We start from the raw sequence: 230,686 nt of genomic DNA, 5'->3' as shown, positions 1-230,686 counted from the left end.
ATGCCGCCGGAGCTGGAGTCGCGCTGGGCGGAGGAGTTGGCCGACGGGCTGGCGGCCGAGGCGGCGACGGTGGGCGCCAGCGTGGTGGGTGGGGACATGTCGTCCAGCCCCACGCTGACCATCGCGGTGACCGCCCTCGGCGATCTCGGTGGCCGTGCTCCCGTGGTGCGCTCCGGGGCGCGGGCGGGCGACGTGGTCGCCCTCGCCGGGCGCACCGGCTACGCGGCGGCCGGGCTGACCGTGCTCTCCCGCGGCTTCCGCACACCCCGACTGCTGGTCGAGGCGTACCGGCGGCCCGAGGTGCCGTACGAGGCCGGCCCGCAGGCCGCGCGGCTCGGCGCCACCTCGATGATCGACGTGTCGGACGGTCTGCTCGCCGACCTCGGGCACGTGGCGAAGGCCAGCGGTGTCGTGATCGACCTGCGCCGGGACGCGTTCGAGGTGCCCCGCCAGATGCGCGACGCGGCGCAGGCGCTCGGCGTGGACGCGTACTCCTGGGTCCTCGCCGGGGGCGACGATCACGCCCTGGCCGCCACCTTCCCGCCGGCGGTGGCGCTGCCGCCGCTGTGGCGGCCGATCGGCACGGTGGCGGCTGGGACGGGGGTCACCGTCGACGGCGAGCCGTACGCCGGGCCGGCCGGCTGGGATCACTTCCGGTAAGGGCCAGCCCAGGTCGTACCCTTTACCGGTGAGCGACATCGAGATCCACGCCGTGCGGTTCGACTCGCCGGTGGCCCAGCGACTGATCCGGGACGCGCTGGCCGACCTGGGTGCCCGCTACGGCGGCAGCGGCGACGAGACCCCGGTCGACGCCGCCGAGTTCGCCCCGCCGGTCGGTGCCTTCCTCATCGCCCACCTCGACGGCGAGCCGGTCGGCTGCGGCGGCTGGCGCAGTCACGGCGAGACGGGGGAGACCGCCGAGCTGAAGCGGATGTACACCGCGCCGACGGCGCGCGGTCGCGGTGTGGCACGCGCGGTGCTGGCGGCGGTCGAGCGGTCCGCGCGCGAGCACGGGCGCAAGCGGATGATCCTGGAGTGCGGCGACCGGCAGCCCGAGGCGATCGGCATGTACACCGCGTCCGGCTACGAGCGGATCCCGAACTTCGGCTTCTACAAGGACGAGCCGGGCTGCATCTCCTTCGGCCGCACCCTCTAGGTCGCGGAGCCGGCTCAGCCGGTGGTGATGCGGATCTGCTCGGCGGCCTTGGCCGCCGCCCCGGTCGCCTCGGTCGCGTCGGCCCCCCACACCAGCACGTGCCCGCTTCGGGCCAGCGAGTTGGTGACCTCGCCGACCTCGGCCCCGGGCGCGACGTCGAGCTGGACGTTCAGCACCCCGGACACGCGGCGGGCCGCCCGGACGCCGTCGATGCCGGTGACCGTGCCCGGTGTCGCCAGCAGGAACTCCACCGCCGCTCCGCCGGTCGGCCGCGCGGGCAGCACCGGCCGCTCGCCGCGCAGCGTCCGCAGGTACGCCTCGATGAAGCCGCACTCGTAGGCGATCGAGATCAACGCGGTGATCATGTCGCCGGGCAGCCGGGCGGCGCACTCGATGAGCGTCGGCACGCCGTCGGCCACGATCCACTCGCTGTGCAGCACGCCGGTGCGGAAGCCGGCCGCCCGGGCCAGCCGGTTGGCCGCGTCGAGCAGGTCCCGCTGGACGCCGCCGGGCAGCAGGGACGGGACGGTGTGCCCCGTCTCGACGGGGCGGCGCCCGGCCTGCACCCGCTTGTCGGTCACGTTGCCGAAAATGACCTCGCCGTCGGCGACCAGCAGCTCGACGCTGTGCTCCCGGCCGTCGAGGACCTGCTCGACGAGGACGGCGCTGGGCAGCCCGCGGCGGGTGGCGTCCGGCGGCTCCTCCGGAGTGGCGGTTTCCGCCCAGGCGCCGGCGACCTGTTCGGGGTCGGTGAGGATCTGCACGCCGAGGCTGCCGGAGCGGCGGGTGGGCTTCAGCACGCACCGCCCGCCGTGGCGGCGGGCGAACGCGGCGGCCACCGCCGGGTCGTCGACCAGTTCGAAGGCGGGATTGGCCAGGCCGGCTTCGGCCGCCAGCAGCCGCATCCGGTGCTTGTCGGAGAACACCTCGGCGGCGGCGCCGCCGGCTCCGGGCAGGCCGAGCGCGTCGGCCAGCCGCGCGGCCGCGCCCACCGCGTACTCCAGGCCGGGCATCACCAACCGGGCGGCGGCGAGCCCGGGCTCGCGGGCGAGCAGCGCCGCCACGTCGAGACCGGTCTGGTACTCGACCGGGACGACCCGGGAGACGAAGGGCAACTGCTCGGCGAGGAGATCGACGTCGCGGCGGTGGATCACGTCGGGTTCCTCGACGAGCACCACGCTGTCGGCGGGAAGGTCGTCGACGAACCAGCGCAGCATGCCGTGTGAGGCCCCGATGATGATCAGGTCGTCCGGGCCCAGGTCCAGCCGCACGCTCGCCCTCCCCTGGTCGCTCCGCCGGCGGGCCCGGCGCAGGGAGACCCTAACCGGGCGTAGGGCCGTAGTCGACAGGGCGTCGCGTACCCGTCAGCGAGCGGGCGGCGAACATGACAGAGCCGGCGGACCGCATGGTCCGCCGGCTGTGCCGTCGATCAGGTTGGTCTGCGCCGGATCAGGCGCGGGTGACCTTGCCGGCCTTGATGCACGAGGTGCAGACCTGCAGCTTCTTGGTCGTGCCACCACCGGCCGGGGTACGCACCGACTGGATGTTCGGGTTCCAGCGGCGGTTGGTCCGCCGGTGCGAGTGGGACACGTTGTGGCCGAAGCCCGGCCCCTTGCCACAGACGTCGCACACGCTAGCCACGGGATACTCCTGGGATTGAAACGTTCATGAGGTCGCCGGCAGGCGCTGCCCGGGCAACCTGGTCAGGTTACCCGATGCCCGGCCGGGACGCCCAACCGGGCTGTGGGCGGGTGCCGGCGGAAGCCGCCGACGAGGTGCCCCGGTCGCCCGGCCTCCCCGGTGCCGCGCCCGGACCCCCGCGAGAGTAGCGCGGGCAGCCCGGAGCCTCGGACACGCCGGACGAGCCCACCCGCGTGTCGGCGTGCGCCAGTAGGCTTCTCGCCGTGCTGGACACCCTCGACGCCGCCGCGGTACGCCGCTGGTGCGCGGGCGGGCTGGCCGCGCTCAAGCGGCACCAGACCGAGATCGACCAGCTCAACGTCTACCCGGTGCCCGACGGCGACACGGGCACCAACCTGGTGCTCACGCTGACCTCCGCGCAGCAGGCGCTCGCCATGGACCTGGACACCCTCCCCGACGGCGAGGCCACCCCGCACGGGCACGCGTTGCGGCTGATGGCCCGGGGCGCGCTGCTCGGCGCCCGGGGCAACTCCGGCGTGATCCTCTCGCAGATCCTGCGCGGCTTCGCCGACGCGGCCGCGGTCGTGCCGGCGCTGCGCGGCCGCGAGCTGGCGGCGGCGTTGCGCGACGCCACCGCGGCCGCCTACACCGCGGTCGCCCGGCCGGTCGAGGGCACGCTGCTGAGCGTGGTCGCCGCGGCCGCCACCGGCGCCGAGCGGGCCGACAGCGACGACCTGTGCGCGGTGGCCGGGGCGGCGGCCGGGGAGGCCGCGGAGGCGTTGGCGCGCACCCCGGAGCAGCTGCCCGCGCTGGCCCGGGCCGGCGTGGTGGATGCCGGCGGCCGCGGCCTGTGCCTGCTGCTCGACGCGCTGGTCGAGGTGGTCACGGGGGAGCGCCCGGCCCGGGTGGCCCCCGCCCCGCGGGCGTCCGCCTCGCCGGCCACCGCCGTCCGCGAGACCGGCTCCGACCGGTACGCCTATGAGGTGCAGTTCCTGCTCGACGCCGGGCCGGAGGCGGTCGACCGGATGCGCGACGTGCTCGCCGGGCTGGGCGACTCCCTCGTGATCGTCGGTGACGGCGCCGGGCCAGCACCGACCTGGAACGTGCACGTGCACGTCAACGACGTCGGGGCGGCGATCGAGGCGGGCGTGGTCGCCGGCCGCCCGCACCAGATCTCGGTGACCCGCTTCGCCGACCAGACGCCGCCGGTCCTCGCACCGGCCGCGCGGTCGGCGGTGGTGGTCGCCCCCGGTGCGGGCATCGCCGAGCTGTTCGGCGGTGAGGGCGCCACGGTGGTCCCGGGCAACCCGTCCACCGGCGAGCTGCTCGACGCGATCCGGGCCACGGGCGCGGCCCGGGTGGTGGTGCTCCCCAACGACCCGAACACCCAGGCCGTGGCGGGCGCCGCCGCCAAGGAGGCGCACCGGCTCGGGGTCAAGGTCAGCGTGGTGCCCACCCGGTCGCCGGTGCAGGCGCTGGCCGCCCTGGCGGTCCGCGATTCGGGTCGCCGGTTCGAGGACGACGTCATCGCGATGGCCGAGGCGGCGGGCGCCTGCCGCTACGCCGAGGTCTGCTACGCCAGCCGCGAGGCGCTGACCGTCGCCGGGCCCTGCCAGCCCGGCGACGTGCTCGCCCTGGTCGACGGGGAGGTTCACCTGATCGGCACCGACCTGACCGACACCTGCGCCGCGGTGGTCGACCGGATGCTCGGCGGCGGCGGCGAGCTGGTGACCCTGATCTCCGGCGCCGACGCCCCGGCCGGCCTCGTCGAGGCGATCAGTGCCCACGTCGGGCAGCACTGGCCGTTCGTCGAGGTGCAGGCCTATCCGGGTGGGCAACCGCGCTACCCGCTCCTGGTAGGCGTCGAATGAGCGAGCGCAGCGAGCGAATCATCAGGCTCGGTGCGGCGGTGCCTCGTGGCGGCGCGCAGCGGAGCGGAGTGCCGGCATGAGCGAGCGCAGCGAGCTGGCGACGGTGGACACGCCGTTGAAGAAGCTGGTCGGGGAGAAGACCGCCAAGGCGCTCGCCGCCCACCTCGACCTGCACACCGCCGGCGACCTGATGTACCACTTCCCGCGCCGCTACGACGAGCGTGGGGAGCACACCGACATCCGCTCGCTGGACGTCGGCGAGCAGGTCACGGTGCTGGCCCAGGTGCAGCGCACCGCGGTGCGGCCGATGCGCCAGCGCCGGGGCAACCTGCTCGAGGTGACCGTCGGCGACGGCTCCGGCGGGGTGCTCACCCTCACCTTCTTCGGCAACCAGGCCTGGCGCGAGCGGGAGCTGCGCCCCGGGCGGTGGGGACTCTTCGCCGGCAAGGTCACCGAGTTCCGGGGCAAGCGCCAGCTCAACGGCCCCGAGTACGTGCTGCTCGGCGAGGGCGGCGACGGGGAGGCGGCGGCCAACGAGGAGGTCGAGGAGTTCGCCGGCGCGCTGATCCCGGTCTACCCGGCGGCCGCGGCCGTGCCCACCTGGGTGATCGCCCGGTGTGTCCGGGTGGTGCTGGACACCGTCGCCCCGCCCGACGATCCGCTGCCGGCGACCGTGCGGGCCAGCCGCAACCTGGTCGGGCTGGGCGCCGCGCTGCGCGAGATCCATCGCCCGTCCAGCAAGGAGGAGCTCTACCGGGCTCGGCGGCGGCTCAAGTGGGACGAGGCGTTCGCGGTGCAGCTGACCCTGGTGCAGCGCAAGCACCGGGCCGCCGACTGGCCGGCCCGGCCTCGGTCCGGGCGCTCCGGTGGCCTGCTGGACGCGTTCGACGCCCGGCTGCCGTACGAGCTGACCCCCGGCCAGCGCGACGTCGGCCGGGAGATCGCCGCGGACCTGGCCACCCCGCACCCGATGCACCGGTTGCTCCAGGGCGAGGTCGGCTCGGGCAAGACGGTCGTCGCGCTGCGGGCGATGCTCCAGGTGGTCGACGCCGGCGGTCAGGCCGCGCTGCTCGCACCCACCGAGGTGCTCGCCGCCCAGCACCACCGGGGCATGCGCGACCTGCTCGGGCCGCTCGGCCGGGCCGGCGAGCTCGACGCGGCCGAGCACGCCACCCGCGTGGAGCTGGTCACCGGCTCGCTCGGCGCGGCCGCTCGGCGGCGCGCCCTCGCGGAGGTTGCCGAGGGCCGGGCGGGCATTGTGCTCGGCACCCACGCCCTGCTCTACGAGGGCGTCGACTTCGCCGACCTCGGCCTGGTGGTGGTCGACGAGCAGCACCGCTTCGGCGTCGAGCAGCGGGACGCGCTGCGCGCCAAGGCCGACCAGCCGCCGCACGTGCTGGTGATGACGGCCACCCCGATTCCGCGCACCGTGGCGATGACCGTCTACGGCGACCTGGAGATCTCCACGCTCTCCCAGCTGCCTCGGGGGCGCTCGCCGATCGGCTCGCACGTGGTGCCCGCGGCGGAGAAGCCGGCGTTCCTCGACCGGGCCTGGCGCCGGCTCCGCGAGGAGGTGGCCGCCGGGCACCAGGCGTACGTGGTCTGCCCGCGCATCGGCGAGGGGCCGCAGAGCGACGAGGAGCCGCCACCGGTCGACGACAACGGCCGTCGCCCGCCGCTGGCGGTGACCGAGGTGGCGCCGCTGCTCGCCGAGGGTCCGCTGCACGGGCTGCGGATCGGCGTGCTGCACGGCCGGTTGCCGGCCGACGAGAAGGACGCGGTGATGCGCTCGTTCGCCGCCGGCCAGCTCGACGTGCTGGTGGCCACCACGGTGGTCGAGGTAGGCGTCGACGTGCCGAACGCGACGGTGATGATCGTGCTGGACGCCGACCGGTTCGGCGTCTCCCAGCTGCATCAGCTCCGCGGCCGGGTCGGCCGGGGCGCGGCGGCGGGGCTCTGCCTGCTGGTGACCGAGGCGCCGGAGGGCAGCCCGGCCCGGGAGCGGCTCGACGCGGTCGCCTCCACGACGGACGGCTTCAAGCTCGCCGAGCTCGACCTGGAGCAGCGCCGCGAGGGTGACGTCCTCGGCGCCACCCAGTCCGGGCGCCGCTCGCACCTGCGGCTGCTCTCGCTGCTGCGCGACGCAGATCTGATCCGCGACGCCCGCGCGGAGGCGATCGCGTTGGTCGAGGAGGACCCGGAGCTGATCCGGCACCCGGCGCTGGCCGCCTCGGTGGCCGCCCTGGTCGACGAGGAGCGGGCGGAGTACCTCGAGAAGGGCTGACCGGCGCCCGCGTGCGGTCACCGTCGTCGGTGGCGGAGCGACCGGATCGATGGCGGCGGGGCGACCGGACACGCCACCGAACGGCTCGTTCAGGGGCAGCGATGGGTGCCGCCCCCGGAGACCGACGCGGGAATACGACGAGGGCGCGTCGACCGTGCGGTCGACGCGCCCTCGCGGGTCGCTACCGGATCAGGCGGTGAAGGTCACCCGACGCCGGCGGGCGATGACGAAGAGCACCGCGCCCAGGGCCAGCAGGGCCACGGCGCCCGCGGCGATGCCGCCGGCCGCCGCGCCGGTCACCGGCAGGCCCGGCTCCTCGCCGCCGGCCCCGCCGCCGCCGCACTCACCCTCGGGGGCGTAGACGGCCTCCATCTCCAGCTCCAGCTCGGGGAGGGCGACGAGCGCGCTCTCGTCCTTGCCGGCCGCGAAGGTGACCGACTCGGACTTGCCCGGCGCCACCGTGCGGGTCTCGGTCTTGCCGCCGTAGGTGAACTCGACCTTGACCGGCAGGCCACCCTCGGGGTTGGACGCGGTCAGGGTGAAGTTCTTGCAGTCGGCCTCGGTGGTCACCGTCGGCAGCGGGCAGTCCTCGGGACGCTCCCACGCGTACGTGCCGTTCTCGATCACCTGGCCGTCGACCAGCACCTCGATCTTGCCGGCGTTCTCGGCGGGCACCTTGGTGTCGTTGTTGGCCTTGCCGGGCTCGACGGTGACCTTCTTGGACCAGCCGTTCTCGCCCTTGACCTCGAACTCGACCGGGTACTTGCTGATCTTGCCGTCGTTGCTCAGCGACACGGTGACGGTGCCGTCGCAGTTGGACGCGAAGGTCGACGCCGGGGTGGTGCAGCTCTTGTCGCCGCCGTTGTACCAGCCCTGCGGGCCGGTGGACCGGTTGCCCGGGGCGCCGGGGGCGCCGAGCTTCAGGTTGTCGTAGCGCTTGCCGCCCTCGACCAGCGGGTCGATGACCTGGTCCTTGTCACCCCAGATGAGGTCGACCTGGGTGTGGCAGTTCGGGATCTCGACGTTCAGCTCGATCTCGGTCTGGGTGCCGCCGATCCAGTCGCTGTCCGGCGTGCCGTAGACGTACTGCGGGGTGGCGAACTGCGGCCGCGGCGCGAAGTACGAGACCAGGGTGAAGTACTGCTTGCTGTCGCCGCAGAGCGGCAGGTTGCCGTCGAGCTTGACGGTCGCGGTGCCCTTCGGCCCGTCGAAGGTGTGGCTGTACTTCGCCTTGCTGGCGTCCACACACTTCGGTGCCGGGGTGCACGGCTTGTCGGCCGGGAGGGTGATGCTGCCCTCGTTCGTGGCCTCCATGCCGTTCTTCTTCCACTTGGCGTGCACCGTGAGCTTGGCGCTCGCGGTGTCGCCGGGAACCCGCTGGACGGCCTGCAGGCTGCCGCCCTTGATGATGACCGCGCCCTCGAGCGTCTTGGTCTCGTCGGTCTTCAGCTTCACCGGGGTGTTCGGCTCGGCGGTCACCTTCTTCAGCGTCGCGGCCTTGTCGCGCTCGCTGTTCTCCACGGTCCAGGTGATCACGCGCTCACCGCTGAGCTGGTCGCAGTCGACCACGGCGGTGATGGTGGTGTGGTGGGCGCTGGCTGGGGCGGCCACCGCGACGGCCCCGGTGAGGCCGAGCAGGACGGCCCCCAGGACGGCCAGCGGTCGCCGCAGCGACAGCTTGGGACGGATCACGCGTACTCCCGGGGTGAAAGATGCGTCAGGGATGTGGGGCGGAAGATGCGGCCGGACCGTCGCTGACGAGCGCCGCGCGTCCGATTCGAGCACCTCTCCGCTGGCTGGGTCAGTGTTGCGTCACCGACACCCGGCAGACCCTAGCGAGATCGACGTCCCTATTACAGCCCTCAGCATCCGCTAAGACTGATGTTATGAATGTGAGATCATTGATATACGTTGCGTGATCCACTCATCGCTCCAGCGGTACCGGCGGTGTCGGCCGCCGGTGTCCCGCCGTCGCGTAGCGTCGTGGGCATGAGCGGGAGGAGAGGGTGACCCGGATCGTGGGTGGGGCGCTCGGCGGTCGGCGCATCGCCGCGCCACCCGGCGCCGGCACCCGCCCCACGTCGGATCGGGTGCGGGAGGCGTTGTTCAGCGCGATCCAGGCCGAGGTCGACCTCGACGGGGCCCGCGTCGCCGACCTCTACGCCGGGTCGGGCGCGGTCGGGCTGGAGGCGCTCTCCCGGGGCGCCGCGCACGTGCTGCTGGTCGAGTCCGACCCGCGGGCGGCCCGGGTCATCCGGGAGAACATCGCCACGCTGGGCGCCGCATCCAGCGCCCGGCTGGTCACCGGCAAGGTCGCCACGGCGCTGGCCGGCGGCCCGGACGGGGAGCCGTACGACGTGGTCTTCGCCGACCCGCCGTACGCGGTGCCGGACGCGGAGATCAGCGCCGTGCTGGCCGCGCTCGTGGACCGGGGGTGGCTGGGCCCCGACGCGCTCGTCGTGGTGGAGCGGTCCAGTCGGGGCACTCCACTCGCCTGGGTGCCGGGCATCACCGGCGGGCGCAGCCGTCGCTACGGCGAGACCACCCTTTGGTACGGTCGCCGATCATGAGACGTGCGGTGTGTCCCGGTTCGTTCGACCCGGTCACCAACGGACACCTCGACATCATCGGCCGAGCCAGCCGACTGTTCGACGAGGTGATCGTCGGGGTGCTGGTGAACCAGTCGAAGAGCGGCCTGTTCACGGTCGAGGAGCGGATCGACATGCTCCGCGAGGTGACCACCTCGTACGACAACGTGCGGGTGGAGTCCTTCCGCGGGCTGCTGGTCGACTTCTGCCGCGCGCAGCACGCGAGCGTGCTGATCAAGGGCCTGCGAGCGGTCAGCGACTTCGACTACGAGCTCCAGATGGCGCAGATGAACATCGGCCTGGCCGGCGTCGAGACGCTCTTCATGCCGACCAACCCGCTCTACTCGTTCCTCTCCTCGAGCCTCGTCAAGGACGTGGCCAAGTGGGGTGGCGACATCTCCGCGCACGTGCCGGACCGGGTCCGCACCGAGCTCCAGGCCCGACTCTCGCCGCCGTCGCGCCCCTGACCGTACCCATCCCGACGTCCCGCGATCTCGCCGCTCCGGCCCGCGATCCGCCCCGCGACGGGCGATCTGCCGGCGCGGTCCGGGCAAGATCAGCGCGGCGCGACGCGCCGGGGGCATGGCGTGTGGGTGCGCGGTGGGGTGCGCGGGATGATGAGTGGAGCGGGAACCCGGCCGTAGCCCGCATCATGTAGGTCGGCCGACGAACGACAGGGGTGAGGTACCGGTGGACCCGCTCGATCGCATCGACGAACTGATCGCCATGGTGGAGACGGCGCGGTCCGTCCCGATGTCGCGGAACAACTGCATGGTCGACCGGGGCGAGATGATCGCGGCCCTGGACGAGATGCGCGCCGAGCTCCCCGCCGACCTGCGCCGCGCGGCGGCCCTGCTGGAGGAGCGCGACAAGATCATGGAGGCCGGCAAGCGGGAGGCCGACCGGATCATCAGCGAGGGTGAGGCGGAACACGCGCGGCTGGTCTCCGTGAACGAGATCACGGTCTCCGCCGAGCACGAGGGCGCGCGGATCATCGCCGAGGCCCGGGCCGAGGCGCAGCGGCTGCGCGAGGAGGTCGACGACTACGTCGACACCGCGCTCGCCAACTTCGAGCAGTTCCTCACCCGGGCGCTCGCCTCGATCGAGCGCGGCCGGGACAAGATGCACGCGCTCCGGGAGATCGGCACCTTCGCTGGGGATGAGGCGGAACGCCCGCTACCCTTCTGACCGGCACCTCAGCAGCCGACATTCGGGGCGGGCGTCGCCCCCGATTCGACGGTCCGGCGGTCGTCCAGGTAACCTTTTTTGTCGGCCTCTCACCGGCCGGAGTCTGACTATGCCCAAACACTCGCCTTCACTACTCGACCCCAGGTCGCCGCTGGTCCTCGACACGAGGGACCTGCCGCGTCGGCCTGGTGCGTTGCGTACGGTCAAGCGGGTCGTGCCGGCACCGGCGGACCTCGGCGTGGAGTTGATCGGCGTGCCGGAGGGCGCGGACCTCGACCTCGACCTGAGGCTGGAGTCGGTGTCCGAGGGCGTGCTCGTCTCCGGGACCATCAGCGGTCCCGTCCGGGGCGAGTGCGGCCGTTGCCTGCGCGAGATCAACGACTCGGTGGCCGTGCGGGTCCAGGAGCTGTACGCGTACGAGAACAGCACCACGGACACCACGACCGACGAGGACGAGGTGGGCCGGATGCAGGGCGATCTGATCGACCTGGAACCGGCGCTGCGGGACGCGGTGGTGCTCACACTGCCGACCAACCCGCTCTGCCGGGAGGACTGCCCAGGCCTGTGCCCCGACTGCGGGGTGCACTGGGACGATCTGCCGGCCGATCACAGCCACCAGCAGATCGACCCGCGATGGGCTGGCCTGTCGCAACTGACCCGTAAAGAGGAGTAAGAACCGTGGCCGTCCCCAAGCGCAAGATGTCGCGCAGCAACACCCGGTCCCGCCGGGCGAACTGGAAGGCGACCGCGGTCGCGACTGTCGCGTGCCCGCAGTGCAAGTCCCCGAAGCTGCCGCACGCCGCCTGCTCCGTCTGCGGGACCTACAACGGCCGCCAGGTCCTCGAGGTCTGACCTGGACGCCGAGTGACGCCCCCGACCTCAGGTCGGGCTGCGCGCGCACCCTGGCACTCGCCCGGTGTCCCGGCTCCCTCCGACGTCGGCCGGTTTGCTCCGGCCGGCGTACCGGTGGAGCCGGGCACCGCGCGGATCGCCGTTGACCTCCTCGGCGGGGACGATGCTCCCGCCGTCGTGGTTGACGGCGCTCTGCGGGCCGTGCGCGCCGACCCCGACCTTCACCTGCTGCTCGTCGGCCCCGCCGAGGTCGCCGACGGGCTGATCGCCGCCCTCGAACCGGCCCAGCGGGCCCGGATCACCGTGCGGCCGGTGCGCGACGCGGTCGGCATGGCCGACCATCCGAGCGCGGCGCGGGCCGAGAGCACCGTGCGGGCCGCCGTCACCGCCGTCCGGGACGGCACCGCCGACGCCCTGGTGTCCGCCGGCTCGACCGGCGCCACCGTCACCGCCGCCGCGCTCGGGCTCGGCCGCTGGCCGGCCGTCCGCCGCCCGGCCCTGGTCGCCACCCTCCCGGCACTCGACGGTCCCGTCGTCCTGCTCGACGTCGGTGGCTCCCTGGAACCCCGTCCGGCCACCCTCGCCCGTCACGCCGTGCTCGGCGCCGCCTACGCCGCTGTGGCGCACGCGGTGACCGCGCCCCGGGTCGGGCTGCTCTCCGTCGGCGTCGAGGCGGGCAAGGGCGACCGGGTCCGCCGGGCCGCCGATCCGGTGCTCGCCGCCGAACCGCTGCCCTGCGACGCCCGCTACGTCGGCCTCGTCGAGGGGTACGACGTGTCCGTCGGCGCGCGCGCCGACGTGGTGGTCACCGACGGTTTCACCGGTAACGTGCTGCTCAAGGCGATCGAGGGCGCGTACGCGATGGCCGGCGGTCCCCCCGCCAGCGGCGGCGCACCCCGTGCCGCGGCCCTGCTCGGCGTCGCCGGGACGGTGGTCGTCTGCCACGGCTCGGCCACCGCCGACGACGTCGCCTCCGGCATCGCCCTCGCCGCCCACCTGTGGCGGCGCCGCGCCACCGACGCCGTCGCCGCGCTGCTCGCCGGCGACGCTCCGGCCGGCCACGACCGCACCGACCGCACCACCGATGAGGTAGCCACACCATGAGCAACGACAAGCGGCGGCGGACGTCCGTCGGTCACCTCGAAGCCGCGTTCGGCGTGACGCTCGACCCGGAGCTGCTGGAGCGCGCGCTGACCCACCGCTCGTACGCGTACGAGAACGGCGGCCTGCCCACCAACGAGCGGCTGGAGTTCCTCGGGGACTCCGTGCTCGGCGTGGTGATCACCACGGCGCTGTTCCACAACCACCCGGACCTGCCCGAGGGGCAGCTGGCCAAGCTGCGGGCCAGCGTGGTCAACATGCGCGCCCTGGCCGACGTGGCCCGCGGCCTCGGCCCGGACGGGCTCGGCGCCTACCTGCTGCTCGGCAAGGGCGAGGAGACCACCGGCGGCCGGGACAAGGCGAGCATCCTCGCCGACACGTTGGAGGCGCTGCTCGGGGCGATCTACCTCCAGTACGGCCTGGACACCGCCGCCATCGTCATCCACCGGCTCTTCGACCCGCTGATGGCGGAGTCGGCGGGCCGGGGCGCCGCGCTGGACTGGAAGACCAGCCTTCAGGAGTTGACCGCGGCGCTCGGGCTGGGTGTGCCCGAGTACCGGATCGAGGGCACCGGCCCCGACCACCTGAAGACCTTCACCGCCTGGGTGGTGGTCGCCGGCAACCGCTACGGCGGCGCCGAGGGGCGGAGCAAGAAGGAGGCCGAGCAGCGGGCCGCCGAGGCGGCCTGGCGAACCCTCACCGAGCAGGCCGAACGGGCCGACGAGGGGGACGGCGGCGCGAGCGCGGCCCGCCCCGGCGCCGCCAGCGGCAACGGCAACGGCGCCGGCCCCGCCGGCGCGGGATCGAGCGATGCCGGCGTCCCGGACGGCGCTCCGGGTGACGCCGGTGACCCCGACGCGGAAGCGGCGGGGGATGCGGGGCCGGCGCGTGCCTGAGCTGCCCGAGGTCGAGACCGTCCGGCAGGGCCTGGCCCAGTGGGTGATCGGGCGGCGGATCGACTCCGTCGAGGTGCGCCACCCGAGGGCCGTCCGCCGGCACACGCCCGGCGGCGAGCACTTCGCCGACGTGCTCGCCGGCCGGACGGTGCTCGACGTACGCCGCCGCGGCAAGTACCTCTGGCTGCCGCTGGACAGCGGTGACGCCGTGGTCGGACACCTCGGCATGTCCGGCCAGCTCCTGCTGCAACCGGCCGACGCGCCCGACGAGACGCACCTGCGGATCCGGTTCCGCTTCGCGGACGACGGCCCGGAGCTGCGCTTCGTCGACCAGCGCACGTTCGGCGGGCTCGCGGTCAGCGAGGGCGGGGCCGAGCTGCCGGCGGAGATCGCGCACATCGCTCGGGACCCGATGGACCCCCAGTTCTCCGACGCCGGGTTCGTGACCGCGCTGCGTCGCCGGCGTACCGAGGTGAAGCGGGCGCTGCTGGACCAGACCCTGATCTCCGGGGTGGGCAACATCTACGCCGACGAGGCGCTCTGGCGGGCGGGCTTGCACGGGGCGCGGCCCACCGACGCGCTGACCGGTCCGGCCGCGCAGCGGCTGCTCGGGCACGTCCGTGACGTGCTGGGCGAGGCGATCAAGGAGGGCGGCACCAGCTTCGACGCCCTCTACGTCAACGTCAACGGCGAGAGCGGCTACTTCGACCGGTCGCTGAACGTGTACGGCCGGGAGGACGAGCCCTGCCGACGCTGCGGCACGCCGATCCGCCGCGAGCCGTTCATGAACCGGTCGTCGTACAGCTGCCCGCGCTGCCAGCCCCGGCCCCGGAGTGCCCGGAGGGGATGACCCTGAGCCGGCTCGGGGACGCGCGCGGCGCGTCGCCCCGGGCCGTTCCGGGACGCGCCCCCGGGAACCGCGCCCTTCGGCGGGTCCCACCCCGCTTTGCCCATGCCGGCCGGCCGTTCGACCCTCCGGGGTGGATACCGGGGACGGGCCGGGGCCGCACCCGGATGTCCCCGCCTCGTCACGCCCCTAGCGTCAGCACCGTTGGCAGAGGGCTGACGTGACAGGGGGACCAGCAAATGGGGGCGAGACCGGTGACGGTCCGGTTGGCGCGCTGGAGCGCCGAACATCCGTGGCGTGCCATCGCGCTGTGGGTGGTGTTCGTGGCGGTCGGCTTCGTGGGGGGCAACGCCGCCGGCCTCAACGAGGCCAGCGACTCCGACCAGGCGATCGGTGAGTCGGGCCGGGCCGGGGTGATCGTGGAGGCGGGTGACTTCCACGAGCCGGCGGTGGAGAACATCCTGATCACGCCGCGGGCCGGTGCTCTGGATCAGGCGGCGGCGAAGGCGGCGGCCGACGACGCGGCGGCCCGGATGCGGTCGGTGACCGGCGTGGCCGAGGTGGGGCAGCCGGTGCCGGCGCGGGACGGCTTGGCCCTGCTGCTGCCGATCACGATGTCCGGCGACCCGGAGACCGCCTCGGACCGGCTGCAGCCGCTGCGGGACGCGACGGCCGGCGTGCAGGACGCCCACCCGCAGCTGCGGGTCGAGCAGGTCGGCGGGCCGTCGATCAACAAGGCGCTGGACGACACCCTCGGCAAGGACTTCCAGCGGGCCGAGCTGCTCAGCCTGCCGGTGACCCTGGCCATCCTGATCATCGCGTTCGGCGCGCTGATCGCGGCGGGCGTGCCGGTGCTGCTGGCGCTCTCCTCGGTGGCCGCCGCGATGGGACTCTCCACTCTGGCCTCGCACCTGGTACCGGCGACCGACGTCACGGCCAGCGTCATCCTGTTGATCGGCATGGCGGTGGGCGTGGACTACTCGCTCTTCTATGTGCGCCGGGAACGCGAGGAGCGGGCCAAGGGACGCTCCGGCCTGGACGCCGTGGAGATCGCCGCGGAGACCTCCGGCCACGCCGTCGTGGTCTCCGGCTTCGCCGTGATCATCTCGATGGCCGGCCTGCTGCTCGCCGGCGACGCGGTCTTCTCCTCCCTCGCGGTGGGCTCGATCCTGGTGGTCGCGGTCGCGGTGGTCGGCTCGCTGACCGTGCTGCCGGCGCTGCTGGCGAAGCTCGGCCGCTGGGTCGACCGGCCCCGGGTGCCACTGCTGTGGCGGTTGACCGCGCCGCGTACCGGGCGGCACGGGGAGGCGGCGCCGCGGTTCTGGCCGGCCGTGCTCCGGCCCGCGCTGCGGGCGCCGGTGGCGACGCTGGTGATCTCGGTCGGGCTGCTGCTCGCCCTCGCGGCGCCGGCGCTCGGCATGAAGCTGAAGTTCCCCGGCATGGAGGACCTGCCCCGCAGCACGCCGGCGATGCAGGCGTACGACCGGCTGACCGCCGCCTTCCCCAGCAACGGCACCAGCCACACCGTGGCGGTGCGGGCGCCGGCGGCCGAGGCCGACCGGGTGCGGGCCGCGCTGACCGATCTGGCCGGCCGTGCCGGCGGCGACCCGCTCTTCGCGCCGGTCGAGGCGGACGGCCCGAAGATCCAGGTCTCGGACGACCGGCGGGTGTCGGTGCTGGAGGTGGCGACCCCGTACGCGAGCCGTGAGGACAAGGCGGTCGACTCGCTGCACCGGCTCCGCGACGACCTGGCCCCGGCCGAGCTACGCGGGATCCCCGGCATCGAGTACGCGGTCGGCGGCGGCGTCGCCGCCAGCGAGGACTACGCGGCTCACGTCCGGGACAAGCTCCCGCTGGTGATGGGCTTCGTGCTGGTGCTCACGTTCCTGGTGATGACGCTGACCTTCCGGTCGGTGGTGGTGGCGATCAGCTCGATCGTGCTGAACCTGCTCTCGGCGGGCGCCGCGTACGGGCTGCTGGTGCTGGTCTTCCAGGGCGGCTGGGCGGACGACCTGCTCGGCTTCACCTCGATGGGCGCGATCGTCTCCTGGCTGCCGCTGTTCCTGTTCGTGGTGCTCTTCGGCCTCTCGATGGACTACCACGTCTTCGTGGTCAGCCGGATCCGCGAGGGAATCCGCGCCGGGATGTCCAACCGGGACGCGGTGGCATACGGCATCACCTCGTCGGCCGGCGTGGTGACCAGCGCGGCGATCGTGATGGTCGGCGTCTTCGCGATCTTCGGGACGCTCAGCACGATCGACATGAAGCAGCTCGGCATCGGCCTCGCGGCGGCGATCCTGCTGGACGCCACGATCATCCGCGCGGTGGTGCTGCCGGCTCTGATGACCATGCTCGGCGAGGCGAACTGGTGGGCCCCGCGCTTCCTGCGCGGCCGGTCCTCGCCCACGCCGACCGACCCGCCGGCGCCCACGCCGGAGTTGGTCGGCGTCCGCTGACCCACTCGGCGGGGTCGGGCCGCACCAGGCGGTCCGACCCCGCCTGACGGTCCGACCCCCTGAGGTCCGGCCCCGCCTGACGGTCCGGGCGTCCCGGTCAGGGCAGCGGGCAGGAGACCCGCCCGGCGTCGAGCGCACGCTCCTTGCGGATCGAGGCGAAGCCGTAGCCCACCGTCGTGACGCAGAAGTCGGCGGTCGAGCCGGTGTACTCGACGTGGAAGACGGGCTTGCCGGCCTCGATGAAGGGCAGCAGCTTGGCGCACTGGCCGAGCCGGACGCACTCCTCGTTGACCGCGAAGTCGAAGTCCGGGGCCAGCGCCGCGAGCTGCGGCACGTCGTTCATCAGCCCGGGGGAGAGGTCCAGCGACCGCGCAAGCGTGGCCAGCCGGCGGTTGAAGACCAGTTGGTCGTCGAAGTCGAGCGGAAAGCCGGATCGGTACAGGTAGCCGTCCGCGTCGGCCAGCGCCACCGCGCCGAACCCCTTGCCCCGACAGAGCCGGAACCGGTCGGCCAGCACCGGCTCGAGCGTGTCCCACTGCCGGACGTCCAGCCAGCGGCTCTGCGGCCGGTGGCCGGCCGCGCCGCGCACCGGGTCCGGCAGGCGGCTCGCGTCCGGGTCGGTCGCCAGCACGGAGCCGACGTGCACCTGGCAGGCCAGGCGCCGGTCGCGTGACCGCAGCTCGGCGGTCTCCGCGGTCGTGGTGCGGACGGGGTCCAGCAGGAACACGTCCGCGTCCACGCCCGGGTCGAGCCGGCCGCTGAGCTGCCACTGCCACTGCCAGCGGCGGGCCGACTCGGACGGCCACGGGGTCGGCGCCCCGGGCGGGGTGATCTCCATCCGGCACCCGTACGCCGGAATCAGCAGGAGCAGCACGGCGGCCGCGGACACCGCCCGGCGCAGCCGGCACCGGGCGGCGCGTTCGCGCAGCCGGATCCGCATCGGCAGCTCCCGGGTCCCGGACGGCGTCCCGCCGTCCCCACCGGTACGCCGCCCCCACGTCGGCGCACCTCACCCGGGGAAACGAGTGCGGTGCCGCCGACGACTCGCCCGGTCAGCGCGGCGCGGCGAAGACCTGGGTCCAGTACGGTCCGTTGCTGCTCGCGATGCCCACCCCGATCTCGGTGAACGCGCAGTTCAGGATGTTGGCCCGGTGCCCGGAGCTGTTCATCCAGGCGTCCATCACCGCGGCCGGGGTCTTCTGGTTCCAGGCCACGTTCTCGCCGTAGGTGCGCCACTGGTAGCCCACCCGCTCGATCCGGGTCCCGGCGTTGCTGCCGTCGCTGCCGGTGTGCGACATGTTCCGGTGGTCGGCCTGGTCCTGGCTGTGCCGCTGGGCCGCGGTCATCAGCTTGTCGTCGATGGTCAGTGCCTTGCAGCCGGCCTTGGCCCGCTCGGCGTTGACCAGGTCGACCACCTCGCGCGCCTGGGCGCTGACGGTGCCGCTCGGCGCGGTCGTGGTGCCGCCGGCGCTCGGCGCGCTGCTCCGGTCGACGTTGCGCCGCGACGGCGCGGTGGTCCGGGACGGCGCCGGGGTGGGTCGGCTGGTCCGGCTCGCCGACGGCGTGGGGCGCGCGGTGGTGGGCGAGGCGGTCGCGGAGGGAGCGGCCAGCGCGTCGCCGGGGAAGGTCTCGTCGGTCGGCAGCGCGGGACCGGCGGCAACGGTGTCGTCGACGGCGGACGGGTCAGCCGTGTCGCCGCCGGGCATGGCGAGCGCGCCGACGCCGAGGCTCACGACGAGGGTGGCCGCCGCGGCGGCGCCGCCGATGACCAGTGGCCGAGGGAACCGGCGACGGGAGCGGTGGCGCCCCTCGGCGTCGCCCTGCCCGCCGTCGGCGTCGCGCCCCGCGGCCGGCGAGATCGGGGCGGTGGCGTCGTCCGCCGGCCACCCGCCGGGCACCGGACCGCCGTCCCGGTCGCCGTACGCCGCCCACCCGTCGGTCGCGGGCGCGGCGTTCCCGGCGCGGTACGCCGGCCAGGTGTCGGTCGCCGCGGTGTCTCGCTCGCCGTGCGCCGACCAGGTCCCGGTCGCCGGGTCGGTGTCGTGGTACGCCGCCCAGGCGCCGGTCGCCGGGCCGGCGTACCGGTCGGCCGGCCGGTCGCCGTAGGCCGGGCCGGCCGCGGTGGACCCGGTGGCCCAGTCGCCGGTCGTCTGGGCGGTCCAGCCGCCGGTGGACGGCTCTGCGGCGCCGTCCCCGGCGGCTGGACCGTACGGCCGACCGGTGGACTGGTCCGCCGCCCACCGCCCGGTCCGCTCGGCGGACCAGTGCGTGGTCGACTCGTCCCGCCAGTCACCGGTGGGGAGGTCCCGGTGCCAGCTGCCGGTCGGTTGCTCGTCCCGCGGCGTCGGCTCGGCGGACCAGCGGCCGGTCGGCTGCTCGCGCCATGCTTCGGCCGGCCGTTCGCGGCGCGCGTCGTCGGCCGGCTGCTCGGGGTCGTCACCGAACAGGTAGGCCGACCGTGGCTCCGGGCGGTCGGTCAGCCAGGCCGGGTCGCCCATCGGCGGCTCCGGACGCCGGGCGGCGCCATCCGGTTCGTTCGGGTCGGTCCAGCCGTACACGCCTTGGCCTCCAGGGGTCGGTTACGGGCCGGGGTGACGCTACGGGTGCCTCGCGACCTGCGGCAACGTGGCTAAGAAAGAGTTAAGGGGAAGTCGGACGCCCCGGTGCGGACTTCCCAGCAATGGAGGCGTACAGTTAAGGCGTCCGGACAGAGCGTGTCCGTGCCGCGTGGCAGCCCCCCGGCGAGTGGTCAGGCCGACGTAGAGATGATCTACGGCCTGCGAGAACTTGACGAAGGGGGGGTTTGCGGCTCAATATATAGGTGTCGCCAGTCGCGCCCGGTCATGCCCAGATACAGCTGGAATGGCAGTCGCGAACACGTGGGCGCGCGTTGGCCGGCTTTCCGGCAGCGCATATCAAGGAGTCAACATGGCGAAGGCCCTCTACGGCCACGTAGGTGCAGCGCCCGACCGGCGTCTGCTCGACGAGGTCACCCGACTGCGTGCCAGGGTTCAGGCACTCGAGTTCGAGCTCACGCGTCTGCGTGCCGAAAATGATCGGCTCGCCGCGGCCGCGAGCGAGGCGGACGATCTGCTCCGGCTCGCCGAGCCCGCGCTCACCTGACCCGCCACGTCGAAAAACTGAATCGCACCACGCAGAAAACGCGCGCCGACACTGTGTGCCGGCGCGCAGCTCTGTCTCCACACTTTTTCCGGCCGCCATTTATTCGATCTTGCCGTGATCCGGTGCGGAACTGCGTCGACACTTTCCGGGAAAACGGCGCTCCGGATCCGTCGCGTGAACGGCGATCGCCTTTGCCGCGGCGTACCGATGACCGTTCCGTGGCCGCCCCGAGCGGGCTGGAACCGCACCGTCGGCGGGATCGGAAGGCGGGTCGCGTGGCGCGCACGCGGGCGGCGCGGGTTAGTCTGCGGGTTCACCCAGGTCCGCGCAGCCGGCGACGGTACGGCGGCCACCGGACGAGGATCGGGAAGTGCATCTCAAGAGCCTGACGGTGAAGGGCTTCAAGTCCTTCGCCTCCGCGACGACGCTGAAGCTGGAGCCGGGGATCACCTGCGTGGTCGGCCCGAACGGCTCCGGCAAGTCCAACGTCGTCGACGCCATCGCCTGGGTGCTGGGCGAGCAGGGTGCCAAGGCGCTGCGCGGCGGCAAGATGGAGGACGTCATCTTCGCCGGCACCGCGGGCCGGGCGCCGCTGGGCCGGGCCGAGGTCACGCTCACGATCGACAACACCGACGGCGCGCTGCCCATCGAGTACACCGAGGTGTCCATCACCCGCCGGATGTTCCGCTCCGGCGAGAGCGAGTACGAGATCAACGGCAACTCCTGCCGGCTGCTCGACATCCAGGAACTCCTGTCCGACTCCGGCATCGGCCGGGAGATGCACATCATCGTCGGCCAGGGCCGGCTCGACGGCATGCTGCACGCCAAGCCGGAGGACCGGCGCGCGTTCATCGAGGAGGCCGCCGGCGTCCTCAAGCACCGCAAGCGCAAGGAAAAGGCGCTGCGCAAGCTCGACGCGATGCAGACCAACCTGAACCGGCTGACCGACCTCACCACCGAACTGCGCCGCCAGCTCAAGCCGCTCGGCCGACAGGCCGAGGTGGCCCGGCGGGCCGCGGCCATCCAGGCCAACCTGCGCGACGCCCGGCTGCGGCTGCTCGCCGACGACCTGGCCACCCTGCGCGCCACCCTGGACAAGGAGATCGCCGACGAGACCGCGCTGCGGGACCGGCGGGAGCAGGTCGAGGCGGAGCACGGCGAGGTGCAGCAGCGCCTCGGCGAGCTGGAGGCGGCCCTGGCGGAGGACGCGCCACTGCTCGCCGCCGCCCAGGACACCTGGTACAAGCTGTCCGCCCTGCAGGAGCGGTTCCGGTCGATCGAGCAACTCGCCCGGGAGCGGCTGCGCCACCTCAGCGCCACCCCCGACGACGAGCGTCCCGGCCGCGACCCGGCCCAGCTGGAGGCGGAGGCGGAGCGGGTCCGCGAGCAGGAGGAGGAGCTGCGCGCGGCGCTCACCGACGACCAGATCCGGCTGGCCGAGGCGGTGGAGCACCGCCAGGAGCTGGAGCGCCAGCTCGCCGCCGCCGAGCGGGAACTGGTCGCCGCGGCCAAGGCGATCGCCGACCGCCGGGAGGGGCTGGCCCGGCTGACCGGCCAGGTCAACTCCGCCCGGGCCCGGACCACCAGCGCGGGCGAGGAGATCGAGCGGCTCGCCGTCGCGCACGCCGACGCGCTGGGCCGGGCCGAGAAGGCCCAGGCCGACCTGGACGCGGTGGCCGCCCAGTCCACCGAGGCGGACCGGGACAACGCCGACCTGGACGCTCGGCACGACGAGGCGGTCGCCGTGCAGGAACGGGCCCAGGCCGCCGTCCGGTCGCTGTCCGACGCCGAGCGTGCCGCCGAGAAGGACGCCGCCACCTGGAAGGCGCGCGAGGAGGCACTCGCGCTCGGCCTGCGCCGCAAGGACGGCGCGGGCGCCCTGCTGGCCCGGGCCGGGGAGGTGCCCGGCCTGCTCGGCAGCCTCTCCGGGCTGCTCACCGTCGCGCCGGGGCACGAGGCCGCGCTGGCCGCCGCGCTCGGCGGTCTGGCCGACGCCGTCGCGGTGAGCGGCGTGGACGAGGCGATCGAGGCGATGCGGCTGCTGAAGATCTCCGACGCCGGGCGGGCCGGACTGCTGGTCGGCAGCCCGGCCGGCCCCGGCATGGACGGCCCGACCGACGCGCTGCGTCCGGCGCTGCCCGCCGGCGCGCGCTGGGCGCCGGACCTGGTGGAGTGCGGCGAGCAGCTGCGGCCGGCGGTGCACCGGGCGCTGCGCGACGTGGTCCTCGTCGACGATCTGGCCGTCGCGGCCGAGCTGGTCGCCACCAATCCCGAGCTGCGGGCGGTCACCCCGGAGGGCGACGTGGTCGGGGCGTACGCGGCGGCCGGCGGGTCGGCCAAGGCGCCCAGTTTCATCGAGGTGCAGGCCGCCGTCGAGGAGGCGCGGGCGAACCGGATCGCCGCCGAGCGGACCGGCGGCGAGCTGCGCGAGCAACTCGTCGAGGCGCGGGCCGAGGTGGCCGCCGCCAAGGAGGCGGTGCAGCACGCGGCCGCGGCGAAGCGGGAGGCGGAGAGCCACCGCAACGCCGCCGCCCGCCGGCTCGCCGAGCTGGGCGCGGCGGCCCGATCGGCGAAGGCGGAGACCGACCGGCTCGGCGAGTCCCGGGCCCGCGCGGAGGCGGCCCGGGAACGTGACCTGCTGGCCCTGGCCGAGCTTGAGGAGCGGCTGCGGCTGGCCGAGGAGACCCCGGTCGACGCCGAGCCCTCCACCGAGGACCGGGACCAGCTGGCCGCGATGGCGCCGCAGGCCCGGCAGAACGAGATGGAGGTCCGGCTGGCGGTGCGTACCGCCGAGGAGCGCGTCTCCTCGATCGCCGGGCGCGCGGACTCACTGCGCCGGCAGGCCACCGCCGAGCGCGCCGCGCGGGAGCGGGCCGCCGCCCGCCGCGCCGCGCGGACCCGCGGCGCGGCGATCGCCCGGGCGGTCGCCGGCGGAGCGCGGGAGGCGCTCACCCGACTGACCACCTCGATCGCCACGGCCGAGGAGCACCGGGACGCGGTGGCGCGGGAGCGCGCCGCGCGGGAGGCCGAGCTCCAGGAGGTACGCGGCGCGGCCAAGCGGCTCGGCACCGAACTGGAGCGGCTGACCAGCCAGGTGCACCGCGACGAGGTGGCCCGTGCCGAGCAGCGGCTGCGCATCGAGCAGCTGGAGGCGAAGGCGGCCGAGGACTTCGGCCTGGACGTGGAGACGCTGGTCGCCGAGTACGGTCCGACCCAGCCCGTCCCGCCGACCCAGGCGGACGTCGCCGCGGCCGAGCGGGACGGCCTGCCGGTGCCCGAGCCGGTCCGGTACGAGAGGCCGGTGCAGGAGAAGCGGGCCGCGAAGGCGGAGCGCGAGCTGGCCCTGCTCGGCAAGGTGAACCCGCTCGCGCTGGAGGAGTTCGCCGCGCTGGAGGAGCGCTTCAAGTTCCTCTCCGAGCAGCTGGAGGACCTCAAGGCCACGCGGCGGGACCTGCTCACGGTGGTCAAGGACGTCGACGACCGGATCCTGGAGGTCTTCGCCAGCGCGTTCGCCGACACGGCCCGGGAGTTCGAGCAGGTCTTCACCGTGCTCTTCCCCGGCGGCGAGGGACGGCTGGTGCTCACCGACCCGGACGACCTGCTCACCACGGGCGTGGAGGTGGAGGCCCGGCCCCCGGGCAAGAAGATCAAGCGGCTGTCGCTGCTCTCCGGCGGTGAGCGGTCGCTGACCGCGGTGGCCATGTTGGTGGCGATCTTCCGCGCACGACCCAGCCCGTTCTACATCATGGACGAGGTGGAGGCGGCGCTCGACGACGTGAACCTCGGCCGGCTGATCACGCTGCTGGCGCAGCTGCGGGAGAAGAGCCAGTTGATCGTCATCACGCACCAGAAGCGGACCATGGAAGTCGCCGACGCGCTGTACGGCGTGACCATGCGCGGCGGGGTCACCCAGGTGATCAGCCAGCGGCTCAGCCGGGCCGACGAGGAGAACGAGCGGCAGGGCCGCGGCGAGGAGAACGGGTAGTGGCTCGGGAACGTGCGAAGGCGCTCCTGGTGGACTTCGACGGCGTCCTGCGACGCTGGGACCCGGCGGTCGCGGCCGGGGTGGAGCAGCGGTACGGCCTCGCCGGCGGGGTGCTCACCGAGATCGCCATGCAGTGGGGACGCCTCCAGCCGGTGCTCACCGGCCAGGTCAGCCACGCCGACTGGATGACCAGCGTGGCCGACGCGCTGGCCGAGCCGGCCGGCGGGCCGGAGCGGGCCCGGGCGGCGGTCGAGGAGTGGCAGACCTACCGCGGCGAGGTGGACGCCGAGGTGCTGGACTTCATCCGGGAGGCGCGGGCCGGCGGCGTCCGGGTGGGGCTCGCCACCAACGCCACCGACCGGCTCGACGACGACCTGGCCGCGCTCGACCTGACCGGCGAGTTCGACGCGGTGGTCAACTCGTACCGGCTCGGGGTGAACAAGCCGGCCAAGGAGTACTTCCAGGCGGCCTGCCAGGCGGTGGCGACCCCGCCGGACCGGGTGCTCTTCACCGACGACGAGGACTGGTCGGTCCGGGGGGCCCGGGCCGCCGGGCTCTCCGCCCACCGCTGGACGGGGCCCGGCGACCTGCGCTACCTCCGGGCCGCGCTGGCGTACTGAGGCGGGCGGCCGGGGGCGCCGGTCACTCGCCGGTGACGCCGTCGAGGCGTTCGCGGATCAGGTCGGCGTGGCCGTTGTGCCGGGCGTACTCCTCGATCAGGTGCACGTAGATCCAGCGCAGGTTGAACACCCGGGCCTTCGGGCCCACCTCGGTGAACGTCTCGTCGAGGGACCGGCCGGCCGCCGCGGCCCGGGCCAGCTCGACCTCCCGATGGAAGATGGCGAAGTCGGCCTCCGGGTCGCCGGCGCCGGCGTCGAAATCGGCGTCCGGCTGCTCCGGGGTGAAGTACGGGTAGTCGACCTTCTGGCCGGCGAAGTTCTCCCGGAACCACCAGGCCTCCACCTCGGCCAGGTGGCGGACCAGCCCGAGCAGGGTCAGCCCGGACGGCTCGACGCTCGGCGTGGTCAACTGCTCGCGGGTCAGGCCGGCGCACTTCAGCAGCAGGGTCTGCCGGTGGTAGTCGAGCCAGCCCTCCAGCATCGTGCGCTCGTCGGCGACGTACGGCTCGGGGGTGCGGGTGATCTCAGGTGCTCTCCAGGTCATCCCGACATGATCCACGGGAATCCTGACACCCGGCGACCGGATATCAGGGGACCACGACGACCGGCCAGCGGCCGGTGCGCACCAGGCGGGTCGCCACCGACCCGACGAGCCGGTGCCCGGCCTGCTCGGAGGTGCCGACCACCACCAGGTCCGCCTGGAACTCGTCGGCCGCGTCCCGCAGTTCGGTGTACGCGTCCCCGCGCCGGCAGACGAACGTGACCGGCAGGTTCAGCTCGTCGGCGCCGCGGCGGAAGTCCCGGCGCAGCTCGGCGGCCAGCTCGTCCTGGGCCCGCTGGATCGCCCCGGCGTCCACGCCGGGCATCAGCGCGGTGAGCCCGTTCGGCGCGCTGACGAAGACGACCACGAGCGCCGCACCCTGCCGACGCGCCAGCCCGGCGGCGTACCACCCGGCCCGCGCGGAGGTGCGCGTGCCGTCCACGCCGACCAGCACCACGCGGGGGCCGTCCGTGCCGCGCTCGAACGGCAGCGGTCGGGCCTCCGGACCGTACTCCTCCCGGTCGGGTGCTCCCACGCTCACGGCCGCCTCCTCATCTCCGCTCGCCGGTGCCGACCACGGGGGTGCCGGGCGGCCAGCCCGCGGCCGTGGCCGTGCGCGCTCTCCACTATCGCTCGGATCCGGACGGGTTCCCAGGCCACCATAGGACTTGGTTGCCCAAAGCAACAACACGAGCGGCGAGTGGGATGTTCCGGACATCCCTGGGTGTCGCACGGGGCGCACCGGCCGCCGGCCCCGCCGGCCGGCCGCGGTGCACACCGCCCACGGACGCGATCAGGACCAGGCGTCGTTGAAGCGGCCGAGCAGCCGGGCGAACTCCGCCACGTCCTCGGCCGGCCAGCTCTCCAGCGTGCCCCGGATGTGCCCCATCCGCGCCGCCCGCGCCGCGTCGAACCGGCGCTGCCCCTCCTCGGTGAGGCTCAGCTGCGCCGCCCGCCGGTCGGTCGGATCCGGGACCCGCCGGACCAGGCCGAGCGTCTCCAGCCCGCGAATCTGCCGGCTCAGCGTCCCCTTGCCGATGCCGAGGCGGGTGGCCAGGTCCGTCAGCCGCACCGAGTCGCAGCGGCGCAGCCAGAGCAGCAGCCCGTACGCGTTCGGTTCGAGGTTCTGGTGCACCTCCCGGGCGACCTCCCAGGAGACCGCCCGGCCCCGCCGTAGCAGCGCGGTCAGCTCGTGCTCGACCGCGCGCAGGGTCTCCGCGTGCTGCTCATCCACGGCGTAGAGAGTACGGGGCGGGGGTCAGGCGGCGTCGGTGAGCCGTTGCCGCATCACCGGCCGCAGATGCCCGTCGCTGGTGGTGCCCTCGATGGTGACCTCGGCGGAGCGGCCCCGGTGCACCAGGGTCGCCACCGCGTTGCCGAAGTACGGGCCGGCCAGCTTGCGCCACCGCACCCCGGGCCGGCGCACCCCGGCCGAGCGGGCCAGCGCCCGGGTGGCCGTGGCCGGGCCCGACGACCAGCCGAGCCGCATCAGCGGGCGCATCGCGGCCGGCACCTGGTTGTGGATCGGCGAGCAGGTCAGCTGGTGCACCGGGGTGGTGACCGCCGGGTCGCCGAACCGGGCACGGGCCACGTACGAGTGGTGCACGTCACCGGAGAGCACGCTGATCGACGCCGGTGGCGCGTACGCCGGGCCGGCGCCGACCCGGTCGCCCGGGGCGCCCGGGGTGCCGCTGCCGATCCGCGCGAAGGTGGCGCCGAGCGCCTCGAACGACCGGCGGAAGGCGGCCCAGTGTTCCAGGTCCAGCGCCCGGCGCAGCTTCTCGCCCAGGCGGGCCACCCATTGCCGCCGGGAGTCCGCCAGCCGCTCGTTCCACGCCTCGACGTGGTGGATGCCGGGCGGCAGCAGCCAGGGCAGCGACGCGCCGACCACCAGGTGGTCGTAGACGCCGTGCGCCTGGTCGAGGAACCACGACCACTCGCCGGGTGGCAGCATCGCCCGCTTGCCCGTGTCGAGCACCCGGCTGCACCGGTTGTCGAGCATGACGAGGCGGGTCCGGCCCAGGTCGAGCGCGTAGCTCCACTGGTACTGCACCGCGCGCCACCGTTCCGTGTCGTGTGCGAGGTCGGACTCCTGGTCCACCCGCTGCCCGAACTCGCGCAGCACCCCGGTCGCGTCCTCGGCGGCGCTGACCTTGGCGAAGACCGGATCGGCGGCGACCTCGTCCGGCGACAGGTTGCCCAGGTGCTGGTAGACCCAGTACGACGCGAGGCCGCTGCAGATCCGCTCCGCCCACCACGGCTGCGCCCGGGCGTCGGCCCGCCAGGACGCCGAGGTGTTCCAGTCGTCGATGATCTCGTGGTCGTCGAAGATCATCACGCTCGGCACGGTGGAGAGCAGCCACCGGATCTCCGGGTCGCGCCATGACTCCAGGTAGAGCTTGGTGTACTCGTCGAAGCTCACCACCTGGTCGGCCGGCGCGCCCTCCGGCCGCCGCCGGCGGCGCCGGAGCAGCTTGCGCACCGTGGGCGAGGTGATGTCCGCGTAGACCTGGTCGCCGAGCAGCACCAGCAGGTCGGGACGCCCGTCCGGGTCGGGGTCGGCCATCAGCCGCCGGGCGTACGCGTCGAGCGCGTCGGGCGGGAGCTTGCGGGTGGTGGCGTGCTGGGTGGTCTCCCGGCAGGAGCCGAAGATCATCCGGACCGGCTGGTCGCGGTCGTCGGCGGCCCGGGTGCGGATCACGCTCGGCGGGAACCCGGACCGGGGCTCCGGCCACACCACCTCGTCGTCGACCAGCACCTGGTAGGTGGTCGTGCTGTCCGGGGTCAGCCCCTCCACCACCACCAGAGCGTAGTGGTGGTCGTACGCGGTGAAGGTGGGCGCGATGCCGGTGGCGCCGTCGGCGGTGCGGACGGTGACCACCGCGGGCGCGCCGGTCTCGACCCAGACGGTGGCCCGCGTGCCGACGACCCGGCGCAGCAGCGGGCCGATGAGCAGGTGTGGGGCGGGCATGACGGGACCTCCGGGGACGAGCGGACTTCATCTTTACTACCCGGCCGGCGGTCGCACCACTGCTGGCTGTGACCGAGCCTACCGCCGCTTCCCGAGGGGTTCGGGGTGGCGTGATGGGGACGCCGTCGCCGGCATCTGACAGGATTTCGGCATGACGGAATACCTCCTCATCGCACTCGCCCTGCTCGGCGTGCTGATCCTCGGCGCCCTCGGGCTGGTCGTACCGCGCCTGCGCCGCCGCCCGGAGCCACCGCTTCCGACGACGGAGGTCGAGACACGGGCGGAGGAGGACCTCGCCGGCCCACCGGTCGAGGCGCCGGAGGCCGAACTCGCCACCGGAGTGCTGGTCGAGCCGCCCGTGGTGGAGGTTCCGGCGCCGGTGCTGGAGGTCCCGGAGCCGACCGCCGGGCGACTGGTCCGGCTGCGCAGCCGGCTCTCCCGCTCGCAGGGCGTCTTCGGCAAGAGCCTGCTCGGGCTGCTCAGCCGGGACCACCTGGACGAGGACACCTGGGAGGAGATCGAGGACAGCCTGATCACCGCCGACGTCGGCATCGACGCCACACGCGAGATCGTCGACCGGCTGCGCGAGCGCACCCGGGTGCTGGGCACCCGCACCGCCGGGGAGCTGCGCGCGCTGCTCGCCGCCGAGCTGGTAAACGCGCTCGACCCGACCCTGGACCGCGCGCTCCGGACGGAGCGCAAGGACGGCGTGCCCGCCGTGCTGCTGGTGGTCGGCGTCAACGGCGCCGGCAAGACCACCACCTGCGGCAAGATCGCCCGGGTGCTGGTCGCGGACGGCCGCAGCGTGGTGCTCGGCGCCGCGGACACCTTCCGGGCCGCCGCCGCGGACCAGCTGGAGACCTGGGCCGGGCGGGTCGGCGCCGAGACGGTGCGCGGCCCCGAGGGCGCCGACCCGGCGAGCGTCGCCTTCGACGCGGTCCGGCGCGGCATCGACACCGGGGTCGACACGGTGCTGATCGACACCGCCGGCCGGCTGCAGAACAAGGTCGGCCTGATGGACGAGCTGGGCAAGGTCAAGCGGGTGGTGGAGAAGCACGGCCCGATCGACGAGACGATCCTGATCCTGGACGCCACGACCGGGCAGAACGGCCTGGAGCAGGCCCGGGTGTTCACCGAGGTGGTCAACGTGACCGGCGTGGTGCTGACCAAGCTCGACGGCACCGCCAAGGGCGGCATCGTGATCGCGGTGCAGCGCAAGCTCGGCATCCCGGTGAAGCTCGTCGGCCTCGGCGAGGGGCCGGACGACCTGGCGCCGTTCGACCCGGCACAGTTCGTCGACGCTCTGCTGGGCACCGAAGCCGCCGCACGGGACGCGTAGTCTCGGGTGACCACCGACGATCGCGCGTACGCGGGCTGGCGCGACCCGAGCCACCCCTCACAGCGCCTGGGGAGACCGTACGTGACGTCACAGGAGATCCCGCTGCACGGCGGGAACGTGAGCACCGTGGTCCGGGTCGGCGACACGGTCCGGCGCAACGCCGGGCCGTGGACTCCCTCGGTGCACGCCCTGCTGCGCCATCTGGAGTACGTCGGGTTCACCGGCGCCCCCCGCGCGCTCGGCATGGACGAGCGCAACCGCGAGGTGCTGTCGTACCTGGAGGGGGAGTGCGGGGAGTACCCGCTCGCCCCGCACTGGGTGACCGACGAGGCCCTGGTGACCGTCGCCACCATGCTGCGGATGTTCCACGACGCGCAGTACGGCTTCGTCCCGCCACCGAACGCCGTCTGGCGCTCGTTCGGCCCGCCGCCGCCGGACACCGAGGTGATCTGCCATCACGACGCCGCCCCGCACAACGTCATCTGGCGGCCGGACGGCACGCTCGGCCTGATCGACTTCGACCTGGCCTCGCCCGGCGCCCGGATCTACGACGTCGCGTACGCGGCGTGGACCTGGGTGCCGATCTTCTCCGACCGGGACTCGATCACCCTCGGCTGGAAGCACCCGGACCGCCCCCGTCGCCTCCGGCTCTTCGCCGACGCGTACGGTCTGATCCCGCGCGACCGGCACCGGCTGATCCGGACCATCCGCAAGCGGATCGTCGACCACGTCGAGGGGATCCGGCGGATGGCCGCCGCCGGCGAGCCGGCCTTCGTCCGGATCGTGCACAAGGGGCACCTGCGCCGCCCGATGCGCGACCTGCGGCTGCTCGACTATGAGCGGCACGCCCTGGAGCACGCGCTGCGCTGAGAGGGGGCGGTGGACCGTGCCGGCCGGTCGGACATCGACGCCGGCCGTACGGGCGATCCACCGCCGTCCATGACGCCCGACGGACAACCCGCTTCACACGTACGAAACAACCCGTCACCGAACGGAAACCGGCATGGGACCCTCGGTGAAACAGCAGGCAACCAAGCTTCCGCGCAACCGGCCTACGGGCGACGCTGCCCCGGAAGCCGCGAAGGAGGGAACTTCACCTTAGGAGGCCAGCGTGCCTGAAGCACCGACGATCGACTCCGGCAACACCGTATGGCTGCTGGTGTCGACCGCGCTCGTGCTCCTTATGACACCGGGACTGGCGCTGTTCTATGGCGGCCTCAACCGGGCCAAGGGCGTACTCAACATGATGATGATGAGCTTCACGGCGATCGGGCTCATCTCTGTTCTGTGGTGGTTCTACGGCTTCAGCATCGCGTTCGGTAGCGATGTCAACGGCTTCTGGGGCGACCCGGCGGCCTACCTCGGCACCAAGACCTTCCTCGCCGAGACCGACCTCTGGGGCGCGACCGCCGAGAACCCGAGCGGCATCGGCGTCCCGCTGTACGTCTTCATGGCGTTCCAGATGGTCTTCGCGGTGATCACCGTCGCGCTGATCAGTGGCGCCATCGCCGACCGCGCCAAGATCGCCGGTTGGCTGCTGTTCGCCTTCGGCTGGGCGACCCTGGTCTACTTCCCGGTCGCGCACTGGGTCTGGGGCGGCGGCATCATCGGCGGCGACATCCACGCGCTGGACTTCGCCGGCGGTACCGCCGTGCACATCAACGCCGGAGCCGCGGCCCTGGCCGTCGCGCTGGTGCTCGGCAAGCGGCTGGGCTGGCCGCGGGAGGGCATGAAGCCGCACAACATCCCGCTGGTCGCGCTCGGCGCCGGGCTGCTCTGGTTCGGCTGGTTCGGCTTCAACGCCGGCTCGGAGCTGACCGTCGACTCCGTCGCCGGCCTGGCCTTCATCAACACCCAGCTCGCCACGGCCGCCGCCGTGCTCGGCTGGATCGTGGTGGAGTGGATCAAGGACCGGAAGCCGACGATGGTGGGCGCCTCCTCGGGCGCGATCGCCGGTCTGGTCGCCATCACGCCGGCGTGCGGCTTCATCGCCCCCTGGGCGTCGGTGCTGCTCGGCCTGGTGGCCGGCGCGGTCTGCGCGCTCGCGGTCAGCCTCAAGTACAAGCTGGGCTACGACGACTCCCTCGACGTCGTCGGCGTGCACTTCGTCGGCGGTTGGATCGGCTCGCTCTGGCTGGGCCTGTTCGCCACCAACTCGGTCAACGCCGCGATCACCGACGTGGTCGGCGCCTCCGACGGCCTCTTCTACGGCGGCGGGGTGACGCAGCTGGGTCGGCAGGCTCTGGCCGGTGTGATCGTGAGCGTCTGGTCCTTCGGGATCGCCTGGCTGATCGCGTTCGCGATCGAGAAGACCATCGGCTTCCGGGTCCGTTCGGAGGACGAGGTCGGGGGTATCGACATCGCCGAGCACGCGGAGAGCGGCTACGACCTCTCCCCGGCGGGCGGCGGCAGCGGCGGCGCGTTCGCGATGGCCGGCATCGCGCCGAGCGGCGCCAAGCCGGCGGCGGGCGAGCCCGCGGCGGCGGAGCCCGCCGAGCCGGTCAGCGAAAAGGTCGCCGGTTAACGTTCTCGGATGGAGGGGTTGGACATGAAGCTGGTGACCGCGGTCATCAAGCCCTACCAGTTGGACGCGGTGAAGGAGGCCCTGCACGCCCTCGGGGTGGCCGGGCTGACCGTCAGCGAGGTCCAGGGGTACGGGCGGCAGAAGGGGCACACCGAGGTCTACCGGGGTGCCGAGTACACCGTCGAGTTCCTGCCCAAGATCCGGGTCGAGGTGCTCACCGACGAGATCGACGTGGAGAAGATCGTCGACGCGATCGTCGGCGCCGCGCGTACCGGAAAGATCGGCGACGGGAAGGTCTGGGTGACCGCCGTCGAGGAGGTCGTCCGGGTCCGTACGGGCGAGCGCGGTCTGGACGCCCTGTAGGAGAAGCCACGATGACCTCGTTGACCGGGAGGGCCGCGCCGGGAACCCCCGCTCCCGCAGGCGCGACCCGCCCGGTCGACGGGGTCCTCGCCATCTCCGGCGTCGGCGCGGAGGCGCGGCAGCGGCGGGCCGGCGCGTACGACGCGTTCCTGGCGCCGCTGCTGCCGCCCCGGCCGGGGGTGGCGCTGCTCGCCGTCGGCGGGCTGGGGCGGCGGCAGTGCGCCCCGCACGGCGACCTCGACCTGGTGCTGCTGCACGCCGGCGTGCCCGGCGTCGACGAGTTGGCCGCCGCCATCTGGTACCCGGTGTGGGACGCCGGGCTGCGGCTCGACCACTCCGTCCGCACCGTCGGCGAGGCCCTCTCGGTCGCCCAGGACGACGTGAAGGTGGCTCTCGGGCTGCTGGACGCCCGGCTGGTCGCCGGCGACCCCACCCTCGCCGAGTCGCTCATCCGCAGCGCCGCCGACCACTGGCGGCGCACCGCCGTCCGCCGGCTCCCGCACCTGCGCGAGATCACCGCCGCCCGCTGGCAGGCCCACGGCGAACTGGCCTTCCTGCTCGAAGGGGACCTCAAGGAGGCCGCCGGCGGGCTGCGCGACGTGGGCATCCTGCGGGCCGTCGCGACCGCCGGCGTCACCGACGCGCTGCGTCCCGCCGTCCGGGCCGCGCACCTGCGGCTCCTGGACGTCCGGGACGCGCTGCACGAGCAGGTCGGCCGCCGGGTCGACCGGTTGGTCGCCCAGGAGCGGGACGGGGTGGCCGCGCTGCTCGGGCTGGAGGACGGCGACGCCCTGCTGCGGCGGGTGGCCGGCGACGCCCGTACCGTCAGCCACGCCCTGGACGACGCCTTCCGCGCCGCCGATCGGCTGCGCGGCGGCCGGTCCCGGGTCGGCGCCGGCCGCCCGGTCCGCCGCCCGGTGGCCCGGGACGTGGTGGAGCACGACGGTGAGCTGGTGCTCGCCCGGACCGCGATCGGCGCCCGCCCGGATCCGAGCCTGTCCCTGCGGGTGGCCGCCGCGGCGGCCACCACCCGGCTGCCGATCGCCCGGGCGACCTGCGAGTGGCTGGCCGCGTACTGCCCGCCGCTGCCCACGCCGTGGCCGGCCGACGCCCGGGCCGCGCTGACCACCCTGCTCGGCGCCGGCCCCGGACTGGTCCCCGCCTGGGAGACCTGCGACCGGTACGGCCTGGTCGACGGCTGGCTGCCCGAGTGGACCCGCGTGCGCAGCCTGCCCCAGCACAACCCGGTGCACCGGTTCACCCTCGACCGGCACCTGGTGCAGACCGCGTTCGAGGCCAGCCGCCACTCCCGCGACGTGGAGCGGCCCGACCTGCTGCTGCTCGGCGCCCTGCTGCACGACATCGGCAAGGGGCTTCCGGGTGACCACAGCACGGTGGGTGCCCCGATCGCCGAGGCGGTGGCCGCCCGGATCGGCCTGCCCGAGGCCGAGGTGGCGCTGATCGGCACGCTGGTCCGGCTGCACCTGCTGCTGCCCGACGTGGCCACCCGCCGGGACCTGGCCGACCCGATCACCATCTCCGGGGTCGCCGAGGCGGTCGGCGACGCGGCCACCCTCGACCTGCTGCACGCCCTGGTCCGGGCGGACGCCGCCGCGACCGGGCCGGCCGCCTGGTCGGACTGGAAGGGTCGGCTCGTCGCCGAGCTGGTCGGCCGGGTCCACACCGCCCTGGACAGCGGTGTGCTGCCCGCCCCGCCCGCGCCGGACCCGGCGCTGCTGGCCGAGCCCCTGCCGGTGGTCCAGCTCAGCGGTGACCGGGTGGCCGTCGCCGCGGCCGACCGGCGTGGCCTGCTCGCCACGGTGGCCGGCTGCCTGGCCCTGCACCGTCTGGAGGTGATCTCCGCGGACGCCTCGACGGTCGACGGGCGCGCTCTGGTCGAGTGCCGGGTACAGCCCCGGTACGGCCTCGCGCCCGACCCGATCGGGCTCACCGCCGACCTGCGCCGGGCGGTCGCCGGCGACGTCTCCGTCACCCAGCGGCTGCGCGGCCGGGCCCTGGCGGCGCACGGCTCGGGGGCCGCGCCCCGGGTCGTCTGGCACCGGGAGGCGGCCACCGACGCGGCGCTGTTGGAGCTGCGCGCCGCCGACGCCGCCGGGCTGCTCTACCGGGTGACCTGCGCGCTCGACGAGGCCGGCGCCCAGGTCCGGGCGGCCCGCATCTCCACCCTCGGCGGCGACGTGGTGGACGCCTTCTACCTGGTCGGCGGCTGGCCCGACGACGCCACCCGCGCCCGCCTGGAGGCGGCTGTCCTCGGCGCGGTGTGACGACGACGGCACCCGGACCCGCGTGGAGGATGCCCTCCTCGCCGCGGTGTGACCGGGGTTCGCCGCCGCCGGGCGGCGTCCGCGCCCGCCCGCTACGTCCAGTCGCGTAGCCGCGGAGCCGCCCGCCGGCCGACGCGCCGACGCCCGCCGCGCGGAACCCTCGATGGCATGAACCTGCCTGTGCAGACCGAAGGACTCACCAAGCGGTACGGCGGCCTGACCGCCGTGCGGGATCTCGACCTGACCGTGCGGGCCGGCGAGGTGTACGGCTTCCTCGGCCCCAACGGTGCCGGCAAGACCACCACCCTGCGGATGCTGCTCGGCCTGGTCCGCCCCACCGCCGGCACCGTCCGGCTGCTCGGGCGGCCACCGGGCGCCGGGCAGCTCGCCTCGGTGGGCGCGCTGATCGAGGGACCGGCCTTCTATCCGTACCTCTCCGGGCGGGAGAACCTGCGGGTGCTGGCCCGCTACGCCGGCGCCCCGGCCGACCGGGTGCCGCTGGTGCTCGACCTGGTCGACCTCGCCCAGCGGGCCGGCGACCGGTACGCCGGCTACTCCCTCGGCATGAAGCAGCGCCTCGGGGTGGCGGCCGCCCTGCTGAAGGACCCGCGCCTGCTCATCCTCGACGAACCCACCAACGGACTGGACCCGGCCGGCACGGCCGACATGCGGCGGCTGATCCGCCGGCTCGGTGCCGCCGGCTGCACCGTGCTCCTCTCCAGCCACCTGCTCGGCGAGGTCGAGCAGGTCTGCGACCGCGTCGGAGTGATCTCCCAGGGCCGGCTGGTCGCCGAGGGCAGCGTCGCGGACCTGCGCGGCGCGGCCGGCCTGCGGGTGCTGGCCGAGCCACTGGACGGCGCGGCCGAGCGCGCGAGGACCCTCCTCGGCGCGGACCGGGTGCGGGTGGTCGACGGCGGGCTGGAACTGGCCGTCGAACCGGAACGGGCGGCCTGGCTGAACACGGAACTCGTCCAGGCCGGGGTGGCGGTACGGGAGCTGCGCCCCCGCGAGCGCGACCTGGAGCAGGTGTTCTTCGAACTGATCGGAAAGGAGACGGCCGATGTCCGGTAGCTTCCGGGCCGAGCTGGTCAAGCTGGTGCGGCGGCCGGCCGCCTGGCTCCTGCTCGCCATCACGCTGGTGCTCGCGGCGCTCTTCACGTACGTCTTCCCGTACGCCGGCTACGCCGGCGGCACGGGTGGCCCGAACAGCGAGCGAGGACTGCCCGCGCTGCTGCCGGACCAGTTGGTCGGCAACTCGCTCGGCGGGCTGCCGGTCTTCCTCGGCGCGATCGTGCTGATCCTCGGCGTGCTCGTGGTCGGCGGCGAGTACGGCTGGGGCACCTGGAAGACGGTGCTGTCGCAGGGGCCGTCCCGCACGGCCGTCTACGCCGGCAAGCTGGCGGCGCTGGGGGTCGCGGCATTGGTCGTCGTCCTGGCCGTGTTCGGCGTCGGCGCGGTGGGCAGCGCGCTCATCGCCGCCGCCGAGTCGCAGCCGGCGCACTGGCCGGGGCTCGGCGACCTGCTGACCGGGGTCGGGGCGGGCTGGCTCATCGCCATGATGTGGGCGATGCTCGGTGTCGTGCTGGCCGTCGCCCTGCGCGCCGTGGCCCTGCCGGTCGGGTTGGGCCTGGTGTGGATGCTCGCCGTGCAGAACCTGCTGGCCGCCATCGCCGCGCCGCTGCTGGACTGGGTGGCGCAGCTGCAGAAGGGCCTGCCCGGTCCCAACGCCGGGTCACTGGCGGCGGCGCTGGGCGCGTCCTCGGACACGCCGGGGGTGACGACGTCGGTCGGTGGCGGGCAGGCCGCGCTGGTGGTGGCCGGCTATCTGGTCGCGTTCGCGGCGGCCGGCGCGGTGCTGCTGCGCCGGCGGGACATCGACTAGGCGGGCGGGCACGATGGGGAGCGACGGGAGGGGCGGCGTGGACCGGGAACGGCCCGGATGGCGGGAGAGCGTCGGCGACGCCGCCCTCGCCCTCGTCGTGCTCGCGTTCGGGCTGGCCGGCACCGGGCCGTCCGCCGCCGAACGCGGCGTCGACGCCGACGGGCAGGCGTACGCGCTGGTGGTGGTCGCCGCGCTGGCGCTGGCGGTCCGGCGTCGGTGGCCGTTCCTCACGCTGGCCGTGGCGGCCGTGGCGGCCACGGCGTACCTGCTGCTCGGCTACCCGTACGGGCCGATCCTGGTGTCGTTCCTCGTCGCGGTCTACACGGTCGCCGCGCACCGGGCGCTGCGGCCGGCGGCCACCGGCGGCGCGATCGCGCTCGTGCTGCTGACCACGCACGTCTTCGTCGGCGTCCAGCCACCGGGCCTGCTCGGGCTCATGCCCGCCGCGGCGTGGGTGGCGGTGCCCTTCGCGGTCGGGACCACCGTCCGGCTCACCCGGGAGGCGGCTTCCCGCAACCGGGCGGAAGAGGCCCGCCGGCTGGCCGACGGCGAGCGGCTGCGGGTGGCCCAGGAGGTGCACGACGTGGTTGGGCACGGTCTCGCCGCCATCCACCTGCAGGCGGAGATCGCGCTGCACCTGCTCGAGAAGCGGCCCGAGCAGGCGCACACGGCGCTCGCCGCGATCAGCCGGACCAGCAAGGAGGCGCTCGACGAGCTGCGGGTCACGCTGGCGGTGGTCCGCCGGGGCGACGGCACGGCCGAGCGGGCGCCCGCGCCGGGGCTGGCCCAGGTCCCGGCGCTGCGCGACCGGCTGGCCGGAACCGGGCTGCCGGTCACGGTCGAGGTCGACGGGGAGCCGGCGGCGCTGCCGGTCGCGGTGGACCTCGCCGCCTACCGGGTGGTCCAGGAGTCGTTGACCAACGTGCTGCGGCACGCCGGCCCGGCGACCGCCGCCGTGCGGATCCGCTACACCCCGACCGGGGTCGAGGTGGAGGTGGCCGACACCGGGCGCGGCGTCGTCGGGGCGGCTCACGGGACGGCCGGCTCCGGGCTGGCCGGGATGCGGGAGCGGATCGTCGCGCTGGGCGGGTCGTTCGAGGCCGGGCCCACCGTCGGCGGCGGATTCCGGGTGCACGCGAGGTTGCCGGTGGAGGAGCAGTCATGATCAGGGTGTTGATCGCGGACGACCAGGACCTGGTCCGGATCGGGCTGCGCGCCCTGGTGGAGAGCGAGGAGGACCTGGCGCTGGTCGGTGAGGCGGCCGACGGCCTGGCCGCCGTCGAGCTGGCCCGGCGGGAGCGCCCGGACGTGATCCTCATGGACGTCCGGATGCCCGGCGTGGACGGGATCGAGGCGACCCGGCGGATCGTGGCCGACCCGGAGCTGGCCGGCACCCGGGTGATCGTGCTGACCACCTTCGAGCTGGACGAGTACGTCTTCGAGGCGCTGCGCCACGGTGCCAGCGGGTTCCTCACCAAGGACACCCGCCCCGCCGAGCTGCTGCGGGCGGTCCGGCTGGTGGCCGAGGGGGAGGCGCTGCTCTCACCGTCGGTGACCCGCCGGGTGGTGCGCGAGTTCGCCACCCGCCCGGCCCGGGTGCCCCGCCCGCACCCCCGGCTCGGCACGCTGACCGATCGGGAGCGCGAGGTGGTCGGCCTGGTCGGCGAGGGGCTCAGCAACGAGGAGATCGCGGGGCGGCTGGTGGTCAGCCCGGCGACCGCGCGTACCCACGTCAGCCGGGCGATGGTCAAGCTCGGCGCCCGGGACCGGGCCCAGCTGGTCGTCTTCGCGTACCAGTCGGGGCTGGTCCCGTCCTGACCGTCCCCGCGATCTTGCACCTTCCGCCCCGACATTCCCCACCAAACGCCGCGAGTCGTGGGCCGAAAGTGCAAGATCGGCGCGAGGCGGGGGCGCGGCGCCCGGCACGGCGCGGGGGCTGGGCCGGCGTGGAGCGCGGGTGTGCGCGGCGGGCTACCCTAGCGGTGGCCGGACTCGACGGAGCCGGCCGACTTGTGCCCGCCGAAAGACTGACTAACGGGATGTTCGCGTGTTTGACACCTTGAGTGACCGCCTCTCCGGGATCTTCACCAAGCTCCGCGGCAAGGGCCGGCTCACCGACGCCGACATCGACGCCACCGCGCGCGAGATCCGTCTCGCGCTGCTGGAGGCGGACGTCGCGCTGCCGGTGGTCAAGGGCTTCATCGCGGCCGTCAAGGAGCGGGCGCGCGGCGCGGAGGTCTCCCAGGCGCTCAACCCGGCCCAGCAGATCGTCAAGATCGTCAACGAGGAGCTGATCAACGTCCTCGGCGGCGAGGGGCGACGGCTCCAGTTCGCCAAGCAGCCGCCGACCGTGATCATGCTGGCCGGCCTCCAGGGTTCCGGTAAGACGACCCTCGCCGGCAAGCTGGCCCGCTGGCTGAAGGCCCAGGGCCACCAGCCGATGCTGGTCGCCGCCGACCTCCAGCGTCCCAACGCCGTCGGGCAGCTCCAGGTGCTCGGTGGCCGGGCCGGCGTCGAGGTGTACGCCCCGGAGCCCGGCAACGGCGTCGGCGACCCGGTGCGGGTCGCGCGGGACTCGATCGAGCACGCCCGCCGGGCCGCCCGGGACATCGTCATCGTCGACACCGCCGGCCGACTCGGTATCGACGCCGAGATGATGCAGCAGGCCGCCGACATCCGCGACGCGGTCGACCCCGACGAGGTCATCTTCGTCATCGACGCGATGGTCGGTCAGGACGCCGTCCGCACGGCCGAGGCGTTCCGCGACGGCGTCGGCATCACCGGTGTGGTCCTCTCCAAGCTCGACGGCGACGCCCGCGGCGGTGCCGCCCTCTCCGTCCGGGAGGTCACCGGGCAGCCCATCCTCTTCGCCTCCACCGGCGAGAAGCTGGAGGACTTCGACGTCTTCCACCCCGACCGGATGGCCAGCCGGATCCTCGGCATGGGCGACGTCCTCACTCTGATCGAGCAGGCCGAGGCGGCCTTCGACACCGATCAGAAGGAGAAGATGACCGCCAAGCTGATGGGCGGCGAGCAGTTCACCCTGGAGGACTTCCTCGACCAGCTCATCGCCGTCCGGCGGATGGGTCCGATCGCCAACGTGCTGTCGATGATGCCCGGCATGGGGCAGATGAAGGACCAGCTCGCCGAGCTGGACGACAAGCACTTCGACCGGGTGACCGCCATCATCCGGTCTATGACCCCGCACGAGCGCAGCAACCCGAAGATCATCAACGGCTCCCGCCGCGCGCGCATCGCCAACGGCTCCGGGGTCACGGTGATGGACGTCAACCAGCTGCTCAACCGCTTCGCCGACGCGCAGAAGATGATGAAGCAGATGGGCGGCATGATGGGCCTGCCCGGAGGCCGGCGCAAGGCGACCAAGTCGCCCAAGAACAAGCGCAAGGGCACCAAGGGCGGCGGCCGGCCGCGCGCCGGCGCCGGGCTGCCCGGCGGTTTCCCGGGCGGGATGCCGCAGCTGCCGGCCGGGATGGACCCGAACGACCTCGCCGGTCAGGGCCTGCCGCCCGGCTTCAAGCTGCCGAAGATCGACTTCAACAAGCTCGGCAAGGGCGACGGCAAGCGCTGACCCCGACCGCCCCGCCCGGGTTCGCCGGAGCGGGGCGGTGCCGTTCCCGCCGTCCCAGCTCGGACGGGCGGCCGTCCCGGCGTCTCAGGGGCGTGCCGGCTTCGGCGAACGCTGGCCGGTCCTCGCGTCCAGCCGCGCCTGCTTCTGCTCGGCGCGGCGGCGCTGCCGGGGCGTCAGGTCCGGCCGGCCGCTCTGCCGCAGGTAGTTGGGCACCCGGCGGTCGTTCGGAATCGGCGTGCTCATCGGGCCTCCTCGTCCACGTGCACGGCCAGCGGCACGTCCCGTAGCGCGGGCACGTCCCGCCGTTGCGGCTCCCGGCTCAGCGTGGCGGTGAACCGCTCCTCGCTCACCTCCAGGTACGGCGGCGCGTCACCGTCGCGCTCGGCCAGCGCCACGGCCACCGGCGCGCGGCACTGCCGGTCCGGGCGCACCGCGATGGTCTGCCCGGGGCGGACCAGGTACGAGGACCGGCTGACCTTGCCACCGTCGACGGTGAACGCGTTGTGCGCGACCAGGTCCCGGGCGGCGTCCATCGAGCGCGCGAACCCCGCCCGGTGGACCAGGCTGTCCAGCCGCTGCTCCAGCTGCCCGACCAGGTTCTCCGTCGCGTCGCCCGGCTGCCGGGCGGCCGTCGCCATGGCCCGGACCACCTGCCGCCCGCGCAGCTCGTACGCGGAGCGGACCTGGTCCCACTCGGTGGCGGGCAGCGCGTACCCACGCGGGGCGCGCCGCGGCCCACCACGCACACCGATCGGCTGGCGTTGCCGGCGCATCCGGTAGCCGTACGCGGGATGGAGCGGGAACTCGTCCGTGGGTGAGGGACGCACCTGTGTCCGGACAGCCATCTGTAGCCTCCCTGGGCTCTCGCGGTACCACCACCCTCCGCGCGCGCCGGGTGAGGCCACCCCACCCCGTCCGGGTGAACTGCCCCGGCGCGCGGCGGGCGGCCTGCCGAGGCGGCGCGCGGTGTGATCCGGTAGGACTGTGCACATGGCTCTGCATGTGCGCGGTGTGCTGCTCCCCGACGACGAGGTCCGGGACCTGTGGCTGGTCGACGACCGGGTGACCTTCGAACCGGTCCCCGGCGCGGAGACCATCGCCGACGGTGGTTTCGTGCTGCCCGGGCTGACCGACGCGCACTGCCACATCGGCATCGCGCACGGCGGCGCCCCGATCACCTCCCTCGACCAGGCCCGCGAGCTGGCCCACACCGACCGGGACGCCGGTGTGCTCGCCATCCGCGACGCCGGCTCGCCGTACCCGTACCCCGAGCTGGACGACGCCGCCGACCTGCCCCGGCTGGCCCGGGCCGGCCGGCACGTCGCCCCGCCGAAGCGTTACCTGCGGGACATCGGGGTGGAGGTCGGTGCCGCCGAGGTGGCCGCGACCGTGGCCGCGCAGGCCCGGGCTGGCAACGGCTGGGTCAAGCTGGTCGGCGACTGGATCGACCGGGGCGTGGGCGACCTCGCGCCGGCCTGGGACGCCGACACCATGACCGCGGCGGTCGGGGCCGCGCACGCCGCCGGGGTACGCGCCGCGGTGCACACGTTCTCCGAGTCCGCCGTGGAGATCATGGTGCGGGCCGGGGTGGACTCGGTCGAGCACGGCACCGGTCTGAGCACGGACCTGATCGACCTGATGGCCCGGCAGGGCACCGCGCTGGTCCCCACGATGATCAACATTCGGACCTTCGGCGGGATCGCCGAGCAGGCGCGCGGCAAGTTCCCCGGGTACGCCGACCACATGCTCGCCCTGCGCGACCGGTTCCCGGCGGTGGTCCGGTCGGCGTACGAGGCGGGCGTGCCGATCTACGTCGGCACCGACGCGGGCGGCGGTATCGCGCACGGCCTGGCCGCCGAGGAGATGCTGCTGCTGCACGAGCAGGCCGGCATGGCCCCGATCGACGTGCTCGCGGCGGCGAGCTGGCGGGCCCGGGAGTGGCTCGGGTTCCCCGGCCTGGTCGAGGGCGGCCTCGCCGACCTCGTGGTCTACCCCGAGGACCCGCGCGCCGACCTGCGCGTCGTGCGGAGCCCGGCCCGGATCGTGCTCCGCGGCCGGGTGGTGCGCTGAGCCGCGCGGCTCAGCCGACCACGATCCGGTAGCGCGCCTCCACCCGGAAGCCCCCGCCGTCGGTGCCGCCGAAGGCCACCTCGTGGGAGCCGGGACTCGGCGGGTCGAGGCGGGCCCACAGCCCCCAGACGGACACCGGCATCGCCCCGCCGCGCGAGGTCACCCCGTTGCCGAGGGCGCCGCGCACCTCGAACGGGACGGGTGTGCCGATGACGGTCACCGGCACCGGCACCCCGTCCAGGGACGCGTACCCGTCCGCCCCGTCGACGACCGGCAGGTCGTCCGGGCCGGCCGGCCACGCCCACATGTTGAAGGCCGGGAAGAACAGCGGCCGCCCGGCGGGCACCGCGCAGCGCCGCTCCACGGCGCCGCCGTAGGTGCCGCCCAGGAACCACACGTCCGGTGGCTGGTGGTGCCCGGCGTGCTCGCCGGTCTCGTCCCGGATCGGGTTCTTCAGGGGGCCGTGCGCGGCGACCCAGCGCACCCAGCGGGCGGCGAGCCCCTGGGGCGACGTCTCCGGGTAGGGCAGCGGGGCGGGTCCGGAGGACCGGCCGAAGAAGGAACCGAGGGGGGCCATGACGGCAGATGGTAGTGATGCCGCGCCCGATGCCGCTGTCCCCGACGGCGGCGCATAGGATGTGCGGTCATGGCACGCGTGCTCACTCCCCGTGCGGAGGACTTCCCCCGCTGGTACCAGGACCTGATCGCCAAGGCGAAGCTGGCCGACAACGGCCCGGTCCGGGGGACCATGGTGATCCGACCGGCCGGCTACGCCATCTGGGAGCGGATGCAGGCCGAGATGGACGCCCGGATCAAGGCCGCCGGCGCGGAGAACGCGTACTTCCCGCTGTTCATCCCCGAGAACTACCTCAAGCGCGAGGCCGAGCACGTCGAGGGCTTCTCGCCGGAGCTGGCGGTCGTTACCCACGGCGGTGGCAAGCAGCTCGCCGAGCCGGTGGTGGTCCGCCCCACCAGCGAGACGGTGATCGGCGAGTTCATGGCCAAGTGGATCGACTCGTACCGTGACCTGCCGCTGCTGCTCAACCAGTGGGCGAACGTGGTCCGCTGGGAGCTGCGCCCCCGGATCTTCCTGCGTACGAGCGAGTTCCTCTGGCAGGAGGGGCACACCGCGCACGCCACCCGCGAGGACGCCCGCGCGTACGCCCGGCGGATCCTGCACGAGGCGTACGAGGACCTGATGGTCAACGTGCTGGGCATCCCGGTGGTGGTCGGCCTGAAGACCGCCCGCGAGCGGTTCGCCGGCGCGACCGCCACCTACACGTGCGAAGGCATGATGGGTGACGGTAAGGCCCTCCAGCTGGGCACCAGCCACGAGCTGGGCCAGAACTTCGCGAAGGCCTTCGACATCAGCTACTCGTCGGCCGAGGGCGGCCGGGAGCACGCCTGGACCACCTCCTGGGGCACCTCGACGCGGATGCTCGGCGGCCTGATCATGTGCCACGGCGACGACAACGGCCTGCGGGTGCCGCCGAAGCTGGCGCCGGTGCAGGCGTACGTCATGGTGGTCAAGGACGGCGAGGGCGTCGGCCAGGCGGCGGCCAAGCTGCGCGACGGCCTGCGCGACGCCGGTGTCCGGGTGGCGCTCGACGACCGCACCGACACCCCGTTCGGCCGCCGGGCCGTCGACGCCGAACTGCGCGGCTACCCGGTACGCGTCGAGGTCGGCCCCCGCGACCTGGCCGCCGGCAACGCGGTCGTGGTCCGGCGGACCGACGGCTCGAAGGCGCCGACCCCGGTCGCCGACGTGGTCGCCGCGGTGCTGGCCGCGCTCGACGCCGACCAGCAGACGCTGCACGACGAGGCCCTGGCGCGCCGTCGGTCGCGGACGGTGGACGTGTCCACCCTCGCCGAGGCGATCGAGGCGGCCGCGACCGGCTGGGCGCGGGTGCCGTGGTCGGCGGTGGGCGTCGAGGGCGAGGCCCGGGCGAACGCCCAGGGCGTCACCGTGCGCTGTCTGCTCCGCGCGGACGGCTCGGTGCCGGACTCCGAGGACGAGCCCGACCTGGTCGCCATCCTGGCCCGCGCCTACTGACGTGCGTCCGGGCCCGCCCGCCGACCGGTGGGAGCCGGGGCGGCTGATCGTGCACCGCAACGTCCGGCGCGGCCGGATCGGCTGGGTCCGCACGGCCCGGGTGGTCAGCGACGACGACCGGGGTCTGCTGCTCTGGGTCGCCCGGAACGCGCCGGTGGCCAGCGAGGTGACCGAGGCCGGGCTCGGCATGCGGGCGGTCACCTTCGCCGAGTGGATCTCCTCGTCGTACCGGCTGGCCGAGGGGCGGTGGAACGGTCCGCCGGTGCTGAAGTTCCTGCCCACCGGGGCGGCGCACTCGGTCTGGTGGTTCCGTGACGCGCAGGGGCGTTTCGCCAACTGGTACGTGAACCTGGAGGAACCCGGCGTGCGCTGGGACGACGGTCACCTGGCCGGCGTCGACGTGGTCGACCAGGACCTCGACGTGGTCGTCCGGCCGGACCGCACCTGGGAGTGGAAGGACGAGGACGAGTTCGTCGAGCGGCTGGCCTTCCCGGACGACTACTGGGTGGGTGACGAGGCGGCGGTCCGGGCCGAGGGCAAGCGGGTGATCGCGCAGGCCGAGGCGGGGGAGTTCCCGTTCGACGGCACCTGGTGCGACTTCACCCCGCCGGCGGGCTGGACGGTCCCCGACGACCTCCCGCCCGGCTGGGACCGCCCCCCGACGCGCTGACCCGGCGCTGTGGTTCCGGTCACTTTCGCCGCTCGGCTGGTGACCCGGGCCGTCCGGTGTGAGAGATCCCGGCCGGATCTGGCAGAATGGGTCGTTGGTATCCGGCGCGCGTCCGGCGCCCTCTAACCCGGGCGCGTCGCCAGTCCACCGAGCAGTCTCCGGCCCAACCCCACTGTGCCGGTCGGCGCTCACCCGTGCACACCGCCCGCAACGGGCCGGTGAGATCGCAACAGGAGCGAAACAACTGTGGCCGTAAAGATCCGGCTTCTGCGGATGGGCAAGATCCGCAACCCGCAGTACCGCATCGTCGTCGCCGACTCGCGCACCAAGCGCGACGGCCGGGCGATCGAGTTCGTCGGGATCTACCAGCCGAAGGAAGACCCTTCGGTGATCGAGGTCAAGTCGGACCGGGTCCAGTACTGGCTGTCCGTCGGCGCCCAGCCGAGCGAGGCGGTGCAGCGGCTGCTGGAGCTGACCGGTGACTGGCAGAAGTTCAAGGGCCTGCCGGCCCCGCCGCCGCTGAAGGTCGCCGCGGAGCGGGCCGACCGCCAGGCGGCCTACGAGGCCGAGGCCAAGGCCGCGGCCGGGCTGACCGCGGAGACCCCGGCCAAGCCGGCCAAGAAGGCCGCCAAGGCTGCCGAGGCTCCGGCCGAGGCCCCGGCGACCGAGGCTCCGGCCGAGGCCCCGGCTGCTGCCGACACCGGTGAGCAGGCCTGACATGCCTCTGCGTCCCGCGCTGGAGCACCTGGTCAAGGGCATCGTCGACCACCCGGATGACGTTCGGGTCCGGCTGGTCGACTCCCGTCGGGGCAAGCGGCTCGAGGTCCGCGTGCACCCCGAGGATCTCGGCACGGTGATCGGGCGGTCCGGCCGGACCGCCAAGGCGCTGCGCCAGGTGATCGGCTCCATCGGTGGGCGCGGCGTACGCGTCGACATCGTCGACTCGTACTGATGCTGCTCATCGTCGGCAGGATCGGTAAGCCGCACGGGATCCGCGGTGAGGTCACCGTGGAGGTGCGGACCGACGAACCGGAAGCGCGGTTCGCCCCCGGCTCGGTACTTCACACCGAGCCGGGGGCGACGCCTCCGGCGGAGCCCGGTGCCGGCGTGCCGTTCCGGGTTCCGGCCGAGTTGACCGTCGAGTCGGCCCGGTGGCACCAGGGCCGACTGCTGGTCGCGTTCGAGGGCGTGCTGGACCGGAATGTCGCCGAGGCGCTGCGTGGAACCCTGGTCGGGGTCGACAGCGGCGACGTCGCTCCGCCGGAGGACCCGGAGGAGTTCCACGACCATCAGCTGGTCGGGCTGGCCGTGGTCAACCCGGCCGGCGAGCGGCTGGGCGAGGTGGCCGGGATCGACCACGCCCCCTCCTCGGACCTGCTGGTGCTGCGCCGCCCCGAGGGGCGGACGGCGCTGATCCCGTTCGTCAAGGCGATAGTCCCCGAGGTCGACCTCGCCGGCGGTCGCGTCGTCGTCGACCCGCCCGGCGGCCTACTCGACCTGTAGGGCCTCCGTCGGGCCCCGGACCCGCTGGAGAGCCCCGCATGCGCGTCGACATCGTTTCGATCTTCCCCGAGTACTTCGCCCCGCTGGACCTGTCGTTGATCGGCAAGGCCCGGGCCAACGGGACGCTGCGGCTCGCCGTGCACGATCTGCGGACCTGGACCCACGACGTGCACCGCACGGTCGACGACACCCCCTACGGCGGCGGGCCGGGCATGGTGATGCGGCCGGAGCCGTGGGGTGAGGCGTTGGACGCCCTCGCGCCACCGGAGGCCACGCCGCCGCGGCTGCTGGTGCCGTCCCCGGTCGGCGCCCGGTTCACCCAGGCGATGGCGTACGAGCTGGCCGCCGAGGAGCACCTGCTCTTCGCGTGCGGCCGCTACGAGGGCATCGACCAGCGGGTGCTCGACCACGCCGCGACCCGGATGCCGGTCACCGAGGTCTCCCTCGGCGACTACGTGCTCTTCGGTGGCGAGGTCGCGGTGCTGGTGATCATGGAGGCGGTCACCCGGCTGCTGCCCGGCGTGCTCGGCAACGCCGGCTCGCTGGACGAGGAGTCGCACGCCCACGGGCTGCTGGAGGCGCCGGTCTACACCAAGCCGCCGAGCTGGCGGGGGCACGACGTGCCCGAGGTGCTGCGCTCCGGTGACCACGGGCGGATCGCCCGCTGGCGGCGGGAGGAGGGTCTGGTTCGCACCGCCCACCGCCGGCCGGACATGCTGGCCGCCCTGAACCCGGAGCGCCTGGACAAACGGGACGTAGCCGCGCTGGACCGGGCCGGATTTCAGGTGCCGCCGGGGGATATGGCAAAGTAGAGGGGTTGCCGCAGTCGGCCGCGCCGTGGGCGGCTGCGAGGATCCTCGACCGGGGTCGGCCCGACCGACCACCACCCGGGGATCAGAATCACCCAATCGCGCACCGACTGACGGTGCGCCGTGAGCCTTACGAGGACGCAGCGATGAACATCCTGGACGCCCTTGACGCCCAGTCGAAGCGGGTCGACATCCCCGACTTCCGCGCCGGTGACACCGTGAAGGTGCACGCGCGGGTGGTCGAGGGCAACCGGTCCCGTGTCCAGATCTTCCAGGGCGTCGTCATCCGCCGCCAGGGTGACGGGCTGCGCGAGACCTTCTCGGTCCGCAAGATCAGCTTCGGTGTGGGTGTGGAGCGGACCTACCCGGTGAACAACCCGTCGATCGACCGGATCGAGGTCGTGACCCGCGGTGACGTCCGTCGCGCCAAGCTCTACTACCTGCGCGAGCTGCGCGGCAAGAAGGCCAAGATCAAGGAGAAGCGGGAGAAGCAGCCGAGCTGACTTCCCGCTCGCCACGCCGCCTGAGCTGCACGTATGCCGTACCGACCGGTCCGCACTACCCTGGTCGGCACGGGCGCAGCGAGGCGGCGGTCCCGCGGTAGCGCGGGGAGCCGTCCACTGCCGCCCGTGGGGCCTCACCGAGGCTCCCGGGCGGCGGTGTCGTTTCTGCGGATCGGGGAGTGGCGTGGCGCAGACGGTTGACGAGGACGGCACAGTCGACCCGTGGCGTCGCCGGGTCCGCCGCACCCGGCGACAGATGCCCCTCTGGCAGGAACTCCCGCTGCTGCTGGTGGTGGCGTTCTGCCTCGCGGTGCTGATCCGCACCTTCCTGCTCCAGGCGTTCTTCATCCCCTCCGGCTCGATGGAGGACACCCTCCTCGTCGGTGACCGGGTGCTCGTCAACAAGGTCGTCTACGACGTACGGGACCCGTTGCGCGGCGAGGTGGTGGTGTTCCGGGGCACCGACCGGTGGGCGCCGCAGGTCGACGCCGAGCCGGAGCCGGGCTTCGTCGGCAAGCTGGGCCGCACCGTCGGCGATCTGGTCGGGGTGAGCCGCCCCGGCGAGAAGGACTTCATCAAGCGGGTGATCGGCCTGCCCGGCGACCGCGTCAAGTGCTGCGACGCGCAGGGTCGGGTCACCGTCAACGGGACGCCGCTGGACGAGCCGTACGTCCTCGAGGACTCGCCGCTGGACATCCCGCCGGACCCCCGGGAGTGCCGCTCGCGCCGCTTCGACGAGGTCGTGGTCCCGCCCGGCCAGATCTTCGTGATGGGTGACCACCGGCTGGTCTCCCAGGACGCCCGGTGCCAGGGGCCGGTGCCGATCGACAACGTGGTCGGCCGGGCCTTCATGGTGGTCTGGCCGTCCTCGCGATGGGCCACCCTGCCGGTGCCCGAGACGTTCGCCGCAGTCTCCGGGCCGCCCGCCGCGTCGCCGCCCGGTCCGGCCCCGGTCCGGCCGGTGCCGCAGGGCGACGTGGTGCTCCTCCTGCCGCTCACGGCCGCCCTGGCCCGTTCTCGCGCGTTCCGGACGGTGACGTCCGGCCGGGCAACGTAGGCTCCTTGGCGTGATTGACGAGCAGACCGACAAGCCGCGCAGCTCCTTCTGGAAGGAGCTGCCGATTCTGCTGGGTGTGGCGATCCTGGTCGCGGTGCTGGTGCGCGCCTTCGTCCTGCAGACCTTCTTCATCCCCTCCCCGTCCATGGAGAACACCCTCCAGATCGACGATCGGGTGCTGGTCAACAAGCTGGTCTACGACTTCCGGTCCCCGCACCGCGGCGAGGTGATCGTCTTCAAGGCGCCCCTCGAGTGGAGCGGCAACCCCGACGGCGAGGACTTCATCAAGCGGGTGATCGGCGTCGGCGGCGACCACGTGGTCTGCTGCGACGCCGAGGACCGTCTGGTGATCAACGGCCGGTCGCTCGACGAGCCGTACATCTTCTCACTGGACGGTCAGCGCGACAAGCCGGCCGACCAGGAGTTCGACATCACGGTGCCGAAGGGCCGGCTCTGGGTGATGGGCGACCACCGTTCGGCCTCCGGTGACTCGCTGGAGCACTGGCAGCAGTCCGGGCAGGACATCACCGCGGCCACCATCCCCGAGGACGAGGTGGTGGGCCGGGCCTTCACCGTCTTCTGGCCGGTGAGCCGGGCCAAGTGGCTGAGCGTGCCGGAGCAGTTCGACGGCGTCCCGAACCCGTAGCGGCCCCCCGGGGGGCGTGGGCGATCGGCGGCCGGTCTGGCAGGCTGGTGCGGTGACCGTCTACACCCCTCGACGCGCGGCGCGTGTGCTGCTCGTCGACGCGGACGGCCGGGCGCTGCTCTTCGCTGGCTTCGACCCGGCCCGCCCCGAGCACCGGTACTGGTTCACCCCCGGCGGCGGGCTGGACTCGGGCGAGTCGTCGGCCGCGGGCGCGGCCCGGGAACTGGCCGAGGAGACGGGGCTGCGACTGGCCCCCACCGAGCTGGGTGAGCCGGTCTGGCGGGAGACGGTCGAGTTCCCGTTCGACGGCGTGTGGTACCGCCAGGAGCAGGAGTTCTTCCTGGTGCGGGTGCCGTCCTGGGAGGTGGACACCTCGGGCTTCGACGCCATCGAGCAGGCCAGCACTACGGGCCACCGCTGGTGGTCGGTCGCCGAGCTGGCGGCGAGCCCGGAGCTGTACTACCCGAACGACCTGCCCGAGCTGCTGACGAGGGTGCTGGCCGCGGCCGAGGACCCGGCCTCGGGCGACGGCGCCCCGGACGGGGGCATCCTCGGCGGCTCGGGCGGCGCCGGCGAGTCAGGTGCGGCGTGCTGACCCCGCCGCGCACCGTCGTGCGCCGGGAGGCCGGGCTCTACGCGCTGGAGCGGGCGTTGCAGAGGCGCGGCTTCCGGCACGTGGCCGGTGCCGACGAGGCTGGTCGGGGTGCCTGCGCCGGGCCGCTGGTCGCCGCCGCGGCGGTGCTGCCGGAGGGGCGGCGCGGCGAGATCGACGGGCTGGCCGACTCGAAGCTGCTCACCCCGGCCAGCCGGGAGCGGATCTACGACGAGGTGGTCTCCCGGGCGCTGGCATACGCGGTCGTGGTGATCCCGGCTGAGGAGGTCGACGCGCGGGGGCTGCACGTGTGCAACCTCGCCGCGATGCGTCGGGCATTGGCCTCGCTCACCACCCGGCCGGAATACGTACTCACCGACGGCTTCGGGGTGGACGGGCTGGACGTGCCCGGCCTGGCGGTCTGGAAGGGCGATCGGGTGGCTGCCTGCGTGGCGGCGGCGAGTGTGCTGGCCAAGGTCACCCGGGACCGGATCATGGTGGAGCTCGACGGGACGTTCCCGGCGTACGGTTTCGCCGAGCACAAGGGCTACATCACCCCCGAACACACCGCCGCGCTGCGGGAGCACGGGCCGTGCCGGGAACACCGGTTCTCGTACGTGAACGTGGCGAGCGTGTCCGGCCGGGACGGCCGGCCGCCGAGGTCCCGCCGGCCGGTGCTGGCCTCCGGGGCGGCTCTGGCCGCCGCTTCCATGGCAGGCGGCGACGACCCGGACACGCTCTTCGACGACGGCCCGGGGGTGCTCTTCGACGGCGGCCTGACGGGCCCGGCCGGGGGCCCGGACGAGCCGATGGAGCGCTCTTGCGCGCCAGGGAGTACCGTCGGCGTGGCGTTGGGCGAGCAGCTTCGGCCGCCGCCGCCGGTGGGGGAAGATGTGGGCATGGAGGGCGGAGAGCGATGAGCGCGGAAGATCTCGAGAAGTACGAGACCGAGATGGAGCTGCAGCTCTACCGGGAGTACCGCGACATTGTCCGCCAGTTCTCCTACGTGGTGGAGACCGAGCGCCGCTTCTACCTGGCCAACCAGGTCGACCTGCACGTCCGCAACTCGGACGGCGAGGTCTACTTCGAGGTGGAGATGCACGACGCCTGGGTGTGGGACATGTACCGTCCTGCCCGGTTCGTGAAGAACGTCCGGGTAATGACGTTCAAGGATGTCAACGTCGAGGAGCTGGAGAAGCCCGACATCTCCCTGCCCGCCGACTCCGGCTTCGGCGGCTGACCGACCCCTCCGTCCACCCTCACTCCGGGATGACCGCGACCTCGACGCGCTGGACCAGATTGTTGGCGAAGCCGCCCCGGTTCCACGGCTGCTCGACCGGCTGGGTCCGCCCCGAGGCGTCGGTGGCCCGCGCGCCCAGGACGTACCGGCCCGGCTGCGCCGCCCACTCGTAGCGCCAGCGCCGCCAGGCGAAGTCACCGCCGGTCGGCTCGTCCAGAGTGGCCGGTGCCCAGGTCGCCCCGCCGTCCGTCGTCACCTCGACCGAGACCACCGGGGCGTGACCCGACCAGGCCCGACCGTCCACCGTGCACGGTCCCGGTCGGAGCACCCGGGCGCGGGACATGAAGTCCGGGAAGCCGGGCGGCCGCACCAGGGCGCGGGGCTCGATCCGCGTCACCGGCACGCCCGGGTCGTCGGCGTCCTGCCGCAGGCGGTACGCGACCGCGTTCTGATAACCCTGGAACGGCTCGGTCACCACGCTGATCGACCGGAGCCACTTGACGTGCGCCATCCCGTACCAGCCGGGCACGATCAGCCGCAGCGGGGCGCCGTGCTGCGGCAGCAGGGGAGCGCCGTTCATCTCGTACGCCAGCAGGACCTCCTCGCGCAGCGCGTCGGCGACCGGCAGCGCCCGCTGGTAGTCCTGCTCGACGCCCCGCTCGACGCCGTGGTCGGCGCCGGTGAAGACCACGTCGACGGCCTCCGGCGCGATCCCCGCCTCGCGCAGCAGCGGCGCCAGCGGCGTGCCGGTCCACTCCGCGTTACCCACCGCCTCCACCAGCCAGGGCTGGCTCACCGGCCGCGGGTGCAGCAGAGCCCGGCCGTTGCCGGCGCACTCCAGGGTCACCGGCCGGGTAACCCGGGGCCGCTCGCGAAGCTCGGCGAGCCCGAGGCGCAGCGGCCATTCCACCGCGCCGTCGACGGTCAGCGCGTGCGTCGCCGGGTCCAGCTCCGGGATGTCGTAGTGGATCAGCAGGTAGTGCAGCCCGGCCGGGGTGACGTCGTAGCGCAGCGCCTCCAGCGGGATGCCGTGGTTGCGCGCGGCCAACTGCAGCTCGTCGGCGCCGATCCCCTCACCGGGCCCGGCGACCCGGGACGGGCCGCTCACGTCGGTCACGGCGGGCCGGCTCAGGTCGTCCACGGTCGTCATGCTGATCTCCCCGGTCCCCGACGGCGGCCGCTCCACCGTGCCCCGCCCCAGCCTAGGGCGCGTCGCCGGACCCGGGCAGACCCCGTCCGGCCGGCGCGGGCCCGCTCCTCGGTCGGGCGGGTGCGGTCAGGCGGTGCCGGGCTCACTGCGCCGACCCGCTCTCCCATCGGGTGGCGGCGGTCGGGCCGTGTCGTCCTCACCCGTCGGGGCGGCGGCGGTCGGGCCGATTCGTCCTCACCCGTCGGGGCGGCGGCGGTCAGGCCGTGTCGTCCCGCCGCGGGCGGTCGACGAACTCGAACATCCGCACGCCGGCGGGCAGCGGACGCGGCCGGCCGACGAAACGGTGCACGCCGACGCCGACCCGGTCGGCCGGGGTGGTCACCGCGACCGGGCGGAACTCCGCCTCGGCGAACCAGTCGCAGATGGCCGGGACCAGGTCGGGCTCGCCCCGGTGGCGGGTCCAGAAGACCGTGCCGTCGGTCGCGCAGAGCGCGGCGCAGTGCCGGACGGTGGCCCGGATGTCCGCGTCCGACACGTTGCCGAACACCCCGCAGACCAGCACGAGGTCGGCCGGGGCGAGGTCGGCGTACGCGTCGGTGCGGGCCGCGTCGTCGACCACCACCCGTACGTCGGTCAGCCCGGCGGCCCGGGCGGCGGACGCGGCGATCTCCGCGTTGCGGGGATCCAGCTCGACGAGACGGGCGGTCACGTCGCGCCCGCGGGGGTGGTCGGCGAGCACCGGTATCAGGTCCCGTCCCTGTCCGGCGCAGAGGCTGACCGCGCGCAGCGGGCCGGCCGGCGCCCGGTCCAGGGCGTCGCGGAGGTGCCGCCGCACCTCGGCCAGCCGCCGGGCCAGCGGGGAACCGGGCTGGTCGTAGTCGTCGTGCCAGGCGTACCAGTCCCGCGTCATCGGGCCAGCATAGGCGGCGGCGACGGGCGGCGCGCATAGCAGATCAACCGGCTCGGCGGGCACTGTCCACAGGGCACCCGGTTGTCCACAGCGGACGCGTCGGGCCGTGTCGGACCGGTGCCAGCTCGGGCACGCTGCCCGTCATGCGACCGACGCGACCGCCGCTCCCGACCGCGATCCGCCGTACGCTGCTGGTCTGGGTCGCCGTCCCGTTCTGGCTCGCCGTCCCGCTCTGCGGCGCGGTGCTACCGGCCGTGGCCGGTCCGGCAGCGACCGTACGGGCGTGGCCTGGGCACGGCGTAACGGGGCGGGCGGTGGCCGATCCGGGCGCCGGAGCCGGTCGCTTCCGGTGGCCGCTCGACGGGGCGCCCCGACCCGTGCGCCGGTTCGACCCGCCACCGCAGCCGTGGCTGCCCGGACACCGGGGCGTCGACCTGGCCGTCCCGGCGGGCGCGACCGTCCGCGCCGCCGGGCCCGGGACCGTGCTCTTCGCCGGGATGGTGGCCGGGCGGCCGGTGGTCACCGTCAGGCACGCCGACGGGCTGCGGACCACCTACGAGCCGGTGCGGCCCGGGGTGGCCGCCGGCGCGCCGGTCGCCGCCGGTGCTCCGCTGGGGGGTGCTGCTGGCCGGTCACCCGGGCTGTCCGGCGGCGGCCTGCCTGCACTGGGGGCTGCGCCGCGGGGACGCCTACCTCGACCCCTCGCGCTGCTCGGCCTCGGGCCGGTCCGACTGCTTCCCGTCGACGGCGCGGCTCCGGCGCGGGCCGTCCGGCCCGTCAGCGTTGCGCGAGCAGTGGGGGCAGCCGCACGGCCAGCCGCTCGTACTCGTCCGGGGAGTTGTAGACCTGCCCACAGAGCCGCAGCCAACCCCGGCCCTTCCACGACATCACCGCCACCTCGCTGCTGAGCCGCTCGGCGATCCGCTGCTGCAACGCCCGTGCCTCGTCGACGGTGGTGGCCAGACCGGGCGACAGCGGGATGATCCGCATGGCGACCTCGGGCCCGCCGGGGTCGGGCAGGTGGGACGGCGCCACGCCGAGCGCATCACCCACCACCCGCTGGCCGTACGCCGCCAACACGGCGTTGTGCGCCCGCACCCGGTCGAGGCCGAGGCTGCGCAACGTGAACACCCCGGCCGGAGCGGCCAGCCAGGACGTGTAGTCGAGGGTCGCCTGCCACTCGAGCCGAGCCGGGAAACCGGACTCCTGTTCCCAGGACACCACCAGTGGCTCGATCCGGTCCCGCCACGGCGGCGCCACCACGAGCACCGCCGTGCCGCGCGGCGCGTACGCCCACTTGTGCAGGTTCCCCACCCAGAAGTCGGCGCCGACGCTCGCCACGGTGGTCGGCAGCATCCCCGGTACGTGCGCCGCGTCGACGAGGACCGGCACGCCCTGTTCGCGGGCCACCCCGACGATGGCGGCGACCGGCAGGAGCCGAGCCGTGGCCGAGGTCAGCTGGTCCACCACGAGCACCCGGGTCCGGCCCGGGCGCAGCGCCGACCGGACGGTCTCGACGACCTCCTCGTCGGTGGCCGCCAGCGGCACCGCCAGCACCCGGCTCTCCGCCCCGGTGCGGCGGCACTCCCGCTGGATGGAGAGGCTGACCGCGCCGTACCCGTGGTCGGTGCTGAGCACCTCGTCACCCGGTCGCAGGCCCAGCGACTGGAGCACCACGGCCACGCCGGTGGTGGTATTGCCGACCAGCGCGGTGCCGTCCGGGTCCGCGCCGAGGAAGCCGGCCAGGTGCCGGCGGGTGTGGGCGATCCGATCGATCAGCCCCTGGGTGAAGAAGCGCAGCGGGTTGGCCTCCATCTCGTCCCGCAGCCGCTGCTGGGCCCGCTGAACGCTGATCGGCACCGCGCCGAACGAGCCGTGGTTGAGGTGACTGACCGCCGGGTCGAGGGAGAAGAGCAGACGGGCGCCCGGAATCGGCTCCGGTGGCTGCGGGACGCTCACCGGATGATCGTAACCGTCGGTGGATCATCGCCCGCCGGTTCCGCCAGGTCCCGGGCCGCGGAACGCCAGCCTGTGCGGCGCGTTCGTGGGCCAGGCCCGGGGACCTGGCGGTGGCGGGGCGTTCTCGATCAGGCCCGGGGGTGGGCCTGGCGGTAGGCGGCGCGGAGCCGCTCGACCGAGACGTGCGTGTAGATCTGCGTGCTGGCCAGCGAGGAGTGCCCCAGCAACTCCTGCACCGCGCGCAGGTCCGCGCCGCCCTCCAGCAGGTGGGTGGCGGCCGAGTGGCGCAGCCCGTGCGGGCTGGTCCGGGGCAGCCCGACGGCGTCGGCGTAACCGCTCACGATGCGGCGGGCGGTGGTCGGATTGAGCCGACCGCCCCGAGCGCCGAGCAGCAGCGCGTCCCCAGAGCCCGGCCCGGTCAACGCCGGCCGGCCGTGACGTACCCAGTCGTCCAGCGCCCGCTGCGCCGGCACCCCGTACGGCACGGTGCGTTCCCGGCCGCCCTTGCCGAACACCCGGACCACCCGCCGGCCCTGGTCGACGTCGGCGGTGTCCAGGCCGCACGCCTCACTGATCCGCACTCCGGTGCCGTAGAGCAGCTCCAACAGAAGCCGGTCACGCAGCAGCACCGGATCGGCCTCGGGCCCCGGCAAGGCATCCGATCCGGGGCTGCCGTTCGGTCCGGGGCTGCCGTCCGGTTCGGGGCTGCCGTCCGGTCCCGGCCGGCCCTCGGGCCGCGGCCCGCCCGGCTGGGGTTCCGGTGGCGAGCCGGCAGCCCATTCGGCAGGGGAGGCGCCGGTCCCCGCGGCCGAGACGGCGCCGGCGCGACCAGGTGCCTCGACCAGCGCGACGGCCTGCTCGGGGCGGAGGACGGTGGGCAGCTCGCGGTGCGCCCGGGGACTGGTCAGCGGGGCGGCCACGTCGGCGGGCAACAGCCCGGACCGGTGCGCCCAGGCGCTGAAGGTGCGCGCCGAGGCGGCGCGGCGGGACAGGGTGGAGCGGGCCGCACCCGTGGTCCGCTGCCGGGCCAGCCAGCTGCGCAGCACGGTCAGATCGAGGTCGGCCGTGACCGCGCAGCCCATCCGCGTCGCGTGGTCGAGCAGCGAGACCATGTCGGCGACGTACGCCCGGATGGTATGTGCGGAGCGGTTCCCCACCTGGGACAGGTGCGCGGCGAAGGCGTCCACGGCCTCCCGCATCTCGGCGGGCAGAGCCTCGTGGGTGGTCCGGGTGCCGCGGCCGTTCCCGCTCATCGCCACCTCGCCGTCGATGCTCCTGCTCCCACCGCCCGCCCGCCGCGATCCGGGGTCGTGCGATCACGGCTCAGCGTACGGGCAGGTGCGGCGCGCGGTAGGTTGATCCGGACCGCGACCAGGGTGCTCGCAGCCCGCGTGTGCCGTGGTTGCCACAGTCCGCACCTGTTTCAGTCGCCATCCCCCGGCGCACGATCCACTATGGCCCGACAGGCATTGGTGCTCGCGATGCGAGAATTCTCCCTCGAACGGTGTGGCCCGGTGACCGCTGACTGGCTGGAGGTGACGAGGCTCGACCTGTCGGGCCTCGTCACCTGGCTGCGCTCGCCGGAGCCGGGCGACGTGCGGTGGACGGGCAACGAGTGGCTGGGCGTGCTGAAGGTGTTCACCATGCGGCTCACCCAGCGGGCGCCCGACGTTGCAGCGGGGGAGCTGGCGGCGTGCTCCGCCGCGTACGACATCGTCCTCGACCGCACGCTGCGCGCCGACGGCATCGACGCGCGTGAGGCGGCCGTCCGGCGGATCTTGCTGACCGCCGTCGTGCTCGACCACGTGCCGGCCGAACCGGCCGTGCCGTTGCGGGACCCCAGGGTCGCCCTCGCCGCGTTCCGGGCCGCCCTGCCGATGTCGGCGGCCGAGGCGGTGGAGATGGCGCCGCGCTGGCGTGAGCTGGACCCGGATGAGATGCGTCGACTGTGGCGGGCAGCGGGCCTGGTCACCTCGGTGCGGGCACTGCGCCCGCACCTCACCAGCGCGGATCCGGAGAGCCGGGCCGTCCTGCACGACCTCGCGATCTGGGAGGAGCAGGTGCTCCCCCACCTCAGGGGCGAGCGTCCGGCTCCGTGACCGGGTCGACGGAGCCGGCGGGTGTCGGCGCTGCGCGGGACGGCCGGGACACGGGCTTCAGGGCGTAGCCGTCCCTCGCGGCGGACCACCATGGTCAGCTCCTCGAACAGGGACAGCTTCCGCAACGCCGTACGGGCGTTCACGCCGGCCCGGGAGGCCGGCCGCTCCACGCCCCCGCGCCGCGACAAGGCATCGTCTCCAGCGCCGACCGGGCGTCGTCGTCGAGCGCGTCGGTGAGCCGGTCCGGTCCGCGTGCCGGCGGTGCCAGGTCGGCGTCGATCCGGCCCACCTCCTCCAGCACATGTGCCACCCCGGTCACGAGGCGGGCCTTCGGGTACTCCCGGAGCAGCTCGTGCGTGCCGACCGACATCGCCGAGGTGACCGGACCCGGCACGGCCATCGTCGGGGTGCTCGATCGCGAGGGCCCGGTGCGGTCTGCCTGGCGCCGTTGCGGGCCGACGCCTCCACCACCACGGTCCCGACGGTGCCCGCCGCGATGACCCGGTTGCGGATGAGCCTCCCCGGCACCTGGTTCGACGTCAGAAAAGTTTAGCAAGAAAGATCCACTACCCCCGGGGGCGTGACCGGCTCAGGCCTTCCAAGCGATCTCGACAGTGGCCGGATCGAAGTACGAACTACCCGGCGTCCACCCCCGCGGCCGGCCCTTCCGGGTCCGGTTGATCGTGACCGTCATCAGGGTGTCGATCACCGCACGCCGTCGGTGAAGGTCGAGCGCCTGCCACGCCTCAGCCGGATCCGCCGCGCCGATCAGCCCTGCGAGCGCGTCACCCCGACCCGCATCCGCCAGGTCGTGATTCGGTGGTTCTGTCAGCGCTCACCCGAGTTGACCGCGGCCGCCCGGACCCGGTCCCGGGCCCTCGTGCAACGCGGTGTCCGGCAGGCCGGGGATCACCATCGCCGAGAGCCCCGGCGGCCAGGTCGGCCTCCACCTCGATTAGGTGTCCGGTCGCCCCGACCAGGCCGACGCAGAGCACCTTCGCGTCGTCCCTCAACCCGCCCACCCCACACACCCACCCGCGCCGGAAGCGTCCCCGGTTGATCATGAGGTTTGCAGCGGGATTTGAGATCAACTTCGCCGCAAGCCTCATGAGCAACTGAGGTCAGGTCCGTTGGCCGGCGCCGGGCACCCGCGGCAGTGCGCGTCGGGCGTGCTGGTGAGTGGGGGACGGTCTTCTGGGCCGAGATGGCGTCGTTCGGGCCGGTCGCATACGGTGCCGGACGTGGACGGACGACGGAGCTTTCCCGAAGATCAGGAGTCGCGCTGGTATCCCGGCGAGGCTGGACGCGGCTACGGGTCGGAGTGGCGCGGCACGGACGAGGCGCCTCGCCGGGACGAGGAGTTCCGCGCGCCGGAGCAGCGTGGCTCCGCCGACGAGACCCGCTACGGCGACGCGGCCGCCTACCGCGACCCGGCGCGCTTCGGCACGGCCGACGTCGAGCCCGGACGGTTCGGCGCCGTGGACGACTCGGGCCGGTTCGGCACGGTGGACGAGCCGGGACGGTTCAGCACGGTGGACGACTCGGGTCGGTTTGGCGCGGTGGACGGATCAGGACGGTTGGGAGCCGTCGGCCCGACGACGGACGGCTCGGGACGCTTCCCGCCGGTCGGCGCGGCGGTGGACGACTCGGCGCGCTTCACGGCGGTCGGCCCGGCGCCCGGCGACCCGTCGGACCTGGGCGGATACCGGACGAGCCGCGCTCGACGTGCGGAACCGGACCCGGCGAGCGCGTCCGGCGACCTGACTGGGGAGCGGACCGCTCGGCGGGCCGCATCCGACCTCGCCGGGGGCTCCGGTCAGGATGTCGCGGCGGGGACGCCCGCCGCGGCGGCGACGCCCGCCGTGCCTGTGGGGGCCGAGCCGACCCGACCCGGCCCGCTGGGCGGCTACCCGATCGTGGACGGCCAGCGGGGCGGCGAGCCGCCCCACCCGCTGGAGATGCCGACCGGACCGATGCCTCCGGTCGGGCCGCGGGGCGATCAGCCGCCGTACCTGTCGGGCGGTGCGCCGGACCCGGCTCGCCCGGCGGGCGGGGACGGGGTCTACCGGACTCGCCGGCCGGCCCTGGCGGTGCTGTTCGCGGTGCTGGCCCTGGTCTTCGAGTTCCCCGCGCTGCGCCTGCTGGCCAACGGCGTGACCGGCGACCCGGTCTCGGCCGGGAACGTGGTCGCGGGGACCTTCCTGGTCGTCGGGTTGCCGATCTTCGCAGTCGGTCTGTACGGGCTCCGAACGGGCGGATTGTCCCTGGCCGAGGGGGGCCGCGGGTGGTTACGCCCACCGACGGCCTACCTGACCGTCGCCCTGGTGCTGTTCGTGGCCGCCGCGCTCGCCGCCGGCTGAGCCGCCTGACCCGCTCAGCTGCCAACGGAGCGGCCCAGCCGCCAGTGGAGGCGCTCGCCGCGGGCTGGGCCGCGGACCCGGCTGGGCCGCTGACCCGGCTGCGGGCCGCCGGCGCGCTGGCCGAGCCGCCGGCCCCGGGGCTGGGCCCCCCGAAGGGCTGCGCCGACTACCGCTGGGCTGCGCCGCCCGGTCGACGCTGCCGCTCCGGGGAGCGGGGCGGGCGGCGCACCCGGAGGCTGCGGGGCAGGGAAGGGGCGTACACTGGTCGACTGGCGACCGCCTTGCGCGGTCGACCTCGCGCGCCCTCTCCACGAACAGTCGTGGGGCGGCGGCCTCCCTGGTCCCGATCTTGGTCGGGTCCGTCATGGCCGGCGACCGGGCGCCAGGACGCCCGGCCGCCGGTCGGGCGTGACAACCAGGGATCGCAAGGAGTACCCACCATGGCCGTCGTGACCATGCGCCAGCTGCTGGAAAGCGGTGTCCACTTCGGGCACCAGACCCGTCGCTGGAACCCGAAGATGAAGCGCTTCATCTTCACCGAGCGCAACGGTATCTACATCATCGACCTGCGCCAGACCCTCGACTACATCGAGAAGGCGTACGGCTTCGTGCGCGGCACCGTCGCCGAGGGCGGCAGCATTCTCTTCGTCGGCACCAAGAAGCAGGCCCAGGAGGCGATCTCCGAGCAGGCGACGCGGGTCGGTCAGCCGTACGTAAACCACCGCTGGCTGGGTGGCATGCTGACCAACTTCCAGACCGTGTACAAGCGGCTGCAGCGGATGAAGGAGCTGGAGGCCCTCGGTGACCTGAGCGGCACCGCCGCCGGCTACACCAAGAAGGAGACCCTGCAGCTCTCCCGCGAGAAGGAGAAGCTGACCAAGACCCTCGGTGGTCTGCGGGACATGCAGAAGCTTCCGGCTGCGATCTGGGTGGTCGACACCAAGAAGGAGCACATCGCCGTCGACGAGGCCCGCAAGCTGGGCATCCCGGTGATCGCGGTGCTCGACACCAACTGCGACCCGGACGAGGTCGACTTCCCGATCCCGGGCAACGACGACGCGATCCGCTCGGCCGAGCTGCTGACCAAGGTCGTCGCGGCCGCCGTCGCGGACGGTCTGATCGCCCGGTCCGGCCGCCGCCGTGGCACCGACGAGAAGCCGGAGCCGGGTGTCGCCTCCGACGAGCCGCTGGCCGAGTGGGAGCGCGAGCTGCTGGAGGAGCCCAAGAAGGCCGACGAGCAGCAGGAGCAGCCGGCCGAGCAGCCGGCGACCGCTGCCGCGGAGTGACCGTACGGTCGCTGCCCCGCCGTCCGTTTTGACGGACGGCGGACAGCGGCGGCTCGGCCGGGCACATCCGGCCGGGATCCGGGTAACCGGCACCTCTGACCATCCACACGCCGACTCAACACCGAAGAGAGAGCCATGTCCCAATTCACCGCCGCGGACGTCAAGAAGCTCCGCGACCTCACCGGCGCCGGCATGATGGACAGCAAGAAGGCGCTGACCGAGGCCGAGGGCGACTTCGACAAGGCCGTCGAGATCCTGCGCGTCAAGGGCGCCAAGGACGTCGGCAAGCGGGCCGGTCGCACCGCCGCCAACGGTCTCGTCGCGCACTCCGGCCAGGCGCTGCTCGAGCTGAACTGCGAGACCGACTTCGTCGCCAAGACCGAGTCGTTCATCGCGCTGGCTCAGCAGTTGGTCGAGCACGGCGCGCGCATCGGTGTGAACAACGCCGAGGAGCTGCTCGCCAGCGAGCTGGACGGCAAGAGCGTCGCGGACCTGATCCAGGAGCAGTCGGCCAAGATCGGCGAGAAGCTGGTCCTCAACCGGTTCGCCAAGCTCGACGGCACCACCGCCGTCTACCTGCACCGCAAGGCCCAGGACCTGCCCCCGGCGGTCGGCGTGCTGGTGCAGTACGCCGGCAAGACCGACGAGGCCGGCGACGCCGACGCCCGTGGCGTCGCCATGCAGATCGCCGCGATGCGGCCGAAGTACCTCTCCCGCGACGAGGTCCCGGCCGAGGTCGTCGAGTCCGAGCGGCGCATCGCCGAGCAGACCGCCCGCGAGGAGAACAAGCCCGAGGCGGCCCTGCCGAAGATCGTCGAGGGCCGGGTGAACGCCTTCTTCAAGGACTACGTCCTGATCGAGCAGGCGTCGGTCACCGACAACAAGAAGTCGGTGAAGCAGGTGCTGGCCGAGGCCGGCATCGACGTCACCCGCTTCGTGCGGTTCGAGGTCGGCCAGGCCTGAGCCGCCACCGGGCGCACGCCCGGTGCAGGAAACGTCGACGAGGAGGTCGCTGGTGTACGTGACAGACACCGCGGCCTCCTCGTCCCATAGGGTCGGCAGCGGCAGGTTCGCGGTACGCGGCGCACGGGGCGCCGGCGTGGGAGAGGGCGGGGCGGATGACGCAGGTTGTGAGTGACCGGACGCTGGCGGTGGACGATCCGACCGCCCCGCCGCCCGGCCGGGCTCGCCGGGTGGTGCTGAAGCTCTCCGGCGAGGTCTTCGGTGGCGGCGCGATCGGCGTGGACCCGGACGTCGTACAGGCCATCGCCCGCCAGATCGCGACCGTGGTGCGCCGGGGCGTGCAGGTGTCGGTGGTGGTCGGCGGCGGCAACTTCTTCCGCGGCGCCGAGCTGCAGAAGCGCGGCATGGACCGGGCCCGGGCCGACTACATGGGCATGCTCGGCACCGTGATGAACTGCCTCGCGCTCCAGGACTTCCTGGAGAAGGAGGGCATCGAGACCCGGGTGCAGAGCGCGATCACCATGGCCCAGGTCGCCGAGCCGTACATCCCGCTGCGCGCCATCCGGCACCTGGAGAAGGGTCGGGTCGTCATCTTCGGCGCCGGCGCCGGCATGCCGTACTTCTCCACCGACACCGTCGCCGCGCAGCGGGCGCTGGAGATCCGCGCCGACGTGGTGCTGATGAGCAAGAACGGCGTGGACGGCGTCTACACCGCCGACCCCCGGGTCGACCCCACCGCCAGCAAGTTCGACTCGATCACCTTCTCCGAGGTGCTGCGCCGCAACCTGCGGGTCGCGGACGCGGCGGCGTTCAGCCTCTGCATGGAGAACGGCCTGCCGATGCTGGTATTCGGCGCGCAGGGAGACGACACCATCGTCCGCGCCGTCGGTGGCGACAAGATCGGCACCCTGATCACCGCCTGAGCGGTCGCCACGGCGACCGCAGCGGTCCTCCGACACACAGCAGAGCCCACCACGAGCACAGAAGGAGGCGAGGAGACCGGTGATCGACGACACCCTCCTCGAGGCCGAGGAGAAGATGGAGCGTGCGATCGAGCACGCCAAGGAGGAGTTCGGCGCGATCCGGACCGGCCGCGCCACGCCGGCCATGTTCTCCAAGGTCATCATCGACTACTACGGCACGCCCACGCCGCTGACCCAGATGGCGTCCGTCGCGATCCCCGAGCCGCGGATGGCCATCATCAAGCCGTACGACGCGTCGCAGATCAACGCCATGGAGAAGGCGATCCGCGACTCGGACCTCGGCGTGAACCCGAACAACGAGGGCAACCAGCTGCGCATCCTGCTCCCGCAGATGACCGAGGAGCGTCGCCGCGACATGATCAAGGTCGCCCGGCACAAGGGTGAGGAGGCCAAGGTGGCGATCCGCAACATCCGCCGCCGCGGCAAGGAGGAGCTGGACCGGATCGTCAAGGACGGCGAGGCCGGCGAGGACGAGGGCCGCCGCGCCGAGAAGGAGCTCGACGACCTTACCCAGCGTTTCGTGGGGAACGTCGACGAGCTCATCAAGCACAAGGAGACCGAGCTGCTCGAGGTCTGAGCGGCCGACCGGCCGGGACCGCCTCGACCGGCCGGGACGGCGTCGGCCGGGGCCGCCTTGACCGGCCAAGGACGGCGTCGGCCGGGATCGCCCCGACCGGCCGGACGGCGTCGGCCGGGGCTGGTTCACGGGCCGCCTGGCTGGCCTGGTCCCGCTGGCCGCCGCGGTCGTACCACGCGGACCGCGGATTTGACCCCCCGCCCGACGGTCGCCGATCGTGCCGCGAGGCCCGCCCCCACCCGGGGCGGGCCTCGCGCTGTGCGGGTCCGCCGACGAGCAGGCCTCACCAGGCCGGACTCTCGGCGGCACGGGTCAGACCCGGCGGTCGCCCAGGCTGATCGACACCGTGTCGCCCACATGGCGGTGTCCGGCTCCACCGGACACCGCCATGTGGGCCCCGTGTTGTTGATCAGCTCCGAGGGCCACCGGGAACGGGCCGGTGGCCCCGGTGGACGCATCGTCCGCCGTGCTGGAACGGCGGGTGCAGTAGGCTCGGCAGGATTCCCGGTCACCGGCCGGTGAACACCGGGGATCGATCGGCCGTCGGGCCGGTCAACCCGCAACAACAGTCGCGTGTGTAGGGGATGCTTGTGGTCTTGCGTCATGTGGTGGTACTCGTGCGCCGTCGCGGTGCGTGATGTCCCACCCCGACCCCTACGGCAGCACCGAGCCCCGCGGCTGGGACCGACCGGACCGGCCGGCGGCCCTGCCCTGGCCGGAGCCCGAGGTCGAACCGGGGCCGTGGACGCGGCACCCGAGCGCCGGCCCGGAGCTGTACGCCGAGCCGAGGACCCAACCCCGCCCGTCCGCTGACCCGTACGGCGACCGCGGTGGCCCGTACCCGCCCGACCCGTACGACGACCGAGGTGGCCACTACCCGCCGGACTCGTACGACGACGGCCGCCGGTACCCGGCCAACCCGTACCCGTACCGCGGTGGGCCTGAGCAGCACGGCGATCCTCGCCGCCCCGGACCGTACCCGGATCGGGGTCGCCCTCGGGACGACCGCCACCCGGACGAGCGCCACGACGGCCACCCGGACGAGCGTTACGACCGGCGGCCGGACGACCGCCGTCCGGACGAGCGTTACGACCGCGAGCGCTACGACCGTGACCCCGACGAGCGGTACGACCGGTACGCCGACGACCCTCGCCACGACCGGTACGACGGGCCGGTGGGCGCGGGTCCGGTCCGGTACGACGACGACTCCGGGTACCCGACCGCCCAGTTGGAGCCGGTGCGGGTCGACCTCACCCAGGACACGGTGACCGAGGCGGAGCGCCCCCCGGGCCGGCGACAGCCGGGCCGGCGGCGGGCCAGCATCGACCGCCCCGCCACGCAGCAGCCGACGGGCCGCGCCGGGCGTAACCTTCCCGCCGCCATCGGCGTCGGGTTAGGCCTCGGGGCGCTGATCCTGGTCCCGCTCTTCTTCTTCCGGCCGGCGTTCCTCGCGGTGATCATCGCCGCGGTGTGCGTGGGCGTCTGGGAGATGGCCCGCGCGGTCCGCCGCAGCGGCGCCCACCCGCCGCTGGTGCCGCTGGTGGCCGGTGGCGCGCTCACCGTCGGGCTGGCCTGGTACGCCGGGCCGGACGCGCTCAGTCTGGGCCTGCTGGTCACCGTGCTGGGCACGATGATCTGGCGGTTGGGCGACGGGCCGGGCGGCTACCAGCGCGACCTCACCGCGTCCACCCTGATCGCGGTCTACGTGCCGTTCCTCGGCGGGTTCGCCGCGCTGCTGGCGGCGGCGCCCGACGACGGCGAGTGGCGGATCCTGGCCACCCTGGTCGCGGTGGTGCTCTCCGACACCGGCGGGTACGCCGCCGGCGTCGCCTTCGGCAAGCACCCGATGGCGCCGTCGGTGAGCCCGAAGAAGTCCTGGGAGGGCTTCGCCGGTTCGGTCACCGCGGCGGCGCTCGGCAGCGCCGTGCTGATCTGGCAGATGTTCGACGTGGCCCCCTGGTGGGGCGCGCTGTTCGGGGTCGTCGTCTCCGGCGCCGCGGTCCTCGGCGATCTCGGCGAGTCCATGATCAAGCGGGATCTCGGCGTGAAGGACATGAGCAACCTGCTGCCCGGGCACGGCGGGTTGATGGACCGGCTGGACTCGGTCCTCTTCGCGGTGCCGGCCGCGTATCTGCTGCTGGCGGTCGTCGTACCGGTGGCGGGCTGAGACGTGGGTCACGCCGGCACCGTCACCTCGACCGGAGGGTCGGGGTCGGTTCGGCACATCCGGACAGGTGCGTCCGCCGTTCGGCGTGACAGACTGGACCCGCCATGACGAGCCTGCCCCTGATCCCCGTCGCCCCGGGCGCCCCCGCCGCGCGCCGGGCCGCCATGCCCCCGCAACACCTCGCCGACCTCGACCTGGCCGGCCGCCAGGCGTTGATGTCGGAGCTGGGCGAGCCCGCGTTCCGCGCGAAGCAGGTCTCCACGCACTACTTCGGCCGGCTGGTCCGTGACCCGCAGCTGATGACCGACCTGCCGGCCGCCACCCGGGAGCGGCTGGCCGACCGGCTGCTGCCCCCGCTGCTCAGCCCGGTCCGCGAGTTGGCCTGCGACGACGGCGCCACCCGCAAGGCGCTGTGGCGACTGCACGACGGCTCGCTGGTCGAGAGCGTGCTGATGGGCTATCCGGACCGGGTCACCGTCTGCATCTCCAGCCAGGCCGGCTGCGGCATGGCCTGCCCGTTCTGCGCCACCGGCCAGGCCGGGCTGACCCGCAACCTCTCGACCGCCGAGATCGTGGACCAGGCGGTCTATCTGGCCGGGGTGGCCGCCTCCGGGGCGGTGGCGGGGTCCCCGGCCCGCCTGTCGCACGTGGTGTTCATGGGCATGGGCGAGCCGCTGGCCAACTACTCCCGGGTGATCGCGGCTATCCGCCGGCTGGTCGCCCCGGCACCGGAGGGCCTCGGGCTGTCCCAGCGGCACATCACCGTTTCCACGGTCGGCCTGGTTCCGGCCATCCGCCGACTGGCCAGCGAAGACCTCTCAGTGACTCTTGCGTTGTCGTTGCACGCCCCCGATGATGATCTGCGCGACGAACTCGTGCCGGTCAACCAGCGCTGGAAGGTAGCCGAGGTGCTGGACGCAGCGTGGGACTACGCGGCCCGGACGGGACGGCGTGTGTCGATCGAGTACGCAATGATCAAGAACGTGAACGACCAGCCGTGGCGAGCTGACCTGCTCGGTCGGCTGCTGGCCGGCAAGTTGGCCCATGTGAACCTCATTCCGCTCAACCCGACGCCGGGCAGCCGCTGGGATGCGAGCCCGAAGCCGGTCGAGCGGGAGTTCGTCCGGCGCTTGCGCGACGCCGGGGTGTCCACCACGGTGCGGGACACCCGGGGGCGCGAGATCGACGGCGCGTGTGGGCAGCTCGCCGCCGCGGAGGACATGGATACCGACCGCGCCGGAGTGGCACCGGCGTGACCGGGCGTGGCGAACGAGACCAGGAGACATAGTGGCGAGTCAGGGTCAGCGTTTCCGGCGGAAGGCGCTTCGCCGGGGATACAAGGTCGACGAGGTGGACGCCTTCCTCGACCGGGTGGAGGCGACACTCGCCGGTCAGCCGGTCGGCGCGCCCGTGGCCTCCCAGGAGGTCCACGACGTCGTCTTCCGGGTCCGGTTCAACGGCTACGACGAGTGGCAGGTCGACCTGCACCTCGACCGGGTCGAGCGCCAGCTGGCCGAGCTGGAGGAGCGCGGCGCCGCCGCCGGGCGCGGTGGCGACCCCCGGCTCGGTGACCGGATGGGCCCGCCGGACCGGATGGCGCCACCGATGCGCGACGACCGCGGCCTGTCGCCGGTCCCGCAGCCGCTGCCGCCCCGGCCGATGCCGGCCCAGGCCGGCCCGCCCGCCGACCGCTATGGCGGCCGCTACGACGAGCCCACCGGCGCCTTCGCCGGCGGGTACGACGGCCCGCGCGGCGGCTACGACGCTCCGCGTGGCCCCGGTGGCCCCGGTGGCCCCGGTGGCCCCGGCCCGGGCCCCGGCATGCCGATGGGTCCGGGTGCCCCGATGGGCGGCCCGGCCGGCCCGCAGCGCGGCCTGCCACCGGGCCCGGGCGGCTACGGCCAGGACGACCAGCGCTACGGGCAGGACGAGCAGCGCTACGGGCAGGACGAGCAGCGCTTCGACGGCTTCGAGGCCGGCCGGCGCGCCCGCTCCGACATGACGGCCGAGATCCGGATGCCCGAGCGGGACCCGCGGGACATGCGCCGCGGCCCGCAGGGCCCGCCGATGCCGCAGCAGGGGCTCGGCGGCCCGCCGATGGGCGGCCCGCCCGCGGTGCCCGGCCCGCCGGTCGGCGGTCCGCCGATGGGCGGCCCCCCGATGGCCGGCCCGCCCGGCAGCGACCTCTACCGGGTCGACCAGATCCGCCGCAGCTTCCAGGTGCGCCGCTTCGGCAGCGGGTACGACCCGGACCAGGTCGACCGCTTCTTCGAGAGCCTGCTCGGCGGGATGGCCGGCCGCAATCAGATGCCGGTCAACCCGAAGGACCTGGACACGCTGCGCTTCGGCCTGGTGCCGGGCGGCTACTTCGAGGCCGAGGTGGACGCCGCGCTCAAGGACGTGCAGGACATCCTCTTCGGCCGCTGAGGCCGCGACGCGTACGACGAGGGCCCGCTCCCCGGCCGGGGAGCGGGCCCTCGTGCGTGGTCGTTTGTCCGGCGCGGGACGGTTGCGGCGCGCCGGCGCCCGGGTCAGGAGCGCAGGCCGTTGCGCCGCAGCACCGCGTCGCCGATCACGATGGCCAGCAGCACCACGGCTCCGGCGATCAGCCAGATGTCCTCGACCTGGCCCTCGTGGTTGCCCCAGAACGCCATGAGCACCAATACCGCCGCCGAGAGCACCGCCCCGATCCGTCCCGACTTGCGGTGTCCGGGCTTGTGCTGATCTGGCGCGGTTACCGGCTCGCTTCCTGCCACTGTCGGTCCTTCCCTCGCGATCGGATCTCCGGTTAGTCTGGCACGCCCCGTGCCGGGCTCGGCGCAGGGTCCGACCGGATGGGAGTCAGCACATGTCCGGCACCGGCGATCGGGACCTGCTGAAGCGGGCGTACGAGGCGTGGGACGCGCAGGACTGGCCGGTCGCCGGGGAGGTGCTCGAGCGGCTTGTCCGCCGGCAGCCGGATCATCCGGAGGCGGCGGTCTGGTGGTACGACGCGGCCCTGGCGCACAAGTTCCTGCGGAACTGGGCCAAAGCGTACGAACTGGGCCGGGAGGCCGCGGCGCGGGCCGAGCGTGGAACCCAGGATCCGGCGTTCTGGAACCTCGGCATCGCCGCCACGATCATGGGGGACTGGGCCACCGCCCGCGATGCCTGGCAGGGCTTCGGCATCCCGGTTCCGGACGGCGAGGGGGAGATCGTCGCGGACTTCGGCGTCACCCCAATCCGGCTGGATCCGGGCGGGCGTGCGGAGGTGGTGTGGGCTCGCCGGCTCTGCCCGACCCGGGCGCGGGTGCTCAACGTGCCGACCCCTGGATCGGGGCGCCGGTTCGGCGAGATCGTGGTGCACGACGGCGCGCCGAACGGCGAACGGGTGGTCGACGGGCGGACCTTCTCCGTCTTCGACGAGTTGCTGCTCTGGCGGGCCTCGGAGCTGCCCACCACCACCGTGTCGATCGCGGCGGCGACCGTCGAGGACGTGCACGCCCTGGTGGCGCTGTTCGAGGAGCGCGAGTACGGCGCCGAGTCGTGGAGCAGTCACGAGATCATCTGCGCCTGTTGCAGCGAGGGCCAGGTCAGTCAGGATCCGCGACACGGGGTCGCCGGGGAGCAGCGGATGAGCCTGGCCGCGCCCCCGCACGAGGTGCCCGTGCTGCTGGAGCGCTGGCGGGCCGAGGCGCCCGGCAGCCGCGGCTGGGCGCCGACGCCGGCCGACTGAGCGCGACCGTGCCGGCTCGACACGGCGAGTCCGGGCCGAAGGGCCCGGTCCGACCCGGGGGGAACGGCACTACCGGCGTCGCGGACCGGCGGCCACAGTGACTCCGGTAGCGTTTGACGTACACCTTGATACGTCTTTTGAGGGGGAAATGCGGTGCGAGTGACCGGTACCGGGCACGCCAGCATGCGGATCGACACTGCCGCGGGCAGCATCCTGTGCGACCCGTGGGTCAATCCGGCCTACTTCGCCTCCTGGTTCCCGTTTCCGGACAACTCCCTGCTCGACTGGGAGTCGCTCGGCCAGGTCGACTACCTGTACGTCTCCCACCTGCACCGGGACCACTTCGACGCGAAGCACCTGAAGCAGTACGTGTCGAAGGACGCGACGGTGCTGCTCCCGGAGTTCCCGACCTCGGAGATGGAGGACGAGTTCCGGGCGCTGGGCTTCACCAAGTTCCTCAAGGCGCCGAACGAGCAGGTGGTGGAGCTGCCCGGCGGCCTGAAGATCATGATCCAGGCGCTGACCAGCCCGACCGACGGCCCGATCGGCGACTCGTCGCTCTGGGTGGAGTACGACGGCGTCCGGCTGCTCAACCAGAACGACGCCCGCCCCACCGACCTGAGCGTCTTCGCCGAGTTGGGGCACGTGCACGCGCACCTGCTCCAGTTCTCCGGCGCGATCTGGTACCCGATGGTCTACGAGCTGCCCCAGTCGGCCAAGACCGCGTTCGGCAAGCAGAAGCGGGACCGGCAGTTCGACCGCACCTGGCGCTACATCGACGACCTGAAGGCCTCGCACGTCTTCCCGATCGCCGGCCCGCCCTGCTTCCTGGACGACGAGCTCTGGCAGTTCAACGACATCTTCGGCGACGAGGGGAACATCTTCCCCGACCAGTCGGTCTTCCTGGCCGAGTACGCGAAGGTCGGCGGCACCAACGGCATCGTGCTGCTGCCCGGCAGCGTCGCGGAGGTCACCACGGAGGGCGCGACCACCACCCACCCCGTGCCGGTGGAGGAGTTCTTCGCGAACAAGGTCGCCCACCTCGAGGAGATGCGCGAGCGCAAGCGCCCGATCATCGAGGCGGAGAAGGCGTCCTGGCGGCACCCCGAGGTGGACGTGCTCGGCGAGATGAAGCGCCGGATCGAGCCGCTGCTGGACGAGTCGATCTACCTGGCGAAGGGCGTCGGCGGGCCGGTCCGCTTCGACCTGGTCGGCTACGACGGTGACAGCGTCGAGTCGATCGTGGTGGACTTCCCGGGCAAGGAGGTCCGGCCGTACGCGGACGAGAAGGTGCGCTACCGGTTCCGCACCGAGCAAGCGCTGATCGAGCAGTTGCTGCACAGCGGCGAGGTGGACTGGGTCAACTCGCTCTTCCTCTCCTGCCGGTTCTCGGCCGCGCGGATCGGCCAGTACAACGAGTTCGTCTACGCCTTCTTCAAGTGCCTCTCAGAGGAGCGGCTCCAGTACGCCGAGGGCTGGTACGACGAGCACGAGCGCGCCGTCGACGCCGAGGACATCACCCTGGGCGACTGGGTCGTGCAGCGCCGCTGCCCGCACCTCAAGGCGGACCTGAGCCGGTTCGGCATCGTCGAGGGCGACCAGCTCACCTGCCAGCTGCACGGCTGGCGGTTCGACCTGGCCAGCGGCCGCTGCCTGACCAGCGTGGGGCACAAGATCCGGGCGCACCGCGCCGACGCCGACACCCCCGCCCCCGCCGGTGAGGCCGCCAGCTGACCTCCCGACCCCCGCGCCCCTGCGGGACGGCGTCGGTAGCGCGGTCGTGCAGGGTGACGAAACCCGCTTTCCGCCCCGAACCGGGCACCACGACTCGATGATCGAGGTGGTGTCGACGGGGGCGGGGCGTGACCGAGAGCGACGACGAGTCGGGGTACCGGTACGGGCGGGACCGGGAGATGGCCCGCGACGCGTCCCGGGTGGAGGCGTTCAGCGACGCCGTCTTCGCGATCGTGCTCACGCTGATGTCGGTCGACCTGCTCCAGCTCGGCCCGGCCCGTACCGACGGGTCGGGCCTGCCGCGGGCGCTCATGCACGAGTGGCCGGCCTACCTGGCGTACGTCATCACCTTCGCCATCGTGGGCCAGGTGTGGCTCACCCACCACAACATGTGGCGGTACGTGGTCCGGGTCGACCAGCTGCTGCTGGTGTTCAACCTGGTGCTGCTGCTCTTCGTGGCGGTCATCCCGTTCACCGCCGACCTGCTGGCCGACAACCTGCGGGGCACCCCCGCCGACCAGCGGCTGACCGCCGCGCTCTACGTGGGCGCGGTGCTCGGCGAGGCGCTCTTCTTCAACCTGAGCTGGTGGTGGGCCCGGCGGAGGCGGCTGCTGAACCCGGACCTGGATCCGCGGCTGGCCCGGGCGGTGGCCCGGCGGTTCCTGCTGGGCCCGGTGCTCTACCTGGTCGCGTTCGCCTTCGTCTTCGTCGACCCGATCCTCAGTCTCGGCCTCTACCTGTTGCTGGTCGGCCTCTACCTGATCCGCGGCCCCGGCGACCTTCCGTCCTCCGCCCGCTGACCCGACCCCGCCTCCTGGTTGATCATGAAGTTGTTGCCCTGACACGCCGCGCCGGCGGGCAACAACTTCATGATCAACGGGCGGATCCGGGTTCGGGTGCGGGGGACGGGTGGGCGGGTGGGAGGGGGAGGCGGGGTGGTGGGTCAGTGGTTCAGGTCGGCGAGGATGCGCTGGGCGGCGTTGTGGCCGGCGGCGCCGATCACGCTGCCGGCCGGGTGGCAGCCGGCGCTGCCCGCGTACACGCCGTCGACGCCGGTGGCGTAGGGCATCCGGTCGGTGAACGAGACCGTGTTGTCCACGTGGTGGATGTGCCCACCGGTGATGCCGAAGTGCGCCTCGATGCCCGGCGGGGGCAGCGGCACCGCGTCGGCGATCAGGTCGCCGGTGCCGGGCGCGTACCGCTCGCAGATGGCGATCAGCTTCTCGACGTACCCGGGCAGCGCCGCGTCCCACGTCGTGCCCGCCAGGTCGTACGGCACCGACTGGACGAACAGCGCGGACGAGTGATGTCCCTCGCCGTCCGAGAGCGTCGGATCGACCGTCGTGTGCAGGTACCACTCGATGGTCGGCTCGTCCGGCAGCCGCCCGGCCCGCACGTCCGCCCACATGGCACGCAGCGCGGCCATCGGCGAGGTGGCGTCCCCGCCGACCAGCGACGCCGACCCGGGCAGCAGGTGGATGGTGGAGCCGAACGGGCTCGGCGCGTCCGCCGGCAGGCAGGAGAAGCGGGGCAGCCCGGTCAGCGCCAGGTTGAGCTTGAGCGTGCTGCCGGTGCGGCGGACCGCCGCCATCCGCTCGCCGAGCGGCGCCGGGAGCGCGCCGTCGGGCAGCAGGTCCATCAATCGGTACGGATCACACGCCCCGAGCACCACCCGCGCGGCCACCTCGCGGCCGTCGGCGAGGACCACGCCGCTCGCCGCGCCGCCGTCCAGAGTGATCTCGCGGACCGCCGCGTCGGTGAGGATCCGCGCCCCGGCGGCCCGGGCGGCCTCGGCGAAGGTACGGGACACCGTGCCCATGCCGCCCTCGGCGATCATCCAGGTGCCGCCGGAGCCGGGCAGCCGGCACATGTTGTGCACCAGGAAGTTGTGTCCGGTGCCGGGGTCGTCCGGGCCGGCGTTCAGCCCGGAGAGCCCGTCGGTGACCGCGTACATGCTGACCAGCAGCTCGGAGCGGAACTCGAACCGGGCCAGGTAGTCGGCGACCGAGCCGCGGACCAGGTCGACGAAGACCTGCCGCAGCGCGGGGCGGACGTACCGGTCGGCGGTCTCCTCCACCGGCAGCGGCTCGGCGAGCCAGCCCGGCGCCAGGTCCTCGCGCAGCGCGGCCAGCTCGGCCTGGAGAGCGTCGTCGGCGGCCACGTCGGCGGGGGAGAAGAAGTCGGCGAGCTGCGCCCGGGTGGCGGCCGTGTCGCTGCCGAACAGCAGGTACGGCGAGCCGAGCCCGCCCGGGGTGGGCAGGAAGTAGTGCGGGTCACGGCGTACCACCGGGATCCGGACGTCGAGCGTGGCGAGCAGCTCCGGCGGCATCAGCCCGAGCAGGTACGAGCCGGTGGAGTGGCGCAGCCCGGGCACCTTCGGGAACGGGTTCTCGGTGCGGGTCGCGCCACCGATCACGTCGGCCGCCTCCAGCACCAGCACGTCGAGCCCGGCGCGGGCCAGCAGGACGGCGGAGACCAGGCCGTTGTGCCCGGCCCCGACGATCACGACGTCAGCACGGGCGGGAAGTTCGCTGCTCATGCCGCCGCAGCCTAGCCCCCACACCCCCTCCCCACACCCCCACCAACCCACCACCCCAGCCCCTTCACCCCGTTGATCATGAGGTTTGCGGCAGGAATGGAGATCGAATCCGCCGCAAACCTCATGATCAACCGGGGAAACGGGCGCGGGGAGGGGGGAGCGGAGGTGGGTGGGGTGGGGGACCATGCCTGGGAGTGGGGACGGGAGGGGTCCGGGTGTTCGGGTGGTGGGGGCGGACGGTGGTGCGGCTGCGATGGGCCGTGCTGGCCGGTGCGGTGCTGTTGGCGGTCATCGGCGCGACCTGGGGCGCCGGGGTCTTCGGCCAGCTGACCGGGGGCGGCTACGACGACCCGGCGAGCGAGTCCACCCGGGCCCACGAGCGGATCAGCGCCGAGCTGGGGCCGCAGGGAGCCGACGTGATCGTGCTCTGGTCCAGCGACACCGCCACCGCCGACCAGCCGGCGTTCCGTGACCCGGTCGCCGCGACGGTGGCGCGGCTGCGCGAGCGGCCCGAGGTGACCACGGTGACCACCTGGTACGACACAAGGGCGCCCGCGCTGCTCGCCGGCGACCGGCGGGCGACGTACGCGCTGGTGCAGCTGCGGCCGACGGACGAGGACGGCAAGACCGCCGCCTACCGGGCGCTGCGCCCGGCGCTGGACACCCCCGGGGTGCGCACGCAGGCCGGCGGCAACGTGCCCTTCCTGGAGGAGGCGAACACCCGGACCACCGAGGACATCACCCGCGCCGAACTGATCTCGATGCCGGTGCTGCTGGTGCTGCTCGTGCTGATCTTCGGTGGACTGGTCGCCGCGTCCACGCCGCTGCTGATCGGTGGGCTGGCCATCCTCGGCGCCTTCGTCGCGGTCCGGCTGGTCAACCTGTTCACCGACGTCTCGATCTTCGCGATCAACGTGATCACGCTGATCGGCCTCGGCATGGCGGTCGACTACGCGCTGTTCGTCGTCAGCCGGTTCCGTGAGGAGTTGGCGGCCGGCCACGGCACCGCCGACGCCATCCGCCACACCATGGCCACCGCGGGCCGCACCGTGCTGGTCTCCGGCCTCACCATCGCGCTCGCCATGGCGAGTCTGCTCATCTTCCCGCAGCCGTTCCTGCGCTCCATGGGCCTCGGCGGGATGGCCGCCGTGCTGGTCGCCATGCTCGCGGCGCTGACCGTGCTGCCGGCCCTGCTGGCGGTGCTCGGCCCGCGGATCGACGCGGTGCGCGTACCGCTGCCGTGGCGGCGGCGGACGGCGGGTGGGCGGCCGGCGGCGGCCGCGGAGGGCGGCGCCTGGGCCCGGATCGCGCGCAGCGTGATGCGTCGTCCGGTGCGGTACCTGGTCGCGGTCGCGCTGCTGCTGGCGGTGCTGGCGCTGCCGTTCCTGCGGATCACCTTCGGCGGCTTCGACGAGCGGGTGCTCCCGGCGGGCGCCGAGCCGCGGGTGGTCTCCGAGCGGATCGCCGCGGAGTTCCCCGGTGGCACGATCGCCCCGGTCGAGGTGCTGATCTCCGGTGCGCCGGCTGCCGCGGTGCGTCCGTTCGCCGACCGGATCGCCCAGGTGCCCGGCGTGACCGGGGTGGGCGTTGCCGCCAACCGGGGCGAGTCCACGCTGCTCACCGTGACGTACCCGGGTGAGCCGACCGGCGACGTGGCCCAGGGCGTGGTCCGGGCGGTGCGTGCCCTGCCCGCACCGACCGGCGCGGAGGTGCTGGTCGGCGGCCGTCCCGGCGCCGACCGGGACCTGCTGGACAGCCTCGGCGCGCGGTTGCCGTGGATGGCGCTGCTGATGGCCGCCGCGACCCTGCTGCTGCTCTTCCTGGCATTCGGCTCGGTGGTGCTGCCGGTCAAGGCGGTGCTGATGAACCTGCTCTCCATCGGCGCGTCCTTCGGCGTGGTGGTCTGGATCTTCCAGGACGGGCATCTCGCCGACCTGCTCGGCTTCACCCCGACCGGGTTCATCGAGCCGAGCAACCCGATCCTCATGCTGGCGGTGCTCTTCGGCCTGGCCACCGACTACGAGGTGTTCCTGCTCTCCCGGGTCCGCGAGGAGTGGGACCGCATCGGGGACAACACCGCCGCGGTGGCCGCCGGGCTGCAACACACCGGGCGGATCATCACTGCGGCCGCGCTGCTGCTGATCGTCGTGGTGGCCGGCTTCGCCACCGGCGGGATGGCGTACATCAAGCTGATCGGCGTCGGCATGATCGTGGCGATCGTGGTGGACGCGACGCTGGTCCGGGCGCTGCTGGTGCCGGCCACCATGCGGCTGCTCGGCCGGTGGAACTGGTGGGCGCCGGGCCCGCTCGGTCGGGTGTACCGCCGCTACGGGCTGCGCGAATCGGCCGGCCGGGCGGCCGAGGAGACCCGTCACTCCGCGTTCACCGGATAGTGGCTGCTGTCGATGCCCCCGGACCCTAGCCTCGACGGGGCATCGACCCACGCTTCCGGGAGGTCTCCTCGATGGACCGTCGTACCGTCCTGCGTTCCGCCGCCGTCGGCGCCGCCGCCTTCTCCGGCAGCCTCTGGGCCGGCGCCGCGCTGGCCGCCCCCGCCCAGCCCGGCCCCGGCCCGTACGGGGACCTGCTCGCCGCCGACGGCAACGGCCTGCAACTGCCCGCCGGCTTCACCAGCCGGGTGATCGCCCGCTCCGGGCAGCGCGTCGCCGGCACCTCGTACCTCTGGCACCCGGCGCCGGACGGCGGGGCCTGCTTCCCCGCCGGCACCGGCTGGATCTACGTCTCCAACTCGGAGGTGCCGCTGATCGGCGGCGCGTCGGCCGTGCGCTTCAACGCGGACGGCGCGATCGCCGCGGCCTACCGGATCCTCGGCGGCACCAACGTCAACTGCGCCGGCGGCGCCACCCCGTGGGGCACTTGGCTCTCCTGTGAGGAGGTGCCGCTCGGGCGGGTCTTCGAGACCTGGCCGGACGGCAGCCGCTCCGGCGAGGAGCGGACTCGGATGGGCCGGTTCACCCACGAGGCCGCCGCCTGCGACCCGGATCGCCGGGTGGTCTACCTGACCGAGGACGAGGAGGACGGCTGCTTCTACCGGTTCGTCCCGGACACCTGGGGTGACCTGCGGACCGGGAAGGTGCAGGTGCTCTGCGCCCCGGCCGACCAGATGGCCGGCCCGGTGACCTGGCGGGACATCCCGGACCGGGACGGCTTCCCGATCTTCACCCGCTGGCAGGTGGGCGCGGCGAAGCACTTCGACGGCGGCGAGGGGTGCTGGTACGACCGGGGCACCTGCTGGTTCACCACGAAGGGCGACAACCGGGTCTGGGCGTACGACGCGGTCAACCAGCGCCTCGACCTGGCGTACGACGACTCGCTGGTGCCGCCCGGCGCCGCGCCGCTGACCGGGGTGGACAACATCACCGGCACCGCCGGCGGTGACCTCTACGTGGCCGAGGACGGCGGCAACATGGAGATCAACGTCATCACGCCGGCCGGGGTGGTCAGTCCGTTCCTGCGGATCCTCGGGCAGTCCTCCTCGGAGATCACCGGCCCGGCGTTCTCCCCGGACGGTTCCCGCCTCTACTTCTCGTCCCAGCGCGGCACCAGCGGCGACCGGACCGGCATCGGCGGCATCACCTACGAGGTCACCGGCCCGTTCCGCCGCTGACCCGACGGGGGGCGGCGTTGATCAAGAGGTTTGCGTCACCTGTGGAGCCGTCCCTGACGCAGACCTCTTGATCAACGCTGGTTCGTGAGGGCGCGGCGGTACCGCCAGCCGGACAGGGCCAGGGTGGCGGAGTAGCCGCTGAGCACGATCACGTGGAACACGTAGAGCCAGAGCAGCACGGCGACGCCGGCGCCGATCTCGTCGAAGCCGCCGAACGGCACGCCCAGGTCGATCGGGAGCGAGGCGAAGAGGACGAAGCCGTGCAGGAACCCGGAGAGGTTCGCCGCGGTGAACGAGCCGACGGCGAGCGCGGAGAGCCAGTCCGGGGAGGCCGGGCCGACCACGCGGAAGACCCAGAGCAGCACCGGGGTGAGCACCAGCCACACCCCCAGGAACGACAGCACCACCCCGAGCGCGCCGATCCAGCCGCCCCGGCGGACCAGCCCGGTCGTGATCGGCAGGGCCACCAGGATCGACAGCAGCAGGGCCGGGGCCGGCGCCAGCAGCGGAAGCAGCAGCAGCCGGCCCCGCCAGCCCACCAGGGACTCGTCCGGAGGACGGGGCCGGGCGACCGAGACGAACGCCCGGCGCAGCCCCTCGCCGTAGAGCGAGGCCGGCAGCACCGAGGCCAACGCCAGCGCCGGGGTCAGGTCCACCCCGGCGTCGACCAGCGCGGCCACCGCGTGGGGCGCGCCGATGTCGTCCGGCAGGGTCCGCACGGCGTACGCGGTGAGCCGGCGGACCCGCTCCGCCCCGGCCACCAGCGACGTCAACCAGATCGCCAGCAGCGCCACCGGCACCACGGCGATCCCCCCGTAGAAGGTGATCGCGGCGGCGTGCAGGGAGAGGTCTCGACCGCGCACCGGCCGGAACGCGGCGCCCACGATCCGCCTCGTCCGCTGCCACCCGCTGCCCATCGCGCTCTCATTCCCCGTCGCTGTCTCGGCCACTCATTAAGATCGCCAGCCATGACCGTCCTGCGCACCGAGCGCCTCGTCGTCCGGGACTGGACCGACGCCCCCGCCGACCTGGCCCGGCTGTACGAGGTCTACTCGCGCCCGGAGGTGAGCCGCTGGTTGTTCGCCCCCGGCCTGCCGCTCACCGAACCGGGCCAGGCGCGCGAGCGGCTGTCGATGTGGCGCCGACGGCACGCCGACCACGGCGACCGGTACGGCACCTGGGCGATCGAGGCGTCCGGGACCGGGACGATCGTCGGCACCGTGCTGCTCAAGCCGCTGCCCGGGCGCGACGAGCGGGTGCCGACCGAGGACATCGAGGTCGGCTGGCACCTGCATCCCGACTCGTGGGGGCACGGCTACGCCACCGAGGCGGCCCGGGCGGTGGTCGCGCGGGAGTTGGCCGCCGGCACGCCGCGGGTGTTCGCCGTCGTGTCGCCGGGGAACGCGGCGTCGATGGCGGTCTGCCGCCGCCTCGGCATGACCCACGTCGGGCGGCGCACCGACTGGTACGGGGGTGAGGAGTTGGAGACGTTCGTGCTGGACGGCCCGGCGGCCTGACCGGCCGGTGTCGCCCGGGCCGAGCCTGGGGTGCGGGGCAGCGGGAAAGCGTCGGGCGGTCGTATCGTCTGCGACCGTGATGATCAGTTTCCGGACCGAGCCGGACCGGCGCCTGCTGGCTGCCGCGTTGCGCCGCACGCTCGGCCGGAGCCTGCGGCTGTTCCGGCTCTGCGGCGTCATCCTGCTCCTGCCGGCGGCGACGGCGATACTCACCGACGAGTGGTCGGCGGCGGCGGGCTGGCTGCTGGGGGCCGTCGCCTTCTGGATCCTGCCGCCCGTGCTGGTGCGCAGCGCGGTCCGATCGAGCTGGAAGTCGTACGGGCGGCCGATCGACTGGCAGGTCTCCGACGAGGGTGTGCGGATGGTCTCGGACATCATGGAGAGCCTGGTCCGGTGGCCGGCGCTGGAGACGGTCGAGCTGATCCCCGACCAGCTGCTCCTCAAGATCAATCGCCAGCAGGTCATCCCAGTCCCCATCGCCGGCCTCAGCCCGCAGGACCGGGACGCGCTGTTCGACCTCCTCCGCGCGCGGGGCCCGCTGGCCGGTTCCGGCCAGGCCAGGGACGGGCTCGCCCGCTGACCGGCACTGACCAGGCTGGTGAGGGGCTGGCCCGCGGACAGCGCGCGCCGGGGCGGGCAGCGTAGGTCCGGCGGGGGCCGAAACGCGGTGCCGATCGAGGAGGCGGTGCTGCTCGGCGAGATCGTGTCACCGGGCGACCGGCGCAAGGACGTGATCGACCGGCCGCGGGAGTACGCGGCCGCCGGCGTGCCCTTCTTCCTCCGCGTCGACCTGCGTAACCGGGTTCCCTCGCTCGCGCTCTCCGAGCTCACCGAGGGGGAGTACCCGCCGGTGGCCGCCGCGGCCGGCAGGCCGTTCCAGATGCGGCAGCCCTTCGCGTTCGCGATCGACCCGGCCGAGCTGCTGGACGAAGCGGCTGCCGAGCCGGAGAACGCTCCGGCGCAGGTCGACGGCGAGAATTGAGGCTCCCAGCGGACGCACAGCGGCGCTGGGGAAGAATGGCCGGGTGACTTCCCCGCGAGAGCTCGTCCTGCTCGGGTCGACCGGCTCGATCGGCACCCAGGCCATCGACATCGTCCGGCGCAACCCGGACCGGTTCCGGGTGGTCGCGCTGGGCGCCGGTGGCGGCAACGTGGAGCTGCTCGCCGCGCAGGCGCTGGAGCTGGGCGTCGAGGCGGTCGGCGTGGCCCGGGCGTCCGCCGCGCAGGATCTCCAGCTCGCGTTCTACGCCGAGGCGAGCCGGCGCGGCTGGGCCACCGGCGACTTCAAGCTCCCGAAGATCGTCGCCGGGCCGGACGCGATGGCCGAGCTGGCCCAGTGGCCGTGCGACGTCGTGCTCAACGGGGTGGTCGGCTCGCTCGGGCTGGCGCCGACCCTGGCCGCGCTGCGCGCCGGGCGGACCCTCGCGCTGGCCAACAAGGAGTCGCTGGTCGCCGGCGGCCCCCTCGTCAAGGCCGCGGTGAGCCGCGCCGGACAGATCGTCCCGGTCGACTCCGAGCACTCGGCGCTGGCGCAGTGCCTGCGCGGCGGCACCCGGGGCGAGGTTCGCCGGCTGATCGTCACCGCCAGCGGCGGGCCCTTCCGGGGCAAGCGGCGTGACGAGTTGACGGAGGTCACACCCGAGCAGGCGCTCGCCCACCCGACCTGGAACATGGGGCCGGTCGTCACGATCAACTCAGCCACCATGGTCAACAAGGCGCTCGAGGTGATCGAGGCGCACGAGCTCTTCGACGTGCCGTACGCCGACATCACCGTGATGGTGCATCCGCAGTCGGTGATCCACTCGATGGTCGAGTTCGTCGACGGCTCGACCCTCGCCCAGGCCAGCCCGCCGGACATGCGGCTGCCGATCGCGCTCGGCCTCGGCTGGCCCGACCGGGTGGGTGACGCCGCCGCCGCGGTCGACTGGACGGCGAGCCACACCTGGGAGTTCGCCCCGCTAGACGACGAGGCGTTCCCCGCGGTCGCGCTGGCCAAGGCCGCCGGCCAGGCCGGACGCTGCCGCCCGGCCATCTACAACGCCGCGAACGAGGAGTGCGTCGCCGCGTTCGTGGCCGGACGGCTGCCGTTCCTCGGCATCGTGGACACCCTCGCGAGGGTGCTGGAGGACGCTCCGGACTTCGACGAACCAGGTACCGTCGAGGACGTGCTCGCGGCCGAGTCGTGGGCGCGGGCGCACGCGCAGGAGATCATCACCGGGTCGGTGGAAGGAGCTTGATGTCATACCTGCTCGGGGTGGTGCTCTTCGCCCTCGCCATTCTCATCTCGGTGAGCCTGCACGAGGCGGGGCACATGCTCACGGCGAAGGCCTTCGGGATGAAGGTCACCCGCTACTTCGTCGGCTTCGGGCCCACCCTCTGGTCCTTCCGGCGCGGCGAGACCGAGTACGGCGTCAAGGGCATCCCCCTCGGCGGCTTCTGCAAGATCGTCGGGATGACCCCGCAGGACGACGACGTCGAGCCGGGCGACGAGAAGCGGGCCATGTGGCGCTACCCGGTGTGGAAGCGGACCGTCGTGATGTCGGCGGGTTCGGTCACCCACTTCGCGCTCGCGCTGGTGACGCTCTGGATCCTCGCCGTCTCGGCCGGCTTGCCCAACCCGGCCTACCCGACCACCGAGCAGCAGGCTCGCCAGGAGCCGGCCGTCATCACGCTCAGCGACTGCGTGGTGCCGGACAACACCGCTCGCGCCTGCGCCCCGGGCGACGCGGCGAGCCCGGCCGCCCAGGCCCAGCTGCGCGACGGCGACCGGGTCACCTCGCTCAACGGCATGCCGATCAACAACTACGGGCAGCTGCTCACCACGCTGCGCGGCCTCCAGCCGGGCAGCACCGCGACCATCGGCTACGTCCGGGACGGGCAGCCGGGCCAGGTGACCACCACCCTCGCGAAGACCGAGCGCGCGCCGCTGGACGACCCGAAGGGCGCGGTCGGCCCGGTCGCCGCGCTCGGCGTCGGCCTGATCCCCAGCACCCCCACCCGCGTCACGTACGGGCCGGTGGCCGCGTTCGGCGCGACCGCCGACTTCACCGGCGAGATGGCGGTCGGCACGCTGCACGCGCTGCAGCGGATTCCCCAGAAGGTCCCGGCGCTCTGGACCGCCATCACCGGCGGCGAGCGCGACGTGGACACCCCGATCAGCGTCGTCGGCGCGAGTCGGCTGGGCGGCGAGGCCGTGGAGAACAACGCCTGGCTGGTGTTCTTCATGCTCTTCGTCTCGCTGAACTTCTTCATCGGCGTCTTCAACCTGCTGCCGCTGCTTCCGCTCGACGGCGGCCACATCGCCATCGCCTGGTTCGAACGGGCCCGCTCCTGGGTCTACGCCCGGTTGCGCCGCCCGGATCCGGGCCGCGTCGACTACCTCAAGCTCATGCCGTTCACGTACGCGGTGATCCTGATCGGTGGCGCGTTCACGCTGCTGACCATCACCGCGGACGTCGTCAACCCGATCACGCTCTTCTCAAGGTGAGTGCCTGAAGTGACCGCTGTCAGCCTGGGTATGCCTCCCGTACCGCCCCCGCCGCTCGCGCCGCGCCGGGCCAGCCGCCAGATCATGGTGGGCTCGGTCCCGGTCGGCGGCGGCGCGCCGGTGTCGGTGCAGTCGATGACCACCACCCTCACCGCCGACGTCAACGCCACGTTGCAGCAGATCGCCGAACTCACCGCCAGCGGCTGCCAGATCGTCCGGGTCGCGGTGCCGTCGCAGGACGACGTCGAGGCGCTGCCCGCGATCGCCAAGAAGTCGCAGATCCCGGTGATCGCCGACATCCACTTCCAGCCGAAGTACGTCTTCGCCGCGATCGACGCCGGGTGCGCCGCCGTGCGGGTCAACCCCGGCAACATCCGGCAGTTCGACGACAAGGTCAAGGAGATCGCCCGGGCCGCGAGCGACGCGGGTGTGCCGATCCGGATCGGCGTGAACGCGGGCTCGCTGGACAAGCGGCTGCTCAGCAAGTACGGCAAGGCCACTGCCGAGGCGCTCGTGGAGTCGGCGCTCTGGGAGTGCTCGCTGTTCGAGGAGCACGGCTTCCGCGACATCAAGATCTCGGTCAAGCACAACGACCCGGTGGTGATGATCCGGGCGTACCGGCAGCTCGCCGAGCAGTGCGACTACCCGCTGCATCTGGGCGTCACCGAGGCCGGCCCGGCGTTCCAGGGCACCATCAAGTCGGCGGTGGCGTTCGGGGCGCTGCTGGCCGAGGGGATCGGCGACACCATCCGGGTCTCGCTCTCCGCGCCGCCGGTCGAGGAGATCAAGGTCGGCAACCAGATCTTGGAGTCGCTCGGCCTGCGCGAGCGCGGCCTGGAGATCGTCTCCTGCCCGTCCTGTGGGCGGGCCCAGGTGGACGTCTACAAGCTCGCCGAGGAGGTCACCGCCGGCCTGGAGGGTCTGCCGGTGCCGCTGCGCGTCGCCGTCATGGGGTGTGTCGTGAACGGCCCGGGCGAGGCTCGCGAGGCCGACCTCGGTGTCGCCTCCGGCAACGGCAAGGGCCAGATCTTTGTGAAGGGCCAGGTCGTGAAGACCGTCCCCGAGGCGCAGATCGTGGAGACCCTGATCGAGGAGGCGCTGCGGATCGCCGACGAGATGGGCGCCGAGCTTCCCGAGGAGCTGCGCGGCATGATCACCGGCCCCACGGTCACCGTCCACTGACGCCGGCGCCCGCCGCGCCGGCGGGTTTAGCCAGATCGAAAAGAGTGGTCATCCCCGCGGGGATGACCACTCTTTCGGTATTCGAGGTCGGGGCCGGCGGCGGCTCCTCGGGCCGGGTCACTCGGATTCGGCGAGGATCGCGTAGAGCTTGCGTCGAGTCTCGTCGAGCACCTGGGCGGCCCGCTCCCGCTGGTCGTCGGTGCCGGTCATCATCACCTGGCGCAGGGCCTGCATCGCCTGCGCGCCGGCGTCCCGGATGTCGTGCCAGCTGGCCACCGTGTCCTGGGCGAATTCGGCCCACGGCGGGGTCTGCGCCGCGGTGGCGGCCTCGGCGCGCCCGGCCTCGGTGACGGTGAACCGCTTGCGCCCGCCCCCGGAGTCCTCCGCGGCGGCGATGACGCCCTCGTCCTCCAGCAGCTGCAGGGTCGGGTAGATCGACCCGGGGCTGGGTCGCCACGCCCCGCCGGTGCGGGAGTCGATCTCCTGGATCATCTCGTAGCCGTGCATCGGCCGCTCGGTGAGCAGCGCCAGCACCGCGCTGCGGACGTTGGGCCGGCGTCCCCGTCCGCGCCCCCGACCGCCCCAGCCGTGGCCACCGCCCGGACCGTGGGGACCGCCGGGCGGGAAGGGCGGGAAGCCGAAGCCGAATCCGCCCCGCATCCGGGCCTCGTGCATCGCGTGGTGTTGTCGATGGAACCGCATGGTCCCGTCTCCCTTCGTCGTATCGCTGATGCATCGACGATATATCGGAAACGTGTCGCCGACAAGTCGCCGTTGACCGACGAAGCAAACCGTACGTACGTCTTGTTAGGCTGTCGGGCGTGCGACTGCTTCCCCCACCGGGCCCGGCCCGGATCCTCACCCTCGGCACCCTGGTCAAGACCGTCGGCCGGGGCCTCTGGCTGGTCGCCAGCGCGCTCTTCCTGACCCGCTCGGTCGGCCTCTCCGCCGCCGAGGTCGGCGCCGGGCTGACCGTCTCGGCGCTGGTGGGCGTGCTCGCCAGCACCCCCACCGGCTACCTCGCTGACCGGATCGGGCCCCGCGGCACCCAGATCGGCGCGCTGCTCGCCGCGGGCGCGCTGACCGCCGGCCTCGTCGCGGTCCGGTCGTTCCCGGCCTTCCTCCTGGTCGGCGCGGCGACCGCGCTCGCCGACGCCGCCGACCGGGGCGCCCGCGGCGCGCTCATCGCCGGCGCTGTGCCGGCCGACCAGCGGGTGCGCACCCGCGCCTACCTGCGGGCCACCACCAACGTCGGCATCTCGGTCGGCGCCGTGCTCGCCGGGTTCGCCATCGCCGCCGACACCCGCGCGGCCTACGTCGCGCTGGTCCTCACCGCCGCGGCGGCGTCCCTGGGTGCGGCCGCCGTCTTCACCCGGCTGCCGGTCGTCCCGCCGGTCGCCGCGCCGGCGCAGGGCCCCCGGCTCGTCGCCCTGCGGGACCGCCCGTTCCTGGCCTTCACCGTGCTCGACGGCCTGATGTCGATGCACTTCGGCCTGCTCAACATCGCCCTTCCACTGTGGATCGCCGGACACACCCGCGCGCCGGCCTGGGTGATCTCGGGCGTGATGCTGGTGAACACGGTGATGGTCGTGCTCTTCCAGGTGCGGGCCGCGCGGGGCACGGAGAGCGTGACCGGCGCCGCCCGGGCCTCCCGCCGGGCCGGGTTCGCCATCGCGGCGGCCTGCGTGCTCTTCGCCGTCAGCGGCGGGTTGCCCACCGTCGCCGCCGTCGGTCTGCTCGCCGGCGGGGCGCTGGTGCACGTGATCGGCGAGCTGTGGCACTCCGCCGCCGGCTGGGGAATCTCGTTCGGGCTCGCCCCGGAGGAGGCCCAGGGGCAGTACCAGGGGACCTACAGCATGGGGTACGAGCTGGGCCGCATGCTCGCGCCGGTGGTGGTGACGACGCTGGCGATCGGCTGGGGCACACCGGGCTGGTTGGTGCTCGGTGTGCTCTTCCTGCTCCTCGGTGTCCTGGTGCCTCCGGTGGTGCGGTGGGCCGCCCGGACGCGGCTTTCGGAACCGGAGGAACGCCCGGTGACGGTGTGACGCCCGGGCTCGTCACTCGGCCCGCGGGCCGGGGGCCCGATCTGGCAGGCTGGTAGACGTGCTGACGGTGCCGGTACGGCAACTCGGGGAATCGGAGCGCCGCGCGGTCGAGCGGCTGCTCGACCTCGACCCGTACGCGGGCGCGCAGGTCGCCGAGCGGGTCGCCGCGCGTGGACTGTCCTGGTGGCGCGCCGAGGGCCGGATCCTCGGTTACGGCGCCCGGCGCAACCTCGAGTCGCTCTGCTGGCTCGGCGGCAACCTGACCCCGGTGCTCGCGACCGAGCCGGCCGTGGCGGCCTTCGCCGACCTGCTCGCCGGCGAGGAGCGGCTCTGCTCGTCGATCGTGGGCCGGGCCGACGCCGTGCTGGGGCTCTGGGACCAGCTCTCCGACGTCTGGGGTCCGGCGAGGGACGTACGCCCGAACCAGCCGCTGCTGGCCACCGAGGCGCTGCCGGCCGTGCCGGCGGACCCGGAGGTGCGCCGGGTGCGCGGCGGCGAGATCGACCGGCTCTTCCCGGCCGCGGTGGCGATGTACACCGAAGAGGTCGGCGTCTCGCCGCTGGCCGAGGACGGCGGGCGCAGCTACCGGCGGCGGGTCAGCGAGCTGGTCCGGGGCGGCCGGGCGTACGCCCGCTTCGCCGACGGTCGAGTGATCTTCAAGGCCGAGCTGGCGGTGGTGACCCGGCGGACCGCGCAGGTCCAGGGCGTCTGGGTGGCCCCGGAGTGGCGGGGGCGCGGGATCGCCACGTCGGCGATGGCGGCGGTCGTTCGCGACGCCCTGCTGCGGGTCGCCCCGACGGTCAGCCTCTACGTGAACGACTTCAACCTGCCCGCCCGCCGGGTCTACGACCGGTGCGGCTTCCGCCCGGTCGGCACGCTCGCCACCGTGCTCTTCTGACCCGCGCCGCTCCGGCGTCCGCCGCCGCACCGCACCCCGATCGGGGGTCTGCCGGCGGCGAAAATGCGTTGATCCGTCCGGGCCGGACGACGAGGCTGGAGGTACCGCCACCACGACCAGGGTCCGGAGGACTGTCATGCGCCTGCTCCGCGACCTCTGGGCCACCGCACCGCGCCGGATGTCGGCCGTCCTGCTGCTCGTCGTGCTGGGCGCCGGCGGCCAGGCGGCCGCCTCCGCGCTGGCCGGACCGGTGCTGGTGCACCAGTCCGTGGGCTGGTTCGTCGTCCTCGTGGTGGCGCTGATCGCCGCGGTGGTCACCGACCTCGCCATCGGTCTGCTGATGGCCGGCCTGACCGCGGACTGGTCCGCCGACGTGCGTCGGCGACTGTGTCGGGTGGCGCTCGGACAGGACCTGCCCACCCTGGAGACGACCCCGGTCGGCGAGCTGCTCGACCGGATCGACAACGACGTCTACCAGGTCGCGGCCGAGATGCGGAACACCGGCGTCCGGCTGGTGCAGGGCGTCGCCGTGTGCCTGCTGGCCACGGCGAGCGCGCTGGTCGTGTGGTGGCCGGCCGGGGTCGGGATGGTGTTGCTGACCGCGCTGCTCGTCGTCGTCCTGCGCCGCCCCACCGGGCGGATCGCCCCCGCCCGGATGGCCGAGGAGGAGGCCTGGTCGGATCTGGCCGCCGTGATGGAGGAGGCGGTGCACGGCCAGGACGACGTGCGCACCAGCCTCGCCCAGCCGTACGTGCTGCGGCTCTACGCGCGCCGGGCCGCCGAGGTGATCTCTCGGGCCGGCCGGGTGTTCCGGATGTCGGCGCGGGTCACCTCCGTCGCCGCCGGGGCCATCCGGGCCGGGATCGCCGCCGTGGTGATCGGTGGGGCGTGGGCGCTCGCCAGCGGGCGGATCGACGGCGCCCGGCTGACCGCGATCTGGCTGCTCGCCATCGCCTTCGGCGCGACCGTCGAGCATCTGGCCCGCTGGGTGCCGCACCTGCAGTACGCGCTCGGCGCCTGGGCCCGGGTGCAGCTGCTGCAGGACTCCCGGCAGGAGCCGGTGGGCGGGCTCGAGCCGGTCGAGGGCGACCTGACCGTCCGCGGTCTCACCTTCCGCTACCAGTCCGGCGACGACCGCGGCCCGGCGCTGCACGACATCCGGCTGACCTTCGCACGCGGCCGGTCGTACGCGCTGGTGGGCCGGACGGGGTCGGGCAAGTCGACGCTCGCGAAGGTGCTCACCCGGGCGGTGGACGTGCCCCGCGGCACGGTCTTCCTGGGCGACACCGACCTGGTCGACCTGGACGTCGAGGAGCTGCGCCGGTGGATCGCCGTGGTGCCGCAGCGCACCGAGATCCTGGCCGGCACGCTCGCCGAGAACGTCGCGCTCTTCGACCCCGATCTGCTCGACGACGCGACCCGGGCGCTGGAGGAGCTGGGGCTGGCCGGCTGGATCGCCGAGCTTCCCGACGGCGTACGGACCCGGCTCGGTGAGGGCGGGCACGTGCTCTCCGCCGGGCAGGAGCAGCTGGTGGCGTTCGCCCGGATCCTGGTCCGGGACCCGCACGTGGTGATCCTCGACGAGGCCACCGCCCGGCTCGACCCGGTCACCGAGACGCGGGTGCGGCAGGCCACCGAGCGGCTGCTCGCCGACCGCATCGGCATCGTCATCGCGCACCGGCTGTCCTCGGTGCGGCGCTGCGACGAGGTGGTGGTGCTGGCCGACGGCACGGTGCTGGAGGCCGGCCCGCTGCGCGAGTCGGCGCGCTTCGCCGAGCTGCTGGCGACCAGCCACGCCGGCGCGTACGCCGGGACGGGGCCGTCCCGCGGCGGGGTCGACCTGCTGCCGGCGCCGGGCGCGGAGTGGGACCTCGCCGAGCCGGCGGAGGAGGCCGTACGCCCGGCGGCCGAGCGGCCGGTGGCCGTGCCGAAGGCCGACCCGCCGCCGCTGCCCCCGCCGCCGTCCGCGCGGACCATGCGGGAGATCCTGCGGCTGGCGGTCAACGAACCACGGTTCGGGCTCGTGTCGGTCGCCCTGTTCATCGTCCTGACCCTGCTCGGCCTGGACGGCTCGGTGCTGCCCTGGCTCTGGGCCGACGTGGTCGACGGGGGAGACCCGTGGCTGCCGGCGCTCGGCATCGCCGTCGCCCTGCTCGTCGTCCTGCCGCTGCCCTACCTCACCAACCTGTGGTTCCCGCAGTGGTGGATCCGGCAGATGCTGCGCATCAGCCTGCGGCTGGTGCACGGGCAGACCGGGCCCCGCCGGGTCAGCGGGCACACCCCGGCCGAGGTGGTCGCCCAGGGCGGCGACACCGAACGGGTGGTGCAGCTCGCCGACAACCTGGTGGACCAGTTCATCTCCCTGGCGATCGTGGTCGCCATGACCCTGGTGACCGGCAGTGTGGTGCCGGGGCTCTTCTTCCTCGGCACGATGGTGGTCTCCGGCCTGGCGGCGACGCTGTTCGGGCCGCGCCTGGAACGCAGCGCCCGCGGCACCGTCAAGGCCCGGGCCGCCTTTGCCACCGCGTTGGTCTCCTCGCTGTCCGCCGCCCGTACGGTGAAGCTCGCCGGCGCCACCCGTCCGGTGCTGCACCACCTGGCGGAGCTGGACACGGTCCGCAGTGACCGGCAGCGCCGGGAGATCGCCATGCAGGTGTGGGCGCGGTCCACCCCGTCGGTGGTCAGTGGTCTGCTGCCGATCGGCGCGTGGGCGCTCTACCTGGGCGGCGGGCTCTCCGCCGGCGCCACGCTGGTGGCGGTCTCCACGCTCGGCGCCGCCCGCTGGTTCGCCTGGACCACCGCCGCGCTGGTGTCCCACTACCCGTCCGCGCGGGTCTGGACCCGGCGGACCGTGGCGATGAGCGGGGCCTCGTCGTACTCGGCTTCGGTGCCGGGGGTGGACCTGGCCGCCGGGACCGCGCCGGCGCCGGAGCCGCCCCCGCGGCACCCGCTGCGCCGGCTGGAGCTGGCTGGCTTCGGCGCGCTGCACTCGGACGGGACCCTGGCGGTCCGGGACGTGGACCTGAGCGTCGAGCGGGGGCAGCTGGTGCTGGTCGTCGGGCCGGTCGGCGCCGGCAAGTCGTCGCTGTTGCGCGCCCTGGCCGGGATCGTGCACCACACCGGCCGGTTGAGCTGGAACGGCGAGCCGGTCACCGAGCCGGAGCTGTTCCTGCGCCCCGGCCAGGTCGGGTACGTGGGGCAGCTGCCCCGGGTGCTCTCCGGCACCGTGGCGGAGAACATCGCCCTCGGCCACGAGGTCGACGCCGGCGCGGCGGTCTCCACCGCCCAGCTCGACCACGACCTCGCCGCCGCCGGTGGCGGGCTCGGGTTGTTGATCGGCCACAAGGGCACCCGCCTGTCCGGCGGGCAGCTGCAGCGGCTGGCGCTGGCCCGCGCTCTGGCGCCCCGGACCGAGCTGCTGGTCGCCGACGACGTGTCGTCCGCGCTGGACGTCACCACCGAGCTGGCGCTCTGGGCCGCGCTGCGCGAGCACGGGGTGACGGTGGTCGGTTCGACCTCGAAGCGCGCCGCGCTCGTACGCGCCGACCACGTGGTCGTGCTGATCGGCGGCGCGGTCGCCGCCCAGGGCCCGTGGCGGGACCTGGAGGGCCGCTGGTCCCACCTGGCCGGCTGACCCGCCCTCCGCCCGCCCTCCCGCGGTTGATCAAGAGGTTTGCGTCAGATCGGAGCCCCCCGCTGACGCAACCTCTTGATCAGCCGGGAAGGAGGGGACGGTCAGGCGGCGCGGAGGTACTGGCTGGGCCAGGTGGGGGTGGCGCCGAGCTTCGCCGCCGCGCGGTGCGGCCAGTACGGGTCGCGCAGCAGCTCCCGGCCCAGCAGCACCAGGTCGGCCTCGCCGCCGGCGATGATCTGCTCGGCGTGCTCCGGCTCGACGATCAGTCCGACCGCACCGGTCGGCACACCGGCCTCCCGGCGGATGCGGGCGGCCAGCGGCACCTGGTAGCCGGGGGCGAGTGGGATCTTCTGGGCGGTGCTGACGCCACCCGAGGAGGCGTCCACCAGGTCGACTCCGGCGCCGGCCAGCTCACCGGCGAGCACCACGCTGTCCTCCGCCGTCCAGCCGCCGTCGACCCAGTCGGTGGCGGAGATCCGGGTGAGCACCGGCACCTCCTCGCCGACCGTCGCGCGGACCGCGCGGGCCACCTCCAGGGTGAGCCGCATCCGGGCGGCGCGGTCGCCGCCGTAGCCGTCCGTGCGGTGGTTGCTCAGCGGGGAGAGGAACTCGTGCAGCAGATAGCCGTGCGCCGCGTGGATCTCCACGGCGGCGAAACCGGCGTCGAGTGCCCGAGCGGCGGCGGCCGCGAACGCGTCGACCACGCCGGCGATGCCCGCCGCGTCGAGCGCGGTCGGGGTCCGGTAGCCGGGGGTGAAGGGCTCGGTGCCCGGACCGACGGGGGTCCAGCCGCCCTCGTCGTCCGGCACCCCACCGCGCGCGTCGGCCCAGGGCCGGTACGTCGACGCCTTGAACCCGGCGTGCGCGAGCTGCACCGCCGGCACCGCCCCGTGCGCGGCGAGGAACGCGGTCACCGGACGCCAGGCGTCGACGTGCGCGCCGGACCAGAGCCCGGTGTCCTGCGGGCTGATCCGTCCCTCGGGCACGACCGCCGTGGCCTCGGTCAGCACCAGGCCGGCGCCGCCGGCCGCGCGGGCGCCGAGGTGCACGAGGTGCCAGTCGGTGGGCAGCCCGTCCGGGCCGGCGGTGTACTGGCACATCGGCGCCATGGCGATCCGGTTGGGCAGGGTCACCGCGCGCAGGGCCAGTGGTGAGAACAGTGTGCTCATGGCGTCATCCTTCCGGTACACGCGAGGAGGGCCCCTCGGTGAGGGACCCTCCTCGGCTCAGCGGGTTCAGGCGGGTACGGGATTCAGCCCGTCCTGCCGGTTGGGGGCGGGTTCGTCCGCGGCGGCCGGGTCGAGCAGCTCCCGCCGGCCGGCCGCGTCGTACGCGGTGCGGTCGAGGGTGCCCTCGCGGGCCGCGACGATGGTCGGCACGAGGGCCTGTCCGGCCACGTTGGTGGCGGTGCGGATCATGTCGAGGATCGGGTCGATGGCCAGCAGCAGGCCGGCGCCGGCCAGCGGCAGGCCCAGGGTGCTGAGGGTCAGCGTGAGCATCACGATCGCCCCGGTCAGGCCGGCGGTCGCGGCCGAGCCGACCACCGAGACGAAGGCGATCAGCAGGTAGTCGGTGACGCCGAGGTGGATGCCGAACACCTGGGCCACGAAGATCGCGGCGAGGGCCGGGTAGATCGCGGCGCAGCCGTCCATCTTGGTGGTCGCGCCGAACGGCACCGCGAACGAGGCGTACTCGCGGGGCACGCCGAGCCGCTCGACGGCACGCTGGGTCACCGGCATGGTGCCCACCGAGGAGCGCGAGACGAAGGCCAGCTCGATGGCCGGCCAGGCGCCGGCGAAGAAGCGCAGCGGGTTGAGCCGGCCGGCGGCCACCAGCAGCAGCGGGTAGACCACCAGCAGCACGATCGCGCAGCCGACGTAGACCGCCGTGGTGAACTTGGCGAGCGGGGCGAGCAGGTCCCAGCCGTACGAGGCGACCGCGTTGCCGATGAGGCCGAGCGTGCCGATCGGGGCGAGCCGGATCACCCACCAGAGCGCCTTCTGGACGATCTCCAGCAGCGAGCGGTTGAGCGCCACGAACGGCTCGGCCTTGTCGCCGAGCAGGAGGGCGGCGGCGCCGACGACCAGCGCCAGGAAGACGATCTGGAGCACGTTGCCCTCGACGAACGCCCCGACCGGGTTGGTCGGCACGATGCCGGTGAGGAAGTCGGTCCAGGAGCCGTGCTTCTTCGGGGCGGTGGCGCCGGCGAGGTCCAGGGTGACGCCGCGGCCGGGGTTGGTGAGCAGGCCCAGGCCGATGCCGACGCCCACCGCGATGAGGGCGGTGATGCCGAACCAGAGCAGCGTCTTCAACGCCAGCCGGGCGGCGTTGGCCACGCCGCGCAGGCTGACCACGCTGACCACGATCGCGGTGAAGACCAGCGGCGGCACGGCCAGCTTCAGCAGCTGGACGAAGAGGCCGCCGACGGTGTCGAGGGTGCTGGTCAGCCAGCTCAGGTCGTTGGCGCGGGCCAGGAAGCCGAGCGCCACGCCGAGGACGAGGGCGAGCAGGATCTGGGCGGAGAAGGGGAACTTGCGCAGGGCGAGAGCCATGTGATGGTGTCCAAGGGTCTGGTGGGTCGGGGCAGCGTCAGGAGAGAGGCTGCGCCGGACAGACGCCGCTGGCCTGCAGTCGGAGATCGACGTACAGGCGCACGGTCAGGCACCAGATGTTGGTCATCGCGGCACGACGTTACGCGCGGGATCCGTGGGGCGGAAGGACCGACTGTCGTGACGATCCTTACAACAAGGTCGCCGACGGTCGATACCCACCCGCCGGCCGACGCCTACCGGCGGCCGAGGCCGACCGTGGCGGCCGCGGCGAGCCCCCAGAGCACCGCGATCGCGAGCACCACCCGCTCCAGCACGCCGACCAGCGCGCCCCGACCGACCACCAGCATCGCCAGCCCGACCGCCGCGCAGAGCGGCAGCGCCACCAGCGCGGCGATCCCGGAGAGTCGCCGCAGCGGCCAGCTCGCGCCACGGGTGAGCGTGATCGCGACCATCGCGAAGATCACCGCCGCGGTGGCCGCGATGCTCGCGCCGCCGTGCACCAGGTCGGCCACCGTGGCCCGCTCGAACGGCGGCAGCGGGCAGCCGGCGCTGCACGTCACCGCGCCGGAGAGCGCCGTGCCCAGACCTCCGGCGGCCAGCAGCGCCGCGGCGACCCGCAGCGCCGGTGGCAGCGCCGCGGCGAGGAGCAGCAGCCCGGCGGCCAGGGCGTAGACCCCGATCCGGTACGTCGGCGCGTAGCCGCTGCCGGCGATGCCGGCCTCGCTGACGTACCCGGTGAGGCCCGGCCCGGGAGCGGCGATCACGGCGACCGTCACCGCGGCGGCGCCCACCAGGGTGCAGCCGGCGGCGGCCGAGGCGGCGGCGGCCCGGGGCGTGATGAGCGGCTCGGGCCGGGCGCCCTCAGCCACGCCCGTGCGGCGTGGTCCAGCCGGACGTGTCGGGGCCGAGCGGCACGACGCCGGTCGGGTTGATCTCCTTGTGGGTGGCGTAGTAGTGCCGCTTGATGTGGTCGAAGTCGACCGTCTCGCCGAAGCCGGGGGTCTGGAACAGGTCCCGGGCGTACGCCCACAGCACCGGCATCTCGGTGAGCTTCTGCCGGTTGCACTTGAAGTGCCCGTGGTAGGCGACGTCGAAGCGGACCAGCGTGGTGAAGAGTCGCACGTCCGCCTCGGTGATCGAGTCGCCCATCAGGTAGCGGCGGCCGGACAGCCGCTCCGACAGCGCGTCCAGCCGGGCGAAGAGCGCCCGGTACGCCTCGTCGTACGCCTCCTGGGAGGTGGCGAAGCCGCACCGGTAGACGCCGTTGTTGACGTCCCGGTGGACCTCCGCCATCAGCGCGTCCATCTCCGGGCGCAGCTCCACCGGGTAGAGGTCCGGCGCGTCGGCGGCGTGGAACCGCCGCCACTCGGTCGAGAGGTCCAGGGTGAGCTGCGGGTAGTCGTTGGTGACCACCCGCCCGGTGATCGTGTCGATCAACGCGGGCACGGTCACCCGCCCGGTGTAGTCGGCGTCGGTCGCCAGGTACGCCTCGGACAGGAAGCCGATGCCGAGCACCGGGTCGAACCCGTCCGGGTCGAGGGTGAACCGCCAGCCCCGCTCGTCCCGGATGGGGTCGACGGTGCCCAGCGAGATGACGTCCGCCAGGCCGAGCAGGCTCCGCACGATCCGCGCCCGGTGCGCCCAGGGGCACGCCCGACACCAGATCAGCCGGTAGCGGCCCGACTCCAGCGGCCAGCGGCCCTCGTCGTCCGGCCCCCCGCCGGGCGGTGCGGTCGAGTGCGGGGTGACCCGGTCGGTGAACCGGTTGGGTTGGCGGACGAACACGCCGCCCGTACTGGTCTCTGCGCTGAACTGAGCCCGGGCCATGCCGTCAACCTATCGGCTCCGGACCTGGATATCCTGGCGGCCGGGCGTCCCCCGCGACCCGGAGGACGCACCCGTCCCGCCCTTCCCACCCCCGAAGGACTCGCGATGACCGTGGCATACCTGGTGGCCGGTGTCCGCACCCCGATCGGCCGCTACGCCGGCGCGCTGGCCGGCGTCCGCCCCGACGATCTGGCCGCGCACGTGATCCGTGAGCTGGTCGCCCGCCACCCGTCGGTGGACTGGGCCCGGGTGGACGACGTGATCCTCGGCTGCGCCAACCAGGCCGGCGAGGACAACCGCAACGTGGCCCGGATGGCCGCGCTGCTCGGCGGGCTGCCCGAGGAGGTGCCCGGGAGCACGATCAACCGGCTCTGCGGCTCCGGCCTGGATGCCCTCGCCACCGCGGCACGCGCCGTCGCCGCGGGCGAGGCCGAGTTGATCGTCGCCGGCGGCGTGGAGAGCATGAGCCGGGCGCCGTTCGTCATGCCGAAGGCGACCTCGGCCTACTCCCGGGCGGCCGAGATGTACGACACCACACTCGGCTGGCGCCTGGTGAACCCGCTGATGAAGGCCGGGTGGGGCATCGACTCGATGCCGGAGACGGCGGAGAACGTCGCCGCCGAGTACGGCGTGGACCGGGCCGCCCAGGACGAGTTCGCCCTCCGCTCCCAGCAGCGCGCGGCCAAGGCGCAGGCCGACGGCCGGTTCGCCGAGGAGATCGTGCCGGTGACCGTGCCGGCGGGGCGCCGCGAGACGAAGCTGGTCGAGGTCGACGAGCACCCGCGGGAGACCTCGCTGGAGAAGCTCGCCGCGCTGCCCACCCCGTTCCGCGCCGGTGGCACGGTGACCGCCGGCAACTCGTCCGGGGTCAACGACGGCGCCGTCGCGCTGCTGGTCGCGTCCGAGGCCGCGGTCGCCCGTTACGGGCTCACGCCGCTGGCCCGGATCGGCGGCGCCGCGGCCGCCGGGGTCCCGCCGCGGATCATGGGCATCGGCCCGGTGCCGGCCACCCGGAAGCTGCTGGACCGGCTCGGCCTCGGCCTGGACGCGGTGGACGTGATCGAGCTGAACGAGGCGTTCGCCGCGCAGTCGGTCGCCGTGCTGCGCGAACTCGGGCTGCCCGAGGACGCCGAACATGTCAACCCGAACGGTGGGGCGATCGCGCTCGGCCACCCGCTCGGCGCCAGTGGCGCCCGGCTCGCGCTGACCGCCGCGCTGGAGCTGCGCCGTCGTGGCGGGCGGCGGGCCCTGGCCACCATGTGCATCGGGGTGGGACAAGGGATCTCCCTAATGCTGGAGTCAGCGGCCTAGAGTGTTCAACACCACACGATCCGCGGGTCGGTCGGTGGGCCGCCGCGTGCCCGCACGCGCCCCGACACCGGTGCCTGCCCGCCTCTCGGCGACGAACTGGGGAGCTTGCAGATGCCGGACGGATTCCCGACCGAGATCGACCTGACCCGACCGAGCGCCGCCCGGGTCTACGACTACTTCCTTGGCGGGGCGCACAACTTCGAGATCGACCGGCAGCTCGCCGAGCAGATCGCCAGCATGACGCCGAATCTGGCGGCCACCATGCGCTCGGGCCGGGAGTTCCTGCGCCGGGCCGTGCGGGCGCTGCTCGACGCCGGCATCGACCAGTTCCTCGACATCGGCTCCGGCATCCCGACCGTGGGCAACGTGCACGAGGTGGCCCAGGGCGCGAACCCCAAGGCCCGCGTGGTCTACGTGGACATCGACCCGGTGGCGGTCGCGCACAGCCGGGAACTGCTCGCCGGCAACGACCTCACCGCGGTGATCCACGCCGACCTGCGCGAGCCGGAGCGGATCCTCGCCGAGGCGCGCGGCCTGCTCGACTTCGGCCGTCCGGTCGGCATCCTCCTCGCCGGGGTGGTGCACTTCATCCCGGACGCGGACCGGCCCGCCGAGCTCCTGGCCGCTCTGCGCGCCGCCGCGGCGCCCGGCAGTTACCTGGTGATCTCCCACTCCACCTTCGAGGACCAGCCGCAGGAGATGCTCGACGCGCAGCGCCTGTCGGCGCGTACCGACACCGAGATCACCCTGCGTTCCCGGGACCAGATCACCGGCTTCTTCGGGGACTGGACGATCCTGGAGCCGGGCGTGGTCCACATGCCGCTGTGGCGTCCGGACTCACCGTCCGACGTGGACGAGTACCCGGAGCGGTTCGGCGCGTTCGGCGGCGTCGCCCGGTACGACCAGCCCACCATCGGCTGACCGGTGGCCGTCCCGGACCCCACCGGGGACGACGCCAGCCGCGCCGGTGCGCAGGGGTACGCCGCCGAGTGGGCCCGCACGGTACGCCGCCTCGGTTTCGTGCCGCTGAGCGCGGTCGAGACCGAGCGGCTGCTGCTCGTGCACACCGTGCGGCTGGCGCAGGCGCTGCGGGCCGAGCCATTCACCGGCCAGCCCGCCGAGGACGTCGGGCGGGCGCTGGTCGAGGCGCACCTGACCGAGCCCCGGATGCTGGAGTGGTCGGTGCGCGCCCTCGGCGCGGACTTCCTCGCCCGGGTGATGGGCGGCAGAGGGCAGCCCGGGGACGCGGCGGAGCGGATCGTCGCCCTGCAGGGCGGCCTGGCCGCCGGTTTCGCCCGCGCGCTGCGCGACCGCACCTTCAGCCAGCAGGAGCGGATCGCCCGCTCGGCCTGGCAGGCACGCGACGAGGTGGAGCAGGCCCTGCGGGACAGCGAGGCACGGTTCCGGGCGGTCTTCACCGGCGCCGCGATCGGCATCGGCATCGCCGGGATCGACGGGCGGATCATCGACGTCAACCAGTCGTTCGCGGACATGCTCGGCTACTCGGCCGAGGAGCTGCGCCGGATCAATGTGGCGTCGCTCTTCCACGCCGATGACGCCGCCGGCATGTGGGGGCTCTACCAGGAGCTGACCGAGGGCAAGCAGGACTCGGTGCGGGTGCAGAAGCGCTACCACCGCAAGGACGGCAGCTCCCTCTGGACCGACCTGGCCGTGTCGCTGATCCGGCACGACGACGGCCGGCCGCGCTTCACCGTGGCCATGATCGAGGACATCACCGAGCGGTACGCGCTCCAGCAGCGGCTGCGATTCCAGGCGCTGCACGACCCGCTCACGGGGTTGCCCAACCGGACGCTCTTCTTCGAGACCCTGGGTAGGGTCCTCGACTCCGCCGATCCCGGCCGTCGGGTCGGGATCTGCTTCCTCGACCTGGACGGGTTCAAGGCGATCAACGACAGCCTCGGGCACGACCTCGGCGACCGGCTGCTGGTCATGATCGCCCGGCGGCTCGCCGACTGCGTCGCCGACCATGGCCACCTGGTCGCGCGGATGGGTGGCGACGAGTTCGTCATCCTGGTCGACGGCGGCGACGGGCTCGACGACGCGGTGGCCGTGGCGGAGGCGGCGCTGGCCGCGGTCTCCGCGCCGGTGCACGTCGGGGATCAGCAGCTCGCCGTCTCGGCGAGCGTCGGCATCGTCGAGGGCCCGGCCGGCGAGACCAGCGCGTCCGAGCTGATGAAGGCCGCGGACACCACGCTCTACTGGGCGAAGGCCGAGGGGCGCGGCCGCTGGGCGGTCTACGACCCGGAGCGCAGCGCCCGCGACATCGCCCGGTCGTCGCTGGCCGCCAGCCTGCCGGTCGCGCTGGACCGGGGTGAGTTCGTGCTGCGGTACCAGCCGATCGTGTCGCTGCTGGAGGGCAGCATGCTCGCGGTCGAGGCGCTCGTCCGGTGGCAGCATCCGGAGCTGGGGCTGCTCGGCCCGGACCGGTTCATCGGGCTCGCCGAGGAGACCGGGCTGATCGTCAGACTCGGTGAGTGGGTGCTCCGGCAGGCGTGCCGGGACGCCGAGGAGTGGCGGCGGCGCTTCCCGGACGCCCAGTTGGTGGTCAGCGTGAACCTCGCCGCCCGGCAGGCCGAGGATCCGGCCATCGTGGACACGGTCTCGGACGCGCTGGCGTCCAGCGGGCTCCCGGCGGAGCTGCTGCAACTGGAGCTGACCGAGAGCGCGGTGATGGGCACCGCGGGGGAGCCGCTGCGCTCGCTGCACCGGCTGGCCGGCCTCGGCGTACGGCTCGCCATCGACGACTTCGGCACCGGCTACTCGAACCTCGCGTACCTGCGCCGGCTGCCGATCCACTGTCTGAAGCTGGCCGGCCCGTTCGTCGAGGGGATCCGGGGCGACGGCCCGGAGGCGGCGGTCGACCACCGGGACGAGCGGATCGTGGACGCGCTGGTCCGGCTGGCGCATGCGCTCGAACTCTGGGTCACCGCCGAGGCGGTGGAGACCGGGGTGCAGGCCGAACGGCTGCGCGCGCTGCGCTGCGACACCGGGCAGGGGCGCTACTTCGGGGCGCCGGTCCCGGCCGAGGGGATCTCCGCGCGGCTCTCCGGGACGGAGGGTGGGTCGCGTGAGCGCGAGGCCTGAGCGGGCGGGTAGTCGACCGGGCGCGAATGGCGGATGCTCGGCTGACGAGGAGTGGGCACGGCGGTTTCGCGTCCTTCGGAGCTGACGTCGTCAACGACTCAGGGGTAGCGATGGCACAAACGACTCAGCTCCGAAGGACAGCCGGTACATGAGGTCGCCCCTAGCCGGGGCGACACGCGGAAGGGGCGGTGGCTCAGGTGAGCGCGACCGACACGGAGGCCCTGGTCACGGTGGTGGCCGCGCTGGCGATCCTGGCCGGGCTGGCCGGCGTGGTGGTGCCCGGCCTGCCGGCGCTGCCGCTGTGCTGGGGCGGAGTGCTGCTCTGGGCGGTGTTCGGCGCGGCCGGCGCCGGCCGCTGGGTGGTGCTCGCCGCCGCGACACTCGTCGCCCTCGGCGGGGTCGTGGTGAAGTACCTCTGGCCGGGGCGGAACCTGAAACGCACCGGGGTGCCGACCTCCTCCCTGCTGGCCGGGGGCGTGCTGGGGATCATCGGGTTCTTCGTCATCCCCGTCGTCGGGCTGGTGATCGGCTTCGTCGGCGGGGTGTGGGCGGCCGAGCGGCTGCGGCTCGGCGACAACCGCCTCGCCTGGCCCGCCACCGTGCAGGCGCTGAAGGCAGCCGGGCTGTCGATGCTCGTGGAGTTCGGCGCCGGCCTGGTGATCGCGGCGATCTGGGTGGCCGGGCTGCTGCTGACGTGACCGTCGCCGTCGCGGCGCGGCGGCCGCGTCGGGTGTCGGCGCGGGGTGTCCGTCGGATACGGCGGTAGCCGTACGGGTGAGAGAGAGGTGGACACCCCGCGCCGACGCGGGCCGGGCGTTGCCGAGCGCCCGGCGGCGGCCCGTCGCGATCGGGCCTGGTCACAGGGTCAAGGATGCGGTCCGCGGGCCCGCTCCGGCAACGGAATTAGCCCGGGCGGCGATGAGATTCCCACGCGGGATGTATTGACCACCTTGATCGACGGGGACGACACTTTGCCCACTCGCACCGGGGAATCGCCTCGAGGAGGTGTGCAGTGGCCACGACGCCCGCGCCGACCGCCGAGCAACCGATGGACGACGACGCCCGACGGCTCGCCGAACTCGGCTACAAACAGGAGCTCCACCGCAAATGGAGCGGCTTCTCCAACTTCGCGATCTCCTTTTCGATCATCTCGATCCTGGCCGGCTGCTTCACCACGTTCGGCCAGGCGTGGAACAACGGTGGCCCGGTCGCCGTGTCCTGGGGCTGGCCACTGATCTCGCTGTTCATCCTGATCATCGGCTTCTGCCTGGCGGAGCTGGTGTCCGCCTACCCGACCGCCGGCGGCATCTACTGGTGGGCCGCGAAGATGGGCCGGCCGGTGCACGGCTGGTTCACGGGCTGGCTCAACCTGATCGGGCTGGTCGCTGTCACCGCGTCGGTGGACTACGGCTGCGCCACCTTCCTCAACCTCACCCTGTCGGCGCTCTTCGACGGCTGGGAGGGCACCCTCCGGCAGGCGTTCCTGCTCTTCGTGATCATCCTGGCCCTGCACGGGCTGATCAACATCTTCGGGCACCGGATCATCGACGTGCTCCAGAACGTCTCGGTCTGGTGGCACGTGGCCGGCGCGGCCGCCGTGGTGGCCATCCTGCTCCTGGTCCCGGACCGGCACCAGAGCTTCCAGTTCGTCTTCACCGAGCGGTTCAACAACTCCGGGTTCGCCGACGGCGACACCGGCGGGCTGACCTTCTGGTTCTACGTGCTGCCGCTGGGCTTCCTGCTCACCCAGTACACGATCACCGGGTTCGACGCCTGCGCGCACGTCTCGGAGGAGACCCGGGGCGCCTCCCAGGCCGCCGCCCGCGGCCTCTGGCGGTCCATCTTCTACTCCGCGATCGGCGGCTGGATCCTCCTGCTGGCGTTCCTCTTCGCGGCCACCGACGTGGAGGCGGTCAACGCCGCCGGCGGCTTCTCCGGCGCGATCTTCGAGACCGCGCTGACCCCGTTCTTCTTCAAGACGGTCATCATCATCTCCACCATCGGGCAGTTCTTCTGCGGCATGAGCTGCGTGACCTCGATGAGCCGGATGGCGTACGCGTTCAGCCGGGACCGGGCGGTGCCGGGCTGGCGGCTCTGGTCCCGGGTGGACCGCAACGGCACCCCGGTCAACGCGATCATCGCGGCGACGGTGGCGGGGCTCGTGCTCACCCTGCCGGCGCTCTACGAGAGCCCGGCCGGCATCCCGGTCGCCTTCTACGCCGTCGTCTCGGTCGCGGTGATCGGGCTCTACCTGTCGTTCCTCATCCCGATCGCGCTGCGGCTGCGGATGGGCGACCGGTTCGTTCCCGGTCCGTGGACGCTGGGGCGGCGGTACAAGCTCCTCGGCTGGATCGCGGTGATCGAGATCGCGGTCATCTCGATCTACTTCGTGCTGCCGATCGTGCCCGCCGGTGTGCCCGGCGATCCCGACTTCACGTGGTCGGCCGTGAACTACGCGCCGATCGCCGTGGGCGGGGTGCTCCTGCTGGTCGCCGTCTGGTGGTACGCCTCGGCCCGGAAGTGGTTTACCGGCCCTCGACGGACCGTCGACGTTCCCGGGCCCCGGACCGCCGCGGACGGCGCGCCGGCCGACACGCCCGCCTGACCTGGGGACGCGCCGCCCGGGTTTCCCGGGCGGCGCGTCCGGGGCATTGACGGTGATCCGGTTTGCCAGTAGACCTTGGTGATGGAGGCCCGCGGATGAGGAGAGCGCCGCTCACACTGGAACAACTGCGGGTCGCCGTCGCCGATCGCGAGATCGACACGGTCGTGCTGGCCCTGGTCGACATGCAGGGCCGCCTGCAGGGCAAGCGGTTCCACGCTCCGTTCTTCCTGGACCAGGTCGTCGCACACGGCAGCGAGGGGTGCAACTACCTGCTCGCCGTCGACGTCGACATGAACACCGTCGACGGCTACGCGATGTCGAGCTGGGAGCGGGGCTACGGCGACTTCGCGATGAAGCCGGACCTGACCACCCTGCGCCGGGTGCCCTGGCAGCCGGGCACCGCCATGCTCCTGGCCGACCTGGAGTGGCTGGACGGCTCCGGCCCGGTGCTCGCCTCGCCCCGGCAGATCCTCCGCCACCAGTTGGACCGGCTCGCCGGGCACGGGCTGACCGCGTACGCCGGCACCGAGCTGGAGTTCGTGCTGTTCCGTGACTCGTACGAGGACGCGTGGCGGCGGGGCTACCGGGAGCTGACCCCGGCGAACCAGTACAACGTGGACTACTCGTTGCTCGGCACGGCCCGGGTGGAGCCGCTGCTGCGCCGGATCCGCCGGGAGATGGCCGGAGCCGGGCTGACCCCGGAGAGCGCCAAGGGCGAGTGCAACCTCGGCCAGCACGAGATCGCCTTCCGGTACGACGAGGCGGTGGCCTGCGCCGACCACCACGTCATCTACAAGAACGGGGCGAAGGAGATCGCCGCCCAGGAGGGCATGTCGATCACCTTCATGGCCAAGCCGAACGCGCGGGAGGGGAACTCCTGCCACATCCACTTCTCGCTGCGCGACGTCGACGGCCGGTCGGCGCTGCTCGGCGACGGGCCGGCGCACCTGTCGGTGAGCGGGCGGCGGGTGCTCGCCGGGCTGCTCGCCACCATGCGCGAGTTCAGTCTGCTCTTCGCCCCGAACGTCAACTCGTACAAGCGCTACCAGCCCGGGTCGTTCGCGCCGACCGCGCTGCGCTGGGGCGTCGACAACCGCACCTGCGCGCTGCGGCTGGTCGGGCACGGGCCCGGGATGCGGGTGGAGAACCGGGTGCCCGGGGCGGACGTCAACCCGCACCTGGCGATCGCCGCGCTGGTCGCCGGGGCGGTGCACGGCATCGAGCAGGAGCTGGAGTTGGGTGCGGAGTGCGCCGGCAACGCGTACGACGACCCGGACGCCGAGCGGGTGCCCGGCACGCTGCGCGACGCCCTCACCCTCTGGGAGTCCTCCACCCTGGCGAAGGACGCCTTCGGCGACGAGGTGGTCGCCCACTACGCCAATCAGGCCCGCGTCGAGCTGAAGGCCTTCGACGCCGCGGTCACCGACTGGGAGCTGATCCGTGGCTTCGAACGCCTGTAGCCCGCGCCGCGCGCTCCGCGCCCTCCCGCCGACACCCCCCGCGATCTTGCACTGTGTGCCCCTGGTTCGTGGCGGTACGCGGCCTTTGCCGGGGCGGAAACTGCACGATCGCGGGGACCGGAGAGGGGTGGGGGCGTGACGAGTGTGGTGAACCCGGCCACCGGGGAAGTTGTCGCGGAGGTTCCGGCGACCTCGCTGGGCGAGGTGGATGCGGCGATCTCGCGGGCCGCCGTCGCGTACGAGCGGTGGCGCGGTGTCGCGCCGGGGGAGCGGGCGCGGCTGCTGCGGCGGTTCGCGGCCCTGGTGGACGCGCACCTGGAGGAGTTGGCCGGGCTGGAGGTACGCAACTCCGGGCACACCATCGGCAACGCCCGGTGGGAGGCCGGCAACGTCCGGGACGTGCTCGACTACTACGCCGGCGCGCCGGAGCGGCTCACCGGGCGGCAGATCCCGGTGCCCGGCGGGCTGGACGTCACCTTCCACGAACCGCTCGGCGTGGTCGGGGTGATCGTGCCGTGGAACTTCCCGATGCCGATCGCCGCGTGGGGCTTCGCCCCGGCGCTCGCCGCCGGCAACACCGTCGTGCTGAAGCCGGCCGAGCTGACACCGCTCACCGCGCTCCGCCTGGCCGAGCTGGGCCGCGAGGCCGGCCTGCCCGACGACGTGTTCACCGTGCTACCCGGCGAGGGTCGCGTGGTCGGCGAGCGCTTCGTCACCCACCCGGCGGTCCGCAAGATCTGCTTCACCGGCTCCACCCAGGTCGGCACCCGGATCATGGCCGGCTGCGCGGCCCAGGTGAAGCGGGTGACGCTGGAGCTGGGCGGCAAGTCCGCCAACCTGGTCTTCGCCGACGCCGACCTGGCGAAGGCGGCGGCCACCGCGCCGTACGCGGTCTTCGACAACGCCGGCCAGGACTGCTGCGCCCGGTCCCGGATCCTGGTCGAGCGCCCGGCGTACGACCGGTTCCTCGAACTGCTCGAACCGGCGGTGCGCGGGTTCCGGGTGGAGGACCCGGCCCGGGACACCGCCGAGATGGGCCCGCTGATCTCGGCGGGCCAGCGGGAGCGGGTGGCCGGCTACGTCGACGGCGCGAAGGTCGCCTTCACCGGCTCCCGCCCGGACGGCCCCGGCTTCTGGTACGCCCCGACCGTGCTGCTCGCCGACTCTCCGGCCGACCGGCACTGGCGGGAGGAGATCTTCGGCCCGGTCGTCTCGGTGCTCCCGTTCGACGACGAGGCCGACGCGATCCGGCTCGCCAACGACACCGAGTACGGCCTCTCCGGCTCGATCTGGACGCGGGACGTCGGCCGGGCGGTCCGGGTGGCGCGAGCCGTCGAGTCCGGCAACCTGAGCGTCAACTCGCACTCCTCGGTGCGCTACTGGACCCCGTTCGGTGGCATGAAGCGCTCCGGGCTCGGCCGTGAGCTGGGCCCGGACGCGCTGCACGCGTTCACCGACGTCAAGAACGTGTTCATCGCGACGGAGGAGTGAGCAGCGTGCAGGGTCGGTTGCAGGACCGGGTGGCCGTCGTCACCGGAGCGGGCAGCGGGATCGGGCTGGCCACGGTGCGGCGGTTCGCCGCCGAGGGCGCCCGGGTGGTCTGCGTGGACATCGACGCGGAGGCGGGCAAGCGGGCCGCGGACGAGGTGGGCGGCGAGTTCGTCGCCGTGGACGTCGCGGACGAGGCGGCCGTCCGGGACCTGTTCGACGGGGTGGTCGAGCGGCACGGCCGGGTGGACGTGGCGTTCAACAACGCCGGCATCTCCCCACCGGACGACGACTCGATCCTGGAGACCGGGCTGGACGCCTGGGAACGGGTGCTGCGGGTCAACACCACGAGCGTCTACCTCTGCTGCAAGTACGTGATCCCGCACATGCGGCGGCAGGGCAAGGGCTCGATCATCAACACCGCGTCGTTCGTGGCGTTGATGGGCGCCGCCACCTCGCAGATCGCGTACACGGCGAGCAAGGGCGGTGTGCTGGCGATGACGCGGGAGCTGGGGGTGCAGTTCGCCCGGGAGGGGATCCGGGTGAACGCCCTGTGCCCCGGCCCGGTCGCCACCCCGCTGCTGCTGGAACTCTTCGCCGCCGACCCGGAGCGGGCCGCCCGCCGGCTGGTGCACGTGCCGATGGGCCGGTTCGGGACGGCGCAGGAGATCGCCGCCGCGGTCGCGTTCCTGGCCAGCGACGACGCGTCCTTCATGACCGCCGCCCAGTTCGTGGTCGACGGCGGCATCACCGGCGCCTACGTCACCCCGCTGTGAGCGGGCCGGTTTGGCGAGCCCCGCGGTCGCGACCGGTGCCGCCGACGTGACGCGGCCGCTGATCGGGATCAGCGCGTACGTCGAGCCGGCCGGCTGGGCGGTCTGGCGGGACGTGCCGGTGGTGCTGGTGCCCGAGGCGTACGTCCGGGCGGTCACCGCGTCCGGCGGCCGCGCGGTGGTGCTGCCCCCGGACGACCGGGACGCCGACGTGCTGCGGGTGCTGGACGGGCTGATCCTGGCCGGCGGCGCCGACGTCGACCCGGCCCGCTACGGCCAGCTCCCGGCCCCGCGCACCGACAGCCGGCCGACCCGGGACGCGGGTGAGCTGACCCTGCTCACCGCCGCGCTCGCTGCCGGGCTGCCGGTGCTGGGCGTGTGCCGGGGAATGCAGCTGCTCGCGATCGCGTACGGCGGCAGTCTGCACCAGCACCTGCCGGAGCTGGTCGGGCACGAGCGGCACCGCCCCGCCCCGGGTGTCTACGGCGCGCATCCGGTCCGGTTCGCGCCGGGCAGCCTGGCAGGCACGGTCATGGCCGGGGTGGGCCGGGTGAACTCGTACCACCATCAGGGGGTGGCCGATCCGGGGCGGCTGACCGTCAGCGGCTGGGCCGACGACGGGGTCGTCGAGGCGGTGGAGGATCCGGGCCGGCCGTTCGTGCTGGGCGTGCAGTGGCACCCGGAGAACGAGGCGGACCCCCGGCCGGTGGGCGCGCTGGTCCGGGCCGCCGGCGAGCGCATCGCCGGGCAGCTGTCGGACCGGGGTCATTGACGCGGGTCTCGACAGCGTCCCGCGCGTCCCATGCGTTACATCGCCACGCCGCCGGGGTACAAGGCGGAGCACGGCGGATGGGGACATCGGCTGGGTGGCGCGGCGGTCGGATCGGGAGGGCGCATGAGTTCGGCGCTGGGGGGCGCGGACGAGGGGCAACTCCCGAGTGACGGTGAGTTGCCCCCGGCGTTGGCCGCGGCCTTCGCCGCCGGCGGCGAGATGGGCCGCCACCTCGGCGCCTTCGACTGGGGCGGCAGCCCGTTGGGCACCCCGGCCCGGTGGCCGGCCGCACTGGCCGGCGCGGTCGGCATGATGCTCGCCTCCAGCGCGCAGATCGTCATGTTCTGGGGCGAGGACGAGCTGGCCTTCTACAACGACGCCTACCGGCCGACGATCGGCAGCAAGCACCCGGACGCGCTGTGCCGGCCGGCCCGGACGTCCTGGGCGGAGACCTGGGACGTGCTCGGCCCGCTGCTGGACGGTGTGCGCCGCACCGGCCGCTCCTACCGCGGCGAGGACCACCCCTTCCTGATCGATCGGCACGGCTTCCTGGAGGAGACCTACTTCGACGTCTCCTACGACCCGATCATCGGTGTCGACGGCGCGGTCGCCGGCATTTTCTGCATCGTGAACGAGACCACCGGCCGGGTGATCGGCGCGCGTCGGCTCCGGGCGCTGGCCGAGCTCGGGTCCGAGCTGGCCGACGTCGGCACCGTCGCCGAGCTGGGCCGGACCGCCGCCGCCGTGCTCGAACGGCACCGGGCCGATGTGCCCTTCGCCCAGATCTGGCTCCGGGACGACGCCGGCCGGTTCGCCCTGGCCGGGGCCAGCGGCGTCGACCCGGCGACCGCCGGCACGTCGCCGGAGGTGTTCGCCCGGGTCGGTGACGGAGCCGAGGTGGCGGTGGCCGACCTGCTCGATCCGGTGCCGGCCGCGGCGGCCGACCGGGCGCTGGTGCTGCCGGTCACGGCGACCAACGAGACCGTCGGCGCGCTGGTGCTGGGCGTGGCCCGCCGGCTGCCGCTCACCGACGAGTACCGGAACTTCCTGGACCTGGTCGCGGCCCAGATCTCCCGGGCGGTGGGCAAGCAGCGGGCGTACGAGCAGGAACGCGACCGGGCCGCCGCGCTGGCCGCCCTGGACCGCGCCAAGACCAACTTCTTCGCCAACGTCAGCCACGAGTTCCGCACCCCCCTCACCCTCGTGCTCGGCCCGCTGGAGGACCTGCTGGCCGACTCGGCGCTGCCGGCCGCGTACACCGACCGGCTCACCGTGGTGCACCGCAACGCGTTGCGCCTGCTCAAGCTGGTCAACACGGTGCTCGACTTCTCCCGGCTGGAGTCGGGCCGGCTGGCCGCCCGCTACCAGCCCACCGACCTGGCCGACTACTCGTCCCGCCTGGCGAGCACGTTCCGCTCCGCGATCGAACGCGCCGGCATGCGCCTGGTGGTCGACTGCCCACCGCTGCCCGCGCCGGTCTTCGTGGACCGCGACATGTGGGAGAAGATCGTCCTCAACCTGGTGGCGAACGCGGTCAAGTTCACCTTCGACGGCGAGATCCGCGTCCGGGTCCGGGCGGTGGACGGGAAGGCCCGCCTGGAGGTCGTCGACACCGGGGTGGGTATCGCCCCGGGCGAGCTGCCGCACGTCTTCGAGCGGTTCCACCGGGCGCCCGAGGTGCGCGCCCGGACCCACGAGGGCACCGGGATCGGCCTGGCGCTGGTCCGCGATCTGACCGAGATGCACGGCGGCGAGGTCGCGGTGACCAGTCGGGTCGGTCAGGGAAGCGTGTTCACCGTGACCGTCCCGTTCGGCTTCGCGCACCTGCCCGCCGAGCGGGTCGCCGACGCCGGGGGGCCGGCACCCGCCGGGTCGGAGCAGGCCCGGCTCTACGTCGCGGAGACGGCGATCTGGACCGGCGCCGAGGAGTCCGTGGCCACCGGCGGACGGCCCACCGAAGGCGTTCGCGCGGGCCGGATCCTGGTCGTCGACGACAACCCGGACCTGCGCGAACACGTCACCCGGCTGCTCTCCCCGGCCTGGGAGGTCGTCACCGCGGCCGACGGCGCGCAGGCGCTGCGGCTGGCCGTGGAGGGCGCGTTCGACCTGGTGCTCACCGACGTGATGATGCCCCGGCTGGACGGGTTCGGGCTGGTGACCGCCCTGCGCGCCGACGATCGCACCCGCGACGTGCCGATCGTGCTGCTCTCCGCCCGCGCCGGCTCGGCCGAGGCGGTGGCCGGCCTGTCGGTCGGCGCGGACGACTACCTCACCAAGCCCTTCTCCGGTCAGGAGCTGATCGCCCGGGTCCGGGCCAACGTCGAGCTGGGCCAGCTGCGCGGTCAGATCATCCGCCGGCTCCGGGCGCTGGCCGACGCGGCGGTGGCGGTGAACACCGCCCGGTCCACCGGGGACGTGCTCCAGGTCGCCGCCCGGCACGCGCTCGACCTCGTCGCGGCTGCCCGGGTGCTGGTCGCCGCGGGTGGCAGGCGCGTCGAGGCGGACGCCGGGGGCCGTAGCGGCCACGACCCGTCGTTCGTGCTGCCGCTGACCGGCAGCGGCGGCGAACCACGGGGAGAGCTGCGGGTGTGGCGGGCGGACGGGGACGGCGCGGAGACCGACAAGGCCGCGCTGGCCCAGCTCGCCCGGCTGGTCGGCGTACGGCTGGAGAACGCCCAGCTCTACGAGGCCGAGCACCGGATCGCCACCACGTTGCAGCACAGCCTGCTGCCCCGGGCTCTGCCCCAACTGCCCGGCGCGGTGGTCGCCAGCCGCTACCTGCCGGGCACCACCGACGTGGAGGTCGGCGGTGACTGGTACGACGTGGTCGCGCGCGACGGCGCCGAGCTGGTGCTCGTCATCGGTGACGTGGTCGGCAAGGGCGTGCAGGCCGCCGCCGCGATGGGCCAGGTGCGCAACGCGCTGCGGGCGTACGTGCTGGAAGGCTTCGACCCCGGCGAGTCGCTGACCCGGCTCAACCGGCTGGTCAGCTCGACCGAACGGCGGTCCTTCGCGACCGTGGTTTGCCTACTGTTCCACCCCCGCACCGGCCGGCTGCGCTACGCCAGCGCCGGTCACCCGTCCCCGCTGGTCATCCGGGGAGGCGACGTGGCGTTCCTGCACGACCGCGCGCTCGGGCCGCCGGTCGGCGCCATACCGGACGCGGCGTACCGGACCCTGGAGGGGGAGTTGCCCGCCGGCAGCCGGTTGCTGCTCTACACGGACGGGCTGATCGAGGACCGGCACGTCGGCATCGACGCGGCTCTGGCGCGGCTGCGCGTGGACGCCGCCACCCCCGGCGAGCACGTGACGGACCTGATCGACGCCGTGGTGGCACGCGTCGAGGGCCGGCCACGCCGCGACGACGTGGCCGTGCTCGCGCTGGAGGCGGCCGAGCCCAACCGCTTCACGCTGCGCCTGCCGGCCGACCCGACCCGACTCAGCGTCCTCCGCAAGCGGCTGGAGGACTTCCTCGTCGCCCACGGCGTCGGGGAGACGGACCTGTTCGACCTCACCGTGGCCATCTCCGAGGCCGCCGCCAACGCCATCGAGCATCCGGTCGCCCCGACCGAGCCGATGGTCGACATCGACGTGACGATCGAGGACGGGACGGTCGTCGCCACGGTGCGCGACAGCGGGCACTGGCGCGAGTCGACCGGTTCCGGGTTCCGGGGGCGTGGGCTCTCGCTGATCCGGGCGTTGGGGGAGCTGTCGGTCAGCCGTAGCGCGACCGGCACCGAAGTGACACTGCGCCGGCGACTACAGGGCTGAGCCGCCCGCCGACGCGACGGTCCGTACGCGGCCTGCCGCCGTGACGGGCGCTCGGCTGCGGCCGTGACGGGCGGTCCGCTGCCGCCGGCGCGGAACCGCCGGGCGGGCTCAGGCGGGATCGAGCCAGGCCTGCTCGCCGAGGCCCGAGATGTCCAGCACTCGGCGGACCTGCCGGGACGGCAGCACGGTGATCGTGCCCGGGAACTGCTGGGCCAACCGCACCAGGGCGTGGATCGCGGCCGAGTCGAAGAAGGTCACCGCGCGCAGGTCGAGCGTCAGCCGCGCGGCCGGCTGCCGGAGCGCGGTCTGGAACATGGTGTCGGCGGTCGCCATGTCGACCTCGCCGGTCACCACCACCCGGAGCTGATCACCGTCGGTCTCCGCCGTGGCGGAGAAGACGGGCGGCACTGCCCCTTGATCCACGCAGACACGATGGCACAGCGGGCCGGGCCGGGCAACAACCCGTCGGACCGGGCCGTGGCGGGGTTCACGTCGGTCGCGGCGATAGGCTTGTCCCATGACCGTCCGTGCGCCGCTGACCCCAGGCACGCTCTCCCCGTGGCGACCGGTGCCTGCCCACATCGCCCGTCCCGAGTACGTGGGCAAGAAGGGCCCGCAGGAGTGGCGGGGGTCGCACGTGCAGACCCCGGAGACCATCGAGAAGATGCGGGTCGCCAGCCGGCTGGCCGCGCAGGCGACCCAGCTCGCCGGGGAGCACTGCAAGCCGGGTGTCACCACCGACGAGATCGACCGGGTGGTGCACGAGTTCCTCTGCGACCACGGCGCCTACCCGTCGACGTTGGGCTACAAGGGCTTCCCCAAGTCCTGCTGCACCAGCCTCAACGAGGTGATCTGCCACGGCATCCCGGACACGACCGTGCTCGAGGACGGCGACATCATCAACGTCGACGTGACCGCGTACATCAACGGCGTGCACGGTGACACCGACGCCACGTTCTGCGTCGGCGCGGTCAGCGAGGAGGCCCGGCTGCTGGTCGAGCGGACCCACGAGGCGATGATGCGCGGCATCCGGGCGGTGGCCCCGGGCCGCCAGATCAACGTGATCGGCCGGGTCATCGAGTCGTACGCCAAGCGCTTCGGCTACGGCGTGGTCCGCGACTTCACCGGCCACGGGATCGGCGAGTCCTTCCACAGCGGCCTCTACGTGCCGCACTACGACAGCCCGCGCCCCACCGACGTCATGGAGCCGGGGATGACCTTCACCATCGAGCCGATGATCACCCTCGGCACCTACCAGTACGACATGTGGGACGACGGCTGGACGGTGGTCACGAAGGACCGGAAGTGGACGGCCCAGTTCGAGCACACCATCCTGGTGACCGAAGACGGGCACGAGATCCTGACCCTGCCGTGACCGACACCCCGGCGGCGCTGCGCGAGGCGCACCACGCGGACGTGTCCGGCGGCTGGCTGCGGCCGGCGGTGTTCGGCGCCATGGACGGCCTGGTCACCAACATCGCCCTGATCGCCGGGGTGGGTGGCGGCGGCGTGTCGCCGCGCAGCATCGTGCTGACCGGCGCGGCCGGCCTGGTGGCCGGGGCCATCTCGATGGGGCTGGGTGAGTACACCAGCGTCCGGTCGGCCAACGAGCAGGTCGCCGCCGAGGTGGCCAAGGAGCGGCGGGAACTGGAGCGGCACCCCGAGGCGGAGGCGCGGGAGCTGGCCGACGCCTGGGTGGCCCGCGGGCTGCCCCGGGATCTCGCCACGCAGGTGGCCGAGACCGTCCGGCGAAACCCGGAGGAGGCGCTGCGGGTGCACGTCCGGGAGGAGTTGGGCGTCGACCCGGACGAGCAGCCGAGCCCCTGGGCCGCCGCGTTCTCGTCGTTCCTGTTCTTCTCGGTCGGCGCGCTGGTGCCGCTGCTGACCTACCTCGTCGGCTTCACCAGCCTCGGGCTGGCGCTCGGCGTGGGCGGGCTCGGTCTCTTCGCCGCCGGTGCGGTGGTCGCCCGGTTCACCAACCGGGCCTGGTGGTCCGGCGGGCTACGCCAACTGCTGCTGGGTGCGGGGGCCGCCGCCGCGACCTACGGGATCGGCGCCCTGATCGGCGTCCAGGGCGGCCTCGGCTGACGGCGGACGGGCGGGTCAGCTCGTGAGGAGATCGTCCACAGTGCCGTCGACCGGCTGGCCCCGGGCGGCCAGCTCCGCCGACTGGCGCGCCAGCACCGCACCCACCTCGGTCATGTCCGCGCCGGCCAGCCCCGTACGGCGGACCGCGTCACCGGGATCCCGGAAGTAGGTCCGGCCGAGTAGGCCGTTCACCGTCGCCGCGGCCAGCCGGGCCTCGCCGAGCATGAGCAGCGCCTGGTCCGTCTCGTACCACTCGGCCAGGCGCGCGGCCCGGGCGTGCGCCGCGTAGCCCCGGTACCAGGCCTGCCGGGCGGCGGCGCTGAACTCGGCCGGCCGGGCCCGGGCCAGGCGGCCCAGGTGCTCGTCGCGCAGGGTACGCAGCCAGTTCGTCGGGTCGTGCAGCGAGCGGGTGGTGACGTAGCGGTCGGCGGTCAGCGGCCAGAGCGGCGTGATGGTCCGGGCCTGCCGGAGGTAGTCGTCCGCCCCGGCCACCGTGAGGTCGACCAGCACGCCGTCCACGCGACGGGTGGCGGGGCTCGGCCCCGATTCCGGCCGGTAGGTCACCACCAGCAGCCCGACCTCGCCGTCACCGCCACCGTCGTCGTCGCCGTGGGCCAGCGGCCCGTGCACCGCGACCGCGAGCACGTCGGCGGGGAACCGCCGCCGCGCCGCCGCCGCCACGCGCTCGGCCACCGTCCACCGGGGATCGGCCAGGTGTCGGTCGACCTCGGTGTCCTCGCTGCTCGCGTCCACGCCGACCACCCCTGCCTCGCGACTGTGCGGACAGCTCCGCCGCACCGCCGGCCGGTCAGGGTGACCGACGGCCGCGACCGCCCGCGCCGGTCACCCCGCTGGCACCACCCTAGCCACGCTCGCCCGTTCCGCCCGGCTCGCCGCGCCCGACCGGGACCAGTCGAAAGATGCGGATCTCCCGGCCGCCGGCCCGACGCACGTACGTGCGGTACGCCGGCCACTCGGTGACCAGCAGATGCCAGAGCCGGTCCCGCTCGGCGCCGGTGGCGACGTCGGCGCGCACCGGGATCCGTCGGCCCCGTACGTCCACCTCGGCGCCGGGTTGGGCGAGCAGGTTCATCGCCCAGCCGGGGTGGTGGGTCTGGCCCCAGTTCGAACCGATGACGACGAAGGCGTCGCCGTCGCGGACGTACAGCAGGGGGTTGCTGCGGGGCTTGCCGGAGCGGCGGCCGGTGGTGGTCAGGACCAGGGACGGGATGAGGCCCAGCGCGACCACCCGGCCCCGGGTGAGCCGCCCGACCATTCGATCCGCCGGGACGAGCAGGCGCGCGGCGGCACCGAACCAGCGGTGGTGGCCGACGCGGCGGGTGAGGGCTCCGAGCACGGACATCGGGACAGTGTGCCGGTCCGGCGGTCCCGACGACACCCCCGGCGGGTGGGGCCGGTCGCCGGCACCGGCCCGTCCGCCGGTGCCGTCGGGCGTACCGCCCGCCCCCCGCTCAGTCCAGCCGCCGCTCGATCGGCAGCCGGGATCGGGTGAACAGGCCCGCGCCGAGCATCGCCACCAGCGGCACGAGCACCAGGACGCCGAGCGCCGACCAGGGCACCACCAGCGGGTACGGGTCCTCGACCGGCCAGGTGCCGGCGTACTGCCGGTTGATCGAGAAGATGATGATGCCGGCCGAGCCGAGGCCGGCCACGATGCCCAGCACCGAGCCGAGCCCGGCGATCACGCCAGCCTGGCAGAGCGACAGCAGCCGGCGTACGCCCGGACTGGCCCCGACCGCGGCGAGGGTGGAGAGGTCGGCGCGGCCCTCGGCGGCGGCGAGCCCGGTGGCGATCCCGGCGGCCCCCACGGTGATCAGCCCGGCGCCCGCCGCGAGCAGGAGCAGCAGCGGCGCCTCCTGGCTCGACGGGCTGCCCCGCTCCACGTTCACGAGGTACCCGCCGGACGGTCGCAGCGCGGCGGTGAACCGGTCGAGCCGCCGCTGGTCCGGCGGCGTCGGCGCGGCGACCGCCCAGCCGGTCGTCGTCCAGCTCAGCCCGAGCCGGGTGGCCGCGGCGGGGGAGAGCAGCAGCCGGTCCGGGCCGATGCCACCGGTCAGGGCGTAGCCGGTCAGCACGCTGACCGTGTTGACCGGCGGCCCGCCCTCCGCACCCCGGTCCACCTCGACCGCCACTCGCCCGTCGCGCAGGTAACTCGGGTCGGTCACCACCACGCCGCCGGCACGCAGCACCGCGGCGGCCGCCGCCGCGTCCGCCGGAGGCGCGCCGGTGAGGATCGGCAGCGCGGCCCCGTCGTCCACCAGCACCTCGACGTACATCCCATAGGGGTCCCGGGCGTTCAGGTGGCAGCGCGGGTCGGCCCGCGCCTGCCGCCGGTCGGCGGCGCTGAGCACGTCGCTCGGCACCCAGGGGCAGACCCGTTCCGGGGGCCGCACCGGGTTGACGGTGCAGATGGCGGTCGGACCGCGGTCCGGGTCGCAGCCGATCGTCCCGACCGGCGCCACCGCGTCGGCGTCCAGGTGGGTCCGGGCTGCGGCGCCGACCTGCCCGGGCGACGGTGGCGGCCCGTCCGGGTCGCGTTGGGTGACCAGCAGGTGCCCGGGCGGCATGGCGGGCCGGTAGGTGGCGGCGTTGCGGGCCGTGTCGCTGGCCAGGTACGTGCCGAGCGCCACGCTTCCGGCGACCGCGGCCATCACGGCGGAGATCGCCGGTGCCGCGGAGGCCCGGTTGCGGCTGGCGTCGCGCAGCGCGATCCGGGGCGCCAGTGGCAGGGCCCGGCCGAGTCGGGCGAGCAGACCGATCAGCGTGGGCGTGCAGAAGACGAGCCCCAGCTCACCCAGGATCAGCCCGGCGAGGATCACGATGGGCGCGGTCCGGGCGGCGCCGAGCGCGGCCAGCGCCGCGCCCCCGGTGGCGAGGGCCAGCCCGAGCACCAGCCACCGACCGCGGTGCCGGGGCGGGGTGCGCCGGCCGGCCAGCCCGGCGACGACGTCCTGCCGTGCGGCGGTCCAGGCCGGGGCGAGGGCGGCGAGCACCCCGGCCAGCACCGCGACACCCGCGATGACCACCAACGCGGCCGGCCAGCATCGGTAACCGCCGAAGCGTGCTCCGAAGACGTACTCCTCCATCAGGGGCCGGGCGGCGAACGCGGCGCCGACGCCGAGGACCAGCCCGGCGGCGGCCCCGAGGCAGCCCAGCACCACGCCGTCGGCCAGCACGACCCGGCGCAGCTGGGTGGCGTCGGCGCCGGCCACCGCGACCAGGGCCAGATCCCGCCGCCGGCGGCGTACGCCGACCGCGAAGGCCGGCCCGACCAGCAGCACCACCTCCAGCAGCCCGAGTCCAGCGACCAACACTCCGGTGCCCAGGTCGTTCATGCTGGTCGGTAGGCCCTGGTCGGGCCCGAGCCGGGGGCCGAAGCCGGGCCCCGTCGCGGTCCGCGTGGTCACGACCACACCCCGCTCGTTCAGCCGGTGGACCAGGTCGGCGTCCACCGTCCCGGGCACGTCGACCAGCCAGTTTGAGTCCGGCGCGCCCTCGGCGGGCGGCGCGCCGGTCGGGTGCAGCGTGATCAGCGGTCCGAGGTCGTCCGGGAACTCGACCACCCCGACCACCCGGTACGACCGCGCGCCGCGGGCGCTGGTGACCGTGTCGCCGACCCGGGCGTCGAGGCGCCGCAGCGCGGCGGGGCTCGCGGCGATCTCGCCCGGGCCGACCGGGACCCGGCCGGCCCGCAGCCGCACCGTGCTGCGGGCGAGCGGGTCGGTGAGGTCGAGCGTGCGGCCGGGTAGCTCCGCGTCGCGGCCGTCCACCCGGAAGTCCACCGGGGTCCACCCGCGCACCTCGGTGGCCCGGGCGCCCGGCCCGAGCAGCGCGGTCACCTCCTCGGTGGTGGCCGGGCGGCCGAGCGCCGGTTGGTCACCACCCTTCGGGTACCAGCTCTCGCCCCATTCGTCCTGGACGATCGGCAGGTCACCGACCCAGCGCAGCCCGGCATCGGCGCTCCCCAGCTGCCGGTCGATCCGCTCGCCCCGGGTCAGCTCCGCCATGTCGTAGCTGGCGGCCAGGAAGGTCAGCACCAGTACCGGCAGGGTGATCATGGCCAGCACGAGTGCGGTCCGGCCCCGGGCCCGGCGGGCCTCCCGGCGGGCGATGCGCAGCGCCGCCCGCCACGAGCCGATCAGCTCCGCGGTGCGCCGCCGCCCGCCCGAGGCGCCGCCTCCGGCGCCGGCCGGGGTGGGCCGCCGCCCGCGCGACGGGGGCCGGACGCCGGCCGGCAGCCGGAACCGTACGCCGGGCCGGACGGTCACCGTCCGCTGCCGGTCAGCAGTTGCTCGACGCTGCCGAGCGGGGCGGTCGAGTCGACCAGCACCCCGTCCCGCAGGAAGATCACCCGGTCCGCCCAGCCGGCGTGACGCGCCTCGTGCGTGACCAGCAGCCCGGCGGCGCCGGCGTCGATTCGGCGGCGCAGCAGGTGCAGCACGGCCTCACCGGTCTGGGAGTCCAGCGCTCCGGTCGGCTCGTCGGCCAGCACCAGCCGCCGTTCGCCCACGAGCGCCCGGGCGATGGCCACCCGCTGCTGCTGGCCGCCGGACAGCTGGTCCGGGAAGCGGTCGCCCAACTCCGGCAGCCCCACCTCGGCGAGCGCGGCCAGCGCGAGCTTGCGGGCCCGCCGCACGCCGGTGCCGTCGAGCTCCAGCGGCAAGGCGACGTTCTCCACCGCGCTCAGGCTGCCGATCAGGTTCAGGTTCTGGAAGATGTAGCCGATCCGGCGCCGGCGCAGCTGGGCCAGGCTGCGGCGGTCCAGCGCGGCCAGCGGCTGGCCCTCCACGCGGACGTCACCGGCGGTGGGGCTGTCCAGCCCACCGGCGAGTGCCAACAGGGTGGACTTGCCGGAGCCGGACGGGCCCATCACGGCCACCAGCTCCCCGGCCCGGACGGTCACGCTCACCCCGCGCAGCGCGTGCACCGCGGCGGCGTCGGCGCCGTGGGTGCGGTGGACGTCACGGAGCTCCAGCACCGCGCCGTCCGGTCCGCTCACCGCCGCGCCTCCTCGTCGACCGGTCGGTCCGTCCCGGCCGGCGGAGCCGCGACCTGCGGGCGCGGACCGGGCGGACGGTACCGGACCAGGCTGGTCTCGCAGTGGTCCAGCCAGCGGACCTCCGCCTCGGCCTGGAACACCATCGCGTCCAGCACGAGCCGCCAGGGCAGGTCCTCGGGCCGGTCGCTGGCGTACTTCAACCGGGTCAACTCCTGCAACGCCCGCATGGTCGCGCTGCGCTGGGTCTGCACCACCGACTGCACGTCGACGCCGGGGGTGGTGAGCGCCAGCGCCAGTTTGATCGCCAGTTCGTCCCGGGGTCGGTCGGTACGGCTGATCGGGGTGGCGAACCAGAGCGCGAGGTCCGCGCGGCCGGCGTCGGTGATCTCGTACGGGCGCTGCCCGGCCTCGCTCTCCGGCAGCGGGCGCACCAGCCCGTCCCGCTCCAGCCGGGACAGCGTGGTGTAGACCTGCCCGATGTTCAGCGGCCAGGTCGAGCCGGTCGACTCCTCGAACGCGGCCCGCAGCTGGTAGCCGTACATCTGGCCGCGTTCGAGCAGGGCCAGCAGCCCGTGACGGATGGACATGGCCCGGAGTATGCATACCTGGTATGCGACCTGCAAGCCGAGCGCCGTCTTCCGGCCTGTCCGCCCGGCCGGCTCGGCGACCGGACGGACTGGGCGGCGATGACGGGTGAGGCGGGTGGGACGGCCGGCCAGGTGGGGCGGCGGGTCAGGTGGGGCGGCCGTCAGGTGGGGCGGCGCGTCAGGTGGGGCGGCCGGGGAACGCCACGGTCAGCGGGGTGACGCCGGCGGTCCGTCGCCACCGGGTGGCCCGGACCGCGTAGTCGAGCAGCGCGTCCAGCGCCTGGTCCCGGTCGGCGCCGGTGGTGGCGGCGAGCGCCGCCCGCCAGTGCGCCGCGGTGCGCTCCTCGACCTCCACCGCGAGCCGCAGCGCGCTCGCCCGGTCGGTGACCGGGAACGGCAGCGCGTACCCGGCCCGGTCCGGCGGAACCGTGCCGCCCCCGGTGCTGAGCTGCACCATCAGCGCGTCCCGGCGGTGCCGGTGCGCCGCCTCGGCCTGCCGGGCCGCCTCCCGGGCCGGTCCCGAGAGCCGGACGCCGATCGGGCCGTAGGCGAAGATGGCGGCGTACTCGGCGCTCAGCGCCGCGCCGAGGGCCTCGGCCGGGGTGGGTGCCGCCGCTCGCTCGATCACTTCAGTGCCTCCAGGTGGGTGGCCCGGGCGGCCGCGACCGACCCGAGCAGGGCGGCCCGCTCCGCGGGGGCCGCCGCGCAGGCCGTGACCGCGGCCTCCCGGCCGGCCTGTTCCCGCTGCCGCAGCTCGGCGAGCGCGGCGTCCGGCCCGGTCGGCGGCGTGCCGGTCGATGCCGGGGCGGTCGAGGGCAGTGTCACTCCGATCACCCGGGCCAGCTCGGCGGCGTGCGCCTGGTGCGCCTCGGCGATCGGGGTGAGCCGGTCGGCCAGGTCCGGGACGGCGCCGGCGGCGGCGCGGTAGCTCGCCGCGAGCGTCAGCGCCTCGTCCAGCAGCGGCCGCAGCGGGTCGGGCGCCGGCGGCGGACCGTCGTCGCGGTCGAGAAGATCACAGCCGGTCAACGGCGCCACGCCGCCGCCGAGGGCCAACAGCCCCCCGGCGCGCAGCAGCCCGCGCCGGGAATGCCCGGAAGTCCCGTTGCGCTCTGCAGTCGTGCCCGTCGCCACCGGACAAGTCAACACCATGCGCGACGGTACGTGGGTCACCGCGTCGGTGCGCCGCCCGGCCGGGTGGCCGTCAGGCGCGTTACGCTCTGCGCAGCCACCGGCGCGTTCGCTCCGGTGGCGAGCCGGCATGGGGCGGGACCCGCGGGTCGCCGTCGATCAGGAGAAGGGTGCGGAGATGACGCAGCGTGGCCGTGCCACCAGGTCGACCGGGCGGCCCCGCGGCGGCGAGCGCCCGGGCGGCGGCGAACGGCCCCGCGGCGGTGACCTCGCCACCCGGCGCAAGCAGTTGCGGGACGTGATCGAGCCCGTGGTGAGCGCCGTCGGCTACGACCTGGAGGACCTGACCGTGTCCCGGGCCGGCCGCCGGCACGTGGTGCGGGTGATCGTCGACGCCGACGGCGGGATCAACCTGGACGCCGTCGCGGACGTCTCGCGGGCGGTCTCCGCGGCCCTCGACGCGGCCGAGGAGGCCGGCGGCGACATCCTCGCGGGGGAGTACCAGCTGGAGGTCAGCTCGCCGGGTGTGGACCGGCCGCTCACCCTGCCCCGGCACTGGCGGCGCAATGTCGGCCGGCTGGTCAAGGTGACCACCCGCGGCGCGGGCGCGCTCCCCGGCCAGCGTGGCGAACAGCCCACCGGCGACCGGCAGCTCACCGGCCGGGTGGTGGAGGCCGACGCGGAGCGCGTGGTGCTGGACACAGACGCCGGCCGCTCGGAGTGGACCTACGCCGAGCTCGGCCCCGGCCGGGTGCAGGTCGAGTTCAGCCGCCTCGACGAGATCGAGGAATCGAACGAGCTCGACGACACCGGCGAGACCGGTGACGAAGACGACTTTGACGACGAAGATGATGTGGAGGACGAGGAGAGGTGAACATCGACCTCGCGGCGCTGCGCGCACTGGAGCGCGAGCGGGAGATCCCGTTCGACACGATCCTCGCGGCGATCGAGACCGCGCTGCTGACCGCCTACCGGCACACCGACGGCGCCGAGCCGCACGCGCGGGTGGAGATCGACCGCAAGTCCGGCGCGGCCCTGGTGTACGCGCAGGAGCTGGACGACGAGGGCGCCGTGGTGCGGGAGTGGGACGACACCCCGCACGACTTCGGCCGGATCGCCGCCATGACCGCCAAGCAGGTGATCCTCCAGCGGCTGCGGGAGGCCACCGACGAGGTGCACTTCGGCGAGTACGTGGGTCGCGACGGCGACCTGGTCACCGGCGTGGTGCAGGCGCACGAGGCGCGCGCCGAGAAGGGCATCGTCAGCGTCGACCTCGGCAAGCTGGAGGGCGTCCTGCCGCAGTCCGAGCAGGTGCCCGGCGAGCGGTACGCGCACGGCGAGCGGATCCGCTGCGTGGTGGTGCACGTGGCCAAGGGAATGCGGGGCCCGCAGATCACGTTGTCCCGGTCGCATCCCGCGCTGGTGAAGAAGCTGTTCGCGCTGGAGGTGCCGGAGATCGCCGACGGGACCGTCGAGATCGGCGCCATCGCGCGTGAGGCAGGTCACCGTACGAAGATCGCGGTCCGCTCCACCGCGCCCGGCGTGAACGCCAAGGGCGCGTGCATCGGCCCGATGGGGCAGCGGGTCCGGGCGGTGATGAGCGAGCTGCACGGTGAGAAGATCGACATCATCGACTGGTCGGACGACCCGGCGACCTTCGTCGGAAACGCGTTGTCGCCGGCCAAGGCGCTGCGCGTCGAGGTGGTCGACCTGGCCAGCCGGACCGCCCGGGTGACCGTGCCGGACTTCCAGCTCTCCCTGGCCATCGGACGCGAGGGGCAGAATGCCCGCCTCGCGGCCCGGTTGACCGGTTGGCGGATCGACATCCGTTCCGACGCGGAGCAGAGCAGCCCGGCCGCCCGGAGCGGAGCTGATCACGTCCCCGAGCCGGGCGGCGCGATCTCCGGGAGCTAGGGGTAGACTTTCTCAGTGGCACGACGCGCGCGGCCGGAGCGCACCTGTGTGGGCTGTCGGCGGCGAGCGCCGGCCGGCGAACTGCTGCGGATCGTCGCGGTTGGCGACGAGGCTGGTCACAGCCTCCGGCCCGATCCGGCCCGCAGGCTGCCGGGTCGGGGGGCGAACATGCACCCGGATCCGGCCTGCTTCGCGCTAGCGGTGCGGCGTCGCGCCTTCGGGCGTGCGTTGCGTGTCACCGGGGTTCTCGACCACGGTGAGCTCGCGGAGCACATCGATGCGTCATCCACGACGTCCGGTCAGCCCGACCGGACGCGGGTCGCTAGCAAGGTAGGACGACCGACATGAGCACACGATGAAGTCCCTGAAATGACCAGGCTTCAAGTGCACGAGTGAGGTCGCTGCGGGTGCTGCCCGCACGACCTCGGAGTGAGGAGTGCAGTGGCAGGCAAGGCCCGCGTACACGAGCTTGCGAAAGAGCTCGGGGTCGAAAGTAAGACCGTTCTCGCCAAGCTGAAGGAAATGGGCGAGTTCGTCAAGTCCGCGTCCAGCACCGTCGAGGCGCCCGTCGCCCGGCGGCTGCGTGGCGCATTCGTCGCGTCCGCCGGTGGTGCTTCGGCGCCGGCCGCCCCGCCGGCGGCCACCCCGAGCCCGGCGCCGTCTCCGACCCCCGCGCCGACCCCGGCCCCGGGTGCCCCCCGGGTCTCGGCCCGGCCCATGCCGCCCCGGCGGCCGGCCGCGCCGACGCCCGGGCCGAAGCCCAAGGGTCCGGTCCCGGGTCCGCCGCAGCCGGCGGCCCCGGTCGCCAAGCCGGCGAGCGCGCACGACATCGAGGTGGCGGCCGCCGAGGCGCGCGCTGCCGCCCTCAAGGCTGAGCAGGAGGCCGCGGTCAAGGCCGCGCAGGCCGCCCGCCAGCAGCAGCGGGAGAACGTCCGCCGGGAGCCTCCGGCCGAGGGCGGTCCCCGTCCGGGTCCGCGTCCGGGCCCGAACGCGGTGCCGCCGCGTCCGGGGACCCCGTCCGCCGGTCGTCCCGGTGGCCCGACCCCGGGCCCGGGTGCCCGGCCGGGTGGTCGTCCGCCGGCGCGCGGCGCCGGTAACAACCCGTTCGGCATCCAGGGCGGCCAGCAGCAGCGGCCGCCGGCCGCCGGTGCCGGCGGTCCCCGCCCGAGCCCGGCCGGCATGCCGCCGCGGCCCAGCCCGGCCTCCATGCCGCCGCGGCCCAGCCCGGCGTCGATGCCGAGTCAGCGTCCCACCACGGGTCGCCCCGGCGGCCCCGGTGGCGGTCGTGGTGGCCCCGGTGGCGGCGCCGGTCGCCCCGGTGGTGGCGGCGGCTTCCGCGGCGGTCCCGGTGGCGGTGGCGGAGGCGGTGGCTTCCGCGGCGGTCCCGGCGGCGGCGCCGGCGGTGGCGGTGGCTACCGCGGCGGCCCCGGTGGCGGCGGCGGTGGCGCTCCCGGCGGTGGTTTCCGCCCGGGTGGTGCCCCGGCCGGTGGCGGTGGCCGTCCCGGTGGCGGCGGCCGTGGTCGCGGCGGCGGTGCCGCGGGTGCCTTCGGGCGTCCGGGTGGCCGGCCGACCCGTGGTCGCAAGTCCAAGAAGCAGCGCAGACAGGAGTTCGACAACCTGTCGGCCCCGACCATGAGCTCGGGTGCACCCCGGGGTCAGGGTCAGGTCGTCCGGCTCTCCCGTGGCGCCTCGCTGTCCGACTTCGCCGACAAGATCAACGCCAACCCGGGTTCGCTGGTCCAGGAGATGTTCAACCTGGGCGAGATGGTCACCGCGACCCAGTCGTGCTCCGACGACACCCTGCTGCTGCTGGGTGAGCACCTCGGCTTCGACGTGCAGATCGTCAGCCCGGAGGACGAGGACCGCGAGCTGCTCGCGCAGTTCAACATCGACCTGGACGCCGAGGTGTCGGAGGACCGCCTGGTCAGCCGTGCGCCGGTGGTGACCGTCATGGGTCACGTCGACCACGGTAAGACCAAGCTGCTCGACGCGATCCGCAAGGCGAACGTGGTGGCCGGCGAGGCGGGTGGCATCACCCAGCACATCGGCGCCTACCAGGTCCACGTCCCGCACGAGGGCGAGGACCGCGCGGTGACCTTCATCGACACCCCGGGTCACGAGGCGTTCACCGCCATGCGTGCCCGTGGTGCCCAGGTCACCGACATCGTGGTGCTGGTGGTCGCGGCCGACGACGGCGTGATGCCGCAGACGATCGAGGCGCTCAACCACGCCAAGGCGGCCGAAGTGCCGATCGTGGTGGCGGTCAACAAGGTCGACAAGCCGGAGGCGAACCCGGACAAGGTCCGCCAGCAGCTGACCGAGTACGGCCTGGTCGCCGAGGAGTACGGCGGCGACACGATGTTCGTCAACGTGGCCGCGAAGCCGGGCATCGGCATCGAGGACCTGCTCGAGGCCGTGCTGCTGACCGCCGACGCGTCGCTGGAGCTGACCGCTCCGATCGACGGGCCGGCGCAGGGTGTGGCGATCGAGGCGCACCTCGACAAGGGTCGCGGTGCGGTGGCGACGGTGCTGGTGCAGAAGGGCACCCTGCGGGCGGGCGACTCGATCGTCGCCGGTGGGGCGCACGGCCGGGTCCGGGCGATGCTCGACGAGAACGGCAACCAGGTCGCCGAGGCGGGGCCGGCGCGTCCGGTGCTGGTCCTCGGTCTGACCGCGGTGCCGGGCGCGGGCGACACCTTCCTCGCCGCGGCGGACGACCGCACGGTGCGGCAGATCGCCGAGCAGCGGCAGGCGCGGCGACGGGCGGCGGCATTCGCCAACTCCCGTGGTCGGGCCACTCTCGAGACGCTCATGGAGCAGCTCAAGGAGGGCGAGAAGACCTCGCTCAACCTGGTGCTCAAGGGCGACGTCTCCGGTTCGGTGGAGGCCCTCGAGGACGCGCTGTTCAACCTCGACATCCCCGAGGAGGTCCAGCTCAGGATCATCCACCGGGGCGTCGGCGCGATCACCGAGAGCGACGTCATGCTCGCGAGCGCCTCGTCCGAGGCGGTCACGATCATCGGCTTCAACGTCCGGGCCGCCAACAAGGTCCGGGAGATCGCCGACCGCGAGGGCGTGGAGATCCGGTACTACACGGTCATCTACCAGGCCATCGAGGAGATCGACGCCGCGCTCAAGGGGCTGCTCAAGCCGGAGTACGAGGAGGTCGAGCTGGGCACCGCGGAGATCCGCGACGTGTTCCGCTCGTCCAAGATCGGCAACATCGCCGGCTGCATCGTCCGCTCCGGTCTCATCCGCCGCAACGCGCGGGCACGCCTGCTGCGCGACGGGGCGGTCGTGGCGGACAACCTCACGGTCAACTCCTTGAAGCGGTTCAAGGACGACGCCACGGAGGTCCGGGAGGGCTTCGAGTGTGGTCTGACCCTGGGCGGGTTCAACAACGTCCAGGTCGGCGACATCATCGAGACCTTCGAGATGCGGGAGAAGCCGCGCGCCTGATCCCGCGGTGAACGCTGGTCAAGGGGTTTACGCCGGAGGGCGTAAACCCCTTGATCATGCGGGGCCGGATACGGGTATCGTCCGGGACGATGTTCACCGGAACCGCGGTCTTCGACCTGCTGCTGCCGGGCGACTCCCGGTCGCTCAAGGCCAAGAGATCATACGTACGGCCGATCGTGGCGGCGCTGCGCCGCTTCGAGGTGTCGGCCGCCGAGGTGGGAGCGCTCGACCTGCACGGTCGGGCGGAGATAGCGGTGGCCGTGGTGGCCGCCGAGGCGTCGCACGTCCGTGAGGTGCTGGACTCCTGCGAGCGCCTGGTGGCCGGCCGGCCGGAGACCGAGCTGCTGTCGGTCCGGCGGCAGCTCTACGGCGCGGAGGACTGACACCGGAGCGCGGACGCGCCGGTGCCGGCGCCCGCACGGAGCGGTGGCGCCACCGGCGGCGACGCGCGCCCGGCGGGGCCGCGCGGGTAGTGTTCGAAATGTTGGCCGGTCGGGGTCCGGCGGCGCCCGCGCCGCCTGGTCCGGCCGGGAACGGGACACCGTGGAGGTGGCGGAGATGACGGATCCGGCCAAGGTACGCCGGCACGCGGAGCGGGTGCGGGAACTGGTCGCGTCGGTGGTGCGGAGCCAGATCAAGGACCCGCGGCTCGGCATGATCACCATCACTGACGCCCGGATCACCGCCGACCTGCGCGACGCCACGGTCTTCTACACCGTGCTCGGTGACGCGGCGGCCCAGGCCGGCACGGCCGCCGCCCTGGAGAGCGCCAAGGGCATGCTGCGCAGCACGGTGGGCAAGGCCCTCGGGCTCCGCCACTCACCGACGTTGACCTTCGTCCTCGACGACGTGCAGGACCAGGTCAAGCACATCGACGACCTGCTCGCCGCCGCCCGGAACGCGGACGCCGAGGTGCAGCGGCTGGCCGCCAAGGCCCAGTACGCCGGGGAAGCGCAGCCGTACCGGCTCGACGAGGACGAGGACGCCGACGCCGAGGCGGCCGCCGAGGACGACAACCCGCCCGCCGGCGGGGACCGGCGGTGACCGGGCCGGGTGGCCCCGCGGGTGCCGTCGTCGAGGCGGCGCCGGTGGACGCGGGCCCGGAGGCCGCCGACTGGGCGGCTGCCGAGGCGGCGCTCCGCGAGCTTCCGGCCGACGGCCGGGTGCTGCTGATCTGCCACGTCAACCCGGACGGGGACGCGCTGGGCAGCATGCTCGGCTTCGGGCTGGGCCTGCGTCGGCTCGGCGTACGCCGGATGCAGGCGACCTTCCCGGGGCCACCCGAGGTGCCCGAGCCGTTCCGCGGGTTGCCGGGGCTCGACCTGCTGGTGCCGGCGGTCGACGCGTACCCGGACCCGGACCTGGTGATCTGCTTCGACGCGGCGAGCGAGTCGCGCCTCGGTGAGCTGGTCGACCGCCTGGACACGGCCGGTGTGGCGTTGGTCCTCGACCACCACGCCTCGAACACCCGCTTCGGCGGGATCAACCTGGTCGATCCGCACGCCGCGGCCACCTCGGTGGTCGCCGAGCAGTTGCTGGCCCGGCTCGACGTGCCGCTCGACGCGGAGATCGCCGAGTGTCTCTACGTCGCGCTGACCACCGACACCGGCTCGTTCCGTTTCGAGGCGACCACCCCGGCGGTGCACCACATGGCCGCCCGGCTGCTCGCCACCGGCATCCGCCCGGGGGACATCTCCCGCCGAGTGTTCGACACCCGGCCGTTCGGGGCGGTCCGGCTCTTCGGCGAGGTGCTCGGCCGGGCTCGGCTGGAGCCGGCGGCGGCCGGCGGTCGGGGACTGGTCTGGACCTGGGCCACCCTGGACGACCTGGCCCGCCACGAGCAGCGGCCGTACGTGCTGGAGGCCCTCATCGACTCGGTGCGCTGCACGGCCGAGGCCGACGTGAGCTGCGTCCTCAAGCAGACCGCGCCCGACCAGTGGGCCGTCTCGATGCGCAGCAAGGGCGAGGTGGACGTCAGCCGGGTCGCGGTCGCGTTGGGCGGCGGTGGGCACCGGTTCGCCGCCGGGTTCACCGGGCGGGGCAGTGCCGAGGGGGTCGTCGACCAGATCCGGCGGCAACTCGACACGGCGCTGATCGCCGCCACCTGACCCCCGGCCCGGGATCAGGGTCAGCTCGGGGCGTCACCGGGCTTCCCGCGCGCGCTGAGTGCAGGGAGAATCACGGAATGGAGCAGCCCCGCGACCTCACCCTCGAGGCGCCCCGCGCCTGGGACCGTCCCGCCTTCTCCGTGCCCGTGCTGGTCTGCCTCTCGTTGGTGGGCGGCCGGTTCGTCTCGTTCTCCACGGAGGCCAATCTCTACACGCTCGGCACCGGCGGGGTGCTGATCTGGCTCGGTCTGAGCAACCGGGTGCCGCGTCGACCGGCCCCGGCTCGGCTGGGCGCCGGAGCCGCCTGGTGGGCGCTGCCCGTGGTGGTCTTCGGCGTCTTCGAGGGAGCCACCTTCGTGCTCTCGGTGGGCGACGAGTTCCCCACCTTCTCCCGGCTCGCCGACCCGTTGCTGGAGGACCAGTTGCTCCGGTCCACGGCCTGGTTCGCCTGGCTGGCCGCGTTCTGGGGGTTGGTGCGGCGATGATGCGAGTGCTCGCTATCGGTGGCTTCCTCACCGCGCTGGCGCTCTTCGCCGGCATCGAGTGGCTGGCCCGCCGGGAGGGGTCCCGGATCCCGACGCTCGGCGAGGTCTGTGCGTACGTCATGCGCTACGAGGTAGGCCCGGTGCCGGTGGGCCGGATCGGTCTCTTCGGCTTCTGGTGGTGGCTGGGCTGGCACTTCCTGGCCCGCTGACGTCGAGGGCCCGACTGTCCAGATCCCGGGAACGGCGCGCAGTGCGGCTGACTGAACGCTAACTTGGGAAAGGTCCGCGCCGCGCTGATCGGCGCAGGTCAAGGGGGTGGCGCCACACCCGGTGCCGCCTCCCTCCAGGGTCGACCGACCCGGGCTCACGCTGCCCAGCCGGCCGCTCCGGCAACCCCGGACCGCCGTAGGGGCGCCCAGCAGGACCGCCCGTGAGGGCCGCCGTCCGACGGTGGCTCGCACCCTGGAAGGGAGCACCGACGATGCCGAGCAAGCCCAAGCCCGAGTCCACTGACGACGCCCGCGAGCAGGCCCGCCGCGCGCTGCAGACGTCGATGGACACCCGGCAGTGACGCAGACCGCCCGGCGGTGACGCCGCCGACGCGCCGCGCCGACAGCGTCACCGCCCGTCCGGCGTCGACAGCCTGACCCGACTCCGCTTCCCGCCGGCCCCGACCGGGCAGTACGGTCGCCTGGTGCGCCGGATCCTGGTGGTCGGCAGCGCCGGTGCCGGCAAGACCACCCTCGCCCGCGAGATCGCCCGCCGGCTCGATCTCCCGCTGATCCACCTCGACCGGCACTTCTGGCAGCCCGGCTGGACCGCGCCCGACGAGGCGCGCTGGCGGGAGACCGTCACCCGGCTGGCGGCCCGACCGGCCTGGGTGATGGACGGCAACTACGGCGGCAGCCTCGACCTCCGCCTGCCCCGGGCCGACCTGCTCGTCTTCTGCGACCTGCCCCGACTGCTCTGCCTCGGTCGGGTGCTGCGCCGCCGCTGGGCCCACCGCGCGACGGCGCGCGACGACCTGCCCGCCGGCTGCGCGGAACAGATCGACCTCCAGTTCCTCTGGTACGTCTGGCGCTACCCGCGCCGTTCCCGGCCGCGCCTGCTCGCGTCGGTCGCGTCCGCCCCGGAAGTGCCCGTGGTGCGGCTGCGCAGTCGCGCCGCGGTGCGTCGCTGGCTCGACTCACTCCCCACCGCCCCACGCTGAGCCGGCGAGCGGTGTCGTGCCGCAGAAGATCGACACCGAGGTGGGCGACCTGGCGTTGCGCCACGCCCCAGGACACCGCGATATCGGCGATCTGGAGTGGATCAACGTCGGTCCCCGCCTTCGCCCGCCTCCTGTTCCTCGACCCGGCCGCCGCCACCCGCGGTCGACACCTTCCCCTGTCACGCCGGACGGTCGATGCGTAAGTCATCACCCGTCTTGCGCCCCTTACTGAGGTCGTGCCAGGATCGGCGGCGATGAGCCAGCCAACCGCCACCGACACCGCCACCACCGCCCGCGCCGCCGCCACGCCGCGACGCATCGCCGCGCTCGCCCTGCCGGCGCTCGTCGTGCTCGCCGCCGAGCCGCTCTACGTGCTGGTCGACACCGCCGTGGTCGGCCACCTCGGCCGGGTGCCGCTGGCCGCGCTCGCCGTCGGCGGCACGGTCATGACGCTCACCGCCTGGCTCGGCACCGTGGTGGCGTACGGCACCACCGGGCGCTCGGCCCGCCGGTTCGGCGCGGGGGACCGGGCGGCCGCCGTCGCCGAGGGCGTGCAGGCGTCCTGGCTGGCGTTCGGCGTCGGGCTGCTGGTCGCGCTCGCCATGCAGGTCGGCGGCGGGGCGCTCGCGCGTACGCTCGTCGGCGGCCCCGGTGAGGTGGCCGACGCCGCGGCGCAGTGGCTGCGGATCGCGTCGCTCGGCGCCCCCGGGCTGCTGCTCGCCGCCGCGGGCAACGGCTGGCTGCGCGGAATCCAGGACACCCGCCGCCCGCTGCTCTTCGTGCTGGGGCCGAACCTGCTCTCCGCGGTGCTCTGCCCCGTGCTGGTCTACCCCCTCGGGCTCGGCCTGACCGGTTCGGCGGTGGCCAACGCGGTCGCCCAGACGCTCGGCGGCGGGCTGTTCGCCGCCGCGCTGGTGGCCGAACGCGTCCCGCTGCGGCCGCGGCCCCGGCTGATCCGCCAGCAGTTGGTGCTCAGCCGCGACCTGCTGATCCGTGGAGCGGCGTTCCAGGCGAGCTTCCTGTCGGCGACCGCCGTGGCGGCCCGCTTCGGCGCGGCGGCGGTCGGCGCCCACCAGATCGCCCTGCAACTGTGGTTCTTCACCGCGCTGGTGCTCGACGCGCTCGCCATCGCCGCGCAGTCGCTGGTCGGCGCCGCGCTCGGTGCCGGCGACGAGGCCGGGGCGCGCTCGCTGGCCCGCCGGATCGGGCTGCTCGGCGGCGTGTGCGGCGTCGCGTTCGCGGTGCTGATCGCCGCCGGCGCCGGGGTGGTGCCGGCCTGGTTCAGCTCCGACCCACAGGTCCGCGACCAGGCCATGGTGGCCTGGCCCTGGTTCGTGGCGATGCAGCCGCTGGCCGGGGTGGTCTTCGCCCTGGACGGCGTGTTGATCGGCGCGGGTGACGTCCGCTACCTGCGCAACCTCACCGTCGTGGCGGCGCTGGGCGGGTTCCTGCCGGCGATCTGGCTGGCGTACGGGCTCGACCTCGGGCTGGGCGGCATCTGGGCCGGCCTCACCCTGTTCGTGGTGCTCCGGTTGGTCGCGCTGCTCCTGCGGCTGCGCTCGGGACGGTGGGCGGTGGTGGGGGCGGTCCGCTGAGCGGCGGCCTCAGCACTCCTCGCCGTCGCCCGGACGCCAGTCCGGCTGGTACACGTCGCCGGTCGGACCGGGGGTGGGGATGCCGAGCCGGTCCTTCTTCTCCAGCGCCAGGTAGCCGCGCCTGATCGCGGCGCAGTCGGCGTTCTGGACGGTGCTCGCTGCCTCCGCCACCCAGAGGCCTCGGGAGGCCGGCAGGACGTCGTCGGGATGCGGCAGGTGCCAGACGACCCGGTCGCGGATCGTGACCAGCTCCGTCCCCGGCGGATACTTCTGTGCCTGCCAGAGGTCGAAGGAGTAGACCCAGAGGAAGCTCGTGGTGATCTCGACGACCCGGAAGCCGTCGGCGTCGGTGGTCGCGCGGAAGCTGACCGTCCCCTTGGCCCGGACGCCGTCGTCCCGTACCCATCCCGGGTTGGCGTCGGGGTCGATCCGAGTCGCGTAGTTGAGAGAGGCGCCGTCGGCCAGGTCGGCGCGAACTTCGTCGCGGTTGTCCTCGGCGAGCAGGGCGAGGAACGGTCCGGGTTCGTCGGCTGCCACCATCGACGGGGCGAGCCGCGCCGCGACCAGCGCCTGACGCACCTGGTCCAGCGCGTTCGCGACCTGCTTCGCGGTGAACGGCCCGGCGGCTGTGGCTGCGGGCAGTTCGATGGCGTCCGCGCCCGCGGCGAAGGACTCCGCCGGAGTCCCGACGTACACCCCCAGCGAGTTGCCGCTGGCGTCGGTCGGCCGCGCGGCGGCGGTCCGGTCGCGGCGCGGCAGCAGTGGCTCGCCGTCGTGCACCCGCTGGCGGAAGGTCATCCCGCTCACCGCCAGCACCACCACCAGGCCGAGGGCCACGATGCCGCCGATCCCGCCGAGCACCTTCCCGCCGTGCTCCTCCCACACCAGTCTGAGCCGCTCCGAGCCGGTCGGCGGATGCTCCGTCCGCGGCTCGCGCATCCAGTCGGGGATCCGGACGGGCGGTTCCCCGGCGGCGTCGGAGACGGAGTTCGGGGCGGGGGTGGCTGCCGGTGCGGACGGATCGGTGGTGGTCATCCAGTTTCCAGAGCTCGGGCGGCGAGGGGGCGCATGATCATCTCACCGGGCCCGCCTCCGCGCTGACCGAGACGGCCGGCGGCGGGCGTTCCCACCGGTCCGGCCGATCCCGCACCCGCCGATCACCCGATCTCCGGCACGGATGCCCGGCCGTGGCGGCCCCCGTGAGGACGTCTGGCAGGCTTGGGTGTCGTGAGCACAGACGGTCTGATCGTGGTCGACAAGCCCGGCGGCATGACGTCGCACGACGTGGTGGCGCGGATCCGCCGGCTGGCCCGGACCCGTCGGGTGGGCCACGGCGGCACCCTCGATCCGATGGCCACCGGGGTGCTGGTGATCGGGGTGGGTCGGGCCACCCGGCTGCTGACGTACGTCATCGGCGCGGGCAAGAGCTACACCGCCACGATCCGGCTCGGCCAGGCCACCGTCACCGACGACGCCGAGGGCGACGTGATCGCCACCACCCCGGCCGGCGAGGTCGCCGACGCCGCGATCCGGGACGCCCTCGCGGCGCTGACGGGCGAGATCGACCAGGTGCCGAGCGCGGTCAGCGCCATCAAGATCAACGGAGAGCGGGCGTACAAGCGGGTGCGCGAGGGAGAGAGCGTCGAGCTTCCGGCCCGCCGGGTCACCGTCTCCCGCCTGGAGCTGCTCGCCGTCCGGCGCGACCAGCCCGACGTGGTCGACGTGGACGTCGACGTGACCTGCTCCTCCGGCACGTACATCCGGGCGATCGCCCGGGACGCCGGTCTCGCCCTCGGCGTGGGCGGGCACCTGACCGCGCTGCGGCGTACGGCGGTGGGTGGCTTCACCCTCGCGGAGGCGGCGACCCTCGACGAGCTGGAGCAGCGCGCGCCCGAGGTGGTGACGTTGCCGCTCGCGGCGGCGGCCGACCGGTTCTTCCCGCGCCGCGACGCCACCGCCGCCGAGACGACGGTGCTCTCGCACGGAGGGCCGCTGGAGGCGACCGGCATCACAGGGCCGTACGCCGTCTTCGATCCGGCCGGGGGCCTGGTCGCTATCGTCAGCGAGCGGGACGGCCGCGCCCGGGCGGAGATCGTGCTCGCGCCGGCCTGACGGCGGTGCCGGGGCCCGGCGGGTGGTCACGGGGCCGGACCGGCGTGGTGCCGGCCGGGGAGCAGGGGAGGAGCGGCATGCAGCGGTGGCGGGGGTACGACGCGGCGCCCGGTGGCTGGGGGCGGTCGGTCGTGACCATCGGCGTCTTCGACGGCGTGCACAAGGGGCACCAGGCCACCATCGGCCACGCGGTGGCCCGGGCCCGGGAGCTGGGCGTGCAGTCGGTGGTCGTCACGTTCGACCCGCACCCGGCCGAGGTGGTCCGCCCCGGTTCGCACCCGGCGGTGCTCACCGAGCCGGCCCGCAAGGCCGAGCTGATCGAGGCGCTCGGCGTCGACGTGCTCTGCGTCGTGCCGTTCACCCCCGAGTTCTCCCGGCTGCCGGCCGAGGCGTTCGTGCACGACGTGCTGGTCGAGCACCTGCACGCCGCGCTGGTCGTGGTGGGGGACAACTTCCGCTTCGGGCACAAGGCAGCCGGTGACGTGGCGCTGCTGGAGCGGCTGGGCCGGACCTTCGGCTTCGGGGTCGAGGGCGCCCCGCTGGTGGCCGCCGACGGCACGGTCTTCTCCTCCACCTACATCCGCTCCTGCGTCGACGCGGGGGACGTGGGCGCGGCGGCGGCCGCGCTGGGCCGGCCGCACCGGGTGGAGGGTGTGGTGGTCCGGGGCGACCAGCGCGGACGTGAGCTGGGCTTCCCCACCGCCAACCTGCTCTGCCACCGGTACGCGGCGATCCCCGCCGACGGCGTGTACGCCGCCCGGCTGGTCCGTCGCGGCCAGCGCGAGCCGCTGATGGCGGCCGTGTCGGTAGGCACCAACCCGACCTTCTCCGGCCGGGAGCGGCGGGTCGAGGCGTACGCCCTCGACTTCGACGGCGACCTCTACGGTGAGCGACTGGCGCTGGACTTCGTGGCGCACCTGCGGGGTCAGGTCCGGTACGACTCGGTCGAGCCGCTGATCGCGCAGATCCGCGAGGACGTGGAGCGGACCCGGCGCGCGCTCGGCTGACCATCGCCGGTGCGCCGCCGCCGGTCGCGGCCGCCTCGGGCGCGCTCCCACGGGTGACGCCCGCCGCACCGGCGGGCCGGTCGGGAGGTCGCGTCGGGCGGCGCGAACCCGGCGCGCGGCCCTTGACCGGGCACTCCCGCTGACAACTGATAGTCTGGCGGGGACGTCGGATGACCGACGTGGGGCCTCGCGTGCCTGCTCGACGCCGCGGGTGCGAGGTACCGGTCCGACTCCGGTCCACCGGACGGGATGACGGACACCAGTGATCAACCCACCGAAACAGGGAGAACATGGCGCTCGACCAGGAAGCAAAGGCCAAGATCCGCGCGGAGTACGCGACCGCCGAGGGCGACACCGGTTCGCCGGAGGTGCAGGTCGCGGTCCTCACCAAGCGGATCGCCGAGCTCACCGAGCACCTGAAGGTGCACAAGCACGACCACCACAGCCGCCGTGGGCTGCTGCTGCTGGTCGGCCGTCGCCGTCGGCTGCTCAACTACGTCCAGAAGAAGGACATCAACCGCTACCGGTCGCTCATCGAGCGGCTCGGTCTGCGCCGGTGACGTGACGGGGGAGCGACCCGACCGGGTCGCTCCCCCGTTCCGCACCACAGAAGAACAGGGCCGCTCGACCATTCGAGAGGGAGCCGGTCAGCGCACCGGTCTCCGGTAGTGGCCCCCGGGCACCCCGGCAACTCGCCGGCCACCCGGGCGCTTCGATCGAAGACCGGCCGTCTGGGCAGCTCCCGTGTCGTGGGCCCCCGACGCGAAGGAGCACAACCGCACCATGACCGAGACCAACCTCGGCACCGAATCCCGCACCGCCGTGATCGACAACGGGTCCTTCGGCACCCGTGAGATCACCTTCTCCACCGGTCGGCTGGCCCGTCAGGCCGCCGGCTCCGTCATCGCCCAGCTCGGCGAGACCGTCGTCCTCTCCGCCACCACCGCCAGTAAGCAGCCGCGGGAGTCGTTCGACTTCTTCCCGCTGACCGTGGACGTGGAGGAGCGGATGTACGCCGCGGGCCGGATCCCCGGCTCGTTCTTCCGCCGTGAGGGCCGGCCGAGCGAGGACGCGATCCTCACCTGCCGCCTGATCGACCGGCCGCTGCGCCCGTCCTTCGTCAAGGGCCTGCGCAACGAGGTCCAGGTCGTCGAGACCGTCCTCGCGCTCGACCCGCAGCACCCGTACGACGTGGTGGCGATCAACGCCGCGTCGATGTCGACCAAGCTGTCCGGCCTGCCGTTCTCCGGCCCGATCGGCGCAACCCGCATGGCGCACGTCGACGGCCAGTGGGTCGCCTTCCCGACGCACGAGGAGCTGGCCCGCGCCACCTTCGACATGGTGGTGGCCGGCCGCGCGCTGCCGGACGGCGACGTCGCGATCATGATGGTCGAGGCCGAGGCCACCGAGCACACCGTGGCGCTGGTCGCCGGCGGTGCCCCCGCCCCGACCGAGGAGGTCGTGGCCAGCGGCCTGGAGGCCGCGAAGCCCGCCATCCGCGAGCTGTGCCGGGCGCAGAGCGAGCTGGCCGACGTGGCCGCCAAGCCGGTCGCCGAGTTCCCGGTCTTCCTCGACTACGCCGACGACGCCTACGACGCGGTGGCCGACCTGGCCCGGGCTGACGTGGCCGAGGCCCTGAAGATCGCCGGCAAGGCGGACCGCGAGGAGGCGCTGGACCGGGTGAAGGCCCGGGTCGCCGAGGAGCTCGGCCCGCGCTTCGAGGGCCGGGAGAAGGAGCTCAGCGCCGCGTTCCGGTCGCTGACCAAGTCCGAGGTCCGCAGCCGGGTGCTGCGCGAGCAGGTCCGCATCGACGGCCGTGGCCCGCGTGACATCCGTCCGCTGACCGCCGAGGTCGGCGTGCTGCCGCGGGTGCACGGCTCGGCGCTGTTCGAGCGGGGGGAGACCCAGATCCTGGGCGTCACCACGCTGAACATGCTGCGCATGGAGCAGTCGCTGGACACCCTCTCCCCGGAGAAGTCCAAGCGCTACATGCACAACTACAACTTCCCGCCGTACTCGACCGGTGAGACCGGCCGGGTCGGTTCGCCGAAGCGGCGCGAGATCGGCCACGGCGCGCTCGCCGAGCGGGCCCTGATCCCGGTGCTGCCCTCGCGCGAAGAGTTCCCGTACGCCATCCGGCAGGTCTCCGAGGCGCTCGGCTCCAACGGCTCCACCTCGATGGGTTCGGTCTGCGCCTCGACGCTGGGCCTGCTCTCCGCCGGTGTGCCGCTGAAGGCGCCGGTCGCCGGCATCGCCATGGGCCTCATCTCCGACGAGGTCGACGGCAAGACCCAGTACGTGACGCTGACCGACATCCTCGGCGCCGAGGACGCGTTCGGTGACATGGACTTCAAGGTCGCCGGCACCCGGGACTTCGTCACCGCGCTCCAGCTCGACACCAAGCTCGACGGCATCCCGTCAGACGTGCTGGCCGGTGCACTCCAGCAGGCCCACGAGGCCCGGCAGACGATCCTCGACGTGATGCAGTCGGCGATCGAGGGCCCGGCCACGATGAGCGACTACGCGCCGCGGGTCACCACCGTCAAGATCCCGGTGGACAAGATCGGCATGGTGATCGGCCCGAAGGGCCAGACCATCAACGCGATCCAGGACGAGACCGGCGCCGAGATCTCCATCGAGGACGACGGCACGATCTACGTCGGCGCGACCAACGGCCCGTCGGCCCAGGCCGCGGTGGAGCGGATCAACGCGATCGCCAACCCGACCCTGCCGAAGGTCGGCGACCGGTTCCTGGGCACGGTGGTCAAGACCGCCGCGTTCGGCGCGTTCATCTCGCTGCTGCCCGGCCGGGACGGCCTGCTGCACATCTCGAAGGTCGGCGACGGCAAGCGGGTCGAGAAGGTCGAGGACTTCCTCAACGTGGGCGACCGCGTCGAGGTGGAGATCGCCGACATCGACCAGCGCGGCAAGATCTACCTGGACAAGGTCCGCCCGGAGGGCGCCGAGGCGCCGGCCGCCGCGGAGGGCGAGGGCGGCGAGCGCCCGGCCGGCCGCGACCGTGGCGACCGGGGTCCGCGCGACCGGGGTGACCGGGAGCGTGGCGGCCGGAGCCCGGAGCGTGGCGACCGTGGCCAGGGCGGCGGCGAGGGTGGCGAGGGCGGCGAGCGTCCGCGCCGCCGGACCCGGCACTCCTGACCGTCCTCGCACCGCAGCACCACCATCACCCCTCGTCGATCTGGGAGCAACACGTGAGTCGGGCCGCTCGTGCGCCGTTTCCGCCGGATCGACGGGGGGTGGTGTCGTTCCCGGGCGGGGCGACCCGGTCCCGAGCCGCCGACCAGGCTGCCGGCGGCGGCCGGGCGGTGACCCGGACGATCAGCGACGACCCGCTGGGCGGCACGGTACGACGTACCGTGCTGCCCAGCGGTCTGCGCGTGCTCACCGAGGCGATCCCCACGATGCGCAGCGTGTCGTTCGGCATCTGGGTATCGGTCGGCTCCCGGGACGAGACCGGCCCGCAGTCCGGCGCCGCGCACTTCCTGGAGCACCTGCTCTTCAAGGGCACCCGCAAGCGCGGCGCGCTGGAGATCTCCTCGGCGATCGAGGCGGTGGGCGGCGAGACGAACGCCTTCACCACCAAGGAGTACACCTGCTACTACGCCCGCGTGCTGGACGAGGACCTGCCGCTGGCGATCGACGTGATGTGCGACCTGGTCGCCGACTCCGTACTGGAGCCGGCGGACGTGGAGACCGAGCGGGGCGTGATCCTCGAGGAGATCGCCATGCACGACGACGAGCCCGGTGACGAGGTGCACGACCTCTTCGCCCGGGCCGTCTACGGCGACCACCCGCTGGGCCGACTGATCTCCGGCACCGAGGAGACGGTCACCCCGATGACCCGCGGGCAGATCCAGGGCTTCTACCGCCGCAACTACACCGCCCCGCAGATCGTCATTGCCGCCGCCGGGAACCTCGACCACGCGGTGGTGGTCAAGCTGGTCCGGCAGGCCTTGCAGGGCACCCCGCTGGACACCGACCCGGCCACGCCGGCGCCGCACCGTCCGGCCGCTCCGGCCGTACGCACTCGGCCGGCGACGACCCTGGTCGAGCCGAAGGAGACCGAGCAGGCGCACGTCATCCTCGGCTGCCCCGCCATCGACCGGACCGACGAGCGCCGCTTCGCCCTCGGCGTGCTCAACAACGTGCTCGGCGGCGGCATGTCCAGCCGGCTGTTCCAGGAGATCCGGGAGCAGCGCGGCCTGGCCTACTCCGTCTACTCCTACGCCAGCCAGTACGCCGACACCGGGCTCTTCGCCGTCTACGCGGGCTGCGCCCCGGGCAAGGTGGACGAGGTGCTCGAGCTGACCCGCGCCGAGCTGGCCCGGGTGGCCGCCGACGGGCTGACCGAGGCGGAGATCGTCCGGGGCAAGGGCATGTCGAAGGGGTCGTTCGTGCTGGGCCTGGAGGACACCGGCTCGCGGATGAGCCGGCTGGCCAAGGGCGAGCTGCTCTACGGCGACCTGATGCCGGTGGACGAGCTGCTGGCCCGGGTCGACGCGGTGACCGTCGAGGACGTGAACGCCCTCGCCGCCGAACTGCTGGGCCGCCCGATGTCGCTGGCCGTGGTCGGCCCGTTCGGCGCCGGCGACTTCACCACACCCTGACCCCGCCGCCGCCCCCGCCCTCGCCCGCTCCCTCGGCGTCGATCATGCACGTGTGGTGCCGGTTTCACTCGTATCTGAACCTTCTGTCACCCACCACAACTGCATGATCGACGGGCGCTGCGGAGCGCGGCCCGGGGGGCAGGCCCGGTGTGGGAGGAGGCAGGTCCCGTGGGGTGGGGCCGTCCTGATTGGGATAGGTTGTGCCCCGTGAGTGACGAGCAGGAGAGAAACCCGGTCGAGCCGCTGCGGGTGGGCGTGCTCGGTGCCCGGGGCCGGATGGGCGTCGAGGTGTGCAAGACGGTCGACGCGGCGTCCGACCTGGAGCTGGTGGCGATGATCGACCAGGGCGACGGCCTGTTCGCGGCCTCCGACGCCGGCGCCGAGGTGGTCGTGGACTTCACCACCCCGGACGTCGTCATGGACAATCTGCACTGGTGCATCGACCAGGGCATCAGCGTGGTGGTCGGCACCACCGGGTTCACCGAGCAGCGGCTGGAGCGGGTACGTGGCTGGCTCGCCCGCAAGCCCGGCGTCGGGGTGGTGATCGCGCCGAACTTCGGCATCGGCGCGGTGCTGATGATGCAGTTCGCCGCCCGGGCGGCCCGGCACTTCGAGTCGGTCGAGATCATCGAGCAGCACCACCCCCGCAAGCTCGACGCGCCGAGCGGCACCGCGACGCACACCGCCCGGCAGATCGCCCGGGCCCGCGCCGAGGCCGGGCTCGGTCCGGTTCCGGACGCGACGAAGGACGAGGTGCCGGGCGCCCGGGGCGCCGAGATCGACGGGGTACGCGTGCACGCGGTGCGGGCCACCGGGCTCGTCGCGCACCAGGAGGTGCTCTTCGGTACCACCGGCGAGACGCTGACGATCCGGCATGACTCGTACGACCGGGCCTCGTTCATGCCCGGTGTGCTGCTGGCCGTCCGCGAGGTGCGCAACCGGCCCGGTCTCACCGTGGGCCTCGACGCGCTGCTCGACTGAGCGGGAAAGTCCGTCGCCCGCGCACCGGGCAGCTCCTAGGCTGCCTCGGTGATCGATGCTGGACACCACGACAAGGCCGGACGCCCCATCACCCTGCGCTCGGTGGACGACGACAACTGGCGGGCGGTGGCCGACGTCGCGCCGCGCGACGACCAGCGGGCCTGGGTGCCCGCGCTGGCCGCCCGCTACCTGCTGCTGACCAGCCGCGGCGACGTGTGGACCTCGCTCGCGGTGTACGCCGACGAGACGGTCGTCGGGCACGTCATGTGGGGCGTGGACGACGACGGGTCGCACTGGATCGGCGGCATGATGATCGACGCGGCGGCCCAGGGGCGGGGGATCGGCGCGGCGACGGTGTCGACGTTGGCCGGCTGGCTGGCCGCCCGGGACGGGCATCCGCCGGTCCGGCTGTCGTACCACCCGGACAACACCGCGGCCGCGGCCCTCTACACCGCCCTGGGCTTCCACCCCACCGGCGACATGGAGGACGACGAGATCGTCGCCGAACTCACCACCCGCTGACCCACCCGGTGATCATGGAGTTGTTGCCGCGACACGCCGAGACGGACGGCAACAACTTCATGATCAACCTCGCTCAGGCGGGCGGGGTCAGGCCTGGGTGGGCAGGTCGGTCGGGGTGGGGCGTTGGGTGGGGACGGTCGCCCGGGTGGGTGCGGGGTCGACGGTGACCGTCAGCCCGGCGGGCAGGCCGGTGACGGTGGGGTGGCCGGCGCGGTCGACCGTCACGGCGACCGGGGCGCCGGCCACCGTGAGGCGGTCGACGGCCAGCGCGCCGAGCTCCGGGCCGGCCAGCGGAGCGAGCCGCACCGTGCCGCCCGGCACGTCGGGGTAGAGCCCGGTGGCGGCCTGGAGCAGCAGCACCGCGCCGGCCGCGGCCCAGGCCTGCGGTCGGCACGCCGCCGGATAGGGCACCGGCCGGCCGACCGACCGGTCGTCCCCGCCGTACAGCTCGGGCAGCCGGTAGTCGAACGCCTCGGCCGCGCCGAGCAGCCCGTCGGCGAGGCCCAGCGCGGCGTCCCGGAAGCCGGCCCGGGCCAGCCGGGCGAGCACGATCGCGGTGTCGTGCGTCCAGATCGAGCCGCAGTGGTACGACAGCGGGCTGAAGCCGGCGTCGTCGGTGGACATGGTGCGCAGGCCGAACCCGCCGGCCAGCGCGTCGGTGCCGAGCAGCCGGGCCACCTGCGCCTCCTCCTCGCCGGAGAGCAGCCCGGTGCCGAGCAGATGGCCGATGTTGCTGGTCAGCGAGTCGACCGGCCGCTTGTCGCGGTCCAGGGCGAGCGCGGGCTGCGGACCGTGCGGCCCGTCCACCCAGAACGCGGCCCGGAACCGCCCGGCCAGCCGGTCGGCGTGGTCGCGCCAGCGGTCCCCGTCGGGCCGGCCGAACGCGTCGAGCAGGGCGGCGGCGTTCACCGCGGCCTCGTGCGCGTACCCCTGCACCTCGGCCAGCACGATCGGCGGCGCGGCCAGGGTGCCGTCGCGGAACCGGACCGCGTCGCCGGAGTCCTTCCAGCCCTGGTTGGCCAGGCCGTGCCCGGTGGTGTCGACGTACTCGACCAGCCCGTCGCCGTCGGCGTCGGCATGGTGGGCGAGCCAGCCCAGCGCGGCCTCCAGGTTGGGCAGGAGCGGCTCGATCTGCTCCGCCGGCAGTCCCCACCGCCACGCGTCGTGCAGCAGGTTGACCCAGAGCATGGTGGCGTCGACGGTGCCGTAGTACGCCGGGGGGAGTCGTAGCCCGTTGCCGGGCAGCGCGAACTGGTGGCGGCGGAGTTCGTGCAGGATCTTGCCGGGCGCCTCGCCGGTGGCCGGGTCGACCCGGGCGCCCTGCCGGCGGGCCAGCACCCGGAGCGTGCCGGCGGCCAGCTCGGTGCCGAGCGGCAGCAGCATCTGGGCGGCCCAGAGGCTGTCCCGCCCGAACAGGGTGAGGAACCAGGGCACCCCGGCGCCGAGGAACACGTCGTGCGGCGCGCCCGCCTCGGCCAGCCGCAGGCCGCGCAGGTCGTCGAGGCTGCGGTCGAGGAACCGGGTGAGCCGTCGGTCGTCCGCGCGCGAGGCGGGACGGGACCAGGCCGGCTCGCCCGGTGGGCAGACCACCACCGCCCGCGGGTCCTCGACGGCGAGCCGCCAGCGCAGCACCGCCGCGCCGCGGGTCGGCAGGTCGACCGGCCAGGTCAGGCGGGGGGCGCTGGCCCGCTCGCCGACGGCGTCGACCTCCGCGTCGTCGCCGGTCACGGTGACGGTGATGCCCTCGGCCGCCCACACCAGCTCGCCGGGTTGGCCGGCCTTGGCGGCCAGCGGCTCGGCGGAGCCCCCGGACTTGACCACCTCGATCGGCGCCAGGTCGCAGCCCAGCTCGACGCTCACCGTGGCTCGGACCGGCACCGAGGCGGTGGAGACGACCCGGATCTCCTCGGTGAGCCCGCCCGGCGTGACCCGGCGCAGCCGGTCGACGCGGACGGTCGGGTCGGGCGACGGGTCGCCGAGCCACCGGGCCAGCCCGACGAACCGGGCGCCGTGCGGGCCGTCGGTCACCCGGGTCAGCCCCTCCAGCTCCTGGCCGTCGATCAGCAGCTCGGCGCGGGAGAGCACCCGGGCGTCGGCGTGGAACACGCCCTGTACGCCGGCCGGGCGGATCTGCCCGGCCGCGTCCCCCAGCGCGCTGGTGGGGGCGAGGACGACCCCCACCAACTCGTGCAGCAGGGGTTGCAGAAGGCGTTCGGTCACGGCGGGGCTCCAGATCCTGTCGGGGCGGGACGGACGTCTTGACAACTCGTCCCGGGCGGTGCAAAGTGCGAAACATTCCGGAAACTTGAACGATCTAATCCTGCCGTATTCGGATTGGATCGTTCAAGATGGCGAGAGGGATTTTGTGGCCGAAAAGGTGACCATCGCGACGGTGGCCCGGCACGCCCGCGTGAGCCGCCAGACGGTGTCCAACGTGCTCAACGCCCCGCACATCGTGCGGGAGGAGACCCGGCAGCGGGTCCAGGAGGCGATCGACACCCTCGGCTACCGGGTCAGCCAGGCCGCACGGCAGATGCGCACCGGCCGCTCCCGGCTGATCGCCGTCCGGATCGAGCCGACGCGCGACGGGATCAACGGCTCGGTGCTCGACCGCTTCCTGCACGGCCTCACCGAGACCGCGGAGGCGAACGGCTACCGCACCATGCTCTACACCGCCGATGACGACCAGAGCGAGATCGCCGCCTACGACGACCTGCTCAGCGCCTACGACCTGGACGGTTTCGTGCTCACCGGCACCGACCACGGCGACCCCCGGACGGCCTGGCTGGCGGACCGCGGCGTCGCCTTCGTGACCTTCGGCCGGCCGTGGGACGACCCCGCGGCGCACCCGTGGGTCGACGTCGACGGCGCCGCCGGCACCGCGAAGGCCACCGCCCACCTGCTGGTGCGCGGCCACCGGCGGATCGGCTTCCTCGGCTGGCCGGCCGGCTCCGGTGTCGGCGACGACCGGCGCTCCGGTTGGCGCGAGACGCTGCGCTCGGCCGGGATCGACCCGACGGGGCTGGACCGGGCGACCGAGGACGGCATCGCCGAGGGCGAGCGGCTGATGCGTGACCTGCTCGTCGTGGCCGACCCGCCGACCGCCGTGGTGTGCGCCAGCGACTCCCTCGCGCTCGGCGCGATGCAGGCCGTCCGCGCGGCCGACCCGCCCGTCGCGGTGACCGGCTTCGACGACACCCCGGTCGCCGCCGCGGTCGGCCTGACCAGCGTCAGCCAACCGCTCGCCGAGGCCGCCGCCGGCTGCGTGGACCTGCTCACCGCGGTCCTCGACGGCGACCAGCGGACCCCGGCCCCCGTACTGCTTCAGCCCTCGCTGGTGCTCCGGCACACGGCGTAGTCCGTTTCCCCTTCCCCCACAGGAGAATCCGATGGCACCTCGAACCCTCACCCGGGCGGCGGTGGCCGGCCTCGCCGCCGTCGCACTGCTCGGCTTGGCGGCCTGCGGCAGCGGCTTCGACGAGTCGGGCGACACCGCGCAGTCCAGCGGTCCGGCCAACCTGCAGATCCTGATCGGCTCCTCCGGCGAGGCGGAGACCAAGGCGGTGCAGGACGCGGCGGCGAAGTGGGCGGGCAGCACCGGCAACACCGCCACGGTGACCCCCGCCCAGGACCTCACCCAGCAGCTCGGCCAGGGCCTGGCCGGCGGCACCCCGCCGGACGTCTTCTACGTCGACGCGACCCGGTTCGCCGACTACGCCAGCGTCGGCGCGCTCGAGCCGTACGGCGACAAGATCAGCAATACCGGCGACTTCTACGAGAGCCTGCGCACCACGTTCACCTACGACGGCAAGCTCTACTGCGCGCCGAAGGACTTCTCCACCCTCGCCCTCCAGATCAACACCGACCTGTGGGCGAAGGCCGGCCTGACCGACGCGGACGTGCCGACCACCTGGGACCAGCTCACCGCGACCGGCCAGAAGATCAAGGCCAAGGGGATGGTGGCGCTGGCGCTGGGCGACACCCGGGACCGGATCGGCGCCTTCATGGTGCAGAACGGCGGCTGGCTGATGAGCAAGGACGGCAAGCAGCCCACCGCCGACACCCCGGAGAACCTGGCCGCCCTCCAGTACGTCAAGGGCCTGCTCACCGACGGGCTGGCCAAGTACCCGAAGCAGCTGGACGCCGGCTGGTCCGGCGAGGCGTTCGGCAGGGGCAAGGCCGTGATGACCATCGAGGGCAACTGGATCAAGGGCGCCCTGCAGAACGACTTCCCGAACGTGAAGTACAAGGTCGTTCCGCTGCCCACCGGCGCCAAGGGGCAGGGCACGCTCTCCTTCACCCAATGCTGGGGCATCGCGGCGAAGTCGAAGTACAAGGACCAGGCGATCAAGTTCGTCGAGGCGATGACCAGCGGCGAGCAGCAGATGGCGTTCGCCACCGCGTTCGGCGTGATGCCGTCCCGCCAGTCGGTGCGCGAGCAGTACACCGCCGCCTTCCCGGCGGACAAGACCTTCATCGACGGCGTCGCGTACGCCCAGGGCCCGGTCAACGCCCCGAAGATGGACAGCGTCCTGCGGGACCTCGAGGCCGGCCTGCAGGGCCTGACCACCGGCGACCCGAAGACCATCCTGGCGAACTTCGACAAGAACGCCAAGGCGGCGCTCGGCGGCAGCTGAGGTGACGGCGGGGGCCCCGCTACCGGGGCCCCCGCCCGCATCTCCGAGAGGAGAGGGGAGGGAGATGGCGACCGAGGCACTGGCGGCGCCGGCCACCGCGCGTGGCGAGGCGCCCCGGCATGGACGCGGCACCCGCGGCAACGAGAACGTCGCCGGCTGGCTCTTCGTGGCACCGGTGATCCTGATCCTCGGGCTGTTCATGCTGCTGCCGATCCTGATGGCGCTCTGGGTGAGCCTGACCGACTGGAACGGCCAGGGCAGCCCGTTCACCAGCAACGTGCCGTTCGTCGGGAGCGACAACTACACCCGGCTGTTCACCGACGACGGGCTCGACCGCCGGGACTTCATGACCAGCATCCGCAACACCGTCTACTACGTCGGGATCGTGGTGCCGGCGCAGACCGTGCTCGCCCTCGGCCTGGCCATGGTGGTGAACAACCGGATGCTCAAGGGGAAGGGCTTCTTCCGCAGCGCCTTCTACTTCCCCTCGGTCACCAGCTCGGTGGCGATCAGCGTGGTCTTCCTGTTCCTGTTCGCGAACTCCGGCGCGGTCAACAAGCTGCTCGCCCTCGTCGGCCTCAACGGGCCGGAGTGGTTCGCCGACTCGCGCGGCGTCCTGCACCTGCTGCTCGGCACGCTCGGGGTGGACACCCCGCCCGCCGCCCTGACCGGCGGCGGCCCGTTCGGGCTGAGCTGGTGGGACTGGCTCTCCGGACCGAGCGTCGCGATGGTCTCCATCATCACGCTGGTGGTCTGGACGACCTCCGGCACCTTCATGCTGATGTTCCTGGCCGCGTTGCAGAACGTGCCGGTGGCCCTGGACGAGGCCAGCACGCTCGACGGGGCGAGCCGGTGGCAACGGTTCCGCTACGTCACCCTGCCGATGATCAAGCCGACCACCTTCCTGGTGCTCACCCTCGGCCTGATCGGCTCGTGGCAGGTCTTCGACCAGGTGTACGTGATGAGCCAGGGCGATCCGGCCAAGACCACCCTCACCCCGGCCTACCTGTCGTACCGCACCGCGTTCCGCGACTTCGACTACGGCTCCGGAGCGGCGATCTCGTTCGTGCTGTTCCTGATCATCATCGTGCTCACCCTGATCCAGCGCCGTGTGATGGCCGACCGGGACCCGGTCGGGCGGCGGCGGGGCTGGTGGCGTCGACGCGTACCGGAAGGGTCGTGACATGGCCGTGCTGACCGACCGCCCGCCGGTCGCGGCGGCGCCCGCCCGGCGTCGCGGCCGGGGCCGCCGCACGCTGGCCTCCCGCTTCCTGGGGTACGCCACGCTGGTCTTCTTCGGGTTGGTCTTTCTCTACCCGTTCGTCATCCAGCTCGGGAACTCGTTCAAGACCGAGCCGGACGCGGCGGCGAACCCGCTCTCGCCGATCCCCGACCCACTGACGCTGACCGGCTTCGAGCGGATCTTCGCCGGCACCAACTTCCCGCTGTGGCTCGGCAACTCGCTGCTGGTCACCGTGCTGGTCACGGTGGGGCGGGTGTTCTTCGACTCGCTCGCCGGCTACGCGCTGGCCCGGCTGCGGTTCCGCGGGCGGGCCGGGCTCTTCGCCATGGTGGTCGCGGTGATGGCGGTGCCGCCCGTGGTGCTGCTGATCCCGAAGTTCCTGGTGCTCAACCAGCTCGGCATCTACAACAGCTACACCGGGCTGGTCATCCCGCTGCTCGCCGACGCGGCCGGCGTGTTCATCATGAAGCAGTTCTTCGAGTCGATCCCGGTGAGCGTGGAGGAGGCGGCCCGGATCGACGGGGCGAGCGTGTTCCGCACGTTCTGGTCGGTGGTGCTGCCGATGGCGAAGCCGGCACTGATCACCCTGACCATCCTGTCGTTCCAGGGCTCCTGGAACGAGTTCCCGCACAGCCTGGTGTCGGTGCAGGACCCGGACCTGTTCACCCTGCCCCGCGGCCTGGCCGACCTGGTCAGCGGCTCACTCGGGAAGGGCAGCCAGTATCCGCTCAAGCTGGGCGCCGCCCTGCTGGCCACCATCCCGGTCGCGATCCTGTTCGTGATCTTCCAGCGCTACTTCGTCCGCGACGCGAACGACGGCTCCGACAAGGGCTGACCTGCCGGGCGGTCGGTGGTGCGATCGGTGGCGGTTCCCGGCTCCGCGCGGGGGACCGCCACCGCTCACTTCAGCTCCAGCACCGCCATGACATTGCCGGCGGGATCGGTGAACCAGGCGATCGCCGGCCCGTTCCCGCGCATGATCCCCTTGTCGTCCTGGGGCATCCCCGGGTAGCGCGCGAACTGCACCCCGCGTGCGGTCAGTTGGTCGACGGCCCGGTCGATGTCGTCGACCGGGAAGTTGAGCACGGTGTAGGTCGCGGGCGTGTGGTCGCCGCCCTTCGGGTAGACCAGGATGTCCCGGTCGCCGGCGATGTGCAGCGTCAGAAGCCCGCCCATCGCCTCGTCCAGCGACACGCGCAGGCCGAGGGTGTCGGCATAGAAGGTCATCGCCCGGTCGGTGTCGTCCACCGAGAAGCCGCTGAACGCCCGCGTGTCCCTGAACATGATCGTCTCCCTCTTCCGGTCGTGCCCCGTCCGCGCGGTGGTGCCGGGCGGCCGAGAGCCCGTCTCCAGGTCACAGTAGGCCCACCCTGGGACCCACGCGGGTGACACGACGGGGACGCGGGGCCGCCGCCGGCGATCTCCGCCGACGGGCGCCGGCTCAGTCCTCCGCGACCGGCTCGGTGGGGACCGCGACGTGCAGGCGGATCTGGGGGACGAGCATGTCGTCCACGTCCAGGGCGCGGGCCGCGCCGTCCGGCTCCCAGCCGGTGCTGGTCAGGAACTTCCGGATCGCCGCGTCACCGTCGAACGCCCAGGCGACCGCCCGCCCGAAGCCGTCCTCCCGCCACAGGTCCACGCTCGCGGCGAGCAGCCGGCTGCCGTGCCCCCGCCGGCCCCAACGCGGCTCCACCAGCAGGTCGGTGACGGCCACCACGCCCGCGTCGAGGGCGTCGGCCGGCTCGCCGGGGGCGAGGGCCTCCGCATCGGCCGGACCGGAGGCGGCGAACCCCACCAGATACGATTGCTCGGCCTGTTCGACGGCGACCAGCACGCGGTGGGCGCCGGAGGGCGGCTCCTGCACCGCCGCGGTCCAGCGCCGCGCGAGCCACGCCTCGTCCAGGTTGTCGAGGACGTGCCGGGGCAGGATCCGGCGATAGGCGACCCGCCAGGTCGCGAGCTGGATGCGTGCGATCTCGCCGGCGTCCTCCGGACGCGCCGGGCGGACGTACCCGAGAGCCATGGGACGTGAGCCTACGCAGGGCGAGGGAGGCGACGGTGGCGCAGGGTGCCAGTCGGACGATGTGGCAGGTCGTCAGTGTTCTCCTGCTCGCCGTCGCGGTGAGCGCCTTCCTGCTGGTCGCGGCCGTACGGCACGGCTTCTTCGACCTTCAGGTCTACTACGGCGCCCTGAACTGGTGGGTGCACGACGGCGGGGAGATCTACGACTACCTGCGGCCCTACACGCAGTACGGCTTCACCTATCCGCCGTTCGCCGCGCTGGTCATGCTGCCGATGGCGTACCTGCCGTGGCCGGCCGCCATCACCGTGAGCGTCGCCGCCACGGTCGTCGTGACCGCGGTGCTCTTCTGGTGGCTGCTCGACCCGATCGCCCGGCGGGCCGGCTGGACCCGCTGGTTCACCCTTGCCGTGGCGCTCTGCCTGTCCGCCGCGTTCGAGCCGATGCGCGAGACGGTCAACTTCGGCCAGGTGAACATGCTGCTGCTCTTCCTGGTCGCGGTCGACCTGCTCCGGCTGCTGCCGGCCGGCAACCGCTGGGCCGGGGTGGGCATCGGGCTGGCTACCGCGATCAAACTCACGCCGGGCATCTTCATCGTCTACCTGCTGGTCACCGGGCGCTGGCGGGCGGCCGTCACCGCGATGGCCACCGCGGCCGGGGCCAGCGTGCTCGCTGGCGCCCTCTTCCCGAACGCCTCCCGGGAGTTCTGGACCGAGGCCCTGTGGAACACCGGCCGGGTGGGCGAGCTGGCGTTCGTCTCCAACCAGTCGCTGCGCGGAGTGGTCGCCCGGCTCGACCCGGCGCACCCGAGCACGGTGGCCTGGCTGGTCCTGGTGCTCGGCACGCTGGCGCTCTGGGCCTGGCGCTCCCGGGCCGCCGTCGCGGTCGGTGACGAGGCGACCGGCCTCGCCCTCACCGGCGCGGTGATGTGTCTGGTCAGCCCGGTCACCTGGGTGCACCACCTGGTCTGGCTGCTGCCGGCGTTGATCCTGCTGGTGGACAACGCCATGGCGGCGCCCGCGGGCGGCCGCCGGCGCCGTCTCCTGCTGGCCGCCGCGATCGTCGGGTACGGGCTCCTGATCAGCCGGATCGTCTGGTCGTGGGAGAAGGACTTCACCGGCGTGGACGGCTTCCTCGGCAGCAACGCGTACGTCTGGATCAGCCTCGCGCTGCTGGCGTTCCTGCCGATCCGCCGGTGGGTCGCGCCGCGCCGGTCAGCCGTCGAGGCGTCCGGCGTACCGCAGCTCGACGAGCCCGACCGGGGGGCGGCCGCCGGAGAGCGGCACCGGGTAGGTCGACCGCTCACCGTCCGGTGACAGCCCGGCCCGCGCGCAGAACCGGCGGGCCCGGCTGTTCTCCGCCAGCACCCACATCCGGTACGCCGTCCAGCCCCGCGCGGCCAGTCCGTCGCGGGCGGCGGCCAGCAGCGCCCGCGCGGTGCCGTCACCCCAGTGGGCCGGCTCGACGAAGAGGGCGAGCACCTCGCCCCACGTCGGGTCGAGGTCCGCGCGGTCCTGGTCGACGCGGTACGGGCCGAACGAGGTGAACCCGATGATCCGCCCGCCGTCCGCCTCGGCGAGGAGGGTGGTGAACGGGTGCTCCGGGTCGGCCGTGCCGATGTCGCGCCGGCGCTGGGCCCAGGCCGCCACGTTCAGCCGGCGCAGCACCTCGTCCGGCATGATGCCGGCGTAGCCGGTCTGCCAACCGTGCACGTGCACCTGGGCGACCGCTTCGGCGTCGTCCGGCTCCTCGGGGCGGATGGTGAGCATTGCACCGTTCTATGCCGCATCCGTCGGCAAATCCAGCATGGCGCGGCGGCGTCGTACCGATGACATAGTGTCGCCGACGATGACCGCACCGGAATCGCTCTCGCTCGCCCAGGCCCGCCGGGTGGCGCTGGCCGCCCAGGGCTTCGCCGACCCGGCGCCCGTCGGCGTGCCGACCCGCCGGCACCTGCGCCGGGTGCTCGACCGGGTCGGGCTGATCCAGATGGACTCGGTCAACGTGCTGCAACGGGCCCACTACCTGCCGCTCTACAGCCGGCTCGGGCCCTACCCGACGACCCTGCTCGACACCGCCGCCTACCGCCGCCCCCGGGAGCTGTTCGAATACTGGGGGCACGAGGCGTCGCTGGTCCCGGTCGCGCTGCACGCGGCGCTGCGTTGGCGGATGGCCCGGGCACGCAGCGAGTCGTGGGGCGGCATGCGCCGGATCGCCGAGGAGCAGCCCGAGCTGGTGGCCTGGGTGCGCGACGAGGTGGCCGCGCGGGGCCCGCTGACCGCCGCGGAGATCGAGCACGACGCGCCGCGGGAGACCGGCAACTGGGGGTGGAACTGGTCGGCGGTGAAGCGGGCGCTGGAATACCTGTTCTGGGCCGGTGAGGTGACCGCGGCCGAGCGCAGCACCTCCTTCGCCCGCCGCTACGACCTGCCCGAGCGCGTGCTGCCGGCCGCCGCGCTGGACGCGCCCACCCCGACCGACGGCGAGGCCTACCGCACCCTGCTGGCGATCGCCGCGCGGTCGCTCGGGGTCGCCGCCGAGCCGGAGTTGCGCGACTACTTCCGGCTGCCGCTCGCCGGGGCCCGGCAGGCGATCGCTGAGTTGGCCGAGGCCGGTGAGCTGCTGCCGGTGACCGTGGCCGGGTGGCGGCAGCCGGCCTGGCTGCACGCCCAGGCCCGGCTGCCCCGGTGGGTCCGCGGCAACACCCTGGTCAGCCCGTTCGACCCGCTGGTCTGGGAGCGTAACCGCACCGAGCGGCTCTTCGACTTCAGCTACCGGATCGAGATCTACGTGCCGGCACCGCAGCGGGTGCACGGCTACTACGTGCTGCCCTTCCTGCAGGGTGAGCGGTTCACCGCCCGGGTCGACCTGAAGGCCGACCGGAAGGCCGGGGTGCTGCTGGTGCCGGCCGCGTGGGTCGAGCCCGGCGCCGATCCCGGCGAGACCGCGGTGGCGCTCGCCGCCGAGCTCTACCGCCTCGCCGGCTGGCTCGGCCTGGACGCGGTCGCGCCGCCCACCGCCGGCGACCTGGCCGGTCCGCTGGCCGCCGCGTTGGTGGGCGTCGCCGGTGTACGGTGAGCGCGTGACGAGCGTTCACGGACCGGCCGGCCCGCCGCAGCCGCCTGCTGACGCACCCGCCGCCCCGCCGGCCGGCACGGTCCCGGCCTCCGAGGCGCCCGTGGACGTGGTCCCGCCCACCGCGTGGCCGGCGGAGGGCACGCCGCCTCCCGGCTGGCCGGCCGGCGCGGCGCCGGCGTACCCGGCGCCCGAGCCCGACCGGCTCACCCGGTTCGTGGTCCGGCTTCACGACCGTTCGCCCCGCTGGGCGGTGCCGCTCGCGGCGGTCGGCTGCGTCGCGGCCGGGATCGGCTACACGCTGCTCGCCGACCCGACGCGGTCGGATCCCGATGCCGCGCCCACCTGCCTGTTGAAGCTGACCACCGGGCTGGACTGCCCAGGCTGCGGTGGCACCCGCGCGCTCTGGTACGTGCTGCACGCCGACCTCCCGGCCGCCGCCCGGCACCATTTCCTCTTCGTCTTCGCGCTGCCCTTCCTGGCCTACCTGTTCGTGGCCTGGGCGGGGCGGCAGGCGTTCGGTTGGCGCCTGCCCGAGCTGCGGATCAGCAGCAAGGTGATCGGCGGCTTCCTGGCCGCCTGGTTCGCCTTCTCGGTGCTGCGCAACCTCCCTTGGGCACCCTTCACCTCCCTCTACGTCTGACCGCACACCCCCGGCCGGGCCAGCCACCCGGTCACGCCCGACGGTCCGTGCCCGGCGCCGTGGCGTTCGACCAGCCGCCGCACCGCTGCCGCTTCGTGACACCGCCGCTTCGCCCGCCGACCGCATCCCGCCGGCGCCGCTGGGCGTCCCTGCGGGCCCGTCGGCGCTGGGCCGGGGCGCCACGTTCAGCCGGCGCGGGCGGGGGTGGGCCGGCGCGGCGGTGGATCGGCCGGCGCGCGGGATCAGCTGGCGCGAGCGGAGGATCGGAGTAGTTCCATCCACGCATCCTTTAGAGCTGAGTCGTTCTGGACATCGCGGGTTCGCGACGTCCGCCGCCGGCCACGCCAGCCTGGCCGCGTATCCGGCTACGCGGGAAGGCCCACCTCCGCCCGTGCACGGGCCACATCCGCCCGTGCGGGCCGGGCTCGCCTGTGCGGGCTGGGTCCGCGTGTCGGCTACGGGGCCGGGTCCGCTCCGGCCTTGCGCCGCGCGCCGGCTGTCTAGGGTGCGCCGGGCCGGTACGGCGTGATGTCGTGGATGACTCAGCTCCAAAGGATCCGGGCAGCATCACCCGGCCGGCGCTGGGCGCACCGACCTGCACCGGCGCGAACCGCGGATGTGGCTGGCCCGGGGATCGGCGCCGACTGTGCGACGCGGGCAGCAGCCACCCGGCCGGTGCCCGACGTGATCGACGTTGCAGAGGCGCGAGCCGGACTTGGGCGGGGCGTGCGCCGCCACTACAGTCCGAGGAATGCCGGAGATGGTGCAGCCCCAGGTGAAGTTGATCGCGTGGACCCAGTTCGAGGCGCCGGACGACGTGCCGTGGTCGACCGACGCCGAGGGGGGCCAGGCGCTCGCCGAGTTCGCCGGCCGGGCCTGCTACCAGTCCTGGCGCAAGCCGAACCCGGCCACCGCCACCAACGCCGGCTACCTCGCGCACATCCTGGAGGTCGGGCACCTCTCGGTGCTGGAGCACGGCTCGGTGACCTTCTACTTCACCGGGGTCTCCCGCTCCTTCACCCACGAGCTGATCCGGCACCGCCACTTCTCGTACTCGCAGCTCTCCCAGCGGTACGTCCCGGAGCGGGACGCGGCCATGGTCGAGCCCGCGGTGATCGCCGAGGACCCGGAGCTGCACAAGAAGTTCGTCGAGGCGGCCGAGGCGAGCGTGCGGGCGTACACGGAGCTGCTCGAGGGGCTGGAGCAGCGCTTCGCCGACGAGCCGAACCCGACCCTGCGGCGCAAGCAGGCCCGCCAGGCCGCCCGCGCGGTGCTGCCGAACGCCACCGAGACCCGGATCGTGGTGACGGGCAATTACCGGGCCTGGCGGCACTTCGTCGCGATGCGGGCCACCGAGCACGCCGACGTGGAGATCCGGGAGCTGGCCGTGGAGTGCCTGCGCCAGCTCCAGGGGGTCGCCCCGAACGTCTTCGCCGACTTCGTGATCTCCACCCTGCCCGACGGCACCGAGGTGGCGACCAGCCCGCACGCGGCGGTCTCCTGAGCCCTTCCCCGGCGGGCGGTCCGTGGTCGTCCGCTAGGTTGGAAACATGACGCACGACCACCCTGACACCCCCGCCCGGGCGGTGTCCCGCCCCTTCGGGCGAGTGCTCACGGCCATGGTGACCCCGTTCACCGCCGACGGTTCGCTCGACCTCGACGGCGCCGCCCGCCTGGCGAACCATCTGGTCGACGAGCAGGGCAACGACGCGCTGGTGGTCAACGGCACCACCGGCGAGTCGCCCACCACCACCGACGCGGAGAAGGAGCGCCTGATCCGGGCCGTGGTGGAGGCGGTCGGCGACCGGGCCAAGGTGGTGGCCGGAGTCGGCACGAACGACACCCGGCACACCATCGAGCTGGCCGCCGCCGCCGAGAAGGCGGGCGCGCACGGCCTGCTGGTGGTCACGCCGTACTACAACAAGCCGCCGCAGAGTGGGCTCCTGCGCCACTTCACCGCCGTCGCCGACGCGACCGGCCTGCCGGTGATGCTCTACGACATCCCGCACCGCGCCGGCGTGGCGATCGCCACCGATACCATGGTGCGCCTCGCCGAGCACGCCCGGATCGTCGCGGTGAAGGACGCCAAGGGCGACCTGACCGCGACCAGTTGGGTGACCAGCCGCACCAACCTGGCCTACTACAGCGGCGAGGACTCGCTCACCCTGCCCGCGATGGCCGTCGGCACGGTCGGCGTGGTGGGCACCTCCACCCACTTCACCGGCGCGCTGACCAAGCAGATGATCGAGGCGTACGACGCGGGGGACAACGCCGCCGCGCTCGCCCTGCACCGGCGACTGCTGCCCCTCTACACCGGCATCTTCCGCACCCAGGGCGTCATCCTGGTGAAGGCGGGCCTGACGGCCGCCGGCATGCCCGCCGGCCCGGTCCGGCCTCCGCTGGTGGACGCCACCGACGACGAGATCGCCCAGCTGCGCGCCGACTGCGCGGCGGCGGGTCTGGAGCTCCCTGAATGATCGAACGACACGACGGACGCCCGGTGACGGCGTCCCAGAATGGGGTGGACGCGTGACCGAGGCGCACATCGAGGCGGAACTCCCCCCTCCACTCGCGGAGGGCGGACTGCGGATCATTCCGCTCGGCGGGCTCGGCGCCATCGGTCGGAACATGACCGTCTTCGAGTACGACGGCAAGTTGCTGGTGATCGACTGCGGCGTCCTGTTCCCCGACGTCGAGCAGCCCGGCGTGGACCTGATCCTGCCCGACTTCGGGCCGATCCTGGACCGGCTCGCCGACGTGCAGGCGATCGTGCTGACCCACGGTCACGAGGACCACATCGGCGCGGTTCCTTACCTGCTGGCGCACAAGCCGGACATCCCCCTGGTCGGTTCGCAGTTCACCCTCGCCCTGGTGGAGGCGAAGCTCGCCGAGCGGCGCATCCAGCCGTATACGCTGACCGTGCGGGAGGGCGGCCGGGAGCGGCTCGGGCCGTTCGAGTGCGAGTTCTTCGCCGTGAACCACTCGATCCCGGACGCGCTCGCGGTGGCCGTCCGCACCCCGGCCGGCCTGGTGCTGCACACCGGCGACTTCAAGATGGACCAGCTCCCGCTGGACGGCCGGATCACCGACCTGGCCGGCTTCGCCCGGCTCGGCTCCGAGGGTGTCGACCTGCTGCTGTCCGACTCCACCAACGCGGAGATCCCCGGCTTCGTCACTCCGGAGCGGGAGATCGGCCCCGTGCTCGACTCGATCTTCGCGAAGGCCAAGGGGCGGATCATCGTCGCGTCGTTCGCCTCGCACGTGCACCGGGTGCAGCAGGTGATGGACTCGGCGGCCGAGCACGGCCGCAAGGTCGCCCTCATCGGCCGCTCGATGGTGCGCAACATGGGCATCGCCCGTGACCTGGGGTTGCTCAACATCCCGCCCGGCCTCGTCGTCGGGCTGGAAGAGGCGACCACGATGCCGCCCGAGCAGATCGTGCTGATGTCGACCGGCTCGCAGGGCGAGCCGATGAGCGCGCTCGGCCGGATGGCCAGCGGCGACCACCGGCACATCACCATCGCCCCCGGCGACACCGTGGTGCTCGCCTCCTCCCTGGTGCCCGGCAACGAGACCTCCGTCTACCGGGTGATCAACCGGCTGGCCCGGGCCGGTGCGGTGGTCGTGCACAAGGACGTCGCCAAGGTGCACGTCTCCGGGCACGCCCCGGCCGGCGAGCTGCTCTACCTGCTCAACGTGGTGCGGCCCAGCAACCTGATGCCGGTGCACGGCGAGTGGCGCCACCTGCGCGCGCACGCGCGGCTCGGCGTCGAGTCCGGCGTGGCTCCCGACCGCGTGGTGCTCTGCGAGGACGGCGACGTGGTGGACCTGGTCGAGGGGCGGGCCAGTCTGGTCGGCCACGTGAAGAGCCGGTACGTCTACGTCGACGGCCTCGCCGTGGGTGACGTGAGCGAGTCGCTGCTGACCGAGCGGCGTATCCTCGGCGACGGCGGCTTCATCGCCGCCACCGTCGTGGTCGACTCCGTCACCGGCAAGGTGGTGGGCGGGCCGACCGTCTCCGCGAAGGGCTTCTCGGAGGACCCGGAGGCGTTCAACGCGGTCGTCCCGCTGGTCACCGAGGCTCTCAACCGGGCCGCCTCGGACGGGATCACCGACCCGCACCAGCTCCAGCAGATCGTCCGCCGCACGGTGGGGCGCTGGGTCAACGACGCGTACCGGCGGCGTCCCATGATCGTCCCGACCGTCGTCGAGGTCTGATCAGGGGAGGGCGGCGACCGCGTCGGCGTACGCGACGCCGGTCGTCACCGCCGCGTTGAGCAGCACGGTCAGTTGCGCCGGGGCCACCCCGTGCGCCAGGTCGGTGCTGACGTCGCCGGCCAGCACCAGCTCGTCGCCGAGGTCGTGCACGTACGCCTTCGGCAGCAGCCGGTCGTGGTTCCAGGCGTTGCAGAACGCGTACGCCTCGGCGCGCCGGGCGGCGGGCAGCCGGCGGGTCGCGAGCGTCCGGGCGTGCAGGATCTCACCGCGCTCGCCGACCTGCCGGAACTGGATGACCGCCGCGCCCCACCGGCCGACGACCGTCCCACCGTCGTCCACCGCGTACCGGTCGCCGCGATGATCCAGCGCGGCGGTGATCAGGGACAGGGTCAGCGGTGTGGGCTCCAGCTCCGCCGGCTCCGGTTCCTCCGCCGGCGACTCGTCGGCCGGGTCGTCCTCGGCCGGCAGCGGCACCGGCGTGTCCACCGGCCGCTCGGCCAGCCAGGCGGCCATCCGGCCGGACTGGTGTCCGGTGCCGTTGCGGGCGTCGAAGCTGCCGGCCAGCTCGGTGGCGACGCCGAGCAGCACGGTGCCGAGCGTCTCGACGTCGAGGTCCGCCGGCGGGCGGTCCCCGAAGGCGGGGCGGCGCACCCGGCGCCCGCCCAGCCCTGCCTCGACGGCGAGCGCGCAGGCCAGCGCTCCGGCGGCGGCGAACTCCATCGCGGAGAGGTCGTCGCCGGGGTGGTCGAGCCGGGGCAGCTGGTCGGCGAGGATGTCCAGCGCCCGGCCCGGATGACCGGCGAGCGCACAGAACCGCAGGTGTGTGGCGAGGTGCGGAAAGGCGGCCCGCTCGCGGCGGTGCCGCCGGTACGCCCGTACGTGCGCGGTGCCGGCCCGCTCCGCCTCGCCGACCCGCAACCAGGGCAGGAGCGCCGCGGTCAGCGCCCGCTCGGGCTGGTCGGTGCACTCGACCACGCCGTCGAGCGCCTCCCGCAGTTCGGCCAGCGCGGCCGGCCACTCGCCCCAGCCGGCGAGCAGCTCCGCCCGGCGGGCCGGCGCGCATCCGGGGCAGCCCCCGGTCGGCCCGGGCTCGGCCGCGCTCCAGCGGTCGTACCATTCGCGGGCGGTCGGCTCGTCGCCGAGGTGGTCGGCGATCCGGCAGCGCAGCTCGGCGACCGCCTCGGCGGCGGCGCCGAGCCGGCCGGCCAGGTCGTCCACGGCCCGCACCTGGTCCAGCCCGACCCGCGGGGTGCTCAGCAGCGCCTCGACGGCGTACCGCTGGTACCGCAGCAGCATCTCGGCCTCGCCGTCGGCGAACAGGTCCGGGCGGCGGTCGAGGACGGCCAGGCAACGGCGTACCGGCTCGACGAGCCGCCACCGTTCGCCGTGCAGCAGGGCCGTCTCGATCAGCGCGAGACGAGCGTCCACCGCGGACCGGTCGTCCCCACTCGCGTCGGCCCGCGCGGCGATGCGCTCCAGCTCCACCAGCCGGGCCGGGCCGTCGGGCCGGTCCCGGGCGTCGGCGAGCGCGGCCACCAGGTCCCGGTCGCGGCCGGTCGCCCCCCGGTTGCGGCCGACCAGACCGGTGAGGTCGTCCACCGGGCCGGGACGTCGCTCGCCGCGCCCGGTCACGTCGCCGCCCCCGGCAGCCGGGCCACCTCGGCGGCGAGATGGCACCCGGTCGAGATGCCGCAGTCGAGCAGCTGGTCGAGTTGGTGCGGGGTGACCCCGCGCTCCAGGTCGGCGATGACCTCACCGCACACGCGGGCCCGGCCCTCGTCGTCGACGTGCACGAACGCCTTCGGCCAGAGCCGGTCGTGGTTCCACGAGTTGCAGAAGGCGTAGAGCTCCGGGACGCGCTCGATCGGGAACGTCGGTGCGACCATCGTGCGGATCTGGAGCAGCTCGCCGGCGTCGCCCAGCCGAAGGAACCAGATCAGGTTGTCGTCCCAGCGGCCGACCAGGTCGTCGTCGGAGTCCGGTGTGACGGCGTACCCCCGGGTGTCGAGGACCGCGGCGATCAGCGCGCCGGTCAGCGGTCGCAGCTGCCGCGGGTGCCCGGCCAGCGGGCCGTCCGGACCGTCCTCGATTCCCGGCGACGCCATCGGGCATCCCTTCTGAGGCAGATATCACGGCATGTGGCGGAGTCCGTGCTGCGACGCGCGGACACGACCCGGAAAAGCGGCGATCTGCCGGGTCGCGCCGTTACGGTGATGCTATGGCGGGCCGTACCTCTCAGGCGAGCCGGCGGCGCGGCGCGTCGCCGCGCGGCGCGACGAACAGCCGCGCCCGCCAACCGGCGAAGAAGACCCGCGCGCCGGTCCGCCGACGGACCAGGGCGGCCCGCCCGGGCCCCGCCGTCTACGTCGGACGCGCGGTCGGTGCCCTGTGGATGGGCCTGGCGCACAGCGTCGGCTGGGCGTTCCGGGCGGCCGGCCGGCAGGCCGCGACGGCCCGCGACCTGGACCCGGAGCACCGCCGCGACGGCGCCGGCCTGCTGCTGTTCGGGCTGGCCCTGCTCAGCGCGGCGGGGATCTGGTTCTCCGCCGCCGGCCCGGTCGGTGCGCGGCTGACCGACACGGTCCGGCTCTTCCTCGGCGCGATCTCCGTCGTGGTGCCGGTGCTGCTGATGATCGGCGCGTGGCGGCTCATGCGTCAGCCGGGGGATCCGGAGCACCGCGGTCGCGGGCTGGTCGGCTGGGGGTCGATGCTGATCGCGACCGCCGCGATGCTGCACATCGGCCAGCACCCGGTCGATCCCGCGCAGCGCGACTTCGCCGGCGGTCTGGTCGGCGCCGGCGTCGGCAGCCTGCTGGAGCGGGCGGTCACCGCCTGGGTCGCCGTGCCGCTGCTCGTCCTGCTGCTGGTCTTCGGCCTGCTGGTGGTCACCGCGACGCCGATCAACAAGGTCCCGGAGCGGCTCGGCCTGCTGGCCGGCACCCTGGTCGCCCCGCCGTCCACGGGGGACGCCGAGGAGACCGCGGCCAAGCCGGCGCGCAAGCGGCCGGTGAAGCGGATGCCGCCCCCGCTCGACCCCGACGACTTCGACGACGACCTGGAGGGCGCCGACCTCCAGGAGACCCTGGTGCTGCCCCGCAAGTCGCCGGGCAAGGTCCCGGCCAGCCGCCGGCCGGTCGAGCCGCCGGAGCACTCGCCCGCGCCGACCCGGGCCGAGCAGCTCGCGTTGACCGGCCTGGCCGGCGACTACACCCTGCCGCCGGCCAACATGCTGAGCAGCGGCGTGGCGCCGAAGACCCGGAGCAAGGCGAACGACGAGGTGATCGCCGCGCTGACCGGGGTGTTCGAGCAGTTCGACGTGGACGCCGCGGTCACCGGGTTCACCCGCGGGCCGACGGTCACCCGCTACGAGGTCGAGCTGGGCCCGGGCGTCAAGGTCGAGCGGATCACCCAGCTGTCCCGCAACATCGCGTACGCGGTGAAGTCGCCGGACGTGCGGATCCTCAGCCCGATCCCGGGCAAGAGCGCGGTCGGCGTGGAGATCCCGAACACCGACCCGGAGAACGTCGCGCTCGGCGACGTGCTGCGCTCCCGGGTCGCCACCAGCGATCACCACCCGATGGTCGTGGCGCTCGGCAAGGACATCGAGGGCGGCTACGTGGTGGCCAACCTGGCCAAGATGCCGCACATCCTGATCGCGGGCGCCACCGGTGCCGGCAAGTCGAGCTGCCTCAACACCCTGCTGGTGTCGATCCTCACCCGGGCCACCCCGGACGAGGTGCGGCTGCTGCTGATCGACCCGAAGCGGGTCGAGATGACCGGCTACGAGGGCATCCCGCACCTGGTCACCCCGATCGTGACCAACGCCAAGAAGGCGGCCGACTCCCTGGAGTGGGTCGTCCGCGAGATGGACATGCGCTACGACGACCTCGCCGCGAACGGGGTCCGACACATCGACGACTTCAACCGCAAGGTCCGCAACGGCGAGATCAAGGCGCCGCCGGGCAGCGAGCGGGAGATGCGGCCGTACCCGTACCTGCTGGTGATCGTCGACGAGCTGGCCGACCTGATGATGGTGGCGCCGCGCGACGTGGAGGACTCGGTCGTCCGGATCACCCAGCTCGCCCGGGCCGCGGGCATCCACCTGGTGCTCGCCACCCAGCGCCCCTCGGTCGACGTGGTGACCGGTCTGATCAAGGCGAACGTCCCGTCCCGGTTGGCCTTCGCCACCTCGTCGCTGGCCGATTCCCGGGTCATCCTCGACCAGCCGGGCGCGGAGAAGCTGCTCGGCCGCGGTGACGGCCTGTTCCTGCCGATGGGCGCCTCGAAGCCGATCCGGATCCAGGGCGCCTGGGTCACCGAGCGCGAGATCGCCGACGTGGTCAAGTTCTGCAAGGACCAGCGCGAGCCGGAGTTCCGGTCGGACGTGTTGGCCCCGGCGCAGGACAGCAAGAAGAAGATCGACGAGGACATCGGCGACGACCTCGACCTGCTGGTCCAGGCCGTCGAGCTGGTGGTCACCTCGCAGTTCGGCTCGACGTCGATGCTCCAGCGCAAGCTGCGGGTGGGCTTCGCCAAGGCCGGCCGGCTGATGGACCTCATGGAGACGCGGGGCGTGGTCGGGCCGTCCGAGGGCTCCAAGGCCCGCGACGTGCTGGTCAAGCCCGACGAGCTGGAGGAGGTCCTGGTCGGCCTCCGTGGTGGCGATGACTGACGCCGGGCCGCTGGCCGAGGAGCTGTTCCCCATCCTCACCACCACGGACCTGCCCGCCGCGCTGCGCTTCTACCGGGACCTGCTCGGCGGCACCGTCACCTACCGGTACCCGGAGACGGGTGCGCCGGTGTACGTCTCGCTGCGGCTCGGCAGCGGCCATCTCGGCGTCGGCCAGGAGGACGGGTCGGCGCACCGGGTGAACGACCGGATCAGCCTCTGGGTGTATGTGGCCGACTGCGCGGCGGCGGTCGAGCGGCTGCGGGCGGCCGACGTGCCCGTGCTGGCCGAGCCGGCCACGCAGCCGTGGGGCGAACGGATGGCGGAGGTGCTCGACCCGGACGGCAACCGCGTGATGGTGGCCGACCGCGGCTGACCGCGGAGCGCGCGGGCGGTGACCGCCGCCCCGGGCCGCGACGGTCCGCCGGATGCGTGACGGGCTCGCCGGGCGCGACGGGCTCGCCGGGCACGCCGGGCACGCGACAGGGCCCGCCGGTGTGGGCGGGCCCCGGGAGCGGAGCGGGTCAGGAGCCGAGGACCGCGGCGGCGAGCACGAGTCCGAGGATCGCGCCGACCACGCTGGCCGCGGCCGCGTACCAGCCGAGCGGCTTGTCGCCGAGCACCGCGCCCACGATGCCGAGGACCACGCCGAGGATGCCGAAGAGCGGCGGGGCGATGAAGATCGCGATGACTGCGAAGACGAAGCCCAGGATGGTGCAGACACGGGCGGCGCTGCTGCGCGGACGGGCGGTGCTGGGAATGTCTGCCATGACGTCCTCCGTGGTGAGAGCCTTGACGGTCGCGGCCATCACTACCCACTCCGGACGTCCGGTACGCATCCGGGCCGATACCGGTCAGCCGTCCCCGGCCGGGACCGGTGGAAGACCTCCGGACCTCAGTGGAAGAACTTCAGGCCGACCACGCCGGTGATCACCAGCAGCAGGCACGCGATCCGGGGCAGGCTCGCCGACTCGTGCAACGCCACCATGCCCACGACGGCGGTGCCGACCGCGCCGATCCCGACCCACACCGCGTACCCGGTGCCGACCGGGATGTCGCGCAGCGCGTACGCCAGGCCACCCATGCTGAGCGCCAGCGTCACCGCGAACACCAGCGAGGGGAGGGGGCGGCTGAAGCCGGCGCTGCGGTCCAGGGCGATCGCCCACGCCGTCTCGAGCAGTCCGGAGAACACCAGCACGATCCAGGCCATCGTGGTCACCTCTGCGGGTAACGCCCGGACCACCGGGGCCGGGACGAGTCGATACGTCAGTCGGGGCGTCTTCACCTGACCGGGTACGCCCGCCGCTCGTCCGGGGTGGCCGACCGGGCCACCGAGACCGACGGTAGCACCGGCGTCGCCGGCTCGGCGCATGGTTGCCCGGCGTCGCCGGCTCGGCGGATGGTTGCCCGGCGCGGGCCGCGGTCGGGAGTGAAGCCGGCCACCGTCCGTTGACCTGAACCTCACTTCAGCTTGCAGTATTCGTTCATGACCCTGCTCTTCTCCGACCCGGAGGTGTCCGCCGCCCTGGACGCCGTCACCACGGTCGACGCCATGCGCGCCGCCCTGCTGGCCGCGTACGACGGCCGGCTGGTCGCCCCGCCCCGGGCCTCGGCGCCGCTGGGCGGGGGCCGGATGGTGTTGACCGCCGGGCACCTCACCGGCGAGTGGTACGGCTACCGGTCGTACGACACCTTCGGTCACCCGGAGTCCGAGCAGCTGGTGGTGCTGCACGACGGACGTACCGGCGCGGTGCGGGCGGTGGCGGTCGGCGAGGAGCTGGGGTCCCGGCGCACCGGCGGCCTGGGTGGGGCGGCGGTGGATGCGTTGGCCCGGCCGGACGCGGCGACGCTCGGCGTGATCGGCTCCGGGCGGCAGGCGTGGACCCAGGTGTGGGCCGCGGCCGCCGTGCGCCCGCTGCGGGAGGTGACCGTGTTCAGCCGGTCGGCCGCCCGCCGGGAGGCGTTCGCCGCCCGGGTCCGCGCCGAGCTGGACATCCCGGCCCGGGCCGTGGGCGAGGCGGGAACCGCGGCGGCCGGGCGCGACGTCGTGGTGCTCGCCACCACCAGCCCCACCCCGGTGCTGGACGCCGCCGATCTCGCCCCGGGCACGCACGTGAACACCGTCGGCTTCAAGCAGCGGGACCGCGCCGAGTTCGGGCCGGACCTGCTGGCCGTGGCCGACGTCCTGGCCACCGACTCGCCCGCCCAGGCGTGCGCGTACACCCCGCCGATGCTCGCCGCCGAGCCACCGTACGTCGATCGGCTGCGCGACCTGGGCGCGGTGCTGGCCGGGGCGGTCCCCGGCCGGACCGCCGCCGACCAGGTCTCGGTCTTCTGCTCGGTCGGTCTCGCCGGCACCGAGGTCTTCCTGCTCGACCGCCTCGTCCGGGTCGGCGCCGTGACCGTCAGCGGCGCGGCGACCGCCTGACCGCGGTCGCCCGCCGCCCCGGGATGTGAGCCGCCCTGCTCCGGTGGCCGCCGTGCGCGGCGCGTCCCGCGCGGCCCGGTACCCTCGGATGGTGTCTGCCACCTTCCCTGCCGAGGGCCGTCGTGTCGCCCTGCTGACCCTGGGCTGTGCCCGCAACGAGGTCGACTCGGAGGAGTTGGCCGCCCGGCTGCACGCCGAGGGCTGGCAGGTCACCACCGACGGCGAGGGCGCCGACGTGGTGGTGGTGAACACCTGCGGCTTCGTGGAGAAGGCCAAGCAGGACTCGATCCAGACGCTGCTCGCCGCCGCCGACACCGGCGCGAAGGTGGTCGCCGCCGGCTGCATGGCCGAGCGGTACGGCCGTGAGCTGGCCGACAGCCTGCCCGAGGCGCAGGCGGTGCTGAGCTTCGACGACTACCCGGACATCGCCGCCCGGCTGAACGCGGTGGTCGCCGGTGAGCAGGTCGCCGCGCACACCCCGCGCGACCGGCGGGAGTTGCTTCCGCTCACCCCGGTCTCCCGGCGGGCGGCCGCCGTGTCGCTGCCCGGCCACGCCACCCCGACCCGGTCGTCGGTCGAGACCGACGAGCACACCCCCGCGCACCTGCGGCAGGTGCTGCGCCGCCGGCTGGACACCGGTCCGGTCGCCTCGCTCAAGCTGGCCAGCGGCTGCGACCGCCGCTGCGCGTTCTGCGCCATCCCCGCCTTCCGCGGGGCGTTCGTCTCGCGTACGCCGGACGAGCTGCTCGCCGAGGCGGAGTGGCTGGCCAAGACCGGCGTCCGGGAGCTGGTGCTGGTCAGCGAGAACTCCACGTCGTACGGCAAGGATCTGGGCGACCCGCGGGCGTTGGAGAAGCTGCTGCCGCAGCTCGCCGCGGTGAGCGGCATCGTCCGGGTCCGGGCGAGCTACCTCCAGCCGGCCGAGACCCGGCCCGGCCTGGTCGAGGCGATCGCCACCACGCCCGGCGTGGCGCCGTACTTCGACCTGTCGTTCCAGCACTCCAGCGAGCCGGTGCTGCGCCGGATGCGGCGCTTCGGCTCCACCGACCGGTTCCTGGAGCTGCTGGCCGGCGCCCGGTCGCTCGCCCCCGGGGCGGGCGCGCGGAGCAACTTCATCGTCGGCTTCCCCGGCGAGACCCGCGCCGACGTCAACGAGCTGGTCCGGTTCCTGACCGAAGCCCGGCTCGACGCGATCGGCATGTTCGACTACAGCGACGAGGACGGCACCGAGGCCGCCGGCCTGCCGGGGAAAGTGTCCGCCGCGACGATCAAGCGCCGCTACGACCGGCTCAGCGCGCTCGCCGACGAGCTCTGCTCGCAGCGAGCCGAGGAGCGGCTCGGGTCGACCGTCGAGGTGCTGGTCGACTCGGTCGACAACGGCGTCGTCGAGGGTCGGGCGGCGCACCAGGCCCCCGAGGTGGACGGCTCGACCACGCTGGTCGCCCCGGAGGGCGGCGGGGTGGATCTGGCCGCGCTGCGCCCCGGTGACTTGGTACGCGCCACGGTGACCGGCACCGAAGGGGTGGATCTGCTCGCCGTGCCGGATGAGATGATCTCGGCGGCGCCCGGCGCGGCACGGTGACGGCGGGCCCGGACGGAGCGGGGAGGCCACGTGGTGGGGTACCGGGAACGCCACGGCGGGCCGAGCGGGGTGCGGCGGTGACCGGGGCCACCGAGTCGACGTCGGCGCGGGTGGTCGCCCGGGTGCCGTTGCTCAACGCGGCCAACGGACTGACCGCGCTGCGGCTGGTGCTGGTGCCGGTCTTCGGGGCCACCGTGGTCGCCTCGGCGATGACGCACGCCGGCTGGCGCATGGCGGCCTGCCTGATCTTCGCCTTCGCCTCGGTGACCGACCTGGTCGACGGCTGGATCGCGCGCCGGTTCGGGCTGGTCACGTCCCTCGGCAAGGTCGCCGACCCGATCGCCGACAAGGCGCTCACCGGCGCCGCCCTGGTGCTGCTTTCGTGGTACGACCGCCTGCCCTGGTGGGTGACCGCGCTCATCCTCGTCCGCGAGCTGGGCATCACCGGCCTGCGGTTCTGGGTGATCCGGCACGGCGTGATCGCGGCCAGCCGCGGCGGCAAGATCAAGACCGCGCTGCAGATCCTCGCCATCGCCTGGTATCTCTGGCCGATGCCGGACGCCCTCGCGCCGGTCGGCCCGTGGATCATGGGCGCCGCGGTGGTGGTGACGGTGGTCACCGGCTTCGATTACGTGGCCCAGGCCCTCCGCCTCCGCCGCCCCACCCCCTGACCCACCCCTCCCAAGCCCGCGCTGTCGATCATGCAGTTGTGGTGCCCGGTTGTTGGTGATATGCACCTTCTGAAACCCACCACAACTGCTTGATCGACGGAGCGGGGCGGGGTGGGGGCACGGGGGTCGGCGGGGGAAGGATGGGGGCATGGAGCGCGAGAGCGACGCGAGCGGAGAGCGGCCGGTCGGCAGCCCGGCGGCGGGAGTCGTGCACAGCCTGGCGCAGCGGCACGAGACGCTGGCCACCGTCGAGTCGCTCACCGGCGGGCTGCTCTCCGCCGGGATCGTGGAGATCGCCGGGGTGAGCGGCGTCTACCGCGGCGGCCTGGTGGTCTACGCCACCGAGCTGAAGGCCGAACTGGCCGGCGTGCCGGCGACGTTGCTGGCCGAACGCGGCCCGGTCGACCCGGACGTCGCGGTGGCGCTGGCCGAGGGCGGCCGGCGGCGGTGCGGGGCCGACTGGGGCCTGGCCACCACCGGGGTCGCCGGCCCGGAGCCGCAGGACGGCAAGCCGGTCGGGCTGGTCTACGTGGCGGCGGCCGGGCCGGGTGGGACCACCGTGCGGGAGCTCGGCCTCGACGGCGGGCGGGACCACGTCCGCGCCGCCGCGGTGATCGAGGCGCTGCGGCTGCTGGCCGAGCGGATCCACGAGGCGGACGCGGCCGACGCGGATCGGGCCGCCGCCGATGCCACCACCGGGGCCGCCGGCGCCGCTGTCGGGCGGCCCTGAGCCCGGACATCGCTGATCCACTCCGCTTCGCCGACATGCGGGTGTCCCGGTGCGGTGGTTGCCGCCAGGTCGGTGACCTGGTGTTGATCATCGATTCGGGCCGGTCGGTGACCCCGGCCGGCGCGGCGCCGGGCCGGTTCGGTGGCGACGACGGCGCGGCGGCGCGGCGATCGGGCGGATCCGACGGGCGGGGCGGGATGTCGTCGGGGCCGGCAACGGGTACGGTTGCGGGAAGGCTCCGGCGCTCGGGGCCGGCGCGGTCCGCCGCGTCCGGCCGGATGACCGTCGGAGGGAGTTCGGCCCTCAGGGGGAGGTGCGATGGTCCTGCTACGCCGCGTGATCGGCGACGCACTGCGGACGCGCCGGCAGGGGCAGCACCGCACCCTGCGCGAGGTCTCCTCCGCCGCGAACGTCAGCCTCGGCTACCTCTCCGAGATCGAGCGCGGCCAGAAGGAGCCGTCCAGCGAGTTGCTGGCGGCGATCTGCGACGCGCTCGGCGCCCGCCTGTCGGAGCTGCTCCGCGAGGTCAGCGACACCGTCGCGCTCGCCGAGCAGATGCCGAACGTGCTGGTCCCGGTCCAGGACGAGCCGGCCGAGCCGGCCACGGTGCCGGCCGCCCCCGCGGCCAAGGCCACCGGCCGGGGCGTGCGTCAGGTCACCTCGGACGGCACGGTCGCCGTCTCGGTCCGCCAGGACTCGCCGCTCAAGGCGACCCTGCGCAGCACCCGGGTCCGCCCCGCGGAGCGCGACCGCGACGTGGTCTGCGCCGCCTGACCCCTTCCCGGGCTTGGTCCATGGCCCGGCTCGCCCCGCCCGCGTAGGGTTGATCGCAGACGGTGTCGGCCCCCGCTCGTCCGGTACGAGTGCCGGTCTGGCGTCCGGCTGGGACGATGGAGGGGCCGTGTCGGCGGCCGGTCGTCCCGCCCGGTGACCGTCGAGGCGGAGCGGCGCGACTGAGGGGATACCGCGGAGATGGCGAACCCGTTCGTCAAGGGGTGGAAGTACCTGATGGCGCTGTTCGGCGCCCGGATCGACGAGCACGCCGATCCCAAGGTCCAGATCCAGCAGGCCATCGAGGAGTCGCAGCGCCAGCACCAGGCGCTCGTCCAGCAGGCCGCCGCGGTGATCGGCAACCAGCGGCAGCTGGAGATGAAGCTCTCCCGGCAGATGTCCGAGGTCGAGCGCCTCCAGGCCAACGCCCGGCAGGCGCTCGTCCTGGCCGACCAGGCCCGGGCCCGGGGCGACGAGGCCGAGGCCGGGCGTTACGAGCAGTCGGCGCAGACCCTGGCCACCCAGCTGGTCTCCGCCGAGCAGGCCACCGAGGACCTGAAGACCCTGCACGACCAGTCGCTCGGCGCCGCGGCGCAGGCCCGCCGGGCGGTGGAGAACAACTCGATGATCCTCCAGCAGCGGCTGGCCGAGCGCACCAAGCTGCTCAGCCAGCTGGAGCAGGCCAAGATGCAGGAGAGCGTGGCCCGCTCGCTGGAGTCGATGTCGGCGCTGACCGCCCCCGGCACCACCCCCTCGCTGGACGAGGTGCGGGACCGGATCGAGCGGCGCTACGCGAACGCGATGGGGCGCGCCGAGCTGGCCAGCAACTCGACCGAGGGGCGCATGCTGGAGATCCAGAAGGCGACGCTCGACTCGGCCGGCTCGGCCCGGCTGGAGCAGATCCGGGCCAGCATGGCCGGTGAGCAGCTCGGGGCCCAGCAGCGGGCGGGCGTGGAGCAGCGGACGGGCGCGGAGCAGGCCGCGCCGGCCGGGCCGGCCACGGATCCGGCCGCCGCGGCCCGGCTCGACGAGATCCGGGCCAGCATGGCCCGGGAGCGGGGCACCGGGGACACCACCGCCGCCGGCTGAGCGGCCGGTCCGAGGAGGTCAGGGGTGGCAGACGAGCGCACGCGGTACTTCCGGCGGCTTTCCTGGCTGCGCCGGTCCGCCCGCCGGTGGAGCGTGCTGGCCGGCGGGCTCGGCGGCGCGGCGGCCGTGCTGACGCCGTACGCCGGGCTCGGGCTGCCCGACGCGGCCTGGGCCGGCGCCGCGGGCAGCGCGGCGATGCTCGCCGCCTGGCGCTGGATCGACCTGCGGGCGCTGGCGGCCCAGCCGGCGCCGCCGGCGCTCGACCCGGCCGAGGCCGCCGCCCGGTCCCGGGCCCGGCTGGTCGCCGCGGTCGAGCGGTTGCCCGCCGGTCCCGGCGTGGTGGCCGAGGTCCGTCGGGTCCGTGCCCGGGTCGCCCTGCGCGGCACCAGCGCGGCCGAGCCGTGGTCCCGGCTGGACCGGGCGGCGCTCACCCTGGCCGGCATGGGCAATCGGCTGACCGGGCTGGCCGAGCCGGCCGTGCGGGAGGCGGCCTCGGCGGACCGGTCGCTGCGGGATCTCGCCCACCGGGTGGCGAGCGTCGAGCGTGCCCTGCGGCTCGCGCCGGTCGACGCCCGGCCGCCGCTGGCCGACGCGCACCGGGTGCTGGCCGAGCAGTTGGAGGGTGGTGTCGCCGCGTACGAGCGGCTGGTGGTGGCCGCCGCCGGCTACGTGGCGGAGGACGCCCGGCCGGACGCCGCCCACCCGGCCGCGTCCCGGTTGACCGAGGCGACCGACCTGCTGCACGGCGTGGCCGCGGCGCTGGCCGAGCTCCGCGCCGTCGGCGACCCCCTCCGCGCCCCCACCCGCTGACCCGACGCCACCGCCCCGCCGCGGTGGCCGAGCGCCGCCCGTCACGGCGGGGTGTCGACCGCGACGGGGACGGTGAACGGGGAGCTGCCGACCACGTTGAACGCCCGGATCCGGTAGTGGTACGTCAGGCCGCGAACCAACCCGCTGTTGGTGAAGCCGCGCCCGGTCACCGTGAAGGTGGCCACCTCGCGGCTGAACGCCGGATCGAGGGCGCGCTGGACGATGAAGCCGGCGCCCGGCCCGGCCGCCGTGCCCGCCCAGCCCAGGATCACCGTCGCGGTGTCCGGTCCGGGCGCGCTCGCGGTCACCGCCACCGACGTCGGCGTCGCCGGAGCGGGCGGGGTGGCCACCGTGGCAACGGTCGACCAGGGTGAGGCGGCCCCCAGATAGGTGGTCCGCACCCGGTAGTAGTACGTGGTGTCCGGCGCGACGGCGGCGTCCAGGTGGTTGTCGCCCACGCCGATCGCGGTCGTGCCCGGGCCGCTCGTGAAGGTGGGATTGGTCGCCCGCTGCACGTCGATCCCGGTGGCGAAGGAGCGGTTCGACCAGCGCAGCGCGACCCGCAGCGGTGCGGCCGGCGGGACGGCCGCGGTCAGCGCGGCGGGCGCCGTGAGCTGCACCGACGCGGGCACGCTGTTCGACCAGGACGAGCAGCTGACCGCGTTCTCGGCCCGGATCCGGTAGTGGTAGGTGATCCCGGGAGTGACCGTGGCATCGGTGTACCGGGTCGCCGTGGCGGCCACGGTGATCGCGGTGAGCCCGGTGGTGAAGGTCGAGTCGGTGGCGCGTTGCAAAAGGTGGCTGGTGGCCGGTGGGCGACCGCCGTTGCCGGTCCACGCGAGCGCGATCGCCGGCAGCGCGGTGGCCGAGCCCGGGGCCGGGGTGGCGGTCAGCCCGGTCGGCGCCTTGGGGGACACCCGCAGCACCAGCGGGCGGCTCATCCCCAGGTCGCGGTGGCCGGCGAGCTGGCTGTGCCAGCGGTACTCCCAGCCGAGGTTCACCAGTTGGTTCACCACCAGCGCGGGCCGGCCGTCGACCGGGCTGACCGGCGTCGAACCGGTCCGGGTGCCGGCCGGTCGGGTCGGGTCGAGCAGCCGGACGCTGTCGCCGATCTTGAACGGCAGGACCGGGGCGACCGGGCGCAGCGCCACGATCACGTCCTCGCGGGGGTTGACCCGGACGACCTCCTTCCAGCCCAGCTCGCCGCCGTCGGGGGGCCGGATCGTGCCGTCCCAGCCGACCCGGTTGACCACCTGGAGGTCGCAGCCGTCGAGGCGAAGCGCCTCGGTCTGCCGGGTGTCGCCCACGATCCGCCAGACCTGGGTGCCGTCCGCCGGCGCGCCGATGGGCACCGCCGGGTCGGCGGCGAACAGGATCTCGGTGGCCGGGTCGGTGGCGCCGAGCGGCAACGAGGCGGGGGAGAGCGGGCCGACGTGCGGGTGCGCGACGCCGAGCCGGCCGGTCAGCCGGCCGTACCCGGGTTCGAAGACCTGCTGCACGGCCTTGACCGTGACCGGCACGGTGACCGGGGCGGCGCCGCCGGCCGGGGTGAACGTGACCGTGGTGGCGTGCACCGGCACCACGGTCTCCCCGGGCGTCCGGGTGCCGATGGCCGGGTCGTACGCCGGCTGCGGCACGATCGGCGGACGCTGGCTGGCCGCGTAGGCCCGGGGCAGCCGTTCGCGGAGCCGGTCCAGGTCGTACGGGGGCGCCGGGGTGCCGCTGACCCGGAACTGGAGCAGGGTGCGGGTGTTCGGGCCGTAGCCGGGACGGGTGGCGGGTGGGCCGCCCTCGGCGGTCCGGTCCGGGGCGCCGGTGTGGTGGTCGTAGCGCGGGTCGAAGCCGGGCAGCGGGGCGGGGCAGTCGTTGTAGAGGATCAGGGTGCCGCCCGCCGGCACGGCGGAGAAGTCCACCACCACGTCGGCCCGCTCGCCCGGAGCGAGCAGGAGCGCGTGCCCGTCGACGTTGAGCACGGTCGGGTCCCGCCGGTCGTACCGGTAGCCGATCGGCCGGTTCGGGATCACCACCGGCGCGGGCAGCAGTCCGCCGTCGTTGCCGATCTGGATCAGCTCGGGCCCGGCGGCGCGCGGGTCCGGCACGCCACCGTCGCGCCCGTCGACGGGCCAGTCCGCCGGGTGCCCCGGCGCCCGGACCGCCGGCACCGTCGGCACCTCGCCGGCGTCGGCGTCGAGCAGATCGCCCTCGTCGCCCCACATCGGACCGTCCGACGCGGCCCGGTAGAGCTGCAGGTTGAGGCTGCGGTCCAGGCACGCGTTGAGGATCCGGAACCGGTACGCCCGCGGCCGCACCTCCACGTACGGGTAGGCGATCCCGTTGACCAGCGGCGTGTCGCCGAACGCCTCGGGCACCGCGCTGGGGTGCGGCACCCCCGGCGTCAGGGGCGGCTCCTCGACGGCGGTGACCGGGTCGTGGTGCGGGTTGGGCACCGGCCCGGGTCCGGGATGTGCCGCCCCGGCCCCGTTCGGGCCGCCGGTGGCCGGGCGGCCGTCGAGGTCCGGGCCGCCGGCCGCCGCCGTACGCGACCACGGCCCGTAGTCCCAACGGCCGGTCGGGTTGACGCCACCGCTGCGGTACGGGTTCTGCCGGGGCTGGTAGACGTGCGGATGCCAGAGGTTGCCCCGCGCGCCCCAGCGGTCCCGGTCCCAGGTCGGGTCCTCACCGGCGAGCTGGGTGTCGTCCGGCACGAAGGTCTTGTCCTGGATCACCAGCGGCAGGTCGTCGCCCGGCAGCACCCCGTCGGCGACGAGCGGCTCCTCGGCCGGGTCGGTGAGCAGGTAGAGCGCGAGCTGCCCGGAGTAGACGGTCAGCCGGGCCAGGCCGAGGGTGTTGTCGTGGAACCACATCAGCCGGCCGCTCTGCTCGTTCGGGTAGTAGAGCGTGGTGGCGCCGGCACCCGGCGCCGGCATGTCGGGAACGTGGGTCAGCCCGACCCCCGTCGGGTACGGGGTTATCTCGCCGGCCGGGGTGACCCACTGCCACGGGTTGCCGGCGCTGATCCAGCCGGTCTGTGCCCCCGCCAGGTGCAGCACCGCCCGGTTCTGCGGGTACGGCGCCGGACCGTCCAGCGGACCGATACCCGCCCCCTCCACCGTCTCGTCGACCGGCAGGAAGAGTTCGCCGGACCGGCCGGTGGGGAGCTGGTTGATGAACTTGATCCGTACCGGGCGGCCACGCCGGGCCCGGATCAGCGGCCCGAGGTGCCAGGGCCGCCCCGGCGGCGCGACCGTGTTGTGCCCCGACGCGTCGGTGCCGAGGTTGAGCTGTCGGTAACCGCGCAGCCGGGTGGCCGGCAGGTCCCGGTGCAGCCGTTGGGCGTACTGCTGCAGGCCGATCTCGTAGTAGTCGCAGCCCGGATAGGTGATGGTGTCGGGCACCGCCACCGGCAGGTAGCCGCCCAGTTCGGTGCGGCCGAGCGGGCCGGGGCCGGGCAGGGCGTCGACGAACTTGCGTAGGCCGGTGCCGGCCAGCACCCGGCCGTCGGCGTCGCAGACCGGCAGCGGGCTGCGGGCGAAATTCGGTACCGGGCCGAAGCAGCGCGGGACGGCGGCCGGGTCGAGGCTCGCCGGCGCGGCGGGCACCTCTTCGGCGGTCCGGGCGGCCGGGACGGTCGCCGTCCGGTCGGCCTCGGCCGTTCGGCTGCTGCCGCCACGCGCCACGCGGTCGGTCCAGGTGGCCCGGAGTCTGCGGAACATCGCCATGGCTCTCCCCGGGATCGGGGCACGACCGCCGCCACCCCGGCGTGGCGACCCGGTCGGCCCGGCTCTGCTGACGATCGGTGAGCGTCCAACCGCAGCATGCGACGCCGACGGCCCGGTTAGGAATTACCCAATCGTCCGTATCTGGGCGGCGAGGGGGGTTGTTCCCCGGCCGGTCAGTCGGCCGGGCGTTCCGGCTGGCAGGCCGGGCACCAGTAGGTGACCCGCTCGCCCAGCTCCTCCTTGCGGATCGCGGTGCCGCAGCGGCGGCACGGTTGCGCGCGGCGCCCGTACACGTAGCTGGCCTGCCCGCGGTGCAGCGAGCCGGTGGTGCTCTGCGTCCAGCGCCCCCGGTTGGCGGCGAGCAGCTTCTGTGCGAGGGTCACCAGGCCGGCCAGGTCCGGTACCGCGCGCACCGGCGTCCACGGCGAGACGCCGCGCAGGAAGAGCACCTCGCACTTGTAGAGGTTGCCGACCCCGGCCAGGCTCCGCTGGTCGAGCAGCGCCTCGCCGATGGTGACGTCCGGTCGGGCGGCCAGCCGACGCGCCGCCTCGGCCGGGTCCCAGTCCGCGCCGAGCAGGTCCGGCCCGAGGTGACCGACCAGGCTCTCCTCCTCGGCGGTGGGCACGAGGGCGAGGTCGTGCAGGTGGTAGCCGACGGCCACCGCCCCGGGGCTGCGCAGCACCGCCCGGATCAGGTGGGCGGGCTTGCCGGCCCACCGCTCTCCCGGGGCGTACGCCCGCCAGGCGCCGTCCATCCGCAGGTGCGAGTGCAGGGTCCAGCGCCCACCGTCCTCCGGGCCGCCGTCGCGGCCGGCGGTCGCGCCCCCGGTGGGGTCGACCCGCTCGCCCCTTCGGCCGTCGTGACCCGCCGGGGCGGACAGCCGGAGCAGCAGGTGCTTACCGCGGCTGGCCGACTCGCGTACGGTCCACCCGCTCAGGTCGGTGGTGGCGAGCTGGGGCACCCGGAAGTCGCTGGCGGTCAGCGTCACGCCGGCCAGCGCGCGGTGCAGCACGCGGGCGGTGTTCCAGACGGTGTCGCCTTCGGGCATCCTCCCATCCTCCCTCCTCCGAACGACATTCGCATGTATCGCTATTTGTACCAAGGTTCCGCTTGATCTACCGATAAGGGCACGATCAGGGAGTTCTGAGGAGAATGCCCATGAGACAGCCTCGTTGTCGTATCCGGTCCACCATCCTCGCCGCCGCCCTGACCCTCGTCCTCACCGCCGCGCTGGTGCCCACCGCGGGCCCCGTACCGGCCGCACCGCTCCGCGGCACCACCCTTACCCTCGCTCCCGCCGCCGCTCCCGCCCTCGCCCCCGCCGCCGGTGAGCGATGGGACGCCGACCTGTCGGTCGTCGGCGCCGACGACGTCAACGTCCGGCGCACCGCGGCCGGGCTGCGGCTGCGCGACGCCCGTCCGAGCCCGGCCCGGGCGGGTCGCAGCCCGCACGGCGCGGTCGCCGACGGGATCCTCCTCACCGCGCCGCGCACCCTGGCCCGGCCGGCCACCCGGGTCCGGGCCGAGGTGTCCGCCCGGGTCGCCCGGGGCGCGAGCGTGGAGGCCCAGGTGCGCGGATGGCGGGCGAGCGGCTGGACCGAGTGGCGTGGCGCCGCCCCGGGGGCCGTCTTCGACCAGCCGGTCACCCGGGTGCAGACCCGGGTGGTGCTCACCGCCTCCGACCCGGCTGCCGCCACCGTCCGCGGGGTCCGGCTCACCGCCGACTCGCTGGCCGCGGTCACCGCCGCCAGCCCGGGCCTCACCTACCGCGTCTTCGCCACCCGGATCGGGCTGGTCGGCGAGGTGACCGCCAACGGGCGGACCATCCAGCCACGGGACCACTTCGTCGCGCTGCCGTCCCGGCGCGGGCTCGCCCCGCTCAACACCGGCGACTACACGGTCCGGGTGTGCACCACCACCGGCAGCCGTTGCGAGTACGCCCCGGTCTGGGACGTCGGACCGTGGAACACCCGGGACGACTACTGGAACCCGAGTGCCGTCCGGGAGAACTGGAAGGACCTGCCGCGGGGTCGTCCCGAGGCGCAGGCCGCCTACCAGAGCGGGTACAACGGCGGGCGGGACCAGTTCGGCCGTACGGTGCTTAATCCGGCCGGTATCGACCTGGCCGACGGGACCTTCTGGGACGGGCTGCTGCTCACCACGAACGCCTGGGTCGACGTGGCGTACCTGTGGACGGGCGCCGGGCCGCACGGGATCGTCGGTGACGGACCGCTCAACATCCGCGCCGGCGCGAGCACCGCGAACGCGGTCCGCGGGCTGGCCGCCCGCTACGCCAACGTGCCGATCCAGTGCTACGTGACCGGCCAGTCGATCAGCGGCCCGTTCCGCACGACCACCCGGTGGAACCGGCTGGCCACCGGGCAGTACGTCAGCCACGCGTACGTCTCGGCGGTCTACGGCGGCACGGTGCCGCCCTGCTGACCTCGCGGGCCGTCCGGGCCGGCCGCCCCGGACGGCCGCCGTCAGGGAATCTCGTCGCCGCGCGGCGCGCGGACCATGTCCTGGTAGCGCGGGTGGCTGGCGCCGTAGACGGCGAAGTTGAGTCGGGCGTGTGACAGGCTCAGGTCGCCGTTGGCGCCGCCGCGCACCGCGTCGGCGTCGGCGTCGGTCTGGCCGTCGTCAGTCCAGAAGCAGACCGGGCAGGTGCCGCCACCGGTCCGGGAGCCGCAGCAGGGACAGGCGACGGGAACCCAGTGCTCACCCACCGGGGCAGCATTCCACAGTCGAGTACCGGCCGCGACCCAGGCCCAGCGGCTGGTACGCGTCCAGCCGCCGCCCCGCGCCGGCACCCCGCCGGCGCACTCAACGAGTCAACCGCACCAGGTCGCCGGGTGCGACGGCGAGCAGGTCCGCGGCCCGCCCGCCGTTGACCGCGACCGCCACCCGACCGGCCGAATCGGCGTGCACCACCAGGCCGCCCGGCGGGGCGTCGCCGAACGTCCGGCCCCGGACCGCCGTCCGGCCCCCGGCCTCGTCCACCCTGGACCCTGCCGGTCGCGGTGCCGTCTCGGCGCTGCCGGCACTGCCGATGCTGCCGGCGCGGGCAGGCGGTGCCGGCACGGTCACCCGGACCGTCGCCGGCAGCCGGTCCAGCAGCTCCGCCGGCGCGGCGAGCTGCACGTTGCCGAAGTGGTCCACGGTCAGCACCTCGGCGGTGAGGCCGCCGACGTCCACCCGTACGACCGGCTCGGGCAGCCGGACCAACTCGGCCGGGTCGAGCGGCGGACCGGCCTCGGCGAGCGGAGCCCCGAGCGCGAGCCGGGCCGCGACCGGGGCGAAGACGTCCCGGCCGTGGAACGTGCGGCACACCCGCGGGGCCAACCACGCCGGGTTGGTCAGCTCGACCGCGGCGGTGACCCCGCCCAACGCGGCGGCGGCGTCCGGCAGCAGCCCGTTGTCCGGGCCGACGAGGACCCCGCCCGGGGTGGCCAGGGCGACGCCCCGACGGGTCGTGCCGACGCCCGGGTCGACGACCGCGACGTGCACCCCGACCGGCAGGTACGGCACGGTCTGCGCCAGCACCGTGGCGCCCCGCCGCACGTCGGCCGGCGGGACCAGGTGGGTCACGTCGATGACGCGCGCCGCTGGGGCGATCCGGCCGATCACCCCGTGGCAGGCTGCCACGAAGCCGTCGGCGAGGCCGTAGTCGGTGGTCAGCGAGATCCAGGGCGTGGCGGCCATGCCGGCAGGCTAACCCCACCGCCGGGCGCACGCCGCCGGTGTGGCGCGGCTCGCGCCCCGGCGGCCTCGGCGCCGCCGCTCACGGCCCGGTCCGCAGCTCCAGGATCAGTTCGTCGTGCAGCGGGATGCCGTCCTCGCCGGTGAGCGGAATCTCCGGCTTGAGCCGTCGGGCCCGGTCCACCGCGCCCGGATCCACTCCGACCAGCCGCAGACCGCGCCGCTGGTAGAAGCGGAGCGCACGGAGGTTGTCGTTGGAGGTGATCAGCCAGAGCCGGCCCAGGCCCGCGGCCCGGGCGATCTCCGCGGCCGCGGCGAGCAGCGCGGTGCCCGCGCCGCCGCCGGGTCGGGCGGCGACCAGGCTGACCACCTCCAGCCCGGCGTCGTCGCGGTGGTGGGCGAGAGCGCCGACCACGGCGCCGGCGCCGTCCACCGCCACCAGCGTCGGCAGCGTACGCAGGTCGTAGCGGGTGTCGTGGGCGATGACGTACGGGCCGCCCCAGTCGCGTTCGTGCAGCGCGTCCACGATGGCCCGGTCGCCCGGGTCCGCCGCCCGTACCGAGATGCCGCCCACGCGGTCCTCCCCTCGCCGGCCCCGGATCGTACCCGGGGGACCGGGGAGTGGCCGGGTGGCTTCGGGTTGGCAGATTTGGGACACCTGTGACGCCGCGTGGCCCCTGCCGTCGACCTCGCCGGTTCGGCAGACTGGTCGGGTGACACATCGGAGCCTGCCCGCCGCCGTGGTGCTCGCCGTGGTGCTCCCCGCCGCCGCCCTCAGCGCGGGCTGCGGTGGCGACCGCCCGGAAGCCCCCGCGCCGGCGGCGGCCAGCCGGTCCACGGTGGTGACTCCGACCGCCCCGTCCGCGCCGGTCCCGCCGACCGCCGCCGGGTCGACCGCCGCCCCGGCCGCTCCGGTGGTCCCGCCGGCCGGGGACGCCCCGGCGGTACAGGAACCCACCGAGCGCCGGCCGGCCAGCCCTCCACCGGTGGTGTTGCCCCGCCGCCCGGCCGGGTCGCCGGGCGCGACGCGGGTGATCGACGCGTTCCGGGCCGCCGGCCTGAGGGTGCCCAATCCCCGGGACCGCTCGGTCGACTGCGGACCCGACGGGCTCGGCCTGGGCTGTTCGGAACTGATCGCCACCGACGCGGTGACGGTGTACGTCTTTCCCGACGTGACCAGCGCTGGCGAGATCGCCGAGACCTGGACCGGCCAGTCGTACCGGCGGGGTGCGGTGGTGCTCAACTACCTGGAAGCGCGGACGCCGGCCGCCGACCGACCCCGCTACGAGAGGGTCCTCGCCAGCCTGGCCTGAGCGTGGCCCGTCCGCGCGGTCAGGCCGACGGGGCGCCGGCTGGCGTCCGTCCGTCGCGCTGGCAGCCGTCCGTCCGGGCTGATCGGCGTCTGCCCGCCGGGGCTGGGCAGCACCTGCCTTGGTCAGCGTTACGACTCAGAGGCATATTTATGACTCTGAGTCATAACGCTGTCGGCGACCTGGTCCGCAGCGCCACCGTCGACGACGTCGGCGCGCTTCAGCCGGGGCGCCGCCGAGTTCGACACCGCAGCCGACGTGGCGCTGGTCGCAGTCCTCGCCCGGTCGCAGCCGGGGCTGGCGCGGGCCCCGGTGGGGTCGGTCAGCCGCGCAGGCGCAGGCCGCGTGGGGTGGCGCGGAAGCCGGCCGCGGTCAGCGCGTCGCGCAGCGGCGAGGCGTGCACCGCCTCACCGTCGGCGCGCTCGACCGACATGGCGCCCAGCGCGCCGGAGTGGACCGCGTCGGCGAGGGCCTTGCCGGCCGCGGCGAGGGCATCCGCGTCGTCGGTGAAGGAGAGCAGCGTGCGACCGCCCCGCTCGACGTAGAGCACCAGGTCACCGGCGACCAGCACGACCAGCGCCCCCGCCTTGCGGCCGGCCCGGTGCCCGGTCGCCGGTGTGTCGCCGTCGCCCGAGTCGACGGCCCGCTCCGGCCAGGGCAGGGCGGCGCCGTACGGGTTGGCGGGGTCGGTCGCCGCGAGCACCAGGGGCGGCGCGCCCCGGCCGCGCGAGTCGGCCGGCTCGGCCAGCGCCCGGATCCGGTCCACCGCGCCCGGCACCGCGAACTGGGCCGCACCCAGCCCCTCGACGAAGTAGCCCCGGCGGGCCGCTCCGCGCTCCTCCAGCGCCGAGAGCACCGGGTAGACCGCCGCGAAGCCGCCCACGACCTGCTCGGCCATCACCGCGCCCCGGGTGACCACGCCGTGCCGCTCCAACAGCACGTCGGCCAGGGCCGCGGCCCGCCGGGTCGGATCGGTGTCCCGCTCGGGCAGCCGGGACCAGCGCCCGGCCACCGTCGGCGGCCCGCCCCGGGTCGGCAGCGGCAGACGGCCGGGGCGCCGGTAGCGGGTGCGCGGGGCGGACGGCCGGGACCGGTGGGCCCCGCCGGCGCCGAGCACCGCGCGCAGCGGAGCGAGCGTGTCGTTGGTGAGGTGACCGGCCCAGACCAGATCCCAGACGGCGGCGGCCAGCGCCGCGTCGTCGGTCGAGCCGACGCGGTCGGCGAGCGGGCGGAAGAAGAGCGCCTGCCCGTCGGCGAGCGCGTCGAGCACCGTCTCGTGCAGCGGGGTGAGGGCCAGCGCCTCGTCCGGCGGGGGGAGCAGCAGTGGCGCGGCATCCGCGTACGCGAGGGTGACCCACCCGTCCCCACCGGAGATCGCCCCGGAGCCCGCCCAGACCACCTCGCCGCTGGCGCAGAGCTCGTCGAGCTGGGCGGGGGAGTAGTCGGCGACCCGGCCCGGCAGCACCAGCCGCTCCAGCGCCGAGCCCGGCACCGCCGCGCCCTGCAGTTGCTCCACGGCCGCCGCCAGCGCCTCCACGCCCCGGGCGGACGAGCCCACCTGCTGCCAGCGGGGCAGGAACGCGGCGAGCGCCCGGGGCGGCACCGGCTCGATCTCGCGGCGCAGCGCGGCCAGGGACCGGCGGCGCAGCAGCCGCAGCACCTCGGCGTCGCACCACTGGGTGCCGACGGTGTCCGGCGTGAACTCGCCGGAGACCACCCGGCCGGTGGCGGCGAGCCGGCGCAGCGCCTGCTCCACCACGGCGACGCCGAGCCCGAACCGGGCCGCGCAGCTGGCCGCGGCGAACGGCCCGTGGGTGCGGGCGTACCGGGCGACGAGGTCGCCGATCGGGTCGGCGACCGGCGCCAGGTAGGCCTCGGCCACCCCGACCGGCAGGGCGACGCCGAGCGCGTCGCGCAGCCGGGCCGCGTCTTCGACGCCGACCCAGCGCTCCTCGCCGGCGACGCGGACCCGCAGCACGCGGCGGGCCGCCTCGAGGTCGGCGAGCCACCCGTCGGGCACCCCGCGCTCGGCCAGCTCGGCCGCGCCGAGGTCGCCGACGACCCGGAGCAGCTCGACCACGTCCTCCGCGTCGCGCGGACGACGCTGCTCGGTCAGCCAGCGCAGCTGCCGCTCGGTCTCGGCGAGCACCGCCGGGTCGAGCAGCTCCCGCAGGTCGACGCGGCCGAGCAGCTCGCCGAGCAGGGCCGAATCGAGGGCCAGCGCGGCGGCCCGCCGTTCGGCGAGCGGCGCGTCGCCCTCGTAGAGGAAGGCCCCGACGTAGCCGAAGAGCAGCGACCGGGCGAACGGTGACGGCTGACCGGTCTCCACCTCGACGAGCCGGACCCGGCGGGCGGCCAGGTCGCGCATCAGCTCGGCGAGCGCCGGCTGGTCGAAGACGTCCTGGAGGCACTCCCGGGCGGCCTCCAGGGTCACCGGGAAGTCGGCGTACTCGCGGGCGACGTCGAGCAGCTGGGCGGCGCGTTGGCGCTGTTGCCAGAGCGGCTGCCGGCGGCGCGGGTCGCGCCGGGGCAGCAGCAGCGACCGGGCCGCGCACTCGCGGAACCGGGAGGCGAAGAGCGCCGACGTGCCGACCGTCTCCTCCACCAGCTGGGCGATCTCGTCGGGCTCGAAGGCGACCACGTCGGCGCCGGGCGGCTCGTCGGCGGTGTCCGGCAGGCGGACGACGATGCCGTCGTCGGAGGGCATGACCTGCGCGTCCACGCCGTAGCGCTCGGCCAGCCGGCGCCCGATGGCGAGCGCCCACGGCCCGTTGACGCGGGCGCCCAGCACGCTGTGGACCGCGAGCCGCCAGTCGCCCAGCTCGTCGCGGAAGCGCTCGACCACGATCGTCCGGTCGTCCGGCAGCGAGCGAGTGGCCTCCTTCTGCTCCCGCAGGTAGGCCATCAGGTTGCCGGCCGCCCAGTCGTCCAGCCCGCCGGCGTGCAGCGCGGCGACCGCGGCCTCGTCGCTCTGCCGCAGCAGCGCGCGGACCCGCGCGCCGATGGCCCGGCCCAGCTCGACCGGACGCCCGAGCTGGTCGCCCTTCCAGAACGGCATCCGGGCCGCCTGCCCGGGCGCGGGCGAGACGAGCACCCGGTCGGGGGTGATCTCCTCGATCCGCCAGGAGGAGGAGCCGAGCAGGAACACGTCGCCGACCCGTGACTCGTAGACCATCTCCTCGTCCAGCTCGCCGACCCGGGCGGCGCGTTCGGCGCCGGCCAGGAACACGCCGAAGAGGCCCCGGTCCGGGATGGTGCCGCCGCTGGTCACCGCGAGCCGCTGCGCGCCGGGACGGCCGGTGAGCAGGTCGGCGGCCCGGTCCCAGACCAGCCGAGGGCGCAGCTCGGCGAACGCGGTCGACGGGTAGCGGCCGGAGAGCATGTCGAGCACGGCGTGCAGCGCCGAGTCGGGCAGCTCGGCGAAGGGAGCGGCCCGGCGGACCAGGACGGCCAGGTCGCCGACCCGCCACGGCTCCAGGGCGACCATCGCGACGATCTGCTGGGCCAGCACGTCGAGCGGGTTGCGCGGGAAGTGCAGCTCCTCGATCGCGCCCTCGGTCATCCGCTCGGCGACCACCGCGCAGGAGAGCAGGTCGCCCCGGTGCTTCGGGAAGACCACCCCCCGGGAGACCGCGCCGACCTGGTGCCCGGCCCGCCCGACGCGCTGCAGCCCGGCGGCGACGCTCGGCGGGGCCTCGATCTGCACCACCAGGTCGACCGCGCCCATGTCGATGCCCAGCTCGAGGCTGGAGGTGGCGACCACGGCGGGCAGCTGCCCCGACTTGAGCGCCTCCTCGATGTGCTTGCGCTCCTCCCGGGAGACGCTGCCGTGGTGCGCGCGGGCGATCACCGGCGCCGCGCCGGCCGCCGCGCCCGACTGGGCCATCACCTCGGCCGGCTGGCGTGGCGCTCGCAGCGGGCCCATCGGCCCGCCGAACGCGTCGGCGCCGCGCCGCGGCGCCGGGTCGGGACCGTCCGCCGGACCACCGTCGCCGGCTGGCGGGCCGTCGCGTCCCGCCAGCAGCTCGGATACGCCCACCGGCTCCCCGCCCCGGGCCGTGCGACCGTCGGCCGGGGTGGCCGTCGCCGCCAACTCCTCGGCGGCCAACTCGTTGAGCCGGGCGCAGAGCCGCTCGGCGCTGCGCCGGGAGTTGGTGAAGACGATGGTCGAGCGGTGCGCGCGGATCAGGGCGAAGACCCGCTCCTCCACGGCCGGCCAGATCGAGGCGCGGCGTGGCCCCGGACCGCCCAGGTCGTCCTCGGGCGGCTGCTCCTGCTCGTCGAGGCGGGTCATGTCCTCCACCGGAACCTGGACGGTGACCTCGATGGTCTTCGCGGTGGGCGGCTGGACCACGTCGACCGGCCGGGCGCCGCCGAGGAACCGGGCGCAGCCGTCGATCGGCCGGACCGTCGCGGAGAGGCCGATCCGCTGGGCCGGGGCGGGGAGCAGCTCGTCCAGGCGTTCCAGTGAGAGGGCGAGGTGGGCGCCGCGCTTGCTCCCGGCGACCGCGTGCACCTCGTCGACGATGACCGTCTCGACGCCGCGCAGCGAGTCGCGGGCGGCGGAGGTGAGCAGCAGGAAGAGCGACTCGGGCGTGGTGATGAGAATGTCCGGCGGGGTGCGGGCGAAGGCGCGCCGCTCGTCGGCCGGGGTGTCGCCGGTGCGCATGCCGACGGTGATCTCCGGCGGGGCGACGCCGAGCCGGGTGGCGGCCTGCCGGATGCCGGCCAGCGGGGCCCGCAGGTTGCGTTCGACGTCGACGGCGAGGGCCTTGAGCGGGCTCACGTAGAGCACGCGGCAGCGCTGCCGGGCCTCGGCCGGCGCGGGCTCCCGAGCCAGTCGGTCCAGCGACCAGAGGAACGCCGCGAGCGTCTTGCCGGAGCCGGTGGGCGCCACGACCAGGGCGTTGTGGCCGGCCGACACCGCACGCCAGGCGCCGGTCTGGGCGGCGGTGGGTGCGGCGAAGGCTGCGGTGAACCACTCCCGGGTCGCCGGGCTGAAATCGGCCAGCACGTCCGCGCCGCCCGCGTCGGGGCCGCCTCTCGAATCCGCCACCCGTCAATCCTGCCGCGCCGGTGTGACAAACGCGCCGGGCCGGACGCTGATTGTGTCCGGATACGGCGTTTACACGGCGGATATGATGCTTGACGCGTTAAGTCTCACTTAACTGCTTGCTTGTGACGCACAACATAAAGTAACTTCACTCGCGACGCGAATCGGGGTGGAGGGGATCGGATTGGCCGTCGAGCAGCGGAATGTCCCACCCGGCACCGACGTGCTCATCCGCAAGGTCGACAGTCATCTCGCCGCCGTCCGAGTCGGCCTGCACGGGCCGGAGCTGGAGCTCGCCGAACGGCTGGCCCGCTGCCTGCGCGAGCTGGTCGTCTCCACCGCCCACGCCAGCGCCGCCGACCGGGGGCAGGTCCGCGCGGCGGTGCACTACTTCGTGCTGCGCCGCGAGAGCCGTGGACGGTTGCTGTCGGTGCGGTCGCTGGCCGCGGCCGAGCGGGTGGTCGACCGGGTCGCCCGCCAACTCGGTCGCGCCGACCTGTTGGCCGAGCCGTCGCACTGCGACCGGGCCACGCTGGAGACCGCACCCCCGGCCGGCGACACCGTCAACCGCTGACGCAGTCGGGCAGCATCCGCCTCACTGGGGGCGATTTCGGCAAAATCCGCCCGGCGTTGCGCGAACTGGCGTCTGATCGCTCCTAGGCGCCGACCCGTCGCGGCGTCCGCCGCTGCCACGTCGACCGGGAGTGCGGATGCTCGTACTGCTGATCCTCCACCTCGTGGCGGCACTGCTCGCGCCGCTGTTGGTCCGGTGGTGGGGTCCGCGCGCCTGCTACCCGCTCGCTTTGGCGCCGGCCGCCGCGTTCGGCTGGGCGCTGGCCCGCACCCCGGCGGTCCGCGACGGCGGCGCGGTGGTCGAGACGTACCCGTGGATCGGGCAGTTGGGCCTCGACGTCGCGCTGCGGCTGACCACCCTGTCCTGGCTGATGACCCTGCTGATCGGCGGCGTCGGCGCCCTGGTGCTGGTCTACTGCGCCCGCTACTTCACCGCGGGCTCGCTCGGCCTGGCCCGGTTCGCCGGCGTGCTGACCGCGTTCGCCGGGGCGATGCTCTGCCTGGTCCTCGCCGACGACCTGCTGCTGCTCTACGTCGGCTGGGAGCTGACCACGATCTTCTCGTACCTGCTGATCGGGCACAGCACCGAGCGGCGGTCCAGCCGGTGGGCGGCCGCCCAGGCGTTGACCGTGACCACGCTGGGCGGGCTGGCCATGCTGGTCGGCTTCATCATGCTGGGCGAGCACGCCGGCACGTACCGCTGGTCGGAGATCGCCGCCCGGCCGCTGCCCGGCGGCGGCTACCTGGTCGCCGCGGTGCTGCTCATCCTGCTCGGGGCGCTGACCAAATCCGCGGTGCTGCCGTTCAGCTCCTGGCTGCCGGTCGCCATGGCGGCACCCACCCCGGCCAGCGCGTACCTGCACGCCGCGGCCATGGTGAAGGCCGGCGTCTACCTGATCGGGCTGCTCGCGCCGGTGCTCGCCACGGTCGGGCCGTGGCGCCCGGTCGTGGTCGTCGCCGGACTGGCGACCATGCTCGTCGGGGGCTGGGCCGCGCTGCGACAGACCGACCTGAAGCTGCTGCTGGCGTACGGCACGGTGAGCCAGCTGGGCCTGCTGGTGGTGCTGACCGGAGCCGGCACCCCGGACGCCGCGCTCGCCGGCGCGGCCATGCTGCTCGCGCACGCCCTGTTCAAGGCGGCGCTGTTCCTGGTCGTCGGGGTGATCGACCACGGCGCCGGCACCCGGGACCTGCGCGAACTCTCCGGGCTGCGACACGGCTCCGGCCCGCTGGTCACCGTCGCGGTGCTCGCGGCGGCGTCCATGGCCGGGCTGCCGCCACTGGTCGGCTTCGTCGCCAAGGAGGCGGTGTTCGCCGCCTTCATCGACCGGCCGGCGATCCTCGCCGTCCTGGCCGCCGGCACCGTGCTCACCGTCGCCTACAGCGTGCGGTTCCTGTGGGGCGCGTTCGCCGACCGGCCGGGCGTGGAGCCGACCCCGCTCGGCCGGATCGCGCCGCCCCTGCTGGTGCCACCGGCGGTGCTCGCCGGCGTCGGCCTGGTCGCCGGCCCGTTCGCCGGCGGCCTGGACGTCGTGCTCCGCCCGTACGCCGAACTGTCCGGCACGGTCCACGCGCACCTGGCGCTCTGGCCCGGGCCGACCCCCGCGCTCGGCCTCTCGGCGCTGGTGCTGGTCGGCGGTGGCGTGCTCTTCGCGCTGCGCGGCCCGCTCGCCCCGGCGCTCACCCGACTCCGCGCGCCGGTGACCGGGAACGTCGGGTACGAGTGGGTCATCGACCGCTTCGACCGGTTGGCCGTCGAGGTCACCGGCGCCACCCAGCGGGGCTCCCTCCCGCAGTACCTGGGCACGATCCTGATCGTGCTGGTCGTGCTGCCCGGCGGGGCGATGCTCGCCGCCCGCCCGTGGCAGGAGCGGATCGCCGCGTGGGACACCCCGTTGCAGCTGGTGGTCGCCGTGGTGCTCGGGGTCGCCGCGGTGCTCGCGGTGGGCGCGCGCCGCCGGTTGACCGCGATGCTGCTGGTCGGGGTCACCGGCTACGGCACGGCCATGCTCTTCGTCCTCTACGGCGCACCCGACCTGGCGTTGACCCAGTTCCTGGTGGAGACCGCGACCATCGCGGTCTTCGTGCTCGTGCTGCGCCGGCTGCCGGATCGGTTCTCCGCCCGACCGCTGCGCCGGGCCCGGTGGCTGCGCCGGGGGATCGGCGTGCTCGTCGGCGTGGTCACCGCCGGTCTGGCGCTGGTCGCCGCCGGGGCCCGGCAGGCGCCGTCCGTGTCGGCCGCCTTCCCGGAGCTGGCGGTCAGCGAGGGGTACGGCCGCAACGTGGTCAACGTGACCCTCGTCGACATCCGCGCCTGGGACACGATGGGCGAGATGGCGGTGCTGGTGGTGGCCGCGACCGGGGTGGCCAGCCTGATCTTCCAGCGCTCCCGCACCGGGCCCCGCCCCCGCCGACCCGAGCCGTCCGCTCGGGCGAACCGGCCCGACCGCCCGGTCTGGCTCCGCGGCGGCGCCCGGTTGGGGGAACGGCGGCGATCCATCGTGCTGGAGGTGGTCACCCGGCTGATCTTCCACACCGTGGTGCTCTTCTCCCTGTTCCTGCTCTTCTCCGGGCACAACGCGCCGGGCGGCGGCTTCGCCGGCGGGCTGGTGGCGAGCCTGGCGCTGGTCGTCCGCTACCTGGCCGGCGGGCGGTACGAACTGGCCGAGGCCGCGCCGGTCGGCGCCGGCACGGTGCTCGGCGCCGGCCTGGCGATCTCGGTCGGCACCGGCGTCGTCGCGCTGCTCGCCGGCGGTTCGGTGCTGCAGAGCGCGCGGATCGACCTGTACGCCCCGCTGATCGGCCACTTCTACGTGATCACCTCGCTCTTCTTCGACATCGGCGTGTACCTGGTCGTCGTCGGGCTGATGCTGGACATCCTGCGCAGCCTGGGCGCCGAGGTGGACCGGCACATCGAGGCGGCCGACACCGGCCCCGAGGGGCTCGCCGCCGAGTCGGGGGAGCGGCCGTGACCGCGGGCAGCGCCGGGCCGACCCTGGTGCTGGTGCTCGCCCTCGGGGTGCTCGTCGGCTGCGGTGTCATGCTGCTGCTGGAGCGGAGCCTGACCCGGATCCTGCTCGGCGTGATCCTCATCGGCAACGGGGTCAATCTGCTCATCCTGCTGGGCGGCCGGTCCGGCGCCGCGCCGGTGGTCGGCACCGCGCCGGTGGACCGGATGAGCGACCCGTTGCCGCAGGCCATGGTGCTGACCGCGATCGTGATCACCTTCGGGCTGACCGCGTTCCTGCTCGCGGTGGCCTACCGCAGCTGGTACCTCACCGGCGACGACGAGGTGCCGGACGACCTGGAGGACCGGCAGATCATCCGCCGGGCCGAGCGCGACGAGGTGGCCACCGCGGACCTCGGCGGCGAGGGCCCGGACGCCGACCCGGAGCAGGTCGACCCGGAGCCGGCCCGCCGCCGGCTGCGTCGTGGGGACGGCGTCGGATGACCGAGTACGCGCACCCCGGCCGGAACGGGGCGGCCCGGTGAACCGGCTGCTGCCGCTGCCGGTGGTGGTGCCGCTGCTCGGCGCGGCGCTCACCCTGGTGCTGGGCCGGTGGCCCCGGCTGCAGCGAGGCATCAGCGTGGTGGGGCTGGCCACCACCCTCGCCGTCGCCGCCCTGCTGCTCGTCGAGGCGTACCGGCACGGGCCGGTGGTGCTCGCGGTCGGGGCCTGGCCGGCGCCCGTCGGCATCGTGCTGGTCGCCGACCAGTTGGCCGCGTTGATGCTGGTGGTCTCCTCGGCGGTCACCCTCTGCGTGCTGCTCTACTCGATCGGCCAGGGCCGCGGCGAGACCGGCGAGGCCGCCCCGGTGACCATCTACCACCCGACGTACCTCGTGCTGACCGCCGGCGTGACGAACGCGTTCCTCGCCGGGGACCTGTTCAACCTCTTCGTCGGCTTCGAGATCCTGCTCGCCGCGAGCTTCGTGCTGATCACCCTGGGCGGCACCGAGACGCGGATCCGGACCGGCTCGACGTACGTGGTGGTGAGCGTCCTCTCCTCGATGATCTTCGTGGCCGCGGTGGGCCTGGTGTACGCGGCCACCGGGACGCTCAACATGGCCCAGCTCGCCCAGCGCCTGGACGCGCTGCCCGACGAGATACGGCTGGCGCTGCAACTCATGCTGTTGCTCGCGTTCGGGATCAAGGCGGCGGTCTTCCCGCTCTCGGCCTGGCTGCCGGACAGCTACCCGACCGCGCCGGCGCCGGTCACCGCGGTCTTCGCCGGCCTGCTCACCAAGGTCGGCGTCTACGCCGTCATCCGCACCGAGACCCTGCTCTTCCCCGGCGGGCAGGTGGCCACCCTGCTGATGGTGGTGGCCGGCCTGACCATGCTGGTGGGGATCCTGGGCGCGGTGGCCCAGTCGGACCTGAAGCGGGTCTTCTCGTTCACCCTGGTCAGCCACATCGGATACATGATCTTCGGGATCGCGCTGAGCACGGTGGCCGGGCTCTCCGGCGCGATCTTCTACGTGGTGCACCACATCACCCTCCAGACCACGCTCTTCCTGGTGACCGGGCTGGTCGAGGAGCGGGCGGGCAGCACCGACCTGCGCCGGCTCGGCGGGCTGGCCCGGATGGCGCCGGTGCTCGGCGTGCTCTTCTTCGTACCGGCGATGAACCTCGCAGGCGTGCCACCGTTCTCCGGCTTCCTCGGCAAGCTCGGGCTGCTCCAGGCCGGGGTGGCGGCCGGTGGTCCGCTGCCCGGTGCGCTGGTCGCCGCCGGCACGGTCACCAGCCTGCTCACCCTCTACGTGGCCTCCCGGGTGTGGAACCTCGCCTTCTGGCGCGCGCCCCGGCTGGCCACTGCGGAGCCGGCCGTCCGGCTGCCCGGGCTGATGGTCGGCGCCACCGTCGCGCTGGTCGTGTTCGGGCTGGCGCTGACCGTGGTCGCCGGTCCGCTGTTCGACGTCACCGCCGACGCCGCCACCGATCTGCGTGACCGCACCCCGTACCTGCGGGCCGTCCTGCCCGGCGGCGCACCGTGAGCCGGGGCGGTGCGGCGTGGTGACGGCGGAGCCGCCCACCGGCGACGGCGGGGCCGGGCCGGCACGCGGCCGGGTGGGGCGCTGGCGGGACCAGGCCGTGGCGTTCGGCTGGCTGGTGCTGGTCTGGAACCTGCTCTGGGGCGAGTTCACCTGGGGCAACCTGGCCGCCGGGCTGCTGGTGGGCGGCGCGGTGCTGCTGTTCTTCCCGCTGCCGCCGGTCACCTTCGGCGGCCGGCTGCGCCCCTGGGCGCTGCTGGCGTTCGCCGGCGCGTTCGTCGTCGAGTTGGTCGTCGCGAGCGCGCACATCGCCCGGATCGCGGTGCAGCCCGGCTGTCGGCCACGTGGCGCGATCCTCGCGGTCCGGCTGCGGGTACGGACCGATCTGAACCTGGCGCTCACCGCCGAGGCGGTGTCGCTGGTGCCGGGCACGTTGATCCTCGAGGTCGACCGGGAGGCCGGGGTCCTCTACGTGCACGTGCTCGACGTACGCGGGCCGCAGGACCTGGTCGTGAACCGGGCGCGCGTCCTCGAGGTCGAGCGGCGGATCGTCCGGGCGGTCGGCTCGGACGCGGAGCTGCGCCGGGTGCGTTCCGACGCTGTGGATAAGGAGAACCCGTGAACACGTTCCTCGCTGTCGTCCTCACCGCCATGTTCTCGGTGACCGCGCTGCTCGCGTTGGCCCGGCTCTACCGGGGGCCGTCGCTGCTCGACCGGGTGGTCGCCGCCGACATGCTGCTCGCCACGATGGTCGCGGCGGTGGGGGCCGAGGCCGCGGTCAACCGGCACGCCACCACGCTGCCGGTGCTGGTGGTGCTCTCCCTGCTGGGCTTCGTCGGCTCGGTCGCCCTGGTCCGGTTCGCCGTCCGGGAGGAGGCCTGATGTTCGCCACCGTCGCCGACTGGCTCGCGGCCGTCTGCCTGGTGACCGGCGGGCTGCTCGCGCTGGCCGCCGGGATCGGGGTGCTCCGCTTCCCGGACGTGCTGGACCGGATGCACGCGGCCACCAAGCCGCAGACGCTCGGGGTGCTGCTCCTGCTCGCCGGAGTCGCGCTGCGCCTGCGCACCCCGTCCGACCTGGGCATGATCGCGCTGGTCGCGGTCTTCCAGCTGGCCACCGCCCCGGTGGCCGCCCAGATGATCGGCCGGGCCGCGTACCGCTCCGACCGCGTCGACCGGTCCCTGCTCGACGTCGACGAACTCGCCGAACGCTGAGTGCCGGGCGGCGCGGGCGGGGGCGGAACCGGACAACCGAGCGCCTTCGGCCCACCCCCAGCGGGCGTACAGCGATCGCCGATAAAATGACCGCATGATCGACTCTTCTGCCCAGGAGGGCAGCAGTAGCCAGCCGGGTCGTGCCCGGCATCCCTTGGCCCCGACGCCGTACCGGGGAGCCCTGAGCCTCCCGTGTTGATCGTCCTCGGCCTCGTCCTGATCATCGTTCTCACCGCCGCCACCGGCTACTTCGTCGCCCAGGAGTTCGGCTACGTCGCCGTCGACCGGGGCAAGCTGCGGCAGCTCGCCGACGACGGCGACCAGCCCGCCGCCCGCGCGCTCGAAGTCACCGGCCGGCTCTCCTTCATGCTGTCCGGCGCCCAGCTCGGCATCACCGTCACCGCCCTGCTGGTCGGTTACGCCGCCGAGCCGTTCCTGGGTGAGGGCCTCGCCGACCTGCTCGGCCTGGCCGGGGTCGCCGAGAGCCTGAGTCTGCCGCTCTCGGTGGCGCTGGCCCTGGTCATCGCCACCGTGGTGCAGATGGTGCTCGGTGAGCTGGCCCCGAAGAACCTGGCCATCGCCCGCGCCGAACCGGTGGCCCGGGCACTGTCCCGTTCCACCCTCCTCTACCTGAGGATCGCCGGTCCGGCGGTCCGCCTCTTCGACCGGTCCGCGGTGCGGCTGCTGCGCCGCGTCGGCATCGAGCCGATCGAGGAGCTGCCCAGCGGGGCCACCCCCGAGGACCTGGAGCAGATCATCGCCGAATCCCGCCAGGAGGGGCACCTGGACGCGGAGATGTCCAACCTGCTCGACCGGGGGCTGGACTTCCGGGAGCTGACCGCCGGCGAGGCCATGGTGCCGCGGGTCGACGTGCACACCGTACGGGCCGACGAGCCGGTCAGTCGGGTGGTCGAGCTGCTGGACAGCGGCCATTCCCGCTTCCCGGTACGCGGCGCGGAGGGCGTCGACGACCTGGTCGGCGTGGTCGGCATCGCCGACGTGCTCGGCGTCCACCCGCGGCAGCGCGCCACCACCCCGGTGAGCGCGGTCGCCGTACCTCCGCTGCTGGTGCCCGAGACCCTGCCGCTGCCGACGGTGCTGGACCGGCTGCGCTCCGGCCACCGGCAGCTGGCCTGCGTGGTCGACGAGTACGGCGGCTTCGCCGGGGTGATCACCCTGGAGGACATCGCGGAGGAGCTGGTCGGCCCGATCCGGGACGAGGACGACCCGCCGGAGCGGGCCCCGGCCCGACAGGACGACGGCTCCTGGGTGGTGCCGGCCCGCTGGCGGATCGACGAGGTCGCCGACAGCACCGGAATCACCCTGCCCGAGGCCCCGGAGTACGACACCCTCTCCGGCCTGGTCATGCGCGAGCTGGGCCGGGTGCCCGAGGTCGGCGACCGGCTGGAGATCGACCTGCTCGCCGACGGTGAGGACGGCGAGGTCGAACGGCGCGCGCTCGTCGAGGTGCTCGCGGTCGACCGGCACGTGGCGGACTCCGTCCGCCTGCGGGTGAGCGAGCCGGGCCAGCGCCCGGAGGTGTCGGCGTGAGCGCGAGGAGTGAGCTTGCGAGCCCCGCAGTCGCGAACGAAGGACGGATCCGATGAGTCCCGGTGTCGCGCTGCTCACCTCGGTGGTGTTGCTCGTGCTGAACGGCTTCTTCGTCGCCGCCGAGTTCGCCCTGGTCGCCAGCAAGCGGTACCGCCTGGAGCAGGCCGCCGCCGGTGGCGGGAGGGCCGCCCGGGCCGCGCTGGACGGTGTCCGTGAGCTGTCCCTCATGCTCGCCGGCGCGCAGCTCGGCATCACCCTGTGCACGCTGGGTCTCGGTGCGCTCGCCGAGCCGGCGATCGAGCACCTGATCAGCCCGGTGCTGCACACGGTGGGGCTGCCGGAGGCGGCGAGCCACGCGGTGGCGCTGGTCTTCGCGCTGGCCCTGGTCACCTTCCTGCACCTGGTGATCGGCGAGATGGCGCCCAAGTCCTGGGCGATCATCGACGCGGAGCGCTCGGCGATGCTGCTCGCCCTGCCGTTCCGCGCCTTCGCCCGGGTCGCCCGGCCGGTGCTGTCCGCGCTCAACGCGCTGGCCAACGCGATCCTGCGGCTGGTCCGGGTCAACCCGCAGGACCAGCTGGCCCAGGTGCACGGTCCGGACGAGCTGCGCATGCTGCTGGAGCAGTCCCGCGAGCACGGGCTGCTCGGTGCCGAGCAGCACCAGCTGCTGACCAGCATGCTGGAGCTGCAGGGCACCACGGTGGCCCAAGTGATGGAGCCGTTCGCCACGATGGTGACGGTCCGTCGGGGCGACTCCGCCGATCGGATCGAGGAGGTCAGCCGGGAGAGCGGCCGGTCCCGGCTGGCGGTGCTGGACGCGGCCGGCGACGTCTGCGGCCTGGTGCACGTCCGGGAGGCGGTGCGGGCGGTCACCACGGGCCAGGAGGCCACCGCGGGTGAGCTGATGAGCAGCGCCTTCACCCTGCCGGCCGCGGCGTCGGTGACCGAGGCGGTGGCCGCCATGCGAGCCCGGCAGTCCCAGCTCGCGCTGGTGCGCAACGGCGGCGGCCCGGCCCGGCCGATCGGCTTCGTGGCGCTGGAGGACCTCCTGGAGGAGGTCATCGGCGAGTTCGACGACGAGACGGACGCGGTGCCGCGCGGGCGGCGGTTGCGGTGAGGTGAGGTGAGGACGCCCCGGCGGTCGGTCTCCGGCGAACCGCCGACGGGACGGGGCGCGGTCCGCGAGAGTGGAGGGTGACCTCGTACGGGGTGGGCGCCGTCCGCCGCTCTCGTGCCGGGTTCGCCACGGACGGAGGGGGCCGGTGCGGGTCGCGGGCGTGTCGCCGGAGTCGGGTTGGACCGGCCTGACCGTGCGTACCGACCTGACCAATCCGAGCACCCGGCCGGGCCTGCCGTTGCCCGGCCGGGTCACCGTCACCGCCGGCTCGGTGGACGTTCCGGTGCTGCACGTCCGGCTCGGCCTGGTCACCACGGCCGAGCCGGACGACCCGTCCGCGCCGCGCCGGCTGGTGCAGTTCCACGACGCGGCGGTGACCGGCGCGTTCGTGCTCCGGGCCGGGCGGGGACGGACCGTCCCGTTCGAGTTCCCGATGCCGTGGGAGACCCCGGTGACGATCTTCGGCGGGGTGCCGCTGCTGAGCCTGCGGATGGCGCTGCGCACCGAGGTGGCCGTCGAGCCGCGGCTGGACCAAGGGGCGATGGTGCCGGTCTTCGTGCACCCGCTGCCCGCCCAGGCGCACGTGCTGGCGGCGCTGGACACTCTCGGGTTCAGCATTCGCCAGGCGGGGCTGGTCGACGCGCGGCTGCCCGGGGTGGAGCAGACCCTGCCGCTGCACCAGCGGCTCGGTTTCTGGGTCGCCCCGCTCTACGCGGGGCCGATCACCGAGCTTGAAGTGATCTTCGTGGCCAATTCGGCCGGCCTGGAGGTGATCTTCTGGATGGACCGCCGGTTGGCGCTGGCCGGGGTGACGCACCAGAGCATCAGCCGGTTCCGGATCTGGCACGCCGGCGCGGACCAGCGCGACTGGGTGTCCACCGTGGACGGGTGGTTGCGCATGGCGATCAACCGGCACGCCGCGGCCGCGTCGCACGCCGACTGGTCCGCGCAGATCAGCGAGTCGGCCCACGTCAGCCGACCGCCGGACGAGCCGGTGCACCCCGGGTTCGGCCTGGGCGGCACCGCCGGCAGCGCCGGGGTCGGCGGAGGCGGGGGCGACGGCACCTGAGACCGTCGCCGCCCGGCGGCTACACGCTCGCGGTGGCGAGCTTGACGCTGAAGCCCAGGAACAGGGCGGCCACGCCGGTGGTCGCCCCCGCCGCGAGCCGGCGGCGTTGGCGGAACTGCGCGGCCAGGAAGGTCCCCGCGAAGATCAGCACGGTCAGGTACAGCGCACTGGTCACCTGCGCGATCAGCCCGAGCAGCGCGAACGAGAGCGCCGGCCAGGCGTAGCCGGGGTCGACGAATTGGATGAAGAACGAGATGAAGAAGAGGATCGCCTTCGGGTTGAGCAGGCTGATCACCAGCGCCTTGCGGAACGGGCTGCGCATCGCCGCCGGCTCCGCCGCGTCGATGAGCCGCGGCGCGGCCGGGTCGTTGCGGTCGCGCCAGCGCCGCCAGGCGCCGCGCAGCATCGTCAACCCCACATAACCGAGGTACGCCGCGCCGGCGTACTTCACCACCAGGAAGAGCGGTGGGTACGTCTGGAGCAGCGACGCCACCCCGGCGGCGGAGAGGAACATCAGCACCCCGTCGCCGAGGAAGACCCCGCCGGCGGCCCGATAGCCGGCGCCCACGCCGCGCTTGGCGGCGGTCGAGAGCACGAAGAGAGAGTTGGGCCCGGGCAACAGGACGATGGCCACGGTGCCCAGCACGTACGTTCCGATGTCGGTGATCCCCAGCACGTCGGACATCATCACGCCACCGGGGCCGTCCGGCGAAGCCTTTCCCGGAGCGTGACCTGTGCATTCGGCCACTCGTCGACGGTCATGGCGTACTGGACGGTGTCCCGCCAGGAGCCGTCGGGGCGCTGCCGGTGCATCCGCAGCACCCCCTCCCGGGTCGCACCGAGCCGCTCGATGGCCCGCTGCGAGCGCGCGTTGCGGATGTCGGTGTGCCAGACGACCCGCACCGCGCCCAGATCGTCGAAGGCCCGGCCGAGCAGCAGCAGCTTCGCCTCGGTGTTGATCGCCGTCCGCCACCAGGGCCGGCCGAGGAAGGTGTAGCCGATCGCCACCGACCGTCGCTGCGGGTCCACCTCGTAGTAGGACGTGCTGCCGACCACCGCGCCGGTCGCCGCGCAGCGCTGCACCCAGGGCACCCGTTCGCCCTGCTGGTACGCGTCCAGCGCCTCGGCGATGACGGCCGCCGTCCCGGCGGCGTCGGTCGGCAGGGGCCGCCACAGGTGCCGCCAGACCTCGGGGTCGGCGGTGGCGGTGTGCAGCTCGTCGGCGTGCGCGAGGTCGAGCGGCTCCAGCGCCACGTGCTCGCCGCGCAGCGCCGCCGGCTCGTGCCAGGGCGAGCGGGCCGCGCGCAGGTACGCCGGGACGGGCGCGGTCACGCCGGCGTCCGGCTCGGGGCGGCCCGGGGTCAGCCGCAGCGGCACCACGCCCGCCCAGTGCGGCAGGTCGAGGTCGGCCTCGTCGTCCCGTACGCCGCCGGCCCGGGCCCGGACCGAGACCTCGCGCAGCGGCAGCGCCAGCACGGCGGTCTCGGCCAGTTCGCGGCGGGTCGGCGGGCGGCTGTCCGCGGCGCGCCCGGCGCCGGCCTTCTCCACCAGGGCGGTCATCGCGTCGGTCTTCTCCCGTTCGTCGGTGACCAGGCGGGCGGTGCCGTGCGCGACCAGCGAGCGGTAGTTGGCGCTGTGGTGGAGCTGCGACCGCCCGTAGACCAGGCCGTCGAGCAGGGTGACCGCCACGCAGACCGGCAGCCCGTCGCCCCGGGCGGCGAGCAGCGGCCGGCCGCCGGTGGAGCCGTGCAGGTAGAGCGTGTCGCCGATGCGGACGTGCAGGGTCGGCAGCGCTCGCGGCTCGCCGTCGACGGTGAAGCCGAGCGTGCAGTGGTACGCCTCGTCCAGCACCGCGTGCGCGGCGGCCCGGTCGTAGCTCATCCGGCCGCGGTTCCGGCTCGCCGTCGTCCGCGCGGTCCGGGGGTACGTGGTCCGGTCGGTGGGGTGCATCGCGGGCCTGCCTTTGTTCTAGTACAATCCCGTATTTGTGTCAGCACGTTATCAGGTCACCGGGGCGACGGCCGTCGAGATTTCGGCCAGCATCGAGTCGGGCATCCGCACCGCCGCCCTGCCGCCCGGCGCGGCCCTCCCGCCGGTCCGGGCGCTCGCGGCCGAGTTGGCGGTCAGCCCGGCCACCGTGGCCCGCGCCTACCGGGAGCTGCGGCAGCGCGGGTTGGTCGCGACCGCCGGCCGGCACGGCACCCGGGTCCGGCCCCGCCCGCCGGTCGCCGCCCACCGTTCGGCGCTGCGCCCACCGCCCGTGACCGGCGTGCGCGACCTCTCCGCCGGCGAGCCGGACCCGGGCCTGCTGCCGCCGCTCGGTCCGCACCTGGCCGCCCTCGCCGCCGACGTCGGCCCGCCGGTCAGCTACTCGGCTGCCGGGGTGCTCCCCGAACTGGCCGAGGCGGCCCGGGCTCGGCTCGCCGCCGACGGCGTACCGGCCGGGGATCTGACGGTCACCGGCGGGGCGCTGGACGGCATCGAGCGGCTGCTCGGCGCGCACCTGCGCCCCGGTGACGCGGTGGCGGTCGAGGACCCGGGCTGGGCCAACCTGCTCGACCTGGTCGCCGCCCTCGGGCTGCGCCCGGTCGGCGTGCCGGTCGACGAGGAGGGGCCGGTGGTGGCCGGGGTCGCCGCGGCACTGGCCGCCGGGGCGCGGGCGCTGATCGTGACCAGCCGCGCGCAGAACCCGACCGGCGCCGCGGTCTCCGCCGCGCGTGCCGGCGCGCTGCGCGACCTCCTCGCCGGCCGGCCGGACCTGCTGCTCATCGAGGACGACCACGCCGCCGAGCTGGCCCGCGTACCCCTGCATCCGCTGGCCGGCGCGACCCCGAGCTGGGCCTTCCTCCGCTCGGCGAGCAAGCCCTACGGCCCCGACCTGCGCCTCGCCGTGCTGGTCGGCGACGAGACCACGGTGGCGCGGGTCGCCGGCCGGGCCCGGGTCGGCGCCGGCTGGGTCTCCACCGTGCTGCAACGGCTGGTGCTCGCGCTCTGGCGCGACCCGACCGTCGCCGAACTGGTCGAGCGGGCGGCCGACAGCTACGACCGGCGCCGGGAGGCGCTGCTCGCCGCGCTGGCCGAGCGGGGGCTCAGCGGGCACGGCCGCAGCGGCATCAACGTCTGGCTGCCCGTACCGGACGAGACCAGCGCGGTGACCGCGCTGCGCGACGCCGGCTGGTCGGTCGCGCCCGGCGCGCTCTACCGGATCGCCGGCCCGCCCGGCCTGCGGGTCACCGTCAGCCCGCTCACCGACGCCGACATCGCGCCCCTGGCGGACGCGCTGGCCCACGCCGCCCACCCCGCCGGGCCGGCCCGCTTCACCGCCTGACCGCCGGCGACCGTGCGATGTGGGCCCGGGACCGGTCTTCGATGCCCGGTTTCCTCGTGGCGGCGAGGTCTGGTGGGCGTGCGGGCGGGTAATCGCCGCGCCGGAGGTGAGGGAGCATGGCGTCGACGGGCACGAAGAGAGGCATCTGGATCGCGATCGCTGTGGCGGTCATCGTGATCATCATCGTGATCATCGCGCTGATGTCCGGCGGGGGTGACGGTGGCGGCGGCGGATACTGACCGACGCGTCAGGGTCCGGCCGGCGGGGCGGGCCGGTGCGCGCAGGGGGCGGCCGGCGGGGCGGGCCGGTGTGCGCCCGGGTCGCGTACCCGGCATCGAACCGCGAACAGGTATATAACAGTCGGCATGGCCGAGCAGACCGAGAGCGCCTCCGGCGCCCAGCGGTTCATCCCGCCCGACGCCGACACCCTCGACGACCTGCGGGCCGCCGCCGGCGGATGCCGGGGCTGCGAGCTCTACCGCGACGCGTCGCAGACCGTGTTCGGCCGCGGCGACGAGAGCGCGCGGGTGGTCTTCGTCGGCGAGCAGCCCGGCGACATGGAGGACCAGAAAGGACTACCTTTCGTGGGTCCGGCCGGCCGACTGCTCCGCAAGGCGGTCGACGACGCCAATCTCGACCCGGGGCACATCTACCTGACGAACGCCGTCAAGCACTTCCGGTTCGAGATGCGCGGCAAGCGGCGCATCCACCAGACCCCGGACCGGGTGCACATCACCGCCTGCCGCCCCTGGCTGGTCGCGGAGTTCGCCCGGCTGCGCCCGGAGATCGTCGTGGTGCTCGGCGCCACCGCGGCCAAGGCGCTGCTCGGCCCGGCCTTCCGGGTCACCCGGCAGCGCGGCGAGCTGCTGCCCTGGCCGGCGTCCGCCCAGCACCCGGAGGACTTCCAGCGGGTGCCGGTCGACAGCGCGGGCAAGCTGGCCGACACCCCACCCGCGCAGTTGCTTGCCACCATCCACCCGTCGGCCGTGCTGCGCGCCGACGACCAGGACAAGGCGTACGAGGGGCTGGTCGCCGACCTCACCGTCGCCGCCCGCGCGCTCGCCGGATAGGCGCGCTCCACCGCCGTACCGCCGGCGGGTCCGGAACGAGCGCGACGGCTGCCGCCTCTGCTCCCGGCGAAACCGGCTGCCGCCGGTCCGGCCGGCTGCGCAAGGATGGGTGGCGTCCCCCGTTCCTTACCGCGCAGGAGCCGAGATGGCCACCACGGACGTGACCGCGCCGGTCGCCGCACCCGACGTCGCGCCGATTCAGCGGCGGACCCTGCGGCTGCTCTTCGGGACCCAGATCGTCGGCGGGATCGGCGTCACCATCGGCATCGCCGTGGGGGCGCTGCTCGCCGCGCGGATCGCCGGCACCGCGGTGGCCGGTCTGGCCCAGAGCGCCGCCGTGGTGGGCGGGGCGCTGCTGGCGGTACCGATCACCCGCATCATGAACGGGCACGGGCGCCGGCCGGGTCTGGCCGTCGCGTACCTGGCCGGTGCGGTCGGCGCCGTGCTGGTGGTGCTCGCCACGGTCACCGGCTGGGTGCCGCTGCTCTTCCTCGGCATGCTGTTCTTCGGCGGCGGCACGGCCGCGAACCTCCAGGCCCGCTACGCGGCGGTGGACCTCGCCGAGCCCGCCCGGCGGGGCCGCCAACTCTCGCTGATCGTCTGGGCCACCACCATCGGCGCGGTGGCCGCGCCGAACTTCGCCGCGCTGGCCGACCGCACGACCAGCGGATGGGGCCTGCCGCCGCTGGCCGGCCCGTTCGCGTTCAGCGCCGCGGCGTTCGTGCTCGCCGCCGGCGTACTCCTCCTGCTGCTGCGGCCCGACCCGCTGCTCACCGCACGCCGGCTGGCGGCGGCCCCGGCGCCGGTCGCGGCCGGCCCCGCGCCCGAGGTCACCCCGCCGGCCGAGGCCGTCACCCCACCGGCCCGGACCGCCCGGCGCGGCGCCGGGATGCGGGCGGCGTGGCAGGTGGTACGCGGCCGCCCGGCCGCCCGGCTCGGCATCGCCGCGGTGGCGGTGGGCCACGTGGTGATGGTGGCCGTCATGTCGATGACCCCGGTCCGCCTCGGCGAGTCCCACGGCGACGCGGACGTGCTGCGCGTGGTCGGGATCGTGCTGAGCCTCCACATCGCCGGCATGTACGCGCTCTCCCCACTGGTGGGGTGGCTCACCGACCGGGTCGGCCGGCGGGCGGTGATCCTCACCGGCGTCGCGTCGCTGCTCGCCGCGTGCGCGGTCGCCGGCACCGCCGGGCACGACACGCCCCGGCTCTCGGTGGGCCTCGTCCTGCTCGGCCTGGGCTGGTCCGGCACCATGGTGGCCGGCTCCACGCTGCTTTCGGAGTCGGTGCCGGCGGCCGTCCGCCCGAGCGTGCAGGGCTTCTCGGACCTGACCATGGGGCTGGCCGGCGCCGTGGCCGCCGCGGTCAGCGGGTTTGTCATGCGGGCCGCCGGTTATCCGGTCCTCACCCTGCTCGCGGCGGTCGCGACCGTGCCCCTGGTGGCGCTAGCGTTGCGGCCGGTGCCGGTGGGGGCACCGGACGAGGAGGACTGATCACGTGCGGCTGACCGACTTCTGGACGCGGCTGGAGGAGGCGTTCGGTCCCGGCTACGCGGCCAGCATCGCCTCCGACCAGGTGCTCTCCCAGCTCGGCGGGCGGACCATCGAGCAGGCTCTCGCCGGGGGCGAGGAGACGCACGTGGTGTGGCGCGCGGTCTGCGCCGCCTATCCCGACCGGGTGCCCGCGCGACTACGCTGAGCAGCGTTTTCCGTCGTCCCCGCGTGTCGCTTGCCGAGTCGTACACCTGTTCGGCTATTGTCCACAGCGGGGTGCTCGTCCACAGCTCGCGGCCCGTCGGCTGGTTTTCTGTCGGACCCAGCGCCTAGCGTGTCCGCGTGACGCGAAGCTCAGCAAAGACGCCGGCGAAGGCAGGGGTGGCAACGATGGCGGCAGGGCCGGACCGGGAGAAGGCGCTCGACCTTGCTCTCGCTCAGATCGACAAGCAGTTCGGCAAGGGCTCGGTGATGCGGCTGGGGGAGCGGCCGGTCATCCAGACCGCGGTGATCCCGACCGGGTCCATCGCGCTCGACGTGGCGCTCGGCGTGGGCGGTCTGCCCCGCGGCCGGGTCGTCGAGATCTACGGTCCCGAGTCCAGCGGTAAGACCACGGTTGCGCTGCACGCGGTCGCCAACGCGCAGCGAGCCGGTGGCATCGCCGGCTTCATCGACGCCGAGCACGCCCTCGACCCGGAATACGCGAAGGCGCTCGGGGTCGACACCGACGCGCTGCTGGTGTCCCAGCCGGACACCGGCGAGCAGGCGCTGGAGATCGCGGACATGCTGGTCCGCTCCGGCGCGCTCGACATCATCGTCATCGACTCGGTGGCCGCGCTGGTGCCGCGTGCCGAGATCGAGGGCGAGATGGGCGACAGCCACGTCGGCCTCCAGGCCCGGCTGATGAGCCAGGCGCTGCGGAAGATCACCGGTGTGCTCAACAACACCGGCACGACGGCGATCTTCATCAACCAGCTTCGCGAGAAGATCGGTGTGATGTTCGGCAGCCCGGAGACCACCACCGGTGGTCGGGCGCTGAAGTTCTACGCCTCGGTCCGGCTCGACGTCCGCCGGATCGAGAGCCTCAAGGACGGCACCGACGTGGTCGGCAACCGCACCCGGGTCAAGGTCGTGAAGAACAAGGTCGCGGCACCGTTCAAGCAGGCCGAGTTCGACATCATGTACGGCAAGGGCATCTCCCGCGAGGGCTCGCTGATCGACGTCGGCGTCGAGCAGGCGATCATCCGCAAGTCCGGCGCCTGGTACACCTACGACGGTGACCAGCTCGGCCAGGGCAAGGAGAAGGCCCGCGAGTTCCTCCGGGAGAACCCGGACGTCGCCGCCGAGATCGAGAAGAAGATCCTCGAGAAGCTCGGCGTCGGGATCGGTGCGAGCGACGCGGCCGGTGGCCCGGAGCTGCCGCCGGTCGACTTCTGACCTGAGTCGTGGCAGGACGACGCGCCCGCACGGGGCGGGGCTGGGACGCCGGTCCACCCCGGGCGGGCGACGCCAACGGTGCGCCGCGCCCTCGCCGCGGCCGTCGCGGCCGGCCCGAGGAGGCCGCCGACCCGGAGGTGGCAGCCCCACCACGGGACGAGGCCGAGGTGGCCCGGGAGATCTGTCTGCGTCAGCTCGCCATCCGACCGCGCACCCGGGCCGAGCTGGCCGGCGCGCTCGCCAAGCGGGGCATCTCCGACGAGGTGTCGGCGGAGGTGCTCGACCGCTACGACGAGGTCGGTCTCATCGACGACGCCGCCTTCGCCCGCGCCTGGGTGTCCAGCCGGCACGCTGGGCGCGGCCTGGCCCGCCGGGCGCTCGCCAACGAGCTGCGTCAGCGCGGGGTCGACCGCGACGTGGCCCAGGAGGCGCTCGGTGAGCTGGACGAGAGCACCGAGGCCGAGACGGCACGCGCCCTGGTGGAGCGGAAGCTGCGCACCGCCCGGGGCGAGCCCGACGCCGTGTTCCGCCGGCTGGTGGGCATGCTGGCCCGCAAGGGCTACCCGCCCGGCGTGGCCATCCGGGCGGTGAAGGACGCGCTGGCGGCGCAGAGCGCCGAGGCGGCCGAGTTCGCCGAGCAAATCGACGCGGACGCGCTCGCCGACGCCGAGACCGACATGGACCGCGACAGCCGGGCGACCGAGTGACCGACGCCGTGGGGCCGGCCCGAGCTTTTCGCCGCGCCGTGGGAGTGGGGCTACCGAACGGGCGTTCGCCGGGGCGGTGCGGCCGGTGCTGAAGGCGTGCCTCAATGGCGGGCGCGGCCAGGCCGAGCATCCCGCCGTGCCCGTCACGCCGGCCGACCTGGCCGCCGACGCCGCACGCTGCGTCGCGCTCGGCGTGGCGGCCGTACACGTCCACCCCCGCGACGGGGCCGGCGCCGAGTCGCTGCGCCCCGAGGTGATCGCCGACGCGCTGACCGCCGTCCGGGCCGCCCGGCCCGACCTGCCCGTCGGGGTGAGCACCGGCGCCTGGATCGAGCCGGACCCGGCCGCCCGGGTGGCCGCCGTCCGGGCGTGGCACGTGCTGCCCGACTTCGCCTCGGTGAACGCACACGAGGAGGGCGCCGAGGCGGTCGCCGCCGCCCTGCACGAGAGAGGCATCCTGGTGGAGGCCGGGCTCTGGACGGTCGAGGCGGTCGCCGCGTACCGGGGCTGGCGGGTTCCCGCGGGCCGCATCCTCGTCGAGTGCATGGCCGAGCAGCCCGCCGTCGCACTGGCCGACGCGGCCAGGGTGCTCTCCGCCCTGCCCACCGGCAGCGATGCCCCGCCGGTGCTGCTGCACGCCGAAGGCCCAGCGACGTGGCCGGTGCTCGCCGACGCCGTCCGCCGGGGCCTGCACACCCGCATCGGCCTCGAAGACACACTCCGCCTGCCGGACGGCACCCCCGCCCCCGACAACGCGTCCCTCGTCACCGCCGCCCGCGCCGCCGGCGCCCGCTGACCCGCGCCCGGACGGGCCCGGGCCCTGGACGGGCCGCCGCAGATCGACTTCCCTGATGTCGGGCTGTCCGAGCCTGCCCGACACCCCGAGTTCAAGGAACCCGAGTGGATCAACGGCTCGAGCCTTGCGCGGCACCATATCGCCGACATGGCGGTGTACCGCACGACCGGATACCGCCATGTCAGTGACCTGGAGTTGATCAACGCGCACCACGGCTATCGAGCGGGCCGCGCGCCGGAGGTGGTGAACTGCGGCGACAGGCGGCCGGCGGTTCGGCTCGCCACCGCCGTGGTCAGCCCGACGCGGTACGCGGCGTGGACGATTCTGTCCGGCCGACCGAACTGCTCGTCGTCGAGAGCCCGGCGTCGCCGGCTCGACCCGCGGTTCCGGCGCCGGGCCGTCCGGCCGTGACCTGGTTCCGGCGCCGGGCCGTCCGGCCGTGACCTGGTTCCGGCGTCGGGCGGTCCGGCCGTGACCTGGTTCCGGCGTCGGGCGGTCCGGCCGTGACCTGGTTCCGGCGTCGGGCGGTCCGGCCGTGACCTGGTTCCGGCGTCGGGCGGTCCGGCCGTGACCTGGTTCCGGCGTCGGGCGGTCCGGCCGTGACCTGGTTCCGGCGTCGGGCGGTCCGGCCCTGATCTGGTTCCGGCGTCGGGCGGTCCGGCCCTGATCTGGTTCCGGCCTCGGGCGGTCCGGCCCTGATCTGGTTCCGGCGTCGGGCCGTCCGGCTGTGACCTGGTTCCGGCGTCGGGCCGCCCTGACCTGGCTGGCGATGGGTCGCGTCGGAGGCGTGGTCGTGGGGTTTGTCCCCTGGTGTCCGCCGTCGGGTGAGCGCTGCGTTACTCCGCAACTTCTCTCCGTTCGGGGGGTTTGATCATGAGTTCTTGACCAGAGCACCCCTGGCGACCTAGCCTCGCCATACAGGCTCACATTGCCCGACCAGCGCAGGCTAAGCGCACAACATAGATCTCGTAACAGAACAGCATCACTTTGGCCGGCTCGCCGGCCTCTGGCGGTAGCTCCGGACAGGCCGGTCCGGAGCCGCCGCGACAACTGCACCCGGCCGCCGACGATGCCGCAGGGCACCGCCGGCGGAGAGAGCTACCCACGGCCAGCCGCTCCGGTCGGGCGTCCAGAGTCGCAGGAGCGTGCCGTCGGCACGGTCGCTGCGGCGCCGACGTTAGGGGAGGCGGCCATGGCGGGGCGGCACAGGTTCACCGGCGGTCCGCGCGAGGTCCGGGCATGAGCGCCTTCGACGTCGTGCTCCTCGCTGTCGTACTGGTCCTGACGGTGGTGGTGGTCGGCGCCGTACTGCTGGGAGTGCGGGCGCTACGCCGGTTCCAGGGCGCGCCGGCTCCGGAGGATCCGGCCTTCATCGCCGAGAAGGACCGGCAGGAGCAGTCGCTGGCAGCCCTGCGCAGCGCGGCCGACGAGGCGAACAGCACGATCGACGTGGCGAAGTCCGCGGCGGCGGCCGCCCGGGCCGAGGCCGCGGCGGCGAAGGCGGAGGCGAAGGCGGCCCGGGCCGAGGCCCGGCGGGTGCTCGACGACGCCCGAACCGAGGCGGACACCGTGCTGGAGCGGGCCCACAAGCAGGCCGAGGCCGACGCGGAGCAGTTGCGCAAGGCCGCCCGGCGCAGCGGTGAGCGCGAGGTGGCGGTCCTCGCCGCGACCACCCGGGAGCAGGCGGCCGAGGTGGAGCGGCGGGCCGCCCGGATGGACGAGCGGGAGCGGCTGCACACCGAGGAGGTCGAGCGGCTCGCCGAGCGGGAGCGCCAACTCACCGCGTCCAGCGCCGCGCTGGCGGCCCGGGAGGCCGCGCTCGGCCGGCGGGAGGCAGAGCTGCTCGAGGCCGAGGAGCTGCGTCGCCGCGAGCTGGAGCGGGTGGCCGGGCTGACCGCCGACACCGCCCGGGCGGAGCTGATCGAGGCCATCGAGTCGCAGGCCAAGCGGGAGGCCGCGCTGCTGGTGCGCGACATCGAGGCGGACGCCCGCAGCACCGGCGAGCAGCGTGCCCGGCACATCGTGGTGGACGCCATCCAGCGGGTGGCGAGCGAGCAGACCGCGGAGAGCGTGGTCAGCGTCCTGCACCTGCCCGGGGACGAGATGAAGGGCCGCATCATCGGCCGGGAGGGGCGCAACATCCGCGCCTTCGAGTCGGTGACCGGGGTCAACCTGATCATCGACGACACGCCGGAGGCGGTGCTGCTCTCCTGCTTCGACCCGGTCCGCCGCGAGGTCGGCCGGCTCACGCTGGAGAAGCTGGTCCTGGACGGGCGGATCCACCCGCACCGGATCGAGGAGGTCTACGAGTTGGCCCGACACGAGGTGGACCAGCTCTGCCAGCGGGCCGCCGAGGACGCGCTGGTCGAGGTCGGCATCACGGAGATCCACCCGGAGCTGGTCAGCCTGCTCGGTCGGCTGCGCTACCGCACGTCGTACGGGCAGAACGTCCTCAAGCACCTGGTGGAGACGGCGCACATCGCCGGCATCATGGCCGCCGAGCTGAAGCTGGATGTGCCGACCATCAAGCGGTCGGCGTTCCTGCACGACATCGGCAAGGCGCTCACCCACGAGGTGGAGGGCAGCCACGCGATCATCGGCGCCGACCTGGCCCGCAAGTACGGCGAGAGCGAGGACGTGGTGCACGCCATCGAGGCGCACCACAACGAGGTGCCGCCGCAGACCATCGAGGCCGTGCTGACCCAGGCCTCCGACGCCTGCTCCGGCGGCCGTCCGGGTGCCCGGCGGGAGAGCCTGGAGGCGTACGTCAAGCGGCTGGAGCGGATCGAGGAGATCGCGGCCAGCAAGCTGGGCGTGGAGAAGGTCTTCGCCATGCAGGCCGGCCGGGAGATCCGGGTGATGGTCAAGCCGGACGACGTCGACGACATCGGCGCGGCCGTGCTGGCCCGGGACGTCGCCAAGCAGATCGAGGAGGAGCTGACCTACCCGGGCCAGATCCGGGTCACCGTGGTCCGCGAGTCCCGGGTGACCGAGATCGCCCGCTGACACGGCCGGCGGGATCCGGCCGAGCCGGCCCGGGCACGACGACTACGCACAGGGCCGCCCCGATTCGTCGGGGCGGCCCTTCTGCTCGGTGCGGCGTGGCTCAGACGCCGCCACCCATGCCGCCGCCCTCGGCCTGCGACATGACCGATGCCGGCGGCGGGTTCTGGGCCGGCGTGCCGGCGGTCTTGCGGCCCCGGGAGAGCCGGCGCTGGACGTACTGGGCCAGCTTCGACAGCGAGTAGTTGACCGCGATGAAGAGCACCGCGATCACCACGTAGACCTGGATCGGGTTGCCCAGCACACCGATGATCTGCTTGCCGATGTTCAGGGTCTCCTCGTAGCTGATGATGAAGCCGAGCGAGGTGTCCTTGAGCACCACCACCAGCTGGCTGATCAGCGCCGGGAGCATGATCCGGAATGCCTGCGGGAGCAGGATGATCCGGGTGGTCTGCAACGGGGACAGACCGATCGCGGCCGCCGCCTCGCCCTGCCCGCCGGGCAGGCCCTCCATGCCGGAGCGGAGGATCTCGGCGATCACCACCGAGTTGTAGATGGTGAGGCCGATGACCAGGTACCAGAGCGTCTCGAAGGTGACGCCGAACTCGGGGAAGCCGCGGGCCACGAAGAAGATGGTGATGACGACGGGAAGGCCGCGGAACACCTCGACGCAGACCCGGGTGACCGCCGACAGCAGGACGCTCAGCCCGCGCAGCAGGTACGACACGGGGGTGGCAAGCCCGGTGAACCGGCGCCGGGCCAGGCTCTTGAGCTGGATCCGCAGCACCGCCAGCAGGGTGCCGATCACCAGCGAGGAGATGATCGCGAGCACCGCCGCGATCAGGGTGTTCTTGAGGCCGAGCCCGATCCGGTCCCAGACCAGCGAGAAGTTCTCGTTGGAGGGGTCGACGAGCGGCCCCCACAGCTCCATCGAGAACTGGCCCTTGTCGTCCAGCGGCCGGTAGATCAGGAAGTACGCGCCGACCAGCAGCAGAACGGTGGCGACGAGGCTGCTGACGAGGGTGATCCGGCGCTGCCGCGGTCCGGGTACGTCGTAGAGGACGGTCTGCTGGCTCATCGGGCCACCGCCTGTCGCTTCTCGATCCGGTCGAGGAGGGCGCCGAGGGGAACCGTCATGATCAGGTATCCGATCGAGATGCCGATGGCGACGGGGATGAAGGCGTAGCCCTCGGCCCCGGTGAGCTGGTCGGCGGTGGCCGACAGGTCACCGACCACGCCGAAGAAGCCGATCAGCGCCGAGTTCTTGATCATCGCGATGATCACCGAACCGAGCGGCACGATCGAGGCCTTCCAGGACTGGGGCAGCACCACGTACCGCAGGTTCTGGCCGAAGGTCAGCCCCAGCGAGCGGGCGGCCTCGGCCTGCCCGGCCGGCACCGCGTTGACCCCCGAGCGCAGCGCCTCGCAGACGAAGGCCGCGGTGTAGAGCACCAGGGCGATCAGCGCGAAGCGGAAGTAGGGCAGGTCCGTACCGAGCCGGTTGAACAGCGAGTCCAGGCCCGGGATGCGGAGGAAGTCCGCGTTCGAACCGAGCGCCGGCAGGCCGAACGCGGCGAAGAACATCACCACGGTCAGCGGCATGTTCCGGAAGATGTTCACGTAGCTGGTGCCGAGCGCCCGTAGCGGCGGCACCGGCGAGATCCGGAGCACCGCCACGACGGCGCCCAGGATCAGGGCGCCGATCGCGGCGAGCAAGCAGATCTGGAGGGTGAGCCAGAAACCACCCGCGAAGACGTCGAACTTGTCGATGAGCACACTCACGGGTTGGTCTTCCTCCCCACCCTCCAGATCGACGGGATCAGATCAGTAGCGGTTGACGGTCGGGGCGCTGCCCAGCTCGGCTCCGAACTTGCCGGCCGTGTCGTCCCAGGCCTTCTTCCAGCTGCCGTCGGCGTACGCCTTCTCCAGCGTGTCGTTGATGAAGGTCCGGAAGTCGTTGTCTTCCTTCTTCACGCCGATGCCGTACGGCTCCTTGGTGAAGTTGTCGCCGGCCAGCTTGAACGAGGCCTCGTCCTTGGCGATGTAGCCGAGCAGGATCACGTTGTCCGTGGTCACGGCGTCGACCTGGCCGCCCTTGAGGGCGTCGCGGCACTTGTCGTAGGTGTCGAAGAGCACCAGCTGGGTGGCGACGTCCTTGACGTACTGCTTGATGGTCTCGGCGGGGGTCGAGCCGGTGACCGAGCAGACCTTCTTCGTGCCGTCCTTGAAGGAGTCCGGGCCGGTGATGGTGGTGTCGTCCTTCTTCACCATGACGTTCTGGCCGGCCTCGTAGTACGGCCCCGCGAAGGCGATGCGCTCCTTGCGCTTGTCGTTGATCGTGTAGGTCGCGGCGACGAGGTCGACCGTGCCGTTCACGATGACGTCCTCGCGGACCTTCGAGGGGGCCTCGACCCACTCGATCTTGTCCTCGGGGATGCCGAGCTCCTTGACGATGATCTTCGCGACCTCGACGTCGAAGCCCTCCGGCTTGCCCGACAGGCCCTTCAGGCCGAAGCCGGGCTGGTCGAACTTGGTGCCGATCTTGATGGCCTGCGCCTTGTTGAGCCGCTCCATCGTGCTGCCGGCGGCGAACGTCTTGCTGCCGGCGCCGGTGTCCTCACCGGCGTCGTCGCCACCGCAGGCGGTCAGGCCGAGCGCCAAGGTGGCGGCCGCGGCGAGCGCCGCTACGCGCGTGATACGCATACTCTTCTCCTTCTTCGGGTTGGACCCGCCGGGGGACGGCGTGCTCCGGTGTACGCCTAGTGCGTGAGGATCTTGGAGAGGAAGTCCTTGGCCCGCTCGCTGCGGGGGTTGGCGAAGAACTCGGTCGGCGGAGCATCCTCCACCAACTGCCCGTCGGCCATGAAGATGACCCGGTTGGCCGCGTGCCGGGCGAAGCCCATCTCGTGCGTGACCACGACCATCGTCATGCCGTCGCGGGCCAGCGACGTCATCACGTCGAGCACCTCGCCGACCATCTCGGGGTCGAGCGCGCTGGTGGGCTCGTCGAAGAGCATCGCCTTGGGCTGCATGGCCAGCGCGCGGGCGATCGCGGCCCGCTGCTGCTGACCGCCGGAGAGCTGGGCGGGGAACTTGTCGGCCTGGTTGGCGATGCCGACCCGGTCGAGCAGGGCCAGGCCGCGCTCGCGGGCCGTCGCCGGCTTCTCCTTGCGCACCTTGACCGGCCCGAGGGTGACGTTCTCCAGGATGGTCTTGTGCGCGAAGAGGTTGAACGACTGGAACACCATGCCGACCTCGCTGCGCAGCTTCGCCAGCGGCTTGCCCTCCGCCGGCAGCGGCTGCCCGTCGAAGGTGATGGTGCCGGAGTTGATCGGCTCGAGTCGGTTGATGGTGCGGCAGAGCGTCGACTTTCCGGAGCCGGACGGGCCGATCACCACGACCACCTCGCCGCGGCCGACCGAGAGCGAGACGTCGTCCAGCACGTGCAGCGGCCCGAACCACTTGTTGACCGAGTCCAGCACGATGAGCGGTTCGCCCGTCGTCACGTCGTCCACCGTCCCTGTCGTCTCCCGATCGGGGTCGGATGACCCCCGGTTGGGCAACTGTAGGCGGGGGGATGTGGCGGAACGCAACTCAGTTGGTCACGGAGCGGTAACACCGCCGGCGAACAGCGTCGGGAGTCCGATTTTGACCGCGAAACGGCCCCATCGCGGTGGCGGTGGGTGACCGATGGCGAGATCATGTCGGGATGACGGAACCGGTACGCCTGACCCGGTATGCCCGCGGCGGTGGCTGCGCCTGCAAGATCCCTCCGGGTGAGCTGGAGGCGATGGTGGCCGGTCTCGGGCCGGCGACGGGCACCGCCGACCTGCTGGTCGGTCTGGACCACGGCGACGACGCCGCGGTGGTCCGGCTCGACGAGCGCACCGGTCTGGTCAGCACCGCCGACTTCTTCACCCCGGTCGTCGACGACGCCTACGACTGGGGGCGCATCGCCGCGGCCAACGCCCTCTCCGACGTGTACGCCATGGGCGGCACCCCGCTGGTCGCGCTGAACCTGCTCTGCTGGCCGCGGGAGGTGCTGCCGCTGGAGCTGGCCCGGGAGGTGCTGCGCGGCGGGCAGGACGTGGCCCGCGAGGCCGGCTGCCACCTGGCCGGCGGGCACAGCGTCGACGACGACGGTCCCAAGTACGGGCTGGCGGTGACCGGCGTGGTCCGCCCGGAGGAGCTGATCACGCTGGACGCGGGCCGGCCGGGCCTGCCGCTGTCGCTGACCAAGCCGCTCGGCGTCGGGGTGCTGAACACCCGGCACAAGACCACCGGGGAGAGGTTCCCCGAGGCGGTGGCCACGATGAGCGCGTTGAACCGCGACGCGGCCCGGGCGGCGGTGGCCGCGGGTGTCCGCTGCGGCACCGACGTGACGGGCTTTGGCCTGCTCGGGCACGCGTCGAAGCTGGGCCGGGCCAGCGGGCTGACCGTGGCCATCGACGCGTCGCGGGTGCCGTACCTGGCGGGGGCCCGGGAGGCGGTACGCGACGGCTACGTCAGCGGCGGCAGCCGGCGCAACCTGGACTGGGTGCGCCCGTGGACCGACTTCGGCGCGGCCGGGGAGGACGAGCGGCTGCTGCTGGCCGACGCGCAGACCTCGGGGGGTCTGCTGGTGGCCGGCGAGGTGCCGGGCGCCCCGGTCGTCGGTGAGCTGCGACCGCGCGGCGAGCATCTCGTGGTCGTGCGCTGAGGCCCGGCGCGCGGGCGGCGGACACCGCGCCGGGCCGGTAAGGTCCGTACCGGCCGGTCCCGTCGACGGGACGCGCGGAGGCCCGGCAGGGATCGTCGTCGATGGAGCGCGGTCCGGCGACGGAAGTGTCGGGGGTCGGACACCACCTCGTGTCGCCGGCGGAATGCGGCACCATACCCGATAAACTGTCATCTTCCGGCTGCTCCGAGCCAGGGGGCTCCGGGAAATTTTGCCCGGAATGGTCACAGACCGGTAACTTGCCCCCGGCTGGGGTCAAATGCACCCCACCATCGTCAGTAAGGCCCGATCCAAGGCCGGTGGGACGAACGCAGCGAGGAGGCGGCATGACCGAGCTGTGGAACTGGAGAATCGACCAGGTACGACCCGTGGAGGTCTACCCGGCGCTGGCCGAGGCACTCGGCCGGGTGGTGATGCCCCTGGCGGTCGCCGACCCGGCGCGGCTGCCGACGTACGCGGTGATCTGCGACGTCTGGCAGGCGCCCGGCGAGTTCGCCACGATCGTGGACTGCTACGGGGTGCCCGACGGGCTCTCCGAGCACGCCAGCATCGCCGCGCTGGCGCGGCTGCTGGATCGCAACTGCCTGCTGCGGGACGACACCCTCGACGCCGGCCGGCACCTCCTGGTGTCGCCCGACGGGACGATCCGCCCGGTGCACTTCGACGTCCAGGAGACCGACGACGGCGAGGTGCTCAGCAACCAGCGGCTCTGCACCGAGGCCGATCCCGGCTGCCGCGGCTGGTCCCAGTGTCACCGCTCGCGCTGGGCTCCCGACACGGTCGCCCCGGCGCTCGCCGCGGCCTGACCCTCGCGCGGCGCGGACGCGCCGCGCACCACGAGCTGGTCGAGCAGGGTTCGGGTGGCCTCCGCGACGGCGGCCACCGCCGCGTCGAAGGCGGCGGCGTTGTGCGCGGCGGGCGTCCGGAAGCCCGAGATCTTCCGGACGTACTGCAGCGCCGCCGCCTGGACGTCGGCGTCGGTCACCTGCGGGGTGTACGGCTCACGCAGGGTCTTGATGCTTCGGCACACGGCTCCTCCTCGGTTCTGGTCCATCCGGTCGGCCCGGATACGCTGTCCTGGTCATGACTACCGCAGCGGCGGGCAGCCCGCGTACCTACCAGGTGCGGACGTACGGCTGCCAGATGAACGTGCACGACTCCGAGCGCATCTCCGGCCTGCTGGAGCAGGCCGGATACGTCCGCGCGGCCGAGGCCGACGAGCAACCCGACGTGGTGGTGTTCAACACCTGCGCCGTCCGGGAGAACGCGGACAACCGGCTCTACGGCAACCTCGGTCATCTGCGCCCCGTCAAGGACAAGCACCCGGGGATGCAGATCGCCGTCGGCGGCTGCCTCGCCCAGAAGGACCGCGGCGACATCGTCCGCAAAGCGCCCTGGGTGGACGTGGTCTTCGGCACGCACAACATCGGCTCGCTGCCGGTGCTGCTCGAGCGGGCCCGGCACAACGCCGCCGCCGAGGTGGAGATCATGGAGTCCCTCGACGTCTTCCCCTCGACGCTGCCCACCCGCCGCGAGTCGACGTACGCCGGCTGGGTGTCGATCTCGGTGGGCTGCAACAACACCTGCACGTTCTGCATCGTGCCCTCCCTTCGCGGCAAGGAGAAGGACCGCCGGCCCGGCGACATCCTCTCCGAGGTGCGCGCCCTGGTCGACGAGGGCGTGCTGGAGGTGACCCTGCTCGGGCAGAACGTGAACTCCTACGGGGTCGAGTTCGGTGACCGGTACGCCTTCGGGAAGCTGCTGCGGGCCTGCGGCGACATCGACGGTCTGGAGCGGGTCCGGTTCACCAGCCCGCACCCGAAGGACTTCACCGACGACGTCATCGCCGCGATGGCCGAGACGCCCAACGTCTGCCACTCGCTGCACATGCCGCTGCAGTCCGGCTCCGACGACGTGCTGCGGGCGATGCGGCGCTCGTACCGGTCCGAGAAGTACCTCGGGATCATCGAGAAGGTCCGGGCGGCGATGCCGGCCGCGGCGATCACCACCGACATCATCGTGGGCTTCCCGGGTGAGACCGACGCCGACTTCGCGCGCACCCTCGACGTGGTCCGGGAGGCCCGCTTCTCCTCGGCGTTCACCTTCCAGTACTCCAAGCGCCCCGGCACCCCCGCTGCCACGATGGACGGCCAGTTGCCCAAGCAGGTGGTCCAGGAGCGCTACGAGCGGCTGATCGCGGCCGTCGAGGAGATCACCTGGGCGGAGAACAAGCGCCTCGTGGGGGAGACCGTCGAGGTGCTGGTCGCCGTCGGCGAGGGGCGCAAGGACGAGCGGACCGGCCGCCTGTCCGGGCGGGCCCGCGACGGCCGACTGGTGCACTTCGACGCCGGCTCCCTGGCCGGGCAGATCCGCCCCGGCGACATCGTGCACACCACCGTCACGTACGCCGCCCCGCACCACCTCAACGCCGACGGCGAGCCGCTGTCGCACCGGCGCACCCGGGCCGGCGACGCGGCCGAGGCGGGGCGCTCCCCGCGTACCCCCGGTGTGCTGCTCGGACTGCCCACGATCGGCGCGCCGGCCGCGGCGCCCGAGCCGGTGTCCGGCTGCGCCGCGCACTGACGCGCGGTTCCGCCAACGCACGATCGCGCCGCATCCCGGAAGTAGAGGCCTCGACGACGTGTCGATGCCACTACTTCCGTGTTCGAGCACGATCATGAGGAAAGCAGTAAAGCCCCTGGCTGACGCGGTCGCGTCGGCCAGGGGCTTCGTCCGTGACGAGGTCAGCTGGACTGTTCGGCGAGCTGGAGGAACTGCCGCTTGGAGGCGAGCGCCTGCTCCGCCTCCCGGATCCGCCGGGCGTCGCCGGCGGCCTGGGCCCGGGAGAGCCGCTCCTCGGCCTCGGCGACCTGCGCCCGCATCTGGGCCAGCAGCGGGTTGTCCTCCTTGGTGGTCCGGCGCCAGGCCGAGTCCATCACCTCGCGGACCTTGTCGTCGACCGCGCGCAGCCGCCGCTCCAGGCCGGCGGCCGCCTCGCGGGGCACCCGGCCGGCCTCGTGCCACTGCGCCTGGATGTCCCGCAGCTTCGCCTGGGCGCCCTTGGGGTCGCCGTCGACGTCCAGCGCCTCCGCCTGGGCGAGCAGGGCCTGCTTACGCTCCAGGTTGGCGCGCTGCTCGTTGTCCCGCGCCGAGAAGACCTCACTGCGCCGGGTGAAGAACTCGTCCTGCGCCGCCCGGAACCGTTCCCAGAGCCGCTGCTCGGCCTCCTTCGAGGCGCGCGGCGCGGCCTTCCACTGGGTCATCAGGTCCTTGAGCTGGTTGGCGGTGGCCGCCCAGTCGGTGGAGTCCTTGAGCTTCTCGGCCTCGGTGACCAGCTCCTCCTTCACCGTCTGCGCCTGCTTGCGCTGCGCGTCGAGGGAGGCGAAGTGGGCGCCCCGACGGCGGGTGAAGCCGTCCCGGGCGGCGGCGAACCGCTTCCACAGCTCACCGTCGGTCTTCTTGTCGACGCCGCGGATGGTCTTCCACTCGTCGAGGATCTCCTTGAGCCGGTCCCCGGCCGTCTTCCAGCCGGTCGACTCGGCGGCCAGCTTCTCGGCCTCCTCGACCAGGGCGGTCTTGCGGGCAAGCGCCTCGCCCCGGGCCGCGTCCCGTGCCGCGCGGGCCTCACCGGCCTTCTCCTCGGCGACGCCGGCGAGCCGGTCCAGCCGCGTGGCCAGCCCGTCGATGTCGCCGACCACGTGCGCCTCGGCGAGCGAGGCCCGGATCCGACGGATCGTGCTCAGCGAGTGGCCGGCGTCCGCCGCACCCGAGTTGAGCCGGGCCTCGGTCAGGTCCACCTCGGTCACCAGGTCGGCGAAGCGACGCGCGAAGTGCGCGAGTCCCTCCTCCGGTGCTCCTGCCTGCCAGGATCCGACCACCCGCTCGCCCTCGGTGGTCTTCACGTACACGGTGCCGTCCGCGTCCACCCGTCCGAAGGCAGTCCAGTCGCTCATGTGCCCATCCTCGTTCTCCCGGCGCCGGGAGAGCACTCTCCCGATCACCGCCACAGCGCAGCCAAGTTTCTCCCGGCATTGTCACAGGTCCGACCCGGTCCCCGTCGAGCGCCTATCGCCGACCGTGACCATACGGTGTCCTAGCGCCCGGATGACCGGATCGGCGCGGAGACGCACCGGAGATTCCCGCTACGGTGAGCGGGTGCCACTGGTCGCCGCCGCCGTCTGCCCACACCCGCCCCTGCTCGTGCCCGAGGTGGCCGGCGCCGCGGCACCCGAACTGGACGATCTCCGCGCCGCCTGCGACGCCGCCGTCGCCCGGCTGTTCGCCCACGAGCCGGACGCCGTGGTGCTGGTCGGGGACGGGCCGGCCACCGGTTGGATCCGGCCGCCGGCGACCGGTTCGCTGCAACCCTGGGGCGTGGACCTGGCCGTCCCGCTCGACTCCGAGCAGCCCGACCGGGGCGCGGTGCTGCCGCTGAGCCTCACCGTCGGCGCCTGGCTGCTGGCCCGGCACGAGGAGCGCCTGCCGGTCGCCGCCGTCCAGGTGGCCGCCGCCGCCGACGCGCCGACGCTGCGGGCCCTCGCCGGGCAGGTGCACGACCACCGTCCCCGGGTCGCGCTGCTGGTGCTCGGGGACGGGTCGGCCTGCCGGGGCGAGCGGTCGCCCGGCTACGCCGATCCGCGCGCCGAGCCGTACGACGAGGGAGTCGCCACGGCCCTGGCCGGCGCGGACGCCGAGGCCCTGCTCGGCCTGGACCCGGTGCTGTCCGCGGAGCTGAAGGTCGCCGGGCGGGCGCCGTGGCAGGTGCTGGCCGGCGCCGCGCGCGCGACCGGCGGGGACTGGCGCGGTGAGCTGCTCTCCGACACGGCCCCGTACGGCGTGGCCTACCTCGTCGCCACCTGGGAGCCGGCGTGACCGGGCCGGCCGACCCGGGAGAGAGCCACCCGCCGGCCGACCCGGGCGGCAGCCACCCGCCGGTCGGGACGGTCGTCGCGGTGGTCGGGCCGACCGCGGCGGGCAAGTCGGCGCTGAGCATCGCGCTCGCGCACGCCCTCGACGGCGAGGTGGTCAACGCCGACTCGATGCAGCTCTACCGGGGCATGGACATCGGCACCGCCAAGCTCAGCCCGGCCGAGCGGGACGGCGTGCCGCACCACCTGCTCGACATCTGGGAGGTCACCGAACCGGCCAGCGTCGCGGAGTACCAGGGGCTGGCCCGGGCGGCGGTCGACGACATCCTGGCGCGGGGGAGGGTCCCGCTGCTGGTGGGCGGCTCCGGGCTCTACGTGCGGGCTGTGCTGGAGCAGTTCGAGTTCCCCGGCACCGACCCGGCGGTGCGGGAGCGGCTCGAACGGGAGCTCGCCGAGGCCGGCCCCGCCCCGCTGCACGCGCGCCTCCGCGCCGCCGACCCGACCGCCGCCGCCGGCATCCTGCCCGGCAACGGCCGGCGGATCGTCCGGGCCCTCGAAGTGATCGAGCTGACCGGGGCGCCGTTCACCGCGTCGCTGCCCGAACCGACGCCGTACTACCCGTCGGTGCAGATCGGCGTCGACCTGGACACCGGGCCGCTCGACGAGCGGATCGCCCGGCGGGTGGACCGGATGTGGGCCGACGGGCTGGTCGCCGAGACGCGGGAACTGGTCGACCGCGGCCTGCCGTACGGGCGTACGGCCAGCCGGGCCCTCGGCTACCAGCAGGTGCTGCGCTTCCTCGCCGGCGAGCTGACCGAGACCGAGGCGTACGAGGAGACGATCCGCGCGACCCGGAGGTTCGTCCGCCGGCAGCGCTCCTGGTTCCGGCGCGACCCCCGGATCCACTGGCTGGACTCGGCCGCGCCGGACCTGGTCGAGGCCGCGGTGGGACTGGTGCCGGCGGCTGCGCGATGATGGAGGCGTGGAGTTCACCAAGGGGCACGGCACCGGCAACGACTTCGTGATCCTGCCCGACCCGGACGGGGCGCTCGACCTCACGCCCGGCCTGGTCGCCGCGCTCTGCGACCGGCGCCGGGGGATCGGCGCGGACGGCGTCCTGCGGGTGGTCCGGTCCGCGAAGCACCCGGACGGCGCGGCGCTGGCCGGCGAGGCCGAGTGGTTCATGGACTACTGGAACGCCGACGGCTCGTTCGCCGAGATGTGCGGCAACGGGGCCCGGGTCTTCGTCCGCTACCTGCTCGACACGGGGCTCGCCACGCCCACCGGCGCGGCGCTGCCGGTGGCCACCCGGGCCGGCGTCGTGCGCGCGCGGGTCGAGGGGGACACCGTCGCCGTCGAGATGCGGCGCCCCCGGGTGTACGACGCCTCCACCGCCACCCTGGGCGGCCTGACGCTGACCGGCACCGCCGTGGACGTGGGCAACCCCCACCTGGTCTGCCCGCTCCCCGGCGGGCTGGAGCTGCCGGAGCTGGACCTCACCCGGGCGCCCCAGGTCGATCCGGCGGTCTTTCCGGCGGGCGTGAACGTCGAGTTCACCGCACCGGGCACACCGGTGGAGGGGGCCGACGGGCACGTGTTGATGCGGGTGTACGAGCGCGGGTCGGCGGAGACCCTCTCCTGCGGCACCGGCGCCTGCGCGGTGGCCGCAGTGGCGCTGCACGAGGCCGCCCGGGCAACCGGGGTGGTCGCGGTCGACCTTCCCGGTGGCCGCCTCACCGTCACGGTGACGGACGACTCCTGCTGGCTCGCCGGTCCCGCCGTCCTGGTAGCCACCGGACAGATCACCCCGGAGTCCCTGCACGCCTGACCCGCTTCCCGGGACCCCTGCGCCGATCACGCAGTTGTGGTGCCTCCCCAAGGCCCCGAGTCGGGGCGAAGCTGGCGCCACGACTGCATGATCGACTGCGCGTAGCGGCGCCGTCAGGGGGTGGCGGACGCTTCGGCGGCGATCTCGGGGAGGTCGGCCGGGCCGGGGTCGGCGGCCGGCACGGGCGACGGGTTCTGCGCGGCGGCGCGTACGGCGGCGGCCACCGCGGGGGCGACCCGGGAGTCGAAGACGCTGGGCACGATCACCGTAGGGTTGATCTTGTCCTCGCCGACCACGTCCGCGATGGCCCGGGCCGCCGCGATCGCCATCTCCTCGGTGAACTCCTCGGCGTGCGCGTCGAGCATGCCGCGGAACACGCCGGGGAAGGCGAGCACGTTGTTGATCTGGTTGGGCTGGTCCGACCGGCCGGTGGCGACGACCGCGGCGTGCTTGCGCGCCTCCCGCGGGTCGACCTCCGGGTCGGGGTTGGCCAGCGCGAACACGATCGCGTCCTTGGCCATCTTGGCGATGTCCTCGCCGGTGAGCAGGTTCGGCGCGCTCACCCCGATGAACACGTCCGCGTCCATGATCGCCCCGGGCAGGTCCCCGGAGTAGTTCTCCTTGTTGGTGTTCTCGGCCAGCCACTGCCAGGCCGGGTTGAGCCCGGTCAGCCCGCGGTGCAGGGCGCCCTGCCGGTCGTACGCGATGATGTCGCCGACGCCCTGACGCAGGAGCAGCTTCATGATCGCGGTGCCGGCCGCGCCGGCGCCGGAGACCACCACGCGGACGTCCGCGAGCTGCTTGCCCACCACCCGCAGCGCGTTGGTCAGCGCGGCGAGCACGCAGATCGCGGTGCCGTGCTGGTCGTCGTGGAAGACCGGGATGTCCAGCGCCTCGCGCAGCCGGGCCTCGATCTCGAAGCACCGGGGGGCGGCGATGTCCTCCAGGTTGATCCCGCCGTACGCCGGGGCGATCGCCTTGACGATGGCGACGATCTCGTCGGTGTCCTGCGTGTCGAGCACCACCGGCCAGGCGTCCACCCCGCCGAAGCGCTTGAAGAGCGCGGCCTTGCCCTCCATCACCGGCAGCGACGCCGCCGGCCCGAGGTTGCCCAGGCCCAGCACCGCCGAGCCGTCGCTGACCACGGCGACCGTGTTCCGCTTGATGGTCAGCCGCCGGGCGTCCGCCGGGTTCTCCGCGATCGCCATGCAGACCCGGGCGACCCCCGGTGTGTACGCCCGGGACAGCTCGTCGCGGGTGCGCAGCGCGACCTTCGGGGTGACCTCGATCTTGCCGCCGAGGTGCAGCAGGAAGGTCCGGTCGGAGACCTTGCGCACGTCCACGCCGTCGAGCGCGGTGAGCGCCTCGACGACCTGGTCGGCGTGGCTGGCGTCGGCGGTGTCGCAGGTGAGGTCGACGAGCACGTGGGTCGGGTCGGAGTCGACCACGTCCAGCGCGGTCACGATCGCGCCGGCCTCACCGACGGAGGTGGTCAGCCGTCCGATCGACGAGGCGTCCGCCGGTACGGCGATCCGGATCGTGATGGAGAATCCGGCACTCGGCAGTCGGGTGATGGCCACAGGTTTCCCTCCGTCGGCACTGAACGGCTCGACTGGCATTTCTACCCGCCCTCGCAGGTCGGCCGGTATCCGGCCCCGCTACCGACGGGTACGCCTCCGGGCATATCACAGGTGCGCCGGGCGTTGTCACATGTCAGGATTGCTCGGTACGTGACAGAACGGACAGGAGATCAGCTTGCGCGACCAGGACACCGTCGTCATTCCCTTCGAAGATGAGGAGCTCGACGCCACGACCGGCGAGTTCGAGCTGTCGGAGCGGCAGGCGCTGCGGCGGGTCCCCGGCCTCTCCACCGAGCTCACCGACATCACCGAGGTCGAGTACCGCCAGCTCCGGCTGGAGCGCGTCGTCCTCGTCGGCGTATGGACCGAGGGCAGCCAGAGCGACGCCGACAACTCGCTCACCGAGCTCGCCGCGCTGGCCGAGACGGCCGGTTCGCAGGTGCTCGAGGGTCTCATCCAGCGGCGCAACCGGCCCGACCCGGCCACCTACATCGGTCGGGGCAAGGTCGACGACCTGGGCGCTGTGGTGCTCGCCACCGGCGCCGACACGGTGATCTGCGACGGTGAGCTCTCCCCGTCGCAGCTGCGCAACCTGGAGCAGCGCACCAAGGTCAAGGTCGTCGACCGGACCGCGCTGATCCTCGACATCTTTGCGCAGCACGCCAAGAGCAAGGAAGGTAAGGCCCAGGTCGAGCTGGCCCAGCTCGAATACCTCCTGCCCCGCCTGCGTGGTTGGGGTGAGACGCTCTCCCGCCAGACCGGTGGTAGCGGCCGCGGCGGTGGCGCGGGTGGTGGCGTGGGCCTGCGTGGTCCCGGTGAGACCAAGCTCGAGACCGACCGGCGCCGGATCCGGCACCGCATCGCGCGGCTGCGCCGCGAGATCAAGGGCATGACGACGGTACGCCAGACCAAGCGCGCCCGTCGTTCCCGCAACGCGGTGCCCGCGGTGGCCATCGCCGGCTACACCAACGCCGGCAAGTCCAGCCTGCTCAACCGGCTGACCGGCGCGGGCGTGCTGGTCGAGAACGCGCTCTTCGCCACCCTCGACCCGACCACCCGTCGGGCCACGGCGGCCGACGGCCGGCTCTACACCCTCTCGGACACGGTCGGGTTCGTCCGGCACCTGCCGCACCAGATCGTCGAGGCGTTCCGCTCGACGCTGGAGGAGGTGGCCGAGGCCGACCTGGTGGTGCACGTCGTAGACGGCACCCACCCGGATCCGGAGGAGCAGGTCCGGGCAGTGCGCGAGGTGCTCGCCGAGGTGGGCGCCGACAAGCTGCCCGAGCTGCTGGTGGTCAACAAGATCGACGCCGCCGACGAGGAGACGCTGCTGCGGTTGAAGCGGCTCTGGCCGGAGGCGATTTTCGCCTCGGCGCACTCGGGGCGCGGGATCGACGAGCTGCGGGCCACCGTCGAGTCGCGGCTGCCGCAGCCGGCCGTGGAGGTCCGGGCGGTCCTGCCGTACGACCGGGGCGACCTGGTGGCCCGGGTGCACCGGCAGGGCGAGGTGCTCAGCACGGCGCACCTGCCCGAGGGCACCCTGCTGCACGTGCGGGTGAGCGAGGCGATCGCCGCCGAGCTGGCCCCGTACGCGGTGGGGCAGGCGGTTGCCGCCGGGGCGTGAGCGTCCCGGCGTCACCCGGTCGAAACCTGCGGCATGCGACACTGGCGGAATGCGCCGCGCTGTTTCCTCGGTCACGGTCGCCCTCGGACTGCTGGGGGCGACCGTGGCGTTCAGCGGAGCCGCCGTTGCGGCTCCGGCCCCGGCCGCCCCCGCTCAGGCCGCCGCCCCCGAGCCCGTGCCGGGCAAGAAGCGGTGCTCCGTCACCGACGAGCGGCTCCGTGAGCTCTCCGGTCTGGTGGCGACGGCGACCGGCTACGTCGTGATCAACGACAGCACCGAGACCGACGCGCGTAAGCGGGTCTTCTTCCTCGACACCAAGTGCAAGATCTCAAAGACTCCGGTCTCCTACAGCGGCGACGGCCCGTACGACACCGAGGACCTGGCGCTGTCCAAGGACAAGAAGACGCTCTGGATCGCCGACATCGGCGACAACGTCACCGCCAAGCAGCGGCGGTCACGGGTGGCGGTCTGGACCATGCCCCTCACCGGCGCCAGCAAGCCGGTGCTCCACCGCCTCTCGTATCCCGAGAACAAGCCGCACGACGCCGAGGCTCTTCTCCTCGGGGATGACGGCGTGCCGCTGATCATCACGAAGGTGACCTCAGGCAAGGCGCAGATCTACCGCCCCACCGCGAAGCTCAAGAACGGCGACACCGAGCCGGTGCCGATGGAGAAGGTCGGCGACATCGCGCTGCCCAAGACCGAGACGGAGAACCCGCTCAACACCTTCGGTCGGGTGGCGATCACCGGGGCCGCCCGCTCGCCCGACGGCAGCCGGGTGGTGCTGCGCACGTACGCCGACGCCTTCGAGTTCGACGTCACCGGTGGCGACATCGTCGCGGCACTGACCACCGGCAAGCCGCGGGTGACCCCGTTGACGGACCCGTTCGGCGAGGCGATCAGCTACTCGACGGACGGCAAGACCTTCCTCACCGTCTCCGACGGCCAGCAGTTCAGCGCCGAGGACCCGATCGACATCCTCGCCTACACCCCCTCCACCGCGACCGCGGCGCCGGTGAGCGCGGAGACCGCCGCCAAGCCGGCGGCGAGCCGGTCCTGGTTCGACAGCCTCAGCCTCAAGGACATCACGTACCTGATCGGCGCGGTCGGAGTGGTCGGGGCACTGCTGGTGGGCGCCGGCATCGTCGGCATTCTCCGGGCCCGCCGCAACCCGGCCACCGATGATCAGTCGGACGGCGACCGGGACGACATCGTGCCCGGCGGCCGGACGGACGAGGACCAACCGGGTGCGGGGCGGTCCCGCGGCGGGGTCTACGGCGGTGCTCCGGCTGCCGGTGGCGTCTACGGCGGCGGCCGCAATGGCGCGGCCCCGGCCGGGGGCGGGGTCTACGGCGGTGCCCGTCCGGCCGGCGGCTCGGGTGGCGTCTACGGTGGCGCCCGGCCCGCTGGCGGCGGCGGTGCCCGTCCGGCCGGCGGCGGTGGCGCTGCGCGTCCGGCCGGTGGCGGTGGTCGTGCGGGCGGCGGCGGTGGCCGTCCGGCCGGTGGAGGCGTCTACGGCGGTGGCGGTGGCGGTGGCCGTCCGCCGGGTGGTGGTGGACGGCCCGGCGGCGGGGTCTACGGCGGCGGCCAGCCCGGCGGCGCGGGTGGATACGGCGGCGGCCGAGCAGAGCCGCCACGGCGCAGCGGACCGGAGCCGGACTACGGCGGTCAGCGACCGGGCCGCCGGCGCGACGACGACGGCGACCCCTACGGCCAGTATCCCGGTCGCGGCCACCGCGGCGACCGCTACTGAACCTCCTGGTCGGGTGGTGACCGCCGCGCAGGCGGTCACCCATCATCCGTCAGATGCGGCGCAGCACCGCGACGACCCGCCCCATGATGGTGGCGTCATCGCCGGGAATCGGGTCGAAGGCCGGGTTCTGCGGCATCAGCCAGACGTGGCCGTCCCGGCGGCGGTAGGTCTTCACGGTCGCCTCGCCGTCGAGCATGGCGGCCACGATGTCGCCGACCTCGGCCGTCGGCTGCTGCCGCACCACCACCCAGTCGCCGTCGCAGATCGCCGCGTCGAGCATCGAGTCGCCCTTGACCTGGAGCATGAAGACCTCGCCCTCACCGACCAGCTCGCGGGGCAGCGGGAAGACGTCCTCCACGGCCTGCTCGGCGAGGATCGGCCCACCGGCGGCGATCCGGCCCAGCATCGGCACGTACGCCGGGGTGGGGCGCTGGGCGCGGCTCAGCTCGTCGTCGACCAGGTCGCTCGGTGCGCGCACGTCCACCGCGCGGGGGCGGTTGGGGTCGCGGCGCAGGAAGCCCTTCTTCTCCAGCTCCTTGAGCTGGTAGGCGACGCTGGACGGCGAGACCAGGCCGACCGCCTCGCCGATCTCGCGGACGCTCGGCGGGTAGCCGTGCCGCTCGACCCAGGTGCGGATGAACTCCAGGATCCGCCGCTGGCGGGCGGTCAGGTCGACCGACGCGGGGTCGGGGAAGGCGCTGACCACCGGGGTGACCGGGCGCACGGCGGGCTGGCCCGTCCGGCTGCGTGCGGTGCCCCGGCGCCGAGCGGCCGGTGGACCCGCCTCGGCGATCTGCTGCGGGTTCTTCGGCCGGCTGGCCCGGTCCTCGGTCACGTCCGTCCTCCCTGGTCGGCGCTGGGTGCCTCGGCGGCTCGTGGTGCGTGCGGTGGGTACGGTGGTGCGCTGCCGGTGCGGTGGTGATCCACCGCGACCGGTTGTTCATGACCGTATAGGTGAGATCGGTCATTTTCAAACATCTGTACGACCTCTCACCGGCGTGTCGCGCGGAAAACCACTTCGCTCGTACGCCCGTTCTGATAGATGGTACGTCGGTTGGCACGCGTGTTCGAACACTCGCCGTCCGTCGGTCCCGCGCGTCGGACGGTCGGCCGACCGGGGCCGGCCGGCCGGTAACCGCGCGAGGGCCCACCCGTTGGGTTCACCGGCGGGTCGGCCACGGTGGCGCCGCCGGGTCGGTCGGGGCGGAATGACCGGGGCGGTGGGTGACGCGCCGGACACGCCGCCCAACTTGACCCGGGTCCGCTGGCGGCATACGGTCGACCCCTAGATGTAGTAGTCACACGGGCGTAAGTTGCCTATAGGTTGGGTCCGACTACCGATCGCACCCCCGCACAGCCGCACGGCGGGCGGCCATCCGAGCGATGGCGCCGCCGGGGCCGGCCGTGCCCGGGGTGCCCGGTGCGGCCGTGGTCGATCGAGGAGGTCCGAGATGCGGTGTCCGTACTGCCGGCACGCCGACTCCCGGGTGGTCGACTCGCGGGAGGCCGACGACGGCCAGCTCATCCGGCGACGGCGGTCCTGCCCGGAGTGCGGCAAGCGGTTCACCACGGTGGAGGAGGCCGTCCTCGCGGTGGTCAAGCGCAGCGGGGTAACCGAGCCGTTCAGCCGGACGAAGATCATCGGCGGGGTGCGCAAGGCGTGCCAGGGCCGGCCGGTGGACGATGATTCGCTCGCGCTGCTGGCTCAGCGCGTCGAGGAGACGATCCGGGCCAAGGGGGCCGCCGAGATCCCCAGCCACGAGGTGGGGCTCGCCATCCTGGGCCCGCTGAGGGACCTGGACGAGATCGCCTACCTGCGATTCGCCAGCGTCTACCGGTCCTTCGACTCGCTCGCCGACTTCGAGCGCGAGATCGAGACGTTGCGGGCGGCGGCCCGCGCCCGGGAGAACGGCGGGGCCGAGGCGGTCGAGACCGCCGGCCGCACCAGCTGATTCTTCGCAGTTTTGTTCGAGAGATTGGGACGCGCGGTGGGTGACCGCGCAGACGAGGGGGGCGACGGCGTGACAACAAGCCGTTCACGAAGCAAGGCGGGCGCGGGACTGAAGATCGAGCGGGTCTGGACGACGGAGGGGGTCCACCCGTACGACGAGGTCACCTGGGAGCGCCGGGACGTCGTGATGACGAACTGGCGGGACGGCTCGATCAACTTCGAGCAGCGCGGGGTGGAGTTTCCCGAGGCCTGGAGCGTCAACGCGGCGAACATCGTGACCACCAAGTACTTCCGGGGAGCGGTGGGGACCCCGGAGCGGGAGTGGTCGCTCAAGCAGCTCATCGACCGGGTGGTCACCACCTACCGCACCGCCGGTGAGGAGTACGGCTACTTCGCCGGCCCGGCCGACGCCGAGGTCTTCGCCCACGAGCTGACCTGGATGCTGCTGCACCAGGTGTTCAGCTTCAACTCGCCGGTCTGGTTCAACGTCGGCACGCCGTCGCCGCAGCAGGTCAGCGCGTGCTTCATCCTCGCCGTCGACGACTCCATGGACTCGATCCTCGACTGGTACAAGGAGGAGGGGCTGATCTTCAAGGGCGGCTCCGGCTCCGGGGTGAACCTCTCCCGGATCCGCTCCTCCAAGGAGCTGCTCTCCTCCGGCGGCACCGCGTCCGGCCCGGTGAGCTTCATGCGCGGCGCCGACGCCTCGGCCGGCACCATCAAGTCCGGTGGCGCCACCCGGCGCGCGGCCAAGATGGTCATCCTCGACGTCGACCACCCGGACATCGAGGAGTTCGTGGTCACCAAGGCGCGCGAGGAGGACAAGATCCGCGCGCTGCGCGACGCCGGGTTCGACATGGACCTGGGCGGCGCCGACATCGTCAGCGTCCAGTACCAGAACGCCAACAACTCGGTCCGCGTCTCCGACGAGTTCATGTCGGCGGTCGAGAACGAGGGCAGCTTCGACCTGCGCGGCCGGCTGGACGGGTCGGTGATCAACACGATCGACGCCAAGAAGTTGTTCCGCACCATCTCCCAGGCCGCCTGGGAGTGCGCCGACCCCGGCCTGCAGTACGACGACACCATCAACGACTGGCACACCTGCCCGGAGACCGGGCGGATCACCGCGTCGAACCCGTGCTCGGAGTACCTGCACCTAGACAACTCCTCGTGCAACCTGGCCTCGCTCAACCTCATGAAGTTCCTCCGCGCCGACGGCGGCTTCGAGGTCGAGAAGTTCGTCAAGTCGGTCGAGCTGGTCATCAGCGCGATGGACATCTCGATCTGCTTCGCCGACTTCCCGACCGAGAAGATCGGTGAGACGTCCCGCGCCTACCGGCAGCTGGGCATCGGCTACGCCAACCTCGGCGCCCTGCTGATGGCCTCCGGCCTGCCGTACGACTCGGACCAGGGCCGCTCGGTCGCCGCCGCGATCACCTCGCTGATGACCGGCACCGCCTACCGGCGCTCGGCCGAGCTGGCCGGCGTCGTCGGTCCCTACGACGGCTACGCGCGCAACGCGGAGCCGCACAAGCGGGTCATGCGCAAGCACGCCGCGGCCAACGACGAGATCAAGCCGGCCGGCACCGTGGCCACCGCGATCCAGCGGGAGGCCACGAAGCAGTGGACCCTGGGCAACAAGGTCGGCGAGAAGAACGGCTGGCGCAACTCGCAGGCGAGCGTCCTCGCGCCGACCGGCACCATCGGCTTCATGATGGACTGCGACACGACCGGTGTGGAGCCGGATCTGGCGCTGGTCAAGTTCAAGAAGCTGGTCGGCGGCGGCTCGATGCAGATCGTCAACCAGACCGTGCCGCGCGCCCTGCGCAGCCTCGGCTACCCCGAGGAGCAGGTCGAGGCGATCGTCGAGCACATCGCCGACCACGGCCACGTGGTGGACGCCCCCGGCCTCAAGCCGGAGCACTACGCGGTCTTCGACTGCGCCATGGGCGAGCGGACGATCGCCCCGATGGGTCACGTGCGGATGATGGCGGCCATCCAGCCGTTCGTCTCCGGCGCCATCTCCAAGACGGTCAACATGCCGGAGGCGGCCACCGTCGAGGACGTCGAGAAGATCTACTTCGAGGGCTGGAAGCTCGGCCTCAAGGCGCTGGCGATCTACCGGGACAACTGCAAGGTCGGCCAGCCGCTCTCGGTGGCCAAGTCCAACAAGGCCACCGAGGCTCCGGCCGCCGAGGTCGAGAAGGTGGTCGAGAAGGTCGTCGAGTACCGCCCGGTGCGCAAGCGGCTGCCGAAGAAGCGCCCGTCGGAGACGGTCAGCTTCTCCGTCGGCGGCGCCGAGGGCTACCTCACCGCGTCGTCCTACCCGGACGACGGCCTCGGTGAGGTCTTCCTCAAGATGTCGAAGCAGGGCTCGACCCTCGCCGGGGTGATGGACGCCTTCTCGGTGGCCATCTCCATCGGTCTCCAGTACGGCGTCCCGCTGGAGACGTACGTCAGCAAGTTCACCAACATGCGCTTCGAGCCGGCCGGCATGACCGACGACCCGGACGTGCGGATGGCCGCCTCGGTGATGGACTACATCTTCCGTCGCCTGGCGCTGGACTTCCTGCCGTACGACCGCCGTGCGGAGCTGGGCATCTTCACCGCCAGCGAGCGGGCCGCCCAGCTGCGGGCCGAGGCGGAGGCGGAGAGCGGCGCGGACCTCGCCGCGATGGCCGCCTCCGCCCCGGTCGAGACCAAGCCGGAGGAGCCGAAGACCGGCCCGGTCGCCCAGCCCGCGCTGGAGGTCGCCGACGTCGCCGCCGCCAAGCCGGCGCCGTCGGTCGGCTCCAGCACCGAGCTGCTCGAGGCCGTGATCGGCAAGGCCGCCGACGCGCCGCTCTGCTTCACCTGCGGCACGAAGATGCGCCCCGCCGGCAGCTGCTACGTCTGCGAGGGCTGCGGCTCCACCAGCGGCTGCAGCTGAAACCGGGAGCGACACAGGGCGCTGCCCCGGCCTCCGATCGGAGGCCGGGGCAGCGCCGTTTCCAGGGTCGTCCGGCCGCCGGTCGGCGGGTGCTGACCGTCACCCTTTTCGGGCCGCCGGTCCACGGCGGTCGCTGGGATCATCGGGTGATGACGACGGCTGACGCGTACGTCGAGTTCGGCGCCCGGGAGGTGCGGGGGCTCTCGCCGACGTACGGGCGCCTGGCGCTCGCGGTGTCCCGCGACCGTGACCTGCTCGACCTGCTCGGCACGCTGCCACCGGCCAAGCGGCAGCCGAACCTGCTGTTCGGCGTGGTCCGGCTGCTGGGCGGCCCGGTCGACGACGCGGCCGCGTTCCACGACTTCACGGTGGCGAACTGGCCGGCGATCGCCGCCGAGATGCGCGTCCGGGCGACCCAGACCAACGAGGCGGGGCGCTGCGCGGTGCTGCTGCCGGCGCTCGCCGCGCTGCCGCAGCCGCTCGCGCTGCTGGAGGTGGGCGCGTCCGCCGGGCTCTGCCTCTACCCCGACCGGTACGCCTACCGCTACGGCGACCGGCGGGTCGGCGCCGGCGAGCCGGTCCTCGACTGCGCGGCCACCGGCGCGCCCGTGCCGGCCGCCCGGCCCGAGGTGGTCTGGCGGGCCGGCCTGGACCTCAACCCACTGGACGTGACCGATCCGGCCGACGTCGCGTGGCTGGACGCCCTCATCTGGCCGGAGCACACGCACCGCCGCGCCCGGCTGCGCGCCGCGGCCGCGGTCGCCGCCGCCGACCCGCCGCTGCTCGTCCGCGGCGACCTGGTGGACGACCTGCCGGCACTGGCCGCGCGGGCGCCGGCCGACGCGACACTGGTGGTCTTCCACACGTCGGTGCTGTACCAGGTGCCGACGCCACGGCGGGAGGCGTTCGTCGACCTCGTCCGCGACCTGCCCGGCCACTGGATCGCCAACGAGGATCCGGCTGTGCTGCCCCACCAGGGGCTACCGGACCCGCCGGGCGACGCCTTCTACAACGTGCTTGCGCTGGACGGGCGGCCGCTCGCCTGGACCCGCGGGCACGGGCAGGGGTTGGTCTGGTTCGGCTGACCTCGCGAGCGGCCAGCGGCCAGCGGCCAGCGGCCGGCGACTGGCGACCGGCAGCCGGCGACGGCGACCCGGACCGATTCCGACGGGGCCGTGGGTGGCCTCTGAGTGATCGAATTGGGACAGCGGGTCAGATCGATCTTCATTAGGCTGGAGGCCCGACGACTCCGGCCCGGCGAGGTGTCATGGTCAAGCCCTCCTTCCCCCGTCCCACCCCGGCCCGTGCGACAGCGGTTCTGCTTCCGGTGCTCTGGGGCCTGGTCGTCGGCTGGTGGACGCCGCGCGGCCCGGGCACCGGCGTCGAAGCAATCCTGTCCGCCGTGGTCAGCGTCGCCGTCGGGCTCGCGGCCGGCTGGCTGACCCGGTCGCGCTGGGCCATGCTCGCCGCCCCGGTGCTCTTCGCGGTGGCGGTCGAGCTGGTGCGGATCCGGCTGCGCGGGCCGACGGTCGACGCCCCGCACCTGAGCGGCTTCGGCTTCGCCGCGCTGCTGCTCGGCCGAGGGCTGCACGGCCTGTTCACGCTGCTGCCGCTACTGGTCGGTGCGGCCTACGGCGCCGGCCTGGCCCGACGGGGCGACCGAGCCGCGGCCGGAGAGCCGGCTGCCGCCGGAGAGGCGGTCGCCGATCGTGCCGCGGCCACCGCCGGGAGGCAGGGCGCCGCCGGTGAGCCGGTCGCTGACCCCGCACCGGCAGCCGCCCGATCCCGTTCGGCGTGGTTGTGGCTGCGACGGATCGCGACCGGCCTGGCGGCCGCGGTGGTCCTGCTGGCCGCGGTGGCGGTGGCGTTGCCGGCCCGCACGGACCGGATCGACGGTGGGATCGCCGAGCTGACCAGTGTGGACACCGGCGACCGGTCGCTCGGCCTGATGCTGCGCGGCGCGGACCCGGCGGCACCGGTCCTGCTCTTCCTGCCCGGCGGGCCGGGCTCCTCGGAGGTCGGCGCGGTGCGCCGGCACCTGGCCGGGCTGGAGCAGCGGTTCGTGGTGGCCACCCTGGACCGTCGGGGTGCCGCGAAGTCGTGGGGTGCCTTCGCGCCGTCGTCGTCGTTCACGCTCGACAGCGAGGTCGCCGACGTCCTTGCCGTGGTCGAGCACCTGCGCGCCCGCTTCCGGCAGGAGAAGGTCTACCTGGTGGCGCACTCCGGCGGTTCGCTGGTCGGGGTCACCGCCGTGCAGCGGCGTCCCGAGCTGTTCCGGGCGTACGTGGGGGTGGGCCAGGCGGTGGACCTGCGCGAGGCCGACCGCCGCCAGCACGCCGACACGATCGCCTGGGCCCGCCGCACCGGCCGGGCCGACCTGGCGGACCGGCTCACCGCGCTGGGTCCGCCACCGTACGACCGGATGTACGACTACGAGCCGCTGCTCGCCAACGAGGCCGGCGCGTTCGACTACGACCGGCCCGGCGCCGGGACGTCGGGAATTGTCGACGTCCCGGAGTACGGGCTGCTGGAGAAGGTGCACGCGCTGGTCGGGCCGCTCGACGGCTTCGACGCGCTCTACCCGACGGTGCAGGACGTGGACCTCCGCCGCCAGGTGCGCCAGCTCCAGGTGCCCGTGTGGCTGGTCGACGGCGCCCACGAGGTGCCGGGCCGGCTCGCGCTGCTGCGGGAGTGGTACGACCTGCTCGAGGCGCCCCGCAAGGAGCGGGTGGTGCTCGACGGCGCCGGGCACCGGTCGCTGTTCGAGCGGCCCGGCCCGTTCACCGACCTCCTGGCCCGGGTGCGGGCCGAGACCAGCGGCGCCGGCATCTGACCAGCACACCGGCGGCCGGGGCGACGCCGCACGGCCGCCGCACCGCCGCCGGCCGTCCGGCGGCCGCGCGCCGTCGCGGCCGGGCCGGCGACAGACGCAGTCGCAGCGGGGCGCGGCCGGACGGTCAGGCGCGCTGGTGGCGGAGCAGGACGACGCCGTTGCCGAAGACACGGCCCTCGACCAGCCGCAGGTCGGTGCGTGCGTCGCGGGAGGGGAACAGCGGCCGGCCGTGGCCGATCAGCACCGGGTGCACGTAGGTCCGGTATTCGTCGACCAGGTCGTGCCGGGCGAAGGTGGCGAGCAGGTCGCCCCCGCCGAGCGCCAGGTCGCCGCCCGGCTCGGCCTTGAGCCGGCGCACCTCGTCGGGCTCCACCTCGTGGACGACGGTGGCGTTCCAGTCGGCCTTCTCCAACGTGCGCGAGTAGACGATCTTCGGCATGTCGCGCCAGATGCCGGCGAACTCCTTCATCGGCGCGCTGCTGGTCGGGTCCTGGTCCGCCGTCGGCCAGAACGCGGCCATCAGCTCGTAGGTAACCCGCCCGTTCAGGAAGCCGCCCATCGTGCGGAGCTCGTCGTTGAAGTGCTGATGCAGCTCCTCGTCGACCCGGTGCCAGCTGATGTCGCCGCCCGGACCCTCGAAGTAGCCGTCCAACGACACGCTCATGTGTACGACGATCTTCCTCATCCCGGGTGCTCCTTCGCGTCGTGCGTCGTCCCGGTCAGCCTGCCCGGACCCTATGACGAAACCGCCGGTTCCGGCATGTCCTTCATGGTCCGCAGCGGCGAGAAGAGCAGGAACAGGCAGGCGCTCCAGGTCCCGAGCACGCAGATCCAGAGCGCCGGGCGCAGGCCCAGCGCCGTGCCGAGCGTGCCGCCGACCAGTGCGCCGAGCGGGATCACCCCGAAGCAGATCCAGAGGAACGCCGCGTTGACCCGGCCGAGGATCGCCGCCGGGGTGATGCGTTGCCGGTACGTCATCGCGGCCACGTTGAACAGCACCGCGTTGGCGGAGAAGGCCGCCAGTCCGACGCCGTAGAGCAGCACCCCCCAGCCGGGTCGGGCCAGCGGCATCAGCAGGTAGAACGGGCCGGGCACGGTCATCGCCACCCAGATCACCCGGGCCGAGCCGATCCAGGCCGACAGCCGCCCGGCCAGTGCGCCGACGACCAGCCCGCCGACCGCGCTGACCGAGAAGACCAGGCCGACCTGCACCGACGAGGCGTGCAACTCGCGCAGCATGAAGGTGACCTCGATCGAGCCGGCCGCCATCACGAAGAAGTTCGACGTCGTCGTGCAGGCCAGGATGCTGACCAGGATCGGCTGCCGGCGGATGAAGCGCAGCCCGTCGGTCATCTCCACCCGCAGCGGCACCCGCTCCCGGGGTGCCGGCCCGGCCCGGGGCGTCTCCCGGATCAGCAGCAGCGTCACCGCGCTGAGCAGGAAGGCCAGGCCGTTGCTGAGGAACGTGCGGGTCGCGCCGACCAGCCCGATGAGCACGCCGCTGACCGTCGGGCCGACCAGCTCGGCGGCGTCCTGGCTCATGGTGAGCTTGGCGTTGCCGTCGACCAACCGCGCCGCCGGGACGAGCCGCGGCAGCATGCTCTTGTACGCCACGGTGAAGAGCACGGTGAGCACCCCGGAGAGCCCGACCACCGCGTACAGGTAGCCGAGCGTGAGCTGCCCAACCAGCGCGGCCACCGGCAGCGACAGCATCAGCGCGGCCCGACCCAGGTCGCACGCGATCATCAGGCGGCGCTGGTCCACCCGGTCCGCGATGATGCCCGCCGGCAGCGAGACGAGCAGATACGGCAGCCAGGCCAGGAACGTGAGCAGCGAGACCTGGAAGACGCTGGCATGCAGGGTGTCGGCGGCCAGCAGTGGGACGGCCACGCTCGCGATCCGGGTGCCCAGCTCGCTCACCGTCTGGCCGCTCCACAGCAGCAGGAAGTTCCGGCTCCGCAGCAGCGACGGAGGTCGGGCGGGCGCGGCTGCCGGGGGAGCGGCGACGTGCTGGCTCACGTGCTGGCCTGTCTGTGCGGACGGACGTGGTGGTCGCCGGGCGACGAGGACGCCGCCGGGCGGCCGCCGTCGCCGGCCCGGGGACCCTACCGGCGCCGCCCGCGTCCGGGCGCGGCATTTATCCCCCGGGCCAGCCGTCGCACCAGCCACGTCGGAGCGGCGCCCGCGGGTGCGGGTACCGTCCGAGGGCCCGCCCGGACCTCGGGCGGCGGAAGGAGATCCCGTCATGTCCATCGCCCTCCTCACCCTCGGCGGCACCATCGCGATGGGTGGGGTCGACCGGGGTCGGCCCGGCGTGGTCACCCGGCTCACCGGCGCGGACCTCACCGCCGCCGTGCCGGGCCTCGCCGACCTGGGCGTACCCCTGGACGTCCGGGACGCCCACGCGGTGCCCAGCGCCAACCTCACCTACCGTCAGCTCCTGGACGTGATCGGGATCGCCTCGGCGGCGGTGTCCGACGGCGCGGTCGGCGCGGTGGTCACGCAGGGCACCGACACCCTGGAGGAGTCGGCGTTCCTGGCCGACCTGGTGTGGCCGCACGCCGCGCCGCTGGTGTTCACCGGCGCGATGCGCAACCCCACGCTGGCCGGCGCGGACGGCCCGGCGAACCTGCTCGCCGCGGCCCGCGTCGCCGCCGCGCCGGCGGCCCGCGACCTGGGTGTGCTGGTCGTGGCCAACGACGAGGTGCACGCGGCCCGGTGGGTACGCAAGACCCACAGCACCAGCACCGCGACCTTCGCGTCGCCGAACGCCGGTCCGGTCGGGCAGGTGATCGAGGGCGAGGTGCGGGTGCTGGCCAGGCCGGAGCGGCGTGACCCGCTGCCGCCGGTCGACCCCGACCGGCTCGACGCCGTCCGGGTCGCCCTCTACCCGGTCACCCTGGACGACGACGGCCTGCTCCTCGCCGGAGTCGCGGACAGCCACCACGGGCTGGTGGTCGCCGGCTTCGGGGTGGGCCACGTGCCGGCCGCGCTGGCCCCGCTGCTCGGCGACCTGGCCGGCCGGATGCCGGTGCTGCTCACCTCCCGCGCCGGCGCCGGCTCGGTGCTGCGCCAGACGTACGGGGCGGTCGGCTCGGAGACCGACCTGCAGCGGCGCGGCCTGCTCAACGGTGGGCTGCTCGACCCGTACAAGGGGCGGGTGCTGCTGCGCCTGCTGCTCGCCGCGGGCCTGGACGGTGACGCGGTGGCCGGCGCCCTGGCCCGGTACCGCTGACCGGCGACGCGGGCTCCTAGACTGCGCCGATGACCGGGGAGCGACGACCGCTGGCGGCCCGCCCGCTGA

203 protein-coding genes, 6 pseudogenes and 1 riboswitch (2 of these 210 running past the window's edge) are annotated in these 230,686 nt (G+C 73.8%); of the genes and pseudogenes, 148 read left to right on the top strand and 61 right to left on the bottom strand.

Translation table 11 applies throughout. The features are described from left to right. Together O7603_RS14430 and O7603_RS14425 are read left to right on the top strand one after the other, a co-directional pair. On the top strand, nt 1-660 hold the 3' portion of the coding sequence (locus O7603_RS14430; protein ID WP_281576218.1) for a thiamine-phosphate kinase. The gene continues 333 nt to the left of window position 1, outside the view; 660 of the gene's 993 nt are visible here — the last part of the coding sequence; its start codon lies off the left edge, out of view; the stop codon is at nt 658-660. A gap of 28 nt (nt 661-688) precedes the next feature. Further along, nucleotides 689-1,156: a GNAT family N-acetyltransferase gene (locus O7603_RS14425; RefSeq protein WP_281576217.1), complete on the top strand. Its 468-nt coding sequence runs from the start codon at nt 689-691 to the stop codon at nt 1,154-1,156. Nucleotides 1,157-1,170: 14 nt separating this feature from the next. Here O7603_RS14425 and O7603_RS14420 read toward each other — a convergent pair whose 3' ends face one another. After that, nucleotides 1,171-2,427 carry an ATP-grasp domain-containing protein gene (locus O7603_RS14420; protein ID WP_281576216.1) on the bottom strand — a complete coding sequence of 419 codons (1,257 nt, stop codon included), beginning with the start codon at nt 2,425-2,427 and terminating at the stop codon, nt 1,171-1,173. 178 nt (nt 2,428-2,605) lie between these two features. Beyond that, nucleotides 2,606-2,797, bottom strand: coding sequence for a 50S ribosomal protein L28 (gene rpmB / locus O7603_RS14415; protein ID WP_013284551.1), 192 nt, complete (start codon nt 2,795-2,797; stop codon nt 2,606-2,608). A gap of 263 nt (nt 2,798-3,060) precedes the next feature. Between rpmB and O7603_RS14410 the strand changes: the two genes are divergently transcribed. Both O7603_RS14410 and recG read left to right on the top strand, forming a co-directional pair. Further along, entirely contained in the window at nt 3,061-4,668 is a 1,608-nt protein-coding gene (locus tag O7603_RS14410; protein WP_281576215.1) for a DAK2 domain-containing protein, read from the top strand. 64 nt (nt 4,669-4,732) lie between these two features. Then, nucleotides 4,733-6,952 (top strand): annotated as a pseudogene (recG, locus tag O7603_RS14405) (ATP-dependent DNA helicase RecG); the annotation flags it as partial. A 189-nt stretch (nt 6,953-7,141) separates the two neighbouring features. Here the strand turns inward: recG and O7603_RS14400 are convergent. Beyond that, on the bottom strand, nt 7,142-8,644 hold the full coding sequence (locus tag O7603_RS14400; RefSeq protein ID WP_281576214.1) for a cell wall anchor protein: 1,503 nt from the start codon (nt 8,642-8,644) through the stop codon (nt 7,142-7,144). 314 nt (nt 8,645-8,958) lie between these two features. On the opposite strand from O7603_RS14400, the gene rsmD reads away from it, so the two are divergent. The 9 genes from rsmD to O7603_RS14355 all read left to right on the top strand — a co-directional run bounded on the left by rsmD (nt 8,959) and on the right by O7603_RS14355 (nt 16,880). After that, entirely contained in the window at nt 8,959-9,522 is a 564-nt protein-coding gene (rsmD, locus tag O7603_RS14395; protein WP_281576213.1) for a 16S rRNA (guanine(966)-N(2))-methyltransferase RsmD, read from the top strand. Further along, complete coding sequence (gene coaD / locus O7603_RS14390) at nt 9,519-10,007, top strand: pantetheine-phosphate adenylyltransferase (protein ID WP_281576212.1); 489 nt, start codon at nt 9,519-9,521, stop codon at nt 10,005-10,007. The genes rsmD and coaD overlap by 4 nt, the downstream gene beginning before the upstream one ends. Nucleotides 10,008-10,230: 223 nt before the next feature. Next, entirely contained in the window at nt 10,231-10,728 is a 498-nt protein-coding gene (locus O7603_RS14385) for a hypothetical protein (protein WP_281576211.1), read from the top strand. A 109-nt stretch (nt 10,729-10,837) separates the two neighbouring features. Beyond that, nucleotides 10,838-11,401 carry a YceD family protein gene (locus O7603_RS14380; protein WP_281576210.1) on the top strand — a complete coding sequence of 188 codons (564 nt, stop codon included), beginning with the start codon at nt 10,838-10,840 and terminating at the stop codon, nt 11,399-11,401. A 5-nt stretch (nt 11,402-11,406) separates the two neighbouring features. Continuing rightward, the gene (gene rpmF, locus O7603_RS14375; protein WP_091591091.1) at nt 11,407-11,580 is read left to right on the top strand and encodes a 50S ribosomal protein L32; all 174 of its coding nucleotides are present in this window, start codon (nt 11,407-11,409) and stop codon (nt 11,578-11,580) included. Nucleotides 11,581-11,694: 114 nt separating this feature from the next. Then, nucleotides 11,695-12,684, top strand: a complete 990-nt coding sequence (locus O7603_RS14370) for a phosphate acyltransferase PlsX (RefSeq protein ID WP_281576209.1) — start codon at nt 11,695-11,697, stop codon at nt 12,682-12,684. Then, the gene (gene rnc / locus O7603_RS14365) at nt 12,681-13,577 is read left to right on the top strand and encodes a ribonuclease III (protein ID WP_281576208.1); all 897 of its coding nucleotides are present in this window, start codon (nt 12,681-12,683) and stop codon (nt 13,575-13,577) included. The genes O7603_RS14370 and rnc overlap by 4 nt, the downstream gene beginning before the upstream one ends. Beyond that, nucleotides 13,570-14,427, top strand: coding sequence for a bifunctional DNA-formamidopyrimidine glycosylase/DNA-(apurinic or apyrimidinic site) lyase (gene mutM / locus O7603_RS14360; protein WP_281576207.1), 858 nt, complete (start codon nt 13,570-13,572; stop codon nt 14,425-14,427). Before rnc ends, mutM begins: the two co-directional genes overlap by 8 nt. Before the next feature lie 236 nt (nt 14,428-14,663). After that, on the top strand, nt 14,664-16,880 hold the full coding sequence (locus O7603_RS14355) for an MMPL family transporter (RefSeq protein WP_281576206.1): 2,217 nt from the start codon (nt 14,664-14,666) through the stop codon (nt 16,878-16,880). Between the two features lie 97 nt (nt 16,881-16,977). Here O7603_RS14355 and O7603_RS14350 read toward each other — a convergent pair whose 3' ends face one another. Both O7603_RS14350 and O7603_RS14345 read right to left on the bottom strand, forming a co-directional pair. Further along, complete coding sequence (locus tag O7603_RS14350; RefSeq protein WP_281576205.1) at nt 16,978-17,820, bottom strand: endo alpha-1,4 polygalactosaminidase; 843 nt, start codon at nt 17,818-17,820, stop codon at nt 16,978-16,980. 112 nt (nt 17,821-17,932) lie between these two features. After that, the gene (locus O7603_RS14345; RefSeq protein ID WP_281576204.1) at nt 17,933-19,378 is read right to left on the bottom strand and encodes a CAP domain-containing protein; all 1,446 of its coding nucleotides are present in this window, start codon (nt 19,376-19,378) and stop codon (nt 17,933-17,935) included. 430 nt (nt 19,379-19,808) lie between these two features. Here O7603_RS14345 and O7603_RS14340 point away from each other — a divergent pair, with 430 nt between their 5' ends. The 3 genes from O7603_RS14340 to O7603_RS14330 all read left to right on the top strand — a co-directional run bounded on the left by O7603_RS14340 (nt 19,809) and on the right by O7603_RS14330 (nt 24,608). Continuing rightward, on the top strand, nt 19,809-20,003 hold the full coding sequence (locus tag O7603_RS14340) for a hypothetical protein (RefSeq protein ID WP_091591078.1): 195 nt from the start codon (nt 19,809-19,811) through the stop codon (nt 20,001-20,003). A 370-nt stretch (nt 20,004-20,373) separates the two neighbouring features. Continuing rightward, entirely contained in the window at nt 20,374-23,988 is a 3,615-nt protein-coding gene (smc, locus tag O7603_RS14335; RefSeq protein ID WP_281576203.1) for a chromosome segregation protein SMC, read from the top strand. Continuing rightward, a complete protein-coding gene (locus tag O7603_RS14330; RefSeq protein WP_281576202.1) occupies nt 23,988-24,608 on the top strand; it encodes an HAD-IA family hydrolase in 621 nt (206 codons plus the stop codon). Before smc ends, O7603_RS14330 begins: the two co-directional genes overlap by 1 nt. 22 nt (nt 24,609-24,630) lie before the next feature. On the opposite strand, the gene O7603_RS14325 is transcribed toward O7603_RS14330, so the two are convergent. The 4 genes from O7603_RS14325 to O7603_RS14310 all read right to left on the bottom strand — a co-directional run bounded on the left by O7603_RS14325 (nt 24,631) and on the right by O7603_RS14310 (nt 28,120). After that, entirely contained in the window at nt 24,631-25,152 is a 522-nt protein-coding gene (locus O7603_RS14325) for a DinB family protein (RefSeq protein ID WP_281576201.1), read from the bottom strand. A gap of 43 nt (nt 25,153-25,195) precedes the next feature. Then, a complete protein-coding gene (locus O7603_RS14320) occupies nt 25,196-25,690 on the bottom strand; it encodes a universal stress protein (protein ID WP_281576200.1) in 495 nt (164 codons plus the stop codon). A gap of 252 nt (nt 25,691-25,942) precedes the next feature. Further along, nucleotides 25,943-26,383, bottom strand: coding sequence for a MarR family transcriptional regulator (locus O7603_RS14315; protein ID WP_281576199.1), 441 nt, complete (start codon nt 26,381-26,383; stop codon nt 25,943-25,945). Between the two features lie 24 nt (nt 26,384-26,407). Then, nucleotides 26,408-28,120, bottom strand: a complete 1,713-nt coding sequence (locus tag O7603_RS14310) for an alkaline phosphatase D family protein (RefSeq protein WP_281576198.1) — start codon at nt 28,118-28,120, stop codon at nt 26,408-26,410. 151 nt (nt 28,121-28,271) lie between these two features. Between O7603_RS14310 and ftsY the strand changes: the two genes are divergently transcribed. From ftsY to ffh, 10 genes are all read left to right on the top strand, one after another. Continuing rightward, nucleotides 28,272-29,459 carry a signal recognition particle-docking protein FtsY gene (gene ftsY / locus O7603_RS14305; RefSeq protein WP_281576197.1) on the top strand — a complete coding sequence of 396 codons (1,188 nt, stop codon included), beginning with the start codon at nt 28,272-28,274 and terminating at the stop codon, nt 29,457-29,459. Between the two features lie 6 nt (nt 29,460-29,465). After that, a complete protein-coding gene (locus O7603_RS14300; protein WP_281576196.1) occupies nt 29,466-30,329 on the top strand; it encodes an aminoglycoside phosphotransferase family protein in 864 nt (287 codons plus the stop codon). 241 nt (nt 30,330-30,570) lie between these two features. Continuing rightward, the gene (locus O7603_RS14295; RefSeq protein ID WP_281576195.1) at nt 30,571-31,983 is read left to right on the top strand and encodes an ammonium transporter; all 1,413 of its coding nucleotides are present in this window, start codon (nt 30,571-30,573) and stop codon (nt 31,981-31,983) included. Between the two features lie 24 nt (nt 31,984-32,007). Further along, entirely contained in the window at nt 32,008-32,346 is a 339-nt protein-coding gene (locus O7603_RS14290) for a P-II family nitrogen regulator (RefSeq protein WP_348651077.1), read from the top strand. A gap of 11 nt (nt 32,347-32,357) precedes the next feature. Then, nucleotides 32,358-34,631 (top strand): [protein-PII] uridylyltransferase, encoded by a 2,274-nt coding sequence (locus tag O7603_RS14285; RefSeq protein WP_281576193.1) that lies wholly within the window; start codon nt 32,358-32,360, stop codon nt 34,629-34,631. Between the two features lie 168 nt (nt 34,632-34,799). Next, nucleotides 34,800-35,702: an ABC transporter ATP-binding protein gene (locus O7603_RS14280; RefSeq protein ID WP_281576192.1), complete on the top strand. Its 903-nt coding sequence runs from the start codon at nt 34,800-34,802 to the stop codon at nt 35,700-35,702. Further along, the gene (locus tag O7603_RS14275) at nt 35,692-36,513 is read left to right on the top strand and encodes an ABC transporter permease subunit (RefSeq protein ID WP_281576191.1); all 822 of its coding nucleotides are present in this window, start codon (nt 35,692-35,694) and stop codon (nt 36,511-36,513) included. Before O7603_RS14280 ends, O7603_RS14275 begins: the two co-directional genes overlap by 11 nt. 37 nt (nt 36,514-36,550) lie before the next feature. Then, a complete protein-coding gene (locus O7603_RS14270) occupies nt 36,551-37,678 on the top strand; it encodes a sensor histidine kinase (protein WP_281576190.1) in 1,128 nt (375 codons plus the stop codon). Further along, nucleotides 37,675-38,331, top strand: a complete 657-nt coding sequence (locus O7603_RS14265; protein ID WP_281576189.1) for a response regulator transcription factor — start codon at nt 37,675-37,677, stop codon at nt 38,329-38,331. The genes O7603_RS14270 and O7603_RS14265 overlap by 4 nt, the downstream gene beginning before the upstream one ends. A gap of 229 nt (nt 38,332-38,560) precedes the next feature. Next, nucleotides 38,561-40,102 carry a signal recognition particle protein gene (ffh, locus tag O7603_RS14260; protein WP_281576188.1) on the top strand — a complete coding sequence of 514 codons (1,542 nt, stop codon included), beginning with the start codon at nt 38,561-38,563 and terminating at the stop codon, nt 40,100-40,102. 84 nt (nt 40,103-40,186) lie between these two features. Here the strand turns inward: ffh and O7603_RS14255 are convergent, their stop codons facing one another. Next, nucleotides 40,187-40,345: a hypothetical protein gene (locus O7603_RS14255; RefSeq protein WP_281576187.1), complete on the bottom strand. Its 159-nt coding sequence runs from the start codon at nt 40,343-40,345 to the stop codon at nt 40,187-40,189. Next, entirely contained in the window at nt 40,342-40,947 is a 606-nt protein-coding gene (gene rpsD, locus O7603_RS14250; protein WP_281576186.1) for a 30S ribosomal protein S4, read from the bottom strand. Before rpsD ends, O7603_RS14255 begins: the two co-directional genes overlap by 4 nt. A 145-nt stretch (nt 40,948-41,092) precedes the next feature. Between rpsD and O7603_RS14245 the strand changes: the two genes are divergently transcribed. Beyond that, nucleotides 41,093-42,172, top strand: a complete 1,080-nt coding sequence (locus O7603_RS14245; RefSeq protein ID WP_281576185.1) for an amidohydrolase family protein — start codon at nt 41,093-41,095, stop codon at nt 42,170-42,172. A gap of 10 nt (nt 42,173-42,182) precedes the next feature. On the opposite strand, the gene O7603_RS14240 is transcribed toward O7603_RS14245, so the two are convergent. Next, entirely contained in the window at nt 42,183-42,749 is a 567-nt protein-coding gene (locus O7603_RS14240; protein ID WP_281576184.1) for a hypothetical protein, read from the bottom strand. Between the two features lie 69 nt (nt 42,750-42,818). Between O7603_RS14240 and proS the strand changes: the two genes are divergently transcribed. The 12 genes from proS (at nt 42,819) to O7603_RS14180 (ending at nt 51,245) form a co-directional block, all read left to right on the top strand. Next, nucleotides 42,819-44,225 carry a proline--tRNA ligase gene (proS, locus tag O7603_RS14235; protein ID WP_281576183.1) on the top strand — a complete coding sequence of 469 codons (1,407 nt, stop codon included), beginning with the start codon at nt 42,819-42,821 and terminating at the stop codon, nt 44,223-44,225. A 1-nt stretch (nt 44,226) separates the two neighbouring features. Next, nucleotides 44,227-44,895: a DUF402 domain-containing protein gene (locus tag O7603_RS14230; RefSeq protein WP_281576182.1), complete on the top strand. Its 669-nt coding sequence runs from the start codon at nt 44,227-44,229 to the stop codon at nt 44,893-44,895. A 246-nt stretch (nt 44,896-45,141) separates the two neighbouring features. Next, nucleotides 45,142-45,612 carry a 30S ribosomal protein S16 gene (gene rpsP, locus O7603_RS14225; protein ID WP_281576181.1) on the top strand — a complete coding sequence of 157 codons (471 nt, stop codon included), beginning with the start codon at nt 45,142-45,144 and terminating at the stop codon, nt 45,610-45,612. Further along, nucleotides 45,587-45,847, top strand: coding sequence for an RNA-binding protein (locus O7603_RS14220; protein ID WP_186718042.1), 261 nt, complete (start codon nt 45,587-45,589; stop codon nt 45,845-45,847). The genes rpsP and O7603_RS14220 overlap by 26 nt, the downstream gene beginning before the upstream one ends. 2 nt (nt 45,848-45,849) lie before the next feature. Beyond that, nucleotides 45,850-46,398 carry a ribosome maturation factor RimM gene (gene rimM / locus O7603_RS14215; protein ID WP_281576699.1) on the top strand — a complete coding sequence of 183 codons (549 nt, stop codon included), beginning with the start codon at nt 45,850-45,852 and terminating at the stop codon, nt 46,396-46,398. A 38-nt stretch (nt 46,399-46,436) separates the two neighbouring features. Continuing rightward, nucleotides 46,437-47,210, top strand: a complete 774-nt coding sequence (trmD, locus tag O7603_RS14210) for a tRNA (guanosine(37)-N1)-methyltransferase TrmD (RefSeq protein WP_281576180.1) — start codon at nt 46,437-46,439, stop codon at nt 47,208-47,210. Nucleotides 47,211-47,353: 143 nt separating this feature from the next. After that, nucleotides 47,354-47,710, top strand: a complete 357-nt coding sequence (gene rplS, locus O7603_RS14205; RefSeq protein WP_281576179.1) for a 50S ribosomal protein L19 — start codon at nt 47,354-47,356, stop codon at nt 47,708-47,710. A gap of 184 nt (nt 47,711-47,894) precedes the next feature. Beyond that, nucleotides 47,895-48,767: a signal peptidase I gene (lepB, locus tag O7603_RS14200; protein WP_281576178.1), complete on the top strand. Its 873-nt coding sequence runs from the start codon at nt 47,895-47,897 to the stop codon at nt 48,765-48,767. A 10-nt stretch (nt 48,768-48,777) separates the two neighbouring features. Then, nucleotides 48,778-49,413, top strand: a complete 636-nt coding sequence (gene lepB / locus O7603_RS14195; protein WP_281576177.1) for a signal peptidase I — start codon at nt 48,778-48,780, stop codon at nt 49,411-49,413. Nucleotides 49,414-49,465: 52 nt separating this feature from the next. Beyond that, nucleotides 49,466-50,008 (top strand): NUDIX domain-containing protein, encoded by a 543-nt coding sequence (locus O7603_RS14190; RefSeq protein ID WP_281576176.1) that lies wholly within the window; start codon nt 49,466-49,468, stop codon nt 50,006-50,008. Beyond that, on the top strand, nt 50,002-50,925 hold the full coding sequence (locus tag O7603_RS14185) for a ribonuclease HII (RefSeq protein WP_281576175.1): 924 nt from the start codon (nt 50,002-50,004) through the stop codon (nt 50,923-50,925). The genes O7603_RS14190 and O7603_RS14185 overlap by 7 nt, the downstream gene beginning before the upstream one ends. After that, on the top strand, nt 50,922-51,245 hold the full coding sequence (locus tag O7603_RS14180) for a DUF2469 domain-containing protein (protein WP_007075222.1): 324 nt from the start codon (nt 50,922-50,924) through the stop codon (nt 51,243-51,245). Before O7603_RS14185 ends, O7603_RS14180 begins: the two co-directional genes overlap by 4 nt. Nucleotides 51,246-51,264: 19 nt before the next feature. On the opposite strand, the gene O7603_RS14175 is transcribed toward O7603_RS14180, so the two are convergent. Further along, on the bottom strand, nt 51,265-52,395 hold the full coding sequence (locus O7603_RS14175) for a sulfite oxidase (RefSeq protein ID WP_281576174.1): 1,131 nt from the start codon (nt 52,393-52,395) through the stop codon (nt 51,265-51,267). A 256-nt stretch (nt 52,396-52,651) separates the two neighbouring features. Continuing rightward, entirely contained in the window at nt 52,652-53,305 is a 654-nt protein-coding gene (locus O7603_RS14170; protein ID WP_281576173.1) for a class I SAM-dependent methyltransferase, read from the bottom strand. Nucleotides 53,306-53,448: 143 nt separating this feature from the next. Here O7603_RS14170 and O7603_RS14165 point away from each other — a divergent pair. Continuing rightward, a pseudogene (locus O7603_RS14165) lies at nt 53,449-54,054 on the top strand (M23 family metallopeptidase); the annotation flags it as partial. 28 nt (nt 54,055-54,082) lie between these two features. Here the strand turns inward: O7603_RS14165 and O7603_RS14160 are convergent. Both O7603_RS14160 and O7603_RS14155 read right to left on the bottom strand, forming a co-directional pair. Continuing rightward, entirely contained in the window at nt 54,083-55,264 is a 1,182-nt protein-coding gene (locus O7603_RS14160; RefSeq protein WP_281576172.1) for an aminotransferase class V-fold PLP-dependent enzyme, read from the bottom strand. A gap of 128 nt (nt 55,265-55,392) precedes the next feature. Next, on the bottom strand, nt 55,393-56,517 hold the full coding sequence (locus O7603_RS14155; protein WP_281576171.1) for a tyrosine recombinase XerC: 1,125 nt from the start codon (nt 56,515-56,517) through the stop codon (nt 55,393-55,395). Nucleotides 56,518-56,778: 261 nt separating this feature from the next. On the opposite strand from O7603_RS14155, the gene O7603_RS14150 reads away from it, so the two are divergent. Beyond that, a complete protein-coding gene (locus tag O7603_RS14150) occupies nt 56,779-57,363 on the top strand; it encodes a hypothetical protein (protein WP_281576170.1) in 585 nt (194 codons plus the stop codon). 139 nt (nt 57,364-57,502) lie between these two features. On the opposite strand, the gene O7603_RS14145 is transcribed toward O7603_RS14150, so the two are convergent. Together O7603_RS14145 and O7603_RS14140 are read right to left on the bottom strand one after the other, a co-directional pair. Beyond that, nucleotides 57,503-57,763, bottom strand: coding sequence for a hypothetical protein (locus O7603_RS14145; protein ID WP_281576169.1), 261 nt, complete (start codon nt 57,761-57,763; stop codon nt 57,503-57,505). A gap of 437 nt (nt 57,764-58,200) precedes the next feature. Then, nucleotides 58,201-58,376 (bottom strand): annotated as a pseudogene (locus O7603_RS14140) (ATP-binding protein); the annotation flags it as partial. Between the two features lie 191 nt (nt 58,377-58,567). Between O7603_RS14140 and O7603_RS14135 the strand changes: the two are divergent. The 8 genes and pseudogenes from O7603_RS14135 to O7603_RS14100 all read left to right on the top strand — a co-directional run bounded on the left by O7603_RS14135 (nt 58,568) and on the right by O7603_RS14100 (nt 68,126). Beyond that, nucleotides 58,568-59,723: pseudogene (locus O7603_RS14135) on the top strand (hypothetical protein). A 440-nt stretch (nt 59,724-60,163) separates the two neighbouring features. Continuing rightward, complete coding sequence (gene rpsB, locus O7603_RS14130) at nt 60,164-61,009, top strand: 30S ribosomal protein S2 (protein ID WP_281576167.1); 846 nt, start codon at nt 60,164-60,166, stop codon at nt 61,007-61,009. A 135-nt stretch (nt 61,010-61,144) separates the two neighbouring features. Beyond that, complete coding sequence (tsf, locus tag O7603_RS14125; protein ID WP_281576166.1) at nt 61,145-61,972, top strand: translation elongation factor Ts; 828 nt, start codon at nt 61,145-61,147, stop codon at nt 61,970-61,972. Nucleotides 61,973-62,127: 155 nt separating this feature from the next. Next, nucleotides 62,128-62,895, top strand: coding sequence for a UMP kinase (gene pyrH / locus O7603_RS14120; protein WP_281576165.1), 768 nt, complete (start codon nt 62,128-62,130; stop codon nt 62,893-62,895). Nucleotides 62,896-62,974: 79 nt separating this feature from the next. Next, nucleotides 62,975-63,532 (top strand): ribosome recycling factor, encoded by a 558-nt coding sequence (gene frr / locus O7603_RS14115; protein ID WP_281576164.1) that lies wholly within the window; start codon nt 62,975-62,977, stop codon nt 63,530-63,532. Nucleotides 63,533-64,169: 637 nt separating this feature from the next. Then, nucleotides 64,170-65,699 carry a phosphatidate cytidylyltransferase gene (locus O7603_RS14110; protein WP_281576163.1) on the top strand — a complete coding sequence of 510 codons (1,530 nt, stop codon included), beginning with the start codon at nt 64,170-64,172 and terminating at the stop codon, nt 65,697-65,699. 104 nt (nt 65,700-65,803) lie between these two features. Next, the gene (gene rlmN, locus O7603_RS14105) at nt 65,804-66,955 is read left to right on the top strand and encodes a 23S rRNA (adenine(2503)-C(2))-methyltransferase RlmN (protein ID WP_281576162.1); all 1,152 of its coding nucleotides are present in this window, start codon (nt 65,804-65,806) and stop codon (nt 66,953-66,955) included. Nucleotides 66,956-66,986: 31 nt separating this feature from the next. After that, on the top strand, nt 66,987-68,126 hold the full coding sequence (locus tag O7603_RS14100; protein WP_281576161.1) for a DivIVA domain-containing protein: 1,140 nt from the start codon (nt 66,987-66,989) through the stop codon (nt 68,124-68,126). A gap of 104 nt (nt 68,127-68,230) precedes the next feature. On the opposite strand, the gene O7603_RS14095 is transcribed toward O7603_RS14100, so the two are convergent. Then, a complete protein-coding gene (locus O7603_RS14095; RefSeq protein WP_281576160.1) occupies nt 68,231-68,455 on the bottom strand; it encodes a DUF2631 domain-containing protein in 225 nt (74 codons plus the stop codon). 92 nt (nt 68,456-68,547) lie between these two features. Here O7603_RS14095 and O7603_RS14090 point away from each other — a divergent pair, with 92 nt between their 5' ends. The 3 genes from O7603_RS14090 to O7603_RS14080 all read left to right on the top strand — a co-directional run bounded on the left by O7603_RS14090 (nt 68,548) and on the right by O7603_RS14080 (nt 71,948). Continuing rightward, nucleotides 68,548-69,414: a tetratricopeptide repeat protein gene (locus O7603_RS14090; RefSeq protein WP_281576159.1), complete on the top strand. Its 867-nt coding sequence runs from the start codon at nt 68,548-68,550 to the stop codon at nt 69,412-69,414. 153 nt (nt 69,415-69,567) lie between these two features. After that, a complete protein-coding gene (locus O7603_RS14085; RefSeq protein WP_281576158.1) occupies nt 69,568-71,148 on the top strand; it encodes a Rieske 2Fe-2S domain-containing protein in 1,581 nt (526 codons plus the stop codon). Nucleotides 71,149-71,327: 179 nt separating this feature from the next. Further along, nucleotides 71,328-71,948 (top strand): TMEM175 family protein, encoded by a 621-nt coding sequence (locus O7603_RS14080; protein WP_281576698.1) that lies wholly within the window; start codon nt 71,328-71,330, stop codon nt 71,946-71,948. 143 nt (nt 71,949-72,091) lie between these two features. Here O7603_RS14080 and O7603_RS14075 read toward each other — a convergent pair whose 3' ends face one another. Next, nucleotides 72,092-73,687: an NAD(P)/FAD-dependent oxidoreductase gene (locus tag O7603_RS14075; protein WP_281576157.1), complete on the bottom strand. Its 1,596-nt coding sequence runs from the start codon at nt 73,685-73,687 to the stop codon at nt 72,092-72,094. Between the two features lie 194 nt (nt 73,688-73,881). Between O7603_RS14075 and O7603_RS14070 the strand changes: the two genes are divergently transcribed. Together O7603_RS14070 and O7603_RS14065 are read left to right on the top strand one after the other, a co-directional pair. After that, nucleotides 73,882-76,080: an MMPL family transporter gene (locus O7603_RS14070; protein WP_281576156.1), complete on the top strand. Its 2,199-nt coding sequence runs from the start codon at nt 73,882-73,884 to the stop codon at nt 76,078-76,080. 71 nt (nt 76,081-76,151) lie between these two features. Continuing rightward, entirely contained in the window at nt 76,152-77,315 is a 1,164-nt protein-coding gene (locus tag O7603_RS14065; RefSeq protein ID WP_281576155.1) for an alkaline phosphatase PhoX, read from the top strand. Nucleotides 77,316-77,386: 71 nt separating this feature from the next. Here O7603_RS14065 and O7603_RS14060 read toward each other — a convergent pair whose 3' ends face one another. Then, nucleotides 77,387-78,232, bottom strand: a complete 846-nt coding sequence (locus tag O7603_RS14060; RefSeq protein ID WP_281576154.1) for a YhjD/YihY/BrkB family envelope integrity protein — start codon at nt 78,230-78,232, stop codon at nt 77,387-77,389. Between the two features lie 51 nt (nt 78,233-78,283). Between O7603_RS14060 and O7603_RS14055 the strand changes: the two genes are divergently transcribed. From O7603_RS14055 to ispG, 6 genes are all read left to right on the top strand, one after another. Next, a complete protein-coding gene (locus O7603_RS14055) occupies nt 78,284-78,832 on the top strand; it encodes a GNAT family N-acetyltransferase (RefSeq protein WP_281576153.1) in 549 nt (182 codons plus the stop codon). A gap of 79 nt (nt 78,833-78,911) precedes the next feature. Further along, nucleotides 78,912-79,412: a YcxB family protein gene (locus tag O7603_RS14050; RefSeq protein ID WP_348651076.1), complete on the top strand. Its 501-nt coding sequence runs from the start codon at nt 78,912-78,914 to the stop codon at nt 79,410-79,412. An 87-nt stretch (nt 79,413-79,499) separates the two neighbouring features. Further along, the gene (locus O7603_RS14045; protein ID WP_281576151.1) at nt 79,500-79,814 is read left to right on the top strand and encodes a Uma2 family endonuclease; all 315 of its coding nucleotides are present in this window, start codon (nt 79,500-79,502) and stop codon (nt 79,812-79,814) included. A 43-nt stretch (nt 79,815-79,857) separates the two neighbouring features. Next, nucleotides 79,858-81,069, top strand: a complete 1,212-nt coding sequence (gene dxr / locus O7603_RS14040; RefSeq protein ID WP_281576150.1) for a 1-deoxy-D-xylulose-5-phosphate reductoisomerase — start codon at nt 79,858-79,860, stop codon at nt 81,067-81,069. After that, nucleotides 81,069-82,319: a site-2 protease family protein gene (locus O7603_RS14035; RefSeq protein ID WP_281576149.1), complete on the top strand. Its 1,251-nt coding sequence runs from the start codon at nt 81,069-81,071 to the stop codon at nt 82,317-82,319. The genes dxr and O7603_RS14035 overlap by 1 nt, the downstream gene beginning before the upstream one ends. A 9-nt stretch (nt 82,320-82,328) precedes the next feature. Next, complete coding sequence (gene ispG / locus O7603_RS14030) at nt 82,329-83,501, top strand: flavodoxin-dependent (E)-4-hydroxy-3-methylbut-2-enyl-diphosphate synthase (RefSeq protein WP_281576148.1); 1,173 nt, start codon at nt 82,329-82,331, stop codon at nt 83,499-83,501. Between the two features lie 117 nt (nt 83,502-83,618). Here ispG and O7603_RS14025 read toward each other — a convergent pair whose 3' ends face one another. After that, nucleotides 83,619-84,203, bottom strand: a complete 585-nt coding sequence (locus O7603_RS14025) for a PadR family transcriptional regulator (protein WP_281576147.1) — start codon at nt 84,201-84,203, stop codon at nt 83,619-83,621. A gap of 119 nt (nt 84,204-84,322) precedes the next feature. Here O7603_RS14025 and O7603_RS14020 point away from each other — a divergent pair, with 119 nt between their 5' ends. The 3 genes from O7603_RS14020 to O7603_RS14010 all read left to right on the top strand — a co-directional run bounded on the left by O7603_RS14020 (nt 84,323) and on the right by O7603_RS14010 (nt 90,078). Further along, complete coding sequence (locus O7603_RS14020) at nt 84,323-85,546, top strand: MFS transporter (RefSeq protein WP_281576146.1); 1,224 nt, start codon at nt 84,323-84,325, stop codon at nt 85,544-85,546. A gap of 58 nt (nt 85,547-85,604) precedes the next feature. Next, a complete protein-coding gene (locus O7603_RS14015) occupies nt 85,605-86,444 on the top strand; it encodes a DUF4081 domain-containing GNAT family N-acetyltransferase (protein WP_281576145.1) in 840 nt (279 codons plus the stop codon). Nucleotides 86,445-86,580: 136 nt separating this feature from the next. Further along, nucleotides 86,581-90,078 (top strand): ABC transporter ATP-binding protein, encoded by a 3,498-nt coding sequence (locus O7603_RS14010; protein WP_281576144.1) that lies wholly within the window; start codon nt 86,581-86,583, stop codon nt 90,076-90,078. A 101-nt stretch (nt 90,079-90,179) separates the two neighbouring features. On the opposite strand, the gene O7603_RS14005 is transcribed toward O7603_RS14010, so the two are convergent. The 4 genes from O7603_RS14005 to O7603_RS13990 form a co-directional block, all read right to left on the bottom strand. Next, nucleotides 90,180-91,247, bottom strand: a complete 1,068-nt coding sequence (locus O7603_RS14005) for an NADH:flavin oxidoreductase/NADH oxidase (protein ID WP_281576143.1) — start codon at nt 91,245-91,247, stop codon at nt 90,180-90,182. Nucleotides 91,248-91,313: 66 nt separating this feature from the next. Next, nucleotides 91,314-92,618, bottom strand: coding sequence for a dicarboxylate/amino acid:cation symporter (locus O7603_RS14000; protein ID WP_281576697.1), 1,305 nt, complete (start codon nt 92,616-92,618; stop codon nt 91,314-91,316). A 245-nt stretch (nt 92,619-92,863) separates the two neighbouring features. Further along, nucleotides 92,864-93,499: a DUF998 domain-containing protein gene (locus O7603_RS13995; protein WP_281576142.1), complete on the bottom strand. Its 636-nt coding sequence runs from the start codon at nt 93,497-93,499 to the stop codon at nt 92,864-92,866. Beyond that, nucleotides 93,492-94,457 (bottom strand): glutathione S-transferase C-terminal domain-containing protein, encoded by a 966-nt coding sequence (locus O7603_RS13990; RefSeq protein ID WP_281576141.1) that lies wholly within the window; start codon nt 94,455-94,457, stop codon nt 93,492-93,494. Before O7603_RS13990 ends, O7603_RS13995 begins: the two co-directional genes overlap by 8 nt. Nucleotides 94,458-94,562: 105 nt before the next feature. On the opposite strand from O7603_RS13990, the gene pcaF reads away from it, so the two are divergent. The 10 genes from pcaF to O7603_RS13940 all read left to right on the top strand — a co-directional run bounded on the left by pcaF (nt 94,563) and on the right by O7603_RS13940 (nt 109,742). Continuing rightward, nucleotides 94,563-95,768 carry a 3-oxoadipyl-CoA thiolase gene (gene pcaF, locus O7603_RS13985; RefSeq protein ID WP_281576140.1) on the top strand — a complete coding sequence of 402 codons (1,206 nt, stop codon included), beginning with the start codon at nt 94,563-94,565 and terminating at the stop codon, nt 95,766-95,768. Between the two features lie 105 nt (nt 95,769-95,873). After that, entirely contained in the window at nt 95,874-96,689 is an 816-nt protein-coding gene (locus O7603_RS13980; protein ID WP_281576139.1) for an SAM-dependent methyltransferase, read from the top strand. 3 nt (nt 96,690-96,692) lie between these two features. Beyond that, entirely contained in the window at nt 96,693-98,873 is a 2,181-nt protein-coding gene (locus O7603_RS13975) for an EAL domain-containing protein (protein WP_281576138.1), read from the top strand. Nucleotides 98,874-99,070: 197 nt separating this feature from the next. After that, nucleotides 99,071-99,571 (top strand): DUF456 domain-containing protein, encoded by a 501-nt coding sequence (locus O7603_RS13970; protein ID WP_281576137.1) that lies wholly within the window; start codon nt 99,071-99,073, stop codon nt 99,569-99,571. Between the two features lie 314 nt (nt 99,572-99,885). Beyond that, complete coding sequence (locus O7603_RS13965) at nt 99,886-101,478, top strand: amino acid permease (protein WP_281576136.1); 1,593 nt, start codon at nt 99,886-99,888, stop codon at nt 101,476-101,478. A 95-nt stretch (nt 101,479-101,573) separates the two neighbouring features. Next, entirely contained in the window at nt 101,574-102,938 is a 1,365-nt protein-coding gene (locus O7603_RS13960; RefSeq protein WP_281576135.1) for a glutamine synthetase family protein, read from the top strand. 135 nt (nt 102,939-103,073) lie between these two features. Beyond that, on the top strand, nt 103,074-104,429 hold the full coding sequence (locus O7603_RS13955) for an aldehyde dehydrogenase family protein (RefSeq protein WP_281576134.1): 1,356 nt from the start codon (nt 103,074-103,076) through the stop codon (nt 104,427-104,429). Nucleotides 104,430-104,434: 5 nt separating this feature from the next. Further along, complete coding sequence (locus tag O7603_RS13950; RefSeq protein ID WP_281576133.1) at nt 104,435-105,202, top strand: 3-oxoacyl-ACP reductase; 768 nt, start codon at nt 104,435-104,437, stop codon at nt 105,200-105,202. Between the two features lie 46 nt (nt 105,203-105,248). Then, the gene (locus tag O7603_RS13945) at nt 105,249-105,971 is read left to right on the top strand and encodes a gamma-glutamyl-gamma-aminobutyrate hydrolase family protein (RefSeq protein ID WP_281576132.1); all 723 of its coding nucleotides are present in this window, start codon (nt 105,249-105,251) and stop codon (nt 105,969-105,971) included. Nucleotides 105,972-106,094: 123 nt separating this feature from the next. Further along, the gene (locus O7603_RS13940; protein ID WP_281576131.1) at nt 106,095-109,742 is read left to right on the top strand and encodes a SpoIIE family protein phosphatase; all 3,648 of its coding nucleotides are present in this window, start codon (nt 106,095-106,097) and stop codon (nt 109,740-109,742) included. Between the two features lie 108 nt (nt 109,743-109,850). Here the strand turns inward: O7603_RS13940 and O7603_RS13935 are convergent, their stop codons facing one another. After that, entirely contained in the window at nt 109,851-110,165 is a 315-nt protein-coding gene (locus O7603_RS13935) for an STAS domain-containing protein (RefSeq protein ID WP_281576130.1), read from the bottom strand. Between the two features lie 94 nt (nt 110,166-110,259). Between O7603_RS13935 and map the strand changes: the two genes are divergently transcribed. Beyond that, the gene (map, locus tag O7603_RS13930) at nt 110,260-111,117 is read left to right on the top strand and encodes a type I methionyl aminopeptidase (protein WP_281576129.1); all 858 of its coding nucleotides are present in this window, start codon (nt 110,260-110,262) and stop codon (nt 111,115-111,117) included. After that, nucleotides 111,114-111,830, top strand: a complete 717-nt coding sequence (locus tag O7603_RS13925; RefSeq protein WP_281576128.1) for a VIT1/CCC1 transporter family protein — start codon at nt 111,114-111,116, stop codon at nt 111,828-111,830. Before map ends, O7603_RS13925 begins: the two co-directional genes overlap by 4 nt. Before the next feature lie 15 nt (nt 111,831-111,845). Here O7603_RS13925 and O7603_RS13920 read toward each other — a convergent pair whose 3' ends face one another. The 7 genes from O7603_RS13920 to O7603_RS13890 all read right to left on the bottom strand — a co-directional run bounded on the left by O7603_RS13920 (nt 111,846) and on the right by O7603_RS13890 (nt 118,511). Next, nucleotides 111,846-112,583: a nucleotidyltransferase domain-containing protein gene (locus O7603_RS13920; protein WP_281576127.1), complete on the bottom strand. Its 738-nt coding sequence runs from the start codon at nt 112,581-112,583 to the stop codon at nt 111,846-111,848. Between the two features lie 109 nt (nt 112,584-112,692). Then, complete coding sequence (locus O7603_RS13915; protein WP_281576126.1) at nt 112,693-113,193, bottom strand: nitroreductase/quinone reductase family protein; 501 nt, start codon at nt 113,191-113,193, stop codon at nt 112,693-112,695. Nucleotides 113,194-113,302: 109 nt separating this feature from the next. Continuing rightward, nucleotides 113,303-116,119: an FtsX-like permease family protein gene (locus O7603_RS13910; protein WP_281576125.1), complete on the bottom strand. Its 2,817-nt coding sequence runs from the start codon at nt 116,117-116,119 to the stop codon at nt 113,303-113,305. Next, nucleotides 116,116-116,850, bottom strand: coding sequence for an ABC transporter ATP-binding protein (locus O7603_RS13905; RefSeq protein ID WP_281576124.1), 735 nt, complete (start codon nt 116,848-116,850; stop codon nt 116,116-116,118). Before O7603_RS13905 ends, O7603_RS13910 begins: the two co-directional genes overlap by 4 nt. Then, a complete protein-coding gene (locus O7603_RS13900) occupies nt 116,847-117,437 on the bottom strand; it encodes a PadR family transcriptional regulator (protein WP_281576123.1) in 591 nt (196 codons plus the stop codon). The genes O7603_RS13905 and O7603_RS13900 overlap by 4 nt, the downstream gene beginning before the upstream one ends. Before the next feature lie 178 nt (nt 117,438-117,615). After that, entirely contained in the window at nt 117,616-118,062 is a 447-nt protein-coding gene (locus O7603_RS13895) for a ferritin-like domain-containing protein (RefSeq protein WP_281576696.1), read from the bottom strand. Beyond that, on the bottom strand, nt 118,062-118,511 hold the full coding sequence (locus O7603_RS13890; RefSeq protein WP_281576695.1) for a hypothetical protein: 450 nt from the start codon (nt 118,509-118,511) through the stop codon (nt 118,062-118,064). The genes O7603_RS13895 and O7603_RS13890 overlap by 1 nt, the downstream gene beginning before the upstream one ends. A 232-nt stretch (nt 118,512-118,743) precedes the next feature. Here O7603_RS13890 and rimP point away from each other — a divergent pair, with 232 nt between their 5' ends. The 12 genes and pseudogenes from rimP (at nt 118,744) to O7603_RS13835 (ending at nt 129,336) form a co-directional block, all read left to right on the top strand. Beyond that, nucleotides 118,744-119,439 (top strand): ribosome maturation factor RimP, encoded by a 696-nt coding sequence (rimP, locus tag O7603_RS13885; RefSeq protein ID WP_281576122.1) that lies wholly within the window; start codon nt 118,744-118,746, stop codon nt 119,437-119,439. Beyond that, nucleotides 119,436-120,479: a transcription termination factor NusA gene (gene nusA / locus O7603_RS13880; protein ID WP_281576121.1), complete on the top strand. Its 1,044-nt coding sequence runs from the start codon at nt 119,436-119,438 to the stop codon at nt 120,477-120,479. Before rimP ends, nusA begins: the two co-directional genes overlap by 4 nt. Before the next feature lie 15 nt (nt 120,480-120,494). Next, a complete protein-coding gene (locus O7603_RS13875) occupies nt 120,495-120,827 on the top strand; it encodes a YlxR family protein (RefSeq protein ID WP_281576120.1) in 333 nt (110 codons plus the stop codon). Nucleotides 120,828-120,920: 93 nt separating this feature from the next. Continuing rightward, nucleotides 120,921-121,655, top strand: a pseudogene (locus O7603_RS33040) (translation initiation factor IF-2 N-terminal domain-containing protein); the annotation flags it as partial. 162 nt (nt 121,656-121,817) lie between these two features. Continuing rightward, a pseudogene (gene infB, locus O7603_RS13870) lies at nt 121,818-123,938 on the top strand (translation initiation factor IF-2); the annotation flags it as partial. A gap of 89 nt (nt 123,939-124,027) precedes the next feature. Beyond that, nucleotides 124,028-124,321, top strand: a complete 294-nt coding sequence (locus tag O7603_RS13865; protein WP_281576118.1) for a DUF503 domain-containing protein — start codon at nt 124,028-124,030, stop codon at nt 124,319-124,321. A 175-nt stretch (nt 124,322-124,496) separates the two neighbouring features. Next, nucleotides 124,497-124,982 carry a 30S ribosome-binding factor RbfA gene (rbfA, locus tag O7603_RS13860; RefSeq protein ID WP_281576117.1) on the top strand — a complete coding sequence of 162 codons (486 nt, stop codon included), beginning with the start codon at nt 124,497-124,499 and terminating at the stop codon, nt 124,980-124,982. Between the two features lie 44 nt (nt 124,983-125,026). Further along, the gene (locus O7603_RS13855; protein ID WP_281576694.1) at nt 125,027-126,046 is read left to right on the top strand and encodes a bifunctional oligoribonuclease/PAP phosphatase NrnA; all 1,020 of its coding nucleotides are present in this window, start codon (nt 125,027-125,029) and stop codon (nt 126,044-126,046) included. Between the two features lie 77 nt (nt 126,047-126,123). After that, complete coding sequence (locus tag O7603_RS13850; protein ID WP_281576116.1) at nt 126,124-126,531, top strand: hypothetical protein; 408 nt, start codon at nt 126,124-126,126, stop codon at nt 126,529-126,531. Beyond that, nucleotides 126,531-126,740: a DUF6186 family protein gene (locus O7603_RS13845; RefSeq protein ID WP_281576693.1), complete on the top strand. Its 210-nt coding sequence runs from the start codon at nt 126,531-126,533 to the stop codon at nt 126,738-126,740. The genes O7603_RS13850 and O7603_RS13845 overlap by 1 nt, the downstream gene beginning before the upstream one ends. 485 nt (nt 126,741-127,225) lie before the next feature. Beyond that, on the top strand, nt 127,226-127,741 hold the full coding sequence (locus O7603_RS13840) for an AAA family ATPase (RefSeq protein ID WP_281576115.1): 516 nt from the start codon (nt 127,226-127,228) through the stop codon (nt 127,739-127,741). 254 nt (nt 127,742-127,995) lie between these two features. Continuing rightward, complete coding sequence (locus O7603_RS13835; protein ID WP_281576114.1) at nt 127,996-129,336, top strand: MATE family efflux transporter; 1,341 nt, start codon at nt 127,996-127,998, stop codon at nt 129,334-129,336. 9 nt (nt 129,337-129,345) lie between these two features. Here O7603_RS13835 and O7603_RS13830 read toward each other — a convergent pair whose 3' ends face one another. Next, nucleotides 129,346-130,371, bottom strand: a complete 1,026-nt coding sequence (locus O7603_RS13830) for a hypothetical protein (RefSeq protein ID WP_281576113.1) — start codon at nt 130,369-130,371, stop codon at nt 129,346-129,348. Nucleotides 130,372-130,563: 192 nt separating this feature from the next. Here O7603_RS13830 and truB point away from each other — a divergent pair, with 192 nt between their 5' ends. From truB to O7603_RS13795, 7 genes are all read left to right on the top strand, one after another. Then, entirely contained in the window at nt 130,564-131,448 is an 885-nt protein-coding gene (gene truB / locus O7603_RS13825) for a tRNA pseudouridine(55) synthase TruB (RefSeq protein ID WP_281576112.1), read from the top strand. A 77-nt stretch (nt 131,449-131,525) separates the two neighbouring features. Further along, on the top strand, nt 131,526-132,455 hold the full coding sequence (locus O7603_RS13820; RefSeq protein ID WP_281576111.1) for a bifunctional riboflavin kinase/FAD synthetase: 930 nt from the start codon (nt 131,526-131,528) through the stop codon (nt 132,453-132,455). Nucleotides 132,456-132,745: 290 nt separating this feature from the next. Next, nucleotides 132,746-133,015 carry a 30S ribosomal protein S15 gene (gene rpsO, locus O7603_RS13815; protein ID WP_043962418.1) on the top strand — a complete coding sequence of 90 codons (270 nt, stop codon included), beginning with the start codon at nt 132,746-132,748 and terminating at the stop codon, nt 133,013-133,015. A gap of 223 nt (nt 133,016-133,238) precedes the next feature. Then, nucleotides 133,239-135,611, top strand: coding sequence for a polyribonucleotide nucleotidyltransferase (locus tag O7603_RS13810; RefSeq protein ID WP_281576110.1), 2,373 nt, complete (start codon nt 133,239-133,241; stop codon nt 135,609-135,611). Between the two features lie 53 nt (nt 135,612-135,664). Then, entirely contained in the window at nt 135,665-137,080 is a 1,416-nt protein-coding gene (locus O7603_RS13805) for a pitrilysin family protein (RefSeq protein ID WP_281576109.1), read from the top strand. Between the two features lie 207 nt (nt 137,081-137,287). Beyond that, nucleotides 137,288-138,061, top strand: coding sequence for a 4-hydroxy-tetrahydrodipicolinate reductase (gene dapB / locus O7603_RS13800; protein WP_281576108.1), 774 nt, complete (start codon nt 137,288-137,290; stop codon nt 138,059-138,061). A 48-nt stretch (nt 138,062-138,109) separates the two neighbouring features. Then, nucleotides 138,110-138,583: a GNAT family N-acetyltransferase gene (locus O7603_RS13795; protein ID WP_281576107.1), complete on the top strand. Its 474-nt coding sequence runs from the start codon at nt 138,110-138,112 to the stop codon at nt 138,581-138,583. A gap of 87 nt (nt 138,584-138,670) precedes the next feature. Here O7603_RS13795 and O7603_RS13790 read toward each other — a convergent pair whose 3' ends face one another. Next, nucleotides 138,671-140,803: a glycogen debranching N-terminal domain-containing protein gene (locus O7603_RS13790; protein ID WP_281576106.1), complete on the bottom strand. Its 2,133-nt coding sequence runs from the start codon at nt 140,801-140,803 to the stop codon at nt 138,671-138,673. A 145-nt stretch (nt 140,804-140,948) separates the two neighbouring features. On the opposite strand from O7603_RS13790, the gene O7603_RS13785 reads away from it, so the two are divergent. The 4 genes from O7603_RS13785 (at nt 140,949) to O7603_RS13770 (ending at nt 145,298) form a co-directional block, all read left to right on the top strand. Continuing rightward, complete coding sequence (locus tag O7603_RS13785) at nt 140,949-141,941, top strand: LacI family DNA-binding transcriptional regulator (RefSeq protein ID WP_281576105.1); 993 nt, start codon at nt 140,949-140,951, stop codon at nt 141,939-141,941. Nucleotides 141,942-141,972: 31 nt separating this feature from the next. After that, entirely contained in the window at nt 141,973-143,220 is a 1,248-nt protein-coding gene (locus O7603_RS13780) for an extracellular solute-binding protein (RefSeq protein ID WP_281576104.1), read from the top strand. A gap of 64 nt (nt 143,221-143,284) precedes the next feature. Beyond that, complete coding sequence (locus tag O7603_RS13775) at nt 143,285-144,403, top strand: sugar ABC transporter permease (RefSeq protein WP_281576103.1); 1,119 nt, start codon at nt 143,285-143,287, stop codon at nt 144,401-144,403. A gap of 1 nt (nt 144,404) precedes the next feature. After that, a complete protein-coding gene (locus O7603_RS13770; protein WP_281576102.1) occupies nt 144,405-145,298 on the top strand; it encodes a carbohydrate ABC transporter permease in 894 nt (297 codons plus the stop codon). 65 nt (nt 145,299-145,363) lie between these two features. Here O7603_RS13770 and O7603_RS13765 read toward each other — a convergent pair whose 3' ends face one another. Continuing rightward, nucleotides 145,364-145,747 carry a VOC family protein gene (locus O7603_RS13765; RefSeq protein ID WP_281576101.1) on the bottom strand — a complete coding sequence of 128 codons (384 nt, stop codon included), beginning with the start codon at nt 145,745-145,747 and terminating at the stop codon, nt 145,364-145,366. Between the two features lie 157 nt (nt 145,748-145,904). Continuing rightward, the gene (locus O7603_RS13760; RefSeq protein WP_281576100.1) at nt 145,905-146,486 is read right to left on the bottom strand and encodes a GNAT family N-acetyltransferase; all 582 of its coding nucleotides are present in this window, start codon (nt 146,484-146,486) and stop codon (nt 145,905-145,907) included. 35 nt (nt 146,487-146,521) lie between these two features. Between O7603_RS13760 and O7603_RS13755 the strand changes: the two genes are divergently transcribed. Further along, nucleotides 146,522-147,799: a glycosyltransferase 87 family protein gene (locus O7603_RS13755; protein WP_281576099.1), complete on the top strand. Its 1,278-nt coding sequence runs from the start codon at nt 146,522-146,524 to the stop codon at nt 147,797-147,799. Here the strand turns inward: O7603_RS13755 and O7603_RS13750 are convergent. Beyond that, nucleotides 147,698-148,252: a GNAT family N-acetyltransferase gene (locus tag O7603_RS13750; RefSeq protein WP_281576098.1), complete on the bottom strand. Its 555-nt coding sequence runs from the start codon at nt 148,250-148,252 to the stop codon at nt 147,698-147,700. The two genes, O7603_RS13755 and O7603_RS13750, sit on opposite strands and share 102 nt — an antisense overlap. A gap of 79 nt (nt 148,253-148,331) precedes the next feature. Between O7603_RS13750 and O7603_RS13745 the strand changes: the two genes are divergently transcribed. The 5 genes from O7603_RS13745 (at nt 148,332) to O7603_RS13725 (ending at nt 154,419) form a co-directional block, all read left to right on the top strand. Continuing rightward, complete coding sequence (locus tag O7603_RS13745; RefSeq protein WP_281576097.1) at nt 148,332-149,561, top strand: crosslink repair DNA glycosylase YcaQ family protein; 1,230 nt, start codon at nt 148,332-148,334, stop codon at nt 149,559-149,561. A 100-nt stretch (nt 149,562-149,661) separates the two neighbouring features. Continuing rightward, nucleotides 149,662-150,201, top strand: a complete 540-nt coding sequence (locus O7603_RS13740; RefSeq protein WP_281576692.1) for a DUF2752 domain-containing protein — start codon at nt 149,662-149,664, stop codon at nt 150,199-150,201. Nucleotides 150,202-150,961: 760 nt separating this feature from the next. Then, on the top strand, nt 150,962-151,705 hold the full coding sequence (thyX, locus tag O7603_RS13735; RefSeq protein WP_281576691.1) for an FAD-dependent thymidylate synthase: 744 nt from the start codon (nt 150,962-150,964) through the stop codon (nt 151,703-151,705). Between the two features lie 46 nt (nt 151,706-151,751). Beyond that, complete coding sequence (gene dapA, locus O7603_RS13730; RefSeq protein ID WP_281576096.1) at nt 151,752-152,678, top strand: 4-hydroxy-tetrahydrodipicolinate synthase; 927 nt, start codon at nt 151,752-151,754, stop codon at nt 152,676-152,678. A gap of 52 nt (nt 152,679-152,730) precedes the next feature. After that, nucleotides 152,731-154,419, top strand: coding sequence for a ribonuclease J (locus O7603_RS13725; RefSeq protein ID WP_281576095.1), 1,689 nt, complete (start codon nt 152,731-152,733; stop codon nt 154,417-154,419). Here O7603_RS13725 and O7603_RS13720 read toward each other — a convergent pair whose 3' ends face one another. Together O7603_RS13720 and O7603_RS13715 are read right to left on the bottom strand one after the other, a co-directional pair. Further along, on the bottom strand, nt 154,420-156,000 hold the full coding sequence (locus O7603_RS13720; protein ID WP_281576690.1) for a YbjN domain-containing protein: 1,581 nt from the start codon (nt 155,998-156,000) through the stop codon (nt 154,420-154,422). Between the two features lie 47 nt (nt 156,001-156,047). After that, the gene (locus O7603_RS13715; RefSeq protein ID WP_281576094.1) at nt 156,048-156,524 is read right to left on the bottom strand and encodes a YbjN domain-containing protein; all 477 of its coding nucleotides are present in this window, start codon (nt 156,522-156,524) and stop codon (nt 156,048-156,050) included. Nucleotides 156,525-156,637: 113 nt separating this feature from the next. Between O7603_RS13715 and O7603_RS13710 the strand changes: the two genes are divergently transcribed. Then, complete coding sequence (locus O7603_RS13710; protein ID WP_281576093.1) at nt 156,638-159,091, top strand: DNA translocase FtsK; 2,454 nt, start codon at nt 156,638-156,640, stop codon at nt 159,089-159,091. After that, nucleotides 159,084-159,464: a VOC family protein gene (locus O7603_RS13705; protein ID WP_281576092.1), complete on the top strand. Its 381-nt coding sequence runs from the start codon at nt 159,084-159,086 to the stop codon at nt 159,462-159,464. Before O7603_RS13710 ends, O7603_RS13705 begins: the two co-directional genes overlap by 8 nt. Before the next feature lie 148 nt (nt 159,465-159,612). Here O7603_RS13705 and O7603_RS13700 read toward each other — a convergent pair whose 3' ends face one another. Next, entirely contained in the window at nt 159,613-159,858 is a 246-nt protein-coding gene (locus O7603_RS13700; protein WP_281576091.1) for a hypothetical protein, read from the bottom strand. Nucleotides 159,859-159,983: 125 nt separating this feature from the next. After that, nucleotides 159,984-160,298 carry an SMR family transporter gene (locus O7603_RS13695; RefSeq protein ID WP_281576090.1) on the bottom strand — a complete coding sequence of 105 codons (315 nt, stop codon included), beginning with the start codon at nt 160,296-160,298 and terminating at the stop codon, nt 159,984-159,986. Nucleotides 160,299-160,357: 59 nt separating this feature from the next. Beyond that, a riboswitch (guanidine-III (ykkC-III) riboswitch) is annotated at nt 160,358-160,424 on the bottom strand. A gap of 150 nt (nt 160,425-160,574) precedes the next feature. Between O7603_RS13695 and O7603_RS13690 the strand changes: the two genes are divergently transcribed. From O7603_RS13690 to O7603_RS13660, 7 genes are all read left to right on the top strand, one after another. After that, on the top strand, nt 160,575-161,516 hold the full coding sequence (locus O7603_RS13690; RefSeq protein ID WP_281576089.1) for an ornithine cyclodeaminase family protein: 942 nt from the start codon (nt 160,575-160,577) through the stop codon (nt 161,514-161,516). Between the two features lie 88 nt (nt 161,517-161,604). Beyond that, entirely contained in the window at nt 161,605-163,098 is a 1,494-nt protein-coding gene (gene rimO, locus O7603_RS13685) for a 30S ribosomal protein S12 methylthiotransferase RimO (protein WP_281576088.1), read from the top strand. A 77-nt stretch (nt 163,099-163,175) separates the two neighbouring features. After that, nucleotides 163,176-163,769 carry a CDP-diacylglycerol--glycerol-3-phosphate 3-phosphatidyltransferase gene (gene pgsA, locus O7603_RS13680; protein ID WP_281576087.1) on the top strand — a complete coding sequence of 198 codons (594 nt, stop codon included), beginning with the start codon at nt 163,176-163,178 and terminating at the stop codon, nt 163,767-163,769. 148 nt (nt 163,770-163,917) lie between these two features. Continuing rightward, the gene (locus tag O7603_RS13675; protein ID WP_281576086.1) at nt 163,918-164,499 is read left to right on the top strand and encodes a CinA family protein; all 582 of its coding nucleotides are present in this window, start codon (nt 163,918-163,920) and stop codon (nt 164,497-164,499) included. Nucleotides 164,500-164,817: 318 nt separating this feature from the next. Then, nucleotides 164,818-165,273 carry a helix-turn-helix transcriptional regulator gene (locus O7603_RS13670; protein WP_281576085.1) on the top strand — a complete coding sequence of 152 codons (456 nt, stop codon included), beginning with the start codon at nt 164,818-164,820 and terminating at the stop codon, nt 165,271-165,273. 198 nt (nt 165,274-165,471) lie between these two features. Beyond that, nucleotides 165,472-166,359, top strand: coding sequence for a PspA/IM30 family protein (locus tag O7603_RS13665; protein WP_281576084.1), 888 nt, complete (start codon nt 165,472-165,474; stop codon nt 166,357-166,359). 24 nt (nt 166,360-166,383) lie between these two features. Then, nucleotides 166,384-167,169 carry a hypothetical protein gene (locus O7603_RS13660; RefSeq protein WP_281576083.1) on the top strand — a complete coding sequence of 262 codons (786 nt, stop codon included), beginning with the start codon at nt 166,384-166,386 and terminating at the stop codon, nt 167,167-167,169. A gap of 41 nt (nt 167,170-167,210) precedes the next feature. On the opposite strand, the gene O7603_RS13655 is transcribed toward O7603_RS13660, so the two are convergent. Both O7603_RS13655 and O7603_RS13650 read right to left on the bottom strand, forming a co-directional pair. Next, nucleotides 167,211-170,888, bottom strand: a complete 3,678-nt coding sequence (locus tag O7603_RS13655; protein WP_281576082.1) for a hypothetical protein — start codon at nt 170,886-170,888, stop codon at nt 167,211-167,213. Nucleotides 170,889-171,061: 173 nt separating this feature from the next. Further along, nucleotides 171,062-171,937: a zinc finger domain-containing protein gene (locus tag O7603_RS13650; protein WP_281576081.1), complete on the bottom strand. Its 876-nt coding sequence runs from the start codon at nt 171,935-171,937 to the stop codon at nt 171,062-171,064. A 110-nt stretch (nt 171,938-172,047) separates the two neighbouring features. On the opposite strand from O7603_RS13650, the gene O7603_RS13645 reads away from it, so the two are divergent. Further along, nucleotides 172,048-173,331, top strand: coding sequence for a hypothetical protein (locus O7603_RS13645; RefSeq protein ID WP_281576080.1), 1,284 nt, complete (start codon nt 172,048-172,050; stop codon nt 173,329-173,331). A 41-nt stretch (nt 173,332-173,372) separates the two neighbouring features. On the opposite strand, the gene O7603_RS13640 is transcribed toward O7603_RS13645, so the two are convergent. The 3 genes from O7603_RS13640 to O7603_RS13630 all read right to left on the bottom strand — a co-directional run bounded on the left by O7603_RS13640 (nt 173,373) and on the right by O7603_RS13630 (nt 175,162). Beyond that, nucleotides 173,373-173,615 carry a CPCC family cysteine-rich protein gene (locus O7603_RS13640; RefSeq protein WP_281576079.1) on the bottom strand — a complete coding sequence of 81 codons (243 nt, stop codon included), beginning with the start codon at nt 173,613-173,615 and terminating at the stop codon, nt 173,373-173,375. 97 nt (nt 173,616-173,712) lie between these two features. Further along, entirely contained in the window at nt 173,713-174,591 is an 879-nt protein-coding gene (locus O7603_RS13635) for an SAM-dependent chlorinase/fluorinase (RefSeq protein WP_281576078.1), read from the bottom strand. 79 nt (nt 174,592-174,670) lie between these two features. After that, a complete protein-coding gene (locus tag O7603_RS13630) occupies nt 174,671-175,162 on the bottom strand; it encodes a GNAT family N-acetyltransferase (RefSeq protein ID WP_281576077.1) in 492 nt (163 codons plus the stop codon). 139 nt (nt 175,163-175,301) lie between these two features. Between O7603_RS13630 and O7603_RS13625 the strand changes: the two genes are divergently transcribed. Further along, entirely contained in the window at nt 175,302-175,901 is a 600-nt protein-coding gene (locus O7603_RS13625) for a hypothetical protein (protein WP_281576076.1), read from the top strand. Nucleotides 175,902-176,220: 319 nt separating this feature from the next. Here the strand turns inward: O7603_RS13625 and O7603_RS13620 are convergent, their stop codons facing one another. Further along, entirely contained in the window at nt 176,221-180,954 is a 4,734-nt protein-coding gene (locus O7603_RS13620; protein ID WP_281576075.1) for a DEAD/DEAH box helicase, read from the bottom strand. A gap of 166 nt (nt 180,955-181,120) precedes the next feature. Between O7603_RS13620 and O7603_RS13615 the strand changes: the two genes are divergently transcribed. From O7603_RS13615 to O7603_RS13570, 10 genes are all read left to right on the top strand, one after another. Further along, the gene (locus O7603_RS13615) at nt 181,121-181,525 is read left to right on the top strand and encodes a hypothetical protein (RefSeq protein WP_281576074.1); all 405 of its coding nucleotides are present in this window, start codon (nt 181,121-181,123) and stop codon (nt 181,523-181,525) included. A 136-nt stretch (nt 181,526-181,661) separates the two neighbouring features. After that, nucleotides 181,662-184,496: a Na+/H+ antiporter subunit A gene (locus tag O7603_RS13610; protein WP_281576073.1), complete on the top strand. Its 2,835-nt coding sequence runs from the start codon at nt 181,662-181,664 to the stop codon at nt 184,494-184,496. Then, nucleotides 184,493-184,975: a Na(+)/H(+) antiporter subunit C gene (locus O7603_RS13605; protein ID WP_281576072.1), complete on the top strand. Its 483-nt coding sequence runs from the start codon at nt 184,493-184,495 to the stop codon at nt 184,973-184,975. Before O7603_RS13610 ends, O7603_RS13605 begins: the two co-directional genes overlap by 4 nt. A gap of 37 nt (nt 184,976-185,012) precedes the next feature. Then, complete coding sequence (locus tag O7603_RS13600) at nt 185,013-186,518, top strand: Na+/H+ antiporter subunit D (RefSeq protein ID WP_281576071.1); 1,506 nt, start codon at nt 185,013-185,015, stop codon at nt 186,516-186,518. 19 nt (nt 186,519-186,537) lie between these two features. Further along, the gene (locus tag O7603_RS13595; RefSeq protein ID WP_281576070.1) at nt 186,538-187,137 is read left to right on the top strand and encodes a Na+/H+ antiporter subunit E; all 600 of its coding nucleotides are present in this window, start codon (nt 186,538-186,540) and stop codon (nt 187,135-187,137) included. Further along, nucleotides 187,134-187,397, top strand: a complete 264-nt coding sequence (locus tag O7603_RS13590) for a monovalent cation/H+ antiporter complex subunit F (protein ID WP_281576069.1) — start codon at nt 187,134-187,136, stop codon at nt 187,395-187,397. Before O7603_RS13595 ends, O7603_RS13590 begins: the two co-directional genes overlap by 4 nt. Next, complete coding sequence (gene mnhG / locus O7603_RS13585) at nt 187,397-187,729, top strand: monovalent cation/H(+) antiporter subunit G (RefSeq protein ID WP_281576068.1); 333 nt, start codon at nt 187,397-187,399, stop codon at nt 187,727-187,729. Before O7603_RS13590 ends, mnhG begins: the two co-directional genes overlap by 1 nt. Nucleotides 187,730-187,921: 192 nt before the next feature. After that, complete coding sequence (locus O7603_RS13580) at nt 187,922-189,280, top strand: hemolysin family protein (protein WP_281576067.1); 1,359 nt, start codon at nt 187,922-187,924, stop codon at nt 189,278-189,280. Nucleotides 189,281-189,332: 52 nt separating this feature from the next. Continuing rightward, entirely contained in the window at nt 189,333-190,397 is a 1,065-nt protein-coding gene (locus O7603_RS13575) for a hemolysin family protein (RefSeq protein ID WP_281576066.1), read from the top strand. Between the two features lie 145 nt (nt 190,398-190,542). Continuing rightward, on the top strand, nt 190,543-191,466 hold the full coding sequence (locus tag O7603_RS13570; RefSeq protein WP_281576065.1) for a sporulation protein: 924 nt from the start codon (nt 190,543-190,545) through the stop codon (nt 191,464-191,466). A gap of 19 nt (nt 191,467-191,485) precedes the next feature. Here the strand turns inward: O7603_RS13570 and leuE are convergent, their stop codons facing one another. Then, on the bottom strand, nt 191,486-192,154 hold the full coding sequence (gene leuE, locus O7603_RS13565; protein WP_281576064.1) for a leucine efflux protein LeuE: 669 nt from the start codon (nt 192,152-192,154) through the stop codon (nt 191,486-191,488). Further along, complete coding sequence (locus O7603_RS13560; RefSeq protein ID WP_281576063.1) at nt 192,154-193,416, bottom strand: bifunctional pyridoxamine 5'-phosphate oxidase family protein/GNAT family N-acetyltransferase; 1,263 nt, start codon at nt 193,414-193,416, stop codon at nt 192,154-192,156. Before O7603_RS13560 ends, leuE begins: the two co-directional genes overlap by 1 nt. 37 nt (nt 193,417-193,453) lie before the next feature. Here O7603_RS13560 and O7603_RS13555 point away from each other — a divergent pair, with 37 nt between their 5' ends. From O7603_RS13555 to rny, 9 genes are all read left to right on the top strand, one after another. Continuing rightward, on the top strand, nt 193,454-194,794 hold the full coding sequence (locus O7603_RS13555; RefSeq protein ID WP_281576062.1) for an aminotransferase class I/II-fold pyridoxal phosphate-dependent enzyme: 1,341 nt from the start codon (nt 193,454-193,456) through the stop codon (nt 194,792-194,794). Between the two features lie 116 nt (nt 194,795-194,910). Beyond that, the gene (locus O7603_RS13550) at nt 194,911-195,033 is read left to right on the top strand and encodes a hypothetical protein (protein WP_281576061.1); all 123 of its coding nucleotides are present in this window, start codon (nt 194,911-194,913) and stop codon (nt 195,031-195,033) included. Between the two features lie 126 nt (nt 195,034-195,159). Further along, on the top strand, nt 195,160-195,864 hold the full coding sequence (locus O7603_RS13545) for a UdgX family uracil-DNA binding protein (RefSeq protein ID WP_281576060.1): 705 nt from the start codon (nt 195,160-195,162) through the stop codon (nt 195,862-195,864). 145 nt (nt 195,865-196,009) lie between these two features. Next, entirely contained in the window at nt 196,010-197,356 is a 1,347-nt protein-coding gene (locus O7603_RS13540) for an MFS transporter (protein ID WP_281576059.1), read from the top strand. A gap of 4 nt (nt 197,357-197,360) precedes the next feature. Further along, on the top strand, nt 197,361-197,561 hold the full coding sequence (locus O7603_RS13535) for a DUF3046 domain-containing protein (protein ID WP_120677045.1): 201 nt from the start codon (nt 197,361-197,363) through the stop codon (nt 197,559-197,561). A gap of 185 nt (nt 197,562-197,746) precedes the next feature. After that, the gene (gene recA, locus O7603_RS13530; RefSeq protein WP_281576058.1) at nt 197,747-198,793 is read left to right on the top strand and encodes a recombinase RecA; all 1,047 of its coding nucleotides are present in this window, start codon (nt 197,747-197,749) and stop codon (nt 198,791-198,793) included. 8 nt (nt 198,794-198,801) lie between these two features. Beyond that, nucleotides 198,802-199,500 carry a regulatory protein RecX gene (locus tag O7603_RS13525; RefSeq protein WP_281576057.1) on the top strand — a complete coding sequence of 233 codons (699 nt, stop codon included), beginning with the start codon at nt 198,802-198,804 and terminating at the stop codon, nt 199,498-199,500. A gap of 76 nt (nt 199,501-199,576) precedes the next feature. After that, nucleotides 199,577-200,296, top strand: coding sequence for a 3-keto-5-aminohexanoate cleavage protein (locus O7603_RS13520; protein ID WP_348651061.1), 720 nt, complete (start codon nt 199,577-199,579; stop codon nt 200,294-200,296). A gap of 1,239 nt (nt 200,297-201,535) precedes the next feature. Next, nucleotides 201,536-203,302: a ribonuclease Y gene (gene rny, locus O7603_RS13515; RefSeq protein WP_281576055.1), complete on the top strand. Its 1,767-nt coding sequence runs from the start codon at nt 201,536-201,538 to the stop codon at nt 203,300-203,302. 100 nt (nt 203,303-203,402) lie between these two features. Here the strand turns inward: rny and O7603_RS13510 are convergent, their stop codons facing one another. The 4 genes from O7603_RS13510 to O7603_RS13495 are packed head-to-tail and all read right to left on the bottom strand — an operon-like array spanning nt 203,403 to nt 206,814. Further along, nucleotides 203,403-204,377 carry an amino acid ABC transporter permease gene (locus O7603_RS13510; RefSeq protein ID WP_281576054.1) on the bottom strand — a complete coding sequence of 325 codons (975 nt, stop codon included), beginning with the start codon at nt 204,375-204,377 and terminating at the stop codon, nt 203,403-203,405. Then, nucleotides 204,374-205,081, bottom strand: a complete 708-nt coding sequence (locus tag O7603_RS13505; protein ID WP_281576053.1) for an amino acid ABC transporter permease — start codon at nt 205,079-205,081, stop codon at nt 204,374-204,376. The genes O7603_RS13510 and O7603_RS13505 overlap by 4 nt, the downstream gene beginning before the upstream one ends. A gap of 42 nt (nt 205,082-205,123) precedes the next feature. After that, entirely contained in the window at nt 205,124-206,002 is an 879-nt protein-coding gene (locus tag O7603_RS13500) for a glutamate ABC transporter substrate-binding protein (protein ID WP_281576052.1), read from the bottom strand. Between the two features lie 56 nt (nt 206,003-206,058). Then, on the bottom strand, nt 206,059-206,814 hold the full coding sequence (locus O7603_RS13495) for an amino acid ABC transporter ATP-binding protein (protein ID WP_281576051.1): 756 nt from the start codon (nt 206,812-206,814) through the stop codon (nt 206,059-206,061). A 194-nt stretch (nt 206,815-207,008) separates the two neighbouring features. Here O7603_RS13495 and selD point away from each other — a divergent pair, with 194 nt between their 5' ends. Both selD and O7603_RS13485 read left to right on the top strand, forming a co-directional pair. After that, entirely contained in the window at nt 207,009-207,998 is a 990-nt protein-coding gene (gene selD, locus O7603_RS13490) for a selenide, water dikinase SelD (protein WP_281576050.1), read from the top strand. Nucleotides 207,999-208,342: 344 nt separating this feature from the next. Next, entirely contained in the window at nt 208,343-208,822 is a 480-nt protein-coding gene (locus O7603_RS13485; RefSeq protein WP_281576049.1) for a hypothetical protein, read from the top strand. Here O7603_RS13485 and O7603_RS13480 read toward each other — a convergent pair. Further along, on the bottom strand, nt 208,768-209,046 hold the full coding sequence (locus tag O7603_RS13480) for a DUF2277 family protein (protein ID WP_281576048.1): 279 nt from the start codon (nt 209,044-209,046) through the stop codon (nt 208,768-208,770). The genes O7603_RS13485 and O7603_RS13480 overlap by 55 nt on opposite strands. 53 nt (nt 209,047-209,099) lie before the next feature. Between O7603_RS13480 and miaB the strand changes: the two genes are divergently transcribed. Then, the gene (gene miaB, locus O7603_RS13475; RefSeq protein ID WP_281576047.1) at nt 209,100-210,599 is read left to right on the top strand and encodes a tRNA (N6-isopentenyl adenosine(37)-C2)-methylthiotransferase MiaB; all 1,500 of its coding nucleotides are present in this window, start codon (nt 209,100-209,102) and stop codon (nt 210,597-210,599) included. A gap of 161 nt (nt 210,600-210,760) precedes the next feature. On the opposite strand, the gene O7603_RS13470 is transcribed toward miaB, so the two are convergent. Further along, the gene (locus O7603_RS13470; RefSeq protein ID WP_281576046.1) at nt 210,761-211,969 is read right to left on the bottom strand and encodes a DUF349 domain-containing protein; all 1,209 of its coding nucleotides are present in this window, start codon (nt 211,967-211,969) and stop codon (nt 210,761-210,763) included. A gap of 151 nt (nt 211,970-212,120) precedes the next feature. Between O7603_RS13470 and O7603_RS13465 the strand changes: the two genes are divergently transcribed. From O7603_RS13465 to dapF, 3 genes are all read left to right on the top strand, one after another. Then, nucleotides 212,121-212,888, top strand: a complete 768-nt coding sequence (locus O7603_RS13465) for a class III extradiol dioxygenase subunit B-like domain-containing protein (protein WP_281576045.1) — start codon at nt 212,121-212,123, stop codon at nt 212,886-212,888. 80 nt (nt 212,889-212,968) lie between these two features. Further along, nucleotides 212,969-213,859, top strand: a complete 891-nt coding sequence (miaA, locus tag O7603_RS13460) for a tRNA (adenosine(37)-N6)-dimethylallyltransferase MiaA (protein ID WP_281576689.1) — start codon at nt 212,969-212,971, stop codon at nt 213,857-213,859. Between the two features lie 7 nt (nt 213,860-213,866). Further along, entirely contained in the window at nt 213,867-214,712 is an 846-nt protein-coding gene (dapF, locus tag O7603_RS13455) for a diaminopimelate epimerase (protein ID WP_281576044.1), read from the top strand. Nucleotides 214,713-214,825: 113 nt separating this feature from the next. On the opposite strand, the gene O7603_RS13450 is transcribed toward dapF, so the two are convergent. Beyond that, nucleotides 214,826-216,292, bottom strand: a complete 1,467-nt coding sequence (locus O7603_RS13450) for an NAD-dependent malic enzyme (RefSeq protein WP_281576043.1) — start codon at nt 216,290-216,292, stop codon at nt 214,826-214,828. A 175-nt stretch (nt 216,293-216,467) separates the two neighbouring features. On the opposite strand from O7603_RS13450, the gene hflX reads away from it, so the two are divergent. After that, entirely contained in the window at nt 216,468-217,916 is a 1,449-nt protein-coding gene (gene hflX, locus O7603_RS13445) for a GTPase HflX (protein ID WP_281576042.1), read from the top strand. A gap of 49 nt (nt 217,917-217,965) precedes the next feature. Then, entirely contained in the window at nt 217,966-219,669 is a 1,704-nt protein-coding gene (locus O7603_RS13440) for a hypothetical protein (RefSeq protein WP_281576041.1), read from the top strand. 49 nt (nt 219,670-219,718) lie between these two features. Here O7603_RS13440 and lexA read toward each other — a convergent pair whose 3' ends face one another. Continuing rightward, nucleotides 219,719-220,504 carry a transcriptional repressor LexA gene (lexA, locus tag O7603_RS13435; protein WP_281576040.1) on the bottom strand — a complete coding sequence of 262 codons (786 nt, stop codon included), beginning with the start codon at nt 220,502-220,504 and terminating at the stop codon, nt 219,719-219,721. Between the two features lie 616 nt (nt 220,505-221,120). On the opposite strand from lexA, the gene nrdR reads away from it, so the two are divergent. The 4 genes from nrdR (at nt 221,121) to O7603_RS13415 (ending at nt 227,382) form a co-directional block, all read left to right on the top strand. After that, nucleotides 221,121-221,621, top strand: a complete 501-nt coding sequence (gene nrdR, locus O7603_RS13430; RefSeq protein ID WP_281576039.1) for a transcriptional regulator NrdR — start codon at nt 221,121-221,123, stop codon at nt 221,619-221,621. 36 nt (nt 221,622-221,657) lie between these two features. Beyond that, nucleotides 221,658-224,549: a vitamin B12-dependent ribonucleotide reductase gene (locus O7603_RS13425; RefSeq protein ID WP_281576038.1), complete on the top strand. Its 2,892-nt coding sequence runs from the start codon at nt 221,658-221,660 to the stop codon at nt 224,547-224,549. Between the two features lie 149 nt (nt 224,550-224,698). Further along, entirely contained in the window at nt 224,699-225,634 is a 936-nt protein-coding gene (locus tag O7603_RS13420; RefSeq protein WP_281576037.1) for a DUF2332 domain-containing protein, read from the top strand. A gap of 182 nt (nt 225,635-225,816) precedes the next feature. Further along, nucleotides 225,817-227,382, top strand: coding sequence for an alpha/beta hydrolase (locus tag O7603_RS13415; RefSeq protein WP_281576036.1), 1,566 nt, complete (start codon nt 225,817-225,819; stop codon nt 227,380-227,382). Nucleotides 227,383-227,506: 124 nt separating this feature from the next. Here the strand turns inward: O7603_RS13415 and O7603_RS13410 are convergent, their stop codons facing one another. Both O7603_RS13410 and O7603_RS13405 read right to left on the bottom strand, forming a co-directional pair. Further along, entirely contained in the window at nt 227,507-228,067 is a 561-nt protein-coding gene (locus O7603_RS13410; RefSeq protein WP_281576035.1) for a dihydrofolate reductase family protein, read from the bottom strand. Between the two features lie 50 nt (nt 228,068-228,117). Beyond that, nucleotides 228,118-229,401 carry an MFS transporter gene (locus O7603_RS13405; RefSeq protein WP_281576034.1) on the bottom strand — a complete coding sequence of 428 codons (1,284 nt, stop codon included), beginning with the start codon at nt 229,399-229,401 and terminating at the stop codon, nt 228,118-228,120. 226 nt (nt 229,402-229,627) lie between these two features. Here O7603_RS13405 and O7603_RS13400 point away from each other — a divergent pair, with 226 nt between their 5' ends. Together O7603_RS13400 and O7603_RS13395 are read left to right on the top strand one after the other, a co-directional pair. After that, nucleotides 229,628-230,617, top strand: a complete 990-nt coding sequence (locus tag O7603_RS13400) for an asparaginase (protein WP_281576033.1) — start codon at nt 229,628-229,630, stop codon at nt 230,615-230,617. Nucleotides 230,618-230,646: 29 nt separating this feature from the next. Beyond that, nucleotides 230,647-230,686, top strand: partial view of a DUF5522 domain-containing protein gene (locus O7603_RS13395; protein WP_281576032.1) — the start only. 245 nt of this gene lie beyond the right edge of the window; 40 of the gene's 285 nt are visible here — the first part of the coding sequence; the start codon lies at nt 230,647-230,649; the stop codon falls past the right edge of the window.

This window comes from Micromonospora sp. WMMD812 (assembly GCF_027497215.1).
Taxonomy (GTDB): Bacteria; Actinomycetota; Actinomycetes; order Mycobacteriales; family Micromonosporaceae; genus Micromonospora.
The sequence above is the reverse complement of the archived record's forward strand: the minus strand, read 5'-3'. Positions and strand labels throughout refer to the sequence as shown.

Excerpts from the sequence above, each read along its gene's own strand:
- coaD (WP_281576212.1), top strand. The coding sequence starts at position 9,519 with ATGAGACGTGCGGTGTGTCCCGGTTCGTTCGACCCGGTCACCAACGGA.
- O7603_RS14380 (WP_281576210.1), top strand. The coding sequence starts at position 10,838 with ATGCCCAAACACTCGCCTTCACTACTCGACCCCAGGTCGCCGCTGGTC.
- rnc (WP_281576208.1), top strand. The coding sequence starts at position 12,681 with ATGAGCAACGACAAGCGGCGGCGGACGTCCGTCGGTCACCTCGAAGCC.
- O7603_RS14355 (WP_281576206.1), top strand. The coding sequence starts at position 14,664 with ATGGGGGCGAGACCGGTGACGGTCCGGTTGGCGCGCTGGAGCGCCGAA.
- O7603_RS14350 (WP_281576205.1), bottom strand. The coding sequence starts at position 17,820 with ATGCGGATCCGGCTGCGCGAACGCGCCGCCCGGTGCCGGCTGCGCCGG.
- O7603_RS14345 (WP_281576204.1), bottom strand. The coding sequence starts at position 19,378 with ATGGGCGACCCGGCCTGGCTGACCGACCGCCCGGAGCCACGGTCGGCC.
- O7603_RS14340 (WP_091591078.1), top strand. The coding sequence starts at position 19,809 with ATGGCGAAGGCCCTCTACGGCCACGTAGGTGCAGCGCCCGACCGGCGT.
- O7603_RS14325 (WP_281576201.1), bottom strand. The coding sequence starts at position 25,152 with ATGACCTGGAGAGCACCTGAGATCACCCGCACCCCCGAGCCGTACGTC.
- O7603_RS14310 (WP_281576198.1), bottom strand. The coding sequence starts at position 28,120 with ATGCCCGCCCCACACCTGCTCATCGGCCCGCTGCTGCGCCGGGTCGTC.
- ftsY (WP_281576197.1), top strand. The coding sequence starts at position 28,272 with ATGACGGAATACCTCCTCATCGCACTCGCCCTGCTCGGCGTGCTGATC.
- O7603_RS14290 (WP_348651077.1), top strand. The coding sequence starts at position 32,008 with ATGAAGCTGGTGACCGCGGTCATCAAGCCCTACCAGTTGGACGCGGTG.
- O7603_RS14285 (WP_281576193.1), top strand. The coding sequence starts at position 32,358 with ATGACCTCGTTGACCGGGAGGGCCGCGCCGGGAACCCCCGCTCCCGCA.
- O7603_RS14280 (WP_281576192.1), top strand. The coding sequence starts at position 34,800 with ATGAACCTGCCTGTGCAGACCGAAGGACTCACCAAGCGGTACGGCGGC.
- O7603_RS14275 (WP_281576191.1), top strand. The coding sequence starts at position 35,692 with ATGTCCGGTAGCTTCCGGGCCGAGCTGGTCAAGCTGGTGCGGCGGCCG.
- O7603_RS14265 (WP_281576189.1), top strand. The coding sequence starts at position 37,675 with ATGATCAGGGTGTTGATCGCGGACGACCAGGACCTGGTCCGGATCGGG.
- O7603_RS14255 (WP_281576187.1), bottom strand. The coding sequence starts at position 40,345 with ATGAGCACGCCGATTCCGAACGACCGCCGGGTGCCCAACTACCTGCGG.
- rpsD (WP_281576186.1), bottom strand. The coding sequence starts at position 40,947 with ATGGCTGTCCGGACACAGGTGCGTCCCTCACCCACGGACGAGTTCCCG.
- O7603_RS14245 (WP_281576185.1), top strand. The coding sequence starts at position 41,093 with ATGGCTCTGCATGTGCGCGGTGTGCTGCTCCCCGACGACGAGGTCCGG.
- O7603_RS14240 (WP_281576184.1), bottom strand. The coding sequence starts at position 42,749 with ATGGCCCCCCTCGGTTCCTTCTTCGGCCGGTCCTCCGGACCCGCCCCG.
- proS (WP_281576183.1), top strand. The coding sequence starts at position 42,819 with ATGGCACGCGTGCTCACTCCCCGTGCGGAGGACTTCCCCCGCTGGTAC.
- trmD (WP_281576180.1), top strand. The coding sequence starts at position 46,437 with ATGCGCGTCGACATCGTTTCGATCTTCCCCGAGTACTTCGCCCCGCTG.
- rplS (WP_281576179.1), top strand. The coding sequence starts at position 47,354 with ATGAACATCCTGGACGCCCTTGACGCCCAGTCGAAGCGGGTCGACATC.
- O7603_RS14180 (WP_007075222.1), top strand. The coding sequence starts at position 50,922 with ATGAGCGCGGAAGATCTCGAGAAGTACGAGACCGAGATGGAGCTGCAG.
- O7603_RS14175 (WP_281576174.1), bottom strand. The coding sequence starts at position 52,395 with ATGACGACCGTGGACGACCTGAGCCGGCCCGCCGTGACCGACGTGAGC.
- O7603_RS14170 (WP_281576173.1), bottom strand. The coding sequence starts at position 53,305 with ATGACGCGGGACTGGTACGCCTGGCACGACGACTACGACCAGCCCGGT.
- O7603_RS14155 (WP_281576171.1), bottom strand. The coding sequence starts at position 56,517 with ATGAGCGGGAACGGCCGCGGCACCCGGACCACCCACGAGGCTCTGCCC.
- O7603_RS14145 (WP_281576169.1), bottom strand. The coding sequence starts at position 57,763 with ATGGCCGTGCCGGGTCCGGTCACCTCGGCGATGTCGGTCGGCACGCAC.
- rpsB (WP_281576167.1), top strand. The coding sequence starts at position 60,164 with ATGGCCGTCGTGACCATGCGCCAGCTGCTGGAAAGCGGTGTCCACTTC.
- tsf (WP_281576166.1), top strand. The coding sequence starts at position 61,145 with ATGTCCCAATTCACCGCCGCGGACGTCAAGAAGCTCCGCGACCTCACC.
- pyrH (WP_281576165.1), top strand. The coding sequence starts at position 62,128 with ATGACGCAGGTTGTGAGTGACCGGACGCTGGCGGTGGACGATCCGACC.
- O7603_RS14110 (WP_281576163.1), top strand. The coding sequence starts at position 64,170 with ATGTCCCACCCCGACCCCTACGGCAGCACCGAGCCCCGCGGCTGGGAC.
- rlmN (WP_281576162.1), top strand. The coding sequence starts at position 65,804 with ATGACGAGCCTGCCCCTGATCCCCGTCGCCCCGGGCGCCCCCGCCGCG.
- O7603_RS14090 (WP_281576159.1), top strand. The coding sequence starts at position 68,548 with ATGTCCGGCACCGGCGATCGGGACCTGCTGAAGCGGGCGTACGAGGCG.
- O7603_RS14080 (WP_281576698.1), top strand. The coding sequence starts at position 71,328 with ATGGCCCGCGACGCGTCCCGGGTGGAGGCGTTCAGCGACGCCGTCTTC.
- O7603_RS14075 (WP_281576157.1), bottom strand. The coding sequence starts at position 73,687 with ATGAGCAGCGAACTTCCCGCCCGTGCTGACGTCGTGATCGTCGGGGCC.
- O7603_RS14065 (WP_281576155.1), top strand. The coding sequence starts at position 76,152 with ATGGACCGTCGTACCGTCCTGCGTTCCGCCGCCGTCGGCGCCGCCGCC.
- O7603_RS14060 (WP_281576154.1), bottom strand. The coding sequence starts at position 78,232 with ATGGGCAGCGGGTGGCAGCGGACGAGGCGGATCGTGGGCGCCGCGTTC.
- O7603_RS14055 (WP_281576153.1), top strand. The coding sequence starts at position 78,284 with ATGACCGTCCTGCGCACCGAGCGCCTCGTCGTCCGGGACTGGACCGAC.
- O7603_RS14050 (WP_348651076.1), top strand. The coding sequence starts at position 78,912 with ATGATCAGTTTCCGGACCGAGCCGGACCGGCGCCTGCTGGCTGCCGCG.
- O7603_RS14035 (WP_281576149.1), top strand. The coding sequence starts at position 81,069 with ATGTCATACCTGCTCGGGGTGGTGCTCTTCGCCCTCGCCATTCTCATC.
- O7603_RS14025 (WP_281576147.1), bottom strand. The coding sequence starts at position 84,203 with ATGCGGTTCCATCGACAACACCACGCGATGCACGAGGCCCGGATGCGG.
- O7603_RS14010 (WP_281576144.1), top strand. The coding sequence starts at position 86,581 with ATGCGCCTGCTCCGCGACCTCTGGGCCACCGCACCGCGCCGGATGTCG.
- O7603_RS14005 (WP_281576143.1), bottom strand. The coding sequence starts at position 91,247 with ATGAGCACACTGTTCTCACCACTGGCCCTGCGCGCGGTGACCCTGCCC.
- O7603_RS13990 (WP_281576141.1), bottom strand. The coding sequence starts at position 94,457 with ATGGCCCGGGCTCAGTTCAGCGCAGAGACCAGTACGGGCGGCGTGTTC.
- pcaF (WP_281576140.1), top strand. The coding sequence starts at position 94,563 with ATGACCGTGGCATACCTGGTGGCCGGTGTCCGCACCCCGATCGGCCGC.
- O7603_RS13960 (WP_281576135.1), top strand. The coding sequence starts at position 101,574 with ATGAGGAGAGCGCCGCTCACACTGGAACAACTGCGGGTCGCCGTCGCC.
- O7603_RS13940 (WP_281576131.1), top strand. The coding sequence starts at position 106,095 with ATGAGTTCGGCGCTGGGGGGCGCGGACGAGGGGCAACTCCCGAGTGAC.
- map (WP_281576129.1), top strand. The coding sequence starts at position 110,260 with ATGACCGTCCGTGCGCCGCTGACCCCAGGCACGCTCTCCCCGTGGCGA.
- O7603_RS13915 (WP_281576126.1), bottom strand. The coding sequence starts at position 113,193 with ATGTCCGTGCTCGGAGCCCTCACCCGCCGCGTCGGCCACCACCGCTGG.
- O7603_RS13900 (WP_281576123.1), bottom strand. The coding sequence starts at position 117,437 with ATGTCCATCCGTCACGGGCTGCTGGCCCTGCTCGAACGCGGCCAGATG.
- rimP (WP_281576122.1), top strand. The coding sequence starts at position 118,744 with ATGACGCAGCGTGGCCGTGCCACCAGGTCGACCGGGCGGCCCCGCGGC.
- O7603_RS13865 (WP_281576118.1), top strand. The coding sequence starts at position 124,028 with ATGTTCACCGGAACCGCGGTCTTCGACCTGCTGCTGCCGGGCGACTCC.
- rbfA (WP_281576117.1), top strand. The coding sequence starts at position 124,497 with ATGACGGATCCGGCCAAGGTACGCCGGCACGCGGAGCGGGTGCGGGAA.
- O7603_RS13850 (WP_281576116.1), top strand. The coding sequence starts at position 126,124 with ATGGAGCAGCCCCGCGACCTCACCCTCGAGGCGCCCCGCGCCTGGGAC.
- O7603_RS13845 (WP_281576693.1), top strand. The coding sequence starts at position 126,531 with ATGCGAGTGCTCGCTATCGGTGGCTTCCTCACCGCGCTGGCGCTCTTC.
- O7603_RS13835 (WP_281576114.1), top strand. The coding sequence starts at position 127,996 with ATGAGCCAGCCAACCGCCACCGACACCGCCACCACCGCCCGCGCCGCC.
- O7603_RS13830 (WP_281576113.1), bottom strand. The coding sequence starts at position 130,371 with ATGACCACCACCGATCCGTCCGCACCGGCAGCCACCCCCGCCCCGAAC.
- O7603_RS13820 (WP_281576111.1), top strand. The coding sequence starts at position 131,526 with ATGCAGCGGTGGCGGGGGTACGACGCGGCGCCCGGTGGCTGGGGGCGG.
- rpsO (WP_043962418.1), top strand. The coding sequence starts at position 132,746 with ATGGCGCTCGACCAGGAAGCAAAGGCCAAGATCCGCGCGGAGTACGCG.
- O7603_RS13810 (WP_281576110.1), top strand. The coding sequence starts at position 133,239 with ATGACCGAGACCAACCTCGGCACCGAATCCCGCACCGCCGTGATCGAC.
- O7603_RS13780 (WP_281576104.1), top strand. The coding sequence starts at position 141,973 with ATGGCACCTCGAACCCTCACCCGGGCGGCGGTGGCCGGCCTCGCCGCC.
- O7603_RS13775 (WP_281576103.1), top strand. The coding sequence starts at position 143,285 with ATGGCGACCGAGGCACTGGCGGCGCCGGCCACCGCGCGTGGCGAGGCG.
- O7603_RS13770 (WP_281576102.1), top strand. The coding sequence starts at position 144,405 with ATGGCCGTGCTGACCGACCGCCCGCCGGTCGCGGCGGCGCCCGCCCGG.
- O7603_RS13765 (WP_281576101.1), bottom strand. The coding sequence starts at position 145,747 with ATGTTCAGGGACACGCGGGCGTTCAGCGGCTTCTCGGTGGACGACACC.
- O7603_RS13760 (WP_281576100.1), bottom strand. The coding sequence starts at position 146,486 with ATGGCTCTCGGGTACGTCCGCCCGGCGCGTCCGGAGGACGCCGGCGAG.
- O7603_RS13750 (WP_281576098.1), bottom strand. The coding sequence starts at position 148,252 with ATGCTCACCATCCGCCCCGAGGAGCCGGACGACGCCGAAGCGGTCGCC.
- O7603_RS13745 (WP_281576097.1), top strand. The coding sequence starts at position 148,332 with ATGACCGCACCGGAATCGCTCTCGCTCGCCCAGGCCCGCCGGGTGGCG.
- thyX (WP_281576691.1), top strand. The coding sequence starts at position 150,962 with ATGGTGCAGCCCCAGGTGAAGTTGATCGCGTGGACCCAGTTCGAGGCG.
- dapA (WP_281576096.1), top strand. The coding sequence starts at position 151,752 with ATGACGCACGACCACCCTGACACCCCCGCCCGGGCGGTGTCCCGCCCC.
- O7603_RS13715 (WP_281576094.1), bottom strand. The coding sequence starts at position 156,524 with ATGGCGTCGCCGGGAATCGAGGACGGTCCGGACGGCCCGCTGGCCGGG.
- O7603_RS13710 (WP_281576093.1), top strand. The coding sequence starts at position 156,638 with ATGGCGGGCCGTACCTCTCAGGCGAGCCGGCGGCGCGGCGCGTCGCCG.
- O7603_RS13705 (WP_281576092.1), top strand. The coding sequence starts at position 159,084 with ATGACTGACGCCGGGCCGCTGGCCGAGGAGCTGTTCCCCATCCTCACC.
- O7603_RS13700 (WP_281576091.1), bottom strand. The coding sequence starts at position 159,858 with ATGGCAGACATTCCCAGCACCGCCCGTCCGCGCAGCAGCGCCGCCCGT.
- O7603_RS13695 (WP_281576090.1), bottom strand. The coding sequence starts at position 160,298 with ATGGCCTGGATCGTGCTGGTGTTCTCCGGACTGCTCGAGACGGCGTGG.
- O7603_RS13690 (WP_281576089.1), top strand. The coding sequence starts at position 160,575 with ATGACCCTGCTCTTCTCCGACCCGGAGGTGTCCGCCGCCCTGGACGCC.
- rimO (WP_281576088.1), top strand. The coding sequence starts at position 161,605 with ATGGTGTCTGCCACCTTCCCTGCCGAGGGCCGTCGTGTCGCCCTGCTG.
- O7603_RS13675 (WP_281576086.1), top strand. The coding sequence starts at position 163,918 with ATGGAGCGCGAGAGCGACGCGAGCGGAGAGCGGCCGGTCGGCAGCCCG.
- O7603_RS13670 (WP_281576085.1), top strand. The coding sequence starts at position 164,818 with ATGGTCCTGCTACGCCGCGTGATCGGCGACGCACTGCGGACGCGCCGG.
- O7603_RS13665 (WP_281576084.1), top strand. The coding sequence starts at position 165,472 with ATGGCGAACCCGTTCGTCAAGGGGTGGAAGTACCTGATGGCGCTGTTC.
- O7603_RS13655 (WP_281576082.1), bottom strand. The coding sequence starts at position 170,888 with ATGGCGATGTTCCGCAGACTCCGGGCCACCTGGACCGACCGCGTGGCG.
- O7603_RS13650 (WP_281576081.1), bottom strand. The coding sequence starts at position 171,937 with ATGCCCGAAGGCGACACCGTCTGGAACACCGCCCGCGTGCTGCACCGC.
- O7603_RS13645 (WP_281576080.1), top strand. The coding sequence starts at position 172,048 with ATGAGACAGCCTCGTTGTCGTATCCGGTCCACCATCCTCGCCGCCGCC.
- O7603_RS13635 (WP_281576078.1), bottom strand. The coding sequence starts at position 174,591 with ATGGCCGCCACGCCCTGGATCTCGCTGACCACCGACTACGGCCTCGCC.
- O7603_RS13610 (WP_281576073.1), top strand. The coding sequence starts at position 181,662 with ATGCTCGTACTGCTGATCCTCCACCTCGTGGCGGCACTGCTCGCGCCG.
- mnhG (WP_281576068.1), top strand. The coding sequence starts at position 187,397 with ATGTTCGCCACCGTCGCCGACTGGCTCGCGGCCGTCTGCCTGGTGACC.
- O7603_RS13575 (WP_281576066.1), top strand. The coding sequence starts at position 189,333 with ATGAGTCCCGGTGTCGCGCTGCTCACCTCGGTGGTGTTGCTCGTGCTG.
- leuE (WP_281576064.1), bottom strand. The coding sequence starts at position 192,154 with ATGATGTCCGACGTGCTGGGGATCACCGACATCGGAACGTACGTGCTG.
- O7603_RS13560 (WP_281576063.1), bottom strand. The coding sequence starts at position 193,416 with ATGCACCCCACCGACCGGACCACGTACCCCCGGACCGCGCGGACGACG.
- O7603_RS13550 (WP_281576061.1), top strand. The coding sequence starts at position 194,911 with ATGGCGTCGACGGGCACGAAGAGAGGCATCTGGATCGCGATCGCTGTG.
- O7603_RS13545 (WP_281576060.1), top strand. The coding sequence starts at position 195,160 with ATGGCCGAGCAGACCGAGAGCGCCTCCGGCGCCCAGCGGTTCATCCCG.
- O7603_RS13540 (WP_281576059.1), top strand. The coding sequence starts at position 196,010 with ATGGCCACCACGGACGTGACCGCGCCGGTCGCCGCACCCGACGTCGCG.
- recA (WP_281576058.1), top strand. The coding sequence starts at position 197,747 with ATGGCGGCAGGGCCGGACCGGGAGAAGGCGCTCGACCTTGCTCTCGCT.
- rny (WP_281576055.1), top strand. The coding sequence starts at position 201,536 with ATGAGCGCCTTCGACGTCGTGCTCCTCGCTGTCGTACTGGTCCTGACG.
- O7603_RS13510 (WP_281576054.1), bottom strand. The coding sequence starts at position 204,377 with ATGAGCCAGCAGACCGTCCTCTACGACGTACCCGGACCGCGGCAGCGC.
- O7603_RS13500 (WP_281576052.1), bottom strand. The coding sequence starts at position 206,002 with ATGCGTATCACGCGCGTAGCGGCGCTCGCCGCGGCCGCCACCTTGGCG.
- selD (WP_281576050.1), top strand. The coding sequence starts at position 207,009 with ATGACGGAACCGGTACGCCTGACCCGGTATGCCCGCGGCGGTGGCTGC.
- O7603_RS13485 (WP_281576049.1), top strand. The coding sequence starts at position 208,343 with ATGACCGAGCTGTGGAACTGGAGAATCGACCAGGTACGACCCGTGGAG.
- miaB (WP_281576047.1), top strand. The coding sequence starts at position 209,100 with ATGACTACCGCAGCGGCGGGCAGCCCGCGTACCTACCAGGTGCGGACG.
- O7603_RS13470 (WP_281576046.1), bottom strand. The coding sequence starts at position 211,969 with ATGAGCGACTGGACTGCCTTCGGACGGGTGGACGCGGACGGCACCGTG.
- O7603_RS13465 (WP_281576045.1), top strand. The coding sequence starts at position 212,121 with ATGACCGGATCGGCGCGGAGACGCACCGGAGATTCCCGCTACGGTGAG.
- O7603_RS13440 (WP_281576041.1), top strand. The coding sequence starts at position 217,966 with ATGCGCCGCGCTGTTTCCTCGGTCACGGTCGCCCTCGGACTGCTGGGG.
- nrdR (WP_281576039.1), top strand. The coding sequence starts at position 221,121 with ATGCGGTGTCCGTACTGCCGGCACGCCGACTCCCGGGTGGTCGACTCG.
- O7603_RS13420 (WP_281576037.1), top strand. The coding sequence starts at position 224,699 with ATGACGACGGCTGACGCGTACGTCGAGTTCGGCGCCCGGGAGGTGCGG.
- O7603_RS13415 (WP_281576036.1), top strand. The coding sequence starts at position 225,817 with ATGGTCAAGCCCTCCTTCCCCCGTCCCACCCCGGCCCGTGCGACAGCG.
- O7603_RS13410 (WP_281576035.1), bottom strand. The coding sequence starts at position 228,067 with ATGAGGAAGATCGTCGTACACATGAGCGTGTCGTTGGACGGCTACTTC.
- O7603_RS13400 (WP_281576033.1), top strand. The coding sequence starts at position 229,628 with ATGTCCATCGCCCTCCTCACCCTCGGCGGCACCATCGCGATGGGTGGG.